The organism is Bradyrhizobium sp. LB13.1 (assembly GCF_054056815.1).
In genome coordinates, this window is record NZ_JBSRYQ010000001.1 from 968,461 (window position 1) to 1,197,803 (window position 229,343).

At 64.4% G+C, this 229,343-nt stretch carries 179 protein-coding genes, 1 tRNA gene, 35 pseudogenes and 1 riboswitch (2 of these 216 only partly in view); of the genes and pseudogenes, 110 read left to right on the forward strand and 105 right to left on the reverse strand.

What is annotated here, in order from left to right:
- The 3 genes from mtgA to ACVWYI_RS04545 form a co-directional block, all read left to right on the forward strand.
- Positions 1–63, forward strand: the final stretch of a protein-coding gene (gene mtgA / locus ACVWYI_RS04535; RefSeq protein ID WP_456661338.1) for a monofunctional biosynthetic peptidoglycan transglycosylase. The gene continues 612 nt to the left of window position 1, outside the view; 63 of the gene's 675 nt are visible here — the last part of the coding sequence; its start codon lies off the left edge, out of view; the stop codon is at positions 61–63.
- Positions 64–231: 168 nt separating this feature from the next.
- Positions 232–414, forward strand: a complete 183-nt coding sequence (rpmF, locus tag ACVWYI_RS04540; RefSeq protein ID WP_007598106.1) for a 50S ribosomal protein L32 — start codon at positions 232–234, stop codon at positions 412–414.
- A 142-nt stretch (positions 415–556) separates the two neighbouring features.
- Complete coding sequence (locus ACVWYI_RS04545; protein WP_354048111.1) at positions 557–1,198, forward strand: hypothetical protein; 642 nt, start codon at positions 557–559, stop codon at positions 1,196–1,198.
- A gap of 6 nt (positions 1,199–1,204) precedes the next feature.
- Here the strand turns inward: ACVWYI_RS04545 and ACVWYI_RS04550 are convergent, their stop codons facing one another.
- Entirely contained in the window at positions 1,205–1,465 is a 261-nt protein-coding gene (locus tag ACVWYI_RS04550; RefSeq protein WP_456661339.1) for a hypothetical protein, read from the reverse strand.
- Positions 1,466–1,686: 221 nt separating this feature from the next.
- Between ACVWYI_RS04550 and ACVWYI_RS04555 the strand changes: the two are divergent.
- Positions 1,687–3,382: pseudogene (locus ACVWYI_RS04555) on the forward strand (putative bifunctional diguanylate cyclase/phosphodiesterase).
- Positions 3,383–3,392: 10 nt separating this feature from the next.
- Here the strand turns inward: ACVWYI_RS04555 and ACVWYI_RS04560 are convergent.
- The 8 genes and pseudogenes from ACVWYI_RS04560 to ACVWYI_RS04595 all read right to left on the reverse strand — a co-directional run bounded on the left by ACVWYI_RS04560 (position 3,393) and on the right by ACVWYI_RS04595 (position 13,164).
- Positions 3,393–4,901, reverse strand: a complete 1,509-nt coding sequence (locus ACVWYI_RS04560; protein WP_354048114.1) for a tripartite tricarboxylate transporter permease — start codon at positions 4,899–4,901, stop codon at positions 3,393–3,395.
- A gap of 4 nt (positions 4,902–4,905) precedes the next feature.
- Positions 4,906–5,391, reverse strand: a complete 486-nt coding sequence (locus ACVWYI_RS04565; RefSeq protein WP_247351720.1) for a tripartite tricarboxylate transporter TctB family protein — start codon at positions 5,389–5,391, stop codon at positions 4,906–4,908.
- Between the two features lie 187 nt (positions 5,392–5,578).
- A complete protein-coding gene (locus ACVWYI_RS04570; protein WP_247442130.1) occupies positions 5,579–6,556 on the reverse strand; it encodes a tripartite tricarboxylate transporter substrate binding protein in 978 nt (325 codons plus the stop codon).
- A 204-nt stretch (positions 6,557–6,760) separates the two neighbouring features.
- A complete protein-coding gene (locus ACVWYI_RS04575; protein ID WP_456661340.1) occupies positions 6,761–6,967 on the reverse strand; it encodes an EAL domain-containing protein in 207 nt (68 codons plus the stop codon).
- A gap of 95 nt (positions 6,968–7,062) precedes the next feature.
- Positions 7,063–9,630 (reverse strand): annotated as a pseudogene (locus ACVWYI_RS04580) (PAS-domain containing protein); the annotation flags it as partial.
- Positions 9,631–9,958: 328 nt separating this feature from the next.
- The gene (locus tag ACVWYI_RS04585) at positions 9,959–10,834 is read right to left on the reverse strand and encodes an acyl-CoA acyltransferase (protein ID WP_456661341.1); all 876 of its coding nucleotides are present in this window, start codon (positions 10,832–10,834) and stop codon (positions 9,959–9,961) included.
- 37 nt (positions 10,835–10,871) lie between these two features.
- Positions 10,872–11,852, reverse strand: a complete 981-nt coding sequence (locus ACVWYI_RS04590) for an amino acid--[acyl-carrier-protein] ligase (protein ID WP_456661342.1) — start codon at positions 11,850–11,852, stop codon at positions 10,872–10,874.
- Positions 11,853–11,946: 94 nt separating this feature from the next.
- Positions 11,947–13,164: an acyl-CoA dehydrogenase family protein gene (locus ACVWYI_RS04595; protein ID WP_456661343.1), complete on the reverse strand. Its 1,218-nt coding sequence runs from the start codon at positions 13,162–13,164 to the stop codon at positions 11,947–11,949.
- Positions 13,165–13,522: 358 nt separating this feature from the next.
- On the opposite strand from ACVWYI_RS04595, the gene ACVWYI_RS04600 reads away from it, so the two are divergent.
- The 3 genes from ACVWYI_RS04600 (at position 13,523) to mtnA (ending at position 15,949) form a co-directional block, all read left to right on the forward strand.
- A complete protein-coding gene (locus ACVWYI_RS04600; protein ID WP_247351734.1) occupies positions 13,523–13,795 on the forward strand; it encodes a phosphopantetheine-binding protein in 273 nt (90 codons plus the stop codon).
- 144 nt (positions 13,796–13,939) lie between these two features.
- Positions 13,940–14,815: an S-methyl-5'-thioadenosine phosphorylase gene (locus tag ACVWYI_RS04605; protein WP_456661344.1), complete on the forward strand. Its 876-nt coding sequence runs from the start codon at positions 13,940–13,942 to the stop codon at positions 14,813–14,815.
- Positions 14,816–14,833: 18 nt separating this feature from the next.
- Positions 14,834–15,949: an S-methyl-5-thioribose-1-phosphate isomerase gene (mtnA, locus tag ACVWYI_RS04610; RefSeq protein ID WP_456661345.1), complete on the forward strand. Its 1,116-nt coding sequence runs from the start codon at positions 14,834–14,836 to the stop codon at positions 15,947–15,949.
- Positions 15,950–16,080: 131 nt separating this feature from the next.
- Here the strand turns inward: mtnA and ACVWYI_RS04615 are convergent, their stop codons facing one another.
- Complete coding sequence (locus ACVWYI_RS04615; protein ID WP_247351741.1) at positions 16,081–16,716, reverse strand: HAD-IA family hydrolase; 636 nt, start codon at positions 16,714–16,716, stop codon at positions 16,081–16,083.
- A 104-nt stretch (positions 16,717–16,820) separates the two neighbouring features.
- Here ACVWYI_RS04615 and ACVWYI_RS04620 point away from each other — a divergent pair, with 104 nt between their 5' ends.
- Together ACVWYI_RS04620 and ACVWYI_RS04625 are read left to right on the forward strand one after the other, a co-directional pair.
- The gene (locus ACVWYI_RS04620; RefSeq protein ID WP_456661346.1) at positions 16,821–17,579 is read left to right on the forward strand and encodes a S1 family peptidase; all 759 of its coding nucleotides are present in this window, start codon (positions 16,821–16,823) and stop codon (positions 17,577–17,579) included.
- 124 nt (positions 17,580–17,703) lie between these two features.
- The gene (locus ACVWYI_RS04625) at positions 17,704–19,206 is read left to right on the forward strand and encodes a flavin-containing monooxygenase (RefSeq protein WP_247351744.1); all 1,503 of its coding nucleotides are present in this window, start codon (positions 17,704–17,706) and stop codon (positions 19,204–19,206) included.
- A gap of 71 nt (positions 19,207–19,277) precedes the next feature.
- On the opposite strand, the pseudogene ACVWYI_RS04630 reads toward ACVWYI_RS04625, so the two are convergent.
- Positions 19,278–19,496 (reverse strand): annotated as a pseudogene (locus ACVWYI_RS04630) (response regulator transcription factor); the annotation flags it as partial.
- On the opposite strand from ACVWYI_RS04630, the pseudogene ACVWYI_RS04635 reads away from it, so the two are divergent.
- Positions 19,485–19,784 (forward strand): annotated as a pseudogene (locus ACVWYI_RS04635) (autotransporter domain-containing protein); the annotation flags it as partial. The pseudogenes ACVWYI_RS04630 and ACVWYI_RS04635 sit on opposite strands and share 12 nt — an antisense overlap.
- A gap of 3 nt (positions 19,785–19,787) precedes the next feature.
- Here the strand turns inward: ACVWYI_RS04635 and ACVWYI_RS04640 are convergent.
- The 5 genes and pseudogenes from ACVWYI_RS04640 to ACVWYI_RS04660 form a co-directional block, all read right to left on the reverse strand.
- A complete protein-coding gene (locus ACVWYI_RS04640; RefSeq protein WP_456661347.1) occupies positions 19,788–20,618 on the reverse strand; it encodes an MlaD family protein in 831 nt (276 codons plus the stop codon).
- A 155-nt stretch (positions 20,619–20,773) separates the two neighbouring features.
- Positions 20,774–22,993: an acetate--CoA ligase family protein gene (locus tag ACVWYI_RS04645; protein ID WP_456661348.1), complete on the reverse strand. Its 2,220-nt coding sequence runs from the start codon at positions 22,991–22,993 to the stop codon at positions 20,774–20,776.
- A gap of 156 nt (positions 22,994–23,149) precedes the next feature.
- Positions 23,150–23,547, reverse strand: a pseudogene (locus ACVWYI_RS04650) (glycosyltransferase); the annotation flags it as partial.
- Positions 23,534–24,106: a class GN sortase gene (locus ACVWYI_RS04655; protein WP_456661349.1), complete on the reverse strand. Its 573-nt coding sequence runs from the start codon at positions 24,104–24,106 to the stop codon at positions 23,534–23,536. The pseudogene ACVWYI_RS04650 and the gene ACVWYI_RS04655, both read right to left, overlap by 14 nt.
- A 198-nt stretch (positions 24,107–24,304) precedes the next feature.
- A pseudogene (locus ACVWYI_RS04660) lies at positions 24,305–26,568 on the reverse strand (marine proteobacterial sortase target protein).
- Between the two features lie 186 nt (positions 26,569–26,754).
- Here ACVWYI_RS04660 and ACVWYI_RS04665 point away from each other — a divergent pair.
- Positions 26,755–27,525, forward strand: coding sequence for a helix-turn-helix transcriptional regulator (locus ACVWYI_RS04665; protein ID WP_247351757.1), 771 nt, complete (start codon positions 26,755–26,757; stop codon positions 27,523–27,525).
- A gap of 280 nt (positions 27,526–27,805) precedes the next feature.
- Positions 27,806–28,156 (forward strand): hypothetical protein, encoded by a 351-nt coding sequence (locus ACVWYI_RS04670; RefSeq protein WP_456661350.1) that lies wholly within the window; start codon positions 27,806–27,808, stop codon positions 28,154–28,156.
- A 65-nt stretch (positions 28,157–28,221) separates the two neighbouring features.
- Here the strand turns inward: ACVWYI_RS04670 and ACVWYI_RS04675 are convergent, their stop codons facing one another.
- Complete coding sequence (locus ACVWYI_RS04675; RefSeq protein ID WP_456661351.1) at positions 28,222–29,442, reverse strand: ABC transporter substrate-binding protein; 1,221 nt, start codon at positions 29,440–29,442, stop codon at positions 28,222–28,224.
- 86 nt (positions 29,443–29,528) lie between these two features.
- The gene (locus tag ACVWYI_RS04680; RefSeq protein WP_456661352.1) at positions 29,529–31,079 is read right to left on the reverse strand and encodes an acyl-CoA synthetase; all 1,551 of its coding nucleotides are present in this window, start codon (positions 31,077–31,079) and stop codon (positions 29,529–29,531) included.
- A gap of 262 nt (positions 31,080–31,341) precedes the next feature.
- Between ACVWYI_RS04680 and ACVWYI_RS04685 the strand changes: the two are divergent.
- The 7 genes and pseudogenes from ACVWYI_RS04685 (at position 31,342) to ACVWYI_RS04715 (ending at position 40,032) form a co-directional block, all read left to right on the forward strand.
- Positions 31,342–32,479, forward strand: a pseudogene (locus tag ACVWYI_RS04685) (acyl-CoA dehydrogenase family protein).
- Positions 32,480–32,494: 15 nt separating this feature from the next.
- A pseudogene (locus ACVWYI_RS04690) lies at positions 32,495–33,659 on the forward strand (acyl-CoA dehydrogenase family protein).
- Positions 33,659–34,315: a glutathione S-transferase family protein gene (locus ACVWYI_RS04695; protein ID WP_456651851.1), complete on the forward strand. Its 657-nt coding sequence runs from the start codon at positions 33,659–33,661 to the stop codon at positions 34,313–34,315. Before ACVWYI_RS04690 ends, ACVWYI_RS04695 begins: the two are co-directional and overlap by 1 nt.
- 174 nt (positions 34,316–34,489) lie before the next feature.
- Positions 34,490–35,292 (forward strand): annotated as a pseudogene (locus ACVWYI_RS04700) (helix-turn-helix domain-containing protein).
- Between the two features lie 169 nt (positions 35,293–35,461).
- The gene (locus ACVWYI_RS04705) at positions 35,462–36,328 is read left to right on the forward strand and encodes a 3-keto-5-aminohexanoate cleavage protein (RefSeq protein ID WP_456661353.1); all 867 of its coding nucleotides are present in this window, start codon (positions 35,462–35,464) and stop codon (positions 36,326–36,328) included.
- A 114-nt stretch (positions 36,329–36,442) separates the two neighbouring features.
- The gene (locus tag ACVWYI_RS04710) at positions 36,443–38,059 is read left to right on the forward strand and encodes an acyl-CoA carboxylase subunit beta (RefSeq protein ID WP_456661354.1); all 1,617 of its coding nucleotides are present in this window, start codon (positions 36,443–36,445) and stop codon (positions 38,057–38,059) included.
- On the forward strand, positions 38,056–40,032 hold the full coding sequence (locus ACVWYI_RS04715) for an acetyl-CoA carboxylase biotin carboxylase subunit (RefSeq protein WP_456661355.1): 1,977 nt from the start codon (positions 38,056–38,058) through the stop codon (positions 40,030–40,032). Before ACVWYI_RS04710 ends, ACVWYI_RS04715 begins: the two co-directional genes overlap by 4 nt.
- A 147-nt stretch (positions 40,033–40,179) precedes the next feature.
- Here ACVWYI_RS04715 and ACVWYI_RS04720 read toward each other — a convergent pair whose 3' ends face one another.
- From ACVWYI_RS04720 to ACVWYI_RS04750, 7 genes and pseudogenes are all read right to left on the reverse strand, one after another.
- Entirely contained in the window at positions 40,180–41,166 is a 987-nt protein-coding gene (locus ACVWYI_RS04720) for an ABC transporter ATP-binding protein (RefSeq protein WP_456661356.1), read from the reverse strand.
- On the reverse strand, positions 41,163–42,170 hold the full coding sequence (locus ACVWYI_RS04725) for an ABC transporter ATP-binding protein (protein WP_247351779.1): 1,008 nt from the start codon (positions 42,168–42,170) through the stop codon (positions 41,163–41,165). Before ACVWYI_RS04725 ends, ACVWYI_RS04720 begins: the two co-directional genes overlap by 4 nt.
- Complete coding sequence (locus tag ACVWYI_RS04730; RefSeq protein WP_247351781.1) at positions 42,170–43,063, reverse strand: ABC transporter permease; 894 nt, start codon at positions 43,061–43,063, stop codon at positions 42,170–42,172. The genes ACVWYI_RS04725 and ACVWYI_RS04730 overlap by 1 nt, the downstream gene beginning before the upstream one ends.
- Before the next feature lie 9 nt (positions 43,064–43,072).
- Positions 43,073–44,020, reverse strand: a complete 948-nt coding sequence (locus ACVWYI_RS04735) for an ABC transporter permease (RefSeq protein WP_247351782.1) — start codon at positions 44,018–44,020, stop codon at positions 43,073–43,075.
- Positions 44,021–44,055: 35 nt separating this feature from the next.
- Positions 44,056–45,654: an ABC transporter substrate-binding protein gene (locus tag ACVWYI_RS04740; protein ID WP_456661357.1), complete on the reverse strand. Its 1,599-nt coding sequence runs from the start codon at positions 45,652–45,654 to the stop codon at positions 44,056–44,058.
- A gap of 194 nt (positions 45,655–45,848) precedes the next feature.
- Positions 45,849–47,399 carry an AMP-binding protein gene (locus tag ACVWYI_RS04745; protein WP_456661358.1) on the reverse strand — a complete coding sequence of 517 codons (1,551 nt, stop codon included), beginning with the start codon at positions 47,397–47,399 and terminating at the stop codon, positions 45,849–45,851.
- 18 nt (positions 47,400–47,417) lie between these two features.
- Positions 47,418–48,573, reverse strand: a pseudogene (locus tag ACVWYI_RS04750) (iron-containing alcohol dehydrogenase).
- Between the two features lie 354 nt (positions 48,574–48,927).
- Between ACVWYI_RS04750 and ACVWYI_RS04755 the strand changes: the two are divergent.
- From ACVWYI_RS04755 to ACVWYI_RS04765, 3 genes are all read left to right on the forward strand, one after another.
- Positions 48,928–50,139 carry an efflux RND transporter periplasmic adaptor subunit gene (locus ACVWYI_RS04755; RefSeq protein WP_247351789.1) on the forward strand — a complete coding sequence of 404 codons (1,212 nt, stop codon included), beginning with the start codon at positions 48,928–48,930 and terminating at the stop codon, positions 50,137–50,139.
- Positions 50,136–53,300: an efflux RND transporter permease subunit gene (locus ACVWYI_RS04760; protein ID WP_247351791.1), complete on the forward strand. Its 3,165-nt coding sequence runs from the start codon at positions 50,136–50,138 to the stop codon at positions 53,298–53,300. Before ACVWYI_RS04755 ends, ACVWYI_RS04760 begins: the two co-directional genes overlap by 4 nt.
- A 155-nt stretch (positions 53,301–53,455) precedes the next feature.
- Positions 53,456–54,646 (forward strand): ABC transporter substrate-binding protein, encoded by a 1,191-nt coding sequence (locus tag ACVWYI_RS04765; protein ID WP_456661359.1) that lies wholly within the window; start codon positions 53,456–53,458, stop codon positions 54,644–54,646.
- An 84-nt stretch (positions 54,647–54,730) separates the two neighbouring features.
- Here the strand turns inward: ACVWYI_RS04765 and ACVWYI_RS04770 are convergent, their stop codons facing one another.
- The 4 genes and pseudogenes from ACVWYI_RS04770 to ACVWYI_RS04785 all read right to left on the reverse strand — a co-directional run bounded on the left by ACVWYI_RS04770 (position 54,731) and on the right by ACVWYI_RS04785 (position 59,334).
- Positions 54,731–55,117: an MAPEG family protein gene (locus tag ACVWYI_RS04770; RefSeq protein WP_456661360.1), complete on the reverse strand. Its 387-nt coding sequence runs from the start codon at positions 55,115–55,117 to the stop codon at positions 54,731–54,733.
- A gap of 27 nt (positions 55,118–55,144) precedes the next feature.
- Positions 55,145–56,228, reverse strand: a pseudogene (locus tag ACVWYI_RS04775) (lipocalin-like domain-containing protein).
- A pseudogene (locus ACVWYI_RS04780) lies at positions 56,218–58,684 on the reverse strand (FtsX-like permease family protein). Before ACVWYI_RS04780 ends, ACVWYI_RS04775 begins: the two co-directional pseudogenes overlap by 11 nt.
- Positions 58,681–59,334 (reverse strand): ABC transporter ATP-binding protein, encoded by a 654-nt coding sequence (locus tag ACVWYI_RS04785; RefSeq protein WP_247442166.1) that lies wholly within the window; start codon positions 59,332–59,334, stop codon positions 58,681–58,683. The pseudogene ACVWYI_RS04780 and the gene ACVWYI_RS04785 overlap by 4 nt, the downstream one beginning before the upstream one ends.
- Positions 59,335–59,478: 144 nt before the next feature.
- Between ACVWYI_RS04785 and ACVWYI_RS04790 the strand changes: the two are divergent.
- Positions 59,479–60,809 (forward strand): annotated as a pseudogene (locus ACVWYI_RS04790) (MFS transporter).
- A gap of 109 nt (positions 60,810–60,918) precedes the next feature.
- On the opposite strand, the gene ACVWYI_RS04795 reads toward ACVWYI_RS04790, so the two are convergent.
- The 11 genes and pseudogenes from ACVWYI_RS04795 to soxX all read right to left on the reverse strand — a co-directional run bounded on the left by ACVWYI_RS04795 (position 60,919) and on the right by soxX (position 70,232).
- The gene (locus tag ACVWYI_RS04795) at positions 60,919–62,634 is read right to left on the reverse strand and encodes an N-acyl-D-amino-acid deacylase family protein (protein WP_456661361.1); all 1,716 of its coding nucleotides are present in this window, start codon (positions 62,632–62,634) and stop codon (positions 60,919–60,921) included.
- 49 nt (positions 62,635–62,683) lie between these two features.
- A complete protein-coding gene (locus tag ACVWYI_RS04800; protein ID WP_456661362.1) occupies positions 62,684–63,892 on the reverse strand; it encodes an MFS transporter in 1,209 nt (402 codons plus the stop codon).
- A gap of 145 nt (positions 63,893–64,037) precedes the next feature.
- Positions 64,038–64,205, reverse strand: coding sequence for a hypothetical protein (locus ACVWYI_RS04805; RefSeq protein WP_456661363.1), 168 nt, complete (start codon positions 64,203–64,205; stop codon positions 64,038–64,040).
- A 90-nt stretch (positions 64,206–64,295) separates the two neighbouring features.
- Positions 64,296–65,335: pseudogene (locus ACVWYI_RS04810) on the reverse strand (MBL fold metallo-hydrolase).
- 270 nt (positions 65,336–65,605) lie between these two features.
- Complete coding sequence (locus tag ACVWYI_RS04815; RefSeq protein WP_456661364.1) at positions 65,606–66,064, reverse strand: DsrE family protein; 459 nt, start codon at positions 66,062–66,064, stop codon at positions 65,606–65,608.
- Positions 66,061–67,812, reverse strand: a complete 1,752-nt coding sequence (soxB, locus tag ACVWYI_RS04820) for a thiosulfohydrolase SoxB (protein WP_247351814.1) — start codon at positions 67,810–67,812, stop codon at positions 66,061–66,063. Before soxB ends, ACVWYI_RS04815 begins: the two co-directional genes overlap by 4 nt.
- 55 nt (positions 67,813–67,867) lie before the next feature.
- Positions 67,868–68,173, reverse strand: coding sequence for a hypothetical protein (locus ACVWYI_RS04825; RefSeq protein WP_247442178.1), 306 nt, complete (start codon positions 68,171–68,173; stop codon positions 67,868–67,870).
- Complete coding sequence (soxA, locus tag ACVWYI_RS04830; protein WP_456661365.1) at positions 68,170–69,000, reverse strand: sulfur oxidation c-type cytochrome SoxA; 831 nt, start codon at positions 68,998–69,000, stop codon at positions 68,170–68,172. The genes ACVWYI_RS04825 and soxA overlap by 4 nt, the downstream gene beginning before the upstream one ends.
- A gap of 34 nt (positions 69,001–69,034) precedes the next feature.
- Positions 69,035–69,346 (reverse strand): thiosulfate oxidation carrier complex protein SoxZ, encoded by a 312-nt coding sequence (soxZ, locus tag ACVWYI_RS04835; RefSeq protein ID WP_247442181.1) that lies wholly within the window; start codon positions 69,344–69,346, stop codon positions 69,035–69,037.
- A 15-nt stretch (positions 69,347–69,361) separates the two neighbouring features.
- Positions 69,362–69,847, reverse strand: coding sequence for a thiosulfate oxidation carrier protein SoxY (gene soxY, locus ACVWYI_RS04840; protein WP_247351821.1), 486 nt, complete (start codon positions 69,845–69,847; stop codon positions 69,362–69,364).
- A gap of 25 nt (positions 69,848–69,872) precedes the next feature.
- Positions 69,873–70,232: a sulfur oxidation c-type cytochrome SoxX gene (gene soxX, locus ACVWYI_RS04845; RefSeq protein ID WP_247351822.1), complete on the reverse strand. Its 360-nt coding sequence runs from the start codon at positions 70,230–70,232 to the stop codon at positions 69,873–69,875.
- Between the two features lie 227 nt (positions 70,233–70,459).
- Between soxX and ACVWYI_RS04850 the strand changes: the two genes are divergently transcribed.
- Positions 70,460–71,143, forward strand: a complete 684-nt coding sequence (locus tag ACVWYI_RS04850; RefSeq protein WP_247351824.1) for a DUF938 domain-containing protein — start codon at positions 70,460–70,462, stop codon at positions 71,141–71,143.
- On the opposite strand, the gene ACVWYI_RS04855 is transcribed toward ACVWYI_RS04850, so the two are convergent.
- The 5 genes from ACVWYI_RS04855 to ACVWYI_RS04875 all read right to left on the reverse strand — a co-directional run bounded on the left by ACVWYI_RS04855 (position 71,133) and on the right by ACVWYI_RS04875 (position 77,643).
- Positions 71,133–71,747: a DsrE family protein gene (locus tag ACVWYI_RS04855; protein WP_456661366.1), complete on the reverse strand. Its 615-nt coding sequence runs from the start codon at positions 71,745–71,747 to the stop codon at positions 71,133–71,135. The genes ACVWYI_RS04850 and ACVWYI_RS04855 overlap by 11 nt on opposite strands.
- A 25-nt stretch (positions 71,748–71,772) precedes the next feature.
- A complete protein-coding gene (locus ACVWYI_RS04860) occupies positions 71,773–72,402 on the reverse strand; it encodes a hypothetical protein (RefSeq protein WP_456661367.1) in 630 nt (209 codons plus the stop codon).
- Complete coding sequence (locus ACVWYI_RS04865) at positions 72,399–73,442, reverse strand: TAXI family TRAP transporter solute-binding subunit (RefSeq protein WP_456661368.1); 1,044 nt, start codon at positions 73,440–73,442, stop codon at positions 72,399–72,401. The genes ACVWYI_RS04860 and ACVWYI_RS04865 overlap by 4 nt, the downstream gene beginning before the upstream one ends.
- Positions 73,443–73,491: 49 nt before the next feature.
- Positions 73,492–75,120 (reverse strand): hypothetical protein, encoded by a 1,629-nt coding sequence (locus ACVWYI_RS04870; protein ID WP_456661369.1) that lies wholly within the window; start codon positions 75,118–75,120, stop codon positions 73,492–73,494.
- A 453-nt stretch (positions 75,121–75,573) separates the two neighbouring features.
- The gene (locus tag ACVWYI_RS04875; RefSeq protein WP_456661370.1) at positions 75,574–77,643 is read right to left on the reverse strand and encodes a prolyl oligopeptidase family serine peptidase; all 2,070 of its coding nucleotides are present in this window, start codon (positions 77,641–77,643) and stop codon (positions 75,574–75,576) included.
- Between the two features lie 207 nt (positions 77,644–77,850).
- On the opposite strand from ACVWYI_RS04875, the gene ACVWYI_RS04880 reads away from it, so the two are divergent.
- Together ACVWYI_RS04880 and ACVWYI_RS04885 are read left to right on the forward strand one after the other, a co-directional pair.
- A complete protein-coding gene (locus ACVWYI_RS04880; RefSeq protein WP_456661371.1) occupies positions 77,851–79,098 on the forward strand; it encodes an MFS transporter in 1,248 nt (415 codons plus the stop codon).
- Between the two features lie 140 nt (positions 79,099–79,238).
- Positions 79,239–80,477, forward strand: a complete 1,239-nt coding sequence (locus ACVWYI_RS04885; protein WP_456661372.1) for an MFS transporter — start codon at positions 79,239–79,241, stop codon at positions 80,475–80,477.
- Between the two features lie 126 nt (positions 80,478–80,603).
- Here ACVWYI_RS04885 and ACVWYI_RS04890 read toward each other — a convergent pair whose 3' ends face one another.
- Both ACVWYI_RS04890 and ACVWYI_RS04895 read right to left on the reverse strand, forming a co-directional pair.
- Positions 80,604–81,098: a VOC family protein gene (locus tag ACVWYI_RS04890; RefSeq protein WP_456661373.1), complete on the reverse strand. Its 495-nt coding sequence runs from the start codon at positions 81,096–81,098 to the stop codon at positions 80,604–80,606.
- A gap of 90 nt (positions 81,099–81,188) precedes the next feature.
- The gene (locus ACVWYI_RS04895) at positions 81,189–81,734 is read right to left on the reverse strand and encodes a carboxymuconolactone decarboxylase family protein (RefSeq protein WP_456661374.1); all 546 of its coding nucleotides are present in this window, start codon (positions 81,732–81,734) and stop codon (positions 81,189–81,191) included.
- A 135-nt stretch (positions 81,735–81,869) separates the two neighbouring features.
- On the opposite strand from ACVWYI_RS04895, the gene ACVWYI_RS04900 reads away from it, so the two are divergent.
- Positions 81,870–83,069, forward strand: coding sequence for an acyl-CoA dehydrogenase family protein (locus tag ACVWYI_RS04900; protein WP_456661375.1), 1,200 nt, complete (start codon positions 81,870–81,872; stop codon positions 83,067–83,069).
- 140 nt (positions 83,070–83,209) lie between these two features.
- Positions 83,210–84,349, forward strand: coding sequence for an acyl-CoA dehydrogenase family protein (locus ACVWYI_RS04905; protein WP_456661376.1), 1,140 nt, complete (start codon positions 83,210–83,212; stop codon positions 84,347–84,349).
- A 278-nt stretch (positions 84,350–84,627) separates the two neighbouring features.
- Here ACVWYI_RS04905 and ACVWYI_RS04910 read toward each other — a convergent pair whose 3' ends face one another.
- From ACVWYI_RS04910 to ACVWYI_RS04955, 10 genes and pseudogenes are all read right to left on the reverse strand, one after another.
- The gene (locus ACVWYI_RS04910) at positions 84,628–85,665 is read right to left on the reverse strand and encodes an amino acid ABC transporter substrate-binding protein (protein WP_247351867.1); all 1,038 of its coding nucleotides are present in this window, start codon (positions 85,663–85,665) and stop codon (positions 84,628–84,630) included.
- 53 nt (positions 85,666–85,718) lie between these two features.
- Positions 85,719–86,312, reverse strand: coding sequence for a L,D-transpeptidase (locus ACVWYI_RS04915; RefSeq protein WP_247351845.1), 594 nt, complete (start codon positions 86,310–86,312; stop codon positions 85,719–85,721).
- Positions 86,313–86,664: 352 nt separating this feature from the next.
- Complete coding sequence (locus tag ACVWYI_RS04920; protein WP_456661377.1) at positions 86,665–87,642, reverse strand: hypothetical protein; 978 nt, start codon at positions 87,640–87,642, stop codon at positions 86,665–86,667.
- Between the two features lie 87 nt (positions 87,643–87,729).
- Entirely contained in the window at positions 87,730–88,293 is a 564-nt protein-coding gene (locus ACVWYI_RS04925; RefSeq protein WP_456661378.1) for a redoxin domain-containing protein, read from the reverse strand.
- 31 nt (positions 88,294–88,324) lie between these two features.
- Positions 88,325–89,023 (reverse strand): cytochrome c biogenesis CcdA family protein, encoded by a 699-nt coding sequence (locus ACVWYI_RS04930; RefSeq protein WP_456661379.1) that lies wholly within the window; start codon positions 89,021–89,023, stop codon positions 88,325–88,327.
- Between the two features lie 380 nt (positions 89,024–89,403).
- On the reverse strand, positions 89,404–90,015 hold the full coding sequence (locus ACVWYI_RS04935; RefSeq protein ID WP_247351852.1) for a sigma-70 family RNA polymerase sigma factor: 612 nt from the start codon (positions 90,013–90,015) through the stop codon (positions 89,404–89,406).
- A 287-nt stretch (positions 90,016–90,302) separates the two neighbouring features.
- On the reverse strand, positions 90,303–91,040 hold the full coding sequence (locus tag ACVWYI_RS04940) for a response regulator (RefSeq protein WP_247351854.1): 738 nt from the start codon (positions 91,038–91,040) through the stop codon (positions 90,303–90,305).
- Between the two features lie 10 nt (positions 91,041–91,050).
- Positions 91,051–92,796, reverse strand: a complete 1,746-nt coding sequence (locus tag ACVWYI_RS04945) for an ATP-binding response regulator (protein WP_456661380.1) — start codon at positions 92,794–92,796, stop codon at positions 91,051–91,053.
- A pseudogene (locus ACVWYI_RS04950) lies at positions 92,766–94,797 on the reverse strand (ATP-binding protein). The gene ACVWYI_RS04945 and the pseudogene ACVWYI_RS04950 overlap by 31 nt, the downstream one beginning before the upstream one ends.
- Before the next feature lie 111 nt (positions 94,798–94,908).
- Positions 94,909–95,274: pseudogene (locus tag ACVWYI_RS04955) on the reverse strand (TRAP transporter substrate-binding protein); the annotation flags it as partial.
- A 201-nt stretch (positions 95,275–95,475) separates the two neighbouring features.
- On the opposite strand from ACVWYI_RS04955, the gene ugpB reads away from it, so the two are divergent.
- The 10 genes and pseudogenes from ugpB (at position 95,476) to ACVWYI_RS05005 (ending at position 106,472) form a co-directional block, all read left to right on the forward strand.
- Positions 95,476–96,801 carry a sn-glycerol-3-phosphate ABC transporter substrate-binding protein UgpB gene (gene ugpB, locus ACVWYI_RS04960; RefSeq protein ID WP_456661381.1) on the forward strand — a complete coding sequence of 442 codons (1,326 nt, stop codon included), beginning with the start codon at positions 95,476–95,478 and terminating at the stop codon, positions 96,799–96,801.
- 192 nt (positions 96,802–96,993) lie between these two features.
- Complete coding sequence (locus tag ACVWYI_RS04965; RefSeq protein ID WP_456661382.1) at positions 96,994–97,941, forward strand: aminoglycoside phosphotransferase family protein; 948 nt, start codon at positions 96,994–96,996, stop codon at positions 97,939–97,941.
- Positions 97,942–98,159: 218 nt separating this feature from the next.
- Positions 98,160–99,782, forward strand: a complete 1,623-nt coding sequence (locus ACVWYI_RS04970; protein ID WP_456661383.1) for an ABC transporter substrate-binding protein — start codon at positions 98,160–98,162, stop codon at positions 99,780–99,782.
- A 215-nt stretch (positions 99,783–99,997) separates the two neighbouring features.
- Positions 99,998–101,011, forward strand: coding sequence for an ABC transporter permease (locus tag ACVWYI_RS04975; protein WP_018456013.1), 1,014 nt, complete (start codon positions 99,998–100,000; stop codon positions 101,009–101,011).
- A 2-nt stretch (positions 101,012–101,013) separates the two neighbouring features.
- Complete coding sequence (locus ACVWYI_RS04980) at positions 101,014–101,913, forward strand: ABC transporter permease (protein ID WP_456661384.1); 900 nt, start codon at positions 101,014–101,016, stop codon at positions 101,911–101,913.
- Positions 101,914–102,016: 103 nt separating this feature from the next.
- Positions 102,017–103,753 carry a dipeptide ABC transporter ATP-binding protein gene (locus ACVWYI_RS04985; RefSeq protein WP_456661385.1) on the forward strand — a complete coding sequence of 579 codons (1,737 nt, stop codon included), beginning with the start codon at positions 102,017–102,019 and terminating at the stop codon, positions 103,751–103,753.
- 15 nt (positions 103,754–103,768) lie between these two features.
- On the forward strand, positions 103,769–103,948 hold the full coding sequence (locus ACVWYI_RS04990) for a DUF4089 domain-containing protein (protein WP_247339199.1): 180 nt from the start codon (positions 103,769–103,771) through the stop codon (positions 103,946–103,948).
- Between the two features lie 7 nt (positions 103,949–103,955).
- Positions 103,956–105,351, forward strand: a pseudogene (locus tag ACVWYI_RS04995) (AtzE family amidohydrolase).
- A gap of 1 nt (position 105,352) precedes the next feature.
- Positions 105,353–105,745 (forward strand): oxalurate catabolism protein HpxZ, encoded by a 393-nt coding sequence (hpxZ, locus tag ACVWYI_RS05000; protein WP_456661386.1) that lies wholly within the window; start codon positions 105,353–105,355, stop codon positions 105,743–105,745.
- Between the two features lie 4 nt (positions 105,746–105,749).
- Complete coding sequence (locus tag ACVWYI_RS05005) at positions 105,750–106,472, forward strand: GntR family transcriptional regulator (RefSeq protein WP_456661387.1); 723 nt, start codon at positions 105,750–105,752, stop codon at positions 106,470–106,472.
- Between the two features lie 122 nt (positions 106,473–106,594).
- Here the strand turns inward: ACVWYI_RS05005 and atzF are convergent.
- Together atzF and ACVWYI_RS05015 are read right to left on the reverse strand one after the other, a co-directional pair.
- A pseudogene (gene atzF / locus ACVWYI_RS05010) lies at positions 106,595–108,401 on the reverse strand (allophanate hydrolase).
- Positions 108,402–108,607: 206 nt separating this feature from the next.
- Positions 108,608–109,102, reverse strand: coding sequence for a MarR family winged helix-turn-helix transcriptional regulator (locus ACVWYI_RS05015; protein WP_456661388.1), 495 nt, complete (start codon positions 109,100–109,102; stop codon positions 108,608–108,610).
- A 152-nt stretch (positions 109,103–109,254) separates the two neighbouring features.
- Between ACVWYI_RS05015 and ACVWYI_RS05020 the strand changes: the two are divergent.
- Positions 109,255–111,101, forward strand: a pseudogene (locus tag ACVWYI_RS05020) (feruloyl-CoA synthase).
- Positions 111,102–111,472: 371 nt separating this feature from the next.
- On the opposite strand, the gene ACVWYI_RS05025 reads toward ACVWYI_RS05020, so the two are convergent.
- A complete protein-coding gene (locus ACVWYI_RS05025) occupies positions 111,473–111,979 on the reverse strand; it encodes a MarR family winged helix-turn-helix transcriptional regulator (RefSeq protein WP_456661389.1) in 507 nt (168 codons plus the stop codon).
- Positions 111,980–112,063: 84 nt separating this feature from the next.
- On the opposite strand from ACVWYI_RS05025, the pseudogene ACVWYI_RS05030 reads away from it, so the two are divergent.
- Positions 112,064–113,273: pseudogene (locus ACVWYI_RS05030) on the forward strand (cytochrome P450).
- A gap of 179 nt (positions 113,274–113,452) precedes the next feature.
- A complete protein-coding gene (locus ACVWYI_RS05035) occupies positions 113,453–114,517 on the forward strand; it encodes an ABC transporter substrate-binding protein (RefSeq protein WP_456664480.1) in 1,065 nt (354 codons plus the stop codon).
- Between the two features lie 140 nt (positions 114,518–114,657).
- Here ACVWYI_RS05035 and ACVWYI_RS05040 read toward each other — a convergent pair whose 3' ends face one another.
- Positions 114,658–115,920, reverse strand: coding sequence for an NAD(P)/FAD-dependent oxidoreductase (locus ACVWYI_RS05040; RefSeq protein ID WP_247339216.1), 1,263 nt, complete (start codon positions 115,918–115,920; stop codon positions 114,658–114,660).
- A gap of 306 nt (positions 115,921–116,226) precedes the next feature.
- Here ACVWYI_RS05040 and ACVWYI_RS05045 point away from each other — a divergent pair, with 306 nt between their 5' ends.
- Positions 116,227–117,399: an ABC transporter substrate-binding protein gene (locus ACVWYI_RS05045; RefSeq protein WP_456661390.1), complete on the forward strand. Its 1,173-nt coding sequence runs from the start codon at positions 116,227–116,229 to the stop codon at positions 117,397–117,399.
- A gap of 155 nt (positions 117,400–117,554) precedes the next feature.
- On the opposite strand, the gene ACVWYI_RS05050 is transcribed toward ACVWYI_RS05045, so the two are convergent.
- The 9 genes from ACVWYI_RS05050 to ACVWYI_RS05090 all read right to left on the reverse strand — a co-directional run bounded on the left by ACVWYI_RS05050 (position 117,555) and on the right by ACVWYI_RS05090 (position 126,358).
- A complete protein-coding gene (locus ACVWYI_RS05050; RefSeq protein ID WP_456661391.1) occupies positions 117,555–119,426 on the reverse strand; it encodes a bifunctional sugar phosphate isomerase/epimerase/4-hydroxyphenylpyruvate dioxygenase family protein in 1,872 nt (623 codons plus the stop codon).
- On the reverse strand, positions 119,423–120,163 hold the full coding sequence (locus ACVWYI_RS05055) for an ABC transporter ATP-binding protein (RefSeq protein WP_456661392.1): 741 nt from the start codon (positions 120,161–120,163) through the stop codon (positions 119,423–119,425). Before ACVWYI_RS05055 ends, ACVWYI_RS05050 begins: the two co-directional genes overlap by 4 nt.
- 11 nt (positions 120,164–120,174) lie before the next feature.
- Positions 120,175–120,918, reverse strand: a complete 744-nt coding sequence (locus ACVWYI_RS05060) for an ABC transporter ATP-binding protein (RefSeq protein ID WP_456661393.1) — start codon at positions 120,916–120,918, stop codon at positions 120,175–120,177.
- Positions 120,915–121,913 (reverse strand): branched-chain amino acid ABC transporter permease, encoded by a 999-nt coding sequence (locus ACVWYI_RS05065; protein WP_456661394.1) that lies wholly within the window; start codon positions 121,911–121,913, stop codon positions 120,915–120,917. The genes ACVWYI_RS05060 and ACVWYI_RS05065 overlap by 4 nt, the downstream gene beginning before the upstream one ends.
- A complete protein-coding gene (locus tag ACVWYI_RS05070; protein ID WP_456661395.1) occupies positions 121,910–122,785 on the reverse strand; it encodes a branched-chain amino acid ABC transporter permease in 876 nt (291 codons plus the stop codon). The genes ACVWYI_RS05065 and ACVWYI_RS05070 overlap by 4 nt, the downstream gene beginning before the upstream one ends.
- A 125-nt stretch (positions 122,786–122,910) precedes the next feature.
- The gene (locus ACVWYI_RS05075) at positions 122,911–124,041 is read right to left on the reverse strand and encodes an ABC transporter substrate-binding protein (RefSeq protein WP_456651800.1); all 1,131 of its coding nucleotides are present in this window, start codon (positions 124,039–124,041) and stop codon (positions 122,911–122,913) included.
- Between the two features lie 58 nt (positions 124,042–124,099).
- Positions 124,100–124,978, reverse strand: coding sequence for a shikimate dehydrogenase (locus tag ACVWYI_RS05080; protein WP_456661396.1), 879 nt, complete (start codon positions 124,976–124,978; stop codon positions 124,100–124,102).
- A gap of 143 nt (positions 124,979–125,121) precedes the next feature.
- Positions 125,122–126,060: a LysR family transcriptional regulator gene (locus ACVWYI_RS05085; protein WP_456661397.1), complete on the reverse strand. Its 939-nt coding sequence runs from the start codon at positions 126,058–126,060 to the stop codon at positions 125,122–125,124.
- Between the two features lie 121 nt (positions 126,061–126,181).
- Complete coding sequence (locus ACVWYI_RS05090) at positions 126,182–126,358, reverse strand: hypothetical protein (protein ID WP_456661398.1); 177 nt, start codon at positions 126,356–126,358, stop codon at positions 126,182–126,184.
- Between the two features lie 167 nt (positions 126,359–126,525).
- On the opposite strand from ACVWYI_RS05090, the gene ACVWYI_RS05095 reads away from it, so the two are divergent.
- The 7 genes and pseudogenes from ACVWYI_RS05095 (at position 126,526) to ACVWYI_RS05125 (ending at position 131,864) form a co-directional block, all read left to right on the forward strand.
- On the forward strand, positions 126,526–127,254 hold the full coding sequence (locus ACVWYI_RS05095; protein WP_247338746.1) for a helix-turn-helix transcriptional regulator: 729 nt from the start codon (positions 126,526–126,528) through the stop codon (positions 127,252–127,254).
- Positions 127,255–127,337: 83 nt separating this feature from the next.
- Positions 127,338–127,994, forward strand: a complete 657-nt coding sequence (locus ACVWYI_RS05100) for an acyl-homoserine-lactone synthase (RefSeq protein WP_456661399.1) — start codon at positions 127,338–127,340, stop codon at positions 127,992–127,994.
- A 1-nt stretch (position 127,995) separates the two neighbouring features.
- Positions 127,996–128,214 (forward strand): hypothetical protein, encoded by a 219-nt coding sequence (locus ACVWYI_RS05105; RefSeq protein ID WP_456661400.1) that lies wholly within the window; start codon positions 127,996–127,998, stop codon positions 128,212–128,214.
- 309 nt (positions 128,215–128,523) lie between these two features.
- Positions 128,524–129,441: a branched-chain amino acid ABC transporter permease gene (locus tag ACVWYI_RS05110; RefSeq protein WP_247324607.1), complete on the forward strand. Its 918-nt coding sequence runs from the start codon at positions 128,524–128,526 to the stop codon at positions 129,439–129,441.
- On the forward strand, positions 129,438–130,382 hold the full coding sequence (locus ACVWYI_RS05115; protein WP_456661401.1) for a branched-chain amino acid ABC transporter permease: 945 nt from the start codon (positions 129,438–129,440) through the stop codon (positions 130,380–130,382). The genes ACVWYI_RS05110 and ACVWYI_RS05115 overlap by 4 nt, the downstream gene beginning before the upstream one ends.
- Positions 130,375–131,143 (forward strand): annotated as a pseudogene (locus ACVWYI_RS05120) (ABC transporter ATP-binding protein). Before ACVWYI_RS05115 ends, ACVWYI_RS05120 begins: the two are co-directional and overlap by 8 nt.
- Complete coding sequence (locus ACVWYI_RS05125) at positions 131,136–131,864, forward strand: ABC transporter ATP-binding protein (protein WP_456661402.1); 729 nt, start codon at positions 131,136–131,138, stop codon at positions 131,862–131,864. The pseudogene ACVWYI_RS05120 and the gene ACVWYI_RS05125 overlap by 8 nt, the downstream one beginning before the upstream one ends.
- 60 nt (positions 131,865–131,924) lie before the next feature.
- On the opposite strand, the pseudogene ACVWYI_RS05130 reads toward ACVWYI_RS05125, so the two are convergent.
- Together ACVWYI_RS05130 and ACVWYI_RS05135 are read right to left on the reverse strand one after the other, a co-directional pair.
- A pseudogene (locus tag ACVWYI_RS05130) lies at positions 131,925–133,375 on the reverse strand (glutamine synthetase family protein).
- A gap of 154 nt (positions 133,376–133,529) precedes the next feature.
- Complete coding sequence (locus ACVWYI_RS05135) at positions 133,530–134,888, reverse strand: aromatic ring-hydroxylating dioxygenase subunit alpha (RefSeq protein ID WP_456661403.1); 1,359 nt, start codon at positions 134,886–134,888, stop codon at positions 133,530–133,532.
- Between the two features lie 111 nt (positions 134,889–134,999).
- Here ACVWYI_RS05135 and ACVWYI_RS05140 point away from each other — a divergent pair, with 111 nt between their 5' ends.
- Together ACVWYI_RS05140 and ACVWYI_RS05145 are read left to right on the forward strand one after the other, a co-directional pair.
- Positions 135,000–135,785 (forward strand): IclR family transcriptional regulator domain-containing protein, encoded by a 786-nt coding sequence (locus ACVWYI_RS05140; protein WP_456661404.1) that lies wholly within the window; start codon positions 135,000–135,002, stop codon positions 135,783–135,785.
- A 106-nt stretch (positions 135,786–135,891) separates the two neighbouring features.
- Positions 135,892–136,224, forward strand: a complete 333-nt coding sequence (locus ACVWYI_RS05145; RefSeq protein WP_247338730.1) for a PRC-barrel domain-containing protein — start codon at positions 135,892–135,894, stop codon at positions 136,222–136,224.
- Between the two features lie 75 nt (positions 136,225–136,299).
- Here the strand turns inward: ACVWYI_RS05145 and ACVWYI_RS05150 are convergent.
- Positions 136,300–136,696 (reverse strand): annotated as a pseudogene (locus ACVWYI_RS05150) (group II truncated hemoglobin).
- A gap of 12 nt (positions 136,697–136,708) precedes the next feature.
- On the reverse strand, positions 136,709–137,617 hold the full coding sequence (locus ACVWYI_RS05155) for a helix-turn-helix transcriptional regulator (RefSeq protein ID WP_456661405.1): 909 nt from the start codon (positions 137,615–137,617) through the stop codon (positions 136,709–136,711).
- Positions 137,618–137,753: 136 nt separating this feature from the next.
- Between ACVWYI_RS05155 and ACVWYI_RS05160 the strand changes: the two genes are divergently transcribed.
- From ACVWYI_RS05160 to boxB, 4 genes and pseudogenes are all read left to right on the forward strand, one after another.
- Positions 137,754–139,295, forward strand: coding sequence for a benzoate-CoA ligase family protein (locus ACVWYI_RS05160; protein ID WP_456661406.1), 1,542 nt, complete (start codon positions 137,754–137,756; stop codon positions 139,293–139,295).
- A 43-nt stretch (positions 139,296–139,338) separates the two neighbouring features.
- Positions 139,339–140,157, forward strand: coding sequence for an alpha/beta fold hydrolase (locus tag ACVWYI_RS05165; RefSeq protein WP_456661407.1), 819 nt, complete (start codon positions 139,339–139,341; stop codon positions 140,155–140,157).
- Between the two features lie 294 nt (positions 140,158–140,451).
- The gene (boxC, locus tag ACVWYI_RS05170; RefSeq protein WP_456661408.1) at positions 140,452–142,140 is read left to right on the forward strand and encodes a 2,3-epoxybenzoyl-CoA dihydrolase; all 1,689 of its coding nucleotides are present in this window, start codon (positions 140,452–140,454) and stop codon (positions 142,138–142,140) included.
- Positions 142,141–142,288: 148 nt separating this feature from the next.
- A pseudogene (gene boxB / locus ACVWYI_RS05175) lies at positions 142,289–143,742 on the forward strand (benzoyl-CoA 2,3-epoxidase subunit BoxB).
- Positions 143,743–143,920: 178 nt separating this feature from the next.
- Here boxB and ACVWYI_RS05180 read toward each other — a convergent pair.
- Together ACVWYI_RS05180 and ACVWYI_RS05185 are read right to left on the reverse strand one after the other, a co-directional pair.
- Positions 143,921–144,730, reverse strand: a complete 810-nt coding sequence (locus ACVWYI_RS05180) for an SDR family oxidoreductase (protein WP_354103229.1) — start codon at positions 144,728–144,730, stop codon at positions 143,921–143,923.
- 184 nt (positions 144,731–144,914) lie between these two features.
- Positions 144,915–145,973 (reverse strand): polysaccharide deacetylase family protein, encoded by a 1,059-nt coding sequence (locus ACVWYI_RS05185; protein ID WP_456661409.1) that lies wholly within the window; start codon positions 145,971–145,973, stop codon positions 144,915–144,917.
- Between ACVWYI_RS05185 and ACVWYI_RS05190 the strand changes: the two genes are divergently transcribed.
- The 11 genes and pseudogenes from ACVWYI_RS05190 (at position 145,972) to phoB (ending at position 156,101) form a co-directional block, all read left to right on the forward strand.
- Positions 145,972–146,223 carry a hypothetical protein gene (locus ACVWYI_RS05190; protein WP_456664622.1) on the forward strand — a complete coding sequence of 84 codons (252 nt, stop codon included), beginning with the start codon at positions 145,972–145,974 and terminating at the stop codon, positions 146,221–146,223. The genes ACVWYI_RS05185 and ACVWYI_RS05190 overlap by 2 nt on opposite strands.
- Positions 146,138–147,532, forward strand: a complete 1,395-nt coding sequence (locus ACVWYI_RS05195) for an OmpA family protein (RefSeq protein ID WP_456661410.1) — start codon at positions 146,138–146,140, stop codon at positions 147,530–147,532. The genes ACVWYI_RS05190 and ACVWYI_RS05195 overlap by 86 nt, the downstream gene beginning before the upstream one ends.
- Before the next feature lie 2 nt (positions 147,533–147,534).
- Positions 147,535–147,837, forward strand: a complete 303-nt coding sequence (locus ACVWYI_RS05200; protein WP_247338718.1) for a hypothetical protein — start codon at positions 147,535–147,537, stop codon at positions 147,835–147,837.
- Positions 147,838–148,288: 451 nt separating this feature from the next.
- Complete coding sequence (locus ACVWYI_RS05205; protein ID WP_354048320.1) at positions 148,289–149,344, forward strand: putative bifunctional lysylphosphatidylglycerol flippase/synthetase; 1,056 nt, start codon at positions 148,289–148,291, stop codon at positions 149,342–149,344.
- Between the two features lie 34 nt (positions 149,345–149,378).
- A complete protein-coding gene (locus ACVWYI_RS05210) occupies positions 149,379–150,677 on the forward strand; it encodes an ATP-binding protein (RefSeq protein WP_456661411.1) in 1,299 nt (432 codons plus the stop codon).
- Between the two features lie 144 nt (positions 150,678–150,821).
- Positions 150,822–151,835 carry a phosphate ABC transporter substrate-binding protein PstS gene (gene pstS, locus ACVWYI_RS05215; RefSeq protein ID WP_456661412.1) on the forward strand — a complete coding sequence of 338 codons (1,014 nt, stop codon included), beginning with the start codon at positions 150,822–150,824 and terminating at the stop codon, positions 151,833–151,835.
- Between the two features lie 153 nt (positions 151,836–151,988).
- Positions 151,989–152,979, forward strand: a pseudogene (gene pstC, locus ACVWYI_RS05220) (phosphate ABC transporter permease subunit PstC).
- Between the two features lie 4 nt (positions 152,980–152,983).
- Positions 152,984–153,829: a phosphate ABC transporter permease PstA gene (pstA, locus tag ACVWYI_RS05225; RefSeq protein WP_456661413.1), complete on the forward strand. Its 846-nt coding sequence runs from the start codon at positions 152,984–152,986 to the stop codon at positions 153,827–153,829.
- Positions 153,826–154,647, forward strand: a complete 822-nt coding sequence (pstB, locus tag ACVWYI_RS05230; RefSeq protein ID WP_456661414.1) for a phosphate ABC transporter ATP-binding protein PstB — start codon at positions 153,826–153,828, stop codon at positions 154,645–154,647. Before pstA ends, pstB begins: the two co-directional genes overlap by 4 nt.
- 11 nt (positions 154,648–154,658) lie before the next feature.
- Positions 154,659–155,375 (forward strand): phosphate signaling complex protein PhoU, encoded by a 717-nt coding sequence (gene phoU / locus ACVWYI_RS05235; protein ID WP_456661415.1) that lies wholly within the window; start codon positions 154,659–154,661, stop codon positions 155,373–155,375.
- A 15-nt stretch (positions 155,376–155,390) separates the two neighbouring features.
- Positions 155,391–156,101, forward strand: coding sequence for a phosphate regulon transcriptional regulator PhoB (gene phoB / locus ACVWYI_RS05240; protein ID WP_247338705.1), 711 nt, complete (start codon positions 155,391–155,393; stop codon positions 156,099–156,101).
- 129 nt (positions 156,102–156,230) lie between these two features.
- Here the strand turns inward: phoB and ACVWYI_RS05245 are convergent, their stop codons facing one another.
- Positions 156,231–156,743 (reverse strand): GcrA family cell cycle regulator, encoded by a 513-nt coding sequence (locus ACVWYI_RS05245; protein WP_354048328.1) that lies wholly within the window; start codon positions 156,741–156,743, stop codon positions 156,231–156,233.
- 456 nt (positions 156,744–157,199) lie between these two features.
- Between ACVWYI_RS05245 and ACVWYI_RS05250 the strand changes: the two are divergent.
- The 3 genes and pseudogenes from ACVWYI_RS05250 to ACVWYI_RS05260 all read left to right on the forward strand — a co-directional run bounded on the left by ACVWYI_RS05250 (position 157,200) and on the right by ACVWYI_RS05260 (position 160,507).
- Positions 157,200–158,404, forward strand: a pseudogene (locus tag ACVWYI_RS05250) (acetylornithine transaminase).
- Positions 158,404–159,339 carry an ornithine carbamoyltransferase gene (argF, locus tag ACVWYI_RS05255; protein ID WP_247338700.1) on the forward strand — a complete coding sequence of 312 codons (936 nt, stop codon included), beginning with the start codon at positions 158,404–158,406 and terminating at the stop codon, positions 159,337–159,339. The pseudogene ACVWYI_RS05250 and the gene argF overlap by 1 nt, the downstream one beginning before the upstream one ends.
- Positions 159,340–159,499: 160 nt before the next feature.
- Complete coding sequence (locus tag ACVWYI_RS05260) at positions 159,500–160,507, forward strand: Hsp33 family molecular chaperone (protein ID WP_456661416.1); 1,008 nt, start codon at positions 159,500–159,502, stop codon at positions 160,505–160,507.
- A 133-nt stretch (positions 160,508–160,640) separates the two neighbouring features.
- Here the strand turns inward: ACVWYI_RS05260 and apaG are convergent, their stop codons facing one another.
- Positions 160,641–161,045, reverse strand: coding sequence for a Co2+/Mg2+ efflux protein ApaG (gene apaG / locus ACVWYI_RS05265; protein ID WP_354048334.1), 405 nt, complete (start codon positions 161,043–161,045; stop codon positions 160,641–160,643).
- 214 nt (positions 161,046–161,259) lie between these two features.
- Here apaG and ACVWYI_RS05270 point away from each other — a divergent pair.
- The 3 genes and pseudogenes from ACVWYI_RS05270 (at position 161,260) to ACVWYI_RS05280 (ending at position 164,311) form a co-directional block, all read left to right on the forward strand.
- Positions 161,260–162,526: pseudogene (locus tag ACVWYI_RS05270) on the forward strand (OpgC domain-containing protein).
- Positions 162,526–163,305, forward strand: a complete 780-nt coding sequence (locus ACVWYI_RS05275) for an SGNH/GDSL hydrolase family protein (RefSeq protein WP_354103221.1) — start codon at positions 162,526–162,528, stop codon at positions 163,303–163,305. Before ACVWYI_RS05270 ends, ACVWYI_RS05275 begins: the two are co-directional and overlap by 1 nt.
- 12 nt (positions 163,306–163,317) lie before the next feature.
- Positions 163,318–164,311 (forward strand): annotated as a pseudogene (locus ACVWYI_RS05280) (SGNH/GDSL hydrolase family protein).
- A gap of 54 nt (positions 164,312–164,365) precedes the next feature.
- On the opposite strand, the gene ACVWYI_RS05285 reads toward ACVWYI_RS05280, so the two are convergent.
- Complete coding sequence (locus tag ACVWYI_RS05285) at positions 164,366–165,562, reverse strand: O-succinylhomoserine sulfhydrylase (RefSeq protein ID WP_456661417.1); 1,197 nt, start codon at positions 165,560–165,562, stop codon at positions 164,366–164,368.
- 71 nt (positions 165,563–165,633) lie between these two features.
- A riboswitch (SAM riboswitch) is annotated at positions 165,634–165,713 on the reverse strand.
- A 72-nt stretch (positions 165,714–165,785) separates the two neighbouring features.
- Between ACVWYI_RS05285 and ACVWYI_RS05290 the strand changes: the two are divergent.
- The 4 genes and pseudogenes from ACVWYI_RS05290 (at position 165,786) to ACVWYI_RS05305 (ending at position 170,141) form a co-directional block, all read left to right on the forward strand.
- Positions 165,786–166,932 (forward strand): annotated as a pseudogene (locus ACVWYI_RS05290) (2'-deoxycytidine 5'-triphosphate deaminase).
- A 27-nt stretch (positions 166,933–166,959) separates the two neighbouring features.
- Positions 166,960–167,373, forward strand: coding sequence for a PAS domain-containing protein (locus tag ACVWYI_RS05295; protein ID WP_456651780.1), 414 nt, complete (start codon positions 166,960–166,962; stop codon positions 167,371–167,373).
- Between the two features lie 104 nt (positions 167,374–167,477).
- On the forward strand, positions 167,478–168,530 hold the full coding sequence (locus ACVWYI_RS05300) for a hypothetical protein (RefSeq protein ID WP_456661418.1): 1,053 nt from the start codon (positions 167,478–167,480) through the stop codon (positions 168,528–168,530).
- A gap of 165 nt (positions 168,531–168,695) precedes the next feature.
- Positions 168,696–170,141 carry an MATE family efflux transporter gene (locus ACVWYI_RS05305; RefSeq protein ID WP_456661419.1) on the forward strand — a complete coding sequence of 482 codons (1,446 nt, stop codon included), beginning with the start codon at positions 168,696–168,698 and terminating at the stop codon, positions 170,139–170,141.
- On the opposite strand, the gene ACVWYI_RS05310 is transcribed toward ACVWYI_RS05305, so the two are convergent.
- From ACVWYI_RS05310 to ACVWYI_RS05330, 5 genes and pseudogenes are all read right to left on the reverse strand, one after another.
- The gene (locus ACVWYI_RS05310; RefSeq protein ID WP_456661420.1) at positions 170,138–170,593 is read right to left on the reverse strand and encodes a hypothetical protein; all 456 of its coding nucleotides are present in this window, start codon (positions 170,591–170,593) and stop codon (positions 170,138–170,140) included. The genes ACVWYI_RS05305 and ACVWYI_RS05310 overlap by 4 nt on opposite strands.
- 173 nt (positions 170,594–170,766) lie before the next feature.
- The gene (locus ACVWYI_RS05315; protein WP_247443534.1) at positions 170,767–171,159 is read right to left on the reverse strand and encodes an SRPBCC family protein; all 393 of its coding nucleotides are present in this window, start codon (positions 171,157–171,159) and stop codon (positions 170,767–170,769) included.
- Between the two features lie 134 nt (positions 171,160–171,293).
- Complete coding sequence (locus ACVWYI_RS05320; protein ID WP_456661421.1) at positions 171,294–171,653, reverse strand: VOC family protein; 360 nt, start codon at positions 171,651–171,653, stop codon at positions 171,294–171,296.
- Between the two features lie 56 nt (positions 171,654–171,709).
- Positions 171,710–172,551: pseudogene (locus tag ACVWYI_RS05325) on the reverse strand (helix-turn-helix transcriptional regulator).
- 93 nt (positions 172,552–172,644) lie between these two features.
- On the reverse strand, positions 172,645–173,223 hold the full coding sequence (locus ACVWYI_RS05330; protein ID WP_247443528.1) for a methylated-DNA--[protein]-cysteine S-methyltransferase: 579 nt from the start codon (positions 173,221–173,223) through the stop codon (positions 172,645–172,647).
- Positions 173,224–173,396: 173 nt separating this feature from the next.
- Here ACVWYI_RS05330 and ACVWYI_RS05335 point away from each other — a divergent pair.
- Positions 173,397–173,470: transfer RNA gene (locus tag ACVWYI_RS05335), tRNA-Gly, on the forward strand.
- 4 nt (positions 173,471–173,474) lie between these two features.
- On the opposite strand, the gene ACVWYI_RS05340 is transcribed toward ACVWYI_RS05335, so the two are convergent.
- Complete coding sequence (locus ACVWYI_RS05340) at positions 173,475–173,720, reverse strand: hypothetical protein (RefSeq protein WP_456661422.1); 246 nt, start codon at positions 173,718–173,720, stop codon at positions 173,475–173,477.
- 94 nt (positions 173,721–173,814) lie between these two features.
- Between ACVWYI_RS05340 and ACVWYI_RS05345 the strand changes: the two genes are divergently transcribed.
- The 3 genes from ACVWYI_RS05345 to ACVWYI_RS05355 all read left to right on the forward strand — a co-directional run bounded on the left by ACVWYI_RS05345 (position 173,815) and on the right by ACVWYI_RS05355 (position 175,940).
- Positions 173,815–174,390 carry a HEPN domain-containing protein gene (locus ACVWYI_RS05345; protein WP_456661423.1) on the forward strand — a complete coding sequence of 192 codons (576 nt, stop codon included), beginning with the start codon at positions 173,815–173,817 and terminating at the stop codon, positions 174,388–174,390.
- 645 nt (positions 174,391–175,035) lie between these two features.
- Positions 175,036–175,464, forward strand: a complete 429-nt coding sequence (locus ACVWYI_RS05350) for a cupin domain-containing protein (RefSeq protein ID WP_456661424.1) — start codon at positions 175,036–175,038, stop codon at positions 175,462–175,464.
- Between the two features lie 8 nt (positions 175,465–175,472).
- A complete protein-coding gene (locus tag ACVWYI_RS05355) occupies positions 175,473–175,940 on the forward strand; it encodes a GNAT family N-acetyltransferase (protein WP_456661425.1) in 468 nt (155 codons plus the stop codon).
- Position 175,941: 1 nt separating this feature from the next.
- Here ACVWYI_RS05355 and ACVWYI_RS05360 read toward each other — a convergent pair.
- Positions 175,942–176,470, reverse strand: a pseudogene (locus ACVWYI_RS05360) (DUF1003 domain-containing protein).
- 112 nt (positions 176,471–176,582) lie between these two features.
- Between ACVWYI_RS05360 and ACVWYI_RS05365 the strand changes: the two are divergent.
- From ACVWYI_RS05365 to ACVWYI_RS05400, 8 genes are all read left to right on the forward strand, one after another.
- The gene (locus tag ACVWYI_RS05365) at positions 176,583–177,641 is read left to right on the forward strand and encodes a LacI family DNA-binding transcriptional regulator (protein ID WP_456661426.1); all 1,059 of its coding nucleotides are present in this window, start codon (positions 176,583–176,585) and stop codon (positions 177,639–177,641) included.
- 80 nt (positions 177,642–177,721) lie between these two features.
- On the forward strand, positions 177,722–179,176 hold the full coding sequence (gene xylB / locus ACVWYI_RS05370) for a xylulokinase (RefSeq protein WP_456661427.1): 1,455 nt from the start codon (positions 177,722–177,724) through the stop codon (positions 179,174–179,176).
- Positions 179,177–180,499, forward strand: a complete 1,323-nt coding sequence (xylA, locus tag ACVWYI_RS05375; protein WP_354053110.1) for a xylose isomerase — start codon at positions 179,177–179,179, stop codon at positions 180,497–180,499.
- Between the two features lie 12 nt (positions 180,500–180,511).
- Positions 180,512–181,270 (forward strand): ATP-binding cassette domain-containing protein, encoded by a 759-nt coding sequence (locus ACVWYI_RS05380; RefSeq protein WP_456651770.1) that lies wholly within the window; start codon positions 180,512–180,514, stop codon positions 181,268–181,270.
- On the forward strand, positions 181,270–182,352 hold the full coding sequence (locus tag ACVWYI_RS05385; protein ID WP_456651769.1) for an ABC transporter permease: 1,083 nt from the start codon (positions 181,270–181,272) through the stop codon (positions 182,350–182,352). Before ACVWYI_RS05380 ends, ACVWYI_RS05385 begins: the two co-directional genes overlap by 1 nt.
- A 94-nt stretch (positions 182,353–182,446) precedes the next feature.
- Positions 182,447–183,379: a sugar-binding protein gene (locus tag ACVWYI_RS05390; protein WP_247448373.1), complete on the forward strand. Its 933-nt coding sequence runs from the start codon at positions 182,447–182,449 to the stop codon at positions 183,377–183,379.
- 136 nt (positions 183,380–183,515) lie between these two features.
- A complete protein-coding gene (locus ACVWYI_RS05395; RefSeq protein ID WP_456661428.1) occupies positions 183,516–184,493 on the forward strand; it encodes an aldo/keto reductase in 978 nt (325 codons plus the stop codon).
- A gap of 3 nt (positions 184,494–184,496) precedes the next feature.
- Positions 184,497–185,339 (forward strand): amidohydrolase family protein, encoded by an 843-nt coding sequence (locus ACVWYI_RS05400; protein ID WP_456661429.1) that lies wholly within the window; start codon positions 184,497–184,499, stop codon positions 185,337–185,339.
- 70 nt (positions 185,340–185,409) lie between these two features.
- Here the strand turns inward: ACVWYI_RS05400 and ACVWYI_RS05405 are convergent, their stop codons facing one another.
- The 3 genes from ACVWYI_RS05405 to ACVWYI_RS05415 form a co-directional block, all read right to left on the reverse strand.
- Positions 185,410–185,760 carry a RidA family protein gene (locus ACVWYI_RS05405; protein ID WP_354053114.1) on the reverse strand — a complete coding sequence of 117 codons (351 nt, stop codon included), beginning with the start codon at positions 185,758–185,760 and terminating at the stop codon, positions 185,410–185,412.
- A gap of 95 nt (positions 185,761–185,855) precedes the next feature.
- Positions 185,856–186,773: an alpha/beta hydrolase family esterase gene (locus ACVWYI_RS05410; protein ID WP_456661430.1), complete on the reverse strand. Its 918-nt coding sequence runs from the start codon at positions 186,771–186,773 to the stop codon at positions 185,856–185,858.
- Between the two features lie 3 nt (positions 186,774–186,776).
- Positions 186,777–188,435: an FAD-binding dehydrogenase gene (locus tag ACVWYI_RS05415; protein ID WP_456661431.1), complete on the reverse strand. Its 1,659-nt coding sequence runs from the start codon at positions 188,433–188,435 to the stop codon at positions 186,777–186,779.
- A 275-nt stretch (positions 188,436–188,710) separates the two neighbouring features.
- Between ACVWYI_RS05415 and ACVWYI_RS05420 the strand changes: the two genes are divergently transcribed.
- From ACVWYI_RS05420 to ACVWYI_RS05440, 5 genes and pseudogenes are all read left to right on the forward strand, one after another.
- Positions 188,711–189,235, forward strand: coding sequence for a hypothetical protein (locus ACVWYI_RS05420; protein WP_354103203.1), 525 nt, complete (start codon positions 188,711–188,713; stop codon positions 189,233–189,235).
- Positions 189,236–189,345: 110 nt separating this feature from the next.
- Positions 189,346–189,540: a hypothetical protein gene (locus ACVWYI_RS05425; protein WP_247338648.1), complete on the forward strand. Its 195-nt coding sequence runs from the start codon at positions 189,346–189,348 to the stop codon at positions 189,538–189,540.
- A gap of 24 nt (positions 189,541–189,564) precedes the next feature.
- Positions 189,565–190,155: an SCO family protein gene (locus ACVWYI_RS05430; protein ID WP_456661432.1), complete on the forward strand. Its 591-nt coding sequence runs from the start codon at positions 189,565–189,567 to the stop codon at positions 190,153–190,155.
- A gap of 93 nt (positions 190,156–190,248) precedes the next feature.
- Positions 190,249–191,184: a transporter substrate-binding domain-containing protein gene (locus ACVWYI_RS05435; protein ID WP_456661433.1), complete on the forward strand. Its 936-nt coding sequence runs from the start codon at positions 190,249–190,251 to the stop codon at positions 191,182–191,184.
- A 186-nt stretch (positions 191,185–191,370) separates the two neighbouring features.
- Positions 191,371–193,015 (forward strand): annotated as a pseudogene (locus ACVWYI_RS05440) (lysine--tRNA ligase).
- Between the two features lie 187 nt (positions 193,016–193,202).
- Here the strand turns inward: ACVWYI_RS05440 and ACVWYI_RS05445 are convergent.
- Positions 193,203–193,856 carry a S24 family peptidase gene (locus tag ACVWYI_RS05445; RefSeq protein ID WP_456661434.1) on the reverse strand — a complete coding sequence of 218 codons (654 nt, stop codon included), beginning with the start codon at positions 193,854–193,856 and terminating at the stop codon, positions 193,203–193,205.
- A 279-nt stretch (positions 193,857–194,135) separates the two neighbouring features.
- On the opposite strand from ACVWYI_RS05445, the gene ACVWYI_RS05450 reads away from it, so the two are divergent.
- Together ACVWYI_RS05450 and ACVWYI_RS05455 are read left to right on the forward strand one after the other, a co-directional pair.
- The gene (locus tag ACVWYI_RS05450; protein ID WP_247338639.1) at positions 194,136–194,480 is read left to right on the forward strand and encodes a DUF952 domain-containing protein; all 345 of its coding nucleotides are present in this window, start codon (positions 194,136–194,138) and stop codon (positions 194,478–194,480) included.
- Positions 194,477–195,575 (forward strand): annotated as a pseudogene (locus tag ACVWYI_RS05455) (quinone-dependent dihydroorotate dehydrogenase). The gene ACVWYI_RS05450 and the pseudogene ACVWYI_RS05455 overlap by 4 nt, the downstream one beginning before the upstream one ends.
- 9 nt (positions 195,576–195,584) lie before the next feature.
- Here ACVWYI_RS05455 and ACVWYI_RS05460 read toward each other — a convergent pair.
- The 5 genes from ACVWYI_RS05460 to ACVWYI_RS05480 form a co-directional block, all read right to left on the reverse strand.
- On the reverse strand, positions 195,585–196,910 hold the full coding sequence (locus tag ACVWYI_RS05460) for an MATE family efflux transporter (RefSeq protein ID WP_456661435.1): 1,326 nt from the start codon (positions 196,908–196,910) through the stop codon (positions 195,585–195,587).
- Position 196,911: 1 nt separating this feature from the next.
- Positions 196,912–197,646 carry an MBL fold metallo-hydrolase gene (locus tag ACVWYI_RS05465; RefSeq protein ID WP_456661436.1) on the reverse strand — a complete coding sequence of 245 codons (735 nt, stop codon included), beginning with the start codon at positions 197,644–197,646 and terminating at the stop codon, positions 196,912–196,914.
- A 22-nt stretch (positions 197,647–197,668) separates the two neighbouring features.
- Complete coding sequence (locus ACVWYI_RS05470) at positions 197,669–197,971, reverse strand: DUF6460 domain-containing protein (RefSeq protein WP_354053125.1); 303 nt, start codon at positions 197,969–197,971, stop codon at positions 197,669–197,671.
- Positions 197,972–198,285: 314 nt separating this feature from the next.
- Positions 198,286–199,947, reverse strand: a complete 1,662-nt coding sequence (locus tag ACVWYI_RS05475; RefSeq protein ID WP_456661437.1) for an ATP-dependent DNA ligase — start codon at positions 199,945–199,947, stop codon at positions 198,286–198,288.
- A complete protein-coding gene (locus ACVWYI_RS05480; protein WP_456661438.1) occupies positions 199,944–200,981 on the reverse strand; it encodes a ligase-associated DNA damage response exonuclease in 1,038 nt (345 codons plus the stop codon). The genes ACVWYI_RS05475 and ACVWYI_RS05480 overlap by 4 nt, the downstream gene beginning before the upstream one ends.
- 67 nt (positions 200,982–201,048) lie before the next feature.
- Between ACVWYI_RS05480 and ACVWYI_RS05485 the strand changes: the two genes are divergently transcribed.
- The 4 genes from ACVWYI_RS05485 to pdeM all read left to right on the forward strand — a co-directional run bounded on the left by ACVWYI_RS05485 (position 201,049) and on the right by pdeM (position 206,922).
- Positions 201,049–201,975, forward strand: coding sequence for a methyltransferase domain-containing protein (locus ACVWYI_RS05485; protein WP_456661439.1), 927 nt, complete (start codon positions 201,049–201,051; stop codon positions 201,973–201,975).
- A gap of 116 nt (positions 201,976–202,091) precedes the next feature.
- A complete protein-coding gene (locus ACVWYI_RS05490; protein ID WP_354053307.1) occupies positions 202,092–203,321 on the forward strand; it encodes an ABC transporter substrate-binding protein in 1,230 nt (409 codons plus the stop codon).
- Between the two features lie 202 nt (positions 203,322–203,523).
- Entirely contained in the window at positions 203,524–206,100 is a 2,577-nt protein-coding gene (locus ACVWYI_RS05495; RefSeq protein WP_456661440.1) for a ligase-associated DNA damage response DEXH box helicase, read from the forward strand.
- A gap of 123 nt (positions 206,101–206,223) precedes the next feature.
- Entirely contained in the window at positions 206,224–206,922 is a 699-nt protein-coding gene (pdeM, locus tag ACVWYI_RS05500) for a ligase-associated DNA damage response endonuclease PdeM (RefSeq protein ID WP_456661441.1), read from the forward strand.
- Here pdeM and ACVWYI_RS05505 read toward each other — a convergent pair.
- Positions 206,919–207,782: a LysR family transcriptional regulator gene (locus tag ACVWYI_RS05505; RefSeq protein WP_456651753.1), complete on the reverse strand. Its 864-nt coding sequence runs from the start codon at positions 207,780–207,782 to the stop codon at positions 206,919–206,921. The two genes, pdeM and ACVWYI_RS05505, sit on opposite strands and share 4 nt — an antisense overlap.
- A gap of 96 nt (positions 207,783–207,878) precedes the next feature.
- Between ACVWYI_RS05505 and ACVWYI_RS05510 the strand changes: the two genes are divergently transcribed.
- Both ACVWYI_RS05510 and ACVWYI_RS05515 read left to right on the forward strand, forming a co-directional pair.
- Complete coding sequence (locus ACVWYI_RS05510; protein WP_456661442.1) at positions 207,879–208,793, forward strand: DMT family transporter; 915 nt, start codon at positions 207,879–207,881, stop codon at positions 208,791–208,793.
- 11 nt (positions 208,794–208,804) lie between these two features.
- Entirely contained in the window at positions 208,805–209,596 is a 792-nt protein-coding gene (locus tag ACVWYI_RS05515; RefSeq protein WP_456661443.1) for an MBL fold metallo-hydrolase, read from the forward strand.
- A gap of 103 nt (positions 209,597–209,699) precedes the next feature.
- On the opposite strand, the gene ACVWYI_RS05520 is transcribed toward ACVWYI_RS05515, so the two are convergent.
- From ACVWYI_RS05520 to ACVWYI_RS05535, 4 genes are all read right to left on the reverse strand, one after another.
- The gene (locus ACVWYI_RS05520; protein ID WP_456661444.1) at positions 209,700–210,470 is read right to left on the reverse strand and encodes a TIGR02186 family protein; all 771 of its coding nucleotides are present in this window, start codon (positions 210,468–210,470) and stop codon (positions 209,700–209,702) included.
- Entirely contained in the window at positions 210,467–211,384 is a 918-nt protein-coding gene (locus ACVWYI_RS05525) for a sulfite exporter TauE/SafE family protein (protein WP_456661445.1), read from the reverse strand. Before ACVWYI_RS05525 ends, ACVWYI_RS05520 begins: the two co-directional genes overlap by 4 nt.
- Before the next feature lie 316 nt (positions 211,385–211,700).
- A complete protein-coding gene (locus ACVWYI_RS05530) occupies positions 211,701–215,141 on the reverse strand; it encodes a hypothetical protein (RefSeq protein WP_456661446.1) in 3,441 nt (1,146 codons plus the stop codon).
- A 222-nt stretch (positions 215,142–215,363) separates the two neighbouring features.
- A complete protein-coding gene (locus ACVWYI_RS05535; protein ID WP_456661447.1) occupies positions 215,364–215,954 on the reverse strand; it encodes a PadR family transcriptional regulator in 591 nt (196 codons plus the stop codon).
- Between the two features lie 206 nt (positions 215,955–216,160).
- Here ACVWYI_RS05535 and ACVWYI_RS05540 point away from each other — a divergent pair, with 206 nt between their 5' ends.
- The 4 genes from ACVWYI_RS05540 to ACVWYI_RS05555 all read left to right on the forward strand — a co-directional run bounded on the left by ACVWYI_RS05540 (position 216,161) and on the right by ACVWYI_RS05555 (position 221,884).
- The gene (locus ACVWYI_RS05540; RefSeq protein WP_247448394.1) at positions 216,161–216,544 is read left to right on the forward strand and encodes a nuclear transport factor 2 family protein; all 384 of its coding nucleotides are present in this window, start codon (positions 216,161–216,163) and stop codon (positions 216,542–216,544) included.
- A gap of 38 nt (positions 216,545–216,582) precedes the next feature.
- Positions 216,583–218,373, forward strand: coding sequence for an acyl-CoA dehydrogenase C-terminal domain-containing protein (locus ACVWYI_RS05545; protein ID WP_456661448.1), 1,791 nt, complete (start codon positions 216,583–216,585; stop codon positions 218,371–218,373).
- 70 nt (positions 218,374–218,443) lie between these two features.
- The gene (locus tag ACVWYI_RS05550; protein WP_456661449.1) at positions 218,444–219,652 is read left to right on the forward strand and encodes an acetyl-CoA C-acetyltransferase; all 1,209 of its coding nucleotides are present in this window, start codon (positions 218,444–218,446) and stop codon (positions 219,650–219,652) included.
- Positions 219,653–219,670: 18 nt separating this feature from the next.
- Positions 219,671–221,884 (forward strand): FAD-dependent oxidoreductase, encoded by a 2,214-nt coding sequence (locus tag ACVWYI_RS05555; RefSeq protein ID WP_456661450.1) that lies wholly within the window; start codon positions 219,671–219,673, stop codon positions 221,882–221,884.
- Positions 221,885–221,956: 72 nt separating this feature from the next.
- Here ACVWYI_RS05555 and gstA read toward each other — a convergent pair.
- Positions 221,957–222,572, reverse strand: a pseudogene (gstA, locus tag ACVWYI_RS05560) (glutathione transferase GstA).
- A 126-nt stretch (positions 222,573–222,698) separates the two neighbouring features.
- Between gstA and ACVWYI_RS05565 the strand changes: the two are divergent.
- From ACVWYI_RS05565 to ACVWYI_RS05575, 3 genes are all read left to right on the forward strand, one after another.
- The gene (locus ACVWYI_RS05565; protein WP_247352328.1) at positions 222,699–223,196 is read left to right on the forward strand and encodes a MarR family winged helix-turn-helix transcriptional regulator; all 498 of its coding nucleotides are present in this window, start codon (positions 222,699–222,701) and stop codon (positions 223,194–223,196) included.
- A 101-nt stretch (positions 223,197–223,297) separates the two neighbouring features.
- On the forward strand, positions 223,298–224,668 hold the full coding sequence (locus tag ACVWYI_RS05570; protein WP_247448399.1) for a glutamate--cysteine ligase: 1,371 nt from the start codon (positions 223,298–223,300) through the stop codon (positions 224,666–224,668).
- Between the two features lie 122 nt (positions 224,669–224,790).
- Positions 224,791–225,363 (forward strand): PAN domain-containing protein, encoded by a 573-nt coding sequence (locus ACVWYI_RS05575; RefSeq protein ID WP_247352332.1) that lies wholly within the window; start codon positions 224,791–224,793, stop codon positions 225,361–225,363.
- A 107-nt stretch (positions 225,364–225,470) separates the two neighbouring features.
- On the opposite strand, the gene ACVWYI_RS05580 is transcribed toward ACVWYI_RS05575, so the two are convergent.
- The 3 genes from ACVWYI_RS05580 to tldD are packed head-to-tail and all read right to left on the reverse strand — an operon-like array spanning position 225,471 to position 228,259.
- A complete protein-coding gene (locus ACVWYI_RS05580) occupies positions 225,471–226,037 on the reverse strand; it encodes a nucleotidyltransferase family protein (RefSeq protein ID WP_456661451.1) in 567 nt (188 codons plus the stop codon).
- Between the two features lie 21 nt (positions 226,038–226,058).
- Positions 226,059–226,835 (reverse strand): signal peptidase I, encoded by a 777-nt coding sequence (lepB, locus tag ACVWYI_RS05585; protein ID WP_247448401.1) that lies wholly within the window; start codon positions 226,833–226,835, stop codon positions 226,059–226,061.
- Positions 226,832–228,259, reverse strand: coding sequence for a metalloprotease TldD (gene tldD, locus ACVWYI_RS05590; RefSeq protein ID WP_026233924.1), 1,428 nt, complete (start codon positions 228,257–228,259; stop codon positions 226,832–226,834). Before tldD ends, lepB begins: the two co-directional genes overlap by 4 nt.
- A gap of 149 nt (positions 228,260–228,408) precedes the next feature.
- Between tldD and ACVWYI_RS05595 the strand changes: the two genes are divergently transcribed.
- Together ACVWYI_RS05595 and ACVWYI_RS05600 are read left to right on the forward strand one after the other, a co-directional pair.
- Complete coding sequence (locus ACVWYI_RS05595) at positions 228,409–228,633, forward strand: DUF433 domain-containing protein (protein ID WP_007599426.1); 225 nt, start codon at positions 228,409–228,411, stop codon at positions 228,631–228,633.
- 41 nt (positions 228,634–228,674) lie between these two features.
- Positions 228,675–228,961: pseudogene (locus ACVWYI_RS05600) on the forward strand (DUF5615 family PIN-like protein).
- Between the two features lie 19 nt (positions 228,962–228,980).
- Here ACVWYI_RS05600 and ACVWYI_RS05605 read toward each other — a convergent pair.
- Positions 228,981–229,343, reverse strand: the 3' portion of a protein-coding gene (locus tag ACVWYI_RS05605; protein WP_456661452.1) for an invasion associated locus B family protein. The gene runs 183 nt beyond the window's last position; 363 of the gene's 546 nt are visible here — the last part of the coding sequence; its start codon lies off the right edge, out of view — the gene reads right to left on this strand; it ends in the stop codon at positions 228,981–228,983.

The following is a 229,343-nucleotide window of genomic DNA, read 5'->3' on the forward strand; positions in this document are numbered from 1 at the left end:
GGGACCTATGTTGCGCGGGCGCAGGCCAGCTCGCTTTCGACCTGCTGGCGGGAAAATCGCTGATTTCGGGTCCTTTTCGGGCGCATTTTCCGTCCCAGAACCCTAGATTTAAGGCCGGCCTTCCTTTATAAGCCCGGCCTTGACCGGCATTCAGCTCGCCTCGGTTTGCGGGTGCTGAGCCGTCCCCTCGCGGACGATGCCCCGAAACACCAATCCCTAGAGGATATTGAAATGGCCGTTCCGAGAAGAAAAACCTCGCCGTCGCGTCGTGGCATGCGCCGCTCGGCAGACGCCATCAAGAAGCCGACCTATGTGGAAGACAAGGACTCCGGCGAGCTCCGTCGTCCGCATCATCTCGACCTCAAGACCGGCATGTACAAGGGCCGTCAGGTCCTGAAGAAGAAAGAGTCCTGAATTCAGGACCTTTCCCCAGGCAGGATGATTTCGCCTGCCTGATTTCGGCCAACCCATGAGATATGACAGTGACGGCGGCGGAGCGAATGCTTCGCCGCCGCATTGTCCTGTCTGGATATCTTGATCGAGAAGGCATTCGCCGATGGTCGGTTTCCCGCTGCTTCTGATCCCGCTCGCGGTCTACAACATCATCGCCTTCCTGATGCCGAGCGTGTCCTTTACGGACGTGCTGTTCAAGGTTCCGATGATCACGGGCGAGGCCTGGCCGGTCACACTCGCCGACGTGATGCTCGCGCTTGGCGTCGTGCTGTTGCTGCTCGAGGTGGTCAAGGGCGCGCGGCCCGGCTCGAAATTCCTGATGGATCATTTGCTGTCGCTGATCGTGTTCGGCGCGGCTGCGGCCGAATTCGTGATGTGGCCGAAATTCGGCAACTCCACCTATTTCCTTTTGGTGCTGCTCGCGATGGCCGACTTCCTCGGCGGCATCGCCCAGCGCACGCGCCGCCGCGGCGCCTATGTCGCCGAGACTGTGCCGGCATCGCGCAAGGCCAGGCGCCAGGCTGAAGTGGCAGCCGATGAAGCGGTGGTCGAGTCCAAGTTCGAGCCCGTCTCTGCGCCGGCGGTGCCGCCCGCATCCGCACCCTCCGCGCAGTCGGTCGCCGAATCCGTGCTGATCGATCACCCCGCGCCGAAGCCGGCTCAGAGCACGTCCTCGCCGGAAATCCCCTCGCCGCATCTTCAGCCCGGCAACGGCACGCCGTCGTCTCCCGACGCGCCGCGCTGATCTACTTCAAGCCACCTGCCGCGTGCGCGCGGTGACGCTCGGAAGCGGATGCTTGCTGCCATAGGCTACCTGCGCATCCTCGGAAGACGCACGGCGGAGCCGGCTCGTCTGGGGCAGGTTCTCGGCATTGGCAATGAGCTGGGTGACGAAGCTGGGATCGGGGCGCGGCAGCGGCGCCTTGTGGACCCACTGCAAAATCGGCAGCTGCGGCACCAGGGCCGTGCTCGTGCCGTTGTCCGCCTGGTCCGATCGGTTCGTACTCAACATCGCTATCACCGTTGATCCGGCAAGCCTGTCGCGTTTCGGGACGCTGGCGCCGGTGCGTGTCATGTACTCGCAAGGCCTATGCCGGACGGGCCGGTTTGGTTCCTGCGGCGTGAGGAAACGTGGTTTCCAAATTGTTTATCAACTTTGCCTAGGGTCAATGGCGAATCTGGCTTTATCCTGTGCCGACTCAGGACTCCCCGCTGTCCCGAAACGAGGCGATTTTGACCCCCGCATTGCCGCAAGCCTCCGACATCCTGGCCGCCCTTGGCCAAGCCGTGTTCGCCTGGGACATCGCCAGCGATGCAATGGTCTGGGGTGAGCAGGTCAGCGCCATCTTCCCCGGAATTCCCGCCGAGCGGCTGGCCACCGGCACCGAATTCGCCAAGCTGATCGAGCCCGCACAATCGCTGCGGACCGCTGCGCTGGCGCAGACCTCCGCCGTGCACGGCGCCGACGGCACGCCCTACCGGGTCGAGTACGGTGTGCGCATGAGCGCTGCCGATCCCGTGGTCTGGATCGAAGAGACCGGCCGCTGGTTCTCGGGACCCGATGGTCGGCCGGTGCGCGCGATCGGCTCCGTCCGCATCAACAATGAGCGCCACGCCCGCGACGAGGAACTGACGAAGCTGGCCCGGCTCGATCCGCTGACCGGCGAGCTCAATCGCTCGCATCTGATCGCGGCGCTGGCCGAGGCGATCGAGGAGACGACCCGTTTCCGGTCGACCGCGGCCTTCATGCTGGTCGGCATCGATCATCTCGCGCGCGTCAACGACGCCTTCGGTTTCGACGTTGCCGATGCCGTGATCCTCGACGTCGCCAAGCGCATCCGTGCGCGCTTGCGCGGCGGCGATGTGCTCGGCCGCTTCTCCGGCAACAAGTTCGGCCTGATCCTGAAGAACTGCACCGTCGACGACATGAACGTCGCCGCCGAGCGCTTCCTCGCCGGCATCCGCGACGAGGTGGTGCCGACCAAATCCGGCCCGGTGTCGGTCACCGCCTCGATCGGCGCGGTCAGCGTGCCGCGCTATGCCCGCAACACCCGACGAGGCCGTCAATCGCGCCCACGAGACGCTGGACGCCGCAAAACAACGCCGCGTGGGTTCGTTCGCGACCTGGCGTCCCGATGCCGCGCGCGACGCGCAGCGCCGCGTCAACATCCGCGTTACCGACGAGATCGTCACCGCGCTGAACGAGCGCCGTATCAAGCTCGCCTATGAGCCGGTGGTCTCGGCCGCCTCGCGCGAGCGCGCGTTCCACGAATGCCTGGTGCGGATGGACCAGGGCGGCGGCCAGGTGCTGCTCGCGCCCGATATCGTGCCGGTCGCTGAGCGGCTCGGCCTGATCCGCCTGGTCGATCACCGCGTGCTCGAGCTCGTGGTCGCCGAGCTCGCGGCCGCGCCTGACATCTGCCTCAGCCTCAACATCTCGCCAGACACGACGATGGATCCGGACTGGTGGGCCAGCATCGAATCGCTGATGCGCGCGCATCCCGGTGTTGCCGAGCGTCTGATCGTCGAGATCACCGAGACGGTCGCGATCCAGGACATCGACGACGTACGCGGCTTCGTCACGCGGCTGAAGAATTTCGGCAGCCGCATCGCCATCGACGATTTCGGCGCCGGCTACACCTCGTTCCGCAATCTGCGCAAGCTCGGCGTCGATATCGTGAAGATCGACGGCGCCTTCGTGCAGAACATCACCCATTCCGCCGACGACCGCGCCTTCGTGCAGACCCTGATCGACCTCGCCCGCCGCCTCGACATCAAGACGGTGGCCGAATGGGTGCAGGACGAAGAGGCCGCAAACATGCTGCGCGACTGGGGCTGCGACTACATCCAGGGCCGTTTGATCGGGCTCGCGTCGGCCGACCGTCCGTGGAGCGCGTCGCCGGATAACGTGCTGCCTGCGGCAGGCTGAGACAAAACCCTCACGCCCCTTCATCCAGCGCCACCAGCTCGCGCTTTTTGCGCAGCGCCGGCAACAGCGGCGCGACCAGCAGCACCAGCGCCAGTACGAGACACGCCGCCGAGATCGGCCGCTGCACAAAGGTCCAGAGGTCGCCCTGCGACAGGATCAGCGACTTGCGCAGATTGTTCTCCAGCATCGGTCCGAGCACGAAGGCGAGCACCAGCGGGGCCGGCTCGTAGCCGAGCTTGCGCATGAAATAGCCGATGATACCGAATGCGATCATCACATAGACGTCGAACACGTTGTTGCTCGAGCAGTACACGCCGATGATCGTGAACAGGATGATCAGGGGGAAGAGAATGTTGTAGGGCAGCTTGAGCAGCTGCACCCACATGCCGATCATCGGCAGATTGAGGATCAGCAACATGACGTTGCCGATATACATGCTGGCGACGATGCCCCAGAACAGACCGGGGTTTTGCGTGATCAGCAGCGGTCCCGGCTGAAGGCCGTGGATAACGAAAGCGCCGAGGAGTAGCGCCATCACCACGTTTGGCGGGATGCCCAGCGTCATCAGTGGGATGAACGCGCCGCCGGCTGCCGCGTTGTTGGCGGATTCGGGGCCTGCGACGCCTTCGATCGCGCCATGGCCAAAACGCTCCGGCGTTTTCGACAGCCGCTTCTCCAGCGCATAGGACGCGAACGAAGCCACCACCGCGCCACCGCCCGGCAGGATGCCGAGCAGGAAGCCGAGCAAGGTGCCGCGCGCGACCGGGCCGGCGCTCGCCTGCCAATCGGCCTTGGTGGGCAGGAGTTGCGTAATCCTGGCGTTGATGATGTCGCGCTTGATCGCCTGCTCGATGTTGAGTAGCACCTCGGCGACCCCGAACAGGCCCATCACGACGGGGACGAGTCCGATACCGTCGATCAGCTCCATGCGGCCGAATGTCAGCCGCGGCTGCGCCGTGATGCTGTCGAGCCCGATCAGTCCGAGCACGACACCCGTGCATGCCATCAACAGCGCCTTCGGCATCGAGCCCTGGGTGAGGAAGGTGAGCACCACGAGGCCCAGCACCATCAGGCTGAAATACTCGGCCGGGCCAAACGCGATCGCAATGCCCGCAAGCCGAGGCGCCACCAGCATCAGCGCGACCAGCGAAAACGTGCCGGCGATGAAGGAACCGAAGGCAGAGATGCCCAGCGCAGGGCCAGCTCGGCCCTGCTTCGCCATCTGGTGGCCGTCGATACAGGTGACGACGGAAGCGGCTTCGCCGGGGATGTTGACCAGGATCGAGGTGGTCGAGCCGCCATACATCGAGCCGTAATAGATGCCCGCCATCATGATGATGCCGGACTCCGGCGTTCCCGACAGCGTCACCGGAAGCAACAGCGACATCGCCGAGATCGGTCCGATGCCCGGCAGTACGCCGACCAGCGTGCCGATGAAGACGCCAATGAAGCAATAGAGCAGGTTGATCGGTAGCAGCGCGACGCCAAACCCGTGCGCGACGTTGACGAGCGTGTCCATGCGGCTAACCCATCCCGAACAGGCCCGAGGGCAACTGGATCAGCAGCACCCGCTCGAGCACCCACCACATCCCGAGCGGCACCAGCACCGCGACCGGGATCGCCAGTGTCCAGCGCACGGGATCGATCAACCGTAACAAGAGCAGCATCAACGGGATCGACGATAACAGGAATCCCAGCGGCTCCAGGGCAAAGGAGAATGCGGTGAGGCAGGCGATGACGAGGAGTGGTTTGCCCCAGCTCACATTATCCCAGCGTGAGGCCAACGTCGGGCCGCCCTCCGTGATGGCCGAAATGATAATGCTGACCGCGAACACGCACATCAAGATGCCCGTGTAGAACAGCACGTAGCCGGAGCCGGGGTCGTTGATCGTGCCGAGCTTGAGCTTAACGCCCTGCCAGATCACGAAGCCGCCCAGCGCGAGCCCGATCAACCCGCCCCAGAGTTCGGAGTTGTTGAGGCGGAGTTTGACGTTGGTTTTGTCGTTCATAGACGCCCTCTCGGCCGTTCCCCGGACGCTGCGCAGCGCCATAAGTGCGTTCACGCACGTCTTCGACATGCTATGGCGGTGCGCTGCAGATCCGGGGTCCATAGATGCGTGGTAAATGTAGATCCCGGACGCGACGCAGCGCTGGAGAAGCGCGGCACCGCGTCCGGGACATAAAAGTGGCTCAATCCTACTTCTTCGCAAGCCCGAGCGTGTCGATCACCTTGCGCTCTGACTCCGTGACCTCGACGACGAACTTCCTGTAGTCCTCGGTATTCTTGTAGCTCGGCACCATGTCGTATTTGGCGAGCGTGGCGACCACCGCGGGGTCCTCGACCGCCTTCTTGAAGGCGTCGTGCAGCTTGGCGACGATCTTGGGATCCATGCCCTTGGGTCCTGCGATGCCGAACGGGGAATCAAAGACCATGGGATAGCCGAGCTCCTTCAGCGTCGGCACGTCAGGATAGTTCGGCGACCGCGCCCCGGTCCACACCATGAGAAGCTTCAGCTTGCCGGCGTCAACCAAGGGCCGCCAACCGGTGGAGTCGGCTTGCAGCATGGTGTGTTGGCCGAGTACCGCGGCGTTGGTCTCTGCCCCGCCCTTGAACGGTACCTGCGTGAGCTTGATGCCGGACATCGCGGCGATCTGCTCCATGCCGATATGAAGCGAGGTGCCGGTGCCCGGCGTCGCGTAGGTCACCTTGCCCGGATTTGCCTTCGCGAACGCAACCACGTCTTTCCAGGACTTGAACTGCGACTCCGCGCTGGTGGTTACGCCGAAGGTGTAGCCGGTGAGATGAATGATGTAGGTAAAATCTTTTGCCGGATCCCACGACACCTCCTGCATCAGGGGCAGGCGGAAGACGGTGATCGGAAGCTGTGAGATGGTGTAGCCGTCCGGCTTCGCGGCCGCGGCCATGGTGGCAGGTCCGACCGTGCCGCCGCCGCCCGCCTTGTTGTCGATCACGATCGGCTGCCCCAGGACCTTGGAGGCGCTGTCGGCGATCGCGCGCATCGAGATGTCGGTCGATCCGCCGGCCGGCCACGGCACGATCAGCGTCACCGGTTTGGTGGGATAGTCCTGCGCACCGGCGGCGGTTGCGAGCAACGCGCTCACGATGGTATGCATGGCGGCAAACGCGATTGTCTTCAGCCCGTATCGCGACATCGAAATTCCTCCCTCGCAGCGGCCTCGTTCGGGCCGCCGTTTCTCATTGTTATGACGGGATTGTCCTCGAAATCATGAGAGAAGAAAAGCGCGTTGCACGGCGGCTCCACGGGGGCGAGATGGTGATTCCGCCGAAAAACGCACGTGCGACAATTGGTCGTTTGGAAGCGTGCCGAGATACGGAATTTGCCGTCGGCGGAGCCTTTACGCCACGCGGCGGACTGCGTTCAGCGTCTCGATCATGCGCTCGACTTCGGCGGCCGGGCAGGGCTTGCCGAAATAATATCCCTGCACGTCGGTGCAGCCGCATTCGCGCACGAAATCGAGTTGCTCCGCCGTCTCCACACCTTCCGCCGTGGTCTCGACGCCGAGCACCGAGCCAAGGCTGGCGATGGTACGGACGATCGCCACGCTCTCCGGGCTTTGGCCGAGGGTGCCGACGAAGGAGCGCGGTCGATCTTGATGCGGTCGAACGGGAATTTGCGCAGATAGCTCAGCGAGGAATAGCCGACGCCGAAATCGTCGAGACTGACACGCACCCCTAACGCGCGGAGCTGGTGCAGGATCTCGATCGTCGCCTCGCTGTCGTCGAGCAGCGCCGTCTCGGTGACCTCGAGCTCGAGCCGGTGCGGCGGCAGGCCGGCCTCCGCAAGCGCGCTCGTGACCATCGCCACCAGCCCGCGCGCGCGGAACTGCACCGGCGACAGGTTCACCGCGACGGTGAGATCGGGCCAGGACACGGCAGTCGCGCACGCCGTGCGCAGCACCCATTCGCCGATCGGAACGATCAACCCGTTCTCTTCCGCGATCGGGATGAATTCGGCCGGCGATACGACGCCGCGCGACGGATGTTTCCAGCGCAGCAGCGCTTCGAAGCCGGTGAGCTCGGTCGAGTCGAGCCGCACCTGCGGCTGGAACACCAGGTGGAATTCCCGTGCCTCCAGCGCGCCGTGCAGGTCGTGCTCCAGCGCGTGCCGGCTCCGGGCCTCTTGCTCCATCTCTGGCTCGAACAGTTGATAGGCGCCGCGCCCCTTGGCCTTGGCCTGGTACAGCGCGAGGTCGGCGCATTTCATCAGCTCGTCGGCATCGAGCCCGTGCTCGGGCGCGATTGCGATGCCGACGGAGACGCCGACATGGATCGACTGGTTCTCCAGCGGCGGCGGGTGACCGATGACCTCAACCAGGCGGCGTGCGAGCTTTTCCGCCGATTGCGGCTGCGGTCCGCGCTGGAGAACGGCGAATTCGTCGCCGCCGAGCCGCGCGACGGTGTCGTGCTCGCCGACATTCTCTTTCAGCCGCGCCGCGACCCAGCGCAACAGCCGGTCGCCGGCCGCGTGGCCGAGGCGGTCGTTGACGGTCTTGAAATTGTCGAGGTCGAAGCACAGCACCGCCATCGCGCCGCCGGCGATCGCGACCTGGTTCAGCCCCTCGCCCATCTTCTCGCGGAACAGCGTGCGGTTGGGCAGGTCAGTGAGCGAATCGTGCAGGGCCATGTGCGCCACGCGGGCCTGCGCCTTGTGGCGCTCGGTGACGTCCTCATAGGTGACGACCCAGCCGCCTTGCTCCATTCGCTTGTGATTGAGCTTGATGATGCGGCCGTCGCTCAGATGGTGGTGCAGCGTGTGCTCGCCCTCGCGCAGCCTCTCGACATAGTCGGCATAGAGCCGCGCGGCGGTGGTATTCGGATGGATGCCGAGGTCGCAGCTGTGCTCCATGATCTCGCGCATCGAGACGCCCGGCTTCACCAATTCGGGCGACAGTCCGTACATCTCGATATAGCGGCGGTTGCAGACGATCACGCGCAGGCTCGGATCAAGCATGCACAGGCCCTGGCTCATGTTGTTCAGAGCCGCGTCGAAGCGCCGGTACTGCTCGCTCAACTCCTCGACCGCGTGCTCGCGCTCGGTGATGTCCTCATAGGTGGCAACGAAGCCGCCCTCGGCCAGCGCGCAATAGCGCACCGAGATCATGGTGTCGTTCGACATGCGCCGACGCCTCGGCGAGGGGTCACGGTCGGCGATCCTCGCGCTGGCGGCTTCCAGGAGCTGCTGCGGACTATATTCGGATGAGAACGCGCCGTTCGTCATCGAGCGCTCGATCAGCTCGCCGAGATGCGTGCCGGGTTTGGTCTCCTCCGGCGACAGCCGATAGATCTTCCGGTAGGTGGTATTGCAGACGCGCAGGCGCATGTCGCTGTCGTAGAAGGCGAGCCCGTGCGCCATGTTCTCCAGCGCGGCATCGAGGATGAAGTTCTGCTGCCTCAGCGTCTCCTCGTATTGCAGCCGCTCGGTGACGTCTTCGTGCACCGTCACCCAGCCGCCGTCGGGCAGGAACCGGGAGACCGCCTGCACCATCCGTCCGTCGTAGCGCATCACCAGCAGGGTTTTTGCCTTCCTGGCGCACACGTCCTTCAGCCTGGTGTCGTGGAATTCCTCGGCCGACATCCCTGGCAGGTTGCCGCGCGAAAGCCAGTGATCGATGGCCTTGCGGTGCGTGACGCCCGGCTTCACGATTTCCGGGTCGAGATTGTAGAGGTTCAGGAAACGTTCGTTGCAGACGACGACGCGGCTGTCGGAATCATACATGATGAGCCCGTGCGACATGTTCGCGAGTGCGTGCTGGCTGCGCTCGGTCTGCACGTGCAGCTCCGCCTCGAGCCGGGCGAGGCGGCTGACGTCGTCGCAGATCGTCATCCAGCCGCCGCCGGGGAGCGGCTTCAGCTCGAGTGCCATGACGAGGCCGCTTGCCAGATGCTGCTCCGTCCGGAACGGTTGACCGTCCGCGATCTGCTTCATGCGCCTGGCATAGAGCGCATCGAGGTCGTTCGCCGGGAAGTTGCCGAGCTCGGCGCTATGAGCGAGCACGTCGCGATAGCTCGTGCCGACCCGCACGATCTCGGCCGACATGTTGAACAGCGTGAGGTAGCGCTGATTGACCAGCACGATCCGGTTGGCGACGTCGTAGACGCAGACGCCTTGCTCCATGTGGTCGAGCGCAAGCTGGCTCAGTCCGACGAGGGCCTCCGGGCCCTCTTCGCGGCGTGCATCAAGCTCGTTGGCGCGGATCGACGTCATGGGGCGGCGGGGTCTCGGCGGGCAATAGACTTAACGCAGCGTAATTCAGTCGCTGAGGGTAGCGAAGAGGCGGGAAAATTCCCTTAAGCGCCGTAGTTTACGGAGGGTGACCAGCGGTGCAGAGAGGCGTGTATGCCGACATCTGAATGGTGAGGTCTTACCACCAGCCCGGACCTTATCGCCGTCATCCTGAGGTGCCGGAGCGAAGCGGAGGCCTCGAAGGGCGACGGCCCGGCTGCATCCCGACCGTCCATCCTTCGAGGCTCGCCGCGCTGCGCACGGCGAACACCTCAGGATGACGGGACCAGAGTGCAGTCTCCGTACCGCTCTACGGCCCGTACAGGACGAGCTCCGTATCAGTGAGGTCGGCGAGCTGCGGCCGGTGCGGGCCCTTGAAATATTTGCGGCCACGCCGCTCGGTGTAGATGCCGACGAGGCCGGGAACCGGGCCATTGGAATCGATGGCAACCGAGATCTTGCCGAGCCGCAGCAGCAGCCGGCCGATGCGGCCTGCGCATTCGGTGTATTCGGCGGCGTTGCGACAGTAGATCAGCTTCATCGCGGGAGGCGCAATGAAGCCGCGGCGGATGCGCACCGGTTGCAGGATGAAAGGGAACGTTCCCTTCGGCGTGCGGCACACGAAGCTGAGGCAATTGTAGCGCGCGTGCCGCGTCAAGAGCTCGGTCTCGGGTTCGGAAAGTCCATCGATCATCTTGGCGTGCTGCGAGATGACCTCGATCTTGCTCCAGCGCGGCGCGCGCGCCAACGCAGGTACCGAGAAGAATATGCCGCGGCAATAGGCGCGAAAGCCCTGCGTCTCGATGATCGGCCAGGTCCACCGCGCCGGGCTGATGTTGAGATAGGTAACGTCCTTGTGCCGCTGCGCGATCTTGGTCAGGAGCGGGGCGTAGTTGCGGTAGGCCGGATCGACGTACCAGCTCGACAAATTGCAGTGGATGGCGGTCTCGCCGCCGTCCTTCCGCGCCGTGTAGATCAGAAGCAGCACGCCGACCGGCGTGCCGTCATTGTCGAGCATGTAGCCGAAGCGCGGGTAACCTTCCGTCACGGGCCGGAAGGCCTGCCGGCGCAGGCCCTGGATCCAGTAGTTGCGCGAGCGGCCCACGAAGCCGCGCGTCAGCAAGTCCGCGACTGCCTCGACGTCGGACTCGGTAATCTCGCGGCATCGGACCTTGGTGTGGATCACGCTCGTTTTTCCCGTGGAAATGACCGGCCTCGTTCCGTTAGCGCCAGCCTTCGCCATGGGCATCGGCCGCGGCCCGCGACTGCAGGCCCATGATCTCCCGCACCTTGGCAGGCCAGGCGGAAAGGTCGGTGCCGTGGGTGTGGAACATGGCGACGGCTAGGCGGTCCATGCCGAAGGCGACGCAGCCGGTGTGGGCTGGCTCGCCATTGGCGTCCTGGATGTCCCAGGTCGTGCCGAAATGCTCGCGGTGATAGTTGAAGCTCATGCAGGCGGTCGGCTGCTCTTCCGAGCGCAGCGGGATCAGCAGCTCGAACTTGAGCTGCTGCTGCTTCTGGCTCACCGCCTTCATCTGGCCGACGCGACCGAAGAAGGGGTCGCTGGCATAGTCGACGCGGAAGGTGAGACCGAGATCGGTCGCGATCGCCTGCGCGCGCACCATCCAGCGCTCGCGGAAATCGGCGACGTCATCGGGGCTGCCGATGCAGACATATTCCCGCATCCGGAACGACTGCAGCCGGTCGAGATGTTTTGACGGCTCACGGCGGAAGCAGTCGGCGGCGACGTCGAAACGCAGGCCACCCTTCGGCAGCGGGCCGCGGCTCGCCGCGATCGGATAGACGGGATAGCAGGCCGCCGGCGACAGCACGAGGTCTGCCGGCGAGAGCGAGCTGGTCCAGTCGCCGCCGGCATCGAAGCGGCTTACCGCGGCGTTGATCTCGCGCTCGGTGCCGTGCAGGCCACATACGCAGCCGAGCAGGTTTGGAAAGCTCTTGAGATAGCCGGACTTCTCGAGCTGTGAACGGCTCATCACCGGCGGGAAGCGCATCACCTCGGTGCCGGCCTCGCGATGGCTCGTGATCAGTGCGGCGAGCCGCTCGACGATTCCCTCATAGAGCGCGGTGCGGGCGTAGACGCCGTCCGAGCCCATGGAGTGGAACAGCTTGCCGGCGAGATGATCGAGCGGATCGGCCATTTGCGGCGCGGTCTCGGGCGAATTGGGGAGGACGGCAATGTTCATGGTTCGGTGTCCTGCTATCTCAAAATTGTTCTTGTTGGTTTAGTCGCCAAGGTACGTCAGTCACGCCAAGGCACGTCAGGCACGAAGAGGCACGTCAGTCATGAAGGCTGGTCGGCACGCCGCTCATCAGGGTCGATGTCGCGGCATTGGCCAAAATGCGGTCGTTGTTGATCATAATTGGCGATGACAGCACGTCGCGCAGGTGACGGCCCATGGTGAACTCACCGTCGTTGCGGTAACCGGAAAGGCCTGCGGTGCGCATCGCATGCATCACGGTCTCGACCGCGAGCTCCGAGGCCTGCACCTTCAGAAGCGTGATCGAAGACTGGAAGTCGAGCGAGCCGAGCGCCCGTTCGTCGTGTTCGGCACGGGCGAAGGTGTCGATATTGGCTGATATCAGTGCACGCAGCTTGGCGAGCGACATCTTGGCGGCGGTGAAATGCGCGGCCGCCGGCGGCATCTGACCACCCGAGGTGCGGGCCGCCTTGCGGACGAAGGCCTGCGCACGGGTAACTGCGGCTGCAGCGATACCAGCCCAGGCCGAGGACCAGCACAGATGCGCGAACGGCGTCATGGTCTGGGCGTGGATCTTGTCATAGGATTCCGGGAAGACGCGGTCGGCGGGGCAGTCGACCTTCAACTCGAAACCGGTCGAACAGGTGCCGCGCATGCCGAGCGTTTCCCAGCCCAGCGTCCGCTTCAGCGAATAATCGTCCCGGGCGAGCGCCAGCAGCACCTGGTCGGACGCAGAAGCATTGGTGGCGCGGCGGGCGATGGTGACGAGGCCGTCGGCCTCGGCGCCGTAGGAGATCACGGTGGCGTCTCGCACGAGCGAGACGGTATCGCCGGCGTGGTCGACCGCAGCCGCGCTGGCGCGGATGTTGCCGCCGTTCTGCCCTTCGGTGGTGGAGGAGGCCAGCAGCCACTGGTCGCGCGCGACCCGGCGCATCATGGTTTCCATCCAGGGAATGCCGTGACCGTGCCTGACGACGCAGGCGACCTTTGTCGTGTGCATCGCGTAGACCATCGCCGTGGAGGCGCAGGCGCGTCCGAGCGCGTAGCAGATATCGGTGACGTCGTGGATCGAGGCGCCGAAGCCGCCGAACTCGACCGGGATCATGGCGCCGAGCAGCTTCTGCTCGCGCGCGACCTCGAAAGCCTTGTGAGGGAAGCGGGCGTCGCGATCGACCCCGTCTGCGTCGGCTGCCGCCGCGGTGGCGGTCCGGGCGGTGCGCTCGACGAGGGAAGGACCCTGCTCGAGATAGCTCGTCTGCGTCTCGTCGACAGTGAGGACTGCTTCACGCACGTTCATGCTCGTCCGCCTCCGGTTTGCCGTTCAGGATCGCCGGCATCATTCGCGATGCCGCTTGAGCGATCCTCCGACCATCTTTGCTTATGAGATGAGGCTACGGATTTAATTCAAATTCGTCGATGAAATAGAGGGTAAACAAAGTCCAATTCCGAACAAGCAGTTAAGGTCGGGTTGTTTGCATCGCCCGTATTTCCGCGATCGCGTTAGGGATCTGTAAGAGGCCGGAATTCCAGACAATCTGAGTCATCGTTTACTAAGAAACGCGAAGTAATGGTGGCGTCCATTGCGGGATCGGCCCGCCGTGCCCATCGTAGCCGGCAACCGGTCCGACCTTTAACAGACAGATGGGAATTTGCCGATGCAGGGCTTCGATACCGAATTGCGCAATCGTGTCATCAAGCTGGTGAAGGGCATTCTCGCACAGAATTCGCTTGCCGCTGACGTCACGCCGCAGGCCAAGCTCGTCGACGTCGGCCTGACCTCGATGGACATGGTCAATCTGATGCTCGGCGTCGAAGCCGAGTTCGACTTCACGATTCCCCAGTCCGAGATCACACCGGAGAACTTCCAGTCCATCGAGACGCTGGAGCGCATGGTGGCGACCCAGCTGCAGCCGGCGACCGCGGCCTAGTCAGCCCCTCCGGGACGACACGGAATATGCGGCGTCGCTCCTCACAGCATCGACACCCCGCCCACCACCCCCGTTCCAAAAGCGCCGCAAAACTGGCATAGCTTCTCCACGGGATCGCGATGGCGCGAACGGGGTGGAGCAGGCATGACGCAGGCGGTACTGGGCATCATAGGCGGCTCCGGCATCTACGATCTGCCGGGACTCGAGGACGCTCGCGAAGAGGTGATCAAGAGCCCTTGGGGTGAGCCGTCGGCGTCCTTGCGGCGCGGCTCCATGGCCGGCCTGCCGATCGTGTTCCTGCCGCGCCATGACAAAGGCCACCGGCTGTCTCCTTCCGACATCAACTATCGCGCCAATATCGACGTCCTGAAGCGCGCCGGCGTCACCGATCTGATCTCCCTGTCGGCCTGCGGCTCGTTCAGGGAGGAGCTGCCGCCCGGTACCTTCGTTCTCGTCGACCAGTTCGTCGATCGCACCCACAAGCGCGAGAGCTCGTTCTTCGGCCGGGGCTGCGTCGCGCATGTGTCGATGGCGCACCCGGTCTCGCCGCGCTTGCGTATTCATCTTGCCGCGGCCGCTGAAGCCGAGGGCATCGCGTTTGCGCGCGGCGGCACCTATGTCTGCATGGAGGGACCGCAATTCTCCACCTATGCGGAAAGCATGACCTACAAGACACTGGGCTATTCCGTGATCGGCATGACCAATATGCCAGAAGCGAAACTCGCGCGAGAGGCCGAGCTTTGCTACGCCACCGTCGCGATGGTGACGGATTTCGACTGCTGGCATCCCGATCATGACGCCGTCACCGTGCAGGACATCATCCGCGTGCTCAGCTCGAACGCCGACAAGGCGAAGGCGCTGGTGGCGCGGCTGGCCAAGGATTTCCCGCGCGAGCATGAGCCGTGTCCGATCGGTTCGGACCGTGCGCTCGACACCGCGCTCATCACCGCGCCCGAGGCGCGCGATCCCGAACTTTTGAAGAAGCTCGATGCGGTGGCCGGCCGCATCCTGCGGGCGTGATACGAAAGGCAGAATGCCATGAAGGTCGACGGCAAGCATTTCCGCAGCATCTGGCGTGAGCGCGACGGCTGGTCGGTCGGCGCGATAGACCAGCGCCGGCTGCCGCATGAGTTCATCGTTGCAAAGCTGGCCTCGTGCGAGGACGCGGCCCTCGCCATCCGCGACATGCTGGTGCGCGGTGCGCCGCTGATCGGCGCGACCGCAGCTTACGGCATGGCGCTCGCGATGCGCGAGGATGCCTCGGACGCCGGTCTTAGGCGCGCTTACGATACGCTCGTGGTGGCGCGGCCGACCGCGATTAATCTGAAATGGGCGCTGGACGAGATGCGCGCGACGCTCGCGCCGGTCGATCCGCTCGAACGCGCGGAGGCCGCCTATGCGCGCGCCGACGAGATCGTCGAGCAGGACGTCGAGATCAACCGTGGCATCGCTGGCAACGGCTTGAAGCTCATCGAGGCGATCGTCGCCAAGAAGAAGCCGGGCGAGAACGTCAGTTTGCTGACGCATTGCAATGCCGGCTGGCTTGCCACCGTCGACTGGGGCACGGCAACAGCGCCGATCTATCTGGCGCATGAGCGCGGCATCAAGGTCCATGTCTGGGTCGATGAGACGCGCCCGCGCAACCAGGGTGCCTCGCTCACGGCCTGGGAGCTCGGCCATCACGGCGTGCCGCATACGGTGATTGCCGACAACACCGGCGGGCATCTGATGCAGCATGGCATGGTCGATCTCGCCATCGTGGGCACTGATCGCGTTGCCGCCAATGGCGATGTCTGCAACAAGATCGGCACTTATCTGAAGGCGCTCGCCGCGCACGACAATAACGTGCCGTTCTATGTCGCGCTGCCGTCGCCGACGATCGATTTCGCCGTTGATGACGGCATCCGCGACATCCCGATCGAGCAGCGCAGCGGCACGGAGGTGACCGACATGACCGGCCGCACCGCGGATGGACGGCTGGAGACGGTGCGGATCGTGCCGGAGGGTTCGCCGGTCGCGAACTACGCGTTCGACGTGACCCCGGCGCGGCTCGTCACCGGCCTCATCACCGAGCGGGGCGTGCTGAAGCCGGATCGTGCGTCGCTCGCCGCGGCGTTTCCGGAGCGGATCGCTACGGCGGCGGCGGCTGATTAGGATGTGTAATCCCTCACCCTGAGGAGTCGCGCTTGCGTGGCGTCTCGAAGGGCGAGGGGCACGAGCGGAGCCTTCATCCTTCGAGACGCGCGCAAGGGCGCGCTCCTCAGGATGAGGGTTTGTAAGCGTCGCTAGCTCAGCCTTAATCCCGTCGCGGCTTCCAGTTCGGCGATCGCCTGGGCGCCGCTGGTGACCTTGATCGTGGTCATGCCCATCTCGCGCGCGGGCTTCAGATTGACGCCGAGATCGTCGAGATAGACGCAGTTGTTCGGATCAACCTTCAGCGTCTCGACCATCAGCTGATAAATGCGCGGGTCGGGCTTGCGCAGGCCGATCTTGGCGGACTCGATGACATGATCGAACAGCACCATCACCTCGGCGACATAGAGTGAGCGCCCGGTCATGCTGCCGATCGCATTGGCCGGCAAATTGTTGGTAATGCAGCCGGTCTTGAATTGCGCCTTGATGCGCTTCAGCGCCTCGACTATCTCGGGGCGCAGATCGCCCTGCAGCAGCGGCAGCACGTCACGCCCGCGCACTTCCGCGCCGAGCGCCAGTGACTCCGTCGCGAACAGCTTGTCGAATGTGTCGATATCGACTTCGGCGCGCTCGAACTTGGCCCAGGCGTTTTCCAGATGATTGGCGGCGTTGGTCCGCCGGATGATGTCGATGGGCAGGCCGCGTTCCGCCTCGTACCGCGCGAAGGCTTCGAATGGCGAACTCGTCAGCACACCGCCAAAATCAAAGATCACAGCCTCGATCGTCACTGCCCTGCCCTCGTCAATTCCTTTCCAAGAGCGCTAGCATGCGCTATCGGCAAGGACCAGTCCGAAGCGATCCTCCGCATTCACCGACGCCAAAGCGTGTTCCCATGAAGAAGCTTGCAACCCTCATCACAGCCGCTCTGCTGCTCGCCACGCCCGCTTATGCCATCGTGGGTGGCGGCACGCCGCAGACCGATGGTGCCGCGCGCGCAGTCGTCACCATCGTCGGCTCGCGCGGGAATTTCTGCACGGGCAGCCTGATCGCGCCAAAGCTGGTGCTGACGGTCGCCCACTGCGTGCAGCCCGGCGCGGACTACAAGATTGTCGATCGCGGTGCCGACGGTCAGCCGCAATTACTGAATGTGCGCACCGTTGCGATCCATCCGAACTTCAACATGCAGGCGATGCAGGCGCACCGCGCCACCGCGGACGTGGCATTGCTGCAACTGGAAATTCCACTCAAGGGAAAATCGACGGTGCCGGTCGGCGCGCCGACTATTCCGATCCAGGCAGGCAGCCGCTTCGTCGTCGCCGGCATCGGCGTCACCGTGCGCGGCGATGGCAAGAGTGGCGGTGTGACGCGTGTCGCCGGTCTCGTTGCCACAGGGCAGCCCGGCACGCTCCAGATCCGGCTGATCGATCCGGTAACTAACGGTGTTCGCGACGGAATTGGCGCCTGCACCGGCGATTCCGGCGGCCCGGTGTTCGAGGACAAGCCGAACGGGCCTGTGCTTGTCGGCGTCATCAGTTGGTCCACCGGGCCGAACGGCGCCGCCGGCTGCGGCGGATTGACCGGGGTCACGCCGCTCACGCTCTATCGCGACTGGATATTGCAGACCGCGCGGGGCTGGGGTGCGGCGCTGTGATTTGACCGCGATTTGATCTATGCCATTTTAAAGCGGAAGCGCGATGGGCGACCACGCCCGTCGCGGAGGAAACGCGCCGTCCGGTCAAGGGCGGCCACAAAAACAAGCAAGGCAAGTAGCAACAATGAATGTCGCTGTTCGCAGTCACGCCACGACCAAACAAGCTTCTGAACATTTCGATGTGCTGATCGTCGGCGCCGGCATCTCTGGCATCGGCAGCGCCTATCACATGACAAAGCAGCTTCCGGGCGCGAGCTTCGTCATCCTGGAAACGCAGGCGACGTTCGGAGGCACCTGGACCACGCATCGCTATCCCGGAATTCGTTCGGACAGCGACCTCCACACCTTCGGCTATAGCTTCAAGCCCTGGGTCGGGCCGCCGATCGCGACCGCCGAGGAAATCCTCACCTACATGAACGAGGTGATCGACGACAACGATATCGCCCGCCACATCCGCTATAAGCACAAGATCATTTCGGCGAGCTGGTCGAGCGAGCAGAATCTCTGGACCATCGAGGCGGTGACGACCGACACCGGGGAATCGAAAACTTTCACGGCGAACTTCCTGTGGATGTGCCAGGGCTATTACCGCCATTCGGAAGGCTACACGCCGGAATGGAAGGGCACGGACCGCTTCAAGGGCCGCATCGTTCATCCGCAGACCTGGCCTGAAGATATCGACCTCACGAACAAGAAGGTCGTCGTGATCGGCTCGGGCGCGACGGCCGCAACGCTGGTTCCGAATATTGCGGACAAATGCGCGCATGTCACCATGCTGCAGCGGTCGCCGACCTATTTTCGCCTCGGCCGCAACGCAATCGAGATCGCGGAGGAGCTGCGCAGGCTTCAGGTCGACGAGGAATGGATCCACGAGATCGTCCGGCGCAAAATCCTGTTCGAGCAGGACGCGTTCACCAAGCTTTGCCTGTCAAAACCCGAGCAGGTGAAGCAGGAGCTGATCGGCCAGATCAGCGCGGTGCTCGGTCCGGACTACGATGTCGACACACATTTCACGCCGAGCTACCGGCCGTGGCGGCAGCGCATCGCCTTCGTGCCTGATGCCGATCTGTTCAAGGGCATCGCCAGCGGCAAGGCGTCCGTCGTCACCGACGAGATCGAGTGCTTCGTCGAGAACGGCATCCAGCTCAAATCGGGCAAAGTGCTGGAAGCGGACATCATCGTCACCGCGACCGGTTTCCATCTCGCAGCTCTCGGCGACATCGCCTTCGAGATCGACGGTAAGCCGCTTGCCTTCGGCGACACCGTGACCTATCGCGGCATGATGTTTACGGGCGTGCCCAACCTGGTTTGGGTGTTCGGCTATTTCCGCGCCAGCTGGACGCTGCGCGTCGATCTCGTCGCCGACTTCGTCTGTCGCCTGATCGGACACATGAAGGGGAAGGGCGCGAAGAAGGTCGAGGTGAGCTTGCGCCCTGAGGACCACAACATGCCGATCCTGCCCTGGATCGATCCGGAAAACTTCAACCCGGGCTACATGATGCGCAACATGGACCTGCTGCCCAAGCGCGGCGACAAGCCGGAATGGCAGCACAGCCAGGACTACTGGACCGAGAAGGACGAAATCCCGAAGACGGATCTGGATGACGCGGCGTTTGTGTATGGCTGAGGATAGCTTGTGCTAGCGGCGGACGACGCCATTTATTCGACTGGCAACGTCTCACCTCATTCGCAGCAAGACTACGAATTCCGCCGCGTCGCATTGGTCGCAATCGCCGCCGCGGCGGTGCGGTTCTCCACGCCGAGCTTGGCGTAGATCTGCTCCAGATGCTTGTCGACCGTGCGCGGGCTCAAGCCCAGAATCTGCGCGATGTCGCGATAGGTCTTGCCTTTGCTGAGCCAGGCCAGCACCTCGCCTTCGCGGGTGGTGAGGCCGAGCTCGCTGGTGAATTCGGGTGGCGGGACAAGTCGTTCGCCGCGGCCGGCGGCCTGATGACTCTGCGCGGCCGCGTCGCCTGGGCGCATGACTACAATCCGGATCGCACCGTCGGTGCGGTCTTCCAGGCGTTGCCGGGATCGGCGTTCGTGGTGAACGGCGCCGCCCAGGCGCACGATTCCGCGCTGATCACAGCGGCGGTGCAGATGAGCTGGATGAACGGCTGGTCTGCGTCGGCGACCTTCGAGGGCGAGTTCTCGAACGTCACCCGCTCCTACGCCGGCAAAGGTGTCGTTCGCTACGCCTGGTAGGCTTTACCGCTTCTGCTGCGTGGGCTTGCGCGGCGGGCGCGGGGCGGCGGCGGGGGCGGACGTCCCGCTCATCTTGTTGGCGGCCTCGCTGACGTCGAGCAGCGAGCGACGGATGTCCTCGAGGAAATTCGCCGATTTCTTTCTCATGGTGTCGGCGAGCTCGTGCAATCCCTGTATCTTTTCGAACAGCTCATCCGCCTTGCCATCGGCGAAGCCGGGCACTACGCCCTCGATCTTTGTGACCGCCTTGTCGAAGCCCGCGAAAGCGCTGTCGACCTTGGCCATGACGGAATCGATTTCGCCGCCCTTGCTCCTGAGATCGGCGGTGTAGTTCTCGAACGTGCGCAGGCCCTCCTTGATCGCCGGGGCGTTGCTGACGATGGTGCGATCGACACTATGCAGGGTGTCGACGATGGATTCGGCGTCGCTGAGATCGGCGGTCAGCACGGGGATGCCGTCGGCGTCGAGCGGCACCGGCGGAGCGGAGGGGGCGCCGCCGATCAGCGACACCGCGGCGACGCCGGTAAGGCCTTGGAACTCGATGCCGGCCACCGTGTCCTTGCGGATCGGCGCAGCATTATCGAGCGACACGAGCGCTACGACCTTGCGGGGATTGTCGAGCTTGATCGACAGGATCTGGCCGGCGGGAACACCGTCGAAATTGACCGGCCCGCCGCGGCGCAGTCCGCTGGCCGTGCCGCCCTCGAACACCACGCGCAACTGGCTGCGGCTCTGGGCGGTGCGCCATTTCTGCACGCCAAGCAGGCCGCCGAACGCCACGGCGATCACCGCCAGCGTCGCCGTTCCGATCACCAGATTGCTCGCGCGTGCCATGCAGGGTGATTTTACGGCCAAAGCGGGGAAGTTGGAAGGATGATGCTGTGGCCGCAATCCTAAGGGACGGGCTAGGGAAGCGTAACCCGCCACTTCCTCTCGCATTTGTCGCAAGGATTGGCGGATTACGCTACGCTAATCCGCCTTACGCGACATCAATGGCCGGCGGCGCGTTTGGCCGCAGCATTGTTCAGCACGATCAGGGCATCGACGGCGACGCCTGTTTTGGCATTGATCAGGAACGGATTGACGTCGATCGAGGCGATCCGGTCGCCGGCGTCCGCGATCAGATTGGACAGGCCGACCAGCGCTTTCACCGCGGAGGCCTCGTGCAAGGCCGGCTTGCCGCGATACCCACGCATCTTGATGCCGGCCTTGGTGCGGCCGATCAGAAGCCGCGCCTCGGCCTCGTCCAGTGGCGCACCGGCGAGCGCCACGTCCTTCATCAGCTCGATGTCGATGCCGCCGGTGCCGAACAGCACGACCGGACCCATTTCGGCATCGAGCGAGGCCCCGACCACGAGCTCGAGATCGGCCTTGACCTGTTGCGCGATCAGGATGCCGTCAAGCTTCGGTTTGCCCTTCAGCTTGTTCACCCGCGCGGTGATGTCGGCGAACGCCTTTTTGACCTCGGCCGCGTTGTTGAGATTCAGCACCACGCCGCCGATGTCTGATTTGTGCAAAATCTCGGCGCTGACGAGTTTGGCCACGACGGGGAAGCCGATCTGCTTGGCGATCTTCACGGCCTCGGCTGCCGTCTGTGCGATTGCCTCCTTCGAGATCGGGATGCCATAGGCCTTCAGGAGCTTCTTGGAGGCGACCTCGTCGAGCGCGGCGCCGGTTGCCGATTTCAGCGCCTTTTCCAGCACGACACGCGCGGCAGGCTTCGAGCTCGAGACGATATCGGGCACTTCCTTGCGCAGTTTGGCGTAGTCGAGCAGCGACTTGATCGCGGTCACCGCGCGATCCATACCCTGCATGACAGCGAGATGCGGCAGCGATTTGCGCAAGGTCTTGGTGAACTCGGTGAAGCCGATCGACATCGCGCTGATATAGATCACCGGCTTGCCGGCCCGGCTCGCCATTTCGTTGACGATGCGCAGGTTGCGCTCGCGCAGCTCGTGCGGCGCCTTTGGCAGCTCCGCATCGACGACGACGATATCGATATCGGGGTCTTCGATCATCAGCTCGATCGATTTCATGTAGACGGAGGGATCGACCACCGCCGCAAAGCCGGCGTCGAGCGGATTGCCGACGATCGAGCCTGGGCCGAGCATTTTTGCCAGCTCGGAGCCGACGTGCGGACTTAGCGGCGCAAAATTCAGGCCTGCGGCATAGAAGGCGTCGAGCAGCATGCCACGCTTACCGCCAGATAGCGTCACCGCGGCAAGCCGGTCACCTTCGGGCACCGTGGCATGGACGAAGCATTCCGTGGTCTCGATCAACTCGTCGAGCCCGCCGACCCTGACGACTCCTTCGCGCGTTGCGATGGCGTCGAACGTCTCGATCGAGCCCGCGAGCGCGCCGGTGTGCGCCATCGCCGCCGCGCGGCCACCCTCGGACGCCCCGAGCTTGAGCGCGATCACAGGTTTGCTCGCGGCGCGCGCCGCTTTGCAGGCGTCCCGGAACGCCTTGGTGTTGCGCACGCCTTCGAGGTAGACCACGATCACCTTGATGCTCGGATCCTCGGCGAAATAGCGCATCAGGTCCGGCGTCTCGAGCCCGGCCTCGTTGCCGGTCGTCACCATGTAGCCGACCCCGACGCCGCGATCTTCCAGTGCCTGGCGGATCGCCATGACGATGGCGCCCGATTGTCCGGCAATCGCCACCGCGCCCTGTTCCATGGTGACGATACGGTCGTCGATATTGGTGAAGAGCTTTTCGTCGGCACTCAAATTGCCGAGGCAGTTCGGGCCGGTGACCGCCAATCCCGTCTCGCGCACGGCCGCTTGCAGTTCAGCGGCGAGCTTCTGGCTCTCCTCATCCTGCAACTCGCTGAAACCTGAGGTGACGATGGTGGCCGAGCGCGCGCCGGCGGCGGCGGCGTCGCGGATCACCTGCACGGCAAACCGCGCCGGCACCAGCACCAGCACGTGATCGGGCTTTTCCGGGAGGCTGGCAAAGTCCTTGTAGCAGGGGACGCCCCAGATGCTGTCGCGTTTGGTGTTGACCGGATAGAGCCCGCCCTCGTAGCCGTATTTGACCAGATTGTTCCAGATGCGCTCGGCATAGTTGCCGGGCTTGTCGGTCGCGCCCACCAGCACGATGTTGTGCGGGTGCAGCATGGCGTGGATGCCCTTGACGATGTCACTGGCGTCAGGCGATGGAGACCATGGGCGCGATGAAGCGGAGGCGGCAGATACGCGAGCTTCCATGGTGTGACCTCACCTGTTGTTCTTGTTGGCGGTGCGTCACTCTGTTCTATGGCGAGTTCTTCGGACTGGCAACCGCGTGGGCCGGTATGCCGTGCGGTGGAATGAGCGCGCATCAAGCCCTAGTGATCGACATCTTATCACTGCTCGCGCCGTCGTTCAGTATCTCAGGATGCCGAGCTTGTAGGCGTAGTGACAGGCGAACTGCTTCGCTAGATGCTTCGCTAGATAAGGAGCGATGGCGCGCCGGATCTGCATCTGCGTCGATTCGAAGCCGAGAATGCGTCCCCGCAGGACGCCCATCTCCCTGACGCCGACCGCATAGGTGGATGCCGTCTTTTGTGCGTCATGGATTCGAAAGCAGGCGAGAAATCGCGGCAAGCGTGCGAATTTGAATCATGCGGCCTGCGCTCGCAGGATGAAGTCCCAGTCCATCGCGTAGTGTAAGCTCTCGTCGATGGGCCCGATCCTGTCCCACACGCGTTTGCGCCAGAATACCTTCTCTTGCGGAAATGTATTCGGCATATCGCAACGCCTTGCCCGTCATGGGGCGGCAGCTCCGATCAAGGTGGCATGAAGGATGTAGCGCTCCGGACCGGACGTGACGGCGTCGAACGGCCAGCAGGTGGCGAGCACGAGTTCGGCATCCCGTGGCGCAGGATCGATGCCCGAGGCATCGAAGCGAACCACAGCGGAGGAATCCGCGCGATAGCGAAAGTGTTCACCGTCACTGCGTGTGACATCGATCACATCACCAATGGCGACATTCCGCAGGAAACGGAAATGAGTGTCGCGGTGCGCGGCATATACGGCAATACCACGCTCGCCCGCGTCAGCCGTTTGGCGGATATGGCCGGGTCCAAAAGCAAGCGCCTGGCCGCTGGTACCTTCCAGCACAATCGCGCTGGCGCCGATCCGCCTCACCTCGATCCGCGCGACCGGCCAGGTATCGGCCCATGACCATGGCTTGACCACCTCGCCGGTCGCAACGCTCCGGTCGAACGCGTGCTCCAGCAGCACCTGCGCTAGCCACGCTTTGGCATGGATATAGGCGCCGTCGCCGAACAGGATGACGCCGATCAGCGCGAGAACCAGGGGAGAGATGAAGCGAGGCATGGCAAATTTTCCCGTCATTGAGAGGAACGAAGCGACGAAGCAATCCAGACTGCGTCCCTGGAGGGATTTCTGGATTGCTTCGCTTCGCTCGCAATGACGAATTCGGTTGAGGCGGCGTGTTCAAAAAAGGCGCGCGCGGCCGCTGGTGTGGGACGGGCAGTCGCGCGCGCTAACAGAGGAGATCGGGGCGCTCCTCTCTCAAGCGACGTCAGTGAGCAAGGTCTGACGTCGGTTGAACACGAACAGGATCAGGGCGAGCACGACCAGCATCAGGCCTGCGATCATCTTCAACTCGGCCGAGGTTGCGGTCTTGGGCAGGCGGATCGCATCCGGTGCGGCGGGCGTCGGCCGCCTCGTGGCCGGCTGGTCGCGCGCATCGGCGTGACGTTCACGGAGCTGCGCCGGGACCTGCTGTCGTTCGCCAAAGACCTTCGCGAAATCCCAGCCGGCCGGCAGGTTGATCGGCAATTCCCTGAGCTTGAGCGGCTCGCCTTCGGGACGGCTGGGCGTTTTGTCCACCGCGACGAGGCTGGTGAGCCGCGTGACGATCTGATGGTCGAGCGCCAGCGCCAGGATCGCCTTGACGGAGTCTTCGGGAGTCATCTCGCGCAGGGTGCGCGCCACTTCGGCGTCGTCGATCTTGCGCTTGGCCCAGAGCTTCGACAGGCCTTTGCCTTCGGCTGCATTTTGCAGCGGCAGCGTCACCGACCATGGGCGGTCGCCGACGCGGCCCCTAATCTCGACCGAGCCTGCGAGCTTGTCGAGCTTTGCCGCCAGCACCAGCGGCTCGTCGCGATAGACGTCGGGAATGATCGCCGGCGTGACGTCGGCCTTGGCTTCGGAGAACTTTGCGCTGAGGCCGGTCACGGCCGGGTTCTCGAGCTTGGCGAACAGGGCCGCGCATGCGCTCTTCGACCTGCTCGACGGAGCCGATATGGGTGAAGGCACCGCGACCGAGCTCGGCGGCGCGCGTCATCAGATAGGTGTTGGGCGCGGACCCGATGCCGACCATGAACACGCGCGAGCGGCCGCGCATCGCCGTAATCGTTTCGAACAATTGCTGCTCGTTGCCGATCGCGCCGTCGGTCAAGAACACGATTTGGCGAACCATGCTGGTATCGCCGAGCTTGTCGGTCAGCGCGGCCCGCATCGCCGGCACCATCTCGGTGCCGCCACGCGCCTGCAGCGCGCTGACGAACGAGGTGGCTTCACCGACGCGCGCGGCATCCGCCGGCACGGAGGCCGGAAACAGCACGTCCATGGTGTCGTCGAAGCGGATGACGTTGAAACGGTCGGTCGGCTGGAGACGGGAGAGCGCGTAGGTGAGGCTCGCCTTGGCCTGAACGATCGACGTGCCGCCCATCGAGCCGGAATTGTCGATCACGAACACCACTTCGGCGCGCCAGTGGCTTCTGCGTTGCTTGCTCGGCGGTGGGCGGAGTGACGAAGGCGAGTAAATAATCGGCGTCGCCGACGCGTTCGCGGAACAGACCGACCGACGGCGCCTTTACAGCGGCCGGCTTCCAGGTCAGTTCGAAATCGCGGTCGGCAGGCACGGCACCGTCAGCAAGCGTGACGATTCGCGTCGTGTCGTCAGGGCTCGCGACCTTGACGTTATGATGCGGGCTCTTGACCTCGCCGAGCGCAAAGCCGGCATTCAGGCGCACCGTGATGCTGGTCGGATTGACCGGCGCATTCCTGGCGGGATCCAGCACGGGCGGGGAGATACGGTCGCGGTCCGGCACCGGGTCCGAATTCGTCGCGCCCCAACCGGAGCCGTCGTTGCGGAAGTCGACGCTCTGGACGATCGGCGTCGGATTGTAGCGTGGTCCGACCACCAGCGGCAGGCGCAGCGAATATTCGTTGCCGGATTGGTGCACCGGCTCCTGATATTCGATCTGCACCAGCACGGTTTCGCCGGGGCCGATATTGGCGACCGAGTTGGTGAAGATGTTCGGCCGCTCCTGTTCGGTGAGCGCGGCCTTCCGGCCGGCGCGGCGCGCCGCTTCATAGATCACGCGCGCCTGCTGCCGCTCCTTGATGTCGCCGATGATGACGCGGTCGCCGACCACCAACTTCAGCGTATCGACGGCACCGCCGGTGGGGAGCGGATAGACATAGGTCGCCTCGACCCAGTCGCTGGTCGGGTTGCGGAAGACTTGAGTGACGCGGGAGCGCAGCGTCGGGCCCGATACCGTGATGTCGACGTCGATGCCGAGGCGGATCGCTTCGGTGTAGGCGCCGTCCTCCTTCAGGAGGAGAGATCCGGATTTGGCGTCGCCGGGCTGGAGCAGGCTGGCCTGCTCCGTCGTCGCCGACCAGCCCGGCTCGAAGCTCACCAGCAGCGCCACGAAGGCGACCAGCGCCACCGCGATGCCCTGCACCAGAAGAAACAATCCGACCTTGATCAGCCGCCCCAGCATGGGGTGCTCGTCGCTCTCCATCGTGTCGTAGGTGTCCATTTGGCCTGCTCCCACAGCATGTTTGCTGGTTCTCAGCATCCGCCGGGACGGCCCGATTTCGCGAGCAGAATGATCGGCAATGTTCCGCCGCGGCTGGCCCGCGTTGGCCGCCTCTGCGGCAGCCAAGTGTGGTTTTGTGCTGGTTTGTCCGCCCTGCTAGAATGGCCGTCCTGGAGCGGGGCCACGATGCAGACCCAAGACAAATTCGCCGACAAGCAGCTTTCGGACGAGCAGAGCCGCGAGATTGCGGAAACCATTCGCGAGGAGCTGGCCAGACGCCGGATCTCGCGGCAGGCGCTGGCCGAGCAGGCCAAGCTCAGCCTGTCGACGCTGGAGAAGGTGCTCGGCGGCCGGCGGCCGTTCACGCTGGCGACCACGGTGCGGCTGGAGCAGGCGCTGGGCGTCTCCTTGCGCAAGAGTCCCGTCGTGGCGACGCCTCCGGCCGCAAGCGATGTCGCGCCTGATAGCCTCGGCTCCTATGCCCATCGCGCGGTGACCTGGATCGAGGACGTCTACATCACGCTGCGCCCGTCGTTCGGCGACAAGGACGCAATCTTCGCCTACCGCACCGAGATCGTCTGGGAGCCAAAGGTCTCTTCACTGGTATTCCGCGAGGGTGAGCGGACCGATGCCGCCTATGAGCACACCGGCGAGGTCGCGGTGCCGCATCAGTCCGGCTTCATCTATCTCGTCATCATCAAGCACGGCCAGCATCGCGTGATCACAGTGTCGCGGCCGACGGTTGCGGGCGAGATGTACGGAATCATATCGACGCTCCGCGCCGGCCCCGGCTCGCAGCTGACGCCGATCGCAGCGCCGATCGCCTACGTGCCGCTCCGGAACTTCCCGAAGCCCTCGCTGGGACGGGTCGCGCCCGGCGACGCCAATCATGAATTGTACCAAAAGCATCTGCGTCGCACGGTCGACGAATCGTTCGCGCTGTTTCTGTCGGCATAGTCCGCGAGCACTATCCGGAATGGCATCGCAAACGTCTATGAAAGAAGGCATGCAGGACGTGCCCGCACCATTCGGCGGTGAATCGCCGCTGTTCTCCGTCATCATCCCCCTCGAACATTATCGCGGACAGCGGGAGCTGTCCTGGCGTGGCAGAGGCCGCCATGTACCAGGCCGACATCGAGTTCGGCATGAAGCAACATCCCTGGCGCTAGGTGCTGGATCAGTGCTTCTCGGCGCGCGCACAGCAGCGCATCTCGCGGCCGCACACGCGCGCGCTGTCTTGACGGCGCTGAAGCGCGTCGGGTCAAGTCACACGTTCCGCTGGAGCGAGCCGCAGGCTGCCGTGCGGGTCAAGGGAGAGCCGGGCCACAACACCGTCCACCTTCCGAGCCCTGCGCTTCGCGCGCCACTTGACAGGATCGGAACGCATTTCCACCTCGACGGCGCGCCGATCGATCCCGTAGCGATCGTGACCGGTTGCGACAGCTACACGCTGAGTGTCGATTTTCCGCCAACCGGCATCGCCACTCTTGCGTGGTCATGCCCCGTGCTCAGGGGTCTCGGAGATTCGCGTCGCCTCGGCCTGTCCCATCGTGGCGATCGACGTCGGCCAGGACATCCCGCAGGCTGAATGCGCCGCAAGAGAATAGCGGCCCTTCGGCCGCTATTCTGCATCTGCATGTATTTTCAGTCGAACTAGCCGCCTGTCTCGGCGCTGATGATATCGCCGAACAGCTCCCACTGGCCCTTCTTGAACCGCCACATCTTGAGCTGCTCGATCGGCGCGAAGTCCGTGGACGAGGTGTTGATCTTGATGCCCGGGATCAGCGTGTCGGGGACGAAGTCCTTGAGGCTCGCGGCCTGCTTCATCACGTTCTCACGGGTCAGATTGTCGCCCGACTGCTTCAGCACCTGCACCATGGTCTGGGCCGCGGCATAGGCGTACACCAGATTGGCGTCCGAAATGTTTGCACCGGGCATGTATTTGTCGACGAAGACCATGAATTTCTTCATGCCCTCATCGTGCTTCCACTGCGGATCCGACGCGTCCTTCAGGTAGCCGGCCGACAGCACACCTTCGGATGCCTCGAGGCCGGCCGGCTTCATCACCGCGCCGATCGACACCGAGACGTCGGTCATCAGGTGCATCGGCTTCCACTCCAGTTCGGCGATCTTCTTGATCGCCTGTGCCGCAAACTTCGGGGTCGCGATGTTGACGAAGACGTCGGCGCCGGTGCCCTTGAGCTTGACGATATGGGCGTCGATCGAAGGCTCCGATGTCTCGTAGCTCTCTTCCGCCACGATCATTTTCGATGCCTTGTCGCCGAACACGTCCTTGATGCCGGCGAGGTAGTCTTTGCCGAAATCGTCATTGGCATAGAAGATCGCGACCTTCGCGTCCGGCTTCTCCTTCAAAATATACTTGGCGAAGATCTGTGCCTCGACGCGGTAGCTGGGCTGGAAGCCCATGGTCCAGGGAAAGTTCTTCGGATCGTTCCACTTGCTGGCACCTGTGGCGAGGAACAGTTGCGGCACCTTCTTGGAATTGTGATATTTCTGCACGGCGGTCTGGGTTGGCGTGCCCAGCGCGTTGAACACCAGAAAGACCTCATCGCTCTCGATCAGCTTGCGGATCTGCTCAACGGTCTTCGGCGGCGAGTAGCCGTCATCGTAGGAGATCCAGTTGATCTTGCGGCCGTTGATGCCGCCCTGATCGTTGATCATCTTGAAATAGGCTTCCTCGGTCTTGCCGATGACGCCGTAGGCGGAAGCCGGGCCGGAATAGGCCTCGACATTGCCGATCTTGATCTCGGTGTCGGTGACACCGGTGTCGTACGCTTTTTGCGCATACGCGGTTTGGGTTGTGAGCAGCGCCAACGCTGTTGTTGCGGCAAGCAGGGAGAGTTTCTTGTTCATGAAAATTCCTTGAAATTCCTTGGGGTTCTTCCGGGTTGGAGCAGGCACGTCGAAAATGAAAAGCGCCCGCGAGAGGGGCGCTTTGATCAGGCGTTGGCGGCTTTCTTGTCGACCTCCGAGGCCACCGAAAACTCCTTGCGCAACGTCGGCTTGTGGATCTTTCCGGTGGCGTTGCGAGGCAGCGCGTCGACGAAGTGAACCTGTCGCGGGCATTTGAAACGTGCGAGATTCGCCGCACAATGCGCGAACACATCGGCTTCGGTCAGCTTTTGGCCCGGCTTGACCGCGACGATGGCGAGGCCGACCTCGCCCCATTGCGCATCGGTCACGCCGATCACGGCGGCTTCCGCGATGGCGTTGAGTTGGTGTAGGACGTTCTCGACCTCGGCCGGATAGACGTTCTCGCCGCCGGAGATGTACATGTCCTTCCAGCGGTCGACGATATAGTAGAAGCCTTCGTCGTCGACGCGTGTCGCGTCGCCGGTGTGCAGCCATCCGTCGGTGAACGACGTTTTGTTCGCCTCGGGCTTGTTCCAGTAGCCGGGCGTGATGTTCGGTCCCTTGACCCAGAGTTCACCGAGCTCGCCGACATCGGCGTCGCTGCCATCGGGACGCACGATGCGCACTTCCGTGTGCAGCACCGGCTTGCCGGCGGAGCCGGCCTTCCGTGCCGCATCCTCGCGGTCGAGCACCAGCACGGCCGGCGAGGTCTCGGTCATGCCGTAGCCCTGCTGGAGCGCGACGCCGCGCGCCTCCCACACCTTGAGCAGAGGTACCGGCATCGGAGCGCCGCCGACACCGCCAACGATCAGCCGGCCGAGATCGGTGGTCGCGAACGCCGGATGCTGCGCCATGAACTGGTAGATCGCGGGCACGCCGAAGAACACGTTGATTCCCTGCGCGGGATCGTTGATCAGGCCGAGCGCCGTGCCGGGATCGAAGGCGCGCATGATCATCACGGCACCGCCGGCGTGCAGCACCGGATTGGTGTAGCAATTCAGCCCGCCGGTGTGGAACAGCGGCAGCACGGTGAGCAGCACCGAGGACGGTCCGATGCAGGCAGGGCCGCCGAGATTGACGCAATTCCAGAAGGTCATGCCATGGGTGATGGTCGCGCCCTTGGGATGTCCCGTGGTGCCCGACGTGTACATGATGGTCGAGACATCATCGAGCGTGACCTCCTCGATTGCCTCGAGCGGCTTTGCCGCCGCGATGCCGGCCTCGTAGGAGCCGCCGGGCCCGAGCAGCAGGCTACTGGTGACGCCGCACAGTCTCGCCACTGCGAGCGCCGTCTCGGCCAGATCGGTATCGTGGATCATCACCTTCGGCGCACAGTCGCCGGTAATGAACTGAAGCTCGGGAACAGTGAGGCGGGTGTTCAGGGGCACGAAGATCGCGCCGAGCCGGCCGCAGGCAAACTGCACCTCCAGCGTATCGGTCGTGTTCAGCGCCAGCACCGCGACGCGCTCGCCGCGTGAGACTTTCAGCGTATGACGCAGAAATGAAGCGAGACGTGAAATACGCGCATCCAGCTGCGCATAGGTGAAGCGCCGCTCGCTCGCGAGATCAATCACCGCAACCTTGTTCGGCGTGCGGCGGCCATGATGGACGATCCAGTCGTAGTAACGAACGGCCAAAATTCCTCCCTTGGCGGTCTGGTGCCGCCAGCGTCCCTATTGCTCTGCACCATGCCCGGCGTGGCCCCTGGGGCCAGCCGGAGTTTGTGCATCACGCTTTTTTTGATCAGGAGTTGGCGCGCGAGCGGTGAAAATCGTCTTGCGTTGAGTTGCTAGGCCGGTCTTGCTCAGAGGGAGGCCCGGCCAGCCACTCCGCGCAAGTGAGCCGCCAGGGTTCCGGCCATGGTGGACGAGACGAATCCGCCAGCAAGGCGAGAGTGCGATGAAAAGCCCGTTCTATACCGCCGAACATGATGCCTTTCGCGAGATGATGCGCCGCTTCGTCGACAAGGAGATCGCGCCGTTCGCCCACGAGTGGGACGAGGCCGGCGAATTCCCCCGCGCGCTCTATCGCAAGGCGGCCGGGATCGGGCTGTTGGGGCTCGGATTCCCCGAGGAATATGGCGGGATCGCCGCCGACCAGTTCATGAAGATCGTCGCCAGCCAGGAGCTGGCGCGGGCCGGCGCCGGCGGGATCAGCGCCAGCCTGATGAGCCACACCATCGGTGCGCCGCCGATCGCGCGCGCGGCACGCCCTGAGGTTAGAGCGCGTGTGCTGCCTCGGGTGCTCGCGGGTGAGAAAATCTCCGCCCTCGCGATCACCGAGCCCGGCGGCGGCTCTGACGTAGCGGGCCTCCGGACCAAGGCGCGGCGCGACGGCGATCACTACGTCGTGAGCGGCGAGAAGACCTTCATCACCTCCGGGATGCGCGCCGACTATCTGACCGTTGCGGTGCGCACCGGCGGCGAGGGTGCCGGAGGCGTCAGCCTGCTCCTGATCGAGGGGGATACGCCCGGCCTGGCGCGGACAAAGCTGAAGAAGATGGGCTGGTGGGCCTCCGACACCGCAACCCTGCATTTCGACGCGTGCCGCGTACCGGCGGTAAAACCTGATCGGGGAGGAAGGCCAGGGCTTCAAGATCATCATGCGTAATTTCAACAGCGAGCGCATGGGCATGGCGGCGGGCTGCACCGCCTTCGCGCGCGTGTGCCTCGACGAAGCGATTGCCTACGCCAAGGAGCGCAAGACTTTTGGAAAGCCGCTCGCGCAGCATCAGGTGATCCGCCACAAGATCGTCGACATGGCGCAGAAGGTCGCGGCCTCCCAGGCTATGCTGGAGATGCTGGCCTGGCGGCTGGAGCAGGGGGAAAGCCCCGTCGCCGAAATCTGCATGATGAAGAACCAGGCGACCCAGACCATGGCATTCTGCGCCTCTGAAGCCGTGCAGATCTTCGGCGGCGCCGGCTTCATGCGCGGCATCAAGGCCGAGCGCATCTACCGCGAGGTCAAGGTCAATGCCATCGGCGGCGGCACCGAGGAGATCATGAAGGATCTGGCGTCCCGGCAGATGGGGTTGTGACGACGAGAGGAAGAAATGCTGTTTACCGCCGATCACGACGAGATCCGCCGCTCCTTGCAAAAATTCATCTCCAATGAGATCAACCCTCACGTCGATGAGTGGGAGAAGGCCGACATCTTCCCGGCGCACGAGCTGTTCAAGAAGATGGGCAGCCTCGGCTTCCTGGGACTGAACAAGCCGGTCGAGTTCGGCGGCTCGGGTCTCGATTACTCCTATGCGCTGATGATGGCGGAGGAACTGGGGGCCATCACCTGTGGCGGCGTGCCGATGGCGATCGGCGTGCAGACCGACATGGCGACGCCGGCGCTGGCGCGGTTCGGCTCGGACGAGGTGCGGCGCGAATTCCTGGTACCCTCGATCTCCGGTGACTATGTAGCCTGCATCGGCGTCTCAGAGCCCGGCGCGGGCTCGGACGTGGCCTCGATCAAGACCAATGCGCGCACCGACGGCGACGACTACGTCATCGATGGCGGCAAGATGTGGATCACAAACGGCACCCAGGCCGATTGGATCTGCCTGCTCGCTCAACACCGGCGACGGGCCCGTCCACCGCAACAAGTCGCTGATCTGCGTGCCCATGAAGACCAAGGGCGTCACTGTCGCGCGAAAACTCGACAAGATGGGCATGCGCTCCTCCGACACCGCGCAAATCTTCTTCGACAATGTCCGCGTGCCCAGGCGCAACCGGATCGGCGAGGAGGGCAAGGGCTTCACCTACCAGATGATCCAGTTCCAGGAGGAGCGCCTCTGGGGTGCGGCGGCCTGCCTGAAGGCGCACGAATACATCATCAACGAGACCATCGAATACACCCGCAACCGAAAAGCCTTCGGCAAGTCGATCCTCGACAACCAGGTCGTTCACTTCAAGCTGGCGGAGATGCAGACCGAGGTCGAGCTGCTGCGCGCGCTGATCTACCGCGCCGCCGAGGCGCTGGTGGCGGGCGAGGATGTCACAAAACTTGCGACCATGGCCAAGCTGAAGGCTGGTCGGATCGGCCGCGAGCTTACCGACGCCTGCTTGCAATATTGGGGCGGAATGGGCTTTACCAACGAGACGCCGGTCAGCCGTGCCTATCGCGACAGCCGCCTGACTTCGATCGGCGGCGGCGCGGACGAGGTCATGCTGATGGTCCTGTGCAAGATGATGGGCACGCTGCCCGGCAGCAAAGGAAGCTCTTGATGATCACGCTCTATCACTGCGACGCAGCGCGCTCTTTCCGTCCACTCTGGATGCTGGAGGAGATGGGACTTCCCTACGAACTGAAGATGCTGCCGTTCCCGCCGCGGGTCTTCGCCAAGGAATACCTCGCGCTCAATCCGCTGGGCACGATTCCCTTTTTGGTCGACGGCGAGACCAAGATGACGGAATCGTCCGGCATCTGCCACTATCTCGGCATCAAGCACGGGCCGACGCCGCTGATGGTGGGACCTGAGGATCCCGCCTATGGCGCCTTCCTGAACTGGATGTATTTCAGCGACGCCACGTTAACCTTCCCGCAGACGCTGGTGCTCCGATACACCCAGCTCGAGCCGGAGGAGCGCCGCAATCCGCAGGTCGCTACCGACTATGCAAAGTGGTTCCTGGGCCGGCTGCGCGCCGTCGAGGCCGCGACCGCCAATGCCGAAACATTGTGCGCGGGTCGCTTCACCGCCGCTGACATTGTCATTGGTTATGCGCTCCGCCTCGCCAGCAACATCGGGCTCGCCAAGGACTTTGGGCCAAATGTCGCAGGTTATTGGGCGTGCTTGCAGCAGCGCGATGGATTCAAACGTGCGGTTGCTGCGGAGCAGAAGGCTGGAGTCGAACAGAACATCGCGGCGCGTGTGAGGGCGTAGCTCCGTCGCCTGGACGAAATTGTTGCTTGCCGGTTCCGGGTTCGTCCTCTGGACGTCCGGGAACGCCAATGTTTTACGCTCCATGACAGCGCTACCGCGCCGTGACAGCGCCCAAATTTCCGCTAAGGTGACCTCCGTCCGCAGCGGCCAAAGAGCCGCGCGAGGAGGATCCCAATGGAAGATAACGGTCGCGAATCCGACCATTTGATGCTGATCACGCCGGAGCGGGTATTCTATGCCGGCCTGCTCGGCCGCCCCCGCAAGCGGACGCCCGGCTGCTGCCACGTCTATGTCGCGGTCAAGGGTAGCCTGCATCTGACGCTCGACGAAGTCCTCGCCACCGGCGAGCTGTTCGTCACCCTGCCGAACCAGCGGCATTCCATTGCCAGCGACTACCGCACGGCGATCAGCGTGACGCTGGAGCCGGAGAGCATGCCTGATGGCGTGATCGAGGCCTTGGCCGCGCGGCTCACCGGACCCGACCAGGCTGTCTATGCCCGCAAGATTCTCGCCGCCTACACGTTGTTGCGAGAGCGCCGCTACGGCGACATCACCACCGCCGAATTTGACGAGATGTGTTTTGGCGAAGCGCTGCCGCGGCGCGTGCTCGACCCGCGCGTGACGCGTGCGGTGGCGCGCATCGGCCGCTTCACGGGCGAGCCCGTGACGGCGGACACATGCGCGGCGGACGCGCCGGACTTTCCGCTTCGCGTTTCCTGCATCTGTTCAAGGAAGAGACCGGCATCTCGTTTCGCTCCTTCCGCGCCTGGAAGCGCGCGCGGCATCTGCTGCACTTCGCCAACCAGGACCTCAACCTCGCCCATCTCGCGCAGGATATCGGCTATCCCGACAGCACCCATTTCAGCCATTCGATCCGCCGCTTCTACGGCCTGAAGCCGCGCGCGATCTTCGTCGGCTCGCGGGATCTAGCGATCTATCGCAGCAGCGAGACGGTGAGGCTGGCGGAGGCGAGCTAGCATCGCTCTCGTAGTGGTGGGTTAGCTCGCGGCTGTGCGAAGCGCAGTCCGACAGCGTAACCCACCCTGCGATTTCTCGCTTTTTTCCAGCTTCTCCGCGCAAGAAGCCGCGTGCCGCCCATCACATGATCGCAAGCGTTGAATTATCAACGTGCGAGACATTCAAGGCATGAGCGACAAGGCCGTCATCACCTGCGCGCTGAACGGCGTGCTCACTGACCCCAGGCAGCACAATGTGCCTGTGACGCCCGAGCAGATGGCGCGCGAGGCCAAGGCTGCGTTCGATGCCGGCGCGTCGATCATGCACATCCATCTGCGCCAGCAGGCGCCGGACAAAGGGCATCTGCCGTCCTGGGAGGTCAGCGTCAGCAAGGAAATCCAGCAGGCCATCCGCGAAGCCTGCCCGGGTGTCATCATCAATCACACCTCGGGCGTCTCCGGGCCGAACTACTCAGGCGCGCTCGATTGCATCCGCGAGACCAGGCCGGAGATCGCGGCCTGCAACGCGGGCTCGCTGAATTACCTGAAGGTGAAGGCCGACAACAGCTGGGCCTGGCCGCCGATGATGTTCGACAACGCGGTCGAGAAGGTGAAGGACTATCTCGACGTCATGAACGCGGTCGGCACCATCCCCGAGTTCGAATGTTTCGACGTCGGCATCGTTCGTTGCGTCGGCATGTACCACCAGGTCGGCATGTACAAAGGTCCGCTCGAGTATAATTTTGTCATGGGCGTCGCCTCCGGCATGCCGTCCGATCCCGATCTGCTGCCGATCCTGATCAAGCTGAAACGTCCCGAGGCGCATTTTCAGGTCACGGCGATCGGCCGCGAAGAGATCTGGCCGCTGCACCAGCGCTGCGCTGAACTCGGCGGCCATCTGCGCACCGGTCTCGAAGATGCCTTCTATCTCGCCGACGGCAAGAAGGTGACGTCCAACGGTCAGCTGATCGAAGCCATCGCCGCCTGCGCCCGGCGCGCGGGCCGTGAGATCGCGAGCCCGGCGGAAGCGCGGAAGATTTTTGGGACGAATAGGTAAGTTATCGCCTCAACCGTCATTGCGAGCGCAGCGAAGCAATCCAGATTCTCTCCACGGAAGCCGTCTGGATTGCTTCGTCGCTCCGCTCCTCGCAATGACGAGCAGGATAGAGTGATGTCCATTCTCGAAAACACAGTTTCCCCCGGCAGCGCCGCCTATCACGCCAACCGCGACGGCATGCTCGGCCTGATCGACCGCATGCGCGCGCTGGAAGATCGGACGCGCGCCGCGTCGGCCATGGCGAAAGATCGCTTCCACAAGCGCGGCCAGCTGCTGCCGCGCGAGCGCGTCGCGCTGGTGCTCGACCCCGGCGCGCCCTTCATCGAGCTGTCCACGCTCGCCGGCTACATGTTCGACGTGCCGGATCCGAGCAAGAGCGTGCCCGGCGGCGGCGTCATCGCCGGCATCGGCTTCGTCTCGGGCATCCGCTGCATGGTCAGTGCCAACGATTCCGGCATCGATGCCGGCGCGCTTCAACCTTACGGCCTGGACAAGACGATACGCGTGCAGGAGCTCGCGCTGGAGAACAAGCTGCCTTATCTCCAGCTGGTCGAAAGCGCCGGTGCCAATCTCCTGCGCTACCGCGTCGAAGACTTTGTCCGTGGTGGCAACATCTTTCGCAATCTCGCGCGGCTCTCGGCTGCCGGGCTGCCCGTCGTCACCGTGACGCATGGCTCCTCGACCGCCGGTGGCGCCTATCAGACCGGCCTGTCCGATTACATCGTCATGGTCCGTGGCCGCACTCGCGCCTTCCTCGCGGGTCCGCCGCTGCTGAAGGCTGCAACTGGCGAGATCGCGACCGAGGAGGAACTCGGCGGTGCCGAGATGCACACGCAGGTTTCCGGTCTCGGCGACTATCTCGCGGAGGATGACCGCGACGCCCTGCGCATCGCGCGCGAGATCATGGCGGCGCTGGAGTGGGAGCGGCCGGGCAAGGCGGCAGCACAGTTCAAGCCGCCGCGCTACCACCAGGAAGAGCTGCTCGGCATCATGCCGATGGACCACAAGCGCTCCGTGGACATGAAGCAAGTGATCGCGCGCATCGTCGACGATTCCGATTTCACCGAGATGGCGCCGAACTACGGCCCGGCCACCGTCTGCGGCCATGCCCGCATCGAGGGCCAGGCGATCGGTATCATCACCAACAACGGCCCACTCGATCCCGCCGGCGCCAACAAGGCGACGCATTTCATCCAGGCTTGCTGCCAGACCCGCACGCCATTGCTGTATCTGAACAACACCACCGGCTACATGGTCGGCAAATCCTACGAAGAAGCCGGCATGATCAAGCACGGCTCCAAGATGATCCAGGCGGTGACGTCGGCGACGGTGCCGCAGATCACCATCTATTGCGGCGCCTCGTTCGGCGCCGGCAATTACGGCATGTGCGGGCGCGGCTTCCATCCGCGCTTCTGCCTCTCCTGGCCCAACGCCAAGACTGCCGTGATGGGCGGCGAGCAGGCCGCCGAGACCATGGCGATCGTCACCGAAGCCGCCGCAGCTCGCCGCGGCAAGCCGGTCGAGAAAGAAAAGCTCGATGCCATGAAGGCGCAGATCATCGGCGTGTTCGACGGCCAGATGGACGTGTTCTCGACCAGCGCGCGCGTGCTCGACGACGGCGTGATCGATCCGCGCGACACTCGGGCGGCCCTGTCTGAGGTGCTCGCGATCTGCCGCGAGGGCGATGCGCGCACGCCCCAGCGCATGCAATTCTCGGTGGCCCGCCCATGAGGAACGGATCAGTGCAGCACCGGCCGTTCTCTCGGGTTCTGGTCGCCAATCGCGGCGAGATCGCGCTGCGGGTGATGCGAAGCGCGCGGAAGCTCGGCCTCGGCGTCGTCGCGGTCTATTCGGATGCGGATCGCGATGCGCTCCATGTGCGGCAGGCGGACCAGGCCGTGCACATCGGCGAAGCCCTGCCGGCGCAGTCCTATCTCAACATCCCCGCGATCATTGCGGCCGCAAAAGCCAGCGGCGCGGATGCAGTGCATCCCGGCTATGGCTTCCTCGCCGAAAACGAGGATTTTGCGCAGGCCTGCAAGGATGCCGGCCTGGTCTTCATCGGCCCCTCGCCGCAGGCGATCGAGTCGATGGGTAACAAGGCCGGCGCCAAAGAGATCATGAACAAGGCCGGCGTGCCCTGCGTGCCCGGCTATCAGGGCGCCGACCAAGGCGACGAGGTCATGCTGGCGGAAGCCAAAAAGATCGGCTTCCCCGTGATGATCAAGGCGGTCGCCGGCGGTGGCGGCCGCGGCATGCGGCTCGTCACCGACACTGCATCCTTCGACGATGCCCTGCGCAGTGCACGGTCCGAGGCAAAGGCGGCGTTCGGCGATCCCTCCGTCATTCTCGAACGCGCCATCCAGAATCCCCGTCATATCGAGATCCAGGTGTTCGGCGACAGCCACGGCAATGCCATTCATCTCGGCGAGCGCGATTGCTCGGTACAGCGGCGGCACCAGAAGCTGATCGAGGAGGCGCCGTCGCCCGCGGTCACGCCCGAGTTGCGTGGAAAGATGGGCGAGGTCGCGGTCGCCGCGGTGAAGGCGTTGCGTTACGAGGGCGCCGGGACGCTGGAGTTCCTGCTCGATACGAGTGGCGCGTTCTACTTCATGGAAATGAACACGCGCCTCCAGGTCGAGCATCCCGTGACCGAGGCGATCACCGGGCTCGATCTCGTCGAACTGCAGCTGCGCGTCGCGCGCGGCGAGCAATTGCCGGTGAAGCAACAGGACATTCGCTTCACAGGCCACGCGATCGAGGTGCGGCTGTGCTCGGAGGACGCCGCGCATGATTTCATGCCGCAGTCCGGGCGCATGGCGCGCTGGCAGGTGCCGGATGGCATCCGCGTCGAGCATGCGCTGCAATCGGGCTCTGAGATTCCGCCGTTCTACGATTCCATGATCGCCAAGGTGATCAGCCATGGGGCGACACGCGAGGAGGCGAGGGGGCGGCTGATCGTCGGTCTGGAGCAACTGATCGGATTCGGTGTGACCACCGATCAGGCGTTCCTGATATCATGCCTGCGCCATCCCGGCTTTGCCAAGGGCGAAGCGACGACGGCGTTCATTGGTGCGCATCGCGACGAATTGCTGGGGCCGGTTGCGAGTAGCACATTCAGCGCCGCGCTTGCGGGCCTTCTGCTCTACGTCACGAGCCCGCAGGCACCGACGTGGCGCAGTGGGCGAAGCCTCGCGGCAACGTTTCCGCTACCGGCAAAGATCGATATCGCCGGCCAGACGCATGAGCTCGAAGTCACCCGGGAGCGCGATGGCAGCTACACCGTTGCCATCGACGGCCGGCAGGACAAGTTCGAGGTCGATCAGCTCGACCTCGACGTGATCCGCTTTCGCCATGACGGCGTGATGGACAGCGCAAAATTCCTGCGCGACGGCGACCGGCTCTACCTCCAGTACGGCGGCATCCCGCTCGCGGCGACCGATCTCACCTTCGCCGCGCCGAAAGCCGCTGCAACAAATGGCGGCGACGGAAAAGTCCGTGCCGCCATGAATGGCCGTGTCGTTGCCGTGCTGGTCAAGCCGGGTGAGCGCGTCACCGCCGGTCAGCCGCTGATGACACTGGAAGCGATGAAGATGGAGCACGTCCACAAGGCCGGCATCGACGGGGTGGTCGCGGCGATCGACGTCGCCGAGGGCGAGCAGGTCACGACGGGGAAAATCGTGGCTGAGATCGGGGCTGGGTAGAGCGGCAGCTCGTCATTGCGAGGAGCGAAGCGACGAAGCAATCCAGACTGCATCCGGGGAAAGATTCTGGATTGCTTCGCTGCGCTCGCAATGACGATGGGGAGATAGTGCCGTCTCGCACTTCGTCCCGGCAAGGCGTGCGCCTAATCAAGAGCCCCGCCCCGTCCCGTCATTGAGCAAGCACGCCACCTGGTGTCCGTCGCCCGCGCCCACCAGCGCCGGCCGCTCCGTCTTGCACCGCTCCATCGCAAACCGGCAGCGGGTGTGAAACGCGCAGCCCGACGGCGGATTGACCGGGCTTGGCACGTCGCCGTCGACCAGCGGCGTGAGCTTTTTGGCGAGTGGGTTGGCGATCGGCACGGAGGCGAGCAAGGCCTGCGTATAGGGATGGCGCGGGTTCCTGAACAGCTCGTCCTTGTCGGCAATCTCGACGATGCGGCCGAGATACATCACGGCGACGCGGTGACTGATATGGGCGACCACGGCGAGGTCATGCGCGATGAAGAGATAGGAGAAGCCGTGCTCGCGTTGCAGATCGATCAACAGGTTGATCACCTGCGCCTGGATCGAGACGTCGAGCGCGGAGACCGGCTCGTCGCAGACGATCAGCCGCGGCTCCAGCGCGAGCGCCCGCGCGATGCAGATGCGCTGGCGCTGGCCGCCGGAGAATTGGTGCGGAAAATTGCGCATCTGGTCGGGCCGCAAGCCAACCTGCTCGAACAGCTTTGCGGTACGCGCCTCCAGTGCCTTGCCGGTCGCGAGTCCGTGCACGAGCAGCGGCTCGCCGACGATGTCGCCTGCGGTCATGCGCGGATTGAGCGACGCGAACGGATCCTGGAACACGATCTGCATCGAACGACGGTGCGGCCGCAGCGCAGCCTTGGAGAGGCGAGTGATGTCCTCGCCGTCAAGGCGGATCTGGCCGGAGGTCGGCTCGACCAGCCGCAGCACACTGCGTGCCACCGTCGACTTGCCGCAGCCGGATTCGCCGACAAGGCCGAGCGTCTCACCGGTGCCAACCGAAAATGAGACGCCGTTGACCGCATGCACTGTGCCGATTTGTCGGCGCAACACGCCGGCGCGCACCGGATAGTGTTTCTTGAGGTCAGTGACTTCGAGCAGCGCCTCGGTCATGCCACCTCCGCCACTTCGGCCGCGCGCCAGCAGGCCGCGAGATGGCCGCCGCCCCAATCGATGAGCGGCGGATATTCGGCCTCGCAGCGCTTGATCGCGAGCGTGCAGCGCGGCGCGAAGGCGCAACCCTTTGGCAGTCGCACCAGCGACGGAACCGTGCCGGGAATTTCGTTCAGCCGTGCCTGCGCGGCGACGCCCGGCGCCGGCACTGCCGGTATCGAGGCCATCAATCCGCGCGTGTAGGGATGCTTTGGCGCGGCGAACAGCGCCTCGACGCTGGCTTCCTCGACCTTCCGACCCGCATACATCACGATGACGCGCTGCGCGGTCTGCGCGACGACACCGAGATCATGCGTGATCAGCACGAGCCCGGTGCCGAGCTCCTTCTGAAGGTCCAGGATCAGCGCCAGAATCTGCGCCTGGATGGTGACGTCGAGCGCGGTGGTGGGCTCGTCCGCGATCAGCAGCGCCGGCCGGCACGCCAGCGCCATCGCGATCATGGCGCGCTGGCGCATGCCGCCTGAGAGTTGATGCGGATATTCCCGCGCGCGCCGAGCCGGCTCGGGGATGCGCACTAGGCGCAGCATCTCGATCGCGATGTCGCGGGCCTCTTTGCTCGACATGTTCCGGTGCAGCCGCACCGCCTCGACGATCTGGTCGCCGATCCGCATCACCGGATTGAGCGAGGTCATCGGCTCCTGGAAGATCATGGAGATGCGATTTCCGCGGATCGCGCGCATCTCAGCTTCGTCCAGCGCCAGAAGATCAGTGCCTTCGAGCGTGACGGAGCCGCCGACGATGCGGCCGGGCGGATCCGGCACCAGCCGCATCAGGGAGAGGGCCGTGACGCTCTTGCCGCAGCCGGATTCGCCGACGATCGCGAGCGTCTCGCCGCGCCTCACCGTGAAGGAAACGTCATCGACGGCCTTGAACAGTCCGGAGTTGGTGAAGAACACCGTCTTCAGGTTCTTCACATCGAGCACGAGATCGGATTTGTCCGCCATCAGCCGCGCTGCCGGGGATCGAGGATGTCGCGCAAGGCGTCACCGAACAGATTGGCGCCGAACACTGCGAGGCTGATCGCGATGCCCGGGAAGATCACCAGCCATGGCGCGGTGCGGACGTATTCGGCGGCGGATTCAGAGAGCATGCGGCCCCATGACGGATAAGGCTCGGGAATGCCGAGACCGAGGAAGGAGAGCGAGGCTTCAGTGAGGATGGTCGAGCCGAGCTGGGCGGTCGCGAGCACGATCAGCGGCGCCAGCGTGTTCGGCAGCACATGGCGCAGCGCGATCCGCACCTCGCTCATGCCGATCGACTTGGCGGCCTCGATGAACGGCAGCTCGCGCAGCGCCAGCGTGTTGGCACGGATGACGCGCGACACGGTCGGGATCAGTGGAATGGCGATCGCAATGATGACGTTCGGCAAGGAGGGACCCAGCGCGGCGGTCATGATCAGGGCCAGGACCAGCAGCGGTAACGCCTGGAGAACGTCGGAGACGCGCTGGAACACGAGATCGACCCAGCCGGAGAGATAGCCTGAGGTCAATCCGACGATCACGCCGATGGTGCCGCCGAGCGCAGTCGAGCCGATCCCGACCGCCAGCGAGATCCGCGCGCCATGGATGATGCGGCTGAAGACGTCGCGGCCGAAGGAATCCGTCCCCATCCAGTGCGACAGGCTTGGGCGGCCCAGCGCCCGGGCTGCGTCGATCGTCAGGGGATCATAACGCGCGATGAAGTCGGCGAAGACCGCGGTGAACACGAACAGGGTCATGATCACGAGCCCAGCCGCGCCCAGCACGTGCCGCTGCGCCAGGAACAGCACGCGCCGCCAGCCGCCGGGCGCGTAGGCGCCGGCGCGCCTCAGTTCAACGTCATAGTCGATCGCGGTCAAACTGATCTCCTAATCCGTAAATCGGATGCGCGGGTCGAACACGGCGTAGAGCATGTCGACGATGAAATTCGCGCTCACCACGACGATGGCGATCAGCATCACGAGGTTCTGCACGATCGGATAATCGCGCCAGCGGATCGCCTCGACCAGGAAGCGCGCGACGCCGGGGATGTTGAACACGGTCTCGGTCACAATGAGGCCGCCGATCAGGAACGCCGCCTCGATGCCGATCACGGTGATGACGGGCAAAATCGCATTCTTCAGCGCATGCTGATAGTTCACGGCGGCATCCGATGCGCCCTTGGCGCGGGCGGTGCGGATATAGTCCTGCCGCAGCACCTCCAGCATCGAGGAGCGGGTGATGCGCATGGTCAGTGCCGCGCTGCGGAAGCCGACGGCGGCGGCGGGCACGGCATAGGTTGCGAAGGCTTCCAGCCATGTCGCCGGATTCGGGTTGAAGATCGGCATCTGGCCGAACATCGCCACCGACGCGGTGAGGATCAAGAGGCCGAGCCAGAACGAAGGCAGCGACAATCCGCTGAGGCTCACCACACGCAACGCGTAATCGAGCCTCGTTCCCTGCTTCACCGCGCTGATGACGCCCAAGGGAATGCCGATCGACGCCGAGAACAACAACGCCAGCCCGGCGAGCCGTGCGGTGATCGGAATCCGTGGCAGGATCTCCTGAAGCGCCGGCTTCTCGGAAACATAGGAGTAGCCAAAGTCGCCGCGCAGAAAACCGCTGATCCAGTGCCAATATTGCACCACCAGCGGCTGATCGATGCCGAGCTCCTTCTCCAGACTGGCCTTGTCGGCGGGATCGACATAGCCGGCCGCGGCAAACAGGATGTCGACGATGTTGCCGGGGACGATGCGCAGCAGGAAGAAGATGACGACCGAGATCCCGAACAGGGTCACGAGCATCAGGAACAGGCGCCGCACCAGATAGGCAAACATGCATCGCCTCCCGTCGAACCCGTCCGCTGCTAGCGCTACTTGTCCATCCAGACATCCTCGTACCGGTATCCATTATACGAGCTGTTCGACATCACCGTCACGCCCTTGACATAAGGCTGCCAGCAGCTGCCGGTCCGTGCATGGAAGATGATCGGGCGGGCGACGTCCTCCTGCAACTTCTTGTCGATATCCCACACCAGCTTCTTGCGCTTGTTGAGGTCGGTCTCCTGCGACTGCACGTCGAACAGCTTCTCGATCTCCTTGTTGCAGTAATTGGTGTAGTTGCGCTCGGAGCCGCAGGAATAGTTCTCGTAGAACGACTGGTCGGGATCGTCGACGGCATTGCCGGTCAAATTGAGCCCGAGCATGTAATCCTTGCGCGCGATCTTCGGGAACCAGTTTGCGGTCTCGACCACGTCGAGCTCGCCGTCGATATAGATGTTCTTGAGCTGGTCGATCAGGATCACCGCGGGATCGCGGTAGACCGGGATGTTGCGGGTCGAGACCTTGACGGCGAGGTGCTTGTCGGGGCCGTAGCCGGCCTTCTGCATCAGCTTCTTGGCTTGTTCGCGGTTGGCGGTGATGTCGGGGCCGTAGCCCGGAATGCTCTCGAGCATCTCCTTCGGCATGGCCCAGAGGCCGGCCGGCGCGGGCTCCATGGTGCCCCCGACGTCGCCCTGGCCCTCGAACATGATCGAGATGAACGCCTTGCGGTCCAGCGACAGCGCCATGGCGCGACGGATGTCGATGTTGTCGAACGGCGGCGCGGACGAATTGACGATGATGTTGGTCGCAACGTTGTTGGGCTCGACCACGCAGACCGCGTTCGGCGCCTGCGATTTGACGTCCTTCAACAGCGGAATGCTGACCTCGGTCGGGAAGGTCATGTCGAACTTGCCCGCGACGAAGGCGAGGATGGCGGTCGAGCGATTCGGGATGATGGTGAACTCGATGCCGTCGAGATAGGGCCGGCCCTTGCGCCAATAGTCCGGATTGCGGGTCAGCTTGATCGATTCATTGGCCTTGAACTCGACGAACTTGAACGGCCCCGTGCCGATCGGATGGGTGCGCATGTCGCCGGGCGAGACGTGGCAGGGATAGACCGGCGTGTAGCCCGAGGCGAGCAGGGCCAGCAGCGAAGGCTGCGGCCGCTTCAGGTTGAAGGAGACTTCGAGATCGCCGTTGGTGGAGACGTCGTTGACCTGTTCATACCAGCTCTTGCGCGGATTCTGCCGGAACTTCTGCTGTGACTTGCCCATCAGCATGTCGAAGGTGCATTTGACGTCCGCCGAGGTGAACGGCTTGCCGTCGTGCCACTTCACGCCCGCGCGCAGCTTGAAGGTCAATGTCTTGTTGTCGTTGACCCAGGCCCAGCTCTCGGCGAGCTCGGGCACGATGGTGTCCATGCTGTTCTGCGCCACGTCCTGCTTGTAGATGACGAGATTGTTGAACACCGGCATGAAGGGAACATTGAGCGAGTAGGTCGCGCCCTCGTGGATCGAGGCATTGCCGGGACTGTCGCGGTGGTACATCCGCAAAATCCCGCCCTGCTTGGGCTCGCCGGCCAATGCAATCGTCGAAAACGCCAGCAAAGATAGCGCCGCCATTGCGGCGAGCGCTCGTACGCTCCGCATCCTCGTCCTCCCTGGACCTCGGCCTTTCGCGGCCTGTTTGAACGGACGATAGCGACGCGCGCGGAGGGAGGCAACCGGCAAGGCCGCCCACGCTCTCGACAATTCGGATGACGGAAGGCCGCAGGCGATTTCCTCTCACGATGTGAGAGAAGTTCCTCCGGCGTCGTTGGCGAACGCCGGGACGACATCGGGGCTCACACGATCCTCGACGCCTTGTTCCCCCAATACCGGTCCCTTAGCAGGCGCTTGTACAGCTTCCCTGTCGGCAGCCGCGGCAATTCCTTCTCGAAATCGACCGAGCGCGGCACCTTTTGCCGCGACAGCGACGCCCCGCAGAAGGCGATCAGCTCTTCGGCGAGTGCCGGGTCCGGCATGACGCCGGGCATCGGCTGCACCACCGCCTTGACCTCCTCGCCGAGATCGGGATTGGGGACGCCGAACACCGCGGCGTCCGCGACCTTCGGATGGGTGATCAGCAGATTCTCCCACTCCTGCGGATAGATGTTCACCCCGCCGGAGATGATCATGAAGGTGGCGCGGTCCGTTAGATAAAGGAATCGGTCCTCGTCGACATAGCCGACGTCACCCACCGTGCTCATACTGCCATCGGCCGAGCGTGCCTCCTTGGTCTTCTCCGGATCGTTGAAATACTCGAATGGCGTGGCCGTCTTGAACCAGACCTGTCCCGGGGTGCCGGTGGGGCATGGCTTCATGTTCTCGTCGAGAATATGGAGGTCGCCGAGCAGCACCTTGCCGACGGTGCCGCGATGGGCGAGCCATTCCGCGCTGTCGCAGGCGGTGAAGCCGAGGCCTTCGGTCGCGCCGTAATATTCGTGGATGATCGGTCCCCACCATTTGATGATGTCGTCCTTGACCAGCGCCGGGCAGGGCGCGGCGGCGTGGATCGCGATCTCGATCGAGGAGAGATCGTAGTGCTTTCGCACCCCCTCCGGCAGCTTGAGCATGCGCGAGAACATCGTCGGCACCAGTTGGGTGTGGGTGATGCCCCATTGCTCGATGAGCTGGAGATAACACTCGGGATCGAACGTCTCCATGATGATCGCGGTCCCACCCATGCGGATCGTGAGATTCACGGCGGCCTGCGGCGCCGAATGATAGAGCGGCGCCGGCGAGAGGTAGACCATGCCCTCGCGATATTGCCAGAGCTTCGTCAGGAAATCGAACAGCGGCAGATTGTGCTTCGGCGGCTCCTCCGGCAGCGGCCGAATAATGCCCTTCGGGCGCCCCGTCGTGCCCGATGAATACAGCATGGCGGTACCGAGCCATTCATCGTGGAGCGGCGCCGTCGGCTGATCGGCGGTCACCTCCGCGAGGCCGACGATGCGCTCACTCTCGCCCGGGCCGTCGGCAACGATGCACAGCTTGATCTCGGGGCAGGCGTTGATCGCCTCGCGGGCGATATCGAGCTTCGCCATCGAGGTGATCAGGATTTTCGACTGGCTGTTGACGAGGAGATAGGCGAGCTCGCCCGGCGTCAGGAACGAGTTGATGCAGGTGTAGTACAGCCCGGATCGCTCGCCCGCGCCGCAGGCTTCGAGGTAGCGGGAATTGTTCTCCATGAAGATCGCGTAGTGGTCGAGCCGCTTCAAGCCGTGCTTGCGAAACAAATGCGCCAGCCGGTTGCTGCGCGCATCGAGCTCGCGATAGGTGACGGCCTCGCCGGTCGCCGCCATGATGAAGGCGGGCTGGAGCGGGCGCAGGCGGGCATGGTAACCTGGGTACATCAGTCCTCCGGCTTTAGATCATGCGGCAAGAAGCAGGATTTCGCGCACCTGCGCAGGGCCGTCGATCTTGCGCGGGTTGCGCGGGATCCAGTTCGTGCGCATTGCAGCCTCCGCGATGGCGTCGAAATGCTCCGGCGAGACGTGAACCTCAGCGAGGCTGCGCGGCATGCCGAGCGAACGGATGAAGGCATCGAGCACATCGGCTGCCTTGTGGCCGGGAAAGCCCATCGCGGCTGCGACGATCATCTGGCGCTCGGCATTGTCGCGCGCATTCCAGCGCATCACCGCGGGCAGCATGACGCAGGAGGTGTAGCCATGTGGCACGTCGAAGGTCGCGCCCAGCACGTAGCCGATGCCGTGGCTTGCCCCCATCGGCACACCGGCGGCGAGCGCGCCCATCGACAGCCAGGTGCCGATCTGCGTATCCATCCGCGCGTCGAGGTCGGACGGGTCAGCCTTCACCCGCGGCAGCGCGTCGGCGAGCATCGCGAGGCCTTTCACGGACTGTGCGTCGGCATAAGGGTGCGTCTCGCGCGAGCAGATCGCCTCGACACAATGATCGATGGCGCGGATGCCGGTCGAAAGAAACAGCCATTCCGGGCGTGTGCACGGTGATGGCGGGATCGAGGATGGTCGCGCGCGGCACCGCGAGCGGATGCCGTAGCATCTGCTTCACATGCGTGGTGCGGTCGGTGACGCCCGCGATGGAGCTGAACTCGCCGCCTGCGATCGTGGTCGGTACGCTGATCTGGCGCACGGTCGGCGCGGTCATCTCGGGCGCGACGCCCTTGTGCACGCGGATACGCTCGATGCCGTCGATATCGTCGATGCCGTTGGCGAGGCAAAGCTGTACCGCCTTGGCGCCGTCGGTGACCGAGCCGCCGCCCACCGTGACGATCAGGTCAGTGCCCGCTTCCCGCGCCGCATTGGTGGCGGCGATCACCGCCTCGCGCGGGGTGTGCGCCGGCATGGCATCGAAGACGCCCGCGCAGCGTGTGCCCAGGGCCTGTTTGATCTTGGCGATTTCGTCGGTCTGCCGGTTGAGCGTGCCCGACACCATCAGGAAGGCGCGACGCGTCCCCAGCCGGTCCATCTGCGCGACCACGGCGTCGGCCGCGGGGTGGCCGAACACAACCTCCTCGATCGCGCCGTAAACGACACGTCCCTGGTGCACGCCTGTCCTCCCCGGACAATTCGTCTTGTCTTCTGGGGGTAATCTAGCGGAGCCGGCTCCGGCCGTCATGTGCGAAGACGCTGGCCCCGCTCCCATCTCCAGCGGAGGGTGACCCCTTCGACGCACCGCCTCCTGCCATTGATGAGCCCGGCGAATAGCTCCATTCGCATCCCGCCCGCCAATATCGCATGCGAAGCCCGCTATGTCCGTGTCAACCCGCCATCCGGCCAGGGCATTCTTCCGAGCATTGCGCGTGCGATGGTCTTGAACAGTTCATCATTGCGACCCATCTTGTGGCGCCCGCGGGTAGAGGCGTACCCTGCCTTTTCCGCGGCTTTTAGGCGAGGACCTGGAATGAGTGGACCGGACGGAAGCGAGCAGTTTGTCAAAATGCACGATCTCGTTTCGCCTCGACCTCGCGCGATCGCCGGGCTTCTCGTTGCGGTATTCGCTCTCGCCGGTTGCGGCCAGCCGACGTCGCAGGCGGGTGCACCGCCGCCCGCGCCGGTGACCGTCGCCCAGCCGGTCAAGCGCACCGTCACGGATTGGGACGAATTCACCGGCCGCTTCGAGGCGACGGAGGAGGTGCAGGTGCGCCCCCGCGTCGGCGGCTTCGTCAACTCCGTCGAGTTCCAGGACGGCGCCATCGTGCATCAGGGCGATCTGCTCTACGTCATCGACCCGCGTCCGTTCGAGGCGGTGGCCGAGCAGGCGGACGGCCAGCTGTCCGACGCACGCGCCAAGGTGGAGCTTGCCAAGCGCGAGCTCGACCGTGGCTTGAGCCTGGTTCAGACCAGCGCGGTTTCCGAGCAGGTCGTCGACCAGCGCCGCCAGGCCTTGCAGGGGGCACACGCCGCGGTATCGCAGGCCGAAGGCGCACTCAAGGCCGCGCGACTCAACATCGAGTTCACGCATGTGACTGCGCCGCTCACCGGCCGCGTCGGCCGCCATCTCGTCAGCCCCGGCAATCTCGTGCAGGGCAGCGACAACGGCTCGTCGACGCTGCTGACCTCGATCGTGACGCTCGACCCGATCTACATCTATTTCGACATGGATGAGGCGACCTTCATCAAATACAGCAAGCTGTGGTTCGAGGGTCGCCGCCCCAGCTCGCGCGATACCGCGAACCCGGTGCAGGTGACGCTCGCCGGCGAGACCAAGCCGTCGCATGAGGGCTCGATCAACTTCCTCGACAACCGCCTCGATGTCTCGACCGGCACGTTGCGCAGCCGCGCCGTGGTCAAGAACACCGATCTCTCGATCTTGCCCGGCCAATTCGGCCGTGTCCGGCTGATCGGCAGCGCGCCCTATGAGGCGTTGTTGATTCCGGACGTCGCGGTCGCGACCGACCAGTCCCGCAAGATCGTGTTCGTGGTGAAGCCTGATGACACCGTCGAGGCACGTCCTGTGACGCTTGGGCCGCTCGATGAAGGCCTGCGTGTGATCCGTGAAGGCCTGAAGCCCGACGATCGCGTCATCGTCAACGGCATCCAGCGCGCCCGTGTCGGCGCCAAGGTCGCGCCGCAGACTGCGCCGGCCGGTGGCAAGCCGGGTGACAAATCATGAATCTCGGCCGTCTCTCCATCAATCAGCCTATCCTCGCGATGGTGCTGTCGATCGTGCTGCTGATCGTCGGCGCGCTGGCCTATACCACGCTGCCGGTCTCCGAATATCCGCAAGTGGTACCGCCGACCGTCGTCGTCACCACGCAATATCCCGGCGCCTCCGCGCAGACCGTGTCCGACACGGTCGCAGCTCCCATCGAGCAGGAGATCAACGGCGTCGAGGACATGCTGTATCTCTACAGCCAGGCGACCTCGAACGGCCAGCTCACCATCACCGTCACCTTCAAGCTCGGCACCGATCTCGACAAGGCCCAGGTGCTGGTGCAGAACCGCGTCGCGATTGCGCAGCCGCGTCTGCCGGAGGAAGTGCAGCGCAATGGCGTCACCACGCGCAAGAACTCGCCCGACATCCTGATGGTCGTGTTCATGCTGTCGCCCGACGACACCTTCGACCAGCTCTACATCTCGAATTACGCGCTGCTCCAGGTCCGTGACCAGCTGCTGCGCATCGACGGCGTCGGCGACATCCAGATTTTTGGTGCGCGTGACTATTCGATGCGGCTTTGGCTCGACCCGGATCGAATCGCCAATCTCGGCCTGACCTCGGCCGAAGTGCTCGCCGCGATCCGCGCGCAGAACGTGCAGATCGCGGGTGGCCAGATCGCCGAACCGCCGATTTCCGACCGCGCCTTCCAGCCGAACCTCACCTTCACGGGGCGCCTGAAGGACCAGAAGCAGTTCGAGGACATCCTGATCAAGGCGGGCTCCGACGGCCGTACGGTACGCCTGCGCGACGTCGCGCGTATCGAGCTCGGTGCGCTGGCCTACTCCACCAACAGCTTCCTGTTGCGCAAATCGGCGGTCGCCATGCTGGTGACGCAGCGGCCGGGATCGAACGCCCTCGCGACCGCGAAAAACATCTCGGACACGATGACGAAGCTGAAGGAAAGCTTTCCGAAGGGCCTCGACTTCAATATCGGCTACAACCCGACCGAGTTTATCGCGCAGTCCGTCCACGAGCTGATCAAGACCATTTACGAGGCCATGTTGCTCGTGGTCATCGTGGTTCTGGTGTTTCTGCAAGGATGGCGGCCCGCGATCATACCGATCATCGCGATTCCGGTCTCGCTGGTCGGTACCTTCGCGGTGATGGCGGCGCTCGGCTTCTCCATCAACAATCTCACGCTGTTCGGTCTCGTTCTCGCCGTCGGCATCGTGGTCGACGACGCCATCGTGGTGGTCGAGAATGTCGAGCGACATCTCGAGCACGGCATGAGCCGGCGCGACGCCGCGCTGAAGACCATGGAGGAGGTCGGCGGCGCACTGGTGTCGATCGCGCTGGTGTTGTGCGCGGTGTTCGTCCCGACCGCGTTCCTGGGTGGTATTTCCGGACAATTCTTTCAGCAATTCGCCGTCACCATTGCGGTTGCGACCGCAATCTCCTGCTTCTGCTCCTTGACGCTGTCGCCGGCGCTGGCCTCGCTTCTGCTCGTTCCGCACGAGGAGAAGCGGCCGCCGGCGCGCTGGAACCTTCTCGCACGCGGCTGGAACGCTTTCACAGGCGTCTTCAATCGCGTGTTCGACCGTCTCGCGCATGGCTATGCCGGCCTCGCCAATTTCGTGATCCGGCATTCGGTGGTGATGATCCTGATCTATGTCGTGCTGATCGGCAGCGCTGGCTGGCTGATCGCGACCACGTCGCAGGGCTTCATTCCGGCGCAGGATCGCGGCTACGTCATTATCTCCGTGCAATTGCCGGGCGCGGCCTCGCTGGCGCGCACCACCGAGGTCGTGCGCGAGATCGAGCGGATCTCGCTGGATACGCCCGGCATCGTCCGCGTCGCCGCCTTCGCCGGCTTCTCCGGCGCCACGCGCACGCAGGCCGGCAACGCGGCGGCGCTGTTTCCGGTATTCGATGAGCCGGAGGCGCGGATGAAGAAGGGCCTGTCCGCGAACGCCATCACCGGCGAGCTGCGCAAACGCCTCGCTGCGATCCAGGGCGCCTTCATCATCGTGATTCCGCCGCCGGCCGTGCCCGGCATCGGCACTGGCGGAGGCTTCACCATCCGCATCCAGGACAGGCAAGGCCGCGGGCCGGAGATGCTCGCGGCCGCGACCGACGAACTCGTCGCCGCGGCGCGCAAATCGCCCTTGCTGCTCGCTCCGACGGTGTTCTCGCCGTTCTCAGCCAACACGCCGCAGCTCTTCGTCGACATTGATCGCACCAAGGCGCAGAAGCTCGGCGTTCCCATTGCCAACATCAATGACACGATCCAGACCTATTTCGGATCGACCTATGTCAACGACTTCAACCTGTTCGGCCGCACCTATCACGTCACTGCGCAGGCTGATTTCCCGTTCCGCAAGGAGCCCAGCGACCTCGCGCGGCTGCGCACGCGCAACGCCTCCGGCGACATGGTGATGCTCGGCAGCGTGGTCGACTTCAAGGATGTTTCCGGCCCTGACCGCGTCGCTCGCTACAATCTCTATGCAGCTTCCGAGCTCCAAGGCGAGCCAGCGCCGGGCGTGAGCTCGACCACCGCGCTCAACACCGTCAAGAAGCTCGCGGACGATACCTTGCCGAGCGGCTTCACCTTCGAATGGACCGACCTCTCCTACCAGCAAATCACCGGCGGCAATGCGGGCCTGCTGGTGTTCCCGATCTGCGTGCTGTTCGTCTATCTCGTGCTCGCCGCCCAATATGGCAGCTGGACCTTGCCGTTCGCGGTGATCCTGATCGTGCCGATGTGCCTGCTCGCCGCCACCATCGGCGTGCGCATCATGGGGCAGGACGTCAACATCCTCACCCAGATCGGCTTCGTCGTGCTGGTTGGGTTGGCGGCAAAGAACGCGATCCTGATCGTCGAGTTCGCCCGTGACATCGAGAAGGAAGGCAAGCCGCGGCTGGAAGCCGTGATCGACGCCTGCCGCCTGCGCCTGCGGCCGATCCTGATGACGTCCTTTGCCTTCATCCTTGGCGTGCTGCCGCTGGTGATATCGTCCGGCTCGGGCTCGGAGATGCGGCAAGCCGTCGGCGTCGCCGTGTTCTTCGGCATGATCGGCGTCACCTTGTTCGGCCTGTTGTTCACGCCGATCTTCTACGTGGTGGTGAGGAATCTGGCGGAGGGGAAGAACGAGAAGAAGTCCGAGGTCGTGGCGTGATGTTCCCACAGCGTCGTCCCTGCGAAAGCCTGGATGACGGCGCATTATGGTGCCGCCCTTCATACTAACGACCAACATGCAATGGATGGGCAGGCGCGGGGTTCTTCACTAATATCTGCGCGATTTCAAAACAGAACACTGCTGGGAGCTAACCTATGAAATCAGCACTTTTGGCCGCTGTCGCGACGTCGGCGTTGCTGCTGGCGGCGCCAGCCTTCGCGCAAGGCGTCAAGATCGGCATTCTCAACGACCAGTCCGGCGTCTATGCCGACTACGGCGGGAAATACTCGGTCGAAGCTGCCAAGATGGCGATCGAGGATTTTGGTGGCGAAGTGCTCGGCCAGAAGGTCGAGATGATCACCGCTGATCACCAGAACAAGCCTGATCTCGCCACCTCCATCGCGCGGCGCTGGTACGACACCGACAACGTCGACATGATCACGGAACTGACGACGTCGTCGGTGGCGCTGGCCGTGCAGGAATTGTCGAAGGAAAAGAAGAAGATCGACATCGTGGTCGGTGCGGCTTCCTCGAGCATCACCGGCGCTGCATGCTCGCCCTACGGCTTCCACTGGGCCTTCGACACCCATGCGCTTGCGGTTGGCACCGGCGGCGCGCTGACCAAGGCCGGCGGCGACACCTGGTTCTTCCTCACTGCCGACTATGCGTTCGGCTACGCGCTCGAGAAGGACACCAGCGAGATCGTCATCCATAATGGCGGCAAGGTGGTCGGCTCAGTGCGCGTGCCGCTCAACTCTTCGGACTTCTCCTCCTTCCTGCTTCAGGCGCAGAGCTCGAAGGCGAAGATCGTCGGTCTCGCCAATGCCGGCCAGGATACGACCAACTCGATCAAGCAGGCGGCCGAGTTCGGCATCGTGCAGGGTGGCCAGAAGCTAGCCGGTCTCCTGATGACTCTCGCCGAGGTGAACGGTCTAGGCCTGCAGGCGGCACAAGGCTTGGTCCTGACCGAAGGCTTCTATTGGGATCAGAATGACACCACGCGCGCCTTCTCCGAACGCTTTTTCAAGCGCACCGGCCGGATGCCGAGCATGATCCACGCGGGCACCTATTCCGCGACGCTGAGCTATTTGAAGGCGGTCAAGGCGGCCGGCACAAAGGATACTGAAGCGGTTTCCAAGAAGCTGAAGGAGCTGCCGGTCAACGACGCCTTCGCCAAGGGCAAGGTGCTGGAGAACGGCCGCATGGTCCACGACATGTATCTGTTCGAGGTCAAAAAGCCCTCGGAGTCGAAGAAGCCGTGGGACTATTACAAGCAGCTCGCGGTTGTTCCGGGCGATCAGGCATTCTTCACCGCCAAGGAAAGCGGCTGCCCGCTGACGAAGTAGGCTTCTTGTGTCCCGGACGCGGTGCAGCGCCTCTCGGCGGTGCACCGCAGAGCCGGGGCCCATGCTACTTCACGCTGTCGCCCCCTACACCAGCCGCAATACCAGGGCTCCCAGCGCCCCCGCCCACAGCGCAATCGCGGCGATGCCCTGGATCATGAAGCCCGGGCCGCGTTTTGCGGCGGCCTTTGAATAGCCGATGAAATAGACGATACGACCGGCGATCCAGACCGCGCCGATTCCCGCTGCGATCGCGTCGCCGATATAGATCGCGAACAGCCAAAGAGCCGGCAGGAAGATCGGCATCCATTCCAGCGTGTTCATCTGGATTCGGAACGCGCGCTCGAAATCCGGATGGCCCGACATTGCCGGCACCTTGACGCCGGTTTTGGTGCGCGAGCGTGACACGTTCATGGCTGTGAAGAAGTAGAACAGGATCGCCAGCAGCGTGACGAGGCCGGTGAGGTGATACATCGCTAATCCCTTCGAAGAGGTCCCGGTTCAATACCCGGTCAGCTCGAGATAGCCAACGCCGTCATGCGTGCCGGCAAAGCTGATCGGCCCTTCCCAATAGGAGAAGCCGGTCCCCATCCAGGCTTTTGGATTGAGCGGCTTGCAGAGGATCGAGAACGATCGCGAGGGGATCGCGATCTGCCATTCCACCGGCAGCTTGCGTCCCGCGACCTCGGCGGTCGCCTTCGGACTCATCTGGATGTCGTTGCCCGCGATCATTTGCGTGTCGCCGGCGGCGCTGATCCAGTTGCCGAACGGATAATCCTTGCCGCCCTTTTGGCGCAGCCGGTACAGCATCAGCTTGTCGCCCGACGCGAGATGCAGCGACAGCCAGTCCCAGCCGGTCTGGTCGGTGTCGAGCGGCTGACTGCTCCATTCGCGGTCCATCCAGGCCTGGCCGGAAACATCGAGCGTCTTTTCGTCGATAGTGAGCCTGCCGCGGGCGCGATAGAACGGCTGGCTGTAATAGTAGGAGGCCTGCCCGCGCTCCGACTTGCGGCTGTAGCCGCCATCGCCCTGCAATATCAAGGGACGATCGGCCTCTAACGTCAGCGCGTAACTGAAATCGGCACCCGAGGCCTTCAGCGTCAGCGGCGCCAGGGTTCGGTCGCCGATGCGCTCGGATCCGTTCATCGCCCAATCGTCGATCCAGGCCGCAAACGGCTTTGCCGTGACGCCGGCTTGGCCCACACCGCCGCGCGAAAACAGTTCGCTGAAGCGGTGGGTGTCGGCGCGCGTCACCGCGGCATGCGCCATCCAGATTTGCTGATTGGCCCAGCCCTCGCCTTGCGGTCCCGGCTGCGCTGCCTGGCGGAACAGCGTCCATTGCAGGCCGCAAGTCCGCGCCGCCGGCATCGACGAGATTCGCCGTGAGATACCACCACTCGATACGAAACTCCGGGTGCGGCCCGTGATCGTTCGGAAAGGCGAACGTTTTCCCGGGCGTTACCTTCGCAAAGCCGTCGGCCGTCTCGCCGAGCCCGGCATAACCTTGCGCGCTGGCGCGGCGAACAGCCGCGAGCGCGGCGATGCCGCCGGCGAAAGTGCGCCGCGAAATCCTGTCAGCGTTCATTGGCAAACACCTTGACGAGGTTCGCCGGCTGCATCCGTGCCAGTCGGATCATCGGCAGCAGGGCGGCAAGCAACGCGGCGAGCAGCGCGACCGCGACCAGCTCGACCAGTTGCAGCGGAAACACGTGGAACGGCAGCCGCCAGCCGAACGCTTTTACGTTGACGATCGCGATCAGGCACCACGCCACCAACAGTCCGAGCGGCACAGCCAAGAGCGACGTGAACAGCGCGGTCGACAACGTCTTGGTCAATTCGATCGCGGCGAGGCGAGGCCGCGTGATGCCGATCGCCCAGAGCGGCGCGAGTTGCGGCAGGCGCGAGTTCGCCAGTGTGAGCAAGCTGGTCAGAAGCGCGATCCCGGCGACGCCGAGCGTGAACGCATTCAAGGCGGAAGTGACCGCAAAGGTGCGGTTGAAGATGCGGATCGATTCCGCTTTCACCGTCGCCTGGTCGGCGACGCTGCGGTCGTCGAGCGCAAATTGCTTCTGCAGCGCTGCGATCAGGCCGGGGATATTCTCCCTGGCGACAATGAGGCCGATCCGCGTCTGCGGCGTCTGCGGAAATTGCCGGATCAGCGCCGCGACATTCACCGCCAGCTGGCCCTTGGGGTTGCCGTAGTCGGCATAGATGCCGACGATGTCGAGCTCCCAGGTCCCGCCCGGCGCCGGCACCTCCAGGACATCGCCGACGCGGACGTTGAGGCGGCGGCTCAGCTGCTCACTGATGAAGGCGGCATTGCCGGGCACGAGCTGGGTCCAGGCGCGTGGCGCGCGGCCTCCAACAACGGCCAGCGCTCGCGATAGAGCGCGTGGTCGGGCAGGCCGAACAGCTCCACCGGCTCGCCCTGCACTTGCGTCTCGGCACGCCCGCCCGACAGGATCGCCTGGACATCGCTGCGCTCCTTCAGCCAGTTGCGGATCGCGACGGCTTTCGCATTGTCGGAGGCGCTGATGTAGACGTCGGCTGCGAGCCGCCCGTTGAGCCATCCGACGAAAGTGCGGCTGAACGTTTCCACCATGGTGGAGACGCCGACATTGACGGCGAGCGCGAGCAGCAGCGCCATCAGCGCCAGCGACAACCCGGAGAGCTGTTGCCGGCTGTCCGCCCAGAACCACAGCGCGAGCGGTTTTCGTGCACAACGCTGACCGACGAGCAGGATGAGTTCGAGGAAGGCCGGCAGGATCAGCGCCGCGCCGAGCATCAGTGCTGCCAGCACGCCAAAGCCCGCGATCAGCGACTGTCCGTACTGGAGCAGCAGCAGCGCGACCGCGAAACACGGCGCATGCAGCCCCACTCTGTAGGATCAGCCAGCGGCGCTGCCTCTGTTGCCAGGCGCGCGGCTGCGCGGTCGCCAGCACCGGCATCCTGACCGCCTTGATCAGGCTGGTCGCGGCCGCGACCAGCGCGCCGGCAATGCTGATGCCGATACCCGCGAGCCACCATTCGGAGCGCAGCGTGAGCTGTCCCGGGATCTGCGCGCCATAGAGCCCGCGCAGCGACGCCGCGACGTCGGGCAAGAGCGCGGCGGCAATGAAATAGCCGCACACCAGCCCGATCAGGCCGGCGACCAGCGCCAGTGCCACCAGCTCGATCACCAGCACGGTGTTGACCAGTCGCGCCGAGGCGCCGCAGGCCCGCAGCGTGCGCAGCATCGGCAGCCGCTGTTCGAAGGCGAGACCGACGGCCGAATTGACGATGAAGAGACCGACAAAGAACGACAGCAGGCCGAACGCCGTGAGGTTGAGATGAAAGCTGTCGGTGAGGCGCTCCAGTCTCGGTCTCCGCATTCGGCTCGACCCGCTGCAACTGATCGCCGACGACGCTCGCCAATGGCGCGGGCTTGCCCTTCGGCTTGCCGATCAGAAGCCGCGAGATCTGGTCCGGCTTGTTCAGCAGCCGCTGCGCCACGCCGATATCGACCACCAGCACGTCGGGCACGAGCTGCGGCAGCACGCGCAGCGGCGGCAGTTTTGCGCCGTTACTGATCGGTGGTGTCGCGCCTTCCTGCTCCTGCACATCGCTCAGTGTCTCCCGCGCCACCAGCGTCTGGCCCGGCGGCGCGATGAAGCTGCCGAGATCCGAAGCACCGAGGCGCGGCGCGTTGCCGACATCCGCCGGCAGCGTCACTGGCTCGATCCCGAGCAATCGCACCGAGCGTCCGTTGACCTGGACCCGTCCCTCCAGCATCGGCGAAACCGGCCAGCCGGCGCGGCGGAGCTTGACGAACAGCTCCTGCGAAAAGGTCGCGGCATCAGGTGCGACCAGCATCGCGGTGCGCGCGCCGCCGAAGGTCGCCGCGGCGCGGTCATAGGCGTTGCGTGCCTGCTGGTTGATCGCCTGCACGCCGCTCCACAGCGCGGTTGCCGAAATCAGCCCGATCAGGAGCGCCGCGAACTGCATCTTGTGGCGCCGCCAATGGCTGAGCAGCACGGCGAGGATCCAGAGCGCGCGCCTCATGCGATCCGGCCTGCATGCAGGATGACCTGGCGATCGAGTGTCGCAGCTAGATGCAGGCTGTGCGTCACCATCAGGAAGCCGCAGCCGGTGCGCGTGACGAGATCGCGCGTCAGGGCCAGCACATCCTCGGCGGTGGCCTCGTCGAGATTGCCGGTCGGCTCGTCCGCCAGCAGCAGCGAGGGCTTTGTCGCCAGCGCACGGCCGATCGCGACCCGTTGCTGCTGCCCGCCTGACAATTGTTCTGGATAACGCTTGAGCAGGCTGTCGAGCCCGAGCCGCTCGATCAGCTCCCTGGACCAGGCTGCATCATGCCGGCCGGCGATCCGCGCCTGGAAGGCGAGATTGTCCGCGACCGAGAGCGACGGGATCAGATTGAATTGCTGAAACACCAGGCCGATCCGATCGCGCCGCAGGCCTGCACGCCCCGCATCAGACAGCTTGGTGACCTCGGTGCCTTCCAGCCGGATCGTGCCGCCATCGGCGGCATCGAGCCCCGCGATCAGGTGCAGCAGCGTGCTCTTGCCGCTGCCGGATTCCCCGGTCAGCGCGACCCGTTCGCCGGCCTTGAGGTCGAGATCGACGCCGCGCAGCACATGGACCGGCTCGCCGGCCGAAGAGAACGTCTTGGAGAGGTTTCGAATGCTCAGCACGATGAATGGCGCCGGACGGAATTAGCGGAATTGCTGCGTAGCACACTTGCTCCGGAAATGCCGGGTTGCGTTGGTCTCGAAGCCGTTGTTAGCTTCCAGGACGGTCAAATCAAAAAAGTGCCAAAAAGACGACGGGGGAGAATCATGAGCGCTCAGGGGACGGCAGCGGTGGCGGGCAAGACGACGGGGACGCCAAAGGGAGCCTGGACGGTCACCTTTCTGCTGTTTCTGTTCATGCTGGTAAACTTCGCCGACAAGATCGTCGTCGGCCTCGCCGGCGTGCCGATCATGGCAGACCTGAATCTCCAACCGGAGCAGTTTGGTTTGCTCGGCTCCTCGTTCTTCTTCCTGTTCTCGATTTCCGCCATCGTAGTCGGCTTCATCGTCAACAAGGTGCCGACACGCTGGGTGTTGCTCGCGCTGGCGGTGGTCTGGGCGCTGGCGCAGTTTCCGATGGTCGGCACCGTCTCGTTCACCACGTTCTTGATCTGCCGCATCGTGCTGGGCGCCGGCGAGGGCCCCGCCTTCTCGGTCGCCGCGCACGCGATCTACAAATGGTTCCCCGACGAGAAGCGGACGCTGCCGACCGCGATCCTGTCGCAAGGTTCGGCCTTCGGTGTGATCCTCGCGGTGCCGGCGCTGAACTGGATCATCGTCAACCATTCCTTGGCACTATGCTTTCGGCGCGCTCGGCGTCGTCGGCCTGATGTGGGTTTGTGCCTGGCTCGCGTTCGGCCAGGAAGGCCCGCTGGAGGATACGCAGGCTCTGGCAGCGGCCCAACCGAAAATCCCCTACTTGCGCCTTCTAACCTCACGCACCTTTCTCGGCTGCGTGATCGCGACCTTCGGCGCCTATTGGGCGCTGTCGCTCGGCCTCACCTGGTTCACGCCATTCATCGTCAAGGGCCTCGGGTTCACGCAGAGCCAGGCCGGCTTCGTCTCGATCCTGCCCTGGGTGTTCGGCGCCACAATCGTTATTCTCACGGGCTGGATCTCGCAGGTGATGAATGCGCGCGGCTATACCACGCGCATTTCGCGCGGCGTGCTCGGCTCGGTGCCGCTGATCATCGGCGGTCTGATCCTGGCGACGATGCCGCATGCGCAGGGCGCTGGATTGCAGATCGCGCTACTCGTCGTCGGCTCGGGCCTGTGCGGCGCAATCTATGTCCGTTTGCCCGCCGATGCTCGGCGAGTTCACGCCGACGTCGCAGCGCGGCGCGATCCTCGCGATCTACGGCGCGCTCTACACTCTCTCCGGCATCATCGCGCCGAACGTCATGGGCGCCGTGATCCAGCGCTCCGGCAGCATGCTCGACGGCTACATGACCGGCTTCACCATCAACGCGGCGGTCATGGTCGGCTCCGGTCTGCTCGGGCTGCTTCTGCTCTGGCCGAACACGGAAAGGGCCAGGCTGACCGGTGGTGCTGCAGCCCCGCAAGCTGCGCCGCTGAAGAGCGCGGTGTCGCCGACGTAAGGAGCGCGCCGCTCGTTCCAACCAACACTGTCGTCCCCGGCCTCGTGCGCAATTGCCCACTAGGCCGGGACGACACCGGAGATAGAGGCAGCGCCTCCGCGCCTTAGCGCTACTGCATCCCCTGCGCACCCCAAATCAACTTCCCCGGCCGTCTTCCCGTGGCCTCGCCCTGCCGTCGCGTCACCACGCCCGACACGATCGTCGCCTCATAACCATCGACATCCTGCAACAGCCGCCGTCCGCCGACCGGCAGATCGTAATGCACCTTCGGCGGATGCAAATGCAGCCGGTCGTAGTCGATCACATTGACGTCGGCCTTGTAGCCGGGAGCGATCAGCCCGCGATCGGTGAGGCCGACCGAGAGCGCGGTCTTGCGCGATTGCGCGGCGACCACGAACGGGATCGTCAGCTTCTCGCCGCGCTTGCGGTCCCGCGTCCAGTGCGTCAGCAGATAGGTCGGAAAGCTCGCGTCGCAGATGATGCCGCAATGCGCACCGCCATCGGAGAGGCCGGGCACCGAGTGCGGATCGATCAGCATCTCGCGCGTCGCGTCCAGATTGCCGTCGGCATAATTGAGGAACGGCACGTAAAGCATGCCGCGGCCGTCGTCCGACAGCATCGCCTCATAGGCGAGCTCCTCCGGCTGCCGGCCCTGCTTGCGCGCCTGCGGGCCCAGCGCGTTCTCCGGCGGCTGCTCGTAATCGGGGGAATCGCCGAGCAAGAACATCTTGTCGTAGTTGGGACGGAAGAACAGCGGATCGTCGGTCGCGGTCGCCGTCTCGCTCAAAATTGCCTCGCGCACCTCGCTTTGATGCAACCGCGCCAGCCGCTCCTTCAGCGGCAGATGCGCGATCGCCTTGTAGCTCGGATGGGTCTGGAACGGGTTTCGCGACAGCTCGAGCCCGAGCAGGAGGCCGACTGGCCGCGCGGCGATCTGCGCGGTGATCGAGAGGCCGCGCTTCGCTGCCGCATTGATCTCGTCCAGCGTCTGGCGCCAGCGCTGCGGCGCCTTGTCGTTCTGCGTGATCGAGAACGAGATCGGGCACTTCGTGGTGTCAGCCACCCGCAGCATCATCGGCAAGTCTTCGTCGATGGTGGAGAGATCGAGCACGAATTGCAGAACGCTGCGGCCCTCACGATGCATCGCGCCCGCAATCGCGGTGAGCTCGTCCTCGCCGGCCTTCAGCGTCGGCGTGAAATCGCCGGTCGAGGTGCGGTGGTTGAGGGTGCGAGAGGTCGAGAAGCCCAGCGCGCCCGAGCGCACCGCCTCGCCCGCGAGCTTTGCCATCGCCGCATTGTCTTCCGCCGTTGAAGGATCGCGGCGCGCCCCGCGCTCGCCCATGACATAGACCCGCAGCGCCGCATGCGGCAGCTGCGCGCCGACATCGATGTCGAAATCGCGCTTGGAGAGCCATTCCATGTAATCCGGAAAGCTCTCCCACGCCCAGGGGATGCCGGCGCTCAGGACAGGCTCTGGAATGTCCTCGACGCCTTCCATGAGCTGGATCAGGCGGGTGTGGTCGGCGGGCTTGCACGGCGCAAAGCCGACGCCGCAATTGCCCATGATCGCGGTGGTGACGCCGTTCTGCGAGGACGGCGTCATGTCCTGGCTCCAGGTGACCTGGCCGTCGTAATGGGTGTGAACGTCAACGAAGCCCGGCGTGACGAGCTTGCCGCGCGCGTCGATCTCTTCCTGTCCCTTTGCGGCGACCTTTCCGATCTCGCTGATTCTGCCGCCGGTGATGGCGACGTCAGCCTCGAACAGCTCGCCGCCGCTTCCATCCGCGACCGTGCCGCCGCGGATCACGAGATCAGGGTTGCTCATGGTGTTTCTTCCCGGTTTGTTGTTGTTTCTTGTCGTCCCGGCGTTGCAGCTACGCTTTGGCTTGCCGCTTCGGCTCCGTGAACGGCGACAGCACCACCGTCGCCAGCATGAAGATCACCGAAGCGCCGAACACCCAGTGCGGCGCGCTCTGGTCCATGATCCAGCCGAACAACAACGGACTGACGATGCCGCCGAGATTGAAGCCGGTGGAGACGATGCCGAAGGCGCGGCCTGCCGCGCCGGGAGGTGCTGCATTGCGCACCAGCATGTCGCGCGAGGGTGCGATCACGCCGGAGAGGAAGCCCGCCATCATCATCGCGGCCGTCAGGATCCAACCGGGCAGCGTCACCAGCGCGATCAGCAGCACGATCAGCGCATTCGCAGCGAAGCAGGCGGCGGCGACATAGCCGTGGCGCTCGGTGTGGTCGGCAAGGAAGCCGCCCGCGAGCACGCCGATGGCGCTTGCACCGAGGAACGCGGTGAGCGCGACATTGGCTGCGGAATAGGTCGCGCCATAGCCACTCATCAGCGCCACCACGCCGAAATTGTTGATGCCGGCCACCGACAGGCTGAGCAGCATGAACAGCGCCGTCAGCGTGATCAGCGCCGGCGTGATGATGGCCTGCTTCGGTGCGCTCTCGTTGCCCGGCTTTGATTTGTGCGCGCCGGCATCGGGAATGTTCATGGTCACCAGCAACAGCGCGACCAGAACACCGATCGCGCCCGCTGCGATCAGCGCACCGCCACCGCCAGACACCGTGACGAGCGCAGCAACGATTGCGGGTGCGACCGCGCCACCAAAATAGCCGGCAAAAGTGTGGATCGAGAACGCGCGGCCCATCCGCGCTTCGTCCATGTGCTCGGCGAGGATGGCGTAATCGGCGGGATGGTAGACGCTGTTGGCGAGCCCGAGCAGCACGGCGCAGGCGATCAGCGAGGTGTAGCTCAGGTGCAGGCCGAGCAGGATCAGCGCGACCCCGCCGAGGGTGAGGCCGCCGAGCAGGATCTTTCGCGCGCCAAAATGGTCGACGAGATAGCCGGTCGGCGCCTGCGTCAGCCCCGATACCACGGCGGACACGGTAAGCGCGAAGCCGAGTTCGACATAGCCGACGCCCAGCTGACTTTTCAGGAACGGGAACAGCATCGGCAGGACCAGCAGATGGAAATGGCTGACCCAATGCGCGATCGAAATTCCGGTCAGCGTGCGTAGCGCGCTGTCCGCCTTGTCTTGCTGCGGTGCGGCAAGAACGTCAACCATTGCAGTTCCGTTTCACGTCACTTGGAGACGCGCAAACTATCGGGGACAGCGGTTATTTGTCCATGAACGCAGGCGCATGGCAGGTAGCAGAGGTGACTGGCTGCGATCTCGATCATTCAGCGGTCGTAGGGCGAACATCACCCCCTCACAACGGCTCATCGTCATTCCCATGGCGATCACGCTTCGGTGTAGCAAAATCGCCGTCTTCGTAATCGTCGTCGATCTCGCGCGGGGGCCGAGGCTGCTTTGCCTTGTTCTCGGCCGTCTTGGTCTTCGTCTTTGGCGGCTCGCCCGGCTTGCCGATCTTGGCCATGGCTGCTCCCGGATGGTGATGCTGCATCCGTCCTAGCCCGACTATATGGGCGGTTCCTGATCTATCTCAAGAATGGCGGCGAGGCCGTCGTCAGTGCATCACCGGCCCGCCGGCCTTCTTCCAGGCATCGATCCCCCCGGCGATATGCGCGGTGTTGGTGAGCCCGGTCTCCTTGGCGGCGGCCACAGCCATCGCCGAGCGTTCGCCGAAGGCGCAGAAGAACACGACGCGGCGGCCGGTGGCGGCCGCGACCTCGCGCAGCATGCCGCCGGGCTTGAGGCTGTCTTCAATGGATGGATAGGGCGTATGCAGCGCGCCTTCGAGCATGCCGTGCTTCATCCGCTCATTGGTCTCGCGCAAATCGACCAGCAGGATGTCGGGCCGGCCGAGCGAGCGGATCGCCTCGACGGCGCTGAGCGCGCGGCCCTCTTTCTCGAGCTCCTCCTGATGCAGGCCGACATGCATGTTGGCGGGCACTGCGACGTCCATCATCTTCGGATTGGGCAGCTTCAGATTGGCCATCAGCTCGATATAGTCGTCGACCGAGCGCACCTGAAGCCGCGGATTGTAGCGCTTCTCCTCGCCGATGGTGGAGACGGTGTCGCCCTTGTAGTCATGCGCCGGGAACACCATCGTCTCGTCCGGCAGCTTCAGCAGCCGATTGAAGATCGACTCGTATTGTGCGCGCGAAGATCCGTTCTGGAAATCGGTGCGGCCGGTGCCGCGGATCAGGAGCGTGTCGCCGGTGAAGACGCGGTCGCCCATCAGATAGGAATAGGAATCGTCGGTGTGGCCGGGCGCGTGTACATCACGTCGAGCGACAGGCCCTCGATCGTCACCTTGTCGCCGTCGGCAACCCGCATCGCCACCACGTCGGCCTTGGTCTGGTCGCCCATCACGGTCATGCAATGGGTGCGGTCGCGCAGCTCGCCGAGGCCGGTGACGTGGTCGGCGTGCAGATGCGTGTCCACCGCCTTGACCAGCTTGAGGTCGAGCTCGCGCAGCAGCTGGCAGTAGCGGTCGACCTTCTCCAGCACGGGATCGAGGATCAGCGCCTCGCCGCCGGGGCGGCTCGCCAGAAGATAGCTGTAAGTACCCGAAACACTGTCGAAGAGCTGGCGGAAGATCATGACGAGACCCGGCGTGAACTACCTCGAAATTCTACTACACTTCGGGCCAAAAAGAGAAGTAATTGACTGTCTAAGTAAGGTAATTTAGAAGATTTTTATTCCCGCGATGGGCGGGTGGGCGTCACCTCAGCCACCGCTGTCATTCCCCGCGAAGGCGGGGAATCCAGTACGCTGCGGCCTTTCCGTACCCCTCGCGGTCTCGGAGTCCTGGATCGCCCACCGCGGGCGATGACACCGAGTGTGCCGCGACGTTTTGCCCCGACAAAAGGCTCAGGGCCGCACCACCGTGTACCCGTTCTCGCTGAGAAACAGGATCTGCCCGACCCCGACTTGCACCGGTGTCGCCGCGGGAATGAACTCCGGCCGCTTGCCCGTCTCCCGCTCGATCGTGTCGACGGTGTTGAGGCAGATGTCGAAGCGTACGCCTTGCGCGATCAGGCTCTCGACCTGCTTGCGGCGCTCGCTGCCTGATAACAGGAGATCGATGCCGGGACCGAACGCCACGACCTCGATCGCAATTTTGTCGGGGTCGTAGGCCTTCAGCAAATTGTTGGCGACGCTCAGCACCAGCGCCTGCTTTTTGGCATCGCCATCGGAGAGCTGCAACACGATCTTGTGCTCCGCGAACGGCTTGTCCTGGAGCGGCACCTGCTGTGCGTAAGCGAGCGGCGTGGCAGCGAAGGCGAGCAGCGCCAGCAGCATCGCGGATAAGATCTGCGATCGCATCATCCCTGTCCTGCAATACCTGGATTGCCCTCGACGCCTTTCAGCGTGACGCCGGAGCCGAGCCGCTCCTGTGACATCCGGCCCGAGCGCAGATATTTGGCGACGACCTCCCACACCGGCGCGCCTTGCTGGCCATTGACGGAGGCCCAGCCGGCGACCTTGTAGCGGTGGTTTGCGGAAACCGCCTTGCCGCCATTGAGCTTCAGCTCGGAGATGCGGCTGCCGATCGCAGCCGTCGGCGTGCAGGTGTAGCTGAGCCCGCCGGCGCGCACCATGTCGCCGCCCTGCTGGTAATAGGGATCGGCATTGAAGAGATTGTCGCAGATATCTTCCAGCACGTCCTTGATCTGCGTGCCGGTCATCTCCTGCACATAGGTCTCGGGATAACTGATCGCGGTTTCCGCAAGCAAATCCTCCATGGTCAGCGCCTGGCCGGACAGCGCGGTGACGCCCCAGCGGAAGCCCGGCGACAGTGCGACCTCGGCATCGAGTTCGCTGCGCAGCGCGGTGCAGATCAGCTCGTCGACCGGGCCGGCGAAATTGTCGCGGCGATACAGCAGGCGATCGGGCGTTGCGATCTTCTCCGACCAGTCGGTGACGAAGGGCGCCCGCAACCGGCCGATCAGTTCGGCCATCCCGGGATCGGGTTTCAACAGCTCGGAATAGACCGGCAGCAAATGATATTTGACATCGCTGACCTTGCCCTTGTCGAGCGCGAGGTCGAGCACGGCCAAAAATTTTCCGTTGGAGCCGGCGTTGGTGACGAGCGTGGTGCCGCTCGCGTTCTTCACCGCGATCGGCTGCGGGATCGCATCATGGGTGTGGCCGCCGAGAATGACGTCGATGCCGGTGACGCGGCTTCCGAGCTTGAGATCGACGTCCATGCCGTTGTGCGACAGCAGGATGACTGCGTCGACCCTGTCGGTGCCGCGCAAGCCATCGACATGCTTCTGGAGCTCTTCCTCGCGGATGCCGAAGGTCCAGTCCGGCGTGAACCGTTTGGGATGCGCGATCGGCACGTATGGAAAGGCCTGGCCGACGATCGCGACGCGATGGCCGCCTAGCTCCTTGATCACCGAGGGCTTGAACACGCGCCCCGTCGCCTTGTCGAAGGCGGGCGCGTCGTTGAATGCGGCTTCCTCGGTGAGAAAAACGTTCTGCGCCAGGAACTCGCCCTTGAAGCGCCTGAGATTGTCGCGCAGCGCCTGCTCGCCATAGGTGAATTCCCAATGCCCGGTCATCGCCTCGATACCGAGCAGGTTTGCGACCTCGACCATGTCGCGGCCCTGCATGATGTTGGTGAGCCCCGTGCCTTGCCAGAGATCGCCGCCGTCAACGAGCACGGAGTGCTTTTCTCCGGCATCGCCGCGCAGGCGGTCGATCAGCGTCTTCAGATGGGCGAAGCCGCCGAGCTTGCCGAAGCGGCCTGCGGACTTCTCGAACTCGAAGCAGCTGAAGGCATAGGCATCCGCGCTGTCGGGCCGGATGCCGAAACGTTCGAGGAAGGCGCGGCCGACCAGATGCGGCGGCCGCCCCGCCATCTCGCCGATGCCGATATTGACGCTGGGCTCGCGAAAATAGACCGGATTGAGCTGCGCATGCGTGTCGGTGAGGTGAAGGACGCGCGCATTGCCGAACCGTTCGAGGTCGTAAATGCTCGCGGCCTCGGCTCCGCGCGCAAGCCGCGGCAGGCTGAGCGATGCGGCGGCGAGGCCAGCATTCTTCAGGAAATCGCGGCGGCGGATCGCCATCCAGAAATTCTCCGCGCCCTCTAATGGTCGCAAGGCTGTTGCACGAGCGAACAGTCTAGCGGATTTCCATCGCCTTCCAGGCTTCTTTTTCGGAAATGGCCTGGAAGATCGACGCCTTCGCCAGCGCCTCGGCCTGCTTGGCTGCGGCCACGGCGCGGTCGAAATCGCCGCCATCGCCCGCCTTCTTGGCCGCGGCCAGCGCCGAGACGGTCACGGTCCATTGGTGGCGCAAGCTGGCGGCCTCCTTCGATGCGGCTTCGGCGGCGGAATAGGCCGTCTTGTAATCCGCCTCATTTGCCGCGCGCGCCGCCGGCGCGAGGCCCAAGGCGAGCAGCATGGCGAGAGGAAGTGACCGCTTCATGGCCGCGCTCCCGGGCCCGATATCGGCAGGCCGTTGGCGACGTAGGACAGGAAATACTCGACGTCGCGATATTCATCCGCCTGCGGCTCCAGCGGAACCGCACGGGTCTGGCTGTTGCAGGTGACGAAGCGGCGGGTGGTCGTGCCCATGCCGCTCCATTCGGAGCGGTAGATCGGCATCGCGTTCAAGATGCCCAGCGCCGGCGCCAGGATCTCGGCGCGGATGCGCTCGCCCGGGCTCTGCACATGGCAGCTCGCGCAGGAGAAATTCATCTGGCCACGTCGGGTGTAGAAATACCGCTTGCCGTTCTCGAACGCCGCGAGCGCGCGGGGATCATCGGGAATCTTGATGTCCATCGGCTTGCCGCGCGAGGTGAAGGCCATGTACGCCGTGAGCGAGGCCATCTCGTCCTTGACGTAGGAATAGGGCGCCTCGCCATTGGCCTCGCGGCAGCGGTTGAGCGCCAGCTCCAGCGTGACGACGTTGCCTTCCTTCTCGTCGAAGTAAGGATAGTTCTGGCGGACGCCGATGCCGCCGTTCGGGAAGCAATCGGCATAGGTCTTGCCGTTCTTGAACGGGGTCGCGAACATTTCCTTGCCGGCGTCGAGCGCGAACTCGTAAGGCGGGAATTCCTCCTTCTCCTGCCACTGCCGTTTCATGTCCTCGTTCATGGAATAAGGACCGTTGACGAAATCCTCGTGCTTCACGGTCGGAAACTTCTGGAAGAAGAAGTTCTGGAACGCTTTCGCATCGGCAATGGGATCGACCTTGTCGGCCGCGACCACACGCGGAGAGGCGAGGGCGAACGCGACGAGCGCGGCACTCAACGACCGCCAAGCAGGAGAGAGATGCGGGCCTTCATCACGCGATCTTCGCGGTGGTGGTGTCCGAGCCACCCTTGTTGTCGGTCCAGGAGATCTTGAGATCGTCGCCCTTCTTGGCGCCCTTGAAGCTGAACTTGACGTAGGGGTCCTTGGAAATGGCGGTGCCCCAATCGGCGACGAAGACGTCCTTGCCGTTACATTCGAACTTCAGCTCCTGGATGTAATGCGCGGGGATCAACTCGCCCTTGGCATCCTTGACGAAGCCGGTATCCATGGGATGCTGGATCAGCGCCTGAACCTCGGTGATGTCGCCGTTGGCGGTGGCGCGGACGCGAATGCTGGATGCCATGTCGAACTTCCTCGCTTAGCCGCCGCAGCCGCCGACGGTGACTTTGACTTCCTTGGTCGCGCTGTAGAGCTTGCCGTCGGCCTCCACGATTGCGACGACGTTGGTGGTCTTGGCCATCTTCAGGCGGTTGGCGACACCAGGGATCGTGCCTTCGGGAATCTTGTAGCTCGCGGCCAGTGCGCTCGGGTTCTCGGCCACGAAGAACGAGATCGAGGTGACCTTGTCGAGCGTCGTCGTCACCGAGATCGGCACGACGCCGCCGTTCTCGGCGATCTCGGGGGCATCCAGCTTGACTTTGTCGGACGGCTCGGCGGTCCTGCCGTAGAGCGCCTTGATGGCGTCCGCTTCGCTCTTCTGCCTGAAGGCCTCTTCCGGATATTTGTCGTTGGCCGCGGCGCGCGCGGGAGCGAACGGCAGATTGCCGAGGCCGAGCAGCGCGACCGAGGCCGCGCCCTGGAGGATCAGGCGCCGCGTCGCGCGTGGGCCGGTGAGTGCGGTCATCTCAGGTCTCCTGGCGTGCCGGCGGTCACAGGGTTTGCAGGAAATCAACGATCGCGCTGATCTCCTGTTCGGTCAAAATCCGGTTCCGGCCGAACGGCGGCATCATGGTCTGCGGATTACGCTTGGTCTCGTCGAAGATGATCGCGGTCAGCTCGTTGCGATCGGGGTACTTGGCCTTGAGGTCCTTCAGTTCCGGCCCGATCGTTCCCGGCAGGTCGCCACTCTTGATGACGTGGCAGGTCAGGCAATTGCCCTTGCCGCGGTCGAAAGCGAGTTTCTGGCCCTCGGTCACGGCGGATTGCGCCCGTACCGGGGTCGCGGCCGCCAAGAGCCCCAAGGCGGCCAGCGCAACGAGCAGGGCGGGTTTGCAGGGAAAGGCGGTCAAGGCGTCGTCCCGAAACATGATCTGGTGTACCAAAGATAGTGCTCAAAAGCACACCCGGCTCGTTCTGACAATCAAGACTATGCAGGCCGCAAAATGGAGTTAATATCTTCTGCATTGCAACTTAAGGAGCTAGTTCGTCCGTAAGGCCTGTTGGGGCCAGTCATTTTTTCTCGGGCGCTTGGCTCTGATCGCGTTTTCGTCTGCTTCTTCTTTTCCGGGGACTTCAATTGGCTGAATATGTCGTCGAATTTGGCAGGGACGGCGGGCGGGTCGAGTCGGATGGCCGCCTCGATGCACCTGCGTTTCATCGCAATCACGAATCGCTCTGGGCGGTATTGGAAAAGCATCTCGCCGGCTGCACCGGCGACGTGGTCGAGCTCGGCAGCGGAACCGGGCAGCACGTGGTCCACTTCGCCCGCCACACGCCCGGCCTGATCTGGTGGCCCAGCGATCTCAACCAGCGCCACCTCAAGAGCATCGAGGCCTGGCGCGTTCATGCCGGCCTGCAAAACATCCGCTCGCCCTTGCGGATCGATCTCACGGATCCCGACTGGTGTCCGGAGATGACGAGCGGGCAGGGGCCGACAAGTCTTGCCGCCGTGTTCTGCGCCAATGTCATCCACATCGCGCCATGGGAGGTCGCCGAGGGCCTGTTCGCCGGCGCCGGCCGCTATTTGCGGGCCGACGGCAAGCTGTTCCTCTACGGCCCCTTCAAGCGCGACGGCAAGCACACCGCGCTCAGCAATGCCGTGTTCGACACATCCTTGCGTGAAGGCAATCCCGACTGGGGCGTGCGCGACATCAGCGACGTCGAGAGCCTCGCACGCGGCGTAGGTCTTCGCCTCGTCGATACGATCGACATGCCGGCGAACAATCTGACGCTGGTGTTTTCGCGTGACCTCACGGTTTGATGTAGCTCCAGCCCTGCTCCTGCAGCTCCATAACGCGGACGACGCCGGATTTAACAACCGTCGCCTGAGCAATCAGGTTGATGTCCTTGTTCTCCGCCTTACGCATATTTTCCTGGGTGTTTCCGCAGGCCTTGAAAGAAATTTCGGGATGGCTCATCGCGAGCACCTCGATGCGCGGCTTTACCGGCGAAGTGTCATCGCGCAGCATGTGAAGGCCGGGGCCAAAGGTGACGACCTCGATCGACACAGCCTCACCGAGCTCGCGGTAGTATTGCGCGACGTTGGTTGCATTGTTGAGTACCAAGTTCATCATCGCGGGTTCGTTGGAATTCACTTGCAGGATCAGCCGATGCGACTTGTTGGCGATCTCGGGTCTTGTTGCTTGAGCCAGCCGCGTCTCGCTCGCGGGGGCCCGGTTAATTGTTCGATTCTGCGCCGGCTTTCTCGCCTGCCTGTGTCCGCCCGGGTGTTTCTGATTGCTCGCTACGCTCTCACTCGCCTGCGGGATCATATGGTTGTCCGACTCGGCCTGGACGTTTGGCCCGACCAGGAACATCATCGCCAGGCCGCCGATGACTGCGATTGCCGACTTCAGACTGATCATCTTGTTTCTCCCCGCTCCATGACCATCACCCTCCTGGTCTGGCGACGCTATGTGGCCATTTGCACGCAGCCGCCATTTTTTCACGCACGTTCTTGAATCCGCCGAGCCGGAACTGTCCCTCTTGCACAGCGCCGGTGCGGCTGGAAAGACGCACAATGATGCTACCGTCATCGGGTAATGATTTCAGCAATTGCACGGCATCGCCTCCCAAAGCGATTCCAGACCCGAACGACGGCGAGGCGGCCGCAAGTTGAATTGGCGGATCCGCATTGAGTCGATAAGAGACAGCATATTCGTTGGCGCCGCGTGAGAGCGCCGGTCCCGCGATCATGACTTCCGTGCGACCTTTGCGGCAGTGGATCGCGAGTTGCATCGCGGCGCCGTTCGGGCCACTGACAGAAGAGGTGGTGGCGGTGACGATCGGTGAATAGTCGACCGGCGATGTGGTCTCGCTGACCAGCCAGCTATCATCCGACCCGCGCCGTCCAGGCGGTGGGCTCTTGGGTGATAAATCTTGCACACACTCCAGCTGCGCTGATCCCTTCGCCGCCGAACATGCCCCAAGTGTTTCCATGGAATCGCTCGTGCTTTGCGCGTACGCGATTCCGCAGGCAATGTTGAAGGCGACGGCGAGTGGAGGAGCAGCAGTCTTCATGGCGGCGCCTGTGCGCTGCGCGCTTTGCGGTCTAGCCATTCCTGCGCGGCTTGGAAGCGGGCGAGACCGGGGACGGTTGCCGCGAGATTGATCGACCGCCATTTCGGGTCAAAGCCGGGCGCCTGCAGGCGATCGACGCGCGAGAACAGGTACTCGACAAGGCGCGCCACGCGTTGATAGCGGTTCGAGCGCGGCGGCCAGTTGAATGCAACAAGTGCTGTCGGCACCGCGATGGTCGAGACCCGTTCACCCTGCTTGATCAGATTGGGGTACTCATTTGCGTCCAAGGTCGCGGGCAGATAATAGTCCTCGAACTTCCTGTCGTAATGGACCGGGAGAAACTTGAAGCCCGCCTCCCAGCGGCCGCGCACGAAGGCGTCGACGGGTTTCGATGTGATGAACACGACGGCCGACATCTCTCCTTTGCGCATCTGCTCCAGGGCAACTTGATGCGGAATGAACGCCTTGTCGATCTCGATGCCGAGACGGCTAAAGATCAGCGGTCCTGAATAGGCGGCTGCAGTGCCCTGGGTATTGAAGTTCACTTTCTTGCCGGCAAGATCCTGCAGGCTTGTGATCTCCGGTCGCACGAAAATGTGCAGCTCAGACGGGAAAAGATTGAGCAGATAAGTGATGCGACTTTGGATCTGCGGTACCTGAAGCTTGTATTCATCGAGCGCGTCGGAATTGATGATGGCGGTATCGACACCACGCAAATAGAGCAGCGCATTAAGATTGTCGGTAGCGCCTCGGGTGACGATCGGGAGGAGATGCAGGTCTGCACCGTCGTCAACGACCCGGGCCATTTCTGCGGCGAGACGGATCGGCGCGCCCTCGAGCAGGCCGCCGGCAAGGCCGACCGTCCAGGCGTTCATTCGGTCTTTTTCGTTCACTTGCGGGAGTGGCCGTCGGACGAATTGTGCATCGCCCGTGGAGTTTTTCCCAGTTTGTGCTTTCAGGCAGGCCGGCTGAAGCAGAATGGCCATTGGCACCAGCGCGGTGACCAGCAGCAGCGAGAGTGACCTTGGCACCTTGTTCATGTCGTTCCCTTCTCGATTGCCATCGCAGCCTTTCGTTCTGCAACAAGACTCAGGGATGCAACGCATCCAGCCGTTCCTTGGCCTCGCGAATGCCGCCTCTCTGTGCCTTGGCGTAGAGTTCTCGCGCCTTGATCGCTTCGCTGCGCGTTCCATAGGTACCCCAAGCCGACAAAACCGCAGGATCATATGTCTCCGCGAGCATGAAACTTGCTCGTGCAATGTCCTTCTCAACCGCAAGCTCAAGCACAATTCGCGCTGCACCAATATTTCCCTGATCGAGCAATTCCCTGGCGCGTGGGATCAATCTGGCCTCCACCTCATTTTGTTCTGAAGCTATCAGCGGCTCCGCTGAGGTCACTTTCACGTTCTGTGTCGTCGGCAAGATCGAGCCTGCAGGTGGTTGCTCCGGGCCGCGCTCATCGGGGCGCCCCGCCGATGCGAGGTCCCTCTCCCTGGCGTCGGCCCTGCTCCGCTCCTGCTGCAGCGACTGCCGTAAATCGGCGATCTCTCGGCCCGCTGCCAGTCCCTGCTGCGAAGCCGCATCGGCCGCCTCACGCAATTGCACGTTCCGGCTTTCGATTTCGCGGCGCATTTCGGTAAGCTTACTCGCCAGCGTAGCGGCGTGCGCTCTGGCTTCTTCGAGTGCGCGGCGTTGTTGTTCGGCGTCGGCCGTTACCGCTCGCGCCGCTTTGGCCTCTGCGACGAGAACGGCGCTCCTTTCCCGTTCCTGCTGCAGGGACTGCCGCAATTCCGCGATCTCCTGTCCCTTTAGATCGCTTTGCTCACCAGCCGCACCATCCGGCGTGAGCGGTCCGCGAGGTATTCCGGCAAGTTCACTCGCGAGTGCCGCGGCGCGCGACTGTGCCTCGTGGCGTTGTTGCACAGCGGTCGCGGTCGCTGCTTGCGCGGCGTTCACCTGCTTGTCCAGCACGGCGCTCCTGTCCCGCTCCTTCTCCAGTGACCGTCGCAGTTCTGCGATGTCCTGAGCCGCCGCATCTCTCTGCTGCGCAGCGACAGCCTCCGCGTCGCGCGATTGTTGGTTCCGCGTCTCGATTTCGCGGCGGGTTCCGGCGAGTTCGTCCACAAGCGCGGCGCTGTGAGCTTGCTCCTGTTGAAGCGATTGCCGCAGCTGCTCCGTGGCCATTTCAGCCGCCTGCGTGCGCTGGACCGCCTCGTCAAGCTCTTTGCGCGCCCCGGCCAGTTCGCTGGCGCGTGGATCACTGCGGGGAGAATCGTCGACGAGCTGCTGCCGGCCCGTGCTTGCCGGCACCGCCAACACCGGGGCTCCAATCGTTTCTGGCTGAGGTGCTGCTTGCGAATTGGTCGCGATTTCCGCCTGCCGACCGAGGCTGACGACACTTTCGCCGTCGATGCGCGTCGCCTCCTGAGCCGTTCGCGCGTTGAATGGCTCGAACACACCGAGCAGGGTTGCTCCCACGAAGATTGCGACGATCAAGATCACAGCCGCCCCGAGCGAACTGCCTGACGGCTCATCCTCTGGATCGACATCCTCGGTTGCGGGATACCAATGGGTCGGCGCGATGTCGATCGGAGAGCCGTCCGTCCAAACCCATTTGCCCTCCTCGCACGACCAGTGGGCGGCCTCAACAGCCCCGGCCGCATCTTCCACCCAGATGTCTTCTCCGTTCCTCGGCGCAATATCAATTGGGCGGCGCATGCATCACGCCTCTTTCAATAACAACTACAATGGCGTGATTAATCGGCTTGGTCGCATGGTTTTGGTACTCATCGAATTAATTAATGTCATGGAATAAATAAGATAGCTGAATTAAATATATAACACATAACTTTAATGCAAAATCAAATTAAATTCTCCGCCGCTCCGGCTCGCCGCGCGGGGTAGAGCTATCGCATATGGGCGAGGACGGAGAGGAGGAAGTCGTTATTCCACCTCGCCTGCAGCAGCGGTGCAATATGCGATTCCCCCTATGCCTGCGGGGGAGGGCTGGGGAAAGGGTGTTTCCGCAACGGGGTACCTCCTAGAGGATAAAACCCTCACCAGGCGCGCGGGACGATGCTTCGCATCGCCCGGGACGCGCCGACCTCTCCCGCAACCGGGAGAGATGCACCACTTGCTGGGCGGCGTGCGCTGAACTCGGGCAAGAGGCGATCACGCCTCGCCGTCCTCCCACCCGATCTTGTTCTTCAAGAACCGGAAGCCGAGCACCTCGAAGCCGGCGCGCTCCTTGTTGTCCTTGCCGTAGCCGTGGCCGCCTGCTTCCGGTTCGTAGAACCAGGCTTCATAACCCATCGCCTGGAGCTTTGCCGCCATCTTGCGCGCATGCCCGGGATGGACGCGGTCGTCGCGCCGGGTGGTGGCGATCAGGATCGGCGGATAGGGCTGGCCGGCTTTGACGTTTTGATAGGCGGAGTACGTCTTCAGCCAGTCCCACTCCTCCGGCTTGTCAGGATCGCCATATTCCGCGATCCAGCTCGCGCCGGCGAGCAACTTTGTGTAGCGGCGCATGTCGATCAGCGGGATGGTGCAGAACAGCGCCCCGAAGCGTTCGGGGTATCGCACCAGCATGTTGGTGATGAGGATGCCGCCGTTCGATCCACCCTGCGCGGCGATACGCTTTGCTGTGGTCACACCGCGGCGGACGAGATCGGCGGCGACCGCGGCGAAATCATCATGCGACAGTTTCTTGCCGGCGAGCCGGCCGGCATCGTGCCAGCGCGTGCCGAATTCGCCGCCGCCGCGCAAATTTGCCTGCACCGTCGTGCCGCCGCGCTCCAGCCACAGCTTGCCGAGCGATGCGTTGTAATACGGCTTCACCGAATGGGCGAAGCCGCCATAGGCGCTCATATAGACCGGCGCATCGCCGGTCTCGCCGGCGGGGCCGGTCTGCACATAAGGGATGCGCTCGCCGTCGATCGAGATCGCCTCGTGCTGGGTCACCACGAGTCCGTCGGCGGCGAACGTCCTCGGCGCCTGCTTCAACACAATCGGGCTCGCGGCGCCGCGCTCCATCAGCAGCAGCGACGGTGGCGTCAGGGGATCCTGCACATTGGCGAGCAGGTCGCCATTGCTCTCGGAGGGATGGCGGTCCAGTGGCCAGATGTCGACGACGCCGATCTGCGGCAGGCCGCCGAGTGACCCGCGGCTCCAGCTCGTGGCGGACGGCGTGCATATCTCGAATTGCGGCTGGAGTTCGTCGAGGATCGACAGTACCAGTCTGCCCCCGGCCCAGAACAGACCTTGCAGGGCGCGGCGAGGCTCCGGCTCGAACAGGACTGCGAAATCGCGGCTGCCGGCAAGGAATGCCGAGAGCGACATGCCGAGCACGGTGTCGGCGGCATAGGTTCTCCCCTCGATCGACCAGGCTTCGCGCAGCTTCATCGCGAACCAGTCGCCATGTGCCTGCATCCAGATGCCGGTCGGCAGGTCGAGCTTCGTCGTCGTGCCGTCTGCATCCCGCAGCCAGATCGCATGATTGAAGAAGTCGATCTGGTCGACGAACCAGCTGCGTGGGACCGCGGCGGTGTCGTCGGCCATGCCGGACATGGCCATATGATCGGCCGTGGTCTCGATCATCATTTGCGCCTGATCGACAGGCTGGCCGCGCCGCCACAGGCGAACCGTCCGTGAATATCCCGAACTCGTCGCCATGCCTTCGCCATGGGCGCTCGACAGCAGCAGCGTGTCGGCATCGAGCCAATCGGCGCCGCCCTTGGCTTCCGGCAGCGCAAATCCGTCCTCAACGAAACTCTTGGTGTCGATGTCGAATTCGCGCAAGGTGACGGCGTCGCTGCCACCGCGCGACAGGCTCAAAATCGCCCGCGAGTTTCCCGGCTGTGTGGTGATGCCGCTCAGCAGCCAGTCCTCGCCTTCACGCGCGGCGAGCTGGTCGACATCCAGCATGATCTCCCACGCTGGATGCGGTTTGCGAAACTCCGCAAGCGAAGTCCGCCGCCACAGGCCGCGCGGGTTGGTCGCGTCCTTCCAGAGATTGTGCAGGTCGTCGCCGCGCCGGCTGACATAGGGGATGTTGTCGGGACGATCGTAGATCGCCGCGAGGATGTCGCGATCGCGCTCGAAGGCCTTTCCGCCAAACGCGTCGAGCGTCAGGCTGTTCTGCCGCGCGACGAAATCGAGCGCCAGCTTGCCCTCGATCTTCTCCAGCCACAGCCACGGATCGTCGTCGGGAGCACTGAGCGTAGGCCTGTCGTCGACGGACATGAACGAAACTCCTGAGATCGCGGCGGATAGGATTTGATCGAGCGCAAGCCGTCAAGAGCGCGGCCCATTATCATCGGCCCGATTGCGTCAGAGGCATGGCCTGCGCCCGTTTGCGCCGGTTGCCCGCCCTCGCGCGCCCCGCCATAGTGCCTGGAATCAACAGGGTCCCTGAAAGCCCCGTGAAAGCCTCTTGGGGCGGAAATGCTGATGTTAGACGTGACTGCAGCCAATGAGATCGCCGCCGACGCACGCGTGCGCGCCAATGTGGTGCGCCTTGCCGCCGCTCAGGCGCTGACCGGCGCCAATTCGGCGGTGATCTTCGCCACCGGCTCGATCGTCGGTGCGACGCTCGCACCCGACATGTCGCTCGCGACCGTGCCACTGTCGATGTATGTGCTGGGGCTTGCGGCCGGCACCTTGCCGACCGGCGCGATCTCGCGCCGCTTCGGTCGCCGCTGGGCGTTCATCGTCGGCACGGGTCTGGGTACGCTCACCGGTCTGCTCGGCTCGTTCGCGATCCTGCACGCCTCGTTCGCGCTGTTCTGTGTCGCAACCTTCCTCGGCGGTCTCTACGGCGCGGTGGCGCAATCCTATCGCTTCGCCGCCGCCGACGGCGCCAGCGCGGCGTACCGGCCCAAGGCGGTGTCCTGGGTGATGGCGGGCGGCGTGTTCGCCGGCGTGCTCGGTCCGCAGCTCGTGCAATGGACCATGGACGTCTGGCAGCCTTATCTGTTCGCCTTCAGCTTCCTGGTGCAGGCCGCGGTCGCGCTGGTCGCGATGGGCATCGTCGCCGGGGTCGACATGCCGAAGCCGGCGCCGGCCGATCTGCACGGCGGGCGGCCGCTGCTCGACATCGTGACCCAGCCACGCTTCATCGCGGCGGCGCTGTGCGGCGTCATCTCCTACCCCATGATGAATCTGGTGATGACCTCGGCGCCGCTCGCCATGAAGTTGTGCGGCTTGAGCCTTTCCGATTCCAATTTCGGCATTCAATGGCACATCGTCGCCATGTACGGGCCGAGCTTCTTCACGGGCGCGCTGATCGCGCGCTTCGGCGCGCCGAAGGTCGTTGCCGCCGGCTTGCTGCTGGAGGCCGGTGCGGCCGGCATCGGCCTGTCCGGCATCACCGCAATGCATTTCTGGGCGACGCTGATCGTGCTCGGGATCGGTTGGAATTTCTCCTTCATCGGTGCCTCCGCGCTGGTGCTGGAGACGCACCGGCCGCAGGAGCGCAACAAGGTGCAGGCCTTCAACGATTTTCTGGTGTTCGGCATGATGGCGATCGGCTCGTTCTCGTCCGGCCAATTGCTCGCCAATTACGGCTGGTCCGCGGTCAACATGGTGGTGTTTCCGCCGGTGCTGCTCGGCCTCGCCGTGCTTTCGTTCGCCTCCTTTGCCCGCCGCCGCAAGGCGCGGCTGGACGCGGCCATGGGTGAGCTCCCGGATGCGATTTAAGGTGGCAGGAGGCTGTGAGCAGCGTTGATAGTTCGACCCGGGTCGAAGTGATTTTCGGGGCTTGGGTTGTTACATGATGCTCGTCATGAACAGGCGGGCGTGAAGCACGGCGCTCGCGGGGGAAAAAAGGACAAGCGCAAATGCTCGACAATCCCCGGCACGACGCATCCATCGACGAATCCTCTCTTCACTACGAAGGCTGGCCCATCGTCGCGGTCTGCTTCCTGCTCGCGACCTTCGGCTGGGGCCTCGGCTTCTACGGCCAGAGCGTCTATGTCGCCGAGCTCCAGCGCGCGCACGGCTGGTCGGCCTCGCTGATCTCATCCGGCACGACGTTCTTCTATCTGTTCGGCGCGCTGCTCGTCGTTTTCGTCGGCGAGGCCGTCAACAAGTACGGGCCGCGCCTCGGCCTGATCGCGGGCACGCTGGCGATGTCGGTCGCAGCGGTCGCGATTGGCACGGTGCGCGAGCCGTGGCAGCTTTATCTCGCGAACGCCGTACTCGCCTTCGGTTGGGCCGGCACCAGTTTGGCGATGATCACCAACACGATCAGCCTGTGGTTCGACCAGAAGCGCGGCATGGCGATCAGCCTGGCGCTGAACGGCGCAAGCTTCGGCGGCATCGTCGGCGTGCCGCTGCTGGTGACCTTGATCGGTCATATCGGCTTCGCCAGCGCGATGTTCACCGTCGCCGGCGCCATGCTGGCGCTGCTCGTGCCGGTGATCCTGATTGTCGTCGGCCGTCCGCCCGATCTCCATGGTCGGCGTGCAGCGACGAAAGCAAAGCCGCAATCGTCGGCGCAGATCCGCGCCGGGGCGTTGCGCGACGTCGGCTTTCTCACCGTGACGGTCGCGTTCGCGCTGGTGCTGTTCGCGCAGGTCGGCTTCATCGTCCACCTGATCTCGTTTCTCGATCCCGTGATCGGACGCGAGCGCGCCGCTGTGGCCGTCGCGGTGCTGACGGCGATGGCGGTGATCGGCCGGGTGCTGTTCTCGCTGGTGATCGACCGCCTCAACCAGCGGCTTGCGTCCGCGCTGTCGTTCCTGAGCCAGGCCGTGGCGCTTCTCGTCGTCATCAATTTGCACAATGATTACGTGCTGATCGCCGCCTGCGCGTTGTTCGGCTTCTCCGTCGGCAATCTCATCACGCTGCCGTCGCTGATCGTGCAGCAGGAATTCGACTCCGCCTCGTTCGGCGTGCTGATCAGCCTCAACACCGCGATCAACCAGGTGACCTATGCGTTCGGCCCCGGCGTGGTCGGCTTCCTGCGCGACTTTTCGGGCGGCTATGCGCTTCCGTTCTATCTCTGCATCGTGTTGGAAGTGGTGGCGGCGGCGCTGATCATGGTGCGAGGCAGGCCGCATGTGAAGACGTCGTAGGGCCCGACAGCGTCTCTACACACTCCGTCATTGCGAGCGAAGCGAAGCAATCCAGACTGCCACTGCCGAAAGATTCTGGATTGCTTCGTCGCTTCGCTCCTCGCAATGACGGGGAGAGAGTGGAGTTTAAGCCTCGCGCTGCTTCAGCAGCTCCTCGACATCCAGCCGCTTCGTGACCATCGCAAGCTTTCCGTCCGGCCCGAACGGCCATTGCTCCCTGGGCCGGTCCCGATACAGCTCCACGCCATTCTGGTCGGGATCGCGCAAATACAGTGCCTCGCTGACGCCATGGTCGCTGGCGCCGTCCAGCGCAATGCCGGCCGAGAGCACGCGGTGCAGCGCATCCGCCAGCGCGAGCCGTGTCGGATAGAGGATCGCGGTGTGATAGAGCCCGGTCGTGCCCGCAGGCGGCGGCGAGCCGCCCTTGCTCTCCCAGGTATTGAGCCCGATGTGGTGGTGATAGCCGCCGGCCGAGATGAACGCCGCGCCGGAGCCCATCCGCTGCATCAGCTCGAAGCCGAGCACGCCGCAATAGAAGCCGAGCGCGCGATCGAGATCGGCGACCTTGAGGTGAACGTGGCCGATCCTCGTGCCGGCATGGACGGCTGGGCTTTGCGACATGTGGCTGCTCCGTTGGTGAATTCCACATAAGGCGAGCCTCGGCATAGCGCTACGGGGCTATTCCGAAACCCAGCGTTTCCGAATCGGCAATCAAGCCAGCTCCCGGACCTCGCCCTCCGGCAGCTCGAACTCAAACGTGTTCAGCGTCATCGACACCATTGTGTAATAGCCGCATAGTCCGATGACCTCGACGACGCCGCGCTCGCCGAGCACCTTCACCGCCTCGTCATAGAGGCCCTTCTCGACGCCGTGGCCCTCGTGCAACGACTTCGCGACGTCGTAGATCATCTTGCCCTTGGGATCGTCGAAGACGGGCGTGCGGCGGTCGCGGATGGCGTCGATGATCTCGGGCTTCATACCGCCCGCAAGCGCCAGGCGCTTGTGCGCATACCACTCGTAATGCGCTGTCCAGTGCCGCGCCGTCACCAGGATCGCGATCTCCGAAAGTTTTGCGGGGAAGATCGTGTCGTAGCGCAGGACCTCGCCGAGTCGCGTGGCGTGACGGGCCATGTCGGGGCTATTGAGCCAGGCCATCATCGGTGCCGGCGGCTTGCCGCGTTTGCCGGCAATCGACTCGTCATAGGTCTGCCGCTGGCTCTCGTTCATTTCGCCAGGCGAAAGAAGCTTCAGGCGCATTGTTGTTTCCTCTTTGTTTTCAAGCTCGCCGTGGCAGCGACTATAGCCGATGCGGGACGCGGAAGTGGTTGAATTCCACGAGGTGATGGCCCAGAGTCGCCGACAACAAGTCGTTTTTGATTGATGGAAACGCCCATGAGCGATGCTGAAAACGCCGATCTCGAAACATTCCGCAGCGAGACGCGCGCCTGGCTGGAAGCCAACTGCCCACCGGAAATGCGCAAGCCCGCGACCTCCGACGCCGACGTCTTCTGGGGCGGGCGTAACGCAAAGTTTGCATCCGAGCCGCAGCGCATCTGGTTCGAGCGCATGCGCGACAAGGGTTGGACCGTGCCGGACTGGCCGAAGGAATATGGCGGCGGTGGTCTCAGCGCTGCCGAACACAAGGTGCTGCGCGCGGAAATGGCCAAGCTGGGTGCGCGGCCGCCGCTGTCGAGTTTTGGCATCTGGATGCTCGGGCCGGCGCTTCTGAAATACGGCAACGACGCCCAGAAGAAGGAGCATCTGCCCAACATCGCCGCGGGCCTGATCCGCTGGTGCCAGGGCTATTCCGAGCCGAACGCCGGCTCCGATCTCGCTTCGCTCCAGACCCGCGCGGAGAGCGACGGCGATGATTTCGTCATCACCGGCCAGAAGATCTGGACGTCCTATGCCAACTACGCCGACTGGATCTTCTGCCTGGTGCGCACTGACCCGGCTGCGAAGAAGCACGACGGTATCAGCTTCATCCTGTTCGACATGACCTCAAAGGGTGTCTCGACCAAGCCCATCCTCCTGATCTCCGGCTACTCGCCGTTCTGCGAGACCTTCTTCGACAATGTCCGCGTGCCGAAATCGCATGTGGTCGGCACCGTCAACCGCGGCTGGGACGTCGCAAAATATCTGCTTCAGCATGAGCGCGCGATGATATCGGGCATGGGCGAGCGCGGCGTCGGTCGTCCGCTCGGCCAGATCGCGGCGGATTCCGTCGGCACCGATGCGCTGGGACGGCTCGACGATCCCATGCTGCGTGGCCGGATCGCCAGCTTCGACGTCGACGAGGCCGCGCTTGCAGCCTGCGCCGAGTGCGCGGTCGACCTCGCCAAGGCGGGTCAGGCGCATCCGGCGTTCTCTTCGGCGATGAAATATTACGGCACCGAGCTCAACAAGCGCCGTTACGAAATTCTGATGTCGGCCGGCGGTGTCGATGCGCTGGAATGGGAGAGCGAGCGTTCGAAGCAAGGAGCTCGTCCGCGCGCCTGGCTGCGAACCAAGGCCAACTCGATCGAGGGCGGCACGACGGAGGTGATGCTCGGCATCGTCGCCAAGCGCATCCTCGATCTGCCGGGGGCGTAAGCGAAGTCCTCATCCTGAGGAGCGGCCGTCAGGCCGCGTCTCGAAGGATGGCCTGCACGGTTCGAGACGGCGCTGACGCGTCGCCTCACCATGAGGGTCACCACCGAATTCAGCCGAACCGCACTGTGTTGGAGCTCACCATGGCCCTCGTCCTCACCGAAGAACAATCGATGCTCCGCGACAGCGCGCGCGGGCTGATCAGCGACAAGGCGCCGGTGTCGCATCTGCGCCATCTGCGTGACAGCAAAGACCCGACCGGCTTCTCCAGGGAGTTTTGGCATTCCTTCGCCGAGATGGGTTTTGCGGGCTTGCTGGTGCCGGAAGAGTTCGGCGGCAGCGGCCTCGGCTATGTCGAGGCCGGCGTGGTGATGGAGGAGATCGGCCGCACGCTGATGCCGTCGCCCTTCCTCGCCACCAGCGCGGTCGCGGCCTCGGCGCTGAACCGCGGCGGCAATGCCGCGCAGAAGTCGGAATATTTGCCGAAGATTTCCAATGGCTCGCTGCTCGCGACGCTCGCGGTCGACGAGGGCGCAAAGCATCGCCCGCTTCAAACCAGCTTGCAGGCGGTGCGCGCCGGCAACGGTTTCAGGCTCTCCGGCGCCAAGGCGCTGGTCGTCGACGGCCATGTCGCCGACCTCCTCATCGTCGCCGCGCGCACCGCGGGCGCCGCCGGCGAGCGCGAGGGGCTGACGCTGTTCCTGGTCAACCCCAAGGCCAAGGGCGTTGCGATCGAGCGCACCATCATGGTCGACGAGCACAATGCGGCGCGCATCGAGCTTGCCAATGTCGAAGTCGATGCCGACAGCGTGCTCGGCGAAGTCGACCAGGGTGCCGCGCTGCTCGACGGCGTGCTCGATATCGGCCGCGGCGCAGTCGCCTCCGAAATGGTGGGCTTGAGCGAAGAGGTGTTCAACCGCACCGTCGAGTACCTGAAGAGCCGCAAGCAGTTCGGCAAGCTGATCGGCGAATTCCAGGCGCTGCAGCACCGCGCCGCCGAGCTCTATGTCGACATCGAGATCACCCGCGCCGCGACGATGAAGGCGCTTCAGGCGCTGGATACGGACGTTGCCAAGGCCGCCTCAGCCGTCGCAGTGGCAAAAGCCCGCGCCGGCACCACGGCCACGCGCGCGGTGCAGGAAGGCGTGCAGATGCACGGCGGCATGGGCATGACCGACCAGTTCGACATCGGCTTCTTCATGAAGCGCGCGCGTGTGTGCGAGGAATTGTTCGGGGACGCCAATTATCACACCGAGCAGTTGGCAAGGGCAAGAGGGTATTGAACTCCATCTCCTCATGGTGAGGAGCCGCGCTCTTGCGCGGCGTCTCGAACCATGAAGGCCCGGCTGGGGTCTGCATCCTTCGAGACGCGCGTTCCGCGCTCCTCAGGATGAGGGAGAGAGAGCGTCACCCGTTACGTGGGTCGTCATGGCCGGGCTTGTCCCGGCCAGCTACGTTCTTAATGTGCCTCAAACGTAGATGCCCGGGACAAGCCCGGGCATGACGAATGAGGATGTGGCGCGAGCCCCGCTCCGCTCGCAATGACGGCGGATAGAGCTCCTCATCTCACCGGCGGTGCGTACTGCACACCACCGGCGTTCCACAGCTGGTTCATCCCGCGCGGGATCTTCAGCTTGGACTTCTCGCCGATATTGCGCTCGTACATCTCGCCGTAATTGCCGACGTTGCGGATGATGCGGACGACCCAGTCCTTGGTGAGGCCGAGCTGCTCGCCGTAATTGCCCTCGGTGCCGACCAGTCGCATCACTTCCGGCTTCTTCGACTTCAGGGCCTCGTCGATGTTTTCCGAGGAGACGCCAAGCTCTTCGGCGTTGATCATCGCGTACAGCGTCCACTTCACGATCATCATCCAGTCATCGTCGCGCTGGCGCACGACGGGGGCGAGCGGCTCCTTGGAGATCATGTCCGGCAGGATCATGTGGTCGCCGGGCTTCGACAGGTTGATCCGCAGCGCGTAGAGCTGGGAGACGTCGGCGCTCAGCGTGTCGCATTTGCCGGTATCGTAGGCTTTCACGACGTCGTCCAGCTTGTCGAACTTCATCTCTTCGTACTTCATGTTGTTCGCACGGAAGTAATCCGCGACGTTGAGCGCCGTGGTGGTCCCCGTCTGGACGCACACCTTGCTGCCGGTCAGGTCCAGTGCGGTCTCCTTGTTGCGCGCGCGCGGCAGCATGAAGCCTGCGCCGTCATAATAAGCGACCGCCGGGAAATAGAGGTCATATTCGAGTTCGCGCGCCATGCTCCAGGTCGAGTTGCGCGAGAGGATGTCCACTTTCCGGCTCTGCAATTCCTTGAAGCGCTCGCTGGCATCGAGCGCGACGAATTTCGCCTTGTTCGGATCGTTGAAGATCGCGGAGGCCACCGCGCGGCAGAAATCGACGTCGAAGCCGGTCCAGTTGCCCTTGTCGTCGGGGATCGAAAACCCCGGCAGGCCCTTGTTGACGCCGCACAGCACTTCGCCGCGGCGCACGGTGCGCTTCAGCGTGCGGGTGTCGTAGAATTCATAGATGATGGCCAGAACGGCGACCAGCACGGCGACCGCGAGCCCGATCAGCAGGCCGCCTCGAAAAGTGCGCATCATGTTGCTCTTTCGAAAATATCGGGAAAAGGAATTTTGACGAAGCGGGAAGATCAGAGTTCGGGCTTCTGCCGAATGACCACCCTGGTGCCGACAGGGACGCGATCGTAGAGATCGGCGACGTCGTGGTTGACGAGCCGGAAGCAGCCCGAGGACACTTTGGTGCCGATCGTGTCGGGCCGATTGGTGCCGTGGATGCGGTAGACGGTGGTGCCGAGATACATGGCGCGCGCACCGAGCGGATTGCCGGGGCCGCCGGCCATGAAGCGCGGCAGATAGGGCTGGCGCTGGATCATCTCCGGCGGTGGCGTCCAGTCCGGCCACTCCTTCTTGTTGGTGATGTTCACTAGCCCCTGCCACTGAAAACCATCGCGGCCGACGCCGATGCCGTAGCGGATTGCGCGACCGCCGGGCTGCACCAGATAGAGATGCCGTTCGGCGGTCGAGATGATGAGGGTGCCGGGCGCTTCGGTGGTGCGGAAGTAGACGACCTGCTTCTGCCATTCCGGATCGAGCTGGTAGGCATCGTCGGCGACCAGGCCCGGCTCGTCGCCGCGGTCGGGCTGCTGGGCGTAGGCATGCGGGATGGCCAGGACCAGGCCGATCGCAGCCACAAACATCCCGGTCAGGCGACGAATATCCGTCATTTCAAGCTCTCCCCGCTGCCACAGCGCAAATCATCAGAAACCATCTGAACCCAGGGGCAGCTTCATGGCAAGTTGATGCTGCGCCCGGCTGGTATGTCACGAGAATGCTTTGGTTTTTTGACGGAGCGCGGGCAATGCCACAAACGGGGCATGGCGCGAAAAGCAGTGAGCTGGGCGCGATGTGCTCCCTCCCCCCCCGCTTGCGGGGGAGGGTCGGGGAGAGGGTAGCTCCGCAGGAAGACTCCCCCAGAGGAGAGAACCCTCACCCGGCGCTCTGCGCCGACCTCTCCCGCAAGGGGGAGAGGTTAGAGCGAGCACGCGGCCAGATCACGTGAGCCGAAGGGCAACCTTGTCACTGGATCTGATTGCTCTCAGCCGCGATCCCGAGCCGCCGGACGATCTCGGCGCCTACGGCCCGGGCCTCAGGCCGCGAACCGATGCGCGGGCTGCGAAACCGTTGTCCTGAGAGCAACCGGATCACAACGATGCAGTGCTCGTCTTCCGACCGGCCGCGGCGCTCGACCGTGATCGTCTTCACCTGGCGCCCTTCAATATGGTCGGCGCGCAACGTGCCGTCGCCCCACAGGCGTTCGACGCGGATATCGCCTTGGCGGATGATCCAGAAAGCGCCGGTTACGAGATTGGCGTATCTGTGCACGGCGAAAGCGGCAATCGCGCCAACCGGCAGCAGCATCATGTCGACCGGCCCGGGCGACAGGCCACGCCAGAGCCTGTAGGCGTAGGGAACGGTACATAGCGCGACGACGATCAGTGCGACGATCCTTATGTCCCTCGTGGAAAACGGCTCGAGGGGGTCGCCGAGACGCATCTCGGGATTGCTGGCATCGAGCGGATTGACGGGGGACTCGACGTCGGGAACGTCGAATTGTGCTGCGATCCGCGCCACCGTGTCGTGCACGTGGGTGACATCGGTGATCGGCGGGGATGTCAGGCGCTCCCCGGAGGCCAGCGTGAAGGCGAGCCGAAAGCGGGCTTTCGCCCTCTTGCTACCGGGAACCTGCAATCCCCTGATGTCGTCTTTAGCGACGACCCGCGTCCGGAGTTTTCCGAACGGGCGCTGCTCCCCGATCAAGATCTCGTCCGCCGTGATGATCCACACCACCGCCGGCGCCAGCATGATGACGCCGACGAACGCTGCTCCCACGAGGAGCGCGACCACGGAGATGATCACTTCCAGGGTGTCGTGCGTGAACAGGCCCGGCGTGAAGCACAGCGCAACGGCGGCCGCAAAGCCGGCCATGACCAGCCGCTGCGCGATCGAGGCGCCTTCACGAAGGCGAATGTCGGTGCTGGTGATGGCGTCGTCCATCGCGGGCGGCTGATTGCGTTGCCGCGAAACTCCACGGACGGGTCCGTGGAGTCAAGCAACAAGGGCGGGACCGCCGCAGCCCGGGCATCAGCTATTGGCGTTCAGCAGCCTGCCGACGGTGCGATCAATCTCGTCGTAGCGGCCTTCGCCCTCGTGCTGGAACACGATCTTGCCGTTCTGGTCGATGACGTATTGCGCCGGCCAATATCGGTTGCGGTAGGCGTTCCAGGTCTTGGAATCATTGTCCTGCGCCACCGGATAGGTGATGCCGTGGCGCTTCAGTGCGGCCTGGACGTTGGAGGCCGAGCGCTCGAACGGGAATTCCGGCGTGTGCACGCCGACCACGACGAGGCCCTTGTCCTTGTATTTCGCATAGAGTTCGGTGACGTGCGGCAGCGTGTTGACGCAGTTGACGCAGCCATAGGTCCAGAAGTCCACCAGCACGACCTTGCCGCGGAGATCGGCAATGTTCAGCGGCTTCGAGTTGAACCAGTTGTTGATGCCGGCGAAGTCGGGCGCGGTATCTTGGCTGGCGGCAGCGGTGACGACAGGCACGGCGCGCGCAGCCTCGTCGCAGATGCCGGGGATGACGGCGCCGGTCACAGCGATGCCGATCAGTGCGGCGGAGACCGCGAGCAGTTTGAAAGTCATGGATACGTCCTCCGGTGAAGATGAGGGATGATCACAGGCCGATCTGGCCGGTGGGATAAAAGCCGGTGAGCCACGCCACGATCAGCGTGTCGTATTGGAAATAGGCGGCGAGGGCGAAGCCGATCACCACGACGCCAAAGCCCTGCTGAAGCCGAGGCGAGATGCGGGCGAGGCTGCGCACCCGCGTAGTCGCGGCCTGTCCGCCATAGGCGATCGCCAGCATCGGAATCGCCGTGCCGATCGCGTAGGCCACCAGCAACGTGCCGGCCCAGCCAAAATTCTTCGCGGTCGCGACCAGCGTCAGGATCGAGCCGAGCACCGGGCCCGCGCAGGGCGTCCAGACCAGGCCAAGCGTGGTGCCGAGCAAGAGCCCGCCGAGCGCGCCCTCGCGCTGCGTAGCGTTGGAATTGCCGAGATCGAGCCAGCCATTGAGCCGGATCGACAGCCATTCGAACGGCGCCGGCCACAGCATCAACAGACCGAAGCCGAGCAGCAGGATCGATGCCGCCTCGCGCAGCACGTTCGGATCGAAATCGAACAGCCGCGTGATTGCACCGAGCAGCAGCGCGGTCGCCGAGAACGAGATGACGAAGCCGAGCGCGATCATCGCCGGCCGCAAATGTCCCGCGCGCCCGATCGAGGCGCCGAGCAGGATCGGCAGCATCGGCAGCGTGCAGGGCGCGGCGATGGTGAGGACGCCGGCAAGGAGGGCGAAGGTGAGTTCGAGCATGGGGCACTCGTGATGGGGGTCACGAGAGGAGTTCGGGCGGGATGGGGCGGACGTTACGCGGCGTCACACGTTCGTGACGGGGAAGCCGTGGCCGCATCGGCGGTGTGCCCCCTCTCCCGCAAGCGATTCCGGCAAGCGGGAGAGGCGGGAGCCCGTGGTTGGCCCCACAGACCCCCAAAATACAAAACGACCCGGAGGGGGGCATCCCGGCCGGGTCGTTGGAGGTCTTGGGAGGTTTAACGAAACCGTATGTGATCTTTATAGGAGGGAAGTTTTTCCGCCTGATGTTGTGCTTTGTTTCAATTGTTTCGTCCGCGGTAACACTTCCGTGTCCGGGATAGGACCATCGTAAAACCCTATCTCTTTGAAATAATTCATCTTTAGGCAGCGAAGCGCTCGACGCCGGCGCCCTTAAGCAACTCGGCCAGTTGCTTGCGGGCGTAGAACATGCGGGTCTTCACCGTGCTCTGCGGGATGCCGATGATCTGACCGACCTCCTCCACCGACTTCTCATGGTAGTAGACGAGGTTGATGATTTCGCGATGCGCGGGTGACAGTTTCTGAACGCAGGCGCGCAGGATGGCGCTGGTATCGCTGCGGTCGAGCGAGGTCTCGGGCGTGTCGCAACCATCGGCGATCTGGCGCACGTCTTCCTGGTCGATGTCCTCGAAGCGCCGCTGGCGCATCGCGGTGAGCGCCTTGAAGCGGGCGATCGAGAGCAGCCAGGTCGAGACCTGCGAGCGGCCCTGGAATTGGCCGGCGGTCCGCCACACATCCAGAAACACCTGGCTGACGAGGTCTTCCGCCGTGGTGGCGTCCCGCACGATCCGCAGGATGAAGCGGTAGACGCGCACACTGTGACGGCAATAAAGGATGTGCATGGACGTACGGTTGCCGTCGGCAATGCTTTCGAGAAGCATGTCGTCCGAGGTCGCCTGAGCGGCGATGATGCTCTGGCTGGCTTGGGCGTTGATGGCGATGACGTTCGGCATTGACTTGGCTCCCCGTAGCGCCGCAACCGAGCGGCGTTTCCTTCGAGCAAAGTGTTAATGAGCCAACGTTTCGGGACGTCTGCACGAAAAGAGGAAAATGGTTTCGTGCGCAGCCAAATTGTTTCGTCGGATAGGGTGCGACGAAACATTCGAGGCAAAAAGGCGTGGAATTTCAATATACGGAAAATACGGGGTGGGGGGTCGGCGGCGCCGGGAACGTATTTCGGGCTTTTGCGTTCGCTGTCGCCTCAACCCCGATGTCGTCCTGGCTTTCGCGAGGACGACACTCAAGCCTTCTCCCCGACCGGCGAGAACAAATAGCCGCCGCCGCGGATGGTGCGGATCACGGCGGGTTTTGTCGGATCGGGCTCGATCTTGCGACGGATGCGCATGATGCGCAGATCGACGGCGCGGTCGAAGGCTTCGGCGTCACGCGCGTTGGCCAATTCCAGCAGGCGCTCGCGCGACAGCACGCGCTTCGGGTTGGCCGCGAACACCTTCAACAGCCCGAACTCGGATGCGGTCAACGGATGCTCGTTGCCCTCGTCGTCGCGCAAGGCCTGTGCTTCAAGATCGAGCCACTTTGTCCCGAACCGTACCAATTGCTCCTTGTCGGATTTCGCAGCCGCCGCTTCCGCCGCCACGGCTTTCACCGGCGTGCTCCGGCGCAGCACCGAGCGGATCCGCGCCATCAGCTCTCGCAGCTCGCACGGCTTTGCTACGTAATCGTCGGCGCCGAGCTCGAGGCCGACGACACGGTCGATCGGGCTCGCCGTCGCGGTGAGCATGATCACCGGCACGTTGATGCGGCTCTTGAGGTCGCGGATGATCGAGAGCCCGTCTTCCTCGGGCATGTTGAGGTCGAGCACGACGAGGTCGGGCATGCTGCCGTCGATCGCGGTGCGCAACGACTTGCCGCCGTCGCACAGCGTCACGGTGAAGCCGTGCATCTTGAGGTAATCGCCGACCATCTCCCGGGCCGGGGCCTCGTCGTCCACGATCATGATGTGCTGGCTTTGGGTCATGGTCTTGAAATCACGGGATTTCTGTCGCGGGGAGGGTGATGGTGAAGGTCGAGCCCTTGCCGGGGCCCTCGCTCTCGGCGGTCACTTCGCCGCCATGCATGTCGATAATACGCTTGACGATGGACAACCCAAGCCCCGTCGAGCTCTCGCCGGCGGTCGGTTTTGCGGACAGTCGCTGGAACCGGCCGAACAGGCGGCCGAGATCCTCCGGCGACAGGCCGGCGCCCTCGTCGCTGACGCGGACGATGGTGTCGCCGCCCTCATGGCTGACGGCGACGTCGATCTTGCCGCCGATCGGTGAGTATTTGATCGCGTTGCTGATGAGATTGTCGATCGCCTCGCGGATGCGGTCGGTGTCGCACATGGTGACGATGTTGGCCGGCGCGATGACGCTGATCGCCTGCTGCTTGTTGACCGCGAGCGGCTGGTTGGCCTCGGCGACCTCCTTGACCAGGGCCGCGACATCGACCGGCTCGCGGCGGATGGTGATGTCGAAGGCATCGGCCATCGCGTCCGAGATCAGATGGTCGACCATCGTGGTCAGGCGCTTCGTCGCATCGCGGATGTGATCGACCTGGGCGACCACGCCGCTCGACGACGCGCCGGTCGAGATCAGCTCTTTCAGCATCTCGGTGCGGCCGAGGATGACGCCGAGCGGGTTCTTCAGATCATGCGCGACGGTGCCGAGAATCTCGTTCTTGAAGCCGTTGGCGCGCTGCAGCCGCAGCCATTGCGCCGAGAGGCGGCGGTTGGCCTGCATCAGCGCGCGGGTGCGCTGGGCGACGCGGTCTTCCAGCTGGGTGTTGGCGGCCTGGAGCTGCTGGTAGAGGATGACGTTGTCGAAGGCGATCGAGAGCCGGCTGGAGAAGATCTCGACCAACGAGCGGTCGGTCTCCGACAGCTCGCGCTCGGCCTGGAGCAGCACAACGACCTCGCGGCCGCTTCCGGTGCGCAAATAGATCACGCTGCGGTGGTCGGCGAACTCGTTCTTGCGGCGCTGGAACGCGTCCTCCACCATCTGGCGCAGCTCGGGGTCGAGCGCCTTCGACGTTGTCATGCCGATGAAGCGGCTGTAGCAGCCGCTGCCGGCGAGCACCGAGAGCTCGGGATCGACGCCGCCATTGTCGCGCAAAACCAGTATACCGGCGCAATCGACATTGAGCAGCGAGGCGAGCTGGGTCAGCACGCCCTCGGCGAGCCGCTGCATCGACTTGAAATCGTACAGCGTCGAGGCGGCGTCGATGATGATCTCGAGCCCGCGCCGGGTCTGCAGCATGCGCTCGAGCTGCTGGTAGGAGCGCAGCGCCGCGGTCAGCGAGGTGAACAGCTTGTCGGCGGTGAGCTCGGTCTTGGCCTTGTAGTCGTTGATGTCGTACTGCACGATCACGCGCCGCTCGGGCGCCTGGCCGGGCTGCCCGGTGCGCAGGATGATGCGCACGGTCTCGTTCTTGAGCTCGTTGCGGATGTACTCGACCAGGTCGAGGCCGGCGACGTCCGTTTCCATGATGACGTCGAGCAGCACGGCGGCGATGTCGCTGTGCGCGGCCATCAGCTTGCGACCTTCCGCCGCGGAATGGGCAGAGAGGATCTCCAGGCCCTGGCCGTTGAGACTGTAGTCCGACAGCGCGAAGCGGGTGCCGTCATGCACGGCCTGATCGTCGTCGATGACGGCGATCTTCCATTTCCGGGCGTCAACATCCTCCGACGCGGTACCGGTGTCGTCGATCAGGTGGAGGACATCGTCCGGTTCGGCCATTGAGAAGTCCCGTCAGTCTCTGTGCTTTGCGCGCCGCCCCTGGCGACCCGGGGCATGATAATGCGAAATGTAGTGCCTTGTCCCAGCTTGGATTCCAGCATCATCCGACCGCCGAGCTGCTGGGTGACGAGGTTATAGACGATATGGAGCCCGAGTCCCGTCCCACCTTCATTGCGCCTTGTGGTAAAAAATGGGTCAAAGGCCTGGCGCTGCACGTCGGAGGTCATGCCGGCCCCGTCATCGGTGAAGATGATCTCGACGTCGTCCGCCCCGCGCGGCCGCGCCGAGATGGTGATCGTGCCGGCACGGCCGTCGGCAAAGGCGTGGTTGGCGGTGTTGAGGAAGAGGTTGGTCAGGATCTGGCCGTAGGAGCCGGGATAACCGTCGAGCAGCAGCCCCTCGGGCATGTCGACATGGAGCGTGATCGGCGACCGCTTCAGCACCGGCCGCAGGCTCGCAATGATCTGGTCGGTGGCTTCGCTCAAGGAGAATTGCCGCCGCTCGGCATGGGAGCGGTCGACCGCGACCTGCTTGAACGACTGGATCAGTTCGCCGGCGCGCTGCAGGTTGGCGACCAGCTGCTGCGAGGCGTCGCGCGAGGACTGCACGAATTCTTCGAGCTGCGAGCGGCGCAGGCCGCCTTCGCCCTTGAGCTGGGCCTCGAAGATCTCGGTGCGCCGGGCAAAGCTGGACGCGACCGTCAGGCTGATGCCGATGGGGTTGTTGACCTCGTGGGCGACGCCGGCGACGAGGCCGCCGAGGGCTGCGAGCCGCTCGGCATCGATCAGATTCTGCTGCGCGGTGTTGAGCTCGAGCAGCGCGCTCTCGGCCTTCTCCTTGGACGCGCGCAGCTCGTCCTCGGTCTCGCGCTTGGCAATCGCGTTTTCGCGGAACACTTCCACCGCGCGCGCCATGGCGCCGACTTCGTCGCGCGCGCGCGTGCCCTGCACCTCGCGGCCGAGGTCGCCGAGCGTAATCGCGCGCATCGCGGCCATGATCTGCTGCAGCGGCAGCCGGATCGACAGCGCGATCAGCACGCCGGCGGTGAGGATGATGCCGAGGAAGATCACGGCGATGGAAAGAACACGCCGCGAAATGTCCGCGAGCGTCCGGTCGAACGTCTCCTGCGCCTTCTGCTCGCGCTGGCGCATCTTGGTGGAGAGGTCGTCGATGGCGCCGATCGCCTCGGCCTGGTTGGCGTCGATGGTGTTGCGCAGCAGCTCGGTGCGGCTCGTGAGCTGTTCGGAGAGCTTTGCAAAGCCCTCGCGCAGCGCGGCGGTGCGGGCCCCGAGCTTTTGCAGCGCCATGCGCTGGAGATCGTTGTCGGCGAGATCGATCATGACCGGGATGGTTGTCTCGATCGTCTCGGTGTTGCGCCGCGCCTCGTCGGCTGCGGCCGGTGACAGCGACAGATAGTAGGAATTGGCCGCGACCAGCATCGCGGTGAAGGCCTCGCGCGACTTGCCGAGCGACGGCCAGATCAGCGCGTCGCGATGGCCGGTGGCGCCTTCGATGATGGAGTAGAGGCCGGCCATGTCCCTGGCGGGTCCCTGCACCTGATCCTCGTAGGTCCTGGCGATGGTGACCTGCACGCTGCGCAGTTCGCCAAAGCCGTTGAGAAAGCGGTCGGTGGTACGCTCCAGCTCCTCGACCGAGCCCGACAGCATCGGGTCGTTGGCGGCGCGGTTGGTGAGCGTACCCAGCACCGGCCTCGCGCAGCAGCAGGATCTCGGCGAACAGATCCGGGCTCGGCTGGTTGATGTAGCGGTGGATCAGATTGTGCAGCCGCCCGGTCTCGCTTTCGAGCAGCGCCAGAATCCGGTCGGACTCGCGCACCTGGCGCACGTCGTCCCAGGCCGAGCCGAGCACCTGCGAGCCGTTCCAGATCAGCGCGACCAGCACCACCACCACGGCGGAATTCAGCGCCGCGATCGACAGGATGCGCCAGCGGATCGGCACCGCCCGGAGCGCACCGAGGAGCCGCGCGCGCAGCCGCCCGATCGGGCCGGGCGGCCTGTCTGCGTGCTCGCTCTGTCCAAGCCCGGGCAAGAGGCCTTACTCCACCTTGCGAATGCGTTCGATCAGCGCAGTCGCGGCGGGATCGTCGACGGTCCTCGCGTAGACCACGCTCTTCACCGGGCCGAGGCCGTTGTAGATCGACCGCGCGCCGGAATCGCAGAGGGCGAGGCCGACCAGGCCGCAGGGCTCGAAACTGCCGAGTGTCTCGCTGCCGATAGGGCCGTCCAGCACCTTCTGCATGTGCTCGATGGACCGGAACAGGATCTCGTGCCGGCCGTCGCTGCGCTCGGCGATCAGGGCGCCCATGTAGCGCAGCGCCTGCACAGTCGGATAATCCTCGGTCTGGGTGTCGGCCGCGCGGAATTCACGCGCAACGGCGCTCGTCGCGCAGATGGCGATCACAAGCGCGACGAAAACCACCCCGGTCCGCGAGCGTTCGGCACGGTTCAACACTGGCACACTCAACCCCTCAGTGGTGGAGTCTATGGCGGAAGCAAAAGGTTCAATGCAATCTAGCAGATGGTCAAGGGAAGGCCATCCCGTGGGGGCCCGCGGCGTGATTGTGCGGCACGGCCGGCGCGCATTCCCGGTTGAAACCGCAAATGCTCCGCCTTAAGCAGGGACAGCCGCCTTTCGTCGTGCGGCACGGGAAGAGCCATCGTGACTTCAGCATCGCGCCTTTTGCAGATCGTCGCCGCCTTTGCGGCTCTTTCATTGGCCACGCCGGTGCGTGCCGTCACCGACATCGCGTGGTGGCACGCCATGTCCGGCGAGCTCGGCCGGCAGCTCGAGAAGCTCGCCTCCGATTTCAACGCCTCGCAGCCGGATTATCGCGTCGTGCCGACTTACAAGGGCAATTACACCGAGACGGTGACGGCAGCGATCTTCGCCTTCCGCTCGCGCAGCCAGCCCGCGATCGTCCAGGTCAACGAGGTCGCCACCGCCACCATGACCGCGGCCAAGGGCGCGATCTATCCCGTGTTCAGCCTGATGCGGGACATGAACGAGCCGTTCTCGCTCGGCGATTACCTTCCCGCCGTCTCCGGCTACTACACCGATGCGGCCGGCAATCTCTTGTCTTTCCCGTTCAATTCGTCGACGCCGATCCTCTATTACAACAAGACCATGTTCCGCGACGCGGGCCTCGATCCGGAGACGCCGCCGAAGACCTGGCCGGAGCTTGGCGCTGCTGCAAAACGTCTGCGCGATCGCGGCGCGGTGTGTGGCTTCACCACGTCCTGGCCGTCCTGGATCCATGTCGAGAACTTTTCGGCGTTTCACAATCTGCCGCTGGCGACGCGGGCCAACGGCTTTGCCGCGCTCGATGCGGAGTTGACCATCAATAATGCGCCTCTCGTGAACCACGTCGCCCAGCTCGCCGAATGGCAGAAGACCAAGGTGTTTGACTATAGCGGCCGCGGCCAGTCGGCCGAGCCGCGCTTCCAGAACGGCGAATGCGGCATCTTCATCGGCTCCTCGGCGACGCGGGCCGACATCAAGGCGAATTCGAAATTCGAGATCGGCTACGGCATGATGCCGTATTGGCTCGACGTGAAAGGCGCGCCGCAGAACTCGATCATCGGCGGCGCTACGCTGTGGGTGCTGCGCGATCGCCCGCGCGAGGAATACAAGGGTGTGGCGCGGTTCTTCGCCTATCTGTCGCAGCCCGGCGTTCAGGCCGCCTGGCACCAGAACACCGGCTATCTGCCGATCACCCGCGCCGCCTTCGAGCTGACGCGCGCGCAAGGTTTTTACGAGCGCAATCCGGGGTCGGCGATCTCGTTCGAGGAGATCACGCTGCATCCCCCGACGGAGAATTCGAAGGGCATCCGGCTCGGCTCCTTCGTGCTGATCCGCGGCGCGATCGAGGACGAGCTGGAGCAGGCCTTTGCCGGCCGCAAGAGCGCCCAAGGAGCGCTCGATTCCGCGGTCGAACGCGGCAACAAGCTGCTGCGCCAGTTCGAGCGCGCCAGCCCGGATAGGTAGCGGCGATCCGAGCGCGCGCCTCGTCCTTCGAGACGACCGCTTCTAGCGGTCTCCTCAGGATGAGGCTCAAGCGGCATCGGTGCCCGTTGAAATTGCTGCCGCGCACTCCGCCCTCATCCTGAGGAGCCCGCCAAAGCGGGCGTCTCGAAGGATGGGCCCCCGGGGATTGTTTGAAATGCTATTAAAGTTGCGATGTCGATGACGCTACCTCACTTCGCCGACGCAGAAAGCTTTCGCGCCTGGCGCTCCGCTTCCTCGCGATGGCTGCCGATCGCGCTCGACATCGTGCGCAGTCACGGTGTCGATGTCAGCGCGCCGCATGTGTTTGCGACCGGCACCAATCTCGTCGTCGGCCTCAGTGACCGGCTGATCCTGAAAATCTTCCCGCCGCTGCTTCGCGCGCAATTCGTCTCAGAGCGCGGCTCGCTGACGCAGCTTGCCGGCCGTCTACATTTGCCGATTCCCGAGATCGTCGCGGAAGGCGAGCGCGACGACTGGCCTTATCTGATCATCACGCGCCTTGCCGGCACGCTCGGCTCGGAGGTCTGGCCGCAATTAGCCGAAGCGCAGAAGGAGCGCGTGCTGCGTCAGATCGGCGAGACCATTGCGTCCGTGCAGCGCGCGCCGCTCGGCCCGCTCGCGCAAATCCAGCCGCGCTGGGACCACTTCATGCGCGCCCAGATGCTGGGCTGCAAGGCGCGGCACACGCGTCTCGGCCTTGCGCCGAAATTCCTCGCCGGCCTCGACGATCTCCTGCGCGACGCGCCAAAACTCATTCCGATGGACGCGCCGCCGGTGATCCTGATCGGCGAATACATTCCAGAGAACTTCTTGCTCGCCTGCCGCGACGATCAATGGTCGCTCGCCGGCCTGTTCGACTTCGGCGACGTGCTCGCGGGATGGCGCGATTACGATTTGCTCGGCCCCAGTGCGTTCATGGCGGCGGGCCGGCCGGGGAGGGTGCGCAACCTGCTCGAAGGCTTTGGTTATGCAAAGCTCGATTTCGCGCTCAAGCGCCGGCTGATGGCGCTGATGCTCCTCCACCGCGCCAGCGACCTCAACAGCCACATCTGCATCGAGGGCTGGCAGGATAAGGCGAACGATCTTGTCGAGTTGCAGGATCTGATCTGGCCGGGATGACGCCCACGAGTTGAGCGCGGAGTACGGCAGTCTATTTTATGTGCAAATACGCCTCTTTGTATGCAATGCCTTGGCATCTTGATCAGCGGCTGCCGGGCCGAAAAGCTATATTATCACGTACTAACAACATCTTATTGATTGACTAGCGTCTCGTTAAGCCTTGGCACGAACCTTGCGAATCCAGTTCCAACCAAAAACTTTTGAGTTGGAGCCGTTTCATGAAGCGCCGCGATTTCCTCAAGTCCGTTTCCGGATTGGCCGCTGGTGCGGCGCTTCCGGCCATGCCGTCGGTGATCTCGTCCGCCCAGGCCGATGCGCGGTCGGAGACGCTGCTGATCGTCTCGGAAGGTGGCCCCAACAATCTCGACATCCACGGCGTCGGCACCAACGTGCCCGGCTATGAAGTGTCCTGGAATTGCTACGACCGCCTGATCAGCCACGAGATGAAGAGCGGCCCCGGCGGCGTGCCCTATTACGACCGCGACAAGTTTAGGGGTGAGCTCGCCGAAGATTTCAAGATCGACGACATGTCGGTCACCTTCACGCTGAAGAAGAACGCCAAATTCCACGATGGCGCGCCTGTGACCGCCAAGGACGTCAAATGGTCGCTTGACCGCGCCGTCAGCGTCGGCGGCTTTCCGACCTTCCAGATGAGCGCGGGCTCGCTGACGAAACCCGAGCAGTTTGTCGTGATCGACGACTACACGGTGCGCGTCGACTTCCTGAAGAAGGACAAGCTGACGATCCCCGATCTCGCGGTGATCGTGCCCTGCATCATCAACTCCGAACTGGTGAAGAAGAACGCCAGCGAAAAAGACCCCTGGGGTCTTGAGTACACGAAGCAGCAGACCGCGGGCTCGGGCGCCTACAAGGTAACGAAGTGGACCGCCGGCACCGAAGTGGTGATGGAGCGCAACGAGGATTGGGTCGGCGGCCCCTTGCCGAAGATCAAGCGCGTGATCTGGCGCATGGTGCCGCAGGCCGGCAACCGCCGGGCGTTGCTCGAGCGCGGCGACGCCGACATCTCCTACGAGCTGCCGTTCAAGGACTTTCAGGAGATGAAGGCGAGCGGCAAGCTCAACGTGGTGTCGCTGCCGTTCTCCAACGGCATCCAGTATATCGGCATGAACGTCACCAAGCCGCCGTTCGACAATCCCAAGGTACGTCAGGCGGTCGCCTACGCGATTCCCTATCAGAAGATCATGGACGCGGTGATGTTCGGGCTCGCGAACCCGATGTTCGGCGCGCCGAAGGACAAGCCGACCGAAGTCGCCTGGCCGCAGCCGCACAAATACAACACCGACATGGACAAGGCGAAGGCGCTGCTCGCTGAAGCCGGCTATGCCAATGGCTTCGAGACCACGATCTCGTTCGATTTGAATTTCGCCGGCGTCAACGAGCCGCTCTGCGTGCTGGTGCAGGAGAGTCTGGCCCAGATCGGCATCAAGACCACCATCAACAAGGTGCCCGGCGCCAACTGGCGCACCGAATTGAACAAGAAGGAGATGCCGCTCTTCACCAACGTGTTCTCGGGCTGGCTCGATTACCCCGAGTACTTCTTCTACTGGTGCTATCACGGCAACAATTCCGTCTTCAACACCATGAGCTACAAGTCGGCGGAGATGGACAAGCTCATCGACGGCGCGCGCAATGCGGCAGCTGTCGGCGACACGGCGACCTACGACACCGACGTGAAGGGCTTTGTCGATCTCGCCTACAGCGACATCCCGCGCATCCCGCTGTACCAGCCCTTCGTCAACGTCGCGATGCAGAAGAACATCAGCGGCTACCAATACTGGTTCCACCGCCGCCTGGATTACCGCGCGATGGCGAAGGGGTGAGGGGTCATGGCGGGCGCTGTCCTTCGGAATGAGGTGAGCACGCTCTTCAGGCTCCCTCCCCCCTTGTGGGGGAGGGTTGGGGAGAGGGGTAGCCACGAACTCCGATCTCTCCCGGAGCCACCCCCCTCCCCAGCCCTCCCCCACAAGGGGGGAGGGAACGCAGCGGAGCGTGCGGCGCGAGCGTCCTCACAAGCGCAGCGCACGAGGAGCACCTCATGCTGACCATGATCGGCAAGCGCCTGATGTTCGCGATTCCCTCGCTGATCGGGGTCGTCATCGTCACCTTCCTGCTGACCCGCGCGCTGCCGGGCGATCCCGCCGCGTATTTCGCTGGGCCCGCCGCAACGAAGGAAGCCGTGGAGCAGATCCGGAAAAAACTCGGCCTCGACAAGCCGCTGATCGAGCAGTTCTTCCGCTACACCAACGATCTCGCCCATGGCGATTTCGGCAATTCGCTCACGACGGGCCAGCCGGTCGCGGCCGAGATCCGCAACCGCCTGCCGGCCTCCGCCGAGTTGACGCTGCTCGGCCTCATCGTCTCGGTCGTCATCGCGATTCCACTCGGCGTGCTGGCGGCGACGCGGCCGGGATCGTGGGTCGACCATCTCTGTCGCGTGACGACGACGGCCGGCGTCTCGCTGCCAGTGTTCTTCACCGGCCTCGTGCTGGTCTATGTCTTCTATTTCCGGCTCGGCTGGTCGCCCGCGCCGCTCGGCCGGCTCGATGTGTTCTACAGCGCGCCGCCGACGGTCACAGGCTTCTATCTGATCGACACCTTGATCGCGCGAGACTTCGAGGCGTTCCGCTCGGCATGCAGCCAGCTGATCCTGCCGGCGACGACGCTTGCGATCTTCTCGCTGGCGCCAATCGCGCGCATGACGCGCGCCTCGATGCTGGCGGTGCTGTCGTCCGAGTTCGTGCGCACCGCGCGCGCCAGCGGCCTGTCCCCGGCAACCGTCATCGTCACCTATGCCTTCCGCAACGCGATGCTTCCGGTCATCACCACGCTGAGCATGGTGTTCTCGTTCCTGCTCGGCGCCAACGTGCTGGTGGAGAAAGTGTTCGCCTGGCCAGGCATCGGCTCCTATGCGGTCGAGGCGCTGATCTCGTCGGACTTCGCGCCGGTGCAGGGTTTCGTGCTGACCATGGCGGTGATGTACGTGCTGCTCAATCTCGTGATCGACATTCTCTATGGCGTGATCGATCCGCGCGTGCGCTTGGAGGGCTAATCATGAGCACCGTTGCGCCTGCTGTTGAACCTGTCGGTCCCGCGCGGACCTCAGGGTTCGTCGCGCTGCTCGACCAGACCCGCTACGTGCTTGGCGAGAACAAGGTTACGGGCTTTGCCTTCGCGCTGCTGATCGTGATCCTCCTTGCCGCGGTCTTCGGTCCCTATGTGGTGCCGTATGATCCGCTGGCGTCCGACACCGCCGCGTCGTTGAAGCCGCCCTCGGCTGCGCACTGGTTCGGCACCGACCAGCTTGGTCGCGACATCTTCAGCCGGGTCGTCGTGGCGACGCGGCTCGACGCGTTCATCGCGGTGGCCTCCGTCGTGCTGGTGTTTTTGATGGGCGGGCTCGCCGGCATCGCCGCCGGCTATTTCGGCGGCTGGACCGACCGTATCGTCGGCCGCATCGCCGACACCATCATGGCCTTTCCGCTGTTCGTGCTCGCCATGGGCATCGTCGCGGCGCTCGGCAACACAGTGCAGAACATCATTTTGGCGACCGCGATCGTGAACTTCCCGCTCTATGCCCGGGTCGCGCGCGCCGAAGCCAATGTGCGCCGCAATGTCGGCTTCGTTCAGGCGGCGCGTCTCTCCGGCAACGGTGAATTCCGTATTCTTCTCGTGCATATTCTGCCCAACATCATGCCGATCATGATCGTGCAGATGTCGCTGACCATGGGCTACGCCATCCTCAATGCCGCCGGCCTGTCCTTCATCGGCCTCGGCGTGCGTCCGCCGACGGCGGAATGGGGCATCATGGTCGCCGAAGGCGCGGGCTTCATGGTCTCCGGCGAATGGTGGATCGCGCTGTTCCCCGGCCTCGCGCTGATGGTCGCCGTGTTCTGCTTCAACCTCCTCGGCGACGGCCTGCGCGACATCGTCGACCCCCAGCGGAGGACGTGATGGCTGGAGTACGCGCAAATTTCCGCTCAAAATTCTCCAATGAAATCAATCCCATTTTACTGTGCATGGGGTTGTTTTCGACGCTTTTGTTTGGGAGGCACCCTTGACCGCCCGGCCCCTGCTCGACGTCCAGGACCTCACGGTCGAATTCAACACCCGCCGCGGCATCGTCAAGGCGGTGCAGCACGTCAACATCTCCGTCGCCAAGGGCGAGACGCTTGCCATCGTCGGCGAGTCCGGCTCCGGCAAATCGGTGACGTCGTATGCGGTGATGCGCATCCTCGACCGCGCGGGGCGGATCGCCGAGGGCTCGGTGATGTTCTCCGGGATCGACGTCAAGGCCGCGACCGAAGACCAGATGCGCGACCTGCGCGGCCGCGAAGTCTCGATGATCTTCCAGAACCCGCGCGCCGCGCTCAATCCGATCCGGAAAGTGGGCGATCAGATCGAGGACGTGCTGCGCACCCATGTGCGGCAGGCCATGGTCTCGGACCGCGGAGAAAAGGCGATCGAGGCGCTGGAGCAGGTCAAGATCGCCCGCCCGCGCGAGCGCTATCACGCCTATCCATTCGAGCTGTCCGGCGGGATGTGCCAGCGCGTCGTCATCGCGCTCGCGCTCGCCTGCAATCCACAGCTTTTGATCGCGGACGAACCGACGACTGGATTGGACGTCACCACGCAGAAGGCGGTGATGGACCTGATCGTCGAGCTGACTAAGCGCAAGGCGATGTCCACCATCCTGATCACCCACGATCTCGGCCTTGCGGCAGCCTATTGCGACCGCGTCGTGGTGATGGAGAAGGGCCGGGTGGTCGAGACCGCAAAGGCCGCCGACATTTTCGCCAATCCGCAGCACCCCTACACGAAGAAGCTGATGCGCGCGACGCCTCGGCTCGGCGTGAGCTTGCGGGATCTGTTGCCGGAGGAGGAGGGCTCAGCTGTTCTGGCCGCGCCTGACCCGGCCATCCACCAGGCGTGGCAAGACGAGGCCAGGAAGAGCGACCAGCCTCTTCTCCTCATCGAAAAGCTGGTCAAGGAATATCCTCGCCAGGGCGCGACCGCGACGCTCGGCAAATTGTTCGGCCGCAAGCCGCCGGTCGAGCCGGATGTGTTCCGCGCGGTCGACGGCATCAGCTTTTCCATCGGTCATGGCGAGAGCGTCGGCCTGGTCGGCGAGTCCGGCTGCGGCAAATCGACCACGTCGATGATGGTGATGCGGCTCTTGGACCCGACCTCGGGCCTGATCCAGTTCGACGGCGAGGACATCGGCGGCATTGCGCCGGCGGGATTTGCCCGGCTGCCGCAACGCAGCCGTATCCAGATGGTGTTCCAGGATCCGACCGACAGCCTCAACCCGCGCTTTACCGCCGCACGCGCCATCATCGACCCCATCATGCAGCTCGGCGACATCAGGGGGCGCGATGCGCTGCGCACCCGCTGCGAGGAACTGGCCACCATGGTGGGCCTGCCGCTCAATCTGCTCGATCGCTTCCCGCATCAATTGTCGGGCGGCCAGAAGGCCCGCGTCGGCATTGCCCGCGCCATCGCCCTGCACCCAAAGCTCGTCATTCTGGATGAGCCGACCGCGGCGCTCGACGTCTCGGTGCAAGCCGTGGTGCTCAATCTGCTTCAGGACCTCAAGGCACGGCTAGGTATGAGCTATCTGTTCGTCTCGCATGATTTGAATGTGGTGCGCTTGTTGTGCGATCGTGTCATTGTCATGCGGTCGGGTCGAATCGTCGAAGAAGGCTCTTCCGACAGAGTTTTGAGCGATCCGCAGGACGATTACACCAAGGAGCTGCTGACGGCGATCCCGCATCCGCCGTTGCCGTTGCATTGATTGTTTGGGAGCGTGATGGCCGAACCGCTGGACGATTACATCGACGCCGTATCGCAGGCGCTGGCATTGCCGGTCGAGGACGCTTGGCGACCGGCCATTCGCGCCAACCTCGAAGTCTCGTTGCGGCTCGGCCGCCTCGTCGACGAATTCGCGCTGCCGGACGAGACCGAGCCGGCGCCCGTGTTCACCGTCTGACGCCGCCATGACGACCAAGCCAGAGATGACAGCTTCCGATATCGCGAGCGCGGTTGCGGGCCGCAAAATGTCGGCGCTCGATGCGACCGAAGCAGCGCTTGCGCGCATCAAGCAGCACGACACCATCCTCAATGCGTTCACCGACATCACCGCCGATCGCGCCCGTGCCAAAGCGCGCGCGATCGACGCCGATATCGCCGCTGGCAAGTCCGTCGGCCCGCTCGCCGGCGTGCCCTTCGCGGTGAAGAACCTGTTCGACGTCGCGGGCCTCGCCACACGCGCAGGCTCGAAGATCAACCGAGACCGCGTGCCCGCCACGCGCGATGCCACGCTGATCGAGCGCATGGAGGCCGCCGGCGCCGTGCTGGTCGGTGCGCTCAACATGGGCGAATACGCCTATGACTTCACCGGCGAGAATGTCCATCACGGTCCCTCGCGCAATCCGCATGACACCACGCGAATGAGCGGCGGCTCCTCCGGCGGCTCGGGCAGCGCTGTCGGCGGCGCGCTGGTGCCGATCGCGCTCGGCTCTGATACCAACGGTTCGATCCGCGTGGCCGTCCTCCTTCTGCGGCATCTTTGGCCTGAAGCCGACCTATGGCCGGCTCTCGCGCGCGCGCTCGTTTCCGTTCGTCGCGAGCCTCGATCATCTCGGCCCGTTCGCGCGCTCGGCCACCGATCTCGCGCTCGCCTACGACGCGATGCAGGGCCCGGATGCCGACGATGCCGCCTGCACGACGCGCGGGATAGAGCCGACGCTGCCGCTGCTCGCCAATCCGGTTTCGGATCTGCGCATTGCGATCGCCGGCGGGTACTTCCAGCAGAATCTGTTTCCGGAAGCCGTCGAGGCTATCGGTCGCGTCGCCAAGGCGCTGGGCGCAACGCGCGTGGTGGACGTGCCCGAAGCCGCGCGCGCCCGTGCCGCGGCCTATGTCATCAGCACCACCGAAGGCGCCTCGCTGCATCTCGATCGCCTGCGCAAGCGGCCGAACGATTTCGATCCAGCCGTGCGCGACCGGTTGATCGCGGGCGCCATGGTGCCGGCGCCGCTGGTCGACCGCGCCCAGAAATTCCGTCGCTGGTATCGCGCGCAACTCGCCGAGGTCTTCAAGTCCGTCGACGTGTTGCTCGCCCCCGCGACGCCTTGCACCGCGCCAAAGCTCGGCCAGGTCAATTTCAGCCTTGGCGGCGTTGAGCTGCCGGTGCGCGCCAATATCGGTATCCACACCCAGCCGATCTCGTTCATCGGTCTGCCGGTCGTCGCGGTGCCGGTGCCGCTCGAGCCGCTGCCGATCGGCGTGCAGATCATCGCCGCGCCCTGGCGCGAGGACATCGCGCTGCGCGTTGCCTACGCGTTGGAGAAGATGGGCGTCGTCGCCGCGCCCAGCCCAAAAGGATTTTGAGATGGAGATCGATCTCCCCGACGTGATCGCGGAAGTCAAAGCCGCGTTCGACCGCTACGAGCAGGCGCTGATCACTAACGACGTCGCCGTGCTCGGCGAGCTCTTCCGCAACGATCCCCGCACGCTGCGCTATGGCATCGGCGAGAACCTCTACGGCTATGAGGCGATCTCCGGTTTTCGAGCCGGGCGCTCGCCGGTCGGCCTCAACCGCCGCACTGCGAAAACCGTGATCACCAGCTATGGGCGCGACACCGCGGTCGCCTCCACCCTGTTCTATCGCGACACGATGCCGGGTAAGGTCGGCCGGCAGATGCAGACCTGGGTAAAATTCCCGGAGGGCTGGCGCGTCGCCGCCGCCCATGTCAGCATCATCGACGAGTCGAAAGAGACCTGATCGTATGACGCTTGACGACCTTCCGCAGGGAACACTGCCGGCCGAGCCGGTGGTGCCGCGCGTCGACCGGGCGTCGCCTTCGGTGCAGAAGGTCACGCGCGCCGAGGAGCTGCGCCTGCAGCTCGCCGACGAGATCGTGCGCGGAGCCCTTGCCCCCGGCGCGCCGCTTGACGAAACCGACATCGCGCGCCGCTTCAGCGTTTCGCGCACGCCGGTGCGGGAAGCACTGCGCCAGCTCGTGGCAAGCGGCCTCGTCGAAGCGCGTGCTCATCGCGGCGCGGTCGTGGCGCAGCCTTCATTCGAACGGCTGACAAGCATGTTCGAGGCGATGGCGGAGCTGGAGGCGCTCTGTGCAGGTCTCGCGGCCGAGCGCATGTCTGCCGTCGAGCGCCACGGCCTGGAGGCCATCCACGAAGAGCTGCGGGTCTTGAGCTACACCGGCAATCCCGATCGTTTCCACGAGGTCAACGAGCGCTTCCACAACGCGATCTATGCGGGATCGCAGAACGGCTACATCGCCGAGATCACGCTGGCGACGCGCGTCCGCGTGCAGCCGTTCCGCCGCGCCCAGTTCCGCAACCTTGGACGTCTCGCCAAATCCCAAGCCGAGCACGACCGCGTCGTCGTCGCCATCATGCGCGGCGACAAGCAGGGCGCCGCCGCCGCGATGCGCGCGCATATCGAGCTGGTGCGCGGGGAGTACGAGATCTACGCGGTGTCGGTGTGATCTCCTCATCCTGAGGAGCGGCCGAAGGCCGCGTCTCGAAGGATGAAAAGCCGAGATGCAGCCGCGTGGCCTTCATGGTTCGAGACGGCGCCTGCGCGCCTCCTCACCATGAGGAGATGCACCTATCCCGTCGCCTTCTCCGCCATATACTTTCGCCAACCGCCATAGGCCGTAATGTCGCGGGCGTCGCCCAGCACTTCCGGCTCGACGAGAAACCCCTTCACGTTGCGGCCGTCGGCCAGCCGCACCGTGCCGATCGCCATCGGCGCGGGGATCGCGTTGACGAACTTGCCGAAAGCGGACGACGACAGCGACCATATCTCCAGCTCGATCGACGCGCCCTTGCCGGCTTCGACGCGCAGCATGCCCGGCTTCGGCGGCGTGGTCTTCAATGCGTAGAGCTTGTAGTCAGCCGCGGTCCTGGTCGTCTCGATCAGGTGGCCGTTCAGCGCTTTCAGCTCGCCGTTCAGCGCCATGCCTGACAGATGCGCGCCGACGACGGCGATCGGAATTCCATCGACGCTGGTCGCGGCAAGCGGCGCGAGCGCAGACTGCGCCACGCCCCTTGCGCCAAGCGTCAGCTCCGTAGCCGCGTGAAACACGCGGCCGATGCTCGCGAGCAGCGCGTCATGTCCGGCCGGCGCAAGCAGCGTGATGCCGAATGGAATGCCGTCGTCACGCATCGCTGCCGGCACCGCGAGGCCGCAGAGGTCGAGCAGATTCACGAAATTGGTGTAGGTACCGAGCCGGCTGTTGAGCTCGACCGGATTGGCCAGCACCTGAGCGGTCGTATAGACCGTCGGTGCCGTCGGCAGCACCAGCGCGTCGATGTTCGTGAAGGTGCGCTCGGCGATCTTGCGCAGGCCCTGCAAGCGGTAGAGCGCGGAGAAGGTTTCCGCCGCCGTCAGCCGCGCGCCGGCCACGGTGATCTCGCGCGTCACCGGATGGATCGCATCCGGCGCGGACGCCAGCAGGTCGCGGATCACGAGATAGCGCTCGGCGACCCACGGTCCCTCGTAGAGCAGCCGCGCCGATCTCGTAGAACGGCTCGAGGTCGAACTCGACGAGCGCTGCGCCAAGCGCGGTCCAGCGCTTCAGCGCATCGCTAAAGGCCGCTTCCGCCTTCTTGTCGCCGAAAAAGATCAGCTGTCCGTTGCGCGGCACGCCGAGACGCAGGTTTGCCGGGAGCGGCGTGATCGCGCCCAGCCGCCGATCGCGCGAGAACGGATCGGCCTGGTCGGGGCCAGTCATCACGGAGAGCGCCAACGCGGCGTCGTCCACGGTCAGTGCGAACACCGAGATGCAGTCGAGCGTCCGGCAGGCCGGCACCAGGCCAGCGGTCGAGATCATGCCGAGGCTCGGCTTCAGCCCGACGATGTTGTTGAGCATCGCCGGCACGCGTCCGGAGCCGGCGGTGTCAGTTCCCAGTGACAGCGGCACCAGCCCGGCGCCGACGGCGGTGGCCGAGCCCGAGCTCGATCCGCCGGGAATGAGATCATCGCGGATCGAATTGCGAGGAATGCCATGAGGGGAGCGTACGCCGACGAGGCCGGTCGCGAACTGGTCGAGATTGGTCTTGCCGATGATGATGGCGCCGGCGGCGCGCAGCCGTTGCACCGCGGTCGAATCATGCATCGGCGTATACGAGAAGGCCGGGCAGGCCGCGGTGGTCGGAAATCCCAGCGCGTCGATATTGTCCTTTACCACGACCGGCACGCCATAGAGCGGCAGGCTGGCGGCGTCCTTCGTGGCGAGCTTCTCGGCCTCCGTGATCGCGTCCTTTTCGTCGCGCAGGCTGATGAACACGGCCGGATCGTTGTGGTCGCGGATGCGCTGATAGGTGCGTGCGACCGTCTGCGCCGGCGTGAGCGTGCCCGCGCGATGCGCGGCCACAATCGCGGCGATCGTTTCAGGCTGCTCAGCCCCCATTCCAGCCCTCATGGCGACAAAACTCCGGCTACGGCTCTTCACCCGGATCGAAGCAAGCGATGTGCCATTGTGTACACGATCCGGGCAGGACGAGTGCTCCGGATATTATCGGGGGATCAGTGGCTTGGGGGATATTTCGAGGGTCGGGTGGCCGTCGTGCCAGCGCCCTGCCGGGGGGCATTTGCATAAATAGTGGGCAGTCTGGGTCAGGTGAAGTCAGCGAGGATCCGCAGCAGCCGCCCCCGGTTCTCCTTGCCGATCCTGTCCTCGACATGCCGCTCGTGCTCCGCGGCGAGGCGCTTGAATTTCGCCAGCGCCGTCTCGCCTTGCGCGGTGAGGTGCAGGGCATGGGAGCGCCGGTCGGTCTTCGATCTGACCCGCTTCACGAGCCTGCGCTGTTCGAGGCTGTCGAGCAGATGCACAAGCCGCGCGCGCTCGATGCCGAGGCGCTTGGCCACCGCCATCTGCGAAAGGCCGGGATTGGCGCCGATCACTGTCAGCACCGAATATTGCGTCGGCCGGATATCGACATTGCCGAGCGTTTTGACGAAGTCCTGGAAAATCCAGATCTGGAAGCGCCGCACCGCATAACCGGCGTGGCCGACCAGTGCATCGAGGCCGATTTCGTCCGCGTCGTTCCGCGGCGTTGCGCCGTTGGCCGCACGCTTGCGTGGGAAAGTCTGGGCTGCGGTGGTTGTCACGTCGGGTCTCCTGCCGGGCCATTGTTGTAGCGCCTTCGCCGTGCCAGCGGAAGATTGTTGTTGACGACAACAATTGCCACGCCCAACATTATGGTCAACGCGGCCCGCGACGAGGCTGCGGCCGATCCCGGCTTCCGGGCGAGGAGGAAACCATGACAGCCGCCCCACGCGGTGATGCTTCGAGCCTGTTCGCGACGCCCAAAACCGTTGCCGAGCATCGCGCCGACGGCAGCATCGTGCTGCGCTCGCCCGACCCCTTGCGCAATGGCGCGCGCTGCATCGGCGACTGGCTGGAGCAATGGGCGCGGCAGAGGCCTGATGCGATTTTCCTCGCAGAGCGCAGCAGTGCCGAAGCGCCATGGACCACCGTCACCTATGCGCAGGCGCTGCGCCAGGTGCGTGCTGCGGCGTCCTGGATTTTGGCGCGGGTCTCAGCCCAGAGCATCCGCTAGCGATCCTCTCCGACAACAGCATCGATCATGCGCTGCTGGCACTCGCGGCCCAGCATGTCGGCGTGCCCTCGGCGGCGATCTCGCCAGCCTATTCGCTGATGTCGGACTTTGACAAGCTCAAGAGCATGATCACACTGCTTGAGCCCGCCGCGATCTATGTCTCAGCAGTGAAGCCGTTTGCGGCGGCGATGGCCGCGATCAAGCCGCTGCATCGTGCGCAGATCATCAGCGGCAATGCAGACGATATCGATGCGCTGGCCTTCGGCACCATCGCGGCAACGCCCGAGAGCCCCGAGGTCGCAACGGCCTTTGCCGCGGTGACGCCCGATACGATCGCAAAATTGCTGTTCACCTCGGGCTCGACCGGTACGCCGAAAGCCGTGATCAACACCCAGCGCATGCTGACTTCCAGCCAGCAGGCCAAGGCGCAGACCTGGACCTTTCTCGAGCAAGCTGGCAGCGATCTCGTCATTCTCGACTGGCTGCCCTGGAGCCACACGTTCGGCGCCAACCACAATTTCAATCTCGTGCTGCGCAATGGCGGCTCGCTCTATATCGACGGCGGCAAGCCTGCGCCGGGCCTCTTTGCGACGTCACTCGCCAATTTGAAAAGCGTGATGCCGACGGTCTATTTCAACGTGCCGCGCGGCTTTGACATGCTGATCGCGGCGCTGCGCGGCGACGAGGCGCTGTGCCGCCGCTTCTTCGGCGAGGTGAAATTCGCGTTCTACGCCGGTGCCGCGCTGCCGCAGAATCTCTGGGACGCGATCGAGGAGCTCTCCGTCAAGACCGTTGGCCGCGCGATACCGATGGTCTCGGCGTGGGGCTCGACCGAGACGTCGCCGCTGGCGACCGACTGCCATTTCCTCGCGGAGCGCTCGGGCAATATCGGCGTGCCCATCCCCGGCACCGAATTGAAGCTCGTCACCTCCGGCGACAAGCTGGAGGTGCGCGTGCGCGGCCCCAACGTCACGCCGGGCTATTGGAAGGCGCCGGAGCTGACCAGGCAGGCGTTCGACGAAGAGGGTTTTTATCTCATCGGTGACGCCGTGAAGTTCGCCGACGCCGGGCGGCCCCAGCGCGGCCTGTTCTTCGACGGCCGCGTCGCGGAGGACTTCAAGCTCAATTCCGGCACCTGGGTCAATGTCGGCACGCTGCGCGTCGCCGGCATCGCCGCGCTGGCGCCGCTCGCGCAGGACATCGTCGTCACCGGTCATGGCGGCGACGAGGTGCGCTTCCTGGTGTTCCCGAATATCGCCGCCTGCCGCGTTCACGCGGGTTTGCCCGAGACGGCAGGTGCGAGCGACGTGCTCGCGCATGACAAGGTCAGAGCGGCGATCGCGCGGGGTCTCGCGAAACTGAGGCAGCAGGGGGCCAATTCCTCCGGCCACGCCACACGCGCACTGCTGCTCGCCGAGCCGCCGTCGGTGGACGGCGGCGAGATCACGGACAAGGGCTACATCAATCAGCGCGCCGTGCTGACGCTGCGCGCCAAGGCGCTGGCGCGGTTGAACGTCGATGCGCCGGGGGAGTGGATTGGTCCGTAGCAGTTGTTTGGGCCCGTGCCCCGGACGCAGCGCAGCACGCAGTGATGCGCTGCAGAGCCGGGGCCTATCTCGCTTAGTGCGCGCCGTCGCATGGATCTCGGCGCTGCGCAGCAGCGTTTCACGCTGCAGCGCGTCCGGAACACGAGAGTTGGGCAAGCCCAATTACGCCAGCGATTCTGCCGCAATATCTTTGCCGAATTCTTTTGTTGCCTAAGCAACTAACTTGTGCGAACCGTTCCGGACAAGGATGATGGCGGGAGCAACCGCCGCGTCTGATCTCGGAGGGAGCAATGCTCGGCAGAGAGGGTGCCGCGGGCGAGTGCCGGCGCATGCCTGGACGTGACAGGGGTCCGCGCCCGCTGCGCGGCGCGTCAGGTCTCGGTGCCGCCGGTTACCGTGCCGAGATTCTCGTGCAGGCGGCGCAACAGGTCGATCAGCACCTCGCGCTCGTCCTTGCCCAGACAAGACAACAGGCGTCGCTCGCGCTCGAATGCCGCGACGATCACCTTGTCATGGGTGGCGCGGCCCTTCGCCGTCAGCGAGATCGAATGGGTGCGCCCGTCGTTGGGGTCGGTGCGGATCGACACCAGCCCCCGCTTTTCCAGGCCCGCCAGCGTCCGGCTCACCGGGCCCTTGTCGAAACCAATGACGTGGCAGATTCGCGAAGCGGGAATGCCGGGCTCGATCGCCAGCAACGACATGATCCGCCATTCCGTGACGTTGACGCCGAACTGCCGCTGATAGAACGCGGTGGCGCTATTCGAGAGCTTGTTGGCGATGAAGGTGATGAACGCCGGGACGTAGCGATCGAGATCGAGCGTCGGCCCCGTCTCCGCGGGCGCAGGTTTTTGGCGGGCTCTGGTCGAAGACGGCGGCATATCGGGATTCTGTCTCGCGGCGTGGTCCGGAGACCTAAAGGTAAGCGCGGCCCTTTCACAAGATCAAAATGAGGGAGGACTTCAATGAGTGCACCCGGCTCTGCCGTATCGGCCGTCCCGCATCTCGACGTCGATCCCTTCGACATGGATTTTTTCGCCGATCCTTATCCGACGCATGAATTGCTGCGAGAGACAGGTCCGGTCGTTTATCTCGACAAATGGAAACTCTACGGCGTAGCGCGCTATGCCGAGGTTCATGCCGTGCTGAATGATCCCGCGACGTTCTGCTCCAGCCGCGGTGTCGGTCTCTCCGATTTCAAGAAGGAGACGCCGTGGCGGCCGCCCAGCCTGATCCTCGAGGCCGATCCTCCCGAGCACACCCGCACCCGTGCCGTGCTCTCAAAGGTGCTGTCGCCGACGGTAATGAAGGGGCTCCGCGACCGCTTTGCCGCGGCAGCGGAAGCGCGTGTGGACGCGCTGCTGGAGAAACGCAGCTTCGATGCCATCGCGGACCTCGCCGAAGCCTATCCGTTGTCGATCTTCCCGGATGCGCTCGGGCTGAAGCCTGAGGGCCGCGAGAATCTCATTCCCTATGCGAGCCTGGTGTTCAACGCCTTCGGCCCGCCGAACCAGTTGCGCAAGGAGGCGATCGCGCGCTCGGCGCCGCACCAGGCCTACGTCACCGAGCAGTGCCAGCGCGACAATCTCACACCCGGCGGCATCGGCGCCTGCATCCACGCCCATGTCGACGAGGATGCCATCACCGCCACCGAAGCGCCGCTGCTGGTGCGCTCGCTCTTGTCGGCCGGCCTCGACACCACGGTCAACGGCATCGGGGCAGCGGTCTACTGTCTCGCGCGCTTCCCTGAGCAGTGGCAGCGCCTGCGCAACGATTTCACGCTGGCGCGCAACGCTTTCGAGGAGGCCGTTCGTTTTGAAAGCCCGGTGCAGACCTTCTTCCGCACAACAACGCGCGAGGTCGAACTGTCAGGCGCGACCATCGGTGAGGGCGAGAAGGTGTTGATGGTTCCTGGCTGCCGCCAATCGCGATCCGCGGCGCTGGGACAAGCCCGACAGCTACGACATCACCCGCCGCACCTCCGGCCATGTTGGCTATGGCTCAGGTATTCACATGTGCGTCGGCCAGCTGGTCGCGCGGCTCGAAGGCGAGACAATGCTCGCGGCGTTGGCCCGCCGGATCGCAAAGATCGAGATCACCGGCGAGCCACAGCGTCGTTTCAACAACACGCTGCGCGGGCTCGACAGCCTGCCTGTGACCATCACGCCGGCCTGACGCGACTGGCATCGAAAACAATAAATACGACAGGGGAGGGAATAATGAAGAACTTGAAGTGGACGCTTGCGCTGGTCGCGAGCTTGATCGGCGGCGCGGCAAATGCCGAGATCTCGGACAATGTCGTGCGCGTCGGCGTGCTCAACGACATCTCCGGCATCTTCCAGGACACAAACGGCATGGGTTCGGTCGAGGCCGCGCGCATGGCTGCCGAGGATTTCAACGGCGGCGGCAAAGGCATCAAGGTCGAGATCGTCTATGCCGATCACCAGAACAAGGCCGATGTCGGCAACGCCATCGCGCGCAAATGGCTCGATGTCGAGGGTGTCGACGCCATCGTCGACGTGCCGAACTCGGCCGTTGGTCTCTCCATCAACACGCTGCTGCGCGACAGCCGCATGACGTTCCTGGCGTCGTCCACTGCGAGCTCCGATCTCACCGGCAAGGCCTGCTCGCCCAACACCATCCAATGGGTCAACGACGCCTGGGCCACCGGCAATACGACAGCGGCCGCGATGATGTCGCGCGGCGGCAAGAACTGGTATTTACTCACGGTCGATTACGCGCTCGGCAAGGGCATCGAAGCGGAAGCCCAGAAATACATCGAGGCGCATGGCGGCAAGGTGTTGGGCTCCAGCAAGCATCCGCTCGGCACCTCCGATTTCGCGTCCTTCCTGTTGCAGGCGCAGGGCTCGAAGGCGGAGGTGATCGGGCTCGCCAATGCCGGCGGCGACACCATTAACGCGGTGAAGCAGGCCGCCGAGTTCGGGATACAGCAGGGCGGACAAAAACTGGTCGCCTTCCTGCTCTTCATCAACGACGTCCATGGCATGGGTATCAAGGTCGCGCAGGGCCTTCAGCTCATGGAAGCCTTCTATTGGGACATGAACGACGACACCCGCGCCTTCGCCAAGCGGTTCGCCGCCCGGCCCGGCATGAACGGCAAGATGCCGAGCGGCAACCAGGCCGGCGTCTATGCGTCCACGCTCGCTTATCTCAATGCGGTCGCCGCGACCGGCAGCGACAGTGCCAAGGACGCTGTGCCCGAGATGAAGAAGTTCAAGGGCAAGGACAAGCTGTTCGGCGACACCACGATCCGCCAGGACGGCCGCGTCGTGCATCCGATGTATCTGTTCGAGGTGAAGAAGCCGGAGGAGTCGAAATATCCGTACGACTATTACAAGCTGGTCTCGACGATTCCCGCGGAGCAGGCGTTTCGGCCAGCTGGCGGAGGGCGGGTGTGAGCTGGTGAAGTAGGCTCTCGTGCCCGGACGCAGTGCGGCGCGTAGCGCTGCGCTGCAGAGCCGGGGCCCACAGGTCTGGGTCCCGGCTCTGCGTCGCGTCAGTTAATGCCGCGCCGCGTCCGGACACGAGAGGATGGTCCCTACACCACCTTGCTGCTTCCCTGCGTGATCAGCCGCGCGGCCCGCTGGTCGCGGGCGTAGATCCAGAGCCAGCTCAGCGCGACGCTGAGGCGGTGGCGCAAGCCGATCAGGAAGTAGATGTGGGCGATGCCCCAGATCCACCACGCGACGGTGCCGCGCAGTTTTACCTTGCCGAAGTCGATCACCGCGAGCCGTTTGCCGATCTGCGCAAGGCTGCCGGAGTGCTTGTAGCGGAACGGGCCTGTCGGCTCTCCGCGCAGCCGCGCCTTGATGCTGTCCGCGACGTGACGGCCCTGCTGCTTGGCGGCCGGCGCGATACCGGGCACAGGCTTGCCGTCCCAGGCGTTGATCACAACGGTGTCGCCGATCGCAAAGATTTCGGGATGACCGGGGATGGTGAGATCGGCCTCCACTTGCACGCGTCCGGCACGATCGGCCGGCGCGCCCAGCCACTCAGCCGCGGGCGAGGCGCGGACGCCGGCGGCCCAGATCTTGGTTTTGGCATCGAGCCGCGTGCCGCCGAAAACCACGCCGTCGCGGTCGATCTCGGTGACGGCCTTGCCAAGTACGACCTCGACGCCGATCTTTTCCAGTGAGGCCTGCGCATAGGCCGAGAGGTCGTCGGCAAAACCTGCCAGCACGCGCGGCCCCGCCTCGATCAGCACCACGCGCGCTTTCGTCGTGTCGATGTTGCGGAAATCGCCGGGCAAGGTGTGGTGCGCCATTTCGGCAATGGTGCCGGCAAGCTCGACCCCGGTGGGGCCGGCGCCGACGATGACGAAAGTCAGCCGCGCCGCGCGCTTTTCCGGATCGGTCTCGCGCTCGGCGCGCTCGAACGCCACCAGGATGTGACGGCGCAGCGTGGTGCCGTCCTCCAGCGTCTTCAGGCCCGGCGCGAACTGCTCCCATTCGTCGTGGCCGAAATAGGCATGTCGCGCGCCTGTGGCGAGCACCAGCGTGTCGTAAGGCACCTCGCTGCCGTCGTCGATCAGCACGCAGCGCCTGTCGGCATCGACACCGCTGACGGTCGCAAACAGCGTCGTCACATCGCGCCGGTCGCGCATCAGGTGCCGGACCGGCCAGGCGATCTCGCTGGTGGCGAGCGAGGCGGTCGCGACCTGATAGAGCAGCGGCTGAAACAGGTGATGGTTGCGGCGGTCGATCAGCGCGATCTCGACCGGGCTGCCGGCCAGCCGGTGGGTCGTCTCCAGTCCGCCGAAGCCGGCTCCGACGATGACGACGCGATGCGGTGTCGTGGTCATGATGCGCCCTCGAATCTCGCTGCTCTGCTCTTTCATTTAAGTGCGAATTGGGCGTCGCGGTCCAATAGCGGTCATCAATCGCCGGATAGGCCAAGTGTATCGAGTGTACTGATATCCCGCGAAAAAGCGCCGCAGCCCTCGCCGAAGTGAGTAGAACTATATTTCTTGCCATTCACGATTAGGGCGAATTATGGTGCAGGGCAGACGCTGAGCCATTGGCGGCTCGACAGATTTTGCGTTCAATAGAGATTGACCCGGGGCGACGATCACCCGTTTCCGGGCTCAATAATAAGGAGGGGAGAGGCTATGAGGACGGCATTCTGGCTGGCGGGCGCAGCGGCGCTGGTGCTGGCAAACCCGGCATCCGCCGGCGACACCATCAAAATCGGCTTCGTTTCGACCTTTAGCGGCCCCACCGCCGTGATCGGCAACGACATGCGCAACTCGTTCGAGCTCGCGCTGGATCACATCGGCCGCAAGATGGACGGCAAGCCGGTCGAGGTGATCTACGAGGACGACGGGCAGAAGCCCGATGTCGGCAAGCAGAAGACCGAGAAGCTGGTGCAGTCCGACAAGGTCGATTTCATCGTCGGCTACATCTGGTCGAACGTGCTGCTGGCCTCGCTCAAGACCGCGGTGGATTCGCAGACCTTCCTGATCTCGGCCAATGCCGGCCCGTCGCAGCTCGCGGGCGATCTTTGTTCGCCCTACGTGTTCTCGACCTCCTGGCAGAACGACCAGACGCCGGCCGCCATGGGCCTCTACATGAACCAGAAGGGCGTCAAGAGCGTCTTCCTGATCGGCCCGAATTACGCCGCCGGCAAGGACATGCTCGCGGGCGTGAAGAGCACGTTCAAGGGCGAGGTCAAGGGCGAGGAATACACGGTGTGGCCGAGCCAGCTCGACTTCTCCGCCGAGCTCTCCAAGGCGCGCGCCTCGGGCGCCGAGTCGATCTTCGTGTTCTATCCCGGTGCAGCCGGCGTGCAGTTCCTCAACCAATATGCGCAGGCCGGGCTGAAGAGCACGATGCCGCTCTATACGGCTTTCACCGTCGACGAGCTGTCGCTGCCGCTGCAGAAGGAGAACGCGCTCGGGGTGCCCGGCGCGCAGGAATGGGTGAATGATTTGCCCAACGAGCAGAACAAGCGCTTTGTCGCCGACTACCGCAAGAAGTACACCGGCCTGCGCCCGACCTATTACGGCGCGCAAGCCTATGACGCGGCCCAGCTCATCAACAGCGTGGTGGTCGCGGTCAAGGGCGACACCAGCAAGAAGGACGCGATGAAGGCCGAGATGGAGAAGGCCAATTTCAAGTCGCTGCGCGGTCCCTTCAAATACGGCAAGAACCACATCCCGGTGCAGAACTTCTATCTCCAGGACGTGGTCAAGGACGGCGACGGCCAGCTTTCGCTGAAGACGGTCGCGACCATCGTCGAGAACGACCAGGATCGCTTCCACGACAAATGCGCGATGAAGTGAGGTCTCTGCTTTCCCTCTCCCCGGTCGCGGGGAGAGGGGCTCTCAGCTCTCTCCCCGTCATTGCGAGCGCAGCGAAGCAATCCAGAATCTTTCCGCTGAGGGATTCTGGATTGCTTCGTCGCAAGGGCTCCTCGCAATGACGGCGTGGAGAAAGTCTACACCCGCGGCATGCTCGCAGGCCGCACTTCGCGCGCCTGCGCTGCAAGCCTGATGCCGGCATTGGCCGCGCCGAAGCCCTGATAATCCCGCCGCTCCACGATCTCGAAGAAAAACCGCTCGTCGAAAATGTGCGTGTAGACCTGGAAGAATTCTCCGTCGCCTTCGCGATCGTAGAGAATGTGGTTGGCGCGCAGCTGCGCCATCAGCTCGGGTGCCAGATCGTACTTGGCTTCGATGTCGTCGTAGTAATTATCAGGGATATCGAGGAAATCAGCGCCGCGCTTGCGCATCTCCGCGACCGCCACAAAAATGTCCCGGCACGTGAACGCGACGTGCTGCACGCCTGAGCCGAAAAACTCCGAGATGAAGCGCGCCGGCAGTGTACGGTTGGCGGATGAGCCGTTAAGCACGAAACGCAGGCTCTGGTCGCCATTGATGACGGCCTGGCTCTGCACGAGCCCTCTGGGATCGGCGATCTCCATCTGCGGCAGGCGCGTCAGGTCGAGGATCCCGGTGTAGAACAACAGCCAGGACAGCATCTCGTCATAGGGCATCGACTGCGCGATGTGATCGACGGCCAGCAGGGCGTCCGCGCACGCGTCGCTCGCAATCGGCTCGAAATCCGTGTCCCAGTTCTTACCGGCCTGATCGAGGAAATACAGCAAGCTGCCGCCGACGCCATGGATCGCGGGAATCTCGAGTTCGCCCGGCCCGACCGGCTGGTAGAAGGTTCGCGCCTTCAGTGTCTCGGCGCGTTGCATGGCAAGGCCCGCATTGTCGACCTCGATCGCGATGGCGCAGACGCCGGGACCGTGCGTGACATAGTGCGAATGCGCAAAGCCGTCGGTCTCGGAGTTGACGACGAGCTCGACCTTGCCTTGCGACCAGCGCTCCACCGCCTTGCTGCGATGCTTGCCGGTCTTGCGGAAGCCGAGCTGCGAAAGCAGGTGGGCGAGTTCGCCGGCCTTGGTCTCGTTGACGGCAAACTCGATGAATCCCGTGCCGCGACTTTTGGCCTTCGGCGCCAGGGGCTCGCTGATGAACTTTGGCCAATCCGGTGCAAGCTGGTCCTCCAGCAGGATCAGCGAGCGCAGGCCGTCGACCGCGGTCTGCATGGCCGAGCCGGCGCGGAACTGGTCGTTGAAGATCTCCAGCGACAGCGGCCCCGCATAGCCGGTCGCCGCGATCGCCGCCATGAACTCGCCGACCGGCAGATCGCCCTGGCCGGGGAAGGAGCGGAAGTGCCGGCTCCACGACAGGATGTCGAGCTCGAGCTTCGGCGCATCCGCAAGCTGGACCAGAAAGATCTTGTCGCCGGGGATCGAGGCCATCGCGCGAACCGGAAAGCCGGGGGCCAGCGCGTGAAAGCTATCCAGGATGACGCCGATCGCGGGGTGATCGGCGCGCCGCACGATCTCCCAGGCGTCGCGGTAGTCGTTGACGTGGCGTCCCCAAGCCAAAGCCTCGTAGCCGACGCGCAAAGACCGTTTTGCCGCGCGCTCGCCGAGCTCGCGAAAATCATCCGCGGCGCGGTCGATGCCGCCGAGCGAGCTGGGGGACACGTTGGAGCAGATCAGCAGCAGGTCGGTGCCGAGCTCCTGCATCAGGTCGAACTTGCGTTCGGCGCGGGCAAAGTTGCGCGAACGCTGCGGCTCCGGCATGCCCTCGAAATCGCGGAACGGCTGAAACGCGCAAATCTCGAGATTGAGGTCGCCGCAGAGCTTTGCGATGTCACGCGGGCTGGCGCCGAACGACAGCAGATCGTTCTCGAAAATCTCGACCGTATCGAAGCCAGCGGATGCGATGGCGCGGAGCTTTTCGTCGAGGCTGCCTGACAGGGAAACGGTCGCGATCGAGCGCTTGTTCATGCTGCGTTGTCCTCCTCCATCGCACCGCCCAGGAAGAGCTGGCCGATTCGCGGGTCGTTCAGGATTCGCTTCGCGCCGTCGACCATGCGGGTCTGGCCGAGTTCAAGCACGATGCCGATGTCGGAAATCTCCAGCGCCGAGCGCGCGTTCTGCTCGATTATGAGAATGGTGACGCCGCGGTCGCGCAAGCTCTTCAGGATGTCGAAAGTCTGCTGCACCATTAGCGGTGACAGGCCGATCGAGGGCTCGTCGATCAGCACGAGCTTTGGTTCGAGCAGCAGCGAGCGGGCGATTTCGAGTTGCTTCTGCTCGCCGCCGGACAATGTGGAAGCCTGCTGCGTCGATTTCCGCCGCAGCACCGGGAACAGGTCGAGCGCGGCCTCGATCCGGCTCTGCAGGTCGATGCCCTTGCCCGCGGAAACGCCGCCGAGCTCGATGTTGTGGCGCACCGACAACTCGGGAAAGATGTTGCGGCCCTGCGGCACGTAGCAGATGCCGACATTGAGCAGCGCGCGCTGGCTCAAATTGGTGACGTCCCGGCCGGCAAAACTGATCTTGCCCTCGCGCAGCTTGAGCAGGCCGAAGATCGCCTTGAACACGGTGGACTTGCCGGCGCCGTTCGGGCCGATGATGGTGGTGATGGTGGCCTGCGGCACGGCGAAGGTCGTGCCGTTCAAAATCGTCATCTTGCCGTAGCCGCCGACGAGATTGTGAACCGAGAGGATCGGATCGCTCATGATGGCTCTCCCTAATGTCCGAGATAGGCTTCGATCACGGCCGGATCCTTGCGGACGTCGTCGGGCCGTCCCATCGCCAGCACCTTGCCTTCGGCCATCACCATCACGCGCGAGCACAGCGACATCACGAATTCCATGTTGTGCTCGATCACGACGAATGTGGCGTTCTTCTCGCGGTTGATCGCGACCAGCCGCTCCTTCAAATCCGTCAGCATCGACGGGTTGACGCCGCCGGCGGGCTCGTCGAGCAGCACCAGGCGCGGTCCACCCATGAAGGCCATGGCGGCGTCGAGCAGCTTCTGTTGGCCATAGGAGAGTCCGCCGGCCGGCTCGTCGGCGAGATGATCGAGCTTGAAGAAGCCGATCATCTGGTTGGCGGCCTCGGTCAACCCGGCATCGGAGCGGCCGACCAGGCGCGAGGCCATGCTGCCCTGGTGCTCCTGGCCTGCCAGGATGAGGTTCTCGCGCACTGAGAGCTTTGGAAACACCTGCAACAGCTGGAAGGTGCGGCTGACCCCGAGCTTGTTGAGCTCGGCGGGGCGCAGGCCGGTGACCACCTTGCCGTCGAGCTTGACCTCGCCGCCTGATGGTGTGAGCTGGCCGAGGATGCAGTTGAACAAGGTGGACTTGCCGCAGCCGTTCGGGCCGATCAGACCGAGGATCTCGCCTTCGCGCACGTCGAAAGAGACGCCGCCGACGGCGCTGATGCCGCCAAAGTTCTTCTTGATGTCGGTGACTTCGAGGACCGCGCTCATTGCACCGTCTCCAGCCGGGATTTTGCGACAGCGCGCAGCGTGGAAGCCGCCTTGGTGCGGCGTTCGGCCAGATAGCGATCCAGGATTCCCAAAATGCCGGTCGGCGACCAGATTAGCAGCCCCATCACCGCGATCGCGTAGAGCATCAGATAATAGCCCTCGGTGAAGCGCAGCCATTCCGGCAGCAACACGGCGATCATCGCGCCCAGGAACGGACCCAGGAAGAAGCCGGCGCCGCCGACGATCACCATCATCAAGAGGTCGAGCGAGAGCGACAGGTTGAACGGCACGGGATCGATATATTGCGTCAGCGGCGCATAGAGCGCGCCGGCGACGCCGCCGAGCGCCGAGCCGATCGCGAACGCCATCAGCGTATAGCGGCGCGTGTCGACGCCGAGCGATTGCGCGCGCAGCGGATTTTCGCGCAGCGCCATGAACGCGCGGCCCCAGGGTGAGCGGATTAGCCACCACACCGCCAGCGACACGATCGCGAGTGAGCCGAGGCAGACATAGTAGAACGGCAGCGGCTTGCTGGTCGCGATGCCGAAGATGTGCGGGCGCGGAATGTTGGAGATGCCGTAGATGCCGCCGGTGAGCCAGCTCTCGTTGCGAAACACCAGGAAGGCCAGCGTGGAGAAGGCGAGCGTGACGAAGGCGAGGTAGTGGTGCTGCACCCGCAGCGCGGGGTAGCCGAGCACCCAGCCGACCGCGAAGCTCAACGCGATCGCGACGACGATCGCCGCCGGCAGCGGCCAGCCATGCGTGGTCATGATCGCTGCCGCGTAAGCGCCGATGCCGACGAAGGCGCCCTGCGCCAGCGAGACCTGGCCGGCATAGCCGAGCGTGAGGTTGAGGCCCGTGGCGGCGATCGCCATCACCGCCCACTGGCTCAGGATGAACAGGCCATAACGGTTGAAGTTCATGGGGATGACGATCAGCGCGGCGATGACGATGAGGCCGAGCGCGATCTTCAGAGGTTTGGCGAAGGCGCTCATACGGTGCGCTCCTCGGCACGGCCGAGCAAGCCCTGCGGCCGGAACAGGATGACGGCGATCAGGATGATCATCGGCACGGCGGCGCGGTACTGCGTCGAGACGTAGGCGGCGGCGAGATTGTCGAGCGTGCCGATCAGGAGGCCGCCCGCGATTGCGCCGCGCACCTGGTTGAACCCGCCGACGATCGCGGCGATGAAGGCGGCCTGGCCCAGCACCTCGCCCGATGTAAATTTCGCAAGGTAGATCGGCGTGATCAACAGCGAGGCGAGCGCGACCAGAAACGCATTGATCAGGAAGGTCAGGAGGATCATGCGCTCGACCGGGACGCCGATGATGCGCGCCACCGTCGGGTTCTGCGCCGCCGCCTGCATCTGGTGGCCGAGCGAAGTTCGGTTCAGGAGCGCCGTCAGACCGGAGACAGCAAGGATGGCGAGGACGAGGACGCCGATGCTTTGCAGCGAGACGGCATGGCCGAGGATGGAGACGTCGCCGGTCGGCACGATCGAGGGGAAGGGTGATGCTTCGGCGCTGAAGAACTGCTTCACGGCCTCCTTGATGCCGATCGCAAGCGCCATGGTCGCGATCGCAAGCGGCAGCACGCCATGGCGCATCATCGGATCGGCCAGCAGCATCTTGAAGGCGAGGCCCAGCAGCAGCATCGAGAGCAGGATGCCGAGGATAATCGCGAGCCAGAACGGCGCGCCGGCATGCATCGCTGCCAGCATCAAAAATGCCGGCAGCATCACGAACTCGCCTTGCGCGAAATTGATGGTCTGCGAGGTCTGCCACAGCAATGTGAAGCCGACCGCGACCAGCGCATAGATCGCGCCGGTGGCAAGTCCCGCGACCAGAAGATCAAACAGATTGGACATTTTCCCCTCTCGGCGCTCTGTCTTCTCCCTCTCCCCGCTCTCTTTTTTCTCCCTCTCGCCGTTCTTACGAGGAGAGGGAGAAGAGAGATCTCTCCCCGCGCGGGCGGGGGGAGGCGAGGAAGCCCTCACTTCACCTTCGGCAGCACCTGCTTCACGACCTGCTTGCCTTCGACCACCTCGACCAGAAAGCTCTGGCGATCGATGTCGCCGGTGTCGCTGAAGGTGACGTCCATCAGGATGCCCGGCTCGTCCGCTGCCTTGATGGTCAGGCCATGCAGCGTGTCGGCGAAGGCTTTGGAATCGACTTTGCCCATTTTCTCGGTCGTGGCTTTCACCATGTAGACCGCAAGATAGCCCTTCAGGCCGTTATGGTCGGGCACGTAATTGTACTTCTTCGCGAACTTGTCGCGAAACGCCTTGATCAGGTCGACCGGCGCGTCGGTGGTCAGGCCGACATGGCCGCGCGCGCCATTGGCGGCATCGCCCGCGAGCTCGATCACCTTCTGGCCAATCAGCGTGGTCTCGCCCATCAGCGGCGCGGTGACGCCCTGGCGCTTCAGCTCCTTCAGGATGCGCGCGCTCTCTTCCTCGTTCAGGTAGACGAACACGGCGTCGGGATTGGCCGCCTTGATCTTGCCGACGTCGGCGGCGAAATCCGCCTGGCCCGCTTCGGTGGAGAGATCGGCGACCACCTTGGAGCCCAGCCGGTCGAGCTCCTTGACCACGACGTCGCGACCGCCGCGGCCGAAATCATTGTTGACCCAGACCACCGCGACCGACTTCGCCTTCATGTCGTCGTGAATGTACTTTGCCACTTTCGGCATCGAGGATTGCTGGCCGAACGAGGTGCGGAACAGGAATTTGTTTCCGGCCTGCGTCAACTCGGCGGCTTCGCCGCCCATGATCTGCGCGATGCCGGCTTCGGCTGCGAGCGGCGCGGTGACCTTCACGGAGCCGGAATAGCCGGGCCCGAGCAGCACATAGGGCTCGGCGTCGAGCGCCTTCTGCACCTGCGCGCGCGCAACGCCGGGGTTGGATTGCGAGTCCGCATGGGTGACCTCTAACTTGCGGCCGAGCACGCCGCCCTTGGCGTTGATCTCCTCGATCGCGAGGTCGATGCCGTTCTTCCAGTTGGTGCCGACGGTGGCGCCGCCGCCGGAAAGCTCGGCGACGTCGGCGAGCTTGATCGCCTGGGCGTGGACACTGGTTGCAGTCGCGAAGGCAAGCAGGGCGCCCGCCAGAATGGCCGATTTCATGGTCTATCCTCCCATTTTTCGTTGATGTTGTTCGCGGCCTTGTGTCCGGCCGCTTTGGTTACGCTGCGTGATAGGCCGAGCTTCGTGCGGCCATCACCTCGTCAAATGCCTCTCCCATGACCTCAGTCGACGGGGCCAGGCCCGTGAACAGTTCGAAAGCGTCGGCGGCCTGGTAGATCGCGAGCTCCCGCCCGGTCATGATCCGCGCGCCCGTGGCTTGTGCGGCCGCGAGCAGCGGCGTGATCAGCGGCGAGTAGACGGCATCCGCAACCCACAATTTTTCATGCAGCAGCGTGGCCGGGACCGGCATGCCGCGGTTCGGCAGCATCCCGACCGGCGTGCCGTTGACGAGGCCGGTCGCGCCTTGCAGCGCGTCCTCGATGCTCGACGCCAGCCTTGCGACGCCCCGCGCGGCCAGCAGAGAGACGAGCGTCTCGGCGCGCGCCGGCTCGCTGTCGAAGATGCGGATGTCGGTCACGTCCAGGCTCGCCAGCGCAAACGCGATCGCCTTGCCGACGCCGCCGGCGCCGATCACGGCGACGGCGTTGCCGGACGGCGCCAGCAGTGGCGCCACCGCGCGCGCGAAGCCGGTGGTGTCGGTGTTGTGGCCGGTCAGCCGGCCGGCCCGGGCGACGACGGTGTTGACCGCGCCCATCGCGGCAGCGCCCGGCGCCAGCTCGTCGAGCAGCGGGACCACCGCTTCCTTGTAGGGGTAGGTGACGTTGACGCCGGCAAAGCCGAGCCGCCGCACGCCCTCGAGCATCATGCGGAGCCCGGCCGCATCGGCGCCGGCGACCTCGATGAGCTGGTAATGGCCGCGCAGCCCCAGCGCCTCGGCGGCGCGCTCGTGCATGGCAGGGGACGCGGAATGCGCGATCGGAGCGCCGATCAGGCCGGTGAGGAGCTTTTTGCTGGCGGCGTATCCGCGCTTGGACATGGTTCGCTATCGTCTCGTTGGGAGCGTTCGGTCCCGGCCATTAGCGGGGAAATCCGCGCAATTCCAAGGGGCTTCCAAGTGCGACGATAGACTTTCCCCTGCCTAACACAATTACCCATTTATCAGGCAAACCTAACATAATGTTATTTCTTTCGCCCACGCGCCGGGGCGGCCTTGCCGTTGCCGCGGGATGGCTCCACCGCGCGCATCTCGGCGCGCAGGGACTCGATGAAATACTCGACCTGAAGCGACAGCGGCGCGCCGTGCTTCACCGCGATGTAGGTGTCGAACCGCGTCGGCTCGGTGATCTTCAAGAGCTCGATGCCGGGATAGCCGCCATGGGCCACCGTGAACTGGTCGATGACGGCGATGCCGAGCCCGGCCTTCACCAGCGCGCAGACCGTGGTGCCGAAGCGCGCGCGGATGGTGATGTTGTAGTCGAGCCGGTTGCGCGCAAAGATCTCGGCCATGATCCGGCCGTAGGGGTCGTTCGGATCGATGCCGATCAGCGGATAGCGGGTGATCTCGGCCGCGGAAACCTGCTTGCGGCCGGCGAGCTCATGGCCTGATGGCACGATGCAATAGAGCTCGCCCGAGGCGAGCGGCATGAAGTCGAGCCCGGAATGCTCCAGCCGGTAGCTCATCGCGACGCACTCGCCGCGACCGAGCAGGAGATAGTCGATGGCTTCCTCGATCTTGAGGATGTTGATGTCGATGCCGAGGTCGGGATAGCGGCGGCGGACACGCTCGATCGCGCGCGGCACCATCACCTGCGAGATGCTCGGTACCGAGCCGATGCGCAGCTCCGACAATCCGCCGCGGCCGATCTTGGAGATGAGCTCGGAGAGGTCGTCCACCTTCTTGTAGACGCCGTTGATCTGCTCGAAGATGTTCTCGGCTTCCGGCGTCGGGAAATAGCGGCCGTTCTGGCGCTGGAAGAAGCGGATGCCGAGCGAGCGTTCGGTATATTTGACGAGGCGGCTGATCCCCGGGGCCGAAACGTTGAGCAGCTTCGCCGCGCCGCCGATGGTGCCCGTCACCATCACGGCACGGATCACTTCAACCTGGCGCAGCGTCATCATGTCCTGGGCATCCGAAAGATAATCGTGGTCGCGATCATCTCACGAGAGCCGCGAGGTCATCCAGCGGCAAATGTTCGACAACGTGAATTGGCGGCGCGCGCCCGCGCTGCCGCGACCGCGTTTAGCTCGACGGTCCTTCGGGCGACACGCTGCCGGGTCGTTCCGGGCGCTCGCTTTGCAGCACCTCGCGCGCGAACTCGATGATCTTCTGCTTGTTCGCCGTTTCACGGAAGGCGAAAAACACGCGGTTGAGTTCCAGGCCGAGAACGCTGTTGAGCGCGATGTCCTCGTCTTCCATCGTGGTTTTCCCGCTTCAGACGTCATAGGTGTAACTTGACGTCCCATCTTCCACAAGTAGATCAAAGCTTCGAGGTCAATGGGATACCGGACAACTACGGAAACGGTGAATTGAGGCAGCCCGCGAAGACGTGCTATACCGGAGCCCAAGGGTCAGGAAACGCACCGATGTCCGCCGTGGATTATGGCCGGGAGGCGCTCGACTTCATTGAAGGCCTGGCGGCCTATCGTAAGGTTCCGGACGCGATGAACGCGCTCGAAGGGGCGTTCGGGCGCTTCGGCTTCGAAACCATCATCGTGACAGGGTTGCCGAATCCCGACCAGCGGTTCGCGCAGATGGTGCTCGCCAAGCGCTGGCCCGCGGAATGGTTCAGTCTCTACACACAGAACAACTACGACCGCGTCGACCCGGTGGTGCGGATGTGCCGACAATCGGTCAACCCGTTCGAATGGTCGGAAGCGCCCTATGATGCCGAACTCGATCCGGGCGCGGCGGAGGTAATGAACCGCGCCGGCGATTTCCGCATGTCGCGCGGCTTCATCGTGCCGATCCACGGGCTCACCGGCTATGAGGCCGCCGTGTCGCTCGGGGGCATCCATCTCGATCTCAACGCCCGCAGCAAGCCGGCATTGCACCTGATGGCGATGTACGGCTTCGACCACATTCGCCGTCTGCTCGATCCGGCGCCGTATTCGTCGACACGCCTCACCCCGCGCGAGCGCGAAGTGATCTCCTGGGCCTCGCAGGGCAAGTCGGCCTGGGAAATCGGCGAGATCCTGCACATCACGCAGCGTACCGCCGAAGAGCATCTTGCAACCGCCGCGCGCAAGCTCGGTGCCGTCAACCGCACGCATGCGGTTGCACTGGCGATTCGCAACAAGATCATCAATCCCTAACCGACGTACTGGGAAATTTCCCAATATCGAGCCTGCCTCTTTTCGCAGACGCTGCTCCCCATTGAGGACGAATGGGGGCTTTCATGATTCACGCCATTTCTGCGGTAAATCGTCACCTTTACGAAGACGTGCTCGAGCAGCATTTCCGGCTGCGGCACGACATCTTCGTCGAAGAGCGCCACTGGGAGGCACTTCGCAAACCTGATTGCCGCGAGATCGATTCCTATGACGACGAGGATACCGTCTATCTGCTCGCGCTGGAGGGGCGGCGCGTCATCGGCGGTCACCGGCTCTACCCGACTACCAAGTCTTCAATGATGAGCGAAGTCTTCCCGCATCTGGCGGCGGTGCGCGGCTGTCCGGCGGATCCGCTGGTCTGGGAATGGTCGCGCTACTTTGTCGTGCGCGATCGCCGCGACGGCGCGCTCAACCTGCAACTGATGACGGCGGTGCAGGAGTTCTGCCTCGGTCAGGGGATCGCGCAAGTCAGCGCGATCATGGAAACCTGGTGGTTGCCGCGCTTTCATGAGGCCGGCTTCGTCGTGACCCCGCTCGGTCTGCCGACTCTGGTGGAGAACGCATGGACCATGGCGGCGACGATCGACATTCGTCGGGAGACGCTCGATGCCCTGCATGATCGCATCGGCATGCCTTCGATCGTGCAACAGGACGGCCCGCGTTTGGACGCCGTCGCCCGTGCCAACCTCTGCGGCCTCGCCGCGCAACAAAAGAGCGCCTGAGATGTCGAACATGATGCGGAACGGCCAGATCATGGCGCAGACCAAGGACGAGAATCTCGGCTACATGTCCGACATGGCGCTCGAACTGGCGCAGATGGCGGAAGACACCGGATTGGGGACGCTCGCCTATCTGTTCCGGATGGCGGCGCTGGAAGCCTCGACGGCCAACAGCGTGCTCGCTGAACCGGATAACCTTCCCCGGCAGATGACGTCGCACTAGGCGCCATCCTTCCTGACGTTGCGACGAATTTCACACCCTTCCTCCGGCAACGGGGGAGGGTGATCGTTTGGGTGCGGCAGGTTGACCCATCCCGCGCGGCAGCCTTCTTGCACGGCGCTTTGCACGGCGGCGCTCGATCGCATGCATCGGCATGCAACAAAGTGCATGTTTGGTGTCAAATCGCTCTTGCCTCGGAACGATACTGCCATTACCCATTTTTCCGCCTTGTACAGGCAGGGGGAGCTCTTTCACTGATGGCGACCGTGTTCGAACATCGGCGCGAACCTGCGTGCGCCTGAAAGAGTTTTGATGTTGCTCGTCGTCGAACAGTTCTTGAACGGATTGCAGTTCGGCCTGCTGCTGTTTCTGCTCGCCGCCGGCCTGACGCTGGTGTTCGGGATCATGGATCTCGTCAACCTCGCGCACGGCTCGCTCTACATGATGGGCGCCTATTTCGCCGCGACCTTCGCAGCCTGGACCGGCAGCTTCCTGCTCGGCGCGCTGCTGGCGCTCGGCGCGACGCTCGTGCTCGGCATCGTGCTGGAGATGAGCGCGCTGCGGCATCTTTACGGACGCGACCATCTCGACCACGTGCTCGCGACCTTCGGACTGATTCTGTTCTTCAACGAAGCCGTGCGGCTGATCTGGGGGCCGGCCGGCCTTGCGCTGCCGCTCCCGGCCTGGCTCACCGTGCCGGTGCCGATCCTGCCCGGCATTCACTATCCCGCCTATCGCCTCGCCATCATCGCGGTGGCGCTGCTGGTCGCGCTCCTGCTCTATCTCGGCGTGATGCGCACCCGCATCGGCATGCTGATCCGTGCCGGCGCCTCCAATCGCGAGATGATCGGCGCGCTCGGCATCAACATCAAGCTGCTCTACACCTTGGTGTTCGGTCTCGGTGCCGCGCTCGCCGGCCTTGCCGGATTGATGCAGGCGCCGATCCTCACCGTGCAGATCGGCATGGGCGAGAACATTTTGATCCTCGCCTTCGTCATCATCGTGATCGGCGGCATCGGCTCGATCCGCGGCGCCTTCCTGGCCGCGATCTTCGTCGGCATGATCGACACGCTCGGCCGCGCCTTCCTGCCCAATCTGTTGCGACAGGTGCTGAGCGGCGCCGCTGCTTCCACCGCCGCGCCCGCGCTATCGTCCATGCTGATCTATCTGTTGATGGCGATCGTGCTGGTGGTGCGGCCGGAGGGGCTGTTTCCGGCCAACCGTCGATGAAGGCATTCACTGTGAGCAAGGCCGTCACGGCCCTGATGCTGGCGGGCCTCGTGCTGCTGCCGCTCTATTCGCAAGCCTCCGGCAACATCTTCATCCTGACGCTGTTCACTCGCATCGTCATCCTGGCGCTGGCGGCCGCGAGCCTCAACCTCATCATGGGTTTTGGCGGCATGATGAGTTTTGGCCACGCCGCCTACCTCGGCATCGGCGGCTACGCGGTCGGCATGCTGGCGCAGGAAGGCGTCGGAAGCGGCTTCATCCAGTTTCCGGTCGCGATCGCGGCCTCCGCGATCTACGCGCTGGTGATCGGCGCGCTCTCCCTGCGCACCCGCGGCGTCTATTTCATCATGATCACGCTCGCCTTCGCGCAGATGGCCTATTACGTCGCCTCGGGGCTGGCGCGTTACGGCGGCGATGACGGCCTCACCATTTACAAGCGTAGCGACTTCTCCGGGCTGATCAATCTGTCGAATCGCACGCAGTTCTACTATCTCTGCCTCGCCTGCCTGTTCGGCGTGGTCTTCCTGATCTGGCGCATCGCCAATTCGCGCTTCGGTCTCGTCTTGCAGGGCCTGCGCTCCAACGAGCAGCGCATGCAGGCGATCGGCTTTCCCTCGAAACGCTACCAGCTGGTCTGCTTCATCATCTCGGGCACGATGTGCGGCCTCGCCGGCGCGCTGCTCGCCAACAATACCGATTTCGTCAGCCCGGCCGTGATGTACTGGACGCGTTCCGGCGACCTCATGGTGATGGTGATCCTCGGGGGCATGGGCACGCTGTTCGGTCCGGTCATCGGCGCGGTGGTGTATTTGCTGCTGGAAGAGTTCTTGTCGCAGCTAACCGAATACTGGGCGCTGATCATGGGCCCGCTGTTGCTGCTGGTCGTGCTGTTCGGCCGCGGCGGCATCATGGGCCTGCTCGGGAGGCTCAATCGTGGCTGAACCGCTGCTCCGCGTCGACAAGCTGGTGCGCCGCTTCGGCGGCATCATTGCCACGGACAACGTCTCGCTCGACGTCGCGGCAGGTGAGCTGCACGCCATAATCGGCCCGAACGGGCGCCGGCAAGACCACGCTGATCAGCCAGCTCACCGGGCATCTGGAGCCGCATTCCGGCAGCGTCTCGCTCGGCGGTCGCGACATCACCTACTTGCCGGCCTATCGCCGCTGCGCGCTGGGCCTGGCACGTTCGTTCCAGATCACCTCGCTGCTGCTCGATTTCACCGCCGCCGACAATGTCGCGCTGGCGGCGCAAGCGCATGCCGGCACCTCGTTCCGCTTCTTCGCCGATGCGCGCAAGGAAAAAGGCCTGCGCGATGCCGCGCATGCCGCGCTCGACCGCGTCGGTCTCGCCCATCGTGCCGATGTTCTGGTGTCCAGGCTCAGCCATGGCGAGCGTCGCCAGATCGAGCTTGCGGTTGCGCTGGCAAGCAAGCCGAAGCTTTTGCTGCTCGACGAGCCGATGGCGGGTCTCGGCGTCACTGAGTCCCAGCGCATGGTGCAGCTGCTCCAGGAGCTGCGGAAGGAAGTCTCGATCGTGCTGGTCGAGCACGACATGCCCGCGGTGTTCGCGCTCGCCGACCGTATCTCGGTACTGGTCTATGGCCGCGTCATTGCCTCCGGCGATCCGGCCGCGATCCGGGCGAACGAGGACGTCAAGCGCGCCTATCTCGGCGAGGCGCATGTGGTGACGCACCATGTCTGAAAAAGTGGCGGCTGATACGCTGCTCGAGGTCGACGGCATCGAGACCTGCTACGGCCTGTCCCAGGTGCTGTTCGACCTGTCGCTGTCGATCAAATCAGGCGAGATGGTCTCGCTGATGGGCCGCAACGGCATGGGCAAGACCACGACCATCCGCTCCATCATGGGCCTGACGCCGGCGCGCGCGGGCAGCATCCGCTTCGCGGGCTCGGAAGTGCGAACGCAACCGTCCTACCGAATCGCAAAACTCGGTGTGGGCCTCGTCCCCGAGGGACGTCAGATATTCCCGAACCTCACCGTGCGTGAAAATCTGGTCGCGGCCGCCGCCGATCGCTTTGGCAGCGCCAATCCCTGGACGCTGGCGTCGATCTACGTGATGTTTCCGCGCCTCGCCGAGCGCGCCTCCAACATGGGCAACCAGCTCTCCGGCGGCGAGCAGCAGATGCTCGCCATCGGCCGCGCGCTGATGACCAACCCGAAGCTCCTCATTTTGGATGAAGCGACCGAAGGCCTGGCGCCGCTGATCCGCGAAGAGATCTGGAACTGCCTGTCGTTGCTCAAGAGCCGGGGACAATCGATCCTGGTCGTCGACAAGAACGTCGACCACCTCGCCCGCATCTGCGACCGCCACACCATCATCGAGCGCGGCAAGACGGTGTGGAGCGGCACCTCCGAAGAGCTGATGGCGGAACCGGATCTGCAGCACAGATATCTGGGAATTTGAGCCTCCGCTGTCTCCCGTCGTTACGTGCGTAGCGAAGCAATGACGGGGAGAGAGCCGAAGTCAAAACACCTCGAAATACTCGCGGTGCTCCCAGTCGGTCACCTCGGACAGGAAGCGGTCGATCTCGGCGTTCTTGATGTGGGTGTAGTAGTCGACGAACTCGACGCCGAGTTTTTCGCGGAAGAACGGATCGTCCTTCAACGCGCTGACCGCATCACGAAGCGACTTCGGCAGGAGCGGCGCCTTGGTCTCGTAGGGTGTGTCGGCGGACGGGCCGGGGTCCAGCTTGCGGTCGACGCCGTCGAGGCCAGAGAGAATCTGCGAGGCCATGTAGAGATAGGGATTGGCGGCGGGCTCGCCGATGCGGTTTTCAAGGCGCGTGGCGGCATCGCCGGCCGCGCCGAGCACGCGGATCATCACGCCGCGATTGTCGCGGCCCCAGATCGCGCGGTCCGGCGCCAGCGAATAGGAGCGGTAGCGCTTGTAGCCGTTGATGGTCGGGGCGGTGAACACTGTAGATGCGCGGGCGTGGTCGAGCAGGCCGGCGAGCCAGGCCCGGCCGAACGCGCTGAGCGGTTCGCCGCCCTCCTTGGTCGTTTCCTTGGCCATGAACTGGTTGTCGCCGCTCGTGCGTGGGAGACGACCGATTGGTGGAGATGCCAGCCGCTCGCGAACAGGTTCGGCAGCTTCGGCCGGCACATGAAGGTGGCGTGATAGCCGTGGCGGTGCGCGATCTGCTTCACGGCAGAGCGGAACAGCACCATATTGTCGGCGGGCTCCAGCCCTTTCTTCGGCGCGAAGGTGAATTCGCACTGACTTGGCCCGAACTCGACCTCGACCGAACGCAAGGGCAGCCCGAGCGCGACGATGTCACGCCGCAAAATCTCCAGCACCGGCTCCATCTGATCGAAGCGCTGCTCGGTGAGGTACTGATAGCCGTGGCTGAGCAGGCTCACCGAGGGCGGCGTGCCTGGCTGTCCCGCATCCTCCGGGCGCATATGCGCGTCGTCGAGCTTGAAGATGTGGAATTCGACCTCGAGGCCCGCCACGAAATCGTGGCCGCGGCGTCCAAGCTCGTCGAGCGCCTTGCGATAAAGCGCGCGCGTCGCAAACGGCACGGGACGGCCGTCATTGAAATAAAGATCGCAAAGCACCCAGCCCGTCGCCGACGCCCATGGCAAAACACGAAAAGTGGTGGGATCGGCGATCATCAGCACGTCGGCCGCGCCCTCCATCTCCTTCATGCCGAAGCCGCCGCCTGACGTGAACACCGGAAACACCGTGCGGTGCGAGGTGTCCTTGGCGAGCATGGTCGTGGTGATCGAACAGCCGCTTTCCAGCGCGGCAATCGCCTCCGAGGCGATGATGGTCTTGCCGCGCAGAATGCCGTGCTGGTCGGGAAAGGCGAGGCGGATGACTTCGAGATTTTTCTCCTCGACGAGACGGCGCATGCGCGTCGCCGCGTCCTTCTGCTCATCCGACCACAGCGCATGACGCGCGACGAAACTCACTTTGGTTGCTCCTCAGTCATGATGCTCGACGGGTGCAAGACGCCCGCCACATTCTCCGTCATTGCGAGCGCAGCGAAGCAATCCAGAAATGCCTCCGCGGAGACAGTCTGGATTGCTTCGCTTCGCTCGCAATGACGAGGATGGGCCGTCACCCTTACTCCGCCGCCGTCAGCCGATGCACGTTGTCCGCGATCTCCTTCGGCACCGGTGCCGTCCACGGCGCGCCGCGGCGGCGCTTGACGTCGACTTCCATCCAGTAGGTCTCCCAGCCACGTGTCGGCCCGATGCCGTCCATGGTCGCCGGACCCTGGATGCTGCGTGCGGTGCTCTCGTCGAGATGCAGCATCGGCTTCTCGCCGCCCGCGACCTTCTCGATCTCCTGCCGCAGCAGGCGGCGGTATTGCACGATCGCCTTGTCGCTCGTGCCGAGGTGCTCCCTGGTGCGGTCCTGAATCGCGCCCATCGACTCCACCGCCCACTGGTCGTGGACGTTGATGTCGGTGCCCATGCCGGTATAGGTCGCCGTCTGCTGCTCGTGCGGATCGAAGCCGTAATCGTTGTTGCTGTTCTTGCGCGATTTGTAGTCCGGCAGCTCGTAAAGCTCGAGCCGCTGGTCGCGCATCTTCTGCTTGTCGACCGGGTTCGAATAGCTGGTGAAGATCGCGTACCAATAGCAGTTCTCGTCGTCGACCGGCACGTGCCACTGCGTGATCGTCATCTCCGTGCTCATGGGGATGACGAAACCGTGCGGGAAGAGCTGGTTGGTGACGCGCACATGCGTCCGCTCCTCGTCGATCTCGCGCAGCGCGATCAGCCGCAGGCCGTATTCGGTGTGCTCGACATTGATGATCGGGCGATCGTACTCGCGCAAAATCTTCGTCATCGGCAACTCGCTGCCTGCGGAGGCGCCGCGGAACTGCTTGCCATACGCCGTGGACGTGTCCTCGTCCTCAAAGAAGCGATGCAGATAGGACGCGTGCGCGGGATCGATGCCGACTTCGAGTGCCTGGAGCCAGTTGCAGGCCATATGGCCTTTGAACGCAAAGGTGTGCGTGCCGGGCGCGACAAAGCAATCGAGTTCGGGAAATGCCGGCGGTTCACCTTCGCCAAGCCAGGCCCAGAGGATGCCGCTCTTCTCCACCACGGGATAGGAGCGCTGGCGAATGTTCTGGCAAAGCTTTGAGTCCTTCGGCTCGGCCGGCGTCTCGATGCATTGCCCGGTGGCGTCGAACAGCCAGCCGTGGAACGCGCAGCGCAGGCCGCCATGCTCGAGCCGTCCGAAGGCGAGATCGGCGCCGCGATGCGCGCAGTGGCGATCGATCAGGCCGTAGCGTCCGGTCTCGTCGCGAAACAGCACCAGGTTTTCGCCGAGCAGCTTGACGGGGCGGATCGGACGATCGCCTTCGAGTTCGTCCACCAGTGCCGCCGGCTGCCAATAGCTCCGCATCAGCTTTCCGCAAGGGTTCTTCGGACCGGTGCGGGTGATAAGGTCGTTCTGCTCCTGGCTCATCATGGCGAGTGCATCCTTGTGGAGTGGCGTTTGTTCGCCTATTGAACGAATGGGCGAATTATGACATGCCTTGGATCGGCAGCAAGCACTATTTTGCAGGAATGTCCCGACGCCATGCCCAAGCTGAAGCGAAGCGAGAGCGACGAACGCGCGACGGATTTCGTCGAGAGCCTGGATCGCGGCCTACGCCTGCTGCAATGCTTCGGCACCGCGGCCGGCTCGATGACGCTGAGCGATCTCGCCCGCGCCGCCGATCTTCCGCGCGCCACCGCGCGGCGCATGCTGTTCACGCTCCAGCGCGGCGGCTTCGTCGCCGGCGACGGCAAGCTGTTCTCGCTGACGCCGCATGTCCTGACACTGGCCGCATCGTATCTGCGGTCCAGCCAGCTCGTCACGGTCTTGCAACCGGTGCTCGATCGCGTTGCGATAGCGGCCAACGAGATCTGCTCGCTCGCGGTGCTCGACGGCGATGAGGTCGTGTTCATCGCGCGCAGCAGCCCGGCGCGCATGTTCTCAGGCGGGCTCGAAATCGGCTACCGCCTGCCGGCCTTCTGCACCTCGGTCGGCCGCGCCATGCTGGGCCAGCTCGACGACGCCGATCTTGCCGCGCGCCTGAAAGCGATAAAGCGTGAGGCGCTGACACCGCAGACGGAGACCGATCCCAAGGTATTGCTCGCGCGCATCGTCGCCGACCGCGCGCAGGGCTATTCGCTGGTCGGTCGCGAGGCCGAGCCGCATTTCCGCTCGATCTCGGTCCCTGTCCGCCGCTACGACGGCGTGATTGTCGCCGCCATCAACATGGGCGCCCATGTCGACCGGGTGCCGGCGCAGGAATTGGTCGGCCGCTTCCTGCCGCTGTTGCGGGACGGTGCGGAGTCGGTGCGTTCGCAGCTGTTGTAGCTGAGGCCAGGAGAGCAAAAAGCCCAGAGAGCAAAGAGGTGGGTTTCGCTCGTCCTGCCTGGCAGGCTATAATGCGCGCGGCAAAAAAGAGAACAGGGAGGACGCCATGCACCATACCATGGTTCCCAGTGATCGCGTGGAGCATGTCGCCGTCTACGGGCGCGACGGCACCAAGCTCGGCACGATCGAGCGGTTGATGCTCGACAAGGTGAGTGGAACGGTCGCCTACGCCGTGATCAAGACCGGCGGGCTGCTCGGCACCCACCATCATTATCCTCTGCAGTGGAGCGCACTGAGATATGATCCAGGACGTCAGGTCTTCCAGGTCGAGCTGACGCCGGAGCAACTGAGCAGCGGCCCCTGCGAGGTCGATGGCGATGAATTCGACTGGGGTGACCGCTCGCGGCCTTACCCGCATCCGAATTACTGGTCGATCTAGTCGCGTCGCAAGTCTCATAGTCCGGGTCAGCGAAGCGGTACCCGGAACGCCACACGTTGGCCTTGATCGACGCTTTTACGGCCGGTTGCGCATCCAGTCGGCGAGGCCGGACAGCGCCTTGTCGAGGTCTTGCCGCGCGGCAGCATCGACGACCGTCTCTTCCAACGCGCCGCGCATGCAGAGCATCCACGCATCACGCTCGGCGTCGCCGATGGCAAAGCCGATGTGGCGCTGGCGCAGCCGCGGGTGGCCCTTCTCGACCGAATAGAGTGTTAGGGCCGCCGGTCCATTCGGTGAGATAGCGCTTCAGCACGTCCCTGATCAGGCCGAGATCGGCGGCGTGGATCGCGCGGATGACCTGCGCCTCCGGCAGTGTGTCCATGCGATCGTAGAAGCGATCGACCAGCCGCTCGATCGTGGCGCTGCCGCCGATCCGCTCGAACATCGAGATTGCGACGTCGCTCTCGGCCATGGGAGTTCGGACCTACAGCGCCACGCTGCGCAGCCCAAAGCTGCGCGCTTCGTTTTGCAGCACCGGCCGCACCGCATCGATCAGACGGGCCGCGGCGGCATCGACGGAAAGTCCCGCCGTGTCCACCACCGCCGTCGCGCGCGCATACAGCGGCTCGCGGCTCAAGAGGATGTTGCGCAGCTCCGCCATGGCGGAGCGGTCGTCCGCCATCGGCCGCAAATCGCCCTGGCGGCGGACGCGGGCCATGTGCTCCTCGGGCTCGGCCTTCAGCCAGATCGTGTAGAACGACGACAGGATCTGGTCGAAGGTCAACGGCTCCGAGACGATGCCGCCGCCGGTCGCCAGCACCATCAGCTCGTTGCGCGCGAGCAGCTGTTGCAGCGCCGCCTGCTCCATGCGGCGAAAGCCTTCCTGGCCGTAGAGCGCGATGATCTCGGCCACCGAGAGGCCGTTCTGCTGCTCGACCTCCTTGTTGAGCTCGACAAAGCTCCAGCCGACCTTCTTCGCCAGCATCCTGCCGAGCGTGGACTTGCCGGCGCCGCGCAGGCCGATCAGCGCGATGCCGCAGAACGGCGCGCGCCGCGGCGCCGATGCGCTGCCGCCGGCGAGCAAATCCTTGGCTTGCGCGATCTGCGCAGGCGTCGCCTTGCGCAAGAGATCGCGAAACATCTGCCAGTCCGGGGTCGGATCCCCCGAGGGAAGCAGATCTTCCAGATGCGCGCCCATCGCGTCGGAGACGCGGCGCAGCAGCACGATGGAGACGTTGCCCTTGCCGCTCTCGAGCTGCGCGATGTAGCGCTCCGAAATTCCTGATACCTTGGCGAGCACTTTGCGCGACATGCCGCGCAGCGCGCGCATGGTGCGCACGCGCTGGCCGAGCTGTTCGAGAAATCGGGATTCGGCGTCGGGACTGTCGGTCATGGACTACGGATCATGGGCCTTCTTGAGCGGGTGTCCTGCGGCGCATATTAATGAAACATAGTGCCTGCTGGCATTGACAGCAAGCCGCCACAGTGTCTTTCTATGAATTATAATTCTAAATTCGGGGGAGAAGTCCGTGAGCGAGGGATCCTATAACGCGGTGACCTGGCTGCTCGACCGGAACGTCGAGGAGGGGCGCGGCAACAAGACCGTGTTCGACGACACCGTCTCCGGGCTCACCTATGGCGAGCTCCAGCACCAGACCCGCCGCACCGCCAACATGCTGCGCCGGCTCGGCGTCCGCCGCGAAGAGCGCGTGGCCATGATCATGCTGGATACGGTCGATTTCCCCGTCGTGTTTCTGGGTGCGATCCGCGCCGGCATCGTGCCGGTGCCGCTCAACACGCTGCTGACATCAGATCAATACGCCTACATCCTCGCCGACTGCCGCGCGCGCGTGCTGTTTGTCTCCGAGGCCCTCTATCCCGTCATCAAGGATGTCGTCGGCCGCATGCCCGATCTCGAGCATGTCGTGGTGTCCGGCGCCAAGCTCAACGGCCACAAGCAGCTCGCTGAAGAGCTCGCGGGCGAGAGCGACCGGTTCACGACCGCCGTGACGCATCCCGACGAGCCGGCGTTCTGGCTCTATTCCTCAGGCTCGACCGGCATGCCCAAGGGCGTGCGCCACATCCATTCGAACCTGCAGGCGACCGCCGATACTTACGCGAACCAGGTGCTTGGCATCCGCGAGAACGACGTTTGTCTCTCTGCGGCAAAGCTGTTCTTCGCCTATGGCCTCGGCAATGCGCTGACCTTTCCGATGTCGGTCGGTGCCACCGTGGTGCTCAACAGCGAACGGCCGACGCCGGCGCGCATGTTCGACCTGATGAACCGCTACAATCCTTCGATTTTCTACGGCGTGCCGACATTGTTTGCGGCGATGCTCAACGACGAGGCGATGAAGAGCGAGCGTGGCGGCAAGTCTTTGCGCATCTGCACCTCGGCCGGCGAGGCGCTGCCTGAATCCGTCGGCAACAGCTGGAAGGCGCGCTTCAACGTCGACATTCTCGACGGCGTCGGCTCGACCGAGCTGTTGCACATCTTCCTGTCGAATGCGCCCGGCGACATCAAATACGGCTCCTCCGGCAAGCCGGTGCCGGGCTATGCGGTGCGGCTCGTCAACGAGGCCGGCCAGGATGTCGCCGACGGCGAGGTCGGCGAGCTGCTGGTCGATGCCCCCTCCGCCGGCGAGGGCTACTGGAACCAGCGCCACAAGAGCCGCCGCACATTTGAAGGCCCTTGGACCCGCACCGGCGACAAATACGTTCGCGACACTGATGGCCGCTACACTTTCTGCGGCCGCGCCGACGACATGTTCAAGGTCTCCGGCATCTGGGTCTCGCCGTTCGAGGTCGAGAGCGCGCTGATCACGCATCCCGCCGTGCTGGAAGCCGCCGTCGTGCCCGAAGCCGATCCGGAAGGGCTGCTGAAGCCGAAGGCCTTCGTCGTGCTGCGTCCCGGCGCGACGACGACGGACTTGCAGGAGATGCTCAAGGACCACGTCAAGCAGAAGATCGGCCCGTGGAAATACCCGCGCTGGATCGACGTGGTGGATTCCTTGCCGAAGACGGCGACGGGAAAGATCCAGCGGTTCAAGCTGCGGGACGGGGCGAGCTGAGCGCGCGGAGACGTCTCGTTCTCATTGCTGGAAGAAAATGCGCATGACCAACCTCACCCCCACCGGCTTCCTCAGCATCGGCGACGCCAGCCTCGAATACAAATGGCTCGCGCCGCAAACCGCCGACGCACCGACCATCGTCATGCTGCATGAAGGCCTCGGCTCGGTCGGGCTCTGGGGCGACTTCCCGGAAAAGCTGCAGCAGGCCACCTCCGCCGGCATCTTCGTCTATTCGCGTGCGGGCTACGGCCAGTCGAGCAAGGTCGCGCTGCCGCGGCCGCTCGACTATATGGATCGCGAGGCGCTGGACGTGCTGCCGAAGGTGCTCGATGCGATCGGCTTCAAGCGTGGCCTCCTGCTCGGCCATTCCGACGGCGCCTCGATCGCGACGATCTATGCCGGCGCGCATCAGGATCATCGCCTGAGCGGGCTCGTGCTGATCGCGCCGCATTTCATCGTTGAGGACATCTCGGTGAAGTCGATTGCGGACATCAAGACGGCATTTGAGACCACCGACCTGAAGGCAAAACTCGCGCGCTGGCACAAGGACGTCGACAACGCCTTCCAGGGCTGGAACGGCGCCTGGCTCGATCCGAAATTCCGCGACTGGGATATTTCCGAGTCTCTCGCCTACATCCGCGTCCCTTTGCTGATCCTGCAAGGCCGGGACGATCAATATGGGACATTGCGTCAGCTCGAAATCGCGCAGGAAGAGTGTTATTGTCCGGTAGATTTCAAAGTCATTTCAGACGCGGGACATTCCCCGCATCGTGAAGCGCCGGGGGCGACGCTTGACGCTATCGAGCAATTTGCAAAAGCGGCCCTGCGCGACGATCAGGGACTCCAGGTACGCGCCGCATGACGTTGCGGAGGCACATCGATGAATGTGCCTTCGAACGCGAGTGATCCAATGCGCGCGCTGAACTCGCGCAGCGCTTTCCGGTCCCGGCGCTGACTGCCTGCTTCAAGCCAAGCTCGGCAGGCCGCAGCTGTCCAAAGCCGACTGGATCGCGCTCAGCGCCGGCGCGTGATCCCAGCGGGTATCATGAAACAAAGTGCATGCCTTGTCCGTTAAGGGCTAGACGCGCCCAAAAAGATGCACTATTGTGCATCTAACACGACAGCCAAAACGCATAGACAAGCTCAAGGGTGGCCCATGGCCGGGGAAGATCGGCGCCTCGCAGGCGGCGCGACATTCATCGATTTCCAGACCGAACCGTCCCGCTACCGGCACTGGAAGCTCGCGGTCGACGGTGACGTCGCTACCCTGACCATGGACGTCGACGAGAACGGCGGCCTGTTCGAGGGCTATCTGCTCAAGCTCAACTCCTACGATCTCGGCGTTGATATCGAGCTTGCGGACGTGGTGCAGCGGCTGCGCTTCGAGCACCCCGACGTGAAGGTCGTGGTGATGCGCTCGGCCAAGAACCGCGTGTTCTGCGCCGGCGCCAACATCCGCATGCTCGCCGGCTCGACCCACGCCCACAAGGTCAACTTCTGCAAGTTCACCAACGAGACTCGCAACGGCATGGAAGACTCGTCGGAGAATTCCGGCCAGCGCTTCATCACTGTCGTGAACGGCTCGGCCGCCGGCGGCGGCTATGAGCTTGCGCTCGCCACCGACTACATCATGCTCGCCGATGACGGCGCATCTGCCGTTGCCTTGCCCGAAGTGCCGCTGCTGGCGGTGCTGCCCGGCACCGGAGGCCTCACGCGTGTGGTCGACAAGCGCAAGGTGCGCCGCGACCACGCCGATTTCTTCTGCACTATCGAAGAAGGCGTCAAGGGCAAGCGCGCCGTGCAATGGCGCCTGGTCGACGAGATCGCGCCGAACAGCAAGCTCGAGGGCAAGGTCGTCGAGCGTGCCAGGGAGTTTGCGGCTGCGTCGAAGCGCACCGGAAGCGGCAAGGGCATTGCTCTCTCCCCGCTCAAGCGCGTCATCGACGAGACCAGCCTGCGCTATGGCTTCGTCACCGTGGATATCGACCGCGCCGCGCGCATCGCGACGATCTCGATCAAGGCGCCTGAAGCTGCGCCGCCGGCCGACATCGACGGCATGATGGCGCAGGGTGTCGCGTTCTGGCCGCTCCAGGTCGCGCGCGAACTCGACGACGCGATCCTGCATCTGCGCATCAACGAGCTCGAGATCGCCATGCTGGTGTTCAAGAGTCACGGCGATCGCGCCCATGTGCTCGCCTGCGATGCCTTCCTCGAAGCCAACAAGGCGCATTGGCTGGTCAACGAGATCAGGCATTACTGGAAGCGCGTCTTGAAGCGCATCGACGTCACCTCGCGCACGCTGGTGACGCTGGTCGAGCCCGGCTCCTGCTTCGCAGGCACGCTCGCCGAGCTCGTCTTCGCCGCCGACCGCTCCTACATGCTGATCGGCACGCGCCAGGGTGACAACCGCCCGCCGCCGTCGATCGAACTGTCAGCGATGAATTTCGGCCCGTATCCGATGAGCCATGGCCTGACGCGGCTTCAGTCGCGCTTCCAGGCCGACCCGTCCGACGTGCAGCGCGCGGAAGCCACGATAGGCACGGCTCTGGACGCCGAGCAGGCCGAAGAACTCGGCCTCGTCACCTTCGCGCTCGACGACATCGACTGGGACGACGAGGTCCGCGTGTTCCTGGAGGAGCGCGCCAGCTTCTCGCCGGACAGTCTCACCGGCATGGAAGCGAGCCTCCGCTTCGTCGGCCCCGAGACGATGGAGTCGAAAATCTTCTCGCGTCTCACCGCCTGGCAGAACTGGATCTTCCAGCGCCCCAACGCGGTCGGCGAGGAAGGCGCGCTGCGCCGCTACGGCAGCGGCCAGAAGCCGAAATTCGATATGACGCGGGTGTGACGACTTTCGTGTCCCGGGCGCGCTGCGGCACGAAGTGACGCTGCGCAGAACCGGGACCCATTACGGACCGGACAATAGGTCCCGGCTCAGCAGTGCAGCACTTCGCGCCGCACTGCATCCGGGACAAGAGATCGCAAGGAGCACGGCCATGAGCATGAACATCATGAACGTCGACTACTCGACCAAGATTCCGAACAACGTCAATCTCGCCGAAGACCGCCAGGTGTTGAAGGCGCTGGAAGGCTGGCATCCCGGCTACATGGATTGGTGGAGCGACATGGGGCCGGAAGGTTTCCAGGAGTCGCTGGTGTATTTGCGTACCGCCTACTCCGTCGATCCGCGCGGCTGGGCCACAAGTTCGACTATGTGCGGATGCCCGACTATCGCTGGGGCATTCTTCTGGCGCCCCAGGAGGAGAATCGCGTCGTGCCGTTCGGCGAGCATTTTGGCGAGCCGGCCTGGCAGGAAGTCCCGGGCGAATATCGCGCCATGCTGCGCCGTCTGATCGTGATCCAGGGCGACACCGAGCCTGCCTCGGTCGAGCAGCAGCGCCACCTCGGCAAGACCGCGCCCTCGCTGTACGACATGCGCAATCTGTTCCAGGTCAATGTCGAGGAAGGCCGTCACCTCTGGGCGATGGTCTACCTGCTGCAAAAGTACTTTGGTCGCGACGGACGTGAAGAGGCTGACGATTTGTTGCGCCGCCGCTCGGGTGACGCTGACTCGCCGCGCATGCTGGGCGCCTTCAACGAGGCGACGCCGGACTGGCTGTCCTTCTTCATGTTCACCTATTTCACCGACCGCGACGGCAAGATGCAGCTGCACTCGCTGGCGCAGTCCGGCTTCGATCCGCTGTCGCGCACCTGCCGCTTCATGCTGACCGAGGAAGCGCACCACATGTTCGTCGGCGAGACCGGCATCACCCGCGTCGTGCAGCGCACCTGCGATGCGATGCGCGAAGCCGGCATCACCGATCCGTCCGACATCGCAAAAGTCCGCGCGCTCGGCGTGATCGACCTGCCGACCATCCAGAAGAAGCTGAACCTGCACTATACGCTATCGCTTGATCTGTTCGGCTCGGAAGTCTCGACCAACGCGGCCAACGCCTTCAACACCGGCATCAAGGGCCGCTATCACGAGACCCAGATCGACGACGATCACCAGCTCAAGAACGCGACCTATCCGGTGCTGAAGTTCATCGACGGCGAGATCAAGCTGGTCGACGAGCCGGCGCTGACCGCGCTCAACATGCGCCTGCGCGACGATTACAGCCAGGATTGCGTCAAGGGCATGCTGCGCTGGAACAAGGTGATCTCGACCGCGGGCTATCAGTTTCAGCTCAAGCTGCCCAACGTCGCTTTCCACCGCCATATCGGCGAGTTCAAGGCTATCCACGCGACGCCCGACGGCCTGCTGATCGACGACGCCAATTGGGCCAAGCGCAAGGATGATTGGCTGCCTTCGACCGCTGACGGCGACTTCATCACCTCGCTGATGCAGCCCGTCACCGAGACCGGCGTGTTCGCATCCTGGATCTCGCCGCCGAAGGTCGGCATCGACAACAAGCCGGGCGATTTCGAGTACGTGAAGATCGAGTCGTAGGGGTCAGGGTCTGACGCTCTCGCAATACAAATGGTGTCATCACCCGCGGGAAGCGGGTGATCCAGTATTCCAGAGGCAGCGAGGCTAGAATCGATAGGCCGCAGCGTACTGGATGCCCCGCCTTCGCGGGGCACGACACTGAGTATGAGGCGAGGGCATGCCGCCCTCGCGGCAACCCTCAGCTATCCCACCCGCTCCCCTTGATCCCCGGGTTTGCGTAAACAATTCCACCATCCACCGCGATGGTTGCGCCCACCACATAGTCCCCCGCGCGCGAGGCGAGATAGATCGCGGCACCCGCCATGTCCTCGTCGGTGCCGATGCGCCCCGCGGGCACGCGGGTCGAGACCTCGTCGCTGTGGTCGCGCGCGGCGCGGTTCATGTCGGATTTGAACGGGCCCGGCGCGATCGCGGTGACCACGACATGGTCGGAGATCAGCTTCACGGCCATGCGCCGCGTCAAATGGATCAGCCCGGCCTTGCTCGCCGCGTAGGAATAGGTCTCGCCCGGATTAACGAAAATGCCGTCGATCGAGGCGATGTTGATCACCTTTGCTGGCCGCTCTGCCGAGGCCGCCGCGCGCAGCATCGGCGCCAGCGCCTTGGTCAGGAAGAACGGCGCCTTGAGGTTGAGGTTCATCACCTTGTCCCAGCCGCTCTCCGGAAACTCGTCGAACTCCGCGCCCCAGGCCGCGCCCGCATTGTTGACGAGGATGTCGAGTTTTGGCTCGCGCTTCCCAAATTCACTCGCGAGCAGCTCGGCGCCAGCGAGCGTCGAGATGTCGATCGGCAGCGCGATGCACTCGCCGCCATACTGCGCGGTGAGCTCGTTCGCGGTCGCTTCGCAAGGCCCGGCCTTGCGCGCGGTGATGTAGACCTTCGCCGCACCGGCGCTGAGAAATCCCGCCGCGATCATCTTGCCGATGCCGCGCGAGCCGCCGGTCACCAGCGCGACGCGTCCTTTGAGCGAGAACAGATCGTTGAACATGATGCCTCCCTTGGTTTGCGCTGGTTGTGAGCGGGGTGGGGAGGGGAGTCAACTCAGCTCGTCGTCAGCTCCGCCCTCATCCTGAGGAGCGCGCCAGCGCGTCTCGAAGGATGCGGGCGGCCCATCCTTCGAGACGCGCTCCTTCGGAGCGCTCCTCAGGATGAGGTCTGAGTGTGCGGTTGGATCAAGCCGCCGCGATCCTTCGAAAGCCATTCCACATCGCGGTCGCGGCGCCTGAGGTCAGCACCGGCAAAATTCGCGTGTCCTGGTAATTGCCGTTGAGCGAGACGCGTGGCAGCGCGGTCATGTGGCCGGCGTTCTCGGCGAACAGCATACCGGGCCGCGTCGTCACCGCGGTCTTGAAACCGGCGGCCGCCGCAAGGGCGAATTCACGCTCGCCTGCGGCTTGGCGGTCGCCATAGGGATAGGCAAGATGCTGGACATTGCGGCCGAGCGCCTGCTCGATCCGCGCGCGGCTCACGGCTATCTCTTGCGTGGCGATCTCTTCGCTTTGCTTGGCGAGATTGCAATGGCTGATGGTGTGGGCACCGATCGTGACCAGGGGATCGGCGGCAAATCTCTTCACCTCGTCCCAGGACAGGCAGAGGCCGCGGCACAACGCGGCCATATCGACGCCATACCTGGTGCAGAGCGCTTCGATCTCGCGCTTGAGATCGTGCTCGCCCGGCAATGCACGGAGCCAGTCGTGCACGCGGTCGAACGCCGCCTGCTTGGCGGCCGGCGTCGTCGCATCGAGCCGCAGCGCGGCATTGCCGATTTTGACCTCGATCTGCTCGGTCTTGGCGATCACGGCTTCCAGCGCCTCCCACCACAGCCGCCCCGTGCCCTCGGCGAAATCGCTGGCGACATAGACCGCCAGAGGCGCGTCAAATTCGCGCAGAACCGGCAGCGCATAATCGAGATTGTCGCGATAGCCGTCGTCGAGCGTGAAGGCGGCGAAGCGGCGGTCGAACCGGCCCCGCACCAGCCGCTCATGCAGCTCGTCCATGCTGACGATGTCGATCTCGTGCGAGCGCAAATGGCTGAGCGTGGCGCGCAGGAATTCGGGGGTGACTTCGAGATGCCGGTTCGGCTGGAATGCGGCGTCGCGGCCCGGCCGCACGTGGTGCAGCATGAAAATAGCGCCGACGCCCGATAAAAGCGGGCGCAACAGATGGTGCGCCCCGCTGAAATAGAGTGCTCCCAGCCCGGCGCGGATGACGTTGTTTCGGAGTTGTTTCATGACCGGCGGGCGGACTCTGGCATTCCGGATTCAACTTACGGAAGAACCCTTGAAGAAAAAGTTATTCCAATTGTCCATGCAGGGCCTTTGGAAGGGCGTCATTTCCGGTTTGACAGCCTGCCAAGGGTTTGTTTTGTCTCCGGTTCCAGAGTTCGGGTCGTCGAATGCAGAAGCTTTTCAGGTGGGCCAGCAAATGGTGGCCGGGGTTAATCCCGCTGGCCGTCATGTGGGGATTTGCGGCCTGGAATAATACCTTGCCGGTCGAGGCGGACCTTTCCGCCCGGAGTTCGGCCGCCCTCAAGGACACCGTTCTGGACAAGACCCGGATCGCAGTGGACGGCCGCGACGTCAGCCTGGCCGCGGACGCATTTTCCGAGGAGGGGCGGCGCGACGCCGTGGTGGCGGTCGAGACCGTCCCCGGCGTGCGCCTGGTCGACGACCGGACCCGCCTCGTTCCCGAGGCCAAACCCTTCGTCTGGAACGCCGAACGCGACGTGGTGCGGGTGACGCTGTCAGGCTCCGCGCCCTTGCCGTCGATCAAGGGCCGCCTGACCGAGGCGGCCCGCAAGGAGCTCGGCGGCGTCGAGGTGGCCGATCAAATGGGGCTGGCGCGCGGCGCGCCGCCGCGGTTCGAGGCGGCTGCGACGCTGCTGCTCGACCAGATCGGCAAGCTCAAGGACGGCAAGATCACGATAACGGACACCAAGGTCAATCTGTCGGGCATGGCGCGCGACCTCGGCGGCCGCGAAGCGGTCGCAGCCGCGCTCAAGAACCTGCCCGAGGGCTTCTCGATTGCTGCCAACGACGTCAAGGCGCCGCCCTACGTCTTCCAGGCCTACAAGGATCCGGTGGCCGCGACGGTGACGCTGACCGGTTATGTTCCCGACAACAATGTCCACACGGCAATCGTCACCAGCGCGTCGCGGAAATTCTTCAACGAAAAGGTAGTCGACAATCTCAAGGCCAGCCTCGGCGCGCCCGGCGCCTTCAATCCCGCCGTGGTCGCAGCGCTCGGCGGGCTGTCGCGACTGTCGACCGGCACGCTCGTCGTATCCGACCGCGAGGTAAAGCTGTCGGGCGATGCGCTCTATGAAGGGGCCGCCAACGACATCCGGGCAGGCCTTGGCAAGGATTTCCCGAAAAACTGGCAGTACAAGCCGGAAATCACGGTGAAACCCGCGGCCGGCCCGGTCGATGGCACCGTGTGCCAGCAATTGTTCTCGGAGCTGCTGGCCAAGGCCAAGATCCGCTTCGGGGCGAAGCGCGCCGACATCGATCCGGATTCCGCCGGCATTCTCGATCATCTGATCGAGACGGCGCTGCGATGCCCCACCACCAATATCGAGGTCGCCGGGCATACCGATGCCGACGGTGAGGACGCCTTCAACCAGGCTCTCTCGCAGAAGCGCGCGCAGGCGGTGATCGATTATCTGGTCAAGGCCGGGCTGCCCGCCAGCCGCTTCACCGCGGTCGGCTATGGCAGCACGCAGCCCGTCGCCGGTAACGCCACCGAAGACGCCAAGGCGCAGAACCGCCGCATCGAATTTCTGGTGAGGTAACGATGCCCTATCTCGTCTCGTTTCATCTCGGCTGGTTGATCGGCTCGCTACTGCTCGGCTTTTGCATGGGCTGGATCTCGGTGGTCCAGCGCGGCAACGGCACCTCGAAAGTGACCGCGCGCTGGCTCGCCGTGCTTGCGGCCGCCCTGGTCGCCGTCTCGTTCGCGCATGTGGTCCCCGGCCGTTTCGGCTACTGGCTCGACCTCGCCCTGATCATGTTCGCCTGCTACCTTGTCGGCTGCACCATCGGCGCCTGGCTGCGCGACCGCGTGGTCTCGCGCACCGCGCCGCCGGCCGCTCTGTGATGTTGCCGTGCCCCCTTGACCACGGGAGTCAGGGTCGGGCTGCGCGGCCGTTCGGCACATCGGAAAACCGCGATCAAGCGCTCAAGTCACCCCTCTTTCAAGAGGTGGGTGCGGCCCATAGATTGACGTCGGCTTAAGCCGTGACGGAACATTGTGCGGTCGAAATCATCAAAACTTCATGGCGACTGCGCAGGATCGCCATGGAGATTCGCGTCAGTCTTGCCGCCGAAAGCGCCAAACCGTGCACCAGGAGCCCATAACCCTGCCTAAAATACTGAAGGCACGAGTTTTTGTTCGAATTGCCGAATTCCACTCCGCCCGAAAACGCGCTAGGGGAGAGGAAGGGGGCCTGCGCGATGCCGGAGCCGGCGGCGAAGGTTCGTTGAGCGCCTGCGTGTCGTCCGCCTGTTCGCCGGCCTCCCTGGCCGCTGAAGCGTTGTTCGAGGTTTAGATGCTGGAAGCCATACGCAGAGCGATGTCGTTTCTGCGCCAGAAGCAAATCCTGCATAAGCTTGGAGTTGTGATCAGCGTCGCGGTCATCGGCATCGCTTGCTACGTGCTCTACCACATGCTGCGCGGCATCGATGTCAACGAGGTCCTTGAAGCGATCAAGAGCACCGAGCCGAGCCAGATTGCGATGGCGGGGCTGTTCGTCGCCGCGGGCTATTTCACGCTGACCTTCTACGATTTGTTCGCCGTGCGCGCGATCGGCCACGCGCACGTGCCCTATCGCATCAACGCGCTCGCCGCCTTTACCAGCTATTCGATCGGCCACAATGTCGGCGCCAGCGTCTTCACCGGCGGCGCAGTGCGCTACCGCATCTATTCGGCCTACGGCCTGAACGCGATCGACGTCGCAAAAATCTGTTTCCTCGCCGGCCTGACTTTCTGGCTCGGCAATGCCGCCGTGCTGGGCCTCGGCATCTCCTATCATCCGGAGGCCGCCGCGGCGATCGACCAGCTGCCGCCCTGGCTGAACCGGGCGCTGGCGATGATGATCATCGTCGGGCTGGTCGCCTATGTGGTCTGGGTCTGGACCCAGCCGCGGATGGTCGGTCGCGGACCCTGGACCGTGATGCTGCCGGGCGGCCCGCTGACGCTGCTCCAGATCACGATCGGCATCATCGATCTCGGCTTCTGCGCGCTCGCGATGTACGTGCTGGTTCCGGACGAGCCCAATCTCGGCTTCGTGGTGGTCGCGGTGATCTTCGTCTCGGCCACCTTGCTCGGCTTTGCCAGCCATTCGCCCGGGGGCCTTGGCGTGTTCGACGCCGCCATGCTGGTCGGCCTCTGGCAGATGGACCGCGAGGAACTGCTGGGCGGCATGCTGCTGTTCCGCGTGCTCTATTATCTGTCCCCCTTTGTCATATCTGTAGTCTTGCTGACGTTTCGCGAGGTTATCATCGGCGCACGATCGAAACGCTTGCAGCAGGCCGCGCTCAAGCTCGACCCCGGCCCCGCGCCTGAAGCCGCTTATGTGAGAAAGCGCAGCGACAGCGGCGCCTGACCGGCGCAAATAGTCCCAGGAGAAGCCCGCCCCGATGGCGATCGACGCCCCATCGTCTCCCACCGCCCGGCCCTGGTCCGACCGGCTGCGGCACTCGACCATCATCCTGATCGCCGCAGCGCTGGCGCTGTCGGTGGTGGTCTCGCTCGGCGAATTGTCGGTGATGCGGGCGGCGACAGTGTTCCTCTGCATCGCTGCCGCAGCGCTGATCCCGTGGCGCCTGCACGATACTGCCGCCTCGCGCGAAGACACCCGCCGCGTCAACCCCGTCGAGAGCGCGGCGGTGGCCGCGGTCGTTGCCGGCATGCCCGATCCTGCGGTGCTGCTCGACCGTGCCGGCCGCGTCATCCATCTCAACGCTGCGGCCGCCCAACTCGCGCCGGCGCTGCGCCGGAACGAGCTGGCCCAGTTCGCACTGCGCTCGCCGGAGATCATCACCGCTCTGCGCGAGTCGATCGCGACTACCGAGCCGCGGCGCGCGACCTATCTCGAACATGTCCCGGTCGATCGCTGGATGGAGCTGACCATCACGCCGGTGCCGGTGCCGACCACCTTCGGCGGCGCCGACAAATGCATGCTGATGACCTTCCACGACCAGACGCCGCTGCGCCGGGTCGAGGAAATGCGTGCCGATTTCGTCGCCAATGCCAGCCACGAGCTGCGCACGCCGCTGGCCGCACTGTCCGGCTTCATCGACACGCTCCAGGGCCAGGCCAAGGACGATCCCAAGGCGCGCGAGCGCTTCCTCGGCATCATGCACAACCAGGCCACCCGCATGGCGCGCCTGATCGACGATCTGCTGTCGCTGTCGCGGGTGGAACTGTCAGCCCATGTGCGCCCCGACACCCTGGTCGACCTGCTGCCGATCATCTTCCAGGTCGCCGACGGGCTCGAACCGCTGGCGCGGGAACGCCGGGTCGAGGTCGAGACCCATCTGCCGGAGACGCCGGTGATGATCGCGGGCGACCGCGAGGAGCTGCTCCGCCTGTTCGAAAATTTGATCGAGAACGCGCTCAAATACGGCGCCTCGGGTGGCCGTGTCGTCGTGTCGCTGACGTCCAGTCCTGCCATTGATGGAACTCAGGAGATCCGGGTCCTGGTCCGGGATTTCGGCCCCGGCATCGCGCCGGAGCATTTGCCGCGGCTGACCGAGCGCTTCTACCGGGTCGATATCGGTGACAGCCGCTCGCAGGGCGGCACCGGCCTCGGATTATCGCTGGTGAAACATATTCTTAACCGCCATCGCGGCCGGCTTTTGATCGAAAGCGTGCCCAAGCAGGGCGCCACTTTTACCGCCTGTTTTCCCCAGGTGAAGGCCTTGATCCAGAGCTGAAATACAAGCGATTCCAATTGCTTGTCTCCGTCATCCAGCTGTCACGAAAGCTTCGTAAAAGCTCAGCTGTCCGCTCCTAAAGGAGCGGCACGGGGAGCGCGATCGGGCGCGGATGGCGCTTCGCTCCCCTGCATGGAGACCAACATGAATTTCCTCAAAACGATCGTCGCTGCTGGCTTGGTCGCCGCATCGACGACGGCGGCCTTTGCCGCCGATATCACCGGTGCCGGTGCGACGTTCCCGTTCCCGATCTATTCGAAATGGGCTGACACCTACAAGAAAGAGACCGGCAACGGTCTAAACTACCAGTCGATCGGTTCCGGCGGCGGTATCAAGCAGATCCAGGCCAAGACCGTGACCTTCGGCGCCAGCGACGCGCCGCTCAAGGCCGAGCAGCTCGAAAAGGACGGCCTCGTCCAATGGCCGATGGTGATGGGTGCCATCGTTCCCGTCGTCAACATCGAGGGCGTGAAGCCCGGTGAGATGGTGTTCGACGGCGAGACCCTCGCCGGCATCTATCTCGGCAAGGTCACCAAATGGGACGACGCCGCGATCAAGAAGCTCAATCCGAACCTGAAGCTGCCGTCGGAGGCGATCACCGTGGTCCGCCGTTCGGACGGTTCGGGCACCACCTTCAACTTCACCAACTATCTCGCCAAGGCCAGCGCTGACTGGAAGAGCAAGGTCGGTGAAGGTACCGCCGTCGAGTGGCCGGTCGGCGTCGGCGCCAAGGGCAACGAAGGCGTGTCGGGCAACATCAGCCAGACCAAGAACTCGATCGGTTACGTCGAGTACGCCTATGCCAAGCAGAACAAGCTGACCTACACCGGTCTCGTCAACAAGGCCGGCAAGCCGGTGCAACCGACCGTCGAAGCCTTCCAGGCGGCCGCATCCAACGCCGACTGGGCCAAGGCTCCCGGCTACTACGTCATTCTGACCGACCAGCCCGGCGAGAAGTCCTGGCCGATCACGGCGGCGACCTTCATCCTCATGCACAAGGACGCCACCGACAAGGCGGCCTCGCAGGAAGCCATCAAGTTCTTCCGCTGGGCCTTCAAGAACGGCGGCAAGGCGGCTGAAGAGCTCGACTACATCCCGATGCCCGAGGGCGTCGTGACCCTGGTCGAGAAGACCTGGACTGCCGAGATCAAGAGCTAAGCATCGCGATGCTCGTGTCCCGGACGCGCTGCAGCGTGAAACGCTGCCGCGCAGAGCCGGGACCCACAACTGTGCCCCGGATCAGCGTCGCATCCGGGGCACGGACCAACAAAAAACGTATACTATTTGGTACAGGGGATCGGCGTGGCAGAGATGGCCGTTCAGAGCGATATAATCGACGATGCTGGACCGTATGATCGCGCCAAGGCCTTGAGCGCGTTCAAAGTCGGCGACGTCACCTTCTACTGGATCACGCGGCTCTCCGCGATCTCGGTGCTTCTGATCCTCGGCGGCATTATCCTGTCGCTGATCGTCGGCGCCTTTCCGGCGATGAAGGAATACGGTCTCTCCTTCCTGTGGACGCAGCGCTGGGCGCCGTCCGCCGATCCGCCGGTGCTCGGCGCGCTCGGGCCGATGTACGGCACGCTCGTCACCTCCTTCATCGCGATGCTGATCGCCATCCCGGTCGGTCTCGGCATTGCGATCTTCCTCACCGAGCTCTGCCCGCAATGGCTGCGCCGCCCGATCGGCATGGCGATCGAGCTGCTCGCCGGCATCCCCTCGATCATCTACGGCATGTGGGGCTTCTTCGTGTTGGGTCCGTTCCTCGCCAACACGTTCCAGCCCTTCATGATCAAGATCTTCGACGGCGTTCCGGATGCTGGGCGGGATCTTCGCAGGTCCCCCGTCCTATCTCAGCCTATTCAATGCCGCGCTGATCCTCGCCATCATGGTGCTGCCCTTCATCACCTCGATCTCGGTCGACGTGTTCAAGACGGTGCCTCCGGTCCTGAAGGAAGCCGCCTACGGCGTCGGCTGCACCACCTGGGAAGTCGTCCGCAGCGTGGTGATCCCCTACACCCGCGTCGGCGTCATCGGCGGCGTCATGCTGGCGCTGGGCCGCGCGCTCGGCGAGACCATGGCGGTGACCTTCATCATCGGCAACTCGTTCCGCATCTCGACGTCGATCTTTTCGCCGGGCACCACGATCTCGGCGGCGATCGCATCCGAGTTCGCTGAGAGCGACGGCCTGCACCAGTCCGGCCTGATCCTGCTCGGCCTGCTGCTGTTCGTGCTGACGTTCTTCGTGCTCGCGGGCGCGCGGCTGATGCTGATGCGTTTGGAAAAGAAGGCGGGGAACTAACGCCATGAACCCGATCTATTCACGCCGTCGCCGCAACGACTTCGTCATCCGCGGGCTCTGCATCGCCGCGACCGCCTTCGGCGTCACCTGGCTTGCGCTGATCCTGATCACGCTGCTCTACAACGGCCTGGCTGGCCTCAATGTCCAGCTGTTCACCGAGAACACACCGCCACCCGGATCGAACGAGGGCGGCCTGCTCAACGCCATCGTCGGCTCGCTGATCATGACCGTGATCGGCGTCGGCATCGGCGCGCCGCTCGGCATGTTCGCCGGCACCTATCTCGCCGAATACGGCCGCAACGACCGGCTGACCTCGGTGATCCGCTTCATCAACGACATCCTGCTGTCGGCGCCCTCGATCATCATCGGCCTGTTCATCTACGGCGCGGTGGTGGTGCCGATGCGCGGCTTCTCGGCGATCGCCGGCAGTCTCGCGCTCGCGGTCATCGTCATCCCGGTGGTGCTGCGCACGACTGAGGACATGCTGCTGCTGGTGCCGAACGCACTGCGCGAGGCGGCCTCGGCGCTTGGCCTGCCGCGCTCGCTGGTGATCAAGCGCATCGCTTATCGTGCTGCCCGATCGGGTCTCATCACCGGCGTGCTGCTTGCGACTGCCCGCGTCGCCGGCGAGACCGCGCCGCTGCTCTTCACCGCGCTGTCGAACCAGTTCTTCAGCCTCGGCCTGAACAAGACGATGGCGAACCTGCCGGTCACCATCAACAACTTCGTGCAGAGCCCCTACGCCTATTGGAAGCAGCTCGCCTGGAGCGGTGCGCTGCTCATCACCCTGACCGTTCTTGCCCTGAATATTGGCGCGCGCATCCTTGGCGCCGAGAGGACCGCAAAATGAGTGATCTTTCCGTATCGATGAGCGCGGCCGGCGGACTGCCCCCCGCGCCGATGCTGCCCGAGGCGCCCCCCAAGGTGACCGTTCGCAACCTGAACTTCTATTACGGCGAGCACCACGCGCTGAAGAACATCAACCTGACGCTCGGCGCCAATCGCGTCACGGCGTTCATCGGCCCGTCGGGCTGCGGCAAGTCGACCCTGCTGCGCATCTTCAACCGGATGTACGACCTCTATCCGGGCCAGCGCGCCACCGGTCAGCTCATGCTCGACCAGACCAACATCCTCGACCCCAGGCTGGACCTCAATTTGCTGCGCGCCCGCGTCGGCATGGTGTTCCAGAAGCCGACGCCGTTCCCGATGACGATCTACGAAAACATCGCGTTCGGCATCCGTCTCTACGAGAAGATCTCGAAATCCGAGATGGACGGCCGGGTCGAGAAGGCGCTGCGCGGCGGCGCGCTGTGGAACGAGGTCAAGGACAAGCTCAACGCCTCCGGCCTGTCGCTCTCCGGCGGCCAGCAGCAACGCCTCTGCATCGCCCGCACCGTCGCGGTGCGGCCCGAGGTGATCCTGTTCGACGAACCCTGCTCGGCGCTCGACCCGATCTCGACCGCCAAGGTCGAGGAGCTGATCCAGGAGCTCTCCGAGGACTACACGATCGCGATCGTCACCCACAACATGCAGCAGGCGGCGCGCGTCTCCGACAAGACCGCCTTCATGTATCTCGGCGAGCTGATCGAGTTCGACGACACCAACAAGATCTTTACGTCGCCGACCGACCGGCGCACGCAGGATTACATCACCGGCCGGTTCGGCTGAGGAGACGCGACATGGGTTCTGAACATACCGCAAAGGCCTTCGACACCGACCTCCAGGAACTCACCCGGCTGGTTGCCGAGATGGGCGGCATCGCCGAGCGCATGATCGTCGATTCCGTCGACGCGCTGATCCGCCGTGACGTTCCGCTCGGCCAGCGCGTCGTCACCATCGACACCGAGCTCGACGCGCTCCAGAAGAAGATCGAGGAGCGCGCCGTGCTCACCATCGCCCGCCGTCAGCCGATGGCGGTCGATCTGCGCGAGATCGTCGGCGCCATGCGCGTCGCGACCGATCTCGAGCGCATCGGCGACCTCGCCAAGAACATGGGCAAGCGCGTCGCGGCGCTGGAGACGGATTTCCATCCGCTCAAGCTGTTCCGCGGCCTGGAGCACATGACAGACCTCGTGCAGCAGCAGGTCAAGTCGGTGCTGGACGCCTATGCCGCACATGATTTGCCGGCGGCGATGGCGGTGTGGAAGGGCGACGAGGAAGTCGACGCCATCTGCACTTCGCTGTTCCGCGAGCTCCTCACTTACATGATGGAGGATCCGCGCAACATCTCGTTCTGCATCCATTTGATGTTCTGCGCCAAGAACATCGAGCGGATCGGCGACCACGCCACCAACATCGCCGAGACCGTGTTCTACATGATCGAGGGCCAGGCGATCACCGACAAGCGGCCGAAGGGCGATATGACGACCTTCGCCAGCTCGATACCGAACACCTAGGGAGCAACGACCCAGATGGGCGCACGCATTATGGTGGTTGAGGACGAGGAAGCCCTGACCGAGCTTCTCCGCTACAACCTCGAAGGCGACGGCTATGACGTCGAGACGGTCATGCGCGGCGACGACGCCGACACCCGTCTCAAGGAGCACATTCCCGATTTGATCGTGCTCGACTGGATGCTGCCGGGCCTGTCGGGCATCGAATTGTGCCGGCGGCTTCGCACCCGTCCCGAGACCAAGCAGCTCCCGATCATCATGCTCACCGCGCGCGGCGAGGAAAGCGAGCGGGTGCGGGGTCTTGCGACCGGCGCCGACGATTACATCGTCAAGCCGTTCTCGGTGCCGGAGCTCCTGGCGCGCGTGAAGGGCCTGCTGCGGCGCGCAAGCCCCGAACGGCTCGCCGCTGTGCTCGCCTTTGGCGACATCGAGCTCGACCGCGACAAGCGCCGCGTGGCGCGCTCGGGCCGGCCGATCGATCTCGGCCCGACCGAATATCGCCTGCTGGAGTTCTTCCTGGAGCATCCGGGGCGGGTGTTCTCGCGCGAGCAACTGCTCGACAGCGTCTGGGGCCGCGACATCTACATCGACGAGCGTACCGTCGACGTGCATATCGGCCGCCTGCGCAAGCTGCTCAATCTGGGCCGCGAGCAGGACCCGATCCGCACCGTCCGCGGCGCCGGCTACGCGCTGGATGATCGTTTTGCCAAGGCGGAGCAGCAGGCGTAACTCGCTTCAAGCTCCGCCGTCGTTCCGGATCGGCACGCGCTTTTGGCACGCTTGTCCGGGACGACATCAAGTGGGCCGAGGCGTCATCGTGTGACGGCGCCGCCCTTGCAGTCAGCTAAATCCGCTAGCTCAGCGCGGGCCCGGCTTCACCGGTGCGCGGCGCCGATCCGACGCCGGCTGATACGCGACGCGCGAGTGCTGGGCGCAATAGGGCAGCCCGGAAAGCGCCTTGCCGCCGCAGAAGAAGAAATCCGGGGTCGAGGGATCGCCGACCGGCCAGTGGCAGGTCGCCTCGTTCAGCTCGAGCAGCGATAGCCGCTGGCTCATCGGCACCACGTTGTCGTAGGTGACCGGTTCGGCCTCCACTTCGACCTCGAAAGCCTGTGCCAGCGCGGTGTTGCCGCGCGAGATCGGACGGGTCACCCGCATCATATGCTGCGCGGGGCGCGCCTTGCGCGGCCGGGGCGCTGCCGATGAAGGGCTCTTGGCGCGACCCGACAGGCCGAGCCTGTGCACTTTGCCGATCACGGCATTGCGGGTCACATTACCGAGCTCAGCCGCGATCTGGCTGGCCGAAAGTCCGGCCTCCCAGAGCTTTTTAAGCTGCTCGACGCGATCATCGGACCAGGTCAAAACTGTCATTGCACCCTTTCCCTCGCTGCCGGCCTGCCATCCTGGCGCCTCGCAGCGAATGCCTAAGCCTTTAAAAACCCGTGCCGCCAGAATCCCTTAAGGCTCGCCGGGCGTGACTAGAACGCCCGAACGTTTACGCCGGTACATAAGGACTTAGAGATCAGAACCACTGCACGAGATGTCGTATCTGACAATCCAAACGCTACAATATGGCGTGACTCCCGCGCAAGAGTCCGCCGACTCGCTTCCACATGTTCCGTGGTGAAATCCCGCGAAATCGGCACCGCAAGATTACGGATTCAGCGTTTCGCGAGGCTTTCCGGGGCGGCATTGACACCCGTCTTCCCAAGCATAAGATAGTGACACGTGCCGCCCCGAAAAGGCGGCACGTTTCGTTTTCCGGGCCGGTCAATGGTGCGTTGCGCAATGCACGCGTCACACCGTCCGCAACATCCAAGTGACATCATGACCAACAGCGCAGCGCCGCATTTGCTCCCCGTTTTCGCCAGAACCGACCTCGGTTTCGAGCGCGGCGAAGGCTGCTGGCTGATTGCGATCAATGGCGAGCGCTATCTCGATTTCACCTCGGGTGTCGCGGTGAACGCGCTCGGCCATGCCCATCCCGCGCTGGTCAAAGCGTTGCAGGAGCAGGCCACGAAGCTCTGGCACATGTCGAACCTGTTCCAGAGCCCGGATGGCGAGAAGCTCGCCAACCGCCTCTGCCATGAGAGTTTTGCGGACTTCGTGTTCTTCTGCAATTTCCGGCGCCGAGGCGCTGGAGGGCGTGATCAAGCTGGTCCGCCATCATCACTTCTCCCAAGGGCATCCGGAACGTTACCGCATCATCACCTTCGAAGGCGCGTTCCACGGCCGCACGCTGGCGACGCTGGCCGCGACGGGATCTGCAAAATATCTGGAAGGTTTTGGTCCGCCGATGGATGGCTTCGACCAAATCCCGCATGGCGATATCGAGGCCGTGAAGAAAGCGATCGGTCCGCAGACCGCCGGTATCCTGATCGAGCCGATCCAGGGCGAGGGCGGCGTGCGCTCGGCAACCCCGGCCTTCCTCAAGGCGCTGCGCCAGCTCTGCGACGACAAGGGCTTGCTGCTCGCGTTCGACGAGGTGCAGACCGGCATGGGCCGCACCGGCGATCTGTTCGCACACCGCCGTCTCGGCGTGACGCCCGATGTGATGTCGCTGGCGAAGGCGCTCGGCGGCGGCTTTCCGATCGGCGCGGTGCTGGCGACCGCGGATGCGGCGGGCCGGCATGGGGCCCGGCTCGCACGGCTCGACCTTCGGCGGCAATCCGCTCGCGATTTCGGCTGCGAACGCCGTGCTCGACGTCATGCTCAAGCCCGGCTTCTTCGACCACGTGCAGAGAATGTCGCTGCTGCTCAAGCAGAAGCTCGCCTCCGTGATCGATCGTCATAGCGATGTCGTCAGCGAAGTGCGCGGCGAGGGCCTGCTGATCGGCATCAAGGCGGTGGTGCCTTCAGGCGATCTCGTTGCAGCCTTGCGCGAAGAAAAACTGCTCACTGTCGGCGCCGGCGACAATGTCGTGCGTTTCCTGCCGCCTTTGATCGTCACCGAAGCCGAGATCGAGGACAGCGTTGGGCGGCTCGAACGCGCCTGCACCGCGTTGTCCGGCAACAAGCGGGCGGCAAGCTGATGAGCAAGTCGCCCAATAAAGCACCGAAGCACTTCCTTGATATCGACGCGCTGCCGCTGTCGGAGCTCAAGAGCATGCTGGCCGCGTCCTCCGCGATGAAGGCGAAGCAGAAGGCGCATCAGCCGGTCAGGCCGCTTGAAGGCAAGACGCTGGCGATGATTTTCGAGCGCCCCTCGACGAGGACGCGGGTGTCGTTCGATGTCGCCATGCGCCAGCTCGGCGGCGAACCCATCATGCTCACCGGCGCGGAGATGCAGCTCGGCCGCGGCGAGACCATCGCCGACACCGCGCGCGTGCTGTCGCGCTATGTCGACGCCATCATGATCCGCATTCTCAATCACGATGCCCTGCTCGAGCTCGCGGCGAACGCCACCGTTCCTGTCATCAACGGCCTGACGCGGCGTTCGCATCCCTGCCAGGTGATGGCTGATCTCATGACCTATGAGGAGCATCGCGGCCCGATCGAGGGCAGGACTGTGGCCTGGACCGGCGACGACAACAACGTGCTCGCCTCCTGGGCGCACGCCGCCGAACGCTTCAAGTTCCAGCTCAACGTCGCGACGCCCCCGGAGCTGGCGCCGAAAAAGGCGATGCGCGATTTCATCAAGGCGACCGGCGCGCCGATCATGCTCGGCAGCGATGCCGAAGCCGCCGTGCGCGGCGCCGATTGTGTCGTCACCGACACCTGGGTGTCGATGGGCGACAAGGAAGGCGAGCATCGCCACAACGTGCTCAAGCCTTATCAGGTCAACGCCCAGCTGATGTCGCTGGCCAAGCCCGATGCGCTGTTCATGCACTGCCTGCCCGCCCATCGCGGCGAGGAGGTCACCGACGAGGTGATCGACGGCCCGCAATCCGTCGTGTTCGACGAGGCCGAAAACCGCCTGCACGCGCAGAAGGGCATTCTGGCCTGGTGCTTCGACGCGGTGAAGTAGGCGCGGGGCGCGCGGTGAACGCGAAGTCGGTTTGTTTCGCCGTCCTGGCTTTCGCCAGGACGACACCGAACTTGCAGTATCGCGTGTAACCATAACTGCGCCCGGAACACGCGGCCCGCGCCCCCTTCCATTTCCGCCTTCCGACCCCAGATAGAGCGCCATGATTTCCCAATCCCCTGACATGAAAACCGGGCCCGAAGGCCCGGTTCGCGCACCATCCGCGGTTCCGGTCGACGACGCCGTGCTGCCCTACGAGGTCGACGCGCTCGACGTGCGCGGTCGCCTGGTGCGGCTTGGTCCGGCGCTCGACGATATCCTGACCAGGCACGATTATCCGGCGCCTGTCGGCAAGCTGCTCGGCGAGGCCATCGTGCTGACCACGCTACTCGGCTCGGCGCTGAAGTTTGAAGGCCGCTTCATCCTCCAGGCCCAGACCGACGGTCCGGTGTCGTTCCTGGTCGTCGATTACATGGCGCCGGATCGCCTGCGAGCCTACGCACGTTTCGACGCCGCGCGTCTCGGCGATGCCAAAGATTCCGGCGCGCTGCTGGGCCACGGCCATCTCGCCATGACCGTCGACCAGGGGCCCGAGATGAGCCGCTACCAGGGTCTGGTCGCGCTCGACGGCGGCAGCCTGGAAGACGCCGCTCACGAATATTTCCTGCGCTCCGAGCAGATCCCGACGCGCGTGCGTCTCGCCGTTGGCGAGGAGTGGCGTTCGAACGATGGCGGCAAGCATCGCTGGCGCGCCGGCGGCATGCTGATGCAGTTCCTGCCGAAGGCGCCTGAGCGCTCGCGGCAGGCCGATCTGCATCCCGGCGATGCGCCCGAAGGCGTCGAGGTGCATAGCGTCGCTGAAGACGATGCCTGGGTCGAGGCGCGCTCGCTGATCGAAACCGTCGAAGACGTCGAGTTGATCGATCCCGAGCTCTCCGGCGAGCGGCTCTTGTTCCGGCTGTTCCACGAACGCGGCGTGCGCGTGTTCAATCCGCTGGTCCTGAAGGCACAATGCTCCTGCTCGCGCGATGCGGTCGCATCGATGCTGAAGAGTTTTTCGCCCGGCGACCGCGCCGCCATGGTCAAGGACGACAAGGTCGTCGTGACCTGCGAGTTCTGCAGTTCGGTGTACGATTTCACGCCGGCCGAGGCGGGCGTGGAAGACGCTTGAGGCATTGGACCGTGTCGCCATCCGGGTCCCGGCTCCGCGCAGCAACGCTCGCGCGTTGCACGCGCGTCCGGGACACGAGAGTCATGACGCCGTCGGGGAAGCCGCGCCCCAAAAGGCCGCGCCGCCGCCTACCTCAGTTCAACACCCGCTTGTTGTCCGGGCTGTCCAGCGAGAATGTCGGCACCTCGACCTCGAAGCGTTCGCCGCTGGCGCTGACCATCTGGTAGCGGCCGGTCATGAACCCCGAGGCGGTCGTGAGTGGCACGCCGGAGGTGTATTCGAAGCGTTCGCCGGGGGCGAGCGTCGGCTGCTCGCCGACGACGCCCTCGCCCTTCACTTCCTGCTGCCGGCCGGTGGCGTCGGTGATGATCCAGTGTCGCGTCTTGAGCTGCACGGTCTCGTCGCCGGAATTGATGATGACAATGGTGTAGGACCAGAAATAGCGGGAGCGGTCGGCCGACGACTGCTCCGGAACAAAGTTCGGCTCGACGGTCACTTCGATCTGGCGGGTCACGGCGCGGTACATGATTGCCATCATACCGAAATCCGCCGGGGAACCAAACGCCGGAGGCGGCCTTGTGACATCGTCCCGCCAGAATTCGAAAGGAAGTACACATCCAGGTGTATTTTCAGGTGTATTTGCAAGTGTACTTGCATGTGATGCGGTCGCTTTGCGAGATGACGGCCGGACCGGTACACTCCTTGCCACGTCTTACCAAGTCGCGATTTTGCGGAAGGGTTTTTAGGCCCCGATGACCATTGCCGACCAAGTGACGGGATCGACGGTCGCGGGAACCGCCAAGCCTGTGCAGGCCAAGCCTGCAGGTGCCAGGCCGCGCACGGCCTCGCCGGCTATTTCGCTGCCGGCCATCGGCGAGCGCGAGCTCCGGCTCGATCTGTTCCGCGGCCTCGCGCTGTGGCTGATCTTCATCGACCATTTGCCGCCGAGTCTTCTGACCTGGTTCACGATCCGCAATTACGGCTTCAGCCGACGCCACCGAGATCTTCATCTTCATCTCAGGCTATACCGCCGCCTTCGTCTACGGTCGGGCGATGCTGGAGTCCGGCGTCGTCGTCGCCACCGCGCGCATCCTGCGGCGCGTCTGGCAGATCTATGTCGCCCACGTCTTCCTGTTCACGATCTTCCTTGCCGAAATCTCCTACGTCGCGACCAGGTTCGAGAACCCGCTCTACACCGAAGAGATGGGCATCATGGACTTCCTCAAGCAGCCCGACGTCACGATCGTGCAGGCGCTGCTGCTGCGCTTTCGTCCCGTCAACATGGACGTGCTGCCGCTCTACATCGTGCTGATGCTGGCGCTGCCGTTGATCCTGTGGCTGATGAAATGGCGCCCCGACGTGACGCTCGGCCTCTCGGTCCTGCTCTACGCGGTGACCTGGGAATACGACCTCTATCTGTCGGCCTATCCGAACGGCTTCTGGGCGTTCAATCCCTTCGCCTGGCAATTGCTGTTCGTGTTCGGTGCCTGGTGTGCGCTCGGGGGAGCGCGACGCATGTCGCGCATTCTGGCTTCGCGGGTGACGATGTGGATCTCGATCGCCTATCTGGTCGCGGCATTCTACGTGACGCTGACCTGGTATGTGCCGCAGCTGTCCCAATTCATGCCGAAGCTGCTCGAGCAGTGGATGTATCCGATCGACAAGGCCGATCTCGACGTGCTGCGCTTCACGCATTTCCTGGCGCTGGCCGCGATCACCGTGCGCGTCCTGCCGCGGGACTGGCCGGGCCTGAAATCGCCCTGGCTGCGGCCGCTGATCCTGTGCGGCTCGCATTCCCTGGAGATATTCTGTCTCGGCGTCTTCCTCGCCTTTGCCGGCCATTTCATCCTGGCCGAGGTCGCGGGCGGCCCAGCCCTGCATGCGCTGATTAGTCTCTCGGGAATCCTGATCATGTGGGCCATGGCCTGGGTGATTTCGTGGTACAAGCGCGTGGCTGACAAAAGCGGTTCGAAAACCAAAAGCGCCGTCGGCAGCGCCGATATGGCGGGAGGGGGCTGATGAAGGCGAAGGTTTTCCTGAGCCTGATCCTGCTGTGCGGTGGTCTCGCCGCGCCTCAGGCGCGCGCGGGCGATGCTGCGCCTGCTGCTTCGGCCGCGCCTCCAGCCTGCGAATTGCCGTCCTATCTGCTCACCAGCGAAAGCCAGCTTCCCAAGGTCGCCGATGCCGTCAAGGCCGGCAAGCCGCTCGAAATCCTGGTGATCGGCAGCCGCTCGACCACGATTCCAGCCTCCGAGGACGCCTCCTATCCGGCGCGGATGCAGGCCATCCTGAAGGACAAGCTGCCGCCGTCCGAGACCGTGCACGTCTCCGTAGAAATACAGAGCAAGAAGACGGCAGAGGAAGCGGCCGCCAGCTTCGTTAAGCTGATGGAAGCAAAAACGCCTACTTTGGTCATCTGGCAGACCGGGACTGTCGATGCTATCCGAGCCATCGATCCCGATGATTTTCGTGGCGCGGTAACCGAAGGGGTTGCTGCGCTGCAAAAGGCAGGGGCCGACGTCGTCTTGATGAATTTGCAGTACAGCCCGCGCACCGAAACCATGATCTCGGTGCCGCCATACCTCGACAATATGCGGGTGGTGGCGCAGGAGCACGATATCCCGCTGTTCGATCGTTTCGCGATCATGCGGCAGTGGAATGATCAGGGGCAGTTCGACCTGTTCAGCCCGTCGCGCGGGCTTGAGCTGGCGAAACAGGTCCATGATTGCCTTGGCCGGGCGTTGGCACAGTTCGTCATCGACGCTGCCCACCTGGAGCCGGCCCAGCAGCAAAATTGAGGTCTAGCGTTAATGAGTTCTCTCCGCCCTTTTTGCCTGACGGCATGGCTGGCTGCGCCCGCTGCGGCGGCGTTGCTGTTGCTAACGCCTGTATCGCAGTCGCGCGCGCAGGAGCCGGCCGCGCAGGCAACGCCGGCCCCGCAGCAATCGGCTAATCCCGCTTCCGCTTCACCGTCCCAGACCACCGTCGCCCGCGACGTCCCCCGACCAGCGCGGCATCACGGCGCGCGCCATCGACAAGGTGAAGCAGGTCGCGAAATCCGCCGGCGACATCTTCAGCCGCGTCCCCTGCCTGTCGCCGAAGGGCGGCGCGAAGGCGATGGGCACGCTGCCGCATGTCGCGGGCAAGCTCGTCGCCGGCCAGCCCGTCGTCATCGTCGCGTTCGGCTCGTCGTCGACCGCAGGATTCGGCGCGAGCTCGCCGGAGTTCAACTATCCCAATCGCCTTGCCGCGCAGCTGCACCGGCATTATCCGACCGCCGATATCACGGTCGTCAATGCCGGCGTCGGCGGCGAGGACGCGCCCGAGATGATGAAGCGGCTCCAGAAGGCGGTGATCGACGTGCATCCGGATCTGGTGATCTGGCAGGTCGGCACCAATGCCGTGCTGCGCAATCTCGATCCCGGCGAGACCGCGAAGATGGTTGAGGACGGCATCGGCCGCATCCAGGCCGCCGGCGATGCCGACGTCGTGCTGGTCGATCCGCAATATTCGCCTGCCGTCAACCAGCGCGCGGAGAGCGCCGGCAAGATGGTGAAGCTGCTCGGCAAGGTCGCCGAGCTCCGTCACGTCGGCATCTTCCCGCGCTTCGAGGTGATGCGCGACTGGCACGAAAAGCAATCGCTTCCGGTCGAGAGCTTTGTGATCGCCGACGGCCTGCACATGAACGATTGGGGCTACGCCTGCTTCGCCCAGCTCCTCGGCGACGACATCATCCGTTCCGTCGGCCAGATCAAGCTCGGCGTGAACGTGCCGGCGGACGTGCGGACGTACCGGCCGATGTAATGGTCGTCCCGGCCTAGTGCGCAATTGCGCACGGGAGCCGGGACGACCAGCACCTCACGCCTTCTCCAGCGCCGCGGTCAGATCTTCGATCAGATCATCCGGATGCTCGAGCCCCGCCGAGAAGCGGATAAAACCCTCGCTGATGCCGAGGGCGGCACGATCCTCCGGCTTCAGGCGCTGATGCGTCGTCGTGGCGGGATGCGTGACAAGGCTCTTGGCGTCGCCGAGATTGTTCGAGATCTTCGCCAGCTTGAGCTCGTTGAGCACGCGGAACGCACCCTGCTTGCCGCCCTTGACCTCGAAGCCGACCAGCGTCGAGCCGCCGCGCATCTGCTTCTTCACCAATGCAGCCTGCGGATGGTCGGCGCGGCCGGGAAACACCAGCCGCGAAATCTTCGGATGGCTCGCCAGCACGTCCGCGATGCGCGCCGCCGTCTCGGTCTGCGCGCGCACGCGCACGCCCAGCGTCTCCAGGCCCTTGAGCAGGACCCAGGCGTTGAACGGCGAGATCGACGGCCCGGTCTGGCGCATGAAATTGTGGATGTGCTCGGCGATGAACGCTTCCGAGGACAGGATGATGCCGCCGAGACAGCGGCCCTGGCCGTCGATGTGCTTGGTCGCGGAATAGACCACGACGTCGGCGCCGAGCGCGAGCGGGCTCTGCCAGATCGGGGTGGCGAACACGTTGTCGACGACGAGCCGCGCGCCGCCGCTGTGCGCGATCTCGGCAATCCCGGGAATGTCGAGCACGTCGAGCGTCGGATTGGTCGGGCTCTCCAGGAAGAACGTCTTGGTGTTCGGCTTCACCGCGCGCTGCCACTGGTCGAGATCGAGCCCATCGACCAGCGTCGTCTCGATGCCATAGCGCGGCAGCAAATCCTGCACGACGTAGAGGCACGAGCCGAACAGCGCGCGCGAGGCCACGACGTGATCGCCGGTCTTGAGCGGCGCCAGGATCGCGGTCGTCACCGCGGCCATGCCGGTCGCGGCCGAGCGCGCCGCTTCGGCGCCTTCGAGCTCGATCATGCGCCGCTCGAACATCTGTATGGTCGGGTTGGAGTAGCGTGAATAGATGAAGCCGGGGTCCTCGCCCTTGAACCGCGCCTCGCACTCCTCGGCGCTGTTGTAGACGTAGCCCTGGGTCAGGAACAGCGACTCCGACGTCTCGCCATATTGCGAGCGCAGGGTACCGGAATGGACCAGACGGGTTTCGGGACGGTATTGCGCGGTTGGCGCCGGGGACTTCGACATAGGACCTCCTCTGCGTGACCATCGAAAATGGTCACAAAAAAACCGGCCTGGAATATCTCCACGGGCCGGGATCACAGAGGTCCCCGGCCTGTTTAGCGACTTATTTAACGTGGCTGCAAGCCGGCCGGCTCAAATCACCACGGGATAAGTCATGCTCATATTCCGCAATGCCCTTTCCGTCAAGACGTCCATCGGATAGCCGTAAAACGCTAGTATTTCCCGCATGTCGGGATGCATTTGCCCGCCTGATGAGGACCCTCGGTTGACGTTCACGGTTGCCGCCGACGCCAATGGTATCCTGCCCGACCGCATGATCGCGGCGATGGCGGAGGGCGGTCTCATCCTGCCCGCATACGACTTCGTCGAAAGCCAGATCCAGCCGGCAAGCCTCGACCTTCGCCTCGGCGACATCGCCTATCGCGTCCGCGCCAGCTTCCCTGCCCGGCCCCGGCGCCACCGTCGCCGAGCGCATCGACGAGTTGAAGCTGCACGAGTTCAGCCTTGCCGACGGCGCGGTGCTGGAGACCAACTGCGTCTACATTGTGCCGCTGCTCGAAAGCCTCGCGCTGCCGCCGGAAATCGTCGCGGCCGCCAACCCGAAGAGCTCGACCGGCCGGCTCGACGTTTTCACCCGCGTGATCGCCGACGGCACCCGCCGCTTCGACATGATCGGCGCCGGCTATCACGGTCCGCTCTATGCCGAGATCAGCCCGAAGACGTTCCCGGTGCTGGTCAGCGAGGGCTCGCGCTTGTCGCAAGTACGCTTCCGCACCGGCGATGCCATCCTCAACATCGACGAGCTCGAGGCGCTGCACGCGACCGAGCGTCTCGTCGACGTCGACGATGCCGATCTCACCGGCGGCGTCGCGGTGTCTGTCGATCTCTCCGGCGAAAAGAGCGGCGGCTTCGTCGGCTACCGCGCCAAGCGCCACACCGGCGTCATCGACGTCGATCGCCGCGCCGGCTACGCGGTTGACGATTTCTGGGAGCCGATCGCGGCGCGTCCCGACGGCAATTTGATCCTCGATCCCGGCGAGTTCTACATCCTCGCGTCGAAAGAGGCCGTGCAGGTGCCGCCCGATTACGCCGCAGAGATGGTGCCGTTCGATCCGCTGGTCGGCGAGTTCCGCGTGCATTACGCCGGATTTTTCGATCCCGGCTTCGGCTATGCCGGTGCGGGCGGGCTGGGATCGCGCGCCGTGCTCGAGGTCCGCTCGCGCGAAGTGCCTTTCATCCTCGAGCACGGCCAGATCGTCGGCCGGCTCGTCTACGAGAAGATGCTGGCCCTCCCCGACGCCATGTACGGTCAGCGCATCGGCTCGAACTACCAGGCACAGGGCCTGAAGCTGAGCAAGCACTTTCGGGTGTAGTGATCATCCGGGCCACAAGGTGTTGACATGACCAATTCATCCCAACTGGACGCACATATTGTCAACGACGTCGCCGACGCGCTGATCTATTCCGATCCGTCGGGCACGATCACGCGCTGGAATCGTGCATCGACCGCGCTGTTCGGCTTCGCCGCGGACGAAGCGCTGGGCCAGAATCTCGACCTCATCATTCCCGAACATCTGCGCGCCGCGCACTGGAAGGGCTTCGAGGCCGCGTTTGCCAGCGGCGCGATGAAGCTCGCGGGCAAGCCGACACTGACCCGCGCGCTGCACAAGAGCGGCCGCAAGCTCTACATCGAGATGACATTCGCGCTGGTGCGGGACGCCGGCGGCGCGGTGCAGGGATCGGTCGCCATGGCGCGCGACGTGACCGAGCGCGTCGAGCGCGAGCGCGCCGCCAAAGCCACTCACAATTCGTGATGCGGAATTGGCGGGCCGCCGTGCAGGGCGTCCTGCGTGCGGTTCAGGTTGTCCGTCACCCAATGCAGTGACACACTCGATCAAAATAACGATCGGGAGCGAACATGACCGCCGCATCAGATCCCGCGCAGGAAGCTCAATGGAAACGCTGGCGCGCGGTTGCCGATCTCTATCACGCCTACTTCACCGGCCTGATCCTCACCGTCGTCACGCGTCGCGGCACGGCGGATGCGGCGGAGTTCGTCTTCCGCGTGTTCCGCCGCCAGCAGCAGGAGCGCTTCCTGCCGGGGCTGGAAAAGCTCGGGCTGAGCCATCTGCCGCCCGCCGTCGCCGCTGCGCAATATCACTACCTCTCGAACTGGATCGGCGGCGTGCACGTCGAATACATGTATGAGAGCGACACCAAGGCCTGGATCCGCTATCCGCCGCCGCGCTGGATCTGGAAGGGCACCGCGATCTGCGGCGTGCCGGGCGAAGTTTCGCGCGCGATGCTGCGCGGCTGGCACGCCAACAACGGTGTCGCGCTCGGTGATCTCCGCCTGGGCTTCGTCTGCACCAAGCAGAGCGTCGATGGCCAGGATGGGCTCGAAGGCTATTACCATCAATACGACCAACCGCTCGAGCTCGACCAGCGCCTCGTGTTCGCGCGGCATCTCGAAGCGCCATTGTTCGATGCGAAGTCCGCGCCGGCTCTTCCTGTCGCGAGCTGGCCAAAGCCGCGGCTCGAAAAAGCCTACCGCAACTATGCGATGGAATATGTGCGCACCGCCGCGCCCGTGATGGTGCAGCTGTTCGGTCCGGAGGATGCCGGCTATCTCCTGCATCTCGCGGGTAAGCTGATAGGGATGCAATATTTCGATGAGGTCGCTGCGGCGCTGTCGATGGGCCGTGGCGGGGCGAGCGAATTCGCGACGTTCCTCAACGCGCTGTTTGCCGCGCAGGGCGATGCGGCCGAGGTAACGCCATCCGAAGGCACCTTCGAAATCCGTCAGCAGAGCTGGAAGTTGATGGACGACGTCGCCGACTGTCACCCCGCCTGCGCCAAGGTGCTGGAGGGATTGTTCGAGGGCCTCGCTGCAGGATGCGGGCGGCACATCGGCGTTCACCTGCGCGCGCCCGCAGGCGGCCGCCCGCCATTGCTCTGGCGCGTCGGGTAATTCCACCATGGAACGCGACGCCGCAGGGCACGCCTGCATCTGACGCAGGAGGAATCGCTGCGCGGTGTGCTAACAAGCCGCTCGTTGCGCCCTGCGCGCGAATAAATTTATTGACACACCTACTCATTGCGGCGCCGAAAATGGCGCCCGTGCCCCGGAGAGGACATGTCCGACATCGCCGAAATCCCGGTCGATGAACAAGAGCGTCCGCTGCCGCCGCCTCCACGCCCCGTGAAGAGCGCGCTGTTGGACGGCCCGATTCTGCGCACGCTGCTCGGGCTGGCCTGGCCCAACGTGGTCGCGCTCTCCGCCGGCACCTGCACCGTGATTGCGGAGACCTCCTATATCGGACGTCTCGGTGTGGAAGCGCTTGCCGCGATGGCGCTGGTGTTTCCGACCGTGATCCTGACCATGACGATGTCGGGCGGCGCTATGGGCGGCGCGGTGGCCTCCGCCATCGCGCGTGCGCTCGGCGCCGGCGATCGCGAGCGCGCCGGCACGCTCGCCGCGCATGCACTGCTGATCGGCATCAGCTTCGGCCTCGTCTTCATGCTGGGCATGCTGATCTTCGGGCCGCGCGTTCTGGAAATGCTCGGCGGCCGCGGCGATGTGCTGACACATGCGATTGCCTACACCCAGGTGTTTTTCGGGGGCGCGGTGCTGCCCTGGCTGCTCAACACCATGGCGGGCGTCCTGCGCGGCACCGGCAACATGAAGCTGCCGTCGCTGTTGATCCTCAATTCCGCGGTCTGGCAGATATTGCTCGGCGGCACGCTCGGCCTTGGGCTCGGCCCCGTGCCGCAGCTCGGGATGCGCGGCGTCGCGGCCGGCGCGCTGATCGCCTATTCTATGAACATCTGCGTGATGGGCTGGTATCTGTTTTCCGGCCGCGCCCGCGTTACGCCGAAGCTGCGCGGCCTGCGCATCCAGTGGGCGATGTTTTTCGACATCCTCAAAGTCGGCGCCATTGCCTGCTTCTCGCCGCTGCAATCGGTGCTGACGATCTCGATCTTCACCCACATGCTGGCGAAATTCGGCACCGCGATCCTCGCCGGCTACGGCATCGGTGCGCGGCTGGAATTTTTGCTGACCTCAATCGCGTTCGCGTTCGGCATCGCCTCGGTGCCGATGATCGGCATGGCGGTCGGCGCCGGCCGCATCGCCCGCGCCCGGCGCATCGCCTGGATCGCAGGCGCGAGCGCCTTCGTCGCCGTCGGCGCACCTGCGTGCCTGGTCGCGCTCTTCCCCGATCTCTGGGTCAATATTTTCACGGACAGCGCGATCGTGCGCGCCACCAGCCATCAATATTTGTCGACAGTGGCGCCGTTCTACGCGTTCATTGGCCTCGCCTCGACGATGTATTTCTCGTCGCAGGGGGCTGCGAAAGTGATCGGCCCGGTGCTGGCGCAGACCGCGCGGCTGATCTACATCGCGGCAGTCGGCTGGTGGCTGTCGACGCACGATGCCACCGCGCAGAACTTCTTCTGGCTGGCCGCCAGCTCGATGGTCGTGCTCGGCCTGCTCTCGTGCTCCAGCGTGGTGCTGACCCGCTGGGGACCGCGCGAGAGCAAGGCCGCGATCAGGCCGGTTCTCTCCGGCGTCGCGGACTAACGATGCCTGTGGCGGCGATGGCCTCCGCCGCCGACATTGGCGAGCCGCATCAATTGCGGGATCATTGCCATCATGTCGCCGCCGCCGGGGCCACCGAGCATGCCCATGATATCGCCGCCGCCAATGCCGCCCATTCCGGTTGGCATGGTGCCGCCGTAATTGGGCGCACCGAAACCGCCGCCGAGATTACCGGCGTTGAGGCCGCTAAATCCGCCGCCGCCATTCTCCATCATGCGGCTCATCATCGGGCCCATGGTCTGCATCATCATGGCGAAGCGGCGCTTGCCCATCTTGGCCTTCATCATCTCCAGCATCGGCGCCATCTGGGTCATCATGTCCTCGCCGCCGGCACCTCCGCCGCCGAGGAATTGCGCCTTTGCCGGTGCGCTCGAAATCGAAAACATCAGCAGCACGGCGGCCGCCTGGCAGATCACCTTGTCCGCACCTCTCATGGCCTGCTCCTCGCGTGCGTGGCGCCGCCGGGAGAGCGGAGCCAACCGGACGCACGTCGCCATGGTTACGGCGGACGAGGGCTGGGTCTGTGAGAAAGATCACGCAGCTGCGGGCATGATCCGGAAAAGTGTGCAGCGGTTTTCCGAAAGGATCATGCTCAAATAAGTAAAAACTAAGCCGGAAACGCCTTGTGGATGGCGATCACGGCATCCCCGGTTTGGCCCTGCACGTAAGCTGCAAGCTCGTTCGGCAGCATGTCGATGATCCAGACCAGGCGGCATCTCGCATCGCCCTCGGCGATCACCTGCACCGAGGCGCTGTAATGCTTCAGCCGCTCGCTGTTGATGGCGTAGACCAGCCGCTGCCGCGCATCGTCGCAATCGACCAGCACTTCGCGCGCTACCGAGCCATTGGCAAAGGTGACGACGCGCGCATCGCCGTCGATCGTGCAGGCGGTGACGAAGCCCGGCGCCAGCCGCCGATGCAGCGCGCCGAAATCGCGCACCGCGTCCCAGACGTCGTGCGCCGAGGCGGGGAGGGGAATGTCATTGTGGATGGAGGCCATGAAAGTCCTTGATTATGTTAGGTGTTGGCCGTGGACTCCGTCATCGCGAGCGCAGCGAAGCAATCCAGAAATGCTTCCGCGGCTACGGTCTGGATTGCTTCGTCGCAAGAGCTCCTCGCAATGACGGAGAGAACTCACACACAAACCGCCTCGACATTGTTGCCATCGGGATCGATCAAAAATGCCGCGTAGTAAGTCGGGCTGTAATCCTTGCGCGGGCCGGCACCGCCATTGTCGCGGCCGCCGCTCTTCAGGCCTTCGTTGTGGAACGCCTTGACCGCGTCATGATTCCCGGCGCGAAATGCGATATGCGCGCCATCGGCTTTCCGTCCCTTGTTCAGGTGCAGCCACAACGCCGGCTCGCCCTTCGGCCCGAAGCCGGCATAACCGTCGCCGCTCGAACACAGGACATAACCGAGCGGCGCCAGCACCGCGGTGTAGAAGCGCGTGGCGGCGTCGAGGTCGGCAACGCGCAGTCCGATATGGTCGTACATGTTCGTCTCCATTTCCAAAGCGCGCCGCAACTGGCGCGCGCCGGAGACGAACCTAGTCAGTTGAGGGCGAGCTGCTCTTGGAGAATCTTGCGCTTCCCCTTCGAGGCCTGACGGAACTTGGTCGGCGAGACGCCGGCGGCGCGGCGGAAGGTGCGGACGAAGTTGGAGAGGTCGCCGAAGCCGACGTCATAGGCGATATCGGTGACCGCGATGTCGTCGTCAGTGAGCAGCCGCGCAGCATGTCGCAGCCGTGAGCGCACCAGATATTGATGCGGGGTGACGCCGAGCACGCTCGAAAACAGCCGCAGGAAATGGAACGGGCTGAGGCCTGCCTGCCGCGCGGCCTGTTCGAGGTCGACCTCGGCATGCGAGTTGGCGTCGATCCACAGCGCGGCTTCCACGGCGCGGCGGCGATCGCGCGCAGTGGGCGTTGTCGGCTTGCGCGCCTTGCCCGAGACGACATCGATGAAGCGGCCGGCGAGGATTTGACCGACCTCGTCGAGACCGAGATCGCTGTTGCCATCTGCCGCCGTCTGGGCGAGCTCGCCCAGCACCATCAGCTCGGGCAGCGGCGGCGTCGCGCCGACCTGCCAGATGTCGCGACGTCCCCCGAGGGCGTCGACCAGATCCTCGCCCAGGAAAAAGGACAGGCAGACGTCGCCGGAGACATGCTCATGCGTGCAGGTGTATTCCTCGCCCGGTGCGCCGACCAGCATCGAGCCCGCCACCAGCTCGAAGAAGCCGGCGCGGCAGTGGCAGCCGAAGCTGCCCGCGCGGACATAGGCGATGGAATGGCCGGTGCGGCACTCCGCAAACGACGCGTCGTCCGGTCCCGCATCGCAGCGCGAAACTCGGAGACCGTCATCGAGGGCGTCGTCAGCAGCGTGGTCGCATCCATCCCGCCTATCTAGGCATGATCCAGAAAAGTGTTAGCGGTTTTTCGACAGGATCATGACCAAAAACAAAGCTAAGGTGCGATCAAAATCGCGCCTTAGCTGGGCGCACGGGGCGGGGCAACGGGCAGCAGCACCTCGAATAGCGTCTTGCTGGCGACCGGATGAGCGCCCTCGAGCGACAGCAGCCGCCGCTTGGAGATCACCCCGCCATAGGGCGAGAGCCGGTCGGTGTAATTGCCGGCCTCCAGCACCCGGTGGCAGGGCACGATCAGCATGTAGGGATTTTTCGCGACCGCCTGCGCCACCGAATGCGCGGCGCCGGAGGCGCCCAGCGCCTTGGCGATCTCGTGATAGGTGCGCGTCTCCCCGCGCGGAATCGTGCAGGCGAACTCGTAGACGCGCCGGTTGAAGTCGGACACGCCGCCCGCATCCAGGCTGACCTCGGAAAAATCAGGATCGTTGCCTTGCAGCAGGCCCACGATGCCCTCGATCGCAAGCTCGGCGTTCGCGGACGGCCGCTGTTCGCGCGCCTCGGGATGGACCTGGAAAATCCGGCGGCGGGTGTCGATCTCCCGCGCCTCCGGCAATTGCACAGCGACCACGCCGGTGCTGCTCCAGATAATGGCGCAGCGCCCTATGGTCGTGTCGAATATCGTGTAGCCACGCCCCACCATGCACACGCCCCACTCAGTGCACGTCGTTCCCCAGACCCGGGATCATAACACCGCCACAATCCGGCGCACCCAAAATCTTACCGAGACGTTAACAACCGTCCGGCCGGTCGCGCCAAAGCGCTTGGCGGGAAGCGCCGTCTCGGCTAATCAGAGGCGCGCAGGCTTGCGCATCAGCGGGCGTAGTTCAATGGTAGAACGGCAGCTTCCCAAGCTGCATACGAGGGTTCGATTCCCTTCGCCCGCTCCAATACCTAGCCGAAGTTCGCTCGACGGTTTTGCCGGCAGTTTTGCTGGATTGTGCAATCTTTGGCCTCCATCTTCTTGATTCTAGCCTTTATGGCGGCCGTCCGATCGACATAGCGTTCGATGATCTTGTTGACGGACCGCTCTTCCCACGCGAGCGCTTCTGCGATCTCGCGCTCGTTGAAGCCAGCAATGTAGAATTTCGTGGCTGCTGTTCCCCGCAGATCGTTGAAATACAGATCCCGCTCCCGCATGCCGACATCAATCTTTGCCTTGTTGAACGAGCTGCCGAAACCGTCGACGGTCCAAGGTCGACGCCGACTGCTAGTCAGGATCGTGGTTGACCCAATGCTTTCCCATGATCAAAATCTTAGGATGAAGGATCTGGTTTCGTTGTTCGACCGGTGTGGAATTCCGAAACTCGCAGAATGGATTGGTCGTCATCGAGCCATCAAGATTTTTTTTAAAGGTGGCCGACAATCGGACAAGGCTGATGCGGAGTTAGATCAACTTGTGCAGTACCGAAATGAGGCCGCGCATGGTGGTATCGAGGTCACTGATGTGTTGGGGACAGATATCTTAATTGAGTACGCAGATTTCGTAGAAGCCCTTTGCTCGGCTTTGGCCGAATGCGTTCAACGCAATTGCATTGCGAGAGCTGAAGAACTTGGGAAGACGCGCCGTACCGGTGTAATTACCGAAATCTTCTCAGATCGAAGGGTGGTAGCCATCGTTGGAGGCGGGACGTTCAAGGTCAGCGACCGACCATACTTATGCGGCGAGGGGTTTTGTTATCGCGCGACGATCGAAAGCATCCACCATGATGATAGTCCGGTTCCGTCTGTCACTCTCCTGAACGACACCGAGATTGGTTTTGCGCTTGACGTTGAGCCGGTGAAAAGGGCCTTGATCTACTATTACTAGCGACGCGATGTGATCGCTCTGACGCCATGCTGGTGACTTTGTGGAAGGCCGCAATAGCCCTCGGGGTCGAGGCGGCGCCCCCGCTCGCAAGGGGCGGCCACCGAGCTTCCCGTCAAGAAGAAGCGAGGTAAGCGCCGGGCCAACTAAGTTGCAGGGACCTGCAACGGTTCACCCCACTTACCCATGGGCCGTTCTTTCGGGGCCAGTTTGGCTTTCGAGGCTTGCTCGCTTTGCATTGTAGGCGCAACCCTTTGATGGAATTAGTTGCTGTTAGGGGCAGTTTTGTACGTAAAGCATTGGGTTGCTCAGGAACGGGCAGCTTCCCAAGCTGCATACGAGGTTCGATTCACTTCGCCCGCTCCATCCTAGCCAAGGTGCTTCCAAGACTTTGATATTTCGGCAGCGCGAAGCAGGATGCCTCTCCGCCGTGCGCCGCGCAAAGATTCTAATATATTAGCCCCTTGCTTCCGGCGTTCGCCGCTGCCCGCGCTAAGCTCCTTTGGCCCAGGCAGATGCGGTCCTCTTGCCCGGCGATGTCTGGATGAAAGCCATGGACCAGCAGAAACTCGATCGTGCGATCGGTCGTCGCTTGAAGACGCTTCGGACGCAGGCCGGCATGACGCTGAGCTTTGCGCCGCGCTCGACGTGTCGCTCAGCGATGTCGTCGCGCTGGCCGAGAAACCGCCGGAGCGACTGGTGCGGCTTGCCGACCAGCCGCACTGGCGCGATCCCGAGAGCGGCTGTCGACGGCGACACGCCTCGCCGACGGACGCGGCGAGGGGCATCGAGATCATCGTCGTCGACCTGCCGGCCGGCGCGCGGGTGCCGTACAGTCCGTGGGGCCGTACCGCCTTCACCCAGCAGCTTCTGATGCTGGAGGGCGCGATCGCCGTGCACATCGACGCCAAGGCGGTGCGCCTGCGCGAGGGCGACTGTCTGGATTTCGACGTGATGCGCGCGGCGATGTTCGAGAACGAGACCAGACAGGATGCGCGCTACGTCATCATCACGCGCCGCGGGCGCTTCCTATGGAAAAATGTGATGGTGCTGATGCAATATGAAATCGTGGAGTGAACCTGACAATGCAGATCCGCACCGGCGACACCTTTGATCCGCGCGTCATCGCGCTGCTCGATCATCACGTCACCGCCGCGCGGGCGCAGACCGCGCCGGGCAGCGCCCATGCGCTCGATCTCGCCGGGCTGCGCGCAGCGGACATCGCGTTCTGGACCGGCTGGGATGGCGAGACGCTGGCCGCGGTCGGCGCGCTGAAGTCGCTTTCGGCCGGGCATGGCGAGGTGAAGTCGATGCACACGCTCCAGACCACGCGCCGGCGCGGCTTTGGCGGTAAGATGCTTCGCCACATCATCACGGAAGCCCGCGCGCGCGGCATGACGCGGCTCAGCCTCGAGACCGGCTCGTGGGACTATTTCAAGCCGGCGCTCGCGCTCTACCGGGCGCATGGCTTTGTCCTCTGCGGCCCGTTCGAGGGCTATGTCGAGGATCCCAACAGCCTGTTCCTGACCCTGGATCTGTCGGCGGGCCGATAGCTCAGGAGCGTGTCTCCTCGATCCTGTCGAGCACGCGCTCGGGGGCGATGTCCCGGCATTGCCTCCTCCAGATCGCCCTTCGAGTCGGGCTGGACGTCGAGCCGCTCGGCGATTTGCGTGAGGAGGCGGGCAACCTTGGTCAATTCGTGCTCGGCGAGGAGGCTGATCTGGAGATCGAGATCGGCGCGCTTGTCCGCTGCTGCGCTCATGCGGTTCTGCGAGATCAGCACGAATGTCGACAGGAAGATCGCCTCGACCGAAGCAATCATTGCCAGCACCACGAAGCTCTCGTCCCAGGCCGGGATCCCCGGCAGCCAATGCAGATTGGCGATGATCCAGAAGCCGAACACCGCGAGATGCAGGTAGACGAAAATCATGCTGCCGGTGAAGGCCGTGATGGCGTCGGCAAGCTTTTCCTGCCCCCTGGCCGCGCGCCGCTCCCGGAGGCGGCGCTCGACCAACGCCTGGATGTTGCGCTCGAGCGTCGGGCTCAATCCCTCGCCGGGATCATGGGTGATGTCGTTATGCACGCGGCGGCAACGGCCGACTGAAGAGGCCGTTCCTAGCAACAGCGACTGAAAAATGCCCGCCGCCCCTCAAAATGAGTTGCGTACCTCAAAAAACCTCTGCTAGCCTTCAGCCATGGCCGAGACACTCACCACGACCGCGCTGACGCTGAAGGACATCGCCCGCCAGGCGGGCGTCAGCCTCGCGACGGTCGACCGCGTTCTGCACAATCGTCCGGGTGTGCGGCCGGATACGGTCCGGCGCGTCAAGGAAGCGATTGAGCGCAACGCCTTTCAGCCGCATGTCGCCGCGGCCGAGCTCGCCCGCGGCCGCGCCCGCCGTTTCGCCTTCGTGATTCCGTCGGGACCGAACCCGTTCATGCAGCAGATCGAGGCCTATCTCGGCGAGATGTCGGCCTGGCTCTCATCCCGGCGGCTGAGCGTCGAGATGGTCGCAACCGACGTGTTCGATCCGTCGGTGCTCGCTGCTTCGCTGGAAGGGCTCTCGGACGATTATGATGGCATCGCCGTGGTGGCGCTGGATCATCCCGGCGTCCGCGCCGCGATCGACGATCTCGTTGATGCCGGGACCAAGGTCGTGACGCTGGTCTCGGACGTGCCGTCGTCGCGCCGCCACCATTATATCGGCATCGACAACATCGCCGCGGGGCGCACCGCCGGCGCGCTGGTCGGGCGGCTGGTCGGACAAAGGTCGGGCAAGGTCGCGATCATCGCGGGATCGCAGGGCCTGCGCGACCATGCCGAGCGCATTTTTGGCTTCATCCAGGTGATGGCGTCGGAATTCCCCGGGCTCAGCGTGCTGCCGGTATTGGAAGGGCGCGACGAGGACGCGCGTTCGGAACAGGTCTTGGCGCGGCTGTTGGGCAGGCATGCTGACATTGTCGGCCTTTATAACGTCGGCGCCGGCACGCAGGGCGTGGCCAATGCGTTGGGCGAGGAGGCGCTGAGCGATGCCGGCCGCGACAGGCAGGTGGTATTCGTCGGACACGACGTCACCGCGCTGACGCGCCGGCTGCTGCTGCAAGGCGTGATGGATGCCGCGATCTCGCAAAACCCCGGACACGAAGCGCGCGCCGCCGTGCGCGTGCTGCTCGCGCTCGCCCGTGGTGAGCCGATCTTGCGCGAACAGGAGAAGATCAGGATCGACATCGTGATGCGGGACAATCTGCCTTAGCGGCAAGTGGATTCACAACGACCCGTTGTGGCAAGGCGACTCTGAGCTCGCGCACCGCAACAGGCGACAGGGAGGATAGCGTGTATCTCGGAATCGACATCGGCACATCCGGTGTGAAAGCGGTGCTCGTGAGCGAAGCCGGCGCGGTCCTCGCGACGGCGGCGCGCGAGCTGTCGCTGTCGCATCCCGCGCCGCTGTGGTCCGAGCAGGATCCCGATGCCTGGGTCGATGCGGCGATCGGCACAGTCGACGATCTTGCTGCCCGCCATCCGCGTGAGGTCGCGCAGGTGCGCGGCATCGGGCTATCCGGCCAGATGCACGGCGCGACGCTGCTGGATGAGGATGGACGGCCGCTGCGTCCCGCGATCCTCTGGAACGATGGCCGCTCGCACGCCGAATGCGTCGCGCTGGAGCGGCGCTGCCCATCGCTGCACACGATATCAGGCAATCTGGCCATGCCCGGCTTCACCGCGCCGAAGCTGCTCTGGGTCGCCAGGCACGAGCCGAAAATCTTCGCGCGGGTCGCAAAGGTGCTGCTGCCGAAGGCCTATGTGCGCTATCGCCTGACCGGCGAGATGGTCGAGGACATGTCGGACGCGGCTGGCACGCTGTGGCTCGACGTCGGTCTGCGCCGCTGGTCGGCCCTGCTGCTGCATGCCACGGGGCTCGATCTGCACCATATGCCGCGCCTCGTCGAAGGCAGCGATGTCAGCGCGGTGCTCGCGCCGGACTACGCGCAACGCTGGGGCATGGCTCGGGATGTCGTGGTGGCCGGAGGAGCCGGCGACAACGCCGCGAGCGCGATCGGGCTCGGCGCAATCGCACCGGGCGATGCGTTCCTGTCTCTGGGAACCTCAGGTGTGGTGTTCCGCGTAACCGATCGGTTCGCGCCGGCGCCGGCCTCGGCGGTGCATGCGTTCTGTCATGCGCTGCCCGGCCGCTGGCATCAGATGGGCGTGATGCTGTCGGCTGCGGCATCGCTGGCCTGGCTCGCGGGCGTGATGGAGACGCCGGCCGCTGCGCTGCTGGCGCCGCTCGGCGAGCACGTCGATGGACCGAGCCCGGTCAAATTCCTGCCCTATCTCGACGGCGAGCGCACGCCGCACAACGATGCCGCCGCCAGCGGCGCCTTCGTCGGCCTGCGTGGTGCGACCGGGCGCTCCCAGATCGTTCAGGCCGTGCTCGAAGGCGTCGCCTTCGCCGCGCGCGACAATCTCGCGGCGCTGAGCGCGGCGAGCGGGCCGCTTCCCGAAGTCGATCTCGTCGGCGGCGGCTCGCGCTCGCCGCTGTGGGCGCAGATCTGCGCCGATGTGCTCGGCATTCCCGTCCACCGCGTCGAAGAAGGCGAGGTCGGCGCGGCGCTCGGCGCCTCCAGGCTCGGCCGGCTCGCCGCCACCGGCGAAGACGCTGCTGCGGTTTGCACCCGTCCGCGGCGGCTTGCGAGCTTTACGCCTCGCGCATCCGTCAGCGCAGCCTATGACGAGGCCTATCGCCGCTGGCGCGAGCTTTATCCTGCGTTGAAGGAGTGTGCCTGAGTGAACGCGTCAGTGAAATTCTTCGATGCAAGCGCGCCTGTCGCCTTCGCCGGCAAGGATGCGGGAAACACGCCCGCCTTCCGCTGGTACGACAAGGACCGTCTCGTCCATGGCCGCAGGATGGAGGACCATCTGCGCTTTGCGGTCTGCTACTGGCACTCGTTGTGCTGGCCGGGCGGCGATCCCTTTGGCGGCGAGACGTTCCTGCGGCCCTGGCACCAGGGCACCGATGCGATGGCGCAGGCGCGCGCCAAGGCCGACGTCGCTTTCGAGCTGTTCCGCCTGCTCGACGTGCCCTTTTTCACCTTCCACGACGTCGATGCGGCGCCGGAAGGCGCTTCGCTCGGCGAGTCCGTCGCCAACCTCAATGCGATCGCCGACCTGTTCGAAGCGAAGATGGCCTCAAGCAAAGTGCGCCTGCTCTGGGGCACCGCCAATTTGTTCACGCATCGCCGCTACATGGCGGGCGCGGCGACCAATCCGGACCCGGAGATATTCAGCTATGCCGCCGGCCAGGTCCGCGCCGCGCTGGAGGTGACGCACCGGCTCGGCGGCCAGAACTACGTGCTGTGGGGCGGGCGCGAGGGCTATGAGACGCTGCTCAACACCGACCTCAAGCGTGAGCTCGACCAGCTCGGCCGCTTCGTTTCCCTCGTCGTCGAGCACAAGCACAAGATCGGTTTCAAGGGCCCGATCCTGATCGAGCCGAAGCCGAAGGAGCCGACCAAGCATCAGTATGATTTCGACGTTGCCACCTGCTACGGCTTCCTCGCGCGCTACGATTTGCTGAAGGACGTCAAGCTCAACATCGAGCAGAACCACGCGATCCTCGCCGGTCACTCCTTCCATCACGAGGTCGCGCTTGCCGAGGCGCTGGGTGTGTTCGGCTCGCTCGACATCAACCGTGGCGACGATTTGCTCGGCTGGGACACTGACCAGTTCGCGATGAACGTGCCGGAGCTCGCTTTGGTGTTCCACGAGGTGCTGAACCGTGGCGGCTTCACCTCGGGGGGCCTGAATTTCGACGCCAAGATCCGCCGCCAGTCGATCGACCCTGATGATTTGATCCATGCCCATGTCGGCTCGATGGATGCCTGCGCGCGCGCCCTCCTCGCTGCCGCGGACATGCTCGACGCCGGCGCCCTCACTGCGCCGCTTGCGAAACGCTACGAGGGATGGGCCGGGCCCGAGGGCCGCGCCATTCTTGGCGGCCAGCGCTCGCTCGCCGAACTTGCCGACCGCGCGCTCGGCCCGGGCTTCGACCCGCAGCCGCGCTCGGGCCGGCAGGAATATCTGGAATCCCTGGTCAACCGCTACGTCTGAGGAAGGCCGCTGATGACAAATACTGAAGCGACACCGGTCCTCGAGCTGACCGGTATCGGCAAGGAGTTCGGCGCAATCCGCGCGCTTCACAGCGTCGACCTGCAGGTTCTCCCCGGCGAGGTCGTCGGCCTGATGGGCGACAACGGTGCGGGCAAGTCGACGCTGGTCAAGATCATCGCCGGCAATTTCCGCCCCAGCCACGGCGAAATCCGCTTCGCCGGCAGCGCGGTTCATTTCAACCGGCCCGTCGATGCCCGCGGCGTCGGCATCGAGGTCGTCTACCAGGACCTTGCGCTCGCCGACAATCTGACGGCTGCCGCCAACGTCTTCCTCGGCCGCGAGCTGAAGCGCAGCTTCGGCCCGCTCGCGTTGCTCGATCACAAGGCGATGGCGGCGCGTGCGCTGGAGCTGTTCGGCGAGCTGCGCTCGGAAACCCGCCCCGACGATCTCGTCAAGCAGATGTCGGGCGGACAGCGCCAGGCGGTTGCGATCGCGCGGACGCGGCTCTCCAACGCCAGGCTGGTGATGATGGACGAGCCTACGGCCGCGATCTCGGTCCGCCAGGTCGAGCAGGTGCTCGGCCTGATCCACCGGTTGAAGGAGCAGGGCGTTGCGGTGATGCTGATCTCGCACCGCATGCCCGACGTGTTCGCGGTGTGCGATCGCGTCGTCGTCATGCGCCGTGGCGAGAAGCGGGCCGACAAGCCGATCCACCAGACCTCCCCCGAGGAGGTCACCGCCCTGATCACCGGCGCGAAGGAGGCGGCGTGATGGCCATGCCCTTGGAATCCCCGATCAGCTTCACCAATGTCGGCCGGATCAGATGGTGGCAGCGCGGCATCTTTGCCTCCCAGACCGGCTATGTCCTGCTGGCGCTGGCGGTGCTGCTGGTGGTCATGCATTTCGCCAGCCCGTATTTCTTCACCGAAGGCAACATCCAGAACGTGGCGAAGAACTTTTCCTTCATCGCCATCGCCACCCTCGGTGTCACCTTCGTGATCATCACCGGCGGCATCGACCTGTCGGTCGGCTCGATGATGTGCTTCTCCGCCATGATCACCTCAATGGTGATGACCGAGCTGTCGTCACCCGGCTCGGCCGCAGGCTCCCTGTTCGTCCACATGGCGGCCGACGGCAAGACCGTGCTGGCCAATGTCCCCGGCCTGATCCTGCTGCTCTCGATCCTCGCCGGCCTCGGCGTCGCGCTGCTCGCCGGCCTCGTCAACGGCTTCTGTATCGCTGTGCTCGGCCTGTCGCCCTTCGTCACCACGCTGGGCATGCTCTCGATCGTGCGCGGGCTCGGCTATGTCGTCTCCAACGGCCGCGGCAGCTTTCCTGGTGGACCGGATGCCGATTATTTCTACGCGCTCACCTCGGGCGACGTGCTCGGCGTGCCCGTGCCTTTCATCTATCTCGTGGTCCTCGCGCTGGCGATGGCTGTGGTGCTGCACCACACGGGCTTCGGCCGCCACGTGTTCGCGCTCGGCGGCAACGAGAAGGCGGCCGAACTCACCGGCATCCCTGTCGTGCGGGTGAAGATCGAGGTCTATGTGACCTGCGCGCTCGCCGCGGGCCTCCAGGGCATCATCATCTCCGGCTGGCTTGGGTCGGCGCCGGCTAACATGGCGACATCCTACGAGCTCAACGTGATCGCCGCGGCCGTCATCGGCGGTGCCAATCTCGCCGGCGGCATCGGCGGTCCGTTAGGGGCCATCGTCGGCTGCGTGCTGCTCGAGGTGATCCGCAACGGCCTCGTGCTCGCGCAGGTGAGCTCCTACTGGCAGCAGACGCTGGTGGGCGTGATTATCATCCTGGCCGTGCTGGTCGACCGCATCCGCTCGCGGATGATCTGAAATGACGTCGTTCCGGGAAGGCAACGAAAATGCCGCCTGTCCGCTTCCCGGACGATCTTAAGAGGATGGGCGCCAGAGAAGGGTGGAGGAGACGATGAAGAAATTTCTTCTTGCCGGCATCGCCGTCGCGATGATGGCAACGCCGGTGTTTGCTGCGAACTACCGTTTCGTGATCGTGCCCAAGGCGATGAACAATCCGTTCTTCGACTTCGCGCGTGACGGCTGCCTGAAGCGTGCCAAGGAGCTCGGCAATATCGAGTGTATCTACAAGGGGCCCGTGGAGCACGAGCCGGCGACGCAGGCCCAGATCATTCAGGACTTCGTCACTCAGAAGGTCGACGGCCTCGCGATCTCGGTCGCCGACGTCGCGGCCATGTCGAAGTCGATCGAGGCGGCGACCGCGGCCGGGATCCCGGTCATCACCTTCGATGCCGATGCACCCGGCTCCAAGCGGATCGCCTATATCGGCACCAACAACAAGGAGTTCGGCGTCGCACTCGGCAAGCAACTGTTGAAGCTGCGGCCCGACGGAGGCAAATACGCCATGGTCTCGGGTGGTCCCGGCGCCAAGAACCTCGCCGAACGCGTCGACGGCGTCCGCGAGGCGCTGAAGGGCTCGAAATGGACCGAAGTCGCGGGCTCTCCGACGTTCTGCAACGACGATCCCGCGCTGGCGGTTCAGCAGATGACCGACATGCGCACTGCGACGCCCGACCTCGCCGCGATCGTTCCCATCGGCGGCTGGCCGATGTTCGCCCCCGAAGGCTTCAAGGCCTTCGCCTCCAGGTACAAGAAGGATATCGATTCCGGCAAGTTCACGCTTGTGGTCGCCGATACGCTGAAGATGCAGCTCGAGCTGTTGCGCGATGGCTATGCCAATGCGCTGGTTGGTCAGCGTCCCCTGGAGATGGGCGAGAAGGCGATGGATACGCTGCTCGCCATCAAGAAAGGCGAGAAGGTGCCGGAGATCGTCTATACCGGCCTCGATCTCGTGACCAAGGACAACGTTGCGCAGATGTTGAAATAGGAGCGGCCCCAGCCCCGCGCTCCTGCGTGCCTCTCCCGCTTGCGGTTTTCGCAAGCGGGAGAGATGATCTTGGCTGTTGGAACCGATACTTTCGGAAGCGGGACTTTCGAAAGCAGGCTCTTGGAAGGCAATGGGAATGAACAGGTCGCGGCTCGGCTCTCTCGACGTCACGTCACTCGGCCTCGGTTCCGCCCCGCTCGGCGGATTGTTCACCCCCGTCAGCGATGCCGATGCGGAAGCGACGATCGCCCGCGCCTGGTCGCTCGGAATCCGCTTCTTCGACACCGCGCCGCTGTATGGCTTTGGCCTCGCGGAGCGACGCCTTGGCGCATTCCTGCGGCAGCAGCCGCGTGACTCCTACGCCATCTCGACCAAGGTCGGCCGTCTGCTGCGTGCGCCCGATGGGGCTGCCGCCGAGGACGCGCATTACAAGGGCACGTCGCGCGAGCGGCCGGTGTTCGATTTCAGTTATGACGGCGTGATGCGATCGGTGGAGGAGAGCCTGGCGCGTCTTGGGCTCGACGGCGTCGACGTCTTGCTGGTGCATGATCCCGACGATCACTATGACGACGCCGTGGCCGGTGCCTTCCGCGCGCTCCAGCGCCTGCGCGCCGACGGCACGGTCAAGGCAATCGGCGCCGGCATGAACCAGTCGGAAATGCTGGTGCGGTTTGCAGAGGCCGTTCCGGTCGACTGTTTCCTGCTCGCCGGCCGCTACACGTTGCTCGATCAGGGCGCGCTGGATGCGCTGTTGCCGGTCTGCGCCGCCAAGAACATCGGCATCCTGCTCGGCGGCATCTACAACAGCGGCATTTTGGCCAATCCGCACTCGAGCGCGAAGTTCGACTATCAGGACGCCGATGCGGCACTCGTTGCCCGTGCGCTCGCGCTCGACGAGCTCTGCCGCAAGCACGGCACCGAGCTGAAAGCCGCCGCGCTGCAGTTCTGCATGGCCCATCCGGCCGTGACGGTCGCCGTGATGGGCGCCCGCAATGCCGCGGAAGTTGTCGACAACATCGCGATGTCGGAAAAGGCGGTGCCAGCGGCGTTCTGGCAGGAGCTGCGTGCGCGAAACCTCGTCGACGTCCGCGCACCATTGCCGGGCGGAGCGTAAGGCATGATCATCGACGGACATCAGCATTTCTGGGACCCGGCGCGCGCCGACTATCCCTGGATGGATGCGCCCGAGCTCACGCCGATTCGCCGCGCCCTCGGTCCGGCCGATCTCGCGCCGTTGTTGGAAGCGAACGGCATCGACGCCAGCATCGTGGTGCAATGCCGCTCTGCGCTGGAGGAGACCGAGGATTTTTTGCGGATCGCGCATGAAAACCCATTTGTCGTTGGCGTCGTCGGCTGGGCTGATCTGACCGATGCTGCACTTGGTGAAACGCTGGACCGGCTGCGCGCTTCGCCCGGCGGGGACAAGCTGGTCGGCATCCGCCACCAGGTGCATGACGAGGCTGATCCGGACTGGCTGCTGCGCGAGGACGTCCAGCGTGGCCTCACGGCGGTGTTCGCACACGATCTCGCCTACGATTTCCTCGTCCGCACCCGCGAGCTGCCGGCGGCGATCGCAACCGCACAGGCCTTCCCGCAGGCGCGCTTCGTGCTCGACCACGCCGCCAAGCCGCCGATCGCGGACGGTGGAAGCAACGAATGGTCCGATCGCATCGCCGCACTTGGGGCCTGCGGCAATGTCTGGTGCAAGGTCTCGGGGCTGGCGACGGAAGCGGTGTGGAACGATTGGGATGCGGAGCGGCTGTTTCCGTTCGTCGCGCACGCCGCGAAATGCTTTGGCGAGGATCGCCTGATCTTCGGCTCGGATTGGCCGGTGTGCCTGCTCGCGGGCAGCTACGGCGAGATCAAGGATGCGCTGGAGGCGTGCCTGATAAGGCTCGGCGCGCATGTGCGCGACAAGGCGTTCGGCGTGAATGCGAAGGCTGCGTATCGGTTGGCGTGATTGCGGCGGTCGCTCTGAAGCGCGATGATATTTCATCGCGCTTCAGCCGCGCGTAAATGTTGTCGTAAGCTTACTTCGCCGCGGTGACCATGATCTCGACGGTGTATTGCGCCGCTGCGAGCTTGGCTTCGACGGTGGCGCGCGCCGGGGTATTGCCGGGCGAGACCCAGGCGTCCCACACCGCGTTCATCTCGCCGAACGTCTTCATGTCGGTGATGTAGATCGTGGCCGAGAGCAGTTTCGACTTGTCGGTGCCGGCCTTGGCGAGATGGCTGTCGATGGTCGCCAGGATGTCCTGGGTCTGCTTGGTCACGCTTTCGCCGGCGGCGTTGTTGGCGACGACACCGGCGAGATAGACGGTGTTGTCGTGCACGACGACCTGGCTCATGCGCGGGCCGGCTTCAAGACGCTGAATGCTCATTGGGGGATCTCCTTTGAATGGCGGCCCTGTCTAGCGCAGCGGCTTGCTCCGTGCCACCCCGAGCACGCATGCGCCGCCGTCGATGCATGCACTCCCTACGGAAACTGGCTGAAAAAAGTCCAGATCGTCTCGGCGCCGTCGATGTCGCCGTTCTGCGGCCCGAGCAGGCCGGCTGCGACCTTCGGGAAGCGGGCATCCGGAGAAAATCCGGGCATGCGGTGACCGCCTCGATTGATGCGATAAAGCACGACGTCGTGCCCATCAGGACAGCGCGAGGAGATCCGTGTGACCGTGGACTGGTCTGCGGGCGCCCTGTCGGGCAAATCGGTCATGTCGGCGTTGTCGGTCTCGCAGCCGTTGAGCTTGCGCCAGAACGCCAACGTCTCGTCGGTGGACCAGAACCCGTCTGCGGCATAATAGCTCGATCCGCGGCCGCCGTCGTAGGGGACCAGCGGGTCGGCCGTACCGTTCATCAACAGCATCGGCAGCGGCCGCGACGGATGGCACGTGACGGCGGCCTCGTCGGTGAGATTCATGATCACGCTCGCGCCGGCAGCAAACAGATCGGCGCGGGCGCAGACCAGCGTCATCGCCATGGCGCCGCCATTGGAGATGCCGGTGACATAGACGCGGCGAGGGTCCGCGGTGCCGTTCGCCACCAGCTTCTCGACGAGCTTTGCGATGAAGGCGACGTCGTCGGTGGCTGCGGGCGGGCCACGGAGCGCGGGTCCCGCCTTGGTCCTCGCGTCGGCCCAGGCATGGTTGAGGCCATCGGGAAAGACCACGGCAAACCCTTCGCGCTTTGCGACCTGCGGCCATGCCGTCCGCGTCATCATGTCGGCGCCGCGCTGGGTCTTGCCATGCAGCACGACCACGAGCGGCACAAGCCGCTTCGCCGGAAGTTGCGCGGTGTAGGACCGCTTCACGCCGTCGATGTCGATCGTATCGGCGGACGCAGCCGAGGTGGCGGCCAATGCCGCAACAAGCGCCGCGATGCGCATCCACCGCCGCATGATCTAGCTCACCGCCTTCGCCGCCGCGCGTCCGGCATTGCGGCCCGAGAACAGGCAGCCGCCGAGGAACGTGCCTTCCAGCGAGCGATAACCGTGCACGCCGCCGCCGCCGAAGCCGGCGGCTTCGCCCACTGCGTAGAGGCCCGGAATGACGCTGCCCTCCTCGCCGAACACGCGCGAGGAGAGATCGGTCTCGAAACCGCCCAGCGTCTTGCGGGTGAGGATGTTGAGCTTGACCGCGATCAGCGGTCCCTGCGCGGGATCGAGGATGCGGTGCGGGGGAGCCGTGCGGATCAGCCTGTCGCCGATATAGCGCCGCGCATTGTGGATGTTCATCACCTGCGCATCCTTGACGTAAGGATTGGCGATCTCGCGGTCGCGCGCCTCGATCTGCATCCTGATGTGCTCGAGCTTGAGGAGGTCGCTGCCAGCGAGCTTGTTCATCGCCGTAACGAGATCCTCGATCTTGTCGCGCACGATGAAGTCGACACCATGGCTTTTGAACGCTTCCACCGGCGCCGGCGCGCCCTTGTTGATGGCGCGGCGCAAGGTCATCCGCCAGCTCTTGCCGGTGAGATCGGGGTTCTGCTCCGAGCCCGACAGCGCAAACTCCTTCTTGATGATGCTCTGGGTCAGGATGAACCAGGAATAATCATAGCCGGTGGACATGATGTATTGGAGCTGGCCGAGCGTGTCGGAGCCGGGGAAGAGCGGCGCCGGCAATCGCGTGCCGGTGGCGTCGAACCACATCGAGGACGGGCCGGGCAGGATGCGGATGCCGTGGCGCGGCCAGATCGGATTCCAGTTCTGGATGCCTTCGACATAATGCCACATGCGGTCGCGGTTGATCAGCCGCGCGCCTGATGTCTCGGTGATGCCGATCATGCGGCCGTCGACATGCTCGGGCACGCCGCAGATCATGAATTTCGGCGGCGCGCCGAGTCGCTTCGGCCAGTTCTGCCGCACCAGCTCGTGATTGCCGCCGATGCCGCCGGACGCCACGATCACGGCTTGTGCCTTCAGCGCAAACTCGCCGACGACATTGCGCGACGAGCTTTTGCCCCGCTCGACGTTGTCGGGGGCGAGAACGGCGCCGCTGACGCCATCCACCGTGCCGTTGGTGACGGACAGCGCATCGACGCGATGCCGGAACCTGAAGCTCAGCCGGCCGCCTCTGACGGCCTCGCGCGCGCGGCGCTCGAATGGCTCGACGATGCCGGGCCCGGTCCCCCAGGTGACATGAAAGCGCGGCACCGAATTGCCGTGGCCCATCGCGTCATAGCCGCCGCGCTCGGCCCATCCGACCACGGGGAAGATGCGATGGCCCATCGCACGCAGCCAGTCGCGCTTCTCGCCGGCCGCGAATGCCACATAAGCCTCGGCCCATTGGCGCGGCCAGAAATCCTCGTCGCGGTCGAAGCCGGCGGTGCCAAGCCAGTCCTGCAGCGCAAGCTCGTAGGAATCCTTGATGCCGAGCCGGCGCTGCTCCGGCGAATCGACCAGAAACAATCCGCCGAACGACCAGAACGCCTGGCCGCCGAGCGACTGCTCGCCCTCCTGGTCGACCACGATCACTCGCTTGCCCGCATCGGCGATCTCGGTTGCGGCCACGAGGCCCGACAATCCTGCGCCGACGACGATGACGTCTGTCTCTTCAGCCATCTGTTTAGCCAAGTGTTCCCCCTCCATCGGTTCCCCCTGTAGTTGCCCGGATTGAAGCCAGCGGTTGCAACTGAGATCAAGAGTATGGCGCGTAAGCCATCGTTAACTTGTTCCACCTCGGGAAAAAGACCGCCCGAGTGCAGCGCGGGCGCAACACTGGATTTGAATTTGTTTTGAGCGAGCCGGCATGCCTAGACAAAGCCGCGGTTACGACGGACCCTAGCAGGGCATCACCACCTGACACACAGATTCGAATTCGACTGGGGCGGGGGATAATGAAATTTCTGACGGGATTGCTCGCGGCGGTTCTCCTGATCGCGAGCATGGGGGCTTCTCACGCGGTGGTCCGGATCGCAGATGACCGCGGCGGCCGGATTGGAACCTACGTCGACAGATACCAGGATCTGCGACAATCAGGCGACACCGTCATCATCGACGGCCTCTGCGCCTCGGCCTGCACCATCGTCCTCGGGGCCATCCCGCATGACCGTATCTGTGTGACCTCGCATGCGACGCTGGGCTTCCACGCCGCCTGGGATTTCGGCACCAATGGCCGCGCCGTCACCAATTCCGAAGCGACCCAGATGCTCTATGCGATGTATCCGTCGCAGGTGAAACGCTGGATCAATCAGCGCGGCGGCCTCACCCCGCATATGCTGTTCCTGAGGGGCAGACAGCTCCAGGCCATGTACAAGCCCTGCTACCTGGACGCGCAGGCCTCGGCGATCAAGCCGCCGTCGCGCCGGTCTCTGCCGGAAGCGGAACAGCTCGAGTCCGCTCGGGGCCAGGTCTTTCACTGAGATCCTCAGCATGACGGGATCCTTTTGGGTCGCCAGCGGCGCCTTGCCCCCAGGCGGCCCAAAGCCTATCTGAAAGCCTGGGAATCAGGGCCTTCGCCCCGATCGTTGTCATGGCTCAACCACTGCACCCTACCCATCCTGTATCGGACAATTCGCCCACTGCCGGCCGGACGCCGTTCGTGCTGCTGTTGGCAGGTGCTGGCGTCGGCGGCCTGGTCGTGCTCGGCGTGCTCGCGCTCTGGTTCCACTATGGCAGCCAAGTGTTCTTCGAAATGATCAGGACTGGCTTTGCCGCCTGCTTCTGACCCGCGATAGGAAGTTTTCTGCCCATGAGTTCAGCCGCCCGTCCGCTGGTAATCGCGACCGCCTTCGCTGCAAGCCTCGTTCTCGGACTCCTGATCGTATTCTGGGCCATGGGCGGAGTCAGCAAGGTGGCGCAGCCGGCCGCGATCGGCGGCCCGTTCCAGCTCACCGACCAGAACGGCAAGGCCTTCACGGACAAGAACCTGAAGGGCAAGCCGACCCTGATCTTCTTCGGCTACACCCATTGCCCCGATGTCTGCCCGACCTCGCTGTTCGAGATCTCGGAAGTGCTGCGCGCGCTGGGCAAGGATGCCGGCAAGGTCAACGCGGTCTTCATCTCGGTCGATCCCGAGCGCGATACGACCGCGGCGATGAAGGACTATCTGTCGAGCTTCGACCCGCACCTCGAAGGCCTCTCTGGCGATCCCGCCGAGACCGCCAAGGTGATCACCTCTTACCGGGTCTACGCCAAGAAGGTCCCCACCAAGGACGGCGATTACACCATGGACCACACCGCGCTGATCTATCTGATGGACCGCGACGGCCGCTTCGTCTCGCCGTTCAACCTGAAGCGCACGCCGGAAGAGGCCGCGGTGGAGCTGAAGCGGTATCTCTGAAGGTCCTTGTCTAACCGCAATCGGCGCTCGCGTTCCCGGCGGGATGGTCTATAAGGCCCTCCGATCTCAACGAAATTCGTTCATTTCCCGCCAATGGCCGCACCGCGACAGGTAAAACCGCTTCAGACCGTGCGCCGTGTCCTGCTTGGGCTGGCGGCCGGCGTTTGTCTGCTCGCGGGCCTGTCCGGCGCACAGGCCCAGACCCCGGCCAAGCAGCCTCCCGCGGCGCCCCAAGCCTCACCACAGGCGAGGCCCGAGGCGGCCCCGCAGGCCGTGCCCGGCTTCTGGGACCCGCGGCGGCGGCCGGAGCGGCCGGACCTGTCGCGCCTGACCGTGATCCGTTTCCTGACCGAGACCGACTATCCGCCCTTCAACTACACCGGCGCCGACGGCAATCCGGCCGGCTTCAACGTCGATCTCGCCCGCGCGCTGTGCGAGGAGATCAAGGTCACCTGCACGGTGCAGATGCGCCGCTTCGAGACGCTGGTGGACGCGCTCGCCTCCAACCGGGGCGATGCCATCATTGCCTCGATGGCGGTGAGCCCGCAGCTCCGCGCCCGCGTCGACTTCACCGATCCCTATTACCGCGTGCCGGCGCGCTTCGCCTCGCGCAAGGACGCGGTGATGCCGGAGATCCGGCCCGAATATCTCGAGGGCAAGAAGGTCGGCGTCATCGCCGGCTCCGCGCATGAAGCCTATCTCAAGGCGATGTTCACCGACGCCGAGCTGCACCCGTATCCCAACGACGACGTTATGCGGAGTGCTTTACGCAAGGGTGAGGTCGATTTCATCTTCGGCGACGCCATCTCGCTCGCGTTCTGGATCAACGGCTCCGATTCCGGCGATTGCTGCGCCTTCTCCGGCGGCCCCTTCGTCGAGAGCCGCTTCTTCGGCGAGGGCATCGGCATCGCCGTGCGCAAGGGCAACGACGTGCTGCGCCAGGCCCTGAACTGGGCGATGTTCCGTGTCTGGGAAAAAGGCCGCTACACGGATCTGTGGCTGCGGTATTTCTCGGTGAGCCCGTTTTAGTCCCACGCGCCGTTACCAATTCCTCATCCTGAGGAGCTTGCGCAGCAAGCGTCTCGAAGGATGAACGCCCCGCTGGTGGCCTCGCCCTTCGAGACGCGCGCGAAGAGCGCGCTCCTCAGGGTGAGGGTCTCGCAAAATTGCATTCTGCCCGGAAATCGCTATTTTCCGCGGCCCGGAGGCTCCTAGATGTCCGTTATCGATCTTGCCGCAAACCCGAGCGATCTGCGTGCGCTCGCCGAACAATCCAACGCCTGGCCGTTCGAGCAGGCGAAGGCCATTGTCACGCGGCTGAAGAAAAGTCCGAAGGACGAGGTGCTGTTCGAAACCGGCTACGGCCCGTCCGGCCTGCCGCATATCGGCACCTTCGGCGAGGTCGCGCGCACATCGATGGTGCGGCACGCCTTCCATGTGCTGACCGAAAACAAGATCAAGACGCGCCTGCTCGCGTTCTCCGACGACATGGACGGGTTTCGGAAAGTGCCCGACAACGTCCCCAACAAGGAGATGCTGGCCGCGCATCTCGGCAAGCCGCTGACGCGCGTGCCGGATCCGTTCTCCAACGAGTACCCGTCGTTCGGGCACCACAACAATGCGCGGCTGCGCGCCTTCCTCGATCATTTCGGCTTCGACTACGAATTCGCGAGCTCGACCGAGTACTATACGTCCGGCCGTTTCGACGCGACGCTGCTCAAGATGCTGGTGGCCTACGACAAGGTGATGGCGATCATCCTGCCGACGCTCGGACCTGACCGCCGCGCGACCTATTCGCCGTTTCTCCCGATCAGCAAGACCAGCGGTGTCGTGCTGCAGGTGCCGATGATCCGCCGCGACGTCGCTGCCGGCACGGTGACCTATGTCGACCCCGACACCAGCCAGGAAGTCGAGACGCCCGTGACCGGCGGCAACGTCAAGTGCCAATGGAAGGCCGATTGGGCGATGCGCTGGGTCGCGCTCGGCGTCGATTACGAGATGGCCGGCAAGGACCTGATCGACTCCGTAAAACTCTCCGGCGCGATCGCGAGGGCGCTCGGCGCCACGCCGCCGGAAGGCTTCAACTACGAGCTCTTCCTCGACGACAAGGGCCAGAAGATATCGAAGTCGAAGGGCAACGGTCTGACCATCGACGAATGGCTGCGCTACGCCTCGCCGGAATCGCTGTCGCTGTTCATGTATCGCGAGCCGAAGGCGGCCAAGCGGCTGTATTTCGACGTCATCCCGCGCAACGTCGACGACTATCAGCAGTTCATCGACGGCTTTGCCAAGCAGGACGCCAAGCAGCAGCTCGGCAATCCGGTCTGGCATGTCCACAGTGGGCAACCCGCCGAAGTTCGATATGCCCGTCACGTTCCAGCTCTTGCTGACGCTGGTGTCGTCGTCGAACGCGGAGAATGCCGAGACGCTGTGGGGTTTTATCGGCCGTTATCGTCCGGGCGTGTCGCCGCAGACGCATCCCAAGCTCGATGCGATGGTCGGCTATGCCATCAACTATTATCGCGACTTCGTGGCGCCGACGAAGACGTTCCGCGAACCGACCGAGACGGAGCGCGCAGCGCTCCAGGATTTGCGCGACGCGCTATCGCAGCTTTCCCAGGACGCAACGCCGGAGGACATCCAGAACGTCGTCTACGAGATCGGCCGCCGCGAGCCGTTCCTCGACCAGGTCAAGAAGGGCAAGGACGGTCGTCCGGGCGTGACACTCGACTGGTTCAACATGCTCTACCAGGTGCTGCTCGGCCAGGAAAAGGGCCCGCGCTTCGGCTCCTTTGTCGCGGTGTATGGCGTGCAGAACGCGATGAACATGATCGACGGCGCGCTGGCGCGGAGTGCGTGAGGGTGTCCAATTTGTTGTTTGCGTGATCTCTCCACAATGTCGTCCTGGCGAAAGCCAGGACCCATAACCACCGTCGGATGTGGTTACGGGGATTCGGAGTGACCACCTCTCGTGACTACTGCTCCCTGGGGTAATGGGTCCTGGCTTTCGCCAGGACGACGCCGAGTGTGCGGCGCATAACGCTCCCTCACTGGCTTGCCCATACGATCCTTGCGATCCACGCCACGTCGCTCGCCGCGATCGTGCGCTCGGCCTGTGAGGCATCGAGCGGCTGCAACTCCAGAGCCTTTGCCGTGCGGCGCTTCAGCGTCGCCACCGTGACCTCGCCCGCTCTTGTCTTCACCACCACGCGATCGCCTTTGCGGATCGGCGCGCCGGGTGAGACCAGGATGACGTCGCCGTCGCGATAGGCGGGCTGCAGCGCTTCGCCGGAAATGTGCAGCGCGAAGCTGCGGTTGTCCTCGGCGGTGGGAAGCGCAAATTCGGTCCAGCCCTTGCCGATGGGAAAGCCGGACTCGTCGAAGGCGCCGCTCGCGCCCGCCAGCGCGAAGCCGAGCAGCGGTACCGAGTGGCCGTCGCCGGCCTCGTCGTCGACCAGCCTGGCAAAAATATCGATCGACGAATCCGCCGCCGCCAGCGCTTTCGCGATCGATTCGGTCGAGGGCCAGCGCTCGCGGCCGTCGGCGGTGACGCGCTTGGACTTGTTGAAGGTGGTGGGGTCGAGCCCGGCGCGCTTGGCAAGGCCGGACGGTGACAAGCCGGCACGCTCGGCCAGCCGATCCAGTGCGACCCAGATCTGGTCGTGAGTGAGCATCCTCTGCGCTTTGGCCTGCCTGACCATGGAAGGTCCAGCCCGTCGCAACTCAGGAAAACTATCCTCAAATCAACCGGTTTTCCGTTTCTTGCGCAAGGGGGCGGGAAAGCGTTTTCAAGCGAAGTGGATGCCGGTTCGCGCAAAGAAAACGCGTCAAACAAGAATTTAGAGTCCCGGTTCGATTTCATCGGACCCGAAATGGCTCTAACTCTTGAGTTCGGACGGGGGCGCCATTACGGTCGCGCCCGGGTTTTAAGACCCGCAAGAGACGAAAAAACCCAAGCAACTCAAAAGGCTCCGTAAGCGGTGGTCAAGATCTACAAAATCTGTCCGGCCTCGGCCTGGCGCGAGGCGGAACGGCAGGGTGTCTACCGCGGCAGCGCGGACGATGCGCGCGACGGATTCATCCATTTCTCCACCGCGGCCCAGGTTCCCGAGACCTTGCGCAAGCATTATTTCGGGCAGCGCGCGCTGTTCCTGGTCGAGGTTGACGGCGATGCGCTCGGCAGCGAATTGCGCTGGGAGCGATCGCGCAATGAGGAGCTGTTTCCGCATCTTTATGGCGAGCTCGATTTCGGCGCGGTGATCGCGGTGATCAACCTCAACACGCGCTCCGATGGCGGCCATGACGTCCCGGAGCTTGCCCCGTGATCCGCGCTTTCGACGCTTTTCTCGCTGCCGGTGTTGCGCTGGCTCGATCCGGAGGATGCCCATCGCCTCGCCATCCAGGGCCTGCGTTTCCTGCCGCCGGTCAAACCGCGCGCTGACGATCCCAAGCTCGCGGTGCGCGCTTTCGGGCTCAACTTTTCCAATCCCATCGGCATGGCTGCGGGCTTTGACAAGAGCGCCGAAGTGCCGGATGCGCTGCTGCGGCTCGGTTTCGGCTTCGTCGAGATCGGCTCGGTGACGCCGAAACCGCAGAGCGGCAATCCGCGGCCGCGGCTGTTTCGTCTGGAGCGCGACGAGGCCGTCATCAACCGCATGGGCTTCAACAATGACGGCGCGGAAGTCGCGTTACGCCGGCTCGCGGCGCGCGCGCAGCATGGCGGTATCGTCGGCGTCAATGTCGGCGCCAACAAGGACTCGCCGGACCGCGTCAATGATTACGTCAAGCTGATCGAGACTTTTGCGCCGGTGGCGAGCTATTTCACCGTCAACGTCTCTTCGCCGAACACGCCAGGCCTGCGCAATTTGCAGGAAGGCGCGCTGCTCGACGATCTCCTCGCCAGGGTGATCGACGCGCGCGAGCGGGTGCGCCAGAAGGCCGGCGACACGCCGGTGCTGCTCAAGATCGCGCCGGACCTCAGCCTCGTCCAGCTCGACGACGTCGTGCAGGTCGCGCGCTCGCGCCGGGTTGACGGCATGATCGTGTCGAACACCACGATCGCGCGGCCGAGCACGTTGCGCGAGGAGATGCGCGCAAAGGAGCAGGGCGGGCTGTCCGGCCGGCCGCTGTTCCGGCTGTCGACGCGGATGGTCGCGGAGACCTATGTGCGGGTCGAGGGCGCATTCCCCTTGATCGGTGTCGGTGGTGTCGATTCGGGCGGCGCCGCGCTGACGAAAATCCGCGCCGGCGCGAGCCTGATCCAGCTCTATTCGTCGCTGATCTACAAGGGCCTCGGCCTCGTCGACGAGATCAAGCGCGACCTCACCTCGACGCTCTTGCGCACCGGGAGGGATTCTCTCTCCGAGATCGTCGGCGCCGACGCCGCGACGCTGACGGCGGAAGACTGGCCGGGGACGTAGCCAAGCGGGCTACGTCTTCGGAAACGTCCTCCTGAATTGCGCCGGATAGCGCGCGGCCTGCAAGCCGCCGCGCGAGACGTAGGAGGCAATCAGCGCGCTCCACAGTCCGGCATTGCCGAACGATTGCAGCGCCCACCATGCGGCGAAGAAGATCGCGAGCGAGGCCAGCATCAGATTGCGCATCTCGCGCGCCCAGGTCGCGCCGATATAGATGCCGTCGAAGCCGAAGGCGAACACGCCGGGAATGGGTGCAAGCACGACGAACGGCAGGAATTCCCGCGCGCCACGACGGACGGCTTCGCTCGCCGTCATGAAATCGATCAAGCTCGGCCCAAACAGCGCGAACAGCGCGGACACGACCAACGCGAAGCCGAGCCCCCATAGCAGCACCAGCCGGGTCGAATCCGTAAATCCCTTGGCGTCGCGTGCGCCAAGCGTGCGGCCGCAAAGCTGCTGGGCTGCGTTCGCAAGACCGTCGAGGAAGAAGGCGCTGACCAGCAGAAAGTTGTTGAGCACGGAATTGGCGGCCAGCGTGACGTCGCCGGCCCGCGCGCCCTTGGCGGTGAAAAACAGGAACACGGCGATCAGCGCTGCGGTGCGGATCAGGATGTCGGAATTCACCGCCAGCAGCCGCATCAACTTGGCCCGATCGAACAGGGCCGCGTATGGCACCGCGAACCCACCGTCCGCATAGCGGCGGCAGACGATCAGGCCGAGTCCGAATCCGGCCGCTTCAGACAGCAGCGCCGCGATCGCAGCACCCGCGATGCCGGTGTCGTAGACCAGCACCAGCAGGATCGTCGCCGCCGCGTTGACGAGATTGATGACGACCTGGAGCGCGAGCGCCGGATTGGCGCGGGCCTGGCCGACCAGCCAGCCGAGGATGACGTAGTTCGCGAGCGCCAGCGGCGCCGACCAGATCCGGATTACGAAGTAGGTTTTCGCCGCGCGCGTGACGCCTTCGCTGCCGCCCATCAGGTTGAACAGCACGGCGGCCAGTGGCAGTTGCAGCACGATCAGCGCTACGCCGATCAGGCCGGCCACGATGAAGCCGCGCACCAGAATAGCGGTCAGCTCGCGCGTCTCGCCGGCGCCCAGCGCTTGCGCCGTGAAGGCGAGCGTGCTCATGCGCAGGAATCCGAACAGCCAGAACAGGCAATCGAAGATGACGGACGCGATGGCGACGCCGCCGAGCAGCGCGGCATCGTCCAGCCGTCCGATCGCGGTGGTCGAGACCACGCCGATCAGCGGCGTGGTGAGGTTCGCGACCATCGCGGGACCTGCGATGGCGAACACCTGGCGGGAGCCGATCCCTAAGTGAACGGGGGCGTGCATGTCAGAACACGAGCACCATGCCGTCTTCGGCGGCGAGATGGGCGATGTCGTCGAGGCGCGACAGCACGTCCTCGCTCATATGGGTGAGGACGAGGCGTTTTGCGCCGATATCCGGCAGATGCTGTTCCAAGGTCTTCAGGCTCAGGTGATTCTTGACCACCTTCTCGTACATATAGGCTTCGGCGATGAAAAGGTCCGCGCCATGCGCCAGCGGAATGAGCGTCTCGGTCCATTCGGTATCGGCGCTGTAGGCCAGCGTGCCGCCCTCGGCCTCGACGCGATAGGCGAGGAAGGGACCGCCGGATTCGCCGTGCACGACGGGGTAGGGCGTCACCGTCACCGCGCCGAAGCTTCGGCTCTGCTCGGGCGCGAGCTCGACGACGGACAGCTCGAAGCGCTGTTTCGTCTTCGATGAGTGCTCGAACAGAGCCTCCATCACCGCACGCAGCCGCGTCTCGATGCCTTTGGGGCCGGCGATCGTGAGCGGCCGCGTCCGCCGCGAGAATTGCGCGTCGAGCAGGACAAACGGCAGCCCGGCAAAATGGTCGCCGTGGAAATGCGTGATCAGGATGAGATCGATATCATTGCGGTCGATATCGAGTCGCTTCAGCGCCGGCAGAGCCGACGCGCCGCAATCGATCAGGAAGTTGGCTTCGCGCCCCGAGACGTGGAAGCAGGTGTTGAGCCTGCCGCCGGATCCGAAGGCGTCGCCGCAGCCGACAAAGCGCAATTGCATTGGCTGCTGGCTCCCCAAGTCCTTATCTGCGCGGCGTGCCGAAAACGCGCATCAGCAGCCAGATCGGGATCACGATGACGGCGCCGAGCAGGAAGTAGCGCCACAGCCAGTTCACGGTGTCGAAGCCGAGATCCCACAAGCGCTGGAACAAGAGACGAATGCTGGTGATGATATTCCAGGGATCGAAACCGATCGCCGCCAGCACGACGCCGACGAGGATCGAGAGCAGGACCAGGCGAAACGCGACCGCCAGCGGCGAGCCGCCGAGAAAGCGGTTCAGGCCATCCGTGCGGCCGGCCGGCAAATCTCTGACGTCGTGAGCCATCTCAAACTCCTTGGGCGGATTCGACCGTATCATAGGGCACGGCGGGGGACATGGGGAACCCGCAACGACGCGTCAATCGGCTTACGGGATTTTAATTCGGGCGGGCGGGTTCGCCTTGGTTGTGGGATGATCGTGCCGCAGGCTCGCTGCAACCTCTCCCGCTTGCGGGAGAGGTCGCGCCGAAGGCGCGGGTGAGGGCTCTCGCCTCTTGGGGAATCCCACTGCGGAGCTACTCTCACCCCAACCCTCTCCCGCAAGCGGGCGAGGGGGCGCGCTGCCTTCTTGGTGGCGCTCGGGCCGATCTCCGTCTCCCCTCACGCATCAACCTCTGCCGCCTCCGCTTTCAGCATCTTTTCCAGCGTTTCCAGCCGATCGGCCTCCCGCGGCGGCTTGTCCCAGCGCAGGCGGCTGATGCGGGGAAAGCGCATCGCGACGCCGGATTTGTGCCGCGGCGAGCGCTGCAGCCCCTCGAAGGCAACCTCCAGCACCAGCCCCTTGTCGCCCTCGTGCACGACGTGGCGGACGGGGCCGAATTTTTCGGTGGTATGACGACGCACGAAGCGGTCGATCTGCAACAGCTCCTCGTCGGTGAAGCCGAAATAGGCCTTTCCGACCGGCACCAGCTCGTCGCCGCCCGCGCCTGCGGTCCAGACGCCAAAGGTGTAGTCGGAATAATAGGACGAGCGCTTGCCGTGACCGCGCTGCGCATACATCAGCACGGCGTCGATGATGTGCGGGTCGCGCTTCCACTTCCACCATTGGCCCTTCGGCCGTCCCGGCAAATAGGGCGCATCGCGCCGCTTCAGCATCACGCCTTCGACGGCGTCCGCGTCGTCCCCGGCACCGGCGCCGGCGGGATCGGCGCGTGCGGCGGTGAGCGCCTCCCAGCTCGCAAACGGGACGGTGGGCGAGAGATCGATGCGGGGATCGCCGAGCTTCCCGATGAATGTCTCAAGCCGCTCGCGCCGCTCCGCGAACGGCAACTCGCGCAGATCGTTCTCGTCGTCGCCGAGCAGATCGTAGGCGCGCAGATGAATCGGAAATTCCTTGATCAGCTTCGGAGACACAACCTTGCGGTTGAGCCGCTGCTGCAGAACGTTAAAGCTCTGCACCCGTCCTTCGCGCAGGACCAGAAGCTCGCCGTCGATGGCGCCCGGCAGGCGCAGCGCGGGCACGAGGTCCGGAAAGCTGCCCGTGATGTCCTCGCCGGTGCGCGAATAGAGCCGCGCGGTGATGTGGCCGTGCTCGTCTCGGCCGGCGACTGCCTGAACGCGGATGCCGTCCCATTTCCATTCGGCGATGTAATCGGCCGGATCCAGTGGTGCGAAATCGGTGTCCTCGATCGCATGCGCCAGCATCACGGGGCGGAACGGCGCGGGATCGCGGTTGACCGGCTTGTCGCCGCGGCCTTCCAGCCAGGCAAACAGGTCGAGATAGGGCGGCGCGAGACCGGGCCACATCAGCTCGACCTCATGCGGGTCCTTGTCGCTGAGCGCGGCAGCCGCGGTCTTTGCCAGGCGTGCGGAGATGCCGATGCGCAGAGCGCCGGTAACGAGCTTCAGCAGCGCCCAGCGGCCGGTCTCATCCAGCTCGTCGAGCCAGCGCTCGAGCTGCTTTGGCAGCTCGGTCTTGCCGAGCGTGCGCAGCGTGGTGACGACCTCGGTCAGGGTCGGGGGCGGTGGATTGTTGTGGGCGGCAATCGCCGCTTTCGGCCACATCAGCGCCACCGTCTCCGAGAGGTCGCCGACATAGTCGTAGGACAGCCCGAACAGCACCGGATCGGTGCGCGACGCGATCAGGTCGCGGATCAGCGCGGGCTTGGCGTGCTTGAAGCTGAGCGCGCCGGTCAGCGCGGCCAGTGCATAGCCGCGGTCGGGATCGGCGACCTCGCGAAAATAGCCGGTGATCAGCCGCAGCTTGTTGTTGCGCCCGGGCTCGTAGGCGAGGCGGTCGAGAAGTTCGGCGAAGCGGTTCATGCTTCGGCCTCGTCAGCGAGCGGTGTCTCGGTCTCCTCCTCGTCGCCATAGCCGACGAGATCGAGCGGCTTTGCCCGCAAGCCTTTGCTTTGGCACCAATGCACCAGCGCATCTTCCTGACCATGCGTGACCCAGATCTCGCCGGCGCCGGTTGCGGCGATCGTGGCGGTGAGGCCGCCCCAATCGGCGTGATCCGAAATCACCAGCGGCAGCTCGATGCCACGCTGCCGCGCGCGAGCGCGCACCCGCATCCACCCCGAGGCGAATGCCGTGACCGGATCGGGAAACCGCCGCGTCCAGATATCCGAGGTCGCCGAAGGCGGCGCCAGCGTGATCGTGCCGGCAAGCGCCGCCTTTTTCACGCCCTTCACCGGCCGCAACTCGCCGAGCGCGATCCCGCGGCTCTGATAGTAATGCGTGATGTTATCCATCGCGCCATGCAGATAGATCGGCGCGTCGTAGCCCGCTTGGCGCAGCAGCGCGATCACGCGTTGCGCCTTGCCGAGCGAATAGGCGCCGACGAGATGCGCGCGCTCCGGAAACAGCGCCACCGACGCCAGCAGCTTCTTCACCTCGTCGGCGGCGTCGCCATGGCGAAACACCGGCAGCCCGAACGTCGCCTCGGTGATGAAGACGTCGCAGGCAACCAGCTCGAACGGCGTGCAGGTCGGGTCGGGCGCGTCCTTGTAGTCGCCGGAGGCGACGATGCAGGTGTCCTTGCAGGTGACCGCAATCTGCGCCGAGCCCAGCACGTGGCCGGCCGGATGGAATTTCACCCTGATATCGCCGAGCCGGATCTCCTCGCCATAGCGGATCGCCTGCGTCGAGCCGGCAAAATTCTCGCCATAGCGCAGCCGCATCATGTCCAGCGTTTCCTGCGTCGCCAGCACCGCGCCGTGGCCCGCGCGGGCATGGTCGGAATGGCCGTGGGTGATCACGGCGCGTTCGACCGGCCGGATGGGGTCGATGTGGAAGCCGCCGGGCTTGCAGCACAGGCCGCTCGCGACGGGCAGCAGGATGTCTTGCGGACGCATGCCTGTTATATAGGTTGCGCCACCGCCTGTTCGAGTCACCCGCCCGCTTCGCTTTCTGGTTCCCCCAATGCCCCTGCGCCTGTTCCTGACCTCCGGCGATCTCATGGCCGACCGCCGCTTCGAATTCGCGCGCGACCTCCAGCTCAAGGGCGATCTGCCTGCCGCCGCCGACCTGCTCGAGCAGACGATCGAGCTTGCGCCGAATTTCACCTCGGCCTGGTTCACGCTCGGCGAAATCCGCGTGCAGCTCGGTGAGCGCGACAAGGCCATTGCGGCCTTTCGAAAATCGCGCGAGTGCGATGCGAGCGATCAGCATGGCGCCCACCTGCATCTGATACGCCTCGGCGCCGCGCAATTGTCCGAGATGCCAAAGGCCTACGTGCAGGCCTTGTTCGATCAGTACGCGCCGCGCTTCGAGCATGTCCTGATCAACGATCTCGACTATCGCGCACCGTCGCTGATCTTCAAGGCAGTGGTGGCTGCCCGCGTCGCCGCGAAGAAGCCCGCCCTGTTCAAGCGCGCCATCGATCTCGGATGCGGTACGGGGCTGGCGGCCGCGGCCTTCGCAAAGCAGGTCGATCATTTCATCGGCATCGATCTGTCGCCCGGCATGATCAAGGAGGCGCGAGCCACCGCCCTCTATGCCGAGCTCGAAGTCGCCGACATGATCGAAGGCCTGCGCGCCAAGAGTGACGCGAGTGCAAACCTCGTCGTCGCTGCCGATGCGTTCGTCTATCTGCCCGATCTCGCGCCGGTGCTCAGCGAAGCCAGGCGCGTGCTCGCGCCCGGTGGCGTGCTCGCCTTCACGCTGGAGACGCATGACGGCAGCGGCATCGTTCTCGGCGAAGGCCTGCGCTATGCCCATTCGGCGGAATATGCGCGCGATGTGCTGGCGAAGGCCGGCCTCAAGCTCCTCACCCTGGAGCCGGCCTCGCCACGCATCGAGAACAACGAGCCGGTGCGCGGCCTTGTCGTGGTCGCCGAGAAAACTTGAGTCTAGGCGCTATACGCGACGCTTTGAACGTCATTGCGTCGCAAAGCTGTGACTTCCCGCTTGCGAGCCGTGCGGCGATGCCAGCACAATGCGCGCGCCAAGGGAGAAACAAAACAATGACCAGGAATCCATCGCGGCGCGATTTCAGCGCCGCCGCGCTTGCGACCATCGCGGCATCCACCTTGCCCGCGCCCTACGTCTGGGCCGCGGAGAAGAAATACGATGCCGGTGCCAGCGACACCGAGATCAAGATCGGGCAGACCGTGCCGCATTCCGGCCCCGGCTCGCTCTACGGCGTGCTCGGGCGGATCGGCGAGGCCTATTTCCAGATGCTGAACGAGAAAGGCGGCATCAACGGACGCAAGGTCAAATTCCTGACCATGGACGATGCCTACAGCGCACCGAAATGTGTCGAGGCGACGCGGCGCCTGGTCGAGCAGGAGGAGGTGCTGGCGCTCTACGGCTCGCTCGGTACCGCGCCGCAGACGGCCGTGCACAAATATCTGAACTCAAAGGGCGTGCCGCAGCTTTTGCTCAACACTGGCGCCTCCAAGTGGAACAATCCGAAAGAGTTCAAATGGACGATGGCGGGCCTGCCGCTCTATCCGACGGAAGCGCGCATCCTGGCGCGGCACGTCCTCAGCGTGAAGCCGAATGCCAAGGTCGGCATCCTCTACCAGAACGACGATTTTGGCCGCGACTTCCTCGGGCCCTTCAAGAAAGTCTTGGAAGACTCCGGCGGCACCGCAAAGGTGATCATGGAGCAGACCTACGATCTCACCGATCCGACCGTCGATTCCCAGCTCATCAATCTCTCGAAGTCGGGCGCCGACGTCTTCTACAACATCTCCACCGGCAAGGCGTCGTCGCAGTCGATCCGCAAGGTCGCCGAGCTCGGCTGGAAGCCGCTGCAGCTGCTGTCGGCCGGATCCACCGGCCGCTCGATCCTCAATGCCGCGGGGCTGGAGAACGCCACCGGCATCGTCGCGATCCGTTATTCCAAGGATGCCGGCCCCGGCCCCTGGGAGAACGATAAAGATGTGATCGCGTTCGAAACGCTGCGCAAGAATTACCTGCCGAGCGTCGATCCCGACAACACCATCGCCTATGCCGGTTACGGCCAGGCGGTGACCATGGGCGAGATTCTGCGCCGCTGCGGCGATGAGCTCACGCGCGAAAGCGTGCTCAAGCAGGCCGCGAACCTCAACGGCTTCCACTCGCCGTTCTTCCTCGACGGCGTCAATTACAACTACACGCCCGGCGACTACACACCGATGAAGACGCTCTATATCTCGACCTTCAACGGCAAGGATTGGGCCGTGTCCGACAAGCCGGTGACGGAGTAGGGGGTCTCCGCGAATGCGCGGAGCGTTGAATCGGCGGTAGCTCCACACTCGTCATGCCCGGGCTTGTCCCCGGGCATCCACGTCTTCGCTTCCGTGTGGTAAGAACGTGGATGGCCGGGACAAGCCCGGCCATGACGCCTGTAGGCGCATCCTGCCCACCCACCCCTCGACGAACCCACCCCCACGGCTTACCTGTGATGCCGTGCCGCCTCGTATCCTCAAATCTCCGGCCGAGCCGGCCGCGCTGTTGCCCGACCACTTCCAGGCGTGGTTCGCAGCCCGCGGCTGGTCGCCGCGCGCGCATCAATTGGCGCTGCTGGAGAAGGCGCGCGAGGACCGGTCCGCACTGCTGATCGCACCGACCGGCGCCGGCAAGACGCTGGCGGGATTTTTACCGACGCTGGTGGAGCTGAGTGCTGCGCCCAAAGCTTCGGCGAAATCGGTGGTCTCCACCGGCCGCACCCTGCAACGCAGCGGCGGCCTGCACACCCTCTACATCTCCCCGCTCAAAGCACTCGCGATCGACATCGCACGCAATCTGGAGCGGCCGGTCGCCGAGATGGCGCTGCCGATCAAGATCGAGACCCGCACCGGCGACACGCCGACGTCGCGGCGCCAGCGGCAGCGGCGCTATCCGCCGGACATTCTGCTGACGACGCCCGAACAGCTCGCGCTGCTGCTCTCCTCCGACGACGCGCCGTTCCTGTTCTCCTCGCTGAAGCGCATCGTGCTCGACGAGCTGCATGCGCTGGTGACCTCCAAGCGCGGTGATCTTCTCTCGCTTGGGCTCGCGCGGTTGTGGCGATTGGCGCCGCAGATGCGGGCGATCGGCCTGTCGGCGACGGTGGCCGAGCCGGAATCGCTGGCGCGCTTCCTGGTGCCGCAGCCCGGCGGCAAGGAAGCGGCGGCCGAGATCGTCATCGCCGGCGGCGCGGCGCCGCCGCTGGTCGAGATGATGGATACGCGCGAACGTCTGCCCTGGGCCGGTCACAGTGCGCGCCATGCGCTTCCCGAGATCTACGAGCTGATCAAGGCGAACAAGACCACGCTGGTCTTCGTCAACACCCGCAGCCAGGCCGAGATGCTGTTCCAGAATCTCTGGAGCATGAACGATGACAACCTTGCAATCGCCCTGCATCACGGCTCGCTCGATGTCGCGCAGCGCCGCAAGGTCGAGGATGCGATGTCGGCGGGAAAATTGCGCGGCGTGGTCTGCACCTCCTCGCTCGACCTCGGCGTCGACTGGGGCGACGTCGATCTCGTCGTCAATATCGGCGCGCCGAAGGGGGCCTCGCGCCTGATGCAGCGCATCGGCCGCGCCAACCACCGCCTTGATGAAGCCTCGCGCGCGGTGCTGGTGCCGGCGAACCGCTTCGAGGTGCTGGAGTGCCGCGTCGCCATTGACGCCATCGCCGAGAATGCACAGGACACGCCGCCGCTGCGCACCGGTGCGCTCGACGTGCTGGCCCAGCACGTGCTCGGCTGCGCCTGCGGCGAGCCGTTTCTCTCCGACGAACTCTACGACGAAGTGCGCACCGCGGCGCCCTACGCCGATCTCACGCGGCAGGATTTCGACGACGTCGTCGATTTCGTCGCCTCCGGCGGCTACGCGCTGAAAACCTACGAGCGCTTCGCGCGCATCAAGCAGGACAAGCAGGGTCGCTGGCGCGTCGCCAATCCAAAGGTGCGGCAGAGCTACCGGATGAATGTCGGCACCATCGTCGAGGACGACATGCTGAAGGTGCGGCTGGTGCGATCGCGCGGCGGCGGCCAGGGAAAAGCAGGCGGGTCAACGGGCGTGATCGCCCGCGGCGGCAGGTTGCTCGGCGAGATCGAGGAAGCCTTCATCGAGGGCCTCAGTCCGGGCGACACTTTCGTGTTCAGCGGCGAGGTGGTGCGCTACGAGACCCTGGTCGAGGACCAGGTCTACGTCTCGCGCGCCAACGACAAGGACCCGAAAGTGCCGTCCTATATGGGCGGCAAGTTTCCGCTCTCGACCTATCTTGCCGAACGCGTGCGTCGCCTGCTCGATGACGCGCGCGCGTGGGGCGCGTTGCCGGAGCAGGTGCGCGACTGGCTGTCACTGCAAAAGGACGTCTCCCGCGTACCGGCGGTACGCGAGCTGTTGGTCGAGAGTTTTCCCCGCGCCAACAAGCATTACATCGTCTGCTACCCGTTCGAAGGCCGTCTCGCGCATCAGACGCTCGGCATGCTCTTGACGCGCCGGCTGGAGCGGGCCCGCGCGCGGCCGCTCGGCTTCGTCGCCAACGAATATGCGATCGCGGTCTGGGCGCTCGGCGACATGTCCTTCATGATCCGGGACGGCAGGATCGACCTTGACGCGCTGTTCGATCCCGACATGCTCGGCGACGACCTCGAAGCATGGCTCGCCGAATCCGCTCTTATGAAACGTACGTTCCGCAATTGCGCGATCATCTCCGGCCTGATCGCGCGCCGGCATACCGGCGAGGAGAAGAGCCGCCGCCAGGTGCTGTTCTCGACCGATCTCGTTTACGACGTCCTGCGAAAACACCAGGCCGATCACGTGCTGTTGCGCGCCGCGCGAGCGGATGCCGCCACTGGCTTGCTCGATCTGCGCCGTCTCAGCGATATGCTCACCCGCATACAGGGCCGCATCACACATCGGGAACTCGACCGTGTCTCTCCGCTCGCCGTCCCCGTGATGCTGGAAATCGGCCGCGAGTCAGTTTATGGCGAAGCTGGAGACGAGCTCTTGGCGGAGGCCGCCGACGAGCTCGTCAAAGAGGCGATGTCGTAGACAGTCAGCAAGAATGTATTTTCGGGGCGCAACTTCATCCACACCGTCATGCCCGGGCTTGGCCCGGGCATCCACGTCTTTGTCTCTGCGGCAAGAACGTGGATGGCCGGGACGAGCCCGGCCATGACGGAGCAAGCGGCATTTTCGGTGACGACGACGCGCAGCGTCGAGGTCGCAGGCGTGTCGCTGCATGCCGATCTTTCCGGCGCACTGTTCTGGGAAGAGCAGCGCATGCTCGTCGTCTCCGATCTGCATCTGGAAAAAGGTTCCAGCTTCGCCATGCGCGGCGTGCTGCTGCCGCCTTACGACACCATCGCGACGCTCGGCCGGCTCGCTGCTGTCATCTCCCGCCATAATCCCCGAATCGTCATCGCGCTCGGCGACAGTTTTCATGATCGCACTGCACATGGACGGCTGTCGGCGGACGATCGCGACGCGGTCGCCGCCTTGCAGGCCGGCCGCGACTGGATCTGGATCTCAGGCAATCACGATCCGGCGCTGCCGCATGATCTCGGCGGCACCGTCGCCGACGAAGTCGCGATCGGCCCGATCACCTTCCGCCATGAGCCGACCGGCGCGTGCGGCGAGATCGCCGGCCATCTGCATCCCAAGGCCCGTGTCTCCGCGCGCGGCCGCTCGATGGAGCGCCGCTGCTTCGCGTCCGACGGGATGCGCGCCGTGATGCCCGCCTTCGGCGCCTATGCCGGCGGCCTCAGCATCCGCGATGCCGCGTTCGCAAAAATCTTTCCAAGGAACGGTTTTGTCGCGCACCTGCTCGGCGATCGCCGCGTCCACGCGATCGCGGCGTCACGGTGCAGCTAAGCCGCCTTCGCCTGCACGTCATCGCAAAACTCCGCAAGACGATCCGCCAGCCGTAGCGTCGCTGGACTGGCGCCGGGCGCGGCCATCAGCGCCATTTCGGTCCGGTTGATCGGCGCAAAACCATCCTTCGCCGTCAGCACGCGGTGGTCGGACTGGATCGCCATCTCCGACAGGATGCTCAGCCCCATGCCGGCGGCGACGGCGGCCTGGATGCCGGCGAGGCTCGATGAGGTGTAGGACATGTGCCAGATGCGGCCCGCGCTTTCCAGCGCGTGGATGGCGCCGGCGCGGTAAAGGCAGCCGAGCGGAAAGCCGATCAACGGCACCGAGGCGACGTCGGCATGGATAGGATGGCTCTTGCTCGTGACCCAGTGCACCTGCTCCGGCCACACCGCAATTGCGCCCTTCGCACCGGCCTCGCGCTTGAACAGCGCCAGATCCAGTTCGCCGCGATCGAGGTCGCGCGACAGGTTCTTGCTCTGGTCGGCGCGCACATCGAGCCGCAGGCCCGGACGCGAGCGCGAAAATGCGCCAAGCAGTTTCGCCAGCCGATATGCCGCAAAATCCTCGGGGATGCCGAGCCGGATCGCGCCTTCGCCGTCGGGCTGGCTCAGCACGTCGCGCGCCTCCTCGGCGAGCGATAACAGCCGCCGCGCGTAGGACAGCAACCGCTCGCCGGCCTCGGTCGGACGCACGTCCTTGCCGTCGCGGTGCAGCAGCACCTGGCCGACATCCTCCTCCAGCCGCTTGATCTGCTGGCTGACGGTCGATTGCGTGCGGTGGACGCGCTCCCCGGCGCGGGTGAAGCCGCCGGAATCGACCACCGAGACGAAGCTGCGCAGGAGCTCCAGATCGAGCATGGATGTCTCCATTCGAAAATCAACTGAGGGGTAGTTAATCATTTAATTTCCAAATGACAAGCCGGGTTCCTAGATCGAGGGCTCAGGAGATTCCACATGTCGCTCGCCCCCTCGCTTGCCGTCCCGCGCAGCCGTTTCAACACGCTGCCCTTCGCTATCGGCCTGTTCTGCCTGCTCTGGAGCTACGCCTTCGTCGCCGGCAAGATCGGCGTGACCCATTGCCCGCCGCTGATCCTGCTCGCCGCGCGCTTCTCGCTCGCCGGCATCTTGATCCTTGGCGCCACGCTGATCCGCGGCGACGACTGGTCGCTGTCCTGGCGCGATGCCGCCATTTTCGCAGTGCTCGGCATCGCCAACAACGCGCTCTATCTCGGCCTCGGCTACACCGGACTGCAATCGGTTTCGGCTGGCCTCGGCGGCCTGATCGTGTCGGCCAATCCGGTGTTCACGGCGGCGCTCGCCGCGCTCCTGCTCGGCGAAGGCATGACGTGGCGCAAGGCGAGCGGCCTCCTGCTCGGCATCGTCGGCGTGACCTTGATCGTCTGGCATCGGCTGTCGGTCGGCACTGACTCACTGCACGGCATCATGTTCACGCTGGCCTCGCTCGCCTCCATCGTCGCCGGCACGATCCTGTTCAAGCTGCTCGCGCCGAGGGGCTCGTTGTGGATCGGCAATGGCGTGCAGAATCTTGCCGCCGGGATCGTGCTGACGCCGGTCGCGCTGACCTTCGCCGACGTTCATGCCATCGACTTTACGCCGGGCCTGATCGGCGCTTTCGCCTTCCTCGTGCTCGGCGGCTCGATCCTCGCCTACTGGCTCTGGTTTCATCTCCTGAAAGTGTGTGGCGCAACGGCTGCCAGCGCTTATCATTTCCTGATGCCGCCGCTCGGCATGTTGTTCGCGTATCTCGTGCTCGCCGAGCATGTCGAGGCCCGCGATCTGCTCGGAATCATTCCAGTGGCGCTCGGGATCTATCTGGTGACGCGGCCTGCCGCGAAGCCTGTGTCGTAGGAGGAGTTCTTATGCCCATTTCCATTACCCTGATCGGCGGTCCCACCGCGCTGATCGAGATCGACGGCTTCCGCTTGCTCACCGATCCGACTTTCGACGACGCAAATACCGCCTATCAGCTGCCGCATGTGAAGCTGGAGAAGACAATCGGCCCTGCGCTCAAGGCCGATGCAATCGGCCCGATCGATGCGGTCCTGCTCAGCCACGACCAGCATTCGGACAATCTCGACAATTCCGGCCGCGAGTATCTCAAGCACGCAAAGCGCGTCCTGACCACAGAAGCCGGCGCCAAGCGCCTCGGTGGCCAATTCGAAGGCCTGCATGTCGAAGGCCTGGTGCCGTGGGGCACGACGCATCTGAAAGATCGTGACGGCAATTCGCTGACGATCACCGCGACCCCGGCGCGTCACGGCCCGGCCGGCATCGAGCCGCTGTCAGGCGACGTCATCGGCTTCGTGGTGTCGTCGAGCCGGACCGACACAACCTCAGTCTATATCAGCGGCGATACCACCTGGTTCGATGGCGTCGCCGAGGTCGCACGCCGATTCAAGTGCGGCGTGGTGATGCCTTTCGCGGGCGCTGCGCAAACGCGCGGGCCGTTCCATCTCACCATGGACACCAACGACACCATCGAGTCCGCGCGCGCCTTCCCCGATGCGATGATCGTGCCGGTGCATACGGAGGGCTGGGCTCATTTCCGCCAGAACAGCGAGGATCTGCGCAAGACCTTCGACGCGCTCGGCTTCGGGACGCGGTTGCGATTGCTGGAGCCCGGCGTGCCGACGGTGGTGCAGGCGCCGTAGCTAGCACCACAGCCGTCATTGCGAGCGAAGCAAAGCAATCCAGAATCCCTCCGCGGCGGCAGCCTGGATTGCTTCGCTGCGCTCGCAATGACGGAGAATGCAGTCAATCCTTCCGAAATACGATCGAGGCCATCCAGCCCGTCATCAGCGCCATCGCGGCGGTGATGAGGCCGTAGATCAGCCCGTTCTGCCGCGCGGTGGTGGCGACGAACTGCTCGAAGCCGACCTTGACGATCTCGAACGCGGTCTCTGTCTTGCCGACGAACGCGCCGTCGGCAAACAACTTGATCTCGACCTGGTAGGTGCCGATCGGCACCTCCGCCGGCAGTGGAATGCCGGTGCGGAACAGCGTCGGTGTCAGGAACGTCACCGCGCTCGGATCCTCGCGATAGAGCCCGCGCTCGGTGCGCAGGCGAATGAAGGCCGAGCGGAACGCGTCGTTCGGCACCACGTCGGCGTAGTCGCCGCTGACGCGTTGGGTCAGCCGCACGTTGTTGAGCCCGATCTGCTGTCGCCGCGCGACCTCGGGCGAGGTGATCGCCTCGAACGAGCGGTTGGCGAACAGCGCGAGATAACTCGGCACCTCCAGGAACTGACGGTAGTCGGTGTTGATCCAGATCCCGAAGGTGCGCTCCTTGCGCCGCGTCACCATATCGGCGCGCGGGCCCATCACGGTGACGACGAGATCGTAGCTCTTGCGGTCGGCGGGCGTGGTGGCGTCCTTCTCGACCGAGCCGAACAACACCAGCTCCTCGCCGGAATAGTTCGGCGTCACCGTGACACGATGGTTGGAGACCGACACGATCAGCCGCTCGGCGCGTGCGGCGGAGCCGAGCAGCAGGACAAGCAGGACTGCGAGAGCTGCGCGCATCATCCGTTCACCCCCAGCTCGCGGATGGTGAAGAGGTCCTCGGGCCGGATCACCAGCTCGATGGCGAAGCGAACACCGACCGAGAGGATTAGCAGTCCGAGCAGCAGCCGCAGCTGCTCGCCGCGGATCTTCTGGCCGGCGCGGGCGCCGAACTGCGCACCGGTGACGCCGCCGACCATCAGGATCAGCGCCAGCACCGCGTCGACGAGGTGATTGGTCGCCGCGTGCAGCAAGGTCGCAAACAGCATCGTGACCAGCGTCAGGATCATCGACGTGCCGATCACCGTCGAGGTCGGCACCCGCAGCAGATAGATCATGATCGGCACCAGGATGAAGCCGCCGCCGATGCCCATGATGGCGCCGATGAAGCCGATCACGATGCCGACGATCACGACCGGAATCACCGAAAGGTAGATCTTGGAGCGCTTGAACCGCATCTTCAGCGGCAGCCCGTGGATCCAGTTATGCGTGCGCCGTGGCGGCACCGCGCCGCGCCGGGTCCGTAGCAGGGCGCGCAGGCCTTCGGAGAACATCAGGCTGCCGACGGTGGTGAGCAGCACGACGTAAGACAGTGCGATCATCAGATCGAGTTGCCCGAGCGCGCGCAGTTGCGTGAAGGTCCACACGCCGAGCGCCGTCCCGGTCACGCCGCCGCATAACAGGACGCTCGCCAGCGCCGGGTCGATTGCGCGCCGCCGCCAATAGGCGAGGGCTCCGGAAAAGGACGAGGCCGCGATGTGGCTCGCGACGGAAGCGACCGCGACCGCCGGCGTGATGCCGATGAAGATCAGCAGCGGCGTCATCAGAAAGCCGCCGCCGATCCCGAACATGCCGGAGACGAAGCCGACCGCCGCGCCCATCGCCAGCACCAGGAAGACGTTGACCGGAAGATCGGCGATCGGGAGATAGAGCTGCATCGAAGGACCACGCTCCGGCGAAAACGGATCGATTGCCGCGTCCCTCAATAGCCGAATTCGCCGGCGGGAGTGATCAGGAATTTTGGGCGTGGTGAATGGGCGCGGCTAGCGCGCGAGGCAAATGAGACTTGATTGCTGCGGAGAAAGTGCGCTCCCTCTCCCGCTTGCGGGGGAGGGTCGGGGAGGGGGTGTCTCCGCAGTAAGTCTCCCCAAGAGGACAGAGCCCTCACCTGGCGCTACGCGCCGACCTCTCCCGCAAGCGGGAGAGATGCACCGAGCCAGTGGCCCGCTTGGTTCAATCTAATGCTAATTCGCTTCAACGCACCGCTGACGCCGAGCGCTTGCTCGCGACCGGCTTCGGCGCGGGTTTTGCGGCTGCCTGTGGCGCGCTGTCCCAGCCGCCGGCCGGTGTCGCGACATTGACGGCATCATCAGGTTGCGGCTCGGCGCTGAACGTCTGAATTGCGAGCTTGGCGGCAGCGAGCGATTGCGGGTCGAGCCGCTTGGCGACATCGTCGCGCTTGCCGGCGGCATCCGCGTCACCCTGGGCGGCCGCGAGGGTGAACCATTTGTAGGATTCGGCGAGGTTCTGTTCGACACCGATGCCGCGGGCATAGAGGATGGCGAGGTTGAACTGGCTGTCGGCGACGCCGCGATCGGCGGCTTTGCGAAACCACTGCGCCGCGCTCTTGTAATTGGCGCCATGTCCCCCGCCATCGGCGTCGAGCACTGCGAGATTGTGCATCGCCTTGGCGTTGCCGCGCTCGGCAGCCTGGGTGTAGTAGCGGCGGGCGATGTCGGCGTCCTTCTTCACGCCGAGGCCCTTCTCGTAGAGCGTGCCGAGGCGGAAGGTCGCCGGCACCACGCCGGCCTGCGCCGCGCGGTCGTACCATTTGGCGGCTTCGTCGTAATTCGCGGCCACGCCCTTGCCTTCGGCAAAGCGCACGCCGAGCTCGTAGGCCGCGTTCGCATCGCCCTTCATCGCCGCGGTACGCAAGCTCGGGCCGCCGATGCCGTCAGGCAGTTTTTCACTCGGCGGCACCTGGATCATCGCGAGTTTCGCGCGGCTCGTGCCCGACAGCGCGCCGGTGACGTCGCTGGTGACAGGCGGCGGGGCTACGGCGGGCACCGGCGGAATTTCAACCGAGGCCGAATTGCCGGCGGGAGCCGGCGCGGCATTGTTCTGGGATTGGCGCCCGATCGGGGTCGGCGAGGTCATCGAGGGCGTGACCTGCTCGGGCGTGGCGGGCTTGTTCTCGACTGGCGGCGCCGCCTGCGGCGCGGGTGCGCTCGACGAATTCTCCATTGCCTGCGGCGACGGCGCCGAGCTGCCGCCATCGAGCAGGTTCATCGCCATCTTGAAGGTGCCGAGCACGATCACGACCACGCTCGCGCCGACCAGCAGCGAGCGGATTTTCGAGGTGATGGTCGAGCCGCCGTCCTTACCGTTGTCCTTGCCCTTGTCCTTGGACCGATCGGCCCCTGCCTTGGCGCCGCGGGCCGGCTTTTCCGGCTGTGCGGCGGCGGCCTGGGCAGCGCGGCGCGCGGCCGCGATGAAGCTCGACGACGACACCGGCTCCTTCGGCGCGGCCGGGATTTCGCTGATTGCGCTTTCCGACGCGGCAATGCGCTCCGACGGCGTGGCGACGCGTGCACCCGGCCGGGTGCCCGGCTCGAGCGGATGATCCGGCGGCAATTCGGGCGCAAGCGCGGCCCGCGTGGGCACCGTATGCGGCTCGAGGATTTCGCTGATCGCGCGGGGCGGAACGGGCGGCGCGATCGGCATCGGCGGCGGCGCGGCCGGTGCAGCGGCGTGGAATTCGCGCGGCGCGGCGACGAAGGCAGCTTGCGCGGCGGCGGGATTGGGCAGTTCCGGCTTCGGATCGTATTTCGGCGGTTGTTGCTGCGGCCGCGGCTCGCGCGCCATCGGCGCGGGCTCCATCGGAGCGGCCATCGGCATCGGCATCGGCATCGGCGCCGCGGCCGGCGGCGCGGTGCGCACATTGCGCAGATCGCCCTCGATCATCGAGAGACGATCGACGACGTGGCCGAGTGCGTTGTGGACGGCCTCCAGCGAATCCTGGGTGCTGCGGTTGGTCTCGGCCTGGCTGAAGCGGATGTCGGAGAGCTCGCGCTTGACGATATCGACCATTCCGGATTCGGCCGGCGCGGAGCTGCGGCTCTCGGCCAGCGCGGAATAGGTCGCTTGCTGCCGTTCCAGGTGCCGCAGGATGTCGTGCAACCCGTCCTCGACGCGGCTCAAATTGCCGTTGCGCGGATCGGAGGCGGTCTCGATCCGCTCCAGCAGATACGAGACCCGCTGTTCGAGATGAGCGAAGGTCGAAGCCGAATCGTTGCCGACCTGCATGCGGTCGAAACGGTCCGACAGCGCGCGGATCGCATCTTCCAGATGCTCGCTGCTTTCGGACGGCTGAGGCCGCTCGCGCGTTTCCAGCGCGGCGGTGAGCGCCGCGATGCGCTGCTCCAGCACCGCAAAGCTATCGCCGGAGCCGGACGAGCGGGTGACCTGGTCGACCTTGGACGACAGCAGCTGCACGTCGTCCGAGAGCCGTGCCAGCGCTTCGTTGGAGGCGACGTTGGAGACGATGCCGCGCAGCGCCGAGATCGCGCCTTCGAGCTGGCGGACCGTCGAGGGATCGTCATTGGCGCGCAGGATCAGATCGAGCTTGGCGCCGAGATTGCGGATCGCCTCGTCATAGCCGGTGAGCTGCTCGGCCGGCGTCAGCGTGCGCAGCACCTGCTTGATCTCGGACAGCGCGTGCTCGATGCCGGACAGGACCTGCCCGTCGGTGCCGTTGGAACGCGTCTCGTCGATGCGCCGATGCAGCGAGCGAATCTCGTTCTCGATCGATTCGATCGCGCGGCGCGGCATCGCCTCGGTGATGGCGTTGCGGATCTCCGCAAGTTCGCTGCGGAACGTGTTGATCGCCTGCTCGGTATTGTCGGGGCGCTGCAGCGATTCGATCTGGCTCGTGATCTTGAGCAGATGGCGCTCGAGCGCGGAGAAATCCGGCCCCGGCTGCGGTGGCGGCGGAGCGTAGGCAGGCGCGGGCGGCGCCATCGGGGGCGCGAAAGGAGCTGCCGCAGGCGCGATCGAGGGCGCGGCGCGCGGCGGCATCTGCCGCGGCGCAAAGCCGTCGAGCTCGCTCTGGCGTGCGGTGATCTCGGCGACGGCAACATCGAACGAAGCGGGGCTCAGGGGTGGTGAGTTGCGATAGACCTGCGCTGCAGCGCGCTCGACCGCATCGGCCTGGCGCTGGCGGCTGTCGACGGGAGCGGGGCGCGGGGCCTGTGGCTGCTGCGGTTGAGGCTGCTGCGGCTTTGAGATTTGCGACAGCCGCGCATCGAGGCGCGAGATCGCATCGTTGAGCTGCCGTGCCACGCCCTGCTCGCGCGAGACGTCCGGTCGCGAAGAGTCCTGCCGTGAAGAGTCCTGGCGTGAAGGGTCCTGGCGCGGCGCGGGCTTCGAGATCCGCTCGATCTGCTGGGTGATGGCGTCGAGCCGCTGATGGATGTCGGCGACTTCGCGGCTTTCCTGACTCGGTGCCTGGCTCGGAACGGTCGGAGATTGCGGACGCTGGTCGTAAGGTCCGCGAAAGTTTGGCGGAGCAGTTTCGCCGAGCGTGGAGTTCAGCCAATCGTTGAGTGACATGCCGGCGCGATGCGCAGCAGCTTCGGCCCGCTCCCTGACCGACGGATCGATTCCGTCAACACTCCACGATACGCGCGAATTCATGACTCTGCCCGGTTCCGACTCCGGCGCCCCACCCGGCGCCTCCAGTCTTCCCTCGCGTGCCGGTTGCAAAGACAATCGGATTTGGCGCGGGTCGTCTGCCTCGAAAACCGACTTTTGTCTGTTACGGTAAATAACGGGTTAAGGAACTCGTTGACGGGATCTTAAAGTTGGGCGGGGCCTACCAGCCCAAGGAGCAGGTGCGCTCCCTCCCTCGAAGCCGGTCTAGTCCTTGCCCTCGCGCTTGCCTTCCTCCAGCGGCACCACGGTGCCCTTGCCGCTCGTGGCCGACAGGGCCTCGAGCGCCTCTTCGCAGAAATTGGCCACCATCTGTTCGTGCCGGGCACCGAGCTGAAGCAGGAGCAAATTACCGAGGTCGAGCACGCCCGACGCCGCGCCTTCCGGAAATCGCTTCTTGAGGATCCGCTCGTAATTCTCGCGCCGGTCGCGATGGTGCTCCAGCCGGGCCATCAGATCGGCGCGCAGGGGCTCGATGTCGATGCTGTCGAGCGCATGCAGCCGCACCAGGAGGTCGTCCTTGATCGAGGGCGGCGTGCTTGGCCGCGCGGCCCAGTGCCGCAGCGCTGTTCGGCCCTCGGGAGTCAGCGTATAGATCAGTTTATTGGGTTTGCCTGTTTGCACGACCTCGCGGCCCTGGATGTAGCCGCGGTCGCGCAGCTTGGAGAGCTCGCGGTAGATTTGCTGGTGGTCGGCCTTCCAGAAGAAGCCGATCGAGGAGTCGAATGTCTTGGCAAGCTCGTAGCCCGTCATCGGACGTTCCGTCAGGCATGCGAGGATCGCGTCGCCCAGTGCCATTGCGCCAGCTCCCGTTCGAGATCTCGACCTATTGACTTGACTTTATGCGTGTTGGTGCATATGCGTCAATGTGCATATGGAGGGGCTCAGGTCGGGGTCAAAGACCCGATCCGAAAACCCAGCGGAATCAACCTTATAGCTACTGTGCATGGGCTTGTTTTCGAGTTTTTTGCCAAGGTCTTTGATCCACGGGAGGCATTCTGACAATGACCGGTCTCGACTCCTGGTACGCCTTCATGAAGTCCCACGACGGCAAAGCGCTCTGGGACCTCCTGCATCCCGACGCTGTCTTCGAAAGCCCCGTCGTGCATTCGCCGCAGCGCGGACGCGACATCACCTTCAAATATCTCGCGAGTGCCGAGAAGGTGCTTGGCGGTCCCGGCTTCACCTATGTCGGAGAGTGGACAAGTGAGAGCGGCGCCGTGCTCGAATTCAAGACCCTGATCGACGGCCTCGAGATCAACGGCGTCGACATCATCACCTTCGACGGCGAGGGACGCATCACCCATTTCAAGGTGATGGTGCGGCCGCTCAAGGCGATCAACATGCTGCATCGCCTGATGGCGGAGCAGCTTGCCGCTCAATCATAAAAAATTCCACCACTTCAAATCTATGCCGGGAGAACGCCATGCCGATCTACAAAGCCCCCGTCGAAGACGTGAACTTCCTGCTCAACGACGTCTTCCAGATCGACCGCTATGACAATCTGGCCGGCTTCTCCGACGCGTCGAGCGACGTGCGCGAAGCCATTTTGGGCGAAGCCGCAAAGCTCGCCGAAGAGGTGCTCCAGCCGCTCAATCGTGTGGGCGATCTCGAAGGCTGCAAGCGCGCCGATGACGGCAGCGTCACCACGCCGAAGGGCTTCAAGGACGCGTTCAAGCAGGTCGCCGAGGGCGGCTGGCTCGGCTTGTCGGCCCCGACCGAGTTCGGCGGCCAGGGTCTGCCGGTGACGCTGAGCCAGGCGGTCAACGAATTCCAGATCTCCGCCAACATGGCCTTCTCGATGTATGGCGGCCTCACCATGGGCGCGACAGCGGCGCTGATCGTTCACGGCACGCCAGAGCAGAAGCAGACCTACGTGCCGAAGATGGTGGCGGGCGAGTGGACCGGCACCATGAACCTGACCGAGCCGCATTGCGGCACCGACCTCGGCATGCTCCGCACCAAGGCGGTGCGCCAGGCCGACGGCAGCTTCAAGATCACAGGCACCAAGATCTTCATTTCGGCCGGCGAGCATGACCTCGCCCCCAACATCATCCACCTCGTGCTTGCCCGCATCGAGAGCGCGCCCGCCGGCATCAAGGGCGTGTCGCTGTTCGTGGTGCCGAAATTCATGGTCAACGCCGATGGTTCGGTCGGGACACGCAACGGCGTGGTCTGCGGCTCGATCGAGCACAAGATGGGTATCCACGGCAATTCCACCTGCGTGATGAACTACGACAACGCCATCGGCTGGCTGATCGGCGAAGAGAACAAGGGCATGCAGGGCATGTTCGTGATGATGAACGAGGCCCGCCTCGGCGTCGCCGTGCAGGGTCTCGCGCAGTCCGAGGTCGCCTATCAGAACGCCGTCGCCTATGCGCGGGATCGCATCCAGGGCCGCTCGCTCACCGGCGTCAAGGCGCCGGACAAGCCGGCCGACCCGATCATCGTGCATCCCGACGTGCGCCGCACGCTGCTGTCGATCCGCTCCTTCAACGAGGCCGCGCGCGCCTTCGTGATGTGGACCGCGCTGAAGAGCGACGTCGCCCACCGCTCCGAGGACCCCAAGGACCGCCAGGCCGCCGACGATCACATGGGCCTGATGACGCCGGTCCTGAAAGGCTTCCTGACCGATTACGGCTTCGCCAACGCGGTGCAGGCGCAGCAGATGTATGGCGGCCACGGTTACATCGCCGAGCAGGGCATGGAGCAATTCGTGCGCGATGCCCGCATCGCCATGATTTATGAAGGCGCCAACGGCATCCAGGCGCTCGACCTCGTCGGCCGAAAGCTGCCGCGCGACGGCGGCCGCGCCATCATGGCGTTCTTCGGCGAGGTCATGGCCTTCGCCAAGGAGAACGGCGGCGACGAGGCGATGAAGCCCTTCATCACCCCACTCTCCGCTTCGCTCGGCCATCTCCAGCAGGCCACCACCTGGCTGATGCAGAACGCGATGGCGAAGCCCGACAATGCCGGTGCCGCCGCGACCGATTACCTGAATCTCTTCGGCTTCGTCGCTCTCGGCTACATGTGGGCGAAGATGGCGAAGGTGTCGCAGGTGAAGATTGCCGAGAGCGGGACAACCCCCTATCTCTCGACCAAGCTCGTCACCGGCCGCTTCTTCATGGAGCGGATGCTTCCGGAGACCGCCGCCAATCTTGCGCGCATCCAGGCCGGCTGCGCCACCATCATGGAACTGCCCGCGGAAGCGTTCTGAGGATTTCCGCCCCACGAATGATAGCGACCGCGCGGCGGTCGTAACCAATAACCGCAATCAGGAGGCTCCCATGGCAGATGCCTATATTTACGACCACGTCCGCACCCCGCGCGGCCGCGGCAAGGCGGACGGCGCGCTGCACGAAGTCACCGCGCTCGCGCTTGCGACGGTGCCGCTGAAGGCGCTGAAGGACCGCAATAACCTCCCAAAAGATTCCGTCGATGACGTCATTCTCGGTGTGGTCGATCCCGTCGGCGAAGCCGGCTCCGACATCGCGCGCTTTGCGGCGCTGAAGGCGGGCCTCGGCGAGGCCGTGCCCGGCGTGCAGATCAGCCGCTTCTGTGCCTCCGGCTTGGACGCCGTGAATTTTGCCGCGGCACAGGTGATGAGCGGGCAGCATGAACTCGTGATCGGCGGCGGCGCGGAATCGATGAGCCGCGTCGGCATCGGCGCCTCCGGCGGTGCCTGGCCGATGGACCCGTCAATGGCGGTGCCCTCATACTTCATGCCGCAAGGTGTCTCGGCCGATTTGATCGCCACCAAATACGGTTTCTCGCGCGACGACGTCGACGCCTATGCGGTGCAGAGCCAGCAGCGCGCGGCGAAGTCCTGGGATGAAGGCCGCTTCGACAAGTCGATCGTCCCGGTGAAGGATATCAACGGCCTCACCATCCTCGCCAAGGACGAGCACATGCGTCCGTCGACGACGATGCAGTCGCTGGCGCAGCTGCAGCCGGCGTTCACGATGATGGCGCAGATGGGCGGCTTCGACGGCGTCGCGGTGCAGTCGCACCCGGAGATCGAGCGCGTCAATTACGTGCACCACGCCGGCAATTCGTCGGGTATCGTCGATGGTGCCGGCGCGGTTCTGCTCGGCAGCAAGGACGCCGGCGGCAAATACGGCCTGAAGCCGCGTGCAAGAATCCGCGCCTTCGCCAATGTCGGCTCCGAACCCGCGATGATGCTGACCGGCCCGGTCGACGTCACCGAAAAGCTGTTTGCGCGCTCCGGCATGAAGAAGTCGGATATCGACCTGTTCGAGCTCAACGAGGCCTTCGCCTCCGTCGTGCTGCGCTACATCCAGGCCTTCGACATCGACAACGCCAAGATCAACGTCAATGGCGGTGCGATCGCGCTCGGCCATCCGCTGGGCGCGACCGGTGCGATGATCCTCGGCACCGTGCTCGACGAGCTCGAGCGCACCGACAAGGCGACCGCGCTGGTGACGTTGTGCATCGGCGGCGGCATGGGCACTGCGACCATCATCGAGCGCGTCTAAGGGTAGGGAGCAACCAAAATGGCTTACAAGAATTTCAAGGTTGAGACCGATTCCGACGGCATCGCGCTCGTCACCTGGGATATCCCGGGCCGTTCGATGAACGTGCTCGACGAGACCTCGACCAGCGAGCTCGACGCGATCGTCAAGGAAACCACGGCTGACGCCGCGGTGAAGGGCGTCGTCATCACCTCTGCGAAAGAGGCGTTCTGTGCCGGTGCGGACCTGTCCATGCTCGAAGGCATGAACCAGGCCTACGCAAAACTGTTCAAGGAGCAGGGCGAGACCGCCGCGAACCAGATGCTGTTCGACCAGAGCCGGCGCTTTTCGCTGGTGCTGCGCTCCATCGAGACCTCCGGCAAACCGTGGGCGGCGGCGATCAACGGCCTCGCGCTCGGCGGCGGCTTCGAGATCACGCTGTGCTGCCACTATCGCGTGGCCGCGGAGAATCCCAAGACGCGCCTCGGCCTCCCCGAGGTCAAGGTCGGCCTGTTCCCCGGCGCCGGCGGCACGCAGCGCGTGCCGCGCCTGGTGCCGCCGCAGGACGCGATGACGATCCTGCTCAAGGGCGATCCTGTCACGGTTGAGAAGGCCAAGGCGCTGAATCTGATCCATGCCATCGTTCCCGCCGCCGATCTCGTCAAGGCGGCGAAGGACTGGATCAAGGGCGGCGGCAAGGCTGTTGCGCCCTGGGACGAGAAGAGTTTCAAGCTCCCCGCCGGTCCGGTGTTCTCCAAGGCCGGCATGATGATGTTCCCGGCCGGCAACGCGATCTATCGCCGCGAGACCTACGACAATTATCCGGCCGCGCGCGCGATCATGAGTTGCGTCTATGAAGGCCTGCAGCTGCCGATCGACGCCGCGCTGCGGGTGGAGTCGCGCTACTTCACCTCGGTGCTGCGCTCGAAGGAAGCGGCCGCGATGATCCGCAGCCTGTTCCTGTCGATGCAGGAATTGAACAAAGGCGCGCGCCGTCCGAAGGATGTGCCGCCGACCAAGGTGAAGAAGATCGCCGTGATCGGCGCCGGCTTCATGGGCGCGAGCGTCGGCTATGTCTCGGCCCGTGCCGGCCTCGATGTCGTTCTGATCGATCGCGACCAGGAGAGCGCCGACAAGGGCAAGGCGCATGCGCAAAAGGTGATCGAGGAGCAGATCAAGAAGGGCCGCGCCAAGCCTTCTGATGCAGAAGCGCTGCTCGCCCGCATTACGCCGACCGCGGACTATTCCGCGTTGAAGGACGTCGATCTCGTCATCGAGGCCGTATTCGAGGACCGCAAGGTCAAGGCTGATACCTTTGCCAAGGCGCAGGAGCATATGAAGCCGGACGTGATCTTCGCGTCCAATACTTCGACGCTTCCGATCACCTCGCTGGCCGAGAGCTTCAAGGACCAGGGCAGGTTCGTCGGCATCCACTTCTTCTCGCCGGTCGAGAAGATGATGCTGGTCGAGATCATCCAGGGCAAGAACACCGGCGATCTCGCGATCGCGACTGCGCTCGACTACGTCCGGCAGATCGGCAAGACGCCGATCGTCGTCAACGACAGCCGCGGCTTCTTCGCCAATCGCTGCGTCGGGCGCTACGTGGCCGAGGGCAACGAGATGTTCCTCGAGGGCGTGCCCCCCGCGATGATCGAGAACTGCGCCAAGATGGCCGGCATGCCGGTCGGCCCGCTCTCGCTCTCCGACGAAGTCGCGCTCGACCTCGGCCTCAAGATCATGAAGGCGACGGAAGCCGATCTCGGTCCCAACGCCATCAATCCCGATCAGAAGAAGCTGATGGTGGAGATGGTCGAGAAGCAGGGCCGTCTGGGCCGCAAGAACAGCAAGGGGTTTTACGACTACCCCGATAAGGGCAAGGGCCAGAAGAGCCTGTGGCCGGGTCTCTCGGCGCTGCAGCCGAAGCAGCTCGACCCCGATACGCTCGACATCGAGGAGTTGAAGCAGCGCTTCCTGGTGGTGCAGGCGGTGGAAGCCGCCCGCACGGTCGAGGATCACGTCATCACCGATCCACGCGAGGCCGATGTCGGCTCGATCCTCGGCTTCGGCTTCGCGCCGTTCACCGGTGGCACCCTGTCCTACATCGACTTCATGGGCCCAAAGACCTTCGTCGAGCTTTGCCACAAGCTGGAGGCGAAATACGGCTCGCGCTTCACCCCGCCGAAACTCCTCGAGGAGATGGCCGCGAAGGGAGAAACCTTCTACGGCCGCTTCGCCCCCAAGAAAGCGGCGGCGTAATTCTCTGAACCCGTAGCCGGGATGAAAAATACGAAAGGCCGGATTCTCGATCCGGCCTTTCGCATTTGCGTCTCAGGCGGCCGGAATCAGCCCTTCCTTCTTCATCGCTTCCTGCACCTGCGGCCGCGCCGCGACGCGGGTCTTGTACGCGACAAGGTTGGGCATCGCCGAGAGGTCGAACTTCATCCGGTCGCCCCAGGTCAGCATCGTGAAGAGATAGCCGTCAGCCACCGTGAACTGCTTGCCCATGAGGTAATCGCGGCCGGCGAGCTGGCTGTCGATGTATTTCAGCTTGCCCATGACGCGATCCCTGAAGAACGCCTTGGCCTCGTCGTTCAGCGCCGGCGCGAACATCGGACCGAAGCTCTTGTGGACCTCCGAGGTGAGGAAGTTCAGCCATTCGAGCAGCTTGTAGCGCTCGGAGCTGCCGTGGGCCGGCGCCAGCGCCTTGGCTGAGGCCTGATCGGCGATGATCTGGACAATCACCGGGCCTTCGGTCACGATCTCTCCGCTATCGAGACCCAGCGCAGGGACCTGGCCCTTGGGGTTCAGCTTCAGATAATCCTCACCATTTTCGAGCTTCTTCGCCCGGATATCGACCTTGACCAGTCTCATACGGCAGGCCGGCTTCCAGGAGCGCGATGTGGGGGGATAGCGAGCAGGCACCGGGCGAATAGTACAATTTCATGGAATTTTCTCCTCTTGTTGCTTGGTTCAGGCGAAAGAACGACTACATGCATCTGCTTGAAATAGTCAAGATTGATGCATGTGCATCAAATAGCGTAAGAGACGGGCGACGAGCTTGAGCGGGACCATGAAACGCAAACCATCGACCGAGGCGACTTCCGCCTGGATCCGCCTGATGCGGGTACAGAGCCGCGTGCTCGATTGCGTCGAGCAGGACCTGAAGAAGGCGGGGTTCCCGCCGCTGGCATGGTACGATGCCCTGCTCGAATTGTCGCGGGCGCCTTCGGGGGAGCTGCGCCCGGTCGAACTCGAACGGCAGATGCTGATCCCGCAATATTCGACATCGCGGCTGATTGACCGTCTGGTCGACGAAGGCCTCGCCTCGCGGCGTGAATGCAAGATCGACAAGCGCGGCCAGTTCGTGGAGATCAGCGAAGCCGGCCGCGAGTTGCAGAAGCGGATGTGGGGCGCCTATTCGGCCGCAATCGAGAAATATGTCGGTTCGAAACTGTCCGACGCGGATGCCGTCAAGCTCAGCGGTCTGCTCGACCGCCTCGGCTGCTCGTGCGGCGAGATGAAACTGCCGCCGGTCGTCCACGCCAACGAAACCACGCCGTCGCGATGAGCGCGCGGCACACCAGCTCGTCCGGGCACCCGATGGGTGCGCGGACCGTCCCCGTCACCCGCGCGCCTTCTGTCGAAGCGCCCTTTTAATTAGAGTTTGATATGGCGCGAGACCAGATCGATATGACGCCGCTGCAATCACGTGACGAGCTCGTCACGTGGTTCGAGGAAGGCTGCAAGGACCCGTCCGAATTCCGCATGGGCACCGAGCACGAGAAGACGCCGTTCACGCTCGAAGGCCACCGCCCGGTGCCCTACGAAGGCGCGCGCGGTATCGGTGCGCTGCTCGAAGGCATGAAGCTCCTGCTCGGTTGGGAGCCGATCATGGAGAAGGGCAACATCATCGGCCTCTACGACGTCACCGGCGGCGGCGCGATCTCGCTCGAGCCCGGCGGACAGTTCGAGCTCTCCGGTGCGCCGGTCGAGAACGTGCACCAGACCCAGAGCGAGCTGATGGCGCATCTGGCGCAGGTTCGCGAGATCGCAACGCCGCTCGGCATCGGCTTCCTCGGGCTCGGCATGACGCCGTCCTGGTCGCGCGCCGACATCCCGGTGATGCCCAAGGGCCGCTACAAGATCATGACCAATTACATGCCGAAGGTCGGCCAATACGGCCTCGACATGATGTACCGGACCTGCACGGTGCAGACCAATCTGGACTTTTCCTCCGAAGCCGACATGGTCAAGAAGCTGCGTGTCTCGCTCGCGCTCCAGCCGGTCGCAACCGCCTTGTTCGCCAATTCGCCGTTTACCGAGGGCAAGCCGAACGGCTTCCTCTCCTTCCGGTCTGAGATCTGGCGCGACACCGACAATGCGCGTTCGGGCATGATGCCGTGGGCGTTCGAGGACGGCATGGGCTTCGAGCGCTATGTCGACTACGCGCTCGACGTACCCATGTACTTCGTCAAGCGCGACGAGGATTACATCGACGTCTCCGGCTCTTCGTTCCGCGCCTTCTTCGATGGCCGCAACAACAATTTGCCCGGGGAACGTCCGACGTTGTCGGACTGGGCCAACCATCTTTCGACGATCTTCCCGGAGGTGCGGCTCAAGCGCTATCTCGAGATGCGCGGCTCCGACGGTGGCCCATGGGGCCGTCTGCCGGCGTTATCGGCGTTCTGGGCGGGGCTGCTCTACGACGACGTGTCGCTCGATGCCGCCTGGGACCTTGTGAAGCACTGGACCGCGCATGAGCGTCAGGGCCTGCGCGACGACGTGCCGCGCTTCGGCTTCAAGTCGCGGATCAAGGACCGCTATCTGTTCGAGATCGCCAAGGAATGCCTCGTTCTGGCACATGCCGGCCTGCGCCGGCGCGGCCGGATCGATCAGCTCGGCCGCGACGAGACCCGGCATCTGGAGCCGCTCGATCGCATCATCGATTCCGGCCGCACGCCGGCCGAGGAGATGCTCGAGAAGTTCAACGGTCCCTGGAACGGCTCGGTGGAACCAGCCTACGCGGAATACGCGTTCTAGACCCGTGGGGACAGCAGGGCCAACGATCAGGACCCGAGCCGTTCATCGCCCATACAGGTTTGCGGCGATCAAATGACCGCCTGAAAAACCTGAGCGTCGTCAATAACCCGAAAGCTGTTTCGATGGGGAAGGGCCGCCTGGCCGTCATGGCGAGCGTCCTGGCAAGCGTCGTGGCATGTGCCGCGCTGCTTTCGCTCGTGTTTGCGAGCTGGCCTGTGCGCGCCCAGACGGCGTTCGATCGGCCCGGCGGAGACTATTTCAGCACGCCGGTCACGTCAGGTGATCCCGAGGATTGCGCGCTGCTATGCGAGCGCGACCGCCGCTGCCGCTCCTGGAGCTTCAGCTATCCCGACGTCGAAGGCGGCTCGGCGGTGTGCTGGCTCAAGAACGCGGTGCCGGCGCGCGTGCCGGAAAGCTGCTGCATCTCCGGTGTGCGTGGCGCCGGCGTGATCGAGCCGCGCGTCGCAGGCGTGGAGACCTCGATCGACCGTCCCGGCGGCGATTTGCGCAATTTCGAGATCAAGGCCGGCGAAGGCGGAGAGGCCTGCAAGGCCGCCTGCACCGCCGACAACAAATGCCGCGCCTTCACCTATGCACGCCCCGGCTACACCGGACGCGAGGCGCGCTGCTTCCTGAAAAAGGAAATCAAGCCGCCGCGCCGGAAGGCGGGGTTTACGTCGGGCGTGGTGCGGTAGGAAGGCTGCCGCAGGGTGGGCAAAGGCGCACGAAGCCCCGCGCCCACCATCTCTCTGCAACCATGTTTGGTCGTGGGGCACGCTTGGCTTTGCCCACCTACGGCATCTCACTCCGCCGCAATCACCGTGATCTCCGGCCACAGCGCCTTCCATCGCGCCGCTTTCGCCGTGTAGTTCGCCGGGGAAAAATTCAGGCCCGGATTGGGTCGCACGATCAGTCTTTCGACGTCGTCGAATCCGTGCGGCGCGTAGACCTCGTAGCGGTCACCTGCGCGCCTCACTCCGACTTGCGTGTTCTGCGTGAGGAAGCGGTCGATGCCATCGGTCGCGCGCGTCAGCGGCGGGTAGGGCAGGCCGTGCTTGTCGGGATACCACAGGTGCACGCGCGCCTGGTTGCGGATCTCGACCTTGGCGCCGAGATGCCCAAGCCTACCATGCAGCTTACGGATCACCATGTCCTCCGCCTCCCATGAAGTATCAGGGTCGAAATAGAACGCGTCGTAATCGGAGATGCCGTGATCGATCGCGCGGTTTGTAAGTACGTTCCAGACCGTCTGCGCCAGGCACCCTGCAACCAGCCACGCATCCGGCAGCGCGGGCCGCGCCAGCTCGTCGATGATTGCAGCGTTGACCGGATTTCTCAGCGCGAGCGCGAGGAATTCGTCACGGTTCATCGCGAGCGGGGAGACTTCTGCTCAATGCACGGCGGTGAAAAACCGCGCCATGCGAAATCCGGACAGCCAGGTCCACACCGGCTGACCGCGGATGCCGAGATCCCAGGATCCGAGCACAGCATCGGCACGGCCGACCAGATTGTCGATCGGCAACAGGCCGACGCCGCCGGAGCGCAAGGGCACGCGGCTGTCGGCGGAATTGTCGCGGTTGTCGCCGAGCACGAAGAGATGGCCTGCCGGCACCGTCACTTCCTGCGTGTTGTCGAGCGGACCGTTGTCGCGCATCTTGAAGATCAGATGCGAGACGCCGTTCGGCAGCGTCTCGACATAGCGATAGGCGGGCTCGCTGCCGCCATTGTCGTCCTCGGCGGCGCCGACGCCGTCCGGCTTCAGCTCGGCGGGACGGTCATTGACGAAGAGCTGGCCCTGCCGCAACTGGATGCGGTCGCCAGGCAGACCCACGACCCGCTTGACCCAGGCCTGCGAGCGGTCGCCGGGCCAGCGGAACACGACGACGTCGCCCTGCTTGGGCGTTTCCGCGAAGACGCGGCCGCTCTCGGGCAGGTTGATCTGGATCGGCAGCGACGAGGTGCCGTAGCCGTAGGGGAATTTCGAGGCGATCAAGGCGTCGCCGATCAACAATGTCGGCTCCATCGAGCCCGACGGCACGTAGAACGGCTCGGCCAGCGCGCCCTTTGCGATGAACACCGCGGCGACGATGCCGGCGAGCTGCGCGAGCTGGCCGGCCCAGCCGCTGCTCTTCCGCTTCGTGGTGACAGTTACCTTCTCGACACTCATCCGCCCGTTCCACCCACCGTAATGCGTTCCATCAGAAGCGATGGCTGGCCGACGCCGACCGGCACGCCCTGGCCGTTCTTGCCACAGGTGCCGATGCCGGTATCGAGCGCGAGATCGTTGCCGATCATGCGAATGCGATGCAGGTCGGTCGGCCCGTTGCCGATCAACATGGCGCCCTTCAACGGCGCACCGATCTTGCCGTTTTCGATCTTGTAGGCCTCGGTGCACTGAAACACGTATTTCCCCGAGGTGATGTCGACCTGACCGCCGCCGAAATTCGCGGCGAAGACGCCGTTCTTCACCGAGGCGAGAATCTCGGCCGGATCGCGGTCGCCCGCGAGCATGTAGGTGTTGGTCATGCGCGGCATCGGCACATGGGCATAGCCCTGGCGACGGCCGTTGCCGGTCGGCTTCATGTTCATCAGGCGCGCGTTCTGGCGGTCCTGCATGTAGCCGACCAGCACGCCGTCCTCGATCAGCACGGTGCGGTTGGTCGGCGTGCCCTCGTCGTCGATCGACAGCGAGCCGCGGCGCGAGGCAATGGTGCCGTCGTCGACCACGGTGACGCCCTTGGCCGCGACCTGCTGGCCCATCAGGCCTGCAAACGCAGACGTCTTCTTGCGGTTGAAGTCGCCCTCGAGGCCATGGCCGACCGCTTCATGCAGCATCACGCCGGGCCAGCCGGCTCCGAGCACGACGTCCATCTCGCCGGCGGGGGCGGGAATTGATTCCAGATTGACGAGGGCCTCGCGCAGCGCGCCGTCGGCGGCGTCACGCCAGTTCTTGCTCTCGATGAATTCGGCGTAGCCGGCGCGGCCGCCATAACCCTTGCTGCCGCTCTCCTGGCGGTCGCCCTGGCCGGCGACGACGGAGACGTTGACGCGCACCAGCGGGCGGATGTCACGATAGCTTTCGCCGTCGGGCCGCAGGATCTCGACCACCTGCCAGGTCGCGCCCAGGCTGACACTGACCTGCCGTACCCGCGGATCCTTGTCGCGCAGATAGGCGTCGATCTCGGCAAGCAGTTTTACCTTGGTCTCGAAGCCGGGGGCATCGAGTGGATTGTCGTCACTATAAAGCCGCACGTTGGTATGCGCTGGAGGCGCTGCGAAGCTCCCGGAATAACCGCCGCGCACGGCCGCGACCGCGTCCGCAGCGCGAATCAGCGCCGGCAGCGAAACGTCGGAGGAATGCGCATAGCCGACCGCGTCGTCCTTGACGGCGCGCAGCCCAAAGCCCTGCGAGGTATCGTAGGTCGCCTGCTTCAGCCGCCCATTGTCGAACATCAGCGCTTCGGTCTGGCTATATTCCAGGAACAATTCGCCGTCGTCGGCACCGGCAAGCCCGCGCGCGAGCTCGTTGCGAACCTGGTCGCGGTCGAGATTGGCGCGGTCGAGCAGGGAGGTTGTGGCAGGATTTGTCATGCGTCCGTCCATTATCGGGGGATGTGAGGCAAGATAATGGTTTCCGGGCGGTTCCGCGAGGGGCTTGGCCGTCACATTACGGAAACGATAGGATTGGGCTGGAAGCAAGGGGCCCTGACGCTGATACAGATCGATGCTATGCTGCTTTCATGAATTACCGAGACATCATCTCGATTGAGCCTGGCAAGCGTGGGGGGCGACCCTGCATCCGCCACATGCGGATCGCTGTGGCAGATGTGCTCGGCTGGCTGGCTGCTGGTCAGACCCACGCTCAAATCCTCGACGACTTCCCCGAATTGACCGAGGACGATATCCGCGCCTGCCTGGCCTATGCCGCCGACCGCGAGAGGCGATTGGTGACCGCACCGATATGAGGCTGCTGTTCGATCAGAACCTCAGCTTTATGCTTTGCCAGATGATCGCCGATCTTTTTCCAGATTCCAGCCACGTCCGGTCTCACGGACTATCGGAAGCTGCGGACCGTGCGCTTTGGGAGTTTGCGAAGGCAAATGGCTTCGCGATTGTGACCCAGGACGTCGATTTTGCCGACATGGCAAGCTTGTTGGGTCTCCGCCGAAGGTGATCTGGCTGCGGACCGGCAATCAAACCACGGCGGCAATCGCGGCTCTGCTTCGCCGACATGCCCAGACGATCGAATCCTTCGAGAGCGACAACGGCACAGCCTGCCTTGAGATTTACTAGACGAGGCCGGCCCAGCCGCCTATGGCAGCTTGTCGTAGCCCTCGCCGAGTCCGTTCAGGCTGAGCGGGAAGCCGATGCCTTCTTCCGGGGTCTCGAAGATGATGAAGGTCGCGGTCTTGGCGGTGCGGAGCTGGCCGAGCAGCTTGTCGTCCATGACGACCTCGGCGACGCAGCCATTGGGCAGGCAGCGGACAAAGCCGGCACGGCCGACGTCCTGGTTGTCGAGCTTGAGGCCGAGGCCGGAGGGCAGGAGAACGCCGAGGGGGGCGACGACCCGCATCAGGCGGCTTTTCTGGTCGGCGGTCTTGAGCACGATCACGGTCAGGCCGGCATTGGAGCGGTCTTCGGCCACCACGCTCTGGATCAGGGCGCATTGCTCGGA

What these genes read in the sequence shown, in the direction of transcription:
- rpmF (WP_007598106.1), top strand. Translation starts at nt 232, where the DNA reads ATGGCCGTTCCGAGAAGAAAAACCTCGCCGTCGCGTCGTGGCATGCGC.
- ACVWYI_RS04545 (WP_354048111.1), top strand. Translation starts at nt 557, where the DNA reads ATGGTCGGTTTCCCGCTGCTTCTGATCCCGCTCGCGGTCTACAACATC.
- ACVWYI_RS04550 (WP_456661339.1), bottom strand. Translation starts at nt 1,465, where the DNA reads ATGTTGAGTACGAACCGATCGGACCAGGCGGACAACGGCACGAGCACG.
- ACVWYI_RS04560 (WP_354048114.1), bottom strand. Translation starts at nt 4,901, where the DNA reads ATGGACACGCTCGTCAACGTCGCGCACGGGTTTGGCGTCGCGCTGCTA.
- ACVWYI_RS04565 (WP_247351720.1), bottom strand. Translation starts at nt 5,391, where the DNA reads ATGAACGACAAAACCAACGTCAAACTCCGCCTCAACAACTCCGAACTC.
- ACVWYI_RS04570 (WP_247442130.1), bottom strand. Translation starts at nt 6,556, where the DNA reads ATGTCGCGATACGGGCTGAAGACAATCGCGTTTGCCGCCATGCATACC.
- ACVWYI_RS04590 (WP_456661342.1), bottom strand. Translation starts at nt 11,852, where the DNA reads ATGAACATTGCCGTCCTCCCCAATTCGCCCGAGACCGCGCCGCAAATG.
- ACVWYI_RS04595 (WP_456661343.1), bottom strand. Translation starts at nt 13,164, where the DNA reads ATGAACGTGCGTGAAGCAGTCCTCACTGTCGACGAGACGCAGACGAGC.
- ACVWYI_RS04600 (WP_247351734.1), top strand. Translation starts at nt 13,523, where the DNA reads ATGCAGGGCTTCGATACCGAATTGCGCAATCGTGTCATCAAGCTGGTG.
- ACVWYI_RS04605 (WP_456661344.1), top strand. Translation starts at nt 13,940, where the DNA reads ATGACGCAGGCGGTACTGGGCATCATAGGCGGCTCCGGCATCTACGAT.
- mtnA (WP_456661345.1), top strand. Translation starts at nt 14,834, where the DNA reads ATGAAGGTCGACGGCAAGCATTTCCGCAGCATCTGGCGTGAGCGCGAC.
- ACVWYI_RS04620 (WP_456661346.1), top strand. Translation starts at nt 16,821, where the DNA reads ATGAAGAAGCTTGCAACCCTCATCACAGCCGCTCTGCTGCTCGCCACG.
- ACVWYI_RS04625 (WP_247351744.1), top strand. Translation starts at nt 17,704, where the DNA reads ATGAATGTCGCTGTTCGCAGTCACGCCACGACCAAACAAGCTTCTGAA.
- ACVWYI_RS04640 (WP_456661347.1), bottom strand. Translation starts at nt 20,618, where the DNA reads ATGGCACGCGCGAGCAATCTGGTGATCGGAACGGCGACGCTGGCGGTG.
- ACVWYI_RS04645 (WP_456661348.1), bottom strand. Translation starts at nt 22,993, where the DNA reads ATGGAAGCTCGCGTATCTGCCGCCTCCGCTTCATCGCGCCCATGGTCT.
- ACVWYI_RS04655 (WP_456661349.1), bottom strand. Translation starts at nt 24,106, where the DNA reads ATGCCTCGCTTCATCTCTCCCCTGGTTCTCGCGCTGATCGGCGTCATC.
- ACVWYI_RS04665 (WP_247351757.1), top strand. Translation starts at nt 26,755, where the DNA reads ATGCAGACCCAAGACAAATTCGCCGACAAGCAGCTTTCGGACGAGCAG.
- ACVWYI_RS04675 (WP_456661351.1), bottom strand. Translation starts at nt 29,442, where the DNA reads ATGAACAAGAAACTCTCCCTGCTTGCCGCAACAACAGCGTTGGCGCTG.
- ACVWYI_RS04695 (WP_456651851.1), top strand. Translation starts at nt 33,659, where the DNA reads ATGATCACGCTCTATCACTGCGACGCAGCGCGCTCTTTCCGTCCACTC.
- ACVWYI_RS04705 (WP_456661353.1), top strand. Translation starts at nt 35,462, where the DNA reads ATGAGCGACAAGGCCGTCATCACCTGCGCGCTGAACGGCGTGCTCACT.
- ACVWYI_RS04710 (WP_456661354.1), top strand. Translation starts at nt 36,443, where the DNA reads ATGTCCATTCTCGAAAACACAGTTTCCCCCGGCAGCGCCGCCTATCAC.
- ACVWYI_RS04715 (WP_456661355.1), top strand. Translation starts at nt 38,056, where the DNA reads ATGAGGAACGGATCAGTGCAGCACCGGCCGTTCTCTCGGGTTCTGGTC.
- ACVWYI_RS04720 (WP_456661356.1), bottom strand. Translation starts at nt 41,166, where the DNA reads ATGACCGAGGCGCTGCTCGAAGTCACTGACCTCAAGAAACACTATCCG.
- ACVWYI_RS04725 (WP_247351779.1), bottom strand. Translation starts at nt 42,170, where the DNA reads ATGGCGGACAAATCCGATCTCGTGCTCGATGTGAAGAACCTGAAGACG.
- ACVWYI_RS04735 (WP_247351782.1), bottom strand. Translation starts at nt 44,020, where the DNA reads ATGTTTGCCTATCTGGTGCGGCGCCTGTTCCTGATGCTCGTGACCCTG.
- ACVWYI_RS04740 (WP_456661357.1), bottom strand. Translation starts at nt 45,654, where the DNA reads ATGCGGAGCGTACGAGCGCTCGCCGCAATGGCGGCGCTATCTTTGCTG.
- ACVWYI_RS04745 (WP_456661358.1), bottom strand. Translation starts at nt 47,399, where the DNA reads ATGTACCCAGGTTACCATGCCCGCCTGCGCCCGCTCCAGCCCGCCTTC.
- ACVWYI_RS04755 (WP_247351789.1), top strand. Translation starts at nt 48,928, where the DNA reads ATGAGTGGACCGGACGGAAGCGAGCAGTTTGTCAAAATGCACGATCTC.
- ACVWYI_RS04760 (WP_247351791.1), top strand. Translation starts at nt 50,136, where the DNA reads ATGAATCTCGGCCGTCTCTCCATCAATCAGCCTATCCTCGCGATGGTG.
- ACVWYI_RS04765 (WP_456661359.1), top strand. Translation starts at nt 53,456, where the DNA reads ATGAAATCAGCACTTTTGGCCGCTGTCGCGACGTCGGCGTTGCTGCTG.
- ACVWYI_RS04770 (WP_456661360.1), bottom strand. Translation starts at nt 55,117, where the DNA reads ATGTATCACCTCACCGGCCTCGTCACGCTGCTGGCGATCCTGTTCTAC.
- ACVWYI_RS04795 (WP_456661361.1), bottom strand. Translation starts at nt 62,634, where the DNA reads ATGAGCAACCCTGATCTCGTGATCCGCGGCGGCACGGTCGCGGATGGA.
- ACVWYI_RS04800 (WP_456661362.1), bottom strand. Translation starts at nt 63,892, where the DNA reads ATGGTTGACGTTCTTGCCGCACCGCAGCAAGACAAGGCGGACAGCGCG.
- ACVWYI_RS04805 (WP_456661363.1), bottom strand. Translation starts at nt 64,205, where the DNA reads ATGGCCAAGATCGGCAAGCCGGGCGAGCCGCCAAAGACGAAGACCAAG.
- ACVWYI_RS04815 (WP_456661364.1), bottom strand. Translation starts at nt 66,064, where the DNA reads ATGATGCGATCGCAGATCTTATCCGCGATGCTGCTGGCGCTGCTCGCC.
- soxB (WP_247351814.1), bottom strand. Translation starts at nt 67,812, where the DNA reads ATGGCGATCCGCCGCCGCGATTTCCTGAAGAATGCTGGCCTCGCCGCC.
- ACVWYI_RS04825 (WP_247442178.1), bottom strand. Translation starts at nt 68,173, where the DNA reads ATGAAGCGGTCACTTCCTCTCGCCATGCTGCTCGCCTTGGGCCTCGCG.
- soxZ (WP_247442181.1), bottom strand. Translation starts at nt 69,346, where the DNA reads ATGGCATCCAGCATTCGCGTCCGCGCCACCGCCAACGGCGACATCACC.
- soxY (WP_247351821.1), bottom strand. Translation starts at nt 69,847, where the DNA reads ATGACCGCACTCACCGGCCCACGCGCGACGCGGCGCCTGATCCTCCAG.
- ACVWYI_RS04855 (WP_456661366.1), bottom strand. Translation starts at nt 71,747, where the DNA reads ATGATCAGTCTGAAGTCGGCAATCGCAGTCATCGGCGGCCTGGCGATG.
- ACVWYI_RS04860 (WP_456661367.1), bottom strand. Translation starts at nt 72,402, where the DNA reads ATGAAGACTGCTGCTCCTCCACTCGCCGTCGCCTTCAACATTGCCTGC.
- ACVWYI_RS04865 (WP_456661368.1), bottom strand. Translation starts at nt 73,442, where the DNA reads ATGAACAAGGTGCCAAGGTCACTCTCGCTGCTGCTGGTCACCGCGCTG.
- ACVWYI_RS04870 (WP_456661369.1), bottom strand. Translation starts at nt 75,120, where the DNA reads ATGCGCCGCCCAATTGATATTGCGCCGAGGAACGGAGAAGACATCTGG.
- ACVWYI_RS04875 (WP_456661370.1), bottom strand. Translation starts at nt 77,643, where the DNA reads ATGTCCGTCGACGACAGGCCTACGCTCAGTGCTCCCGACGACGATCCG.
- ACVWYI_RS04880 (WP_456661371.1), top strand. Translation starts at nt 77,851, where the DNA reads ATGTTAGACGTGACTGCAGCCAATGAGATCGCCGCCGACGCACGCGTG.
- ACVWYI_RS04885 (WP_456661372.1), top strand. Translation starts at nt 79,239, where the DNA reads ATGCTCGACAATCCCCGGCACGACGCATCCATCGACGAATCCTCTCTT.
- ACVWYI_RS04890 (WP_456661373.1), bottom strand. Translation starts at nt 81,098, where the DNA reads ATGTCGCAAAGCCCAGCCGTCCATGCCGGCACGAGGATCGGCCACGTT.
- ACVWYI_RS04895 (WP_456661374.1), bottom strand. Translation starts at nt 81,734, where the DNA reads ATGCGCCTGAAGCTTCTTTCGCCTGGCGAAATGAACGAGAGCCAGCGG.
- ACVWYI_RS04900 (WP_456661375.1), top strand. Translation starts at nt 81,870, where the DNA reads ATGAGCGATGCTGAAAACGCCGATCTCGAAACATTCCGCAGCGAGACG.
- ACVWYI_RS04905 (WP_456661376.1), top strand. Translation starts at nt 83,210, where the DNA reads ATGGCCCTCGTCCTCACCGAAGAACAATCGATGCTCCGCGACAGCGCG.
- ACVWYI_RS04910 (WP_247351867.1), bottom strand. Translation starts at nt 85,665, where the DNA reads ATGCGCACTTTTCGAGGCGGCCTGCTGATCGGGCTCGCGGTCGCCGTG.
- ACVWYI_RS04915 (WP_247351845.1), bottom strand. Translation starts at nt 86,312, where the DNA reads ATGACGGATATTCGTCGCCTGACCGGGATGTTTGTGGCTGCGATCGGC.
- ACVWYI_RS04920 (WP_456661377.1), bottom strand. Translation starts at nt 87,642, where the DNA reads ATGGACGACGCCATCACCAGCACCGACATTCGCCTTCGTGAAGGCGCC.
- ACVWYI_RS04925 (WP_456661378.1), bottom strand. Translation starts at nt 88,293, where the DNA reads ATGACTTTCAAACTGCTCGCGGTCTCCGCCGCACTGATCGGCATCGCT.
- ACVWYI_RS04930 (WP_456661379.1), bottom strand. Translation starts at nt 89,023, where the DNA reads ATGCTCGAACTCACCTTCGCCCTCCTTGCCGGCGTCCTCACCATCGCC.
- ACVWYI_RS04935 (WP_247351852.1), bottom strand. Translation starts at nt 90,015, where the DNA reads ATGCCGAACGTCATCGCCATCAACGCCCAAGCCAGCCAGAGCATCATC.
- ACVWYI_RS04940 (WP_247351854.1), bottom strand. Translation starts at nt 91,040, where the DNA reads ATGACCCAAAGCCAGCACATCATGATCGTGGACGACGAGGCCCCGGCC.
- ACVWYI_RS04945 (WP_456661380.1), bottom strand. Translation starts at nt 92,796, where the DNA reads ATGGCCGAACCGGACGATGTCCTCCACCTGATCGACGACACCGGTACC.
- ACVWYI_RS04965 (WP_456661382.1), top strand. Translation starts at nt 96,994, where the DNA reads ATGTCGATGACGCTACCTCACTTCGCCGACGCAGAAAGCTTTCGCGCC.
- ACVWYI_RS04970 (WP_456661383.1), top strand. Translation starts at nt 98,160, where the DNA reads ATGAAGCGCCGCGATTTCCTCAAGTCCGTTTCCGGATTGGCCGCTGGT.
- ACVWYI_RS04975 (WP_018456013.1), top strand. Translation starts at nt 99,998, where the DNA reads ATGCTGACCATGATCGGCAAGCGCCTGATGTTCGCGATTCCCTCGCTG.
- ACVWYI_RS04980 (WP_456661384.1), top strand. Translation starts at nt 101,014, where the DNA reads ATGAGCACCGTTGCGCCTGCTGTTGAACCTGTCGGTCCCGCGCGGACC.
- ACVWYI_RS04990 (WP_247339199.1), top strand. Translation starts at nt 103,769, where the DNA reads ATGGCCGAACCGCTGGACGATTACATCGACGCCGTATCGCAGGCGCTG.
- hpxZ (WP_456661386.1), top strand. Translation starts at nt 105,353, where the DNA reads ATGGAGATCGATCTCCCCGACGTGATCGCGGAAGTCAAAGCCGCGTTC.
- ACVWYI_RS05005 (WP_456661387.1), top strand. Translation starts at nt 105,750, where the DNA reads ATGACGCTTGACGACCTTCCGCAGGGAACACTGCCGGCCGAGCCGGTG.
- ACVWYI_RS05025 (WP_456661389.1), bottom strand. Translation starts at nt 111,979, where the DNA reads ATGCCGCCGTCTTCGACCAGAGCCCGCCAAAAACCTGCGCCCGCGGAG.
- ACVWYI_RS05035 (WP_456664480.1), top strand. Translation starts at nt 113,453, where the DNA reads ATGGGTTCGGTCGAGGCCGCGCGCATGGCTGCCGAGGATTTCAACGGC.
- ACVWYI_RS05040 (WP_247339216.1), bottom strand. Translation starts at nt 115,920, where the DNA reads ATGACCACGACACCGCATCGCGTCGTCATCGTCGGAGCCGGCTTCGGC.
- ACVWYI_RS05045 (WP_456661390.1), top strand. Translation starts at nt 116,227, where the DNA reads ATGAGGACGGCATTCTGGCTGGCGGGCGCAGCGGCGCTGGTGCTGGCA.
- ACVWYI_RS05050 (WP_456661391.1), bottom strand. Translation starts at nt 119,426, where the DNA reads ATGAACAAGCGCTCGATCGCGACCGTTTCCCTGTCAGGCAGCCTCGAC.
- ACVWYI_RS05055 (WP_456661392.1), bottom strand. Translation starts at nt 120,163, where the DNA reads ATGAGCGATCCGATCCTCTCGGTTCACAATCTCGTCGGCGGCTACGGC.
- ACVWYI_RS05060 (WP_456661393.1), bottom strand. Translation starts at nt 120,918, where the DNA reads ATGAGCGCGGTCCTCGAAGTCACCGACATCAAGAAGAACTTTGGCGGC.
- ACVWYI_RS05065 (WP_456661394.1), bottom strand. Translation starts at nt 121,913, where the DNA reads ATGAGCGCCTTCGCCAAACCTCTGAAGATCGCGCTCGGCCTCATCGTC.
- ACVWYI_RS05070 (WP_456661395.1), bottom strand. Translation starts at nt 122,785, where the DNA reads ATGTCCAATCTGTTTGATCTTCTGGTCGCGGGACTTGCCACCGGCGCG.
- ACVWYI_RS05075 (WP_456651800.1), bottom strand. Translation starts at nt 124,041, where the DNA reads ATGAAATCGGCCATTCTGGCGGGCGCCCTGCTTGCCTTCGCGACTGCA.
- ACVWYI_RS05080 (WP_456661396.1), bottom strand. Translation starts at nt 124,978, where the DNA reads ATGTCCAAGCGCGGATACGCCGCCAGCAAAAAGCTCCTCACCGGCCTG.
- ACVWYI_RS05085 (WP_456661397.1), bottom strand. Translation starts at nt 126,060, where the DNA reads ATGATGACGCTGCGCCAGGTTGAAGTGATCCGTGCCGTGATGGTGACG.
- ACVWYI_RS05090 (WP_456661398.1), bottom strand. Translation starts at nt 126,358, where the DNA reads ATGGAAGACGAGGACATCGCGCTCAACAGCGTTCTCGGCCTGGAACTC.
- ACVWYI_RS05095 (WP_247338746.1), top strand. Translation starts at nt 126,526, where the DNA reads ATGTCCGCCGTGGATTATGGCCGGGAGGCGCTCGACTTCATTGAAGGC.
- ACVWYI_RS05100 (WP_456661399.1), top strand. Translation starts at nt 127,338, where the DNA reads ATGATTCACGCCATTTCTGCGGTAAATCGTCACCTTTACGAAGACGTG.
- ACVWYI_RS05105 (WP_456661400.1), top strand. Translation starts at nt 127,996, where the DNA reads ATGTCGAACATGATGCGGAACGGCCAGATCATGGCGCAGACCAAGGAC.
- ACVWYI_RS05110 (WP_247324607.1), top strand. Translation starts at nt 128,524, where the DNA reads ATGTTGCTCGTCGTCGAACAGTTCTTGAACGGATTGCAGTTCGGCCTG.
- ACVWYI_RS05115 (WP_456661401.1), top strand. Translation starts at nt 129,438, where the DNA reads ATGAAGGCATTCACTGTGAGCAAGGCCGTCACGGCCCTGATGCTGGCG.
- ACVWYI_RS05125 (WP_456661402.1), top strand. Translation starts at nt 131,136, where the DNA reads ATGTCTGAAAAAGTGGCGGCTGATACGCTGCTCGAGGTCGACGGCATC.
- ACVWYI_RS05135 (WP_456661403.1), bottom strand. Translation starts at nt 134,888, where the DNA reads ATGATGAGCCAGGAGCAGAACGACCTTATCACCCGCACCGGTCCGAAG.
- ACVWYI_RS05140 (WP_456661404.1), top strand. Translation starts at nt 135,000, where the DNA reads ATGCCCAAGCTGAAGCGAAGCGAGAGCGACGAACGCGCGACGGATTTC.
- ACVWYI_RS05145 (WP_247338730.1), top strand. Translation starts at nt 135,892, where the DNA reads ATGCACCATACCATGGTTCCCAGTGATCGCGTGGAGCATGTCGCCGTC.
- ACVWYI_RS05155 (WP_456661405.1), bottom strand. Translation starts at nt 137,617, where the DNA reads ATGACCGACAGTCCCGACGCCGAATCCCGATTTCTCGAACAGCTCGGC.
- ACVWYI_RS05165 (WP_456661407.1), top strand. Translation starts at nt 139,339, where the DNA reads ATGACCAACCTCACCCCCACCGGCTTCCTCAGCATCGGCGACGCCAGC.
- boxC (WP_456661408.1), top strand. Translation starts at nt 140,452, where the DNA reads ATGGCCGGGGAAGATCGGCGCCTCGCAGGCGGCGCGACATTCATCGAT.
- ACVWYI_RS05180 (WP_354103229.1), bottom strand. Translation starts at nt 144,730, where the DNA reads ATGTTCAACGATCTGTTCTCGCTCAAAGGACGCGTCGCGCTGGTGACC.
- ACVWYI_RS05190 (WP_456664622.1), top strand. Translation starts at nt 145,972, where the DNA reads ATGACCGGCGGGCGGACTCTGGCATTCCGGATTCAACTTACGGAAGAA.
- ACVWYI_RS05185 (WP_456661409.1), bottom strand. Translation starts at nt 145,973, where the DNA reads ATGAAACAACTCCGAAACAACGTCATCCGCGCCGGGCTGGGAGCACTC.
- ACVWYI_RS05195 (WP_456661410.1), top strand. Translation starts at nt 146,138, where the DNA reads ATGCAGAAGCTTTTCAGGTGGGCCAGCAAATGGTGGCCGGGGTTAATC.
- ACVWYI_RS05200 (WP_247338718.1), top strand. Translation starts at nt 147,535, where the DNA reads ATGCCCTATCTCGTCTCGTTTCATCTCGGCTGGTTGATCGGCTCGCTA.
- ACVWYI_RS05205 (WP_354048320.1), top strand. Translation starts at nt 148,289, where the DNA reads ATGCTGGAAGCCATACGCAGAGCGATGTCGTTTCTGCGCCAGAAGCAA.
- ACVWYI_RS05210 (WP_456661411.1), top strand. Translation starts at nt 149,379, where the DNA reads ATGGCGATCGACGCCCCATCGTCTCCCACCGCCCGGCCCTGGTCCGAC.
- pstS (WP_456661412.1), top strand. Translation starts at nt 150,822, where the DNA reads ATGAATTTCCTCAAAACGATCGTCGCTGCTGGCTTGGTCGCCGCATCG.
- pstA (WP_456661413.1), top strand. Translation starts at nt 152,984, where the DNA reads ATGAACCCGATCTATTCACGCCGTCGCCGCAACGACTTCGTCATCCGC.
- pstB (WP_456661414.1), top strand. Translation starts at nt 153,826, where the DNA reads ATGAGTGATCTTTCCGTATCGATGAGCGCGGCCGGCGGACTGCCCCCC.
- phoU (WP_456661415.1), top strand. Translation starts at nt 154,659, where the DNA reads ATGGGTTCTGAACATACCGCAAAGGCCTTCGACACCGACCTCCAGGAA.
- phoB (WP_247338705.1), top strand. Translation starts at nt 155,391, where the DNA reads ATGGGCGCACGCATTATGGTGGTTGAGGACGAGGAAGCCCTGACCGAG.
- ACVWYI_RS05245 (WP_354048328.1), bottom strand. Translation starts at nt 156,743, where the DNA reads ATGACAGTTTTGACCTGGTCCGATGATCGCGTCGAGCAGCTTAAAAAG.
- argF (WP_247338700.1), top strand. Translation starts at nt 158,404, where the DNA reads ATGAGCAAGTCGCCCAATAAAGCACCGAAGCACTTCCTTGATATCGAC.
- ACVWYI_RS05260 (WP_456661416.1), top strand. Translation starts at nt 159,500, where the DNA reads ATGATTTCCCAATCCCCTGACATGAAAACCGGGCCCGAAGGCCCGGTT.
- apaG (WP_354048334.1), bottom strand. Translation starts at nt 161,045, where the DNA reads ATGATGGCAATCATGTACCGCGCCGTGACCCGCCAGATCGAAGTGACC.
- ACVWYI_RS05275 (WP_354103221.1), top strand. Translation starts at nt 162,526, where the DNA reads ATGAAGGCGAAGGTTTTCCTGAGCCTGATCCTGCTGTGCGGTGGTCTC.
- ACVWYI_RS05285 (WP_456661417.1), bottom strand. Translation starts at nt 165,562, where the DNA reads ATGTCGAAGTCCCCGGCGCCAACCGCGCAATACCGTCCCGAAACCCGT.
- ACVWYI_RS05295 (WP_456651780.1), top strand. Translation starts at nt 166,960, where the DNA reads ATGACCAATTCATCCCAACTGGACGCACATATTGTCAACGACGTCGCC.
- ACVWYI_RS05300 (WP_456661418.1), top strand. Translation starts at nt 167,478, where the DNA reads ATGACCGCCGCATCAGATCCCGCGCAGGAAGCTCAATGGAAACGCTGG.
- ACVWYI_RS05305 (WP_456661419.1), top strand. Translation starts at nt 168,696, where the DNA reads ATGTCCGACATCGCCGAAATCCCGGTCGATGAACAAGAGCGTCCGCTG.
- ACVWYI_RS05310 (WP_456661420.1), bottom strand. Translation starts at nt 170,593, where the DNA reads ATGAGAGGTGCGGACAAGGTGATCTGCCAGGCGGCCGCCGTGCTGCTG.
- ACVWYI_RS05315 (WP_247443534.1), bottom strand. Translation starts at nt 171,159, where the DNA reads ATGGCCTCCATCCACAATGACATTCCCCTCCCCGCCTCGGCGCACGAC.
- ACVWYI_RS05320 (WP_456661421.1), bottom strand. Translation starts at nt 171,653, where the DNA reads ATGTACGACCATATCGGACTGCGCGTTGCCGACCTCGACGCCGCCACG.
- ACVWYI_RS05330 (WP_247443528.1), bottom strand. Translation starts at nt 173,223, where the DNA reads ATGGTGGGGCGTGGCTACACGATATTCGACACGACCATAGGGCGCTGC.
- ACVWYI_RS05340 (WP_456661422.1), bottom strand. Translation starts at nt 173,720, where the DNA reads ATGCGGGAGCGGGATCTGTATTTCAACGATCTGCGGGGAACAGCAGCC.
- ACVWYI_RS05345 (WP_456661423.1), top strand. Translation starts at nt 173,815, where the DNA reads ATGCTTTCCCATGATCAAAATCTTAGGATGAAGGATCTGGTTTCGTTG.
- ACVWYI_RS05355 (WP_456661425.1), top strand. Translation starts at nt 175,473, where the DNA reads ATGCAGATCCGCACCGGCGACACCTTTGATCCGCGCGTCATCGCGCTG.
- ACVWYI_RS05365 (WP_456661426.1), top strand. Translation starts at nt 176,583, where the DNA reads ATGGCCGAGACACTCACCACGACCGCGCTGACGCTGAAGGACATCGCC.
- ACVWYI_RS05380 (WP_456651770.1), top strand. Translation starts at nt 180,512, where the DNA reads ATGACAAATACTGAAGCGACACCGGTCCTCGAGCTGACCGGTATCGGC.
- ACVWYI_RS05385 (WP_456651769.1), top strand. Translation starts at nt 181,270, where the DNA reads ATGGCCATGCCCTTGGAATCCCCGATCAGCTTCACCAATGTCGGCCGG.
- ACVWYI_RS05390 (WP_247448373.1), top strand. Translation starts at nt 182,447, where the DNA reads ATGAAGAAATTTCTTCTTGCCGGCATCGCCGTCGCGATGATGGCAACG.
- ACVWYI_RS05395 (WP_456661428.1), top strand. Translation starts at nt 183,516, where the DNA reads ATGAACAGGTCGCGGCTCGGCTCTCTCGACGTCACGTCACTCGGCCTC.
- ACVWYI_RS05400 (WP_456661429.1), top strand. Translation starts at nt 184,497, where the DNA reads ATGATCATCGACGGACATCAGCATTTCTGGGACCCGGCGCGCGCCGAC.
- ACVWYI_RS05405 (WP_354053114.1), bottom strand. Translation starts at nt 185,760, where the DNA reads ATGAGCATTCAGCGTCTTGAAGCCGGCCCGCGCATGAGCCAGGTCGTC.
- ACVWYI_RS05410 (WP_456661430.1), bottom strand. Translation starts at nt 186,773, where the DNA reads ATGCGGCGGTGGATGCGCATCGCGGCGCTTGTTGCGGCATTGGCCGCC.
- ACVWYI_RS05415 (WP_456661431.1), bottom strand. Translation starts at nt 188,435, where the DNA reads ATGGCTGAAGAGACAGACGTCATCGTCGTCGGCGCAGGATTGTCGGGC.
- ACVWYI_RS05420 (WP_354103203.1), top strand. Translation starts at nt 188,711, where the DNA reads ATGAAATTTCTGACGGGATTGCTCGCGGCGGTTCTCCTGATCGCGAGC.
- ACVWYI_RS05425 (WP_247338648.1), top strand. Translation starts at nt 189,346, where the DNA reads ATGGCTCAACCACTGCACCCTACCCATCCTGTATCGGACAATTCGCCC.
- ACVWYI_RS05430 (WP_456661432.1), top strand. Translation starts at nt 189,565, where the DNA reads ATGAGTTCAGCCGCCCGTCCGCTGGTAATCGCGACCGCCTTCGCTGCA.
- ACVWYI_RS05435 (WP_456661433.1), top strand. Translation starts at nt 190,249, where the DNA reads ATGGCCGCACCGCGACAGGTAAAACCGCTTCAGACCGTGCGCCGTGTC.
- ACVWYI_RS05445 (WP_456661434.1), bottom strand. Translation starts at nt 193,856, where the DNA reads ATGGTCAGGCAGGCCAAAGCGCAGAGGATGCTCACTCACGACCAGATC.
- ACVWYI_RS05460 (WP_456661435.1), bottom strand. Translation starts at nt 196,910, where the DNA reads ATGCACGCCCCCGTTCACTTAGGGATCGGCTCCCGCCAGGTGTTCGCC.
- ACVWYI_RS05465 (WP_456661436.1), bottom strand. Translation starts at nt 197,646, where the DNA reads ATGCAATTGCGCTTTGTCGGCTGCGGCGACGCCTTCGGATCCGGCGGC.
- ACVWYI_RS05470 (WP_354053125.1), bottom strand. Translation starts at nt 197,971, where the DNA reads ATGGCTCACGACGTCAGAGATTTGCCGGCCGGCCGCACGGATGGCCTG.
- ACVWYI_RS05475 (WP_456661437.1), bottom strand. Translation starts at nt 199,947, where the DNA reads ATGAACCGCTTCGCCGAACTTCTCGACCGCCTCGCCTACGAGCCCGGG.
- ACVWYI_RS05480 (WP_456661438.1), bottom strand. Translation starts at nt 200,981, where the DNA reads ATGCGTCCGCAAGACATCCTGCTGCCCGTCGCGAGCGGCCTGTGCTGC.
- ACVWYI_RS05485 (WP_456661439.1), top strand. Translation starts at nt 201,049, where the DNA reads ATGCCCCTGCGCCTGTTCCTGACCTCCGGCGATCTCATGGCCGACCGC.
- ACVWYI_RS05490 (WP_354053307.1), top strand. Translation starts at nt 202,092, where the DNA reads ATGACCAGGAATCCATCGCGGCGCGATTTCAGCGCCGCCGCGCTTGCG.
- pdeM (WP_456661441.1), top strand. Translation starts at nt 206,224, where the DNA reads ATGACGGAGCAAGCGGCATTTTCGGTGACGACGACGCGCAGCGTCGAG.
- ACVWYI_RS05505 (WP_456651753.1), bottom strand. Translation starts at nt 207,782, where the DNA reads ATGCTCGATCTGGAGCTCCTGCGCAGCTTCGTCTCGGTGGTCGATTCC.
- ACVWYI_RS05510 (WP_456661442.1), top strand. Translation starts at nt 207,879, where the DNA reads ATGTCGCTCGCCCCCTCGCTTGCCGTCCCGCGCAGCCGTTTCAACACG.
- ACVWYI_RS05515 (WP_456661443.1), top strand. Translation starts at nt 208,805, where the DNA reads ATGCCCATTTCCATTACCCTGATCGGCGGTCCCACCGCGCTGATCGAG.
- ACVWYI_RS05520 (WP_456661444.1), bottom strand. Translation starts at nt 210,470, where the DNA reads ATGATGCGCGCAGCTCTCGCAGTCCTGCTTGTCCTGCTGCTCGGCTCC.
- ACVWYI_RS05525 (WP_456661445.1), bottom strand. Translation starts at nt 211,384, where the DNA reads ATGCAGCTCTATCTCCCGATCGCCGATCTTCCGGTCAACGTCTTCCTG.
- ACVWYI_RS05530 (WP_456661446.1), bottom strand. Translation starts at nt 215,141, where the DNA reads ATGAATTCGCGCGTATCGTGGAGTGTTGACGGAATCGATCCGTCGGTC.
- ACVWYI_RS05535 (WP_456661447.1), bottom strand. Translation starts at nt 215,954, where the DNA reads ATGGCACTGGGCGACGCGATCCTCGCATGCCTGACGGAACGTCCGATG.
- ACVWYI_RS05540 (WP_247448394.1), top strand. Translation starts at nt 216,161, where the DNA reads ATGACCGGTCTCGACTCCTGGTACGCCTTCATGAAGTCCCACGACGGC.
- ACVWYI_RS05545 (WP_456661448.1), top strand. Translation starts at nt 216,583, where the DNA reads ATGCCGATCTACAAAGCCCCCGTCGAAGACGTGAACTTCCTGCTCAAC.
- ACVWYI_RS05550 (WP_456661449.1), top strand. Translation starts at nt 218,444, where the DNA reads ATGGCAGATGCCTATATTTACGACCACGTCCGCACCCCGCGCGGCCGC.
- ACVWYI_RS05555 (WP_456661450.1), top strand. Translation starts at nt 219,671, where the DNA reads ATGGCTTACAAGAATTTCAAGGTTGAGACCGATTCCGACGGCATCGCG.
- ACVWYI_RS05565 (WP_247352328.1), top strand. Translation starts at nt 222,699, where the DNA reads ATGAAACGCAAACCATCGACCGAGGCGACTTCCGCCTGGATCCGCCTG.
- ACVWYI_RS05570 (WP_247448399.1), top strand. Translation starts at nt 223,298, where the DNA reads ATGGCGCGAGACCAGATCGATATGACGCCGCTGCAATCACGTGACGAG.
- ACVWYI_RS05575 (WP_247352332.1), top strand. Translation starts at nt 224,791, where the DNA reads ATGGGGAAGGGCCGCCTGGCCGTCATGGCGAGCGTCCTGGCAAGCGTC.
- ACVWYI_RS05580 (WP_456661451.1), bottom strand. Translation starts at nt 226,037, where the DNA reads ATGAACCGTGACGAATTCCTCGCGCTCGCGCTGAGAAATCCGGTCAAC.
- lepB (WP_247448401.1), bottom strand. Translation starts at nt 226,835, where the DNA reads ATGAGTGTCGAGAAGGTAACTGTCACCACGAAGCGGAAGAGCAGCGGC.
- tldD (WP_026233924.1), bottom strand. Translation starts at nt 228,259, where the DNA reads ATGACAAATCCTGCCACAACCTCCCTGCTCGACCGCGCCAATCTCGAC.
- ACVWYI_RS05595 (WP_007599426.1), top strand. Translation starts at nt 228,409, where the DNA reads ATGAATTACCGAGACATCATCTCGATTGAGCCTGGCAAGCGTGGGGGG.